This is a genomic window from Pseudomonas sp. MG-9 (assembly GCF_018729515.1).
GTDB classification, from domain to species: domain Bacteria; phylum Pseudomonadota; class Gammaproteobacteria; order Pseudomonadales; family Pseudomonadaceae; genus Aquipseudomonas; species Aquipseudomonas serboccidentalis.
Map to the genome: position 1 here is coordinate 57,672 of NZ_JAHHZH010000010.1, position 166,928 is coordinate 224,599.

At 59.1% G+C, this 166,928-nt stretch carries 181 protein-coding genes, 9 tRNA genes and 2 pseudogenes; 126 read left to right on the forward strand and 66 right to left on the reverse strand.

The features are described from left to right. Nucleotides 1-140: 140 nt before the first annotated feature. Nucleotides 141-1,325 carry a two-component system response regulator RssB gene (gene rssB, locus KKQ10_RS23845; protein ID WP_041074010.1) on the forward strand — a complete coding sequence of 395 codons (1,185 nt, stop codon included), beginning with the start codon at nucleotides 141-143 and terminating at the stop codon, nucleotides 1,323-1,325. Then, nucleotides 1,322-1,804, forward strand: coding sequence for an anti-sigma factor antagonist RssC (rssC, locus tag KKQ10_RS23850; RefSeq protein ID WP_003226553.1), 483 nt, complete (start codon nucleotides 1,322-1,324; stop codon nucleotides 1,802-1,804). Before rssB ends, rssC begins: the two co-directional genes overlap by 4 nt. 240 nt (nucleotides 1,805-2,044) lie before the next feature. On the opposite strand, the gene tal is transcribed toward rssC, so the two are convergent. Both tal and KKQ10_RS23860 read right to left on the reverse strand, forming a co-directional pair. Then, nucleotides 2,045-2,971, reverse strand: coding sequence for a transaldolase (gene tal, locus KKQ10_RS23855; protein WP_127650288.1), 927 nt, complete (start codon nucleotides 2,969-2,971; stop codon nucleotides 2,045-2,047). A 208-nt stretch (nucleotides 2,972-3,179) separates the two neighbouring features. Further along, nucleotides 3,180-4,130 carry a glycosyl hydrolase family 5 gene (locus KKQ10_RS23860; protein WP_215502435.1) on the reverse strand — a complete coding sequence of 317 codons (951 nt, stop codon included), beginning with the start codon at nucleotides 4,128-4,130 and terminating at the stop codon, nucleotides 3,180-3,182. Nucleotides 4,131-4,419: 289 nt separating this feature from the next. Here KKQ10_RS23860 and KKQ10_RS23865 point away from each other — a divergent pair, with 289 nt between their 5' ends. The 8 genes from KKQ10_RS23865 (at nucleotide 4,420) to KKQ10_RS23900 (ending at nucleotide 14,115) form a co-directional block, all read left to right on the forward strand. Then, a complete protein-coding gene (locus KKQ10_RS23865) occupies nucleotides 4,420-4,860 on the forward strand; it encodes a low molecular weight protein-tyrosine-phosphatase (protein ID WP_127650292.1) in 441 nt (146 codons plus the stop codon). A 39-nt stretch (nucleotides 4,861-4,899) separates the two neighbouring features. After that, nucleotides 4,900-7,128 carry a polysaccharide biosynthesis tyrosine autokinase gene (locus KKQ10_RS23870; RefSeq protein WP_215502436.1) on the forward strand — a complete coding sequence of 743 codons (2,229 nt, stop codon included), beginning with the start codon at nucleotides 4,900-4,902 and terminating at the stop codon, nucleotides 7,126-7,128. Nucleotides 7,129-7,169: 41 nt separating this feature from the next. After that, nucleotides 7,170-8,252: a glycosyltransferase gene (locus KKQ10_RS23875; RefSeq protein WP_127650296.1), complete on the forward strand. Its 1,083-nt coding sequence runs from the start codon at nucleotides 7,170-7,172 to the stop codon at nucleotides 8,250-8,252. 14 nt (nucleotides 8,253-8,266) lie between these two features. After that, complete coding sequence (locus KKQ10_RS23880) at nucleotides 8,267-9,379, forward strand: polysaccharide pyruvyl transferase family protein (protein ID WP_215502437.1); 1,113 nt, start codon at nucleotides 8,267-8,269, stop codon at nucleotides 9,377-9,379. Then, nucleotides 9,376-10,605, forward strand: a complete 1,230-nt coding sequence (locus KKQ10_RS23885) for an MATE family efflux transporter (protein ID WP_215502438.1) — start codon at nucleotides 9,376-9,378, stop codon at nucleotides 10,603-10,605. Before KKQ10_RS23880 ends, KKQ10_RS23885 begins: the two co-directional genes overlap by 4 nt. Further along, nucleotides 10,596-11,699: a hypothetical protein gene (locus tag KKQ10_RS23890; RefSeq protein WP_127650302.1), complete on the forward strand. Its 1,104-nt coding sequence runs from the start codon at nucleotides 10,596-10,598 to the stop codon at nucleotides 11,697-11,699. The genes KKQ10_RS23885 and KKQ10_RS23890 overlap by 10 nt, the downstream gene beginning before the upstream one ends. A 12-nt stretch (nucleotides 11,700-11,711) precedes the next feature. After that, a complete protein-coding gene (locus tag KKQ10_RS23895; protein WP_215502439.1) occupies nucleotides 11,712-12,752 on the forward strand; it encodes an acyltransferase family protein in 1,041 nt (346 codons plus the stop codon). Nucleotides 12,753-12,975: 223 nt separating this feature from the next. Next, the gene (locus KKQ10_RS23900; RefSeq protein ID WP_215502440.1) at nucleotides 12,976-14,115 is read left to right on the forward strand and encodes an SGNH/GDSL hydrolase family protein; all 1,140 of its coding nucleotides are present in this window, start codon (nucleotides 12,976-12,978) and stop codon (nucleotides 14,113-14,115) included. Between the two features lie 90 nt (nucleotides 14,116-14,205). Here KKQ10_RS23900 and KKQ10_RS23905 read toward each other — a convergent pair whose 3' ends face one another. Both KKQ10_RS23905 and galU read right to left on the reverse strand, forming a co-directional pair. Further along, on the reverse strand, nucleotides 14,206-14,610 hold the full coding sequence (locus tag KKQ10_RS23905) for a phosphohexomutase domain-containing protein (RefSeq protein WP_215502441.1): 405 nt from the start codon (nucleotides 14,608-14,610) through the stop codon (nucleotides 14,206-14,208). A gap of 38 nt (nucleotides 14,611-14,648) precedes the next feature. Continuing rightward, entirely contained in the window at nucleotides 14,649-15,482 is an 834-nt protein-coding gene (gene galU / locus KKQ10_RS23910; protein WP_127650310.1) for a UTP--glucose-1-phosphate uridylyltransferase GalU, read from the reverse strand. A 390-nt stretch (nucleotides 15,483-15,872) separates the two neighbouring features. Between galU and galE the strand changes: the two genes are divergently transcribed. The 6 genes from galE (at nucleotide 15,873) to KKQ10_RS23940 (ending at nucleotide 22,069) form a co-directional block, all read left to right on the forward strand. Next, the gene (gene galE / locus KKQ10_RS23915) at nucleotides 15,873-16,889 is read left to right on the forward strand and encodes a UDP-glucose 4-epimerase GalE (RefSeq protein WP_215502442.1); all 1,017 of its coding nucleotides are present in this window, start codon (nucleotides 15,873-15,875) and stop codon (nucleotides 16,887-16,889) included. Between the two features lie 231 nt (nucleotides 16,890-17,120). Further along, nucleotides 17,121-17,357, forward strand: coding sequence for a hypothetical protein (locus KKQ10_RS23920; protein WP_003226528.1), 237 nt, complete (start codon nucleotides 17,121-17,123; stop codon nucleotides 17,355-17,357). A gap of 89 nt (nucleotides 17,358-17,446) precedes the next feature. Beyond that, entirely contained in the window at nucleotides 17,447-18,562 is a 1,116-nt protein-coding gene (locus KKQ10_RS23925; RefSeq protein ID WP_174823790.1) for a polysaccharide biosynthesis/export family protein, read from the forward strand. A gap of 8 nt (nucleotides 18,563-18,570) precedes the next feature. Further along, entirely contained in the window at nucleotides 18,571-19,236 is a 666-nt protein-coding gene (locus KKQ10_RS23930; RefSeq protein ID WP_215502443.1) for a YjbF family lipoprotein, read from the forward strand. Further along, nucleotides 19,233-19,994, forward strand: coding sequence for a capsule biosynthesis GfcC family protein (locus KKQ10_RS23935; RefSeq protein ID WP_502941660.1), 762 nt, complete (start codon nucleotides 19,233-19,235; stop codon nucleotides 19,992-19,994). Before KKQ10_RS23930 ends, KKQ10_RS23935 begins: the two co-directional genes overlap by 4 nt. Then, nucleotides 19,991-22,069, forward strand: a complete 2,079-nt coding sequence (locus tag KKQ10_RS23940; RefSeq protein ID WP_215502444.1) for a YjbH domain-containing protein — start codon at nucleotides 19,991-19,993, stop codon at nucleotides 22,067-22,069. Before KKQ10_RS23935 ends, KKQ10_RS23940 begins: the two co-directional genes overlap by 4 nt. A 413-nt stretch (nucleotides 22,070-22,482) precedes the next feature. Here the strand turns inward: KKQ10_RS23940 and KKQ10_RS23945 are convergent, their stop codons facing one another. The 3 genes from KKQ10_RS23945 to KKQ10_RS23955 form a co-directional block, all read right to left on the reverse strand. Beyond that, on the reverse strand, nucleotides 22,483-23,877 hold the full coding sequence (locus KKQ10_RS23945) for an undecaprenyl-phosphate glucose phosphotransferase (protein ID WP_215502445.1): 1,395 nt from the start codon (nucleotides 23,875-23,877) through the stop codon (nucleotides 22,483-22,485). Nucleotides 23,878-24,267: 390 nt separating this feature from the next. Then, the gene (locus KKQ10_RS23950; RefSeq protein ID WP_215502446.1) at nucleotides 24,268-24,927 is read right to left on the reverse strand and encodes a winged helix-turn-helix domain-containing protein; all 660 of its coding nucleotides are present in this window, start codon (nucleotides 24,925-24,927) and stop codon (nucleotides 24,268-24,270) included. A gap of 279 nt (nucleotides 24,928-25,206) precedes the next feature. Continuing rightward, complete coding sequence (locus KKQ10_RS23955; protein ID WP_127650324.1) at nucleotides 25,207-25,947, reverse strand: winged helix-turn-helix domain-containing protein; 741 nt, start codon at nucleotides 25,945-25,947, stop codon at nucleotides 25,207-25,209. Nucleotides 25,948-26,454: 507 nt separating this feature from the next. Here KKQ10_RS23955 and KKQ10_RS23960 point away from each other — a divergent pair. Beyond that, the gene (locus KKQ10_RS23960; protein ID WP_127650326.1) at nucleotides 26,455-27,285 is read left to right on the forward strand and encodes an undecaprenyl-diphosphate phosphatase; all 831 of its coding nucleotides are present in this window, start codon (nucleotides 26,455-26,457) and stop codon (nucleotides 27,283-27,285) included. On the opposite strand, the gene KKQ10_RS23965 is transcribed toward KKQ10_RS23960, so the two are convergent. Beyond that, nucleotides 27,286-27,657, reverse strand: a complete 372-nt coding sequence (locus KKQ10_RS23965; RefSeq protein WP_127650328.1) for a DUF2388 domain-containing protein — start codon at nucleotides 27,655-27,657, stop codon at nucleotides 27,286-27,288. A gap of 75 nt (nucleotides 27,658-27,732) precedes the next feature. Next, nucleotides 27,733-28,743, reverse strand: a complete 1,011-nt coding sequence (dusA, locus tag KKQ10_RS23970; protein WP_215502447.1) for a tRNA dihydrouridine(20/20a) synthase DusA — start codon at nucleotides 28,741-28,743, stop codon at nucleotides 27,733-27,735. A 102-nt stretch (nucleotides 28,744-28,845) separates the two neighbouring features. Here dusA and KKQ10_RS23975 point away from each other — a divergent pair, with 102 nt between their 5' ends. Continuing rightward, a complete protein-coding gene (locus KKQ10_RS23975; protein WP_215502448.1) occupies nucleotides 28,846-29,970 on the forward strand; it encodes a tyrosine-type recombinase/integrase in 1,125 nt (374 codons plus the stop codon). Between the two features lies 1 nt (nucleotide 29,971). Here KKQ10_RS23975 and KKQ10_RS23980 read toward each other — a convergent pair whose 3' ends face one another. From KKQ10_RS23980 to KKQ10_RS24030, 9 genes are all read right to left on the reverse strand, one after another. Then, a complete protein-coding gene (locus KKQ10_RS23980) occupies nucleotides 29,972-30,247 on the reverse strand; it encodes a pyocin activator PrtN family protein (RefSeq protein WP_215502449.1) in 276 nt (91 codons plus the stop codon). A 199-nt stretch (nucleotides 30,248-30,446) separates the two neighbouring features. Continuing rightward, on the reverse strand, nucleotides 30,447-33,245 hold the full coding sequence (locus tag KKQ10_RS23985) for a toprim domain-containing protein (RefSeq protein ID WP_215502450.1): 2,799 nt from the start codon (nucleotides 33,243-33,245) through the stop codon (nucleotides 30,447-30,449). Between the two features lie 4 nt (nucleotides 33,246-33,249). Continuing rightward, the gene (locus KKQ10_RS23990) at nucleotides 33,250-33,483 is read right to left on the reverse strand and encodes a hypothetical protein (protein ID WP_128588299.1); all 234 of its coding nucleotides are present in this window, start codon (nucleotides 33,481-33,483) and stop codon (nucleotides 33,250-33,252) included. Nucleotides 33,484-33,557: 74 nt separating this feature from the next. Beyond that, nucleotides 33,558-33,794: a hypothetical protein gene (locus KKQ10_RS23995; RefSeq protein ID WP_215502451.1), complete on the reverse strand. Its 237-nt coding sequence runs from the start codon at nucleotides 33,792-33,794 to the stop codon at nucleotides 33,558-33,560. Then, nucleotides 33,791-34,270 (reverse strand): YmfL family putative regulatory protein, encoded by a 480-nt coding sequence (locus KKQ10_RS24000; RefSeq protein ID WP_286674851.1) that lies wholly within the window; start codon nucleotides 34,268-34,270, stop codon nucleotides 33,791-33,793. Before KKQ10_RS24000 ends, KKQ10_RS23995 begins: the two co-directional genes overlap by 4 nt. A gap of 29 nt (nucleotides 34,271-34,299) precedes the next feature. Beyond that, nucleotides 34,300-34,512, reverse strand: a complete 213-nt coding sequence (locus tag KKQ10_RS24005; protein ID WP_106576223.1) for a DNA-binding protein — start codon at nucleotides 34,510-34,512, stop codon at nucleotides 34,300-34,302. A 734-nt stretch (nucleotides 34,513-35,246) separates the two neighbouring features. Continuing rightward, a complete protein-coding gene (locus KKQ10_RS24020) occupies nucleotides 35,247-35,504 on the reverse strand; it encodes an Ogr/Delta-like zinc finger protein (protein WP_073638021.1) in 258 nt (85 codons plus the stop codon). A gap of 74 nt (nucleotides 35,505-35,578) precedes the next feature. Next, on the reverse strand, nucleotides 35,579-36,448 hold the full coding sequence (locus KKQ10_RS24025; RefSeq protein ID WP_215502558.1) for a phage portal protein: 870 nt from the start codon (nucleotides 36,446-36,448) through the stop codon (nucleotides 35,579-35,581). After that, on the reverse strand, nucleotides 36,360-38,411 hold the full coding sequence (locus KKQ10_RS24030; RefSeq protein ID WP_215502454.1) for a terminase large subunit domain-containing protein: 2,052 nt from the start codon (nucleotides 38,409-38,411) through the stop codon (nucleotides 36,360-36,362). The genes KKQ10_RS24025 and KKQ10_RS24030 overlap by 89 nt, the downstream gene beginning before the upstream one ends. Nucleotides 38,412-38,573: 162 nt before the next feature. Between KKQ10_RS24030 and KKQ10_RS24035 the strand changes: the two genes are divergently transcribed. The 25 genes from KKQ10_RS24035 (at nucleotide 38,574) to KKQ10_RS24150 (ending at nucleotide 57,929) form a co-directional block, all read left to right on the forward strand. Beyond that, a complete protein-coding gene (locus KKQ10_RS24035) occupies nucleotides 38,574-39,491 on the forward strand; it encodes a GPO family capsid scaffolding protein (RefSeq protein WP_215502455.1) in 918 nt (305 codons plus the stop codon). 1 nt (nucleotide 39,492) lies between these two features. Further along, a complete protein-coding gene (locus tag KKQ10_RS24040) occupies nucleotides 39,493-40,515 on the forward strand; it encodes a phage major capsid protein, P2 family (protein ID WP_215502456.1) in 1,023 nt (340 codons plus the stop codon). Next, entirely contained in the window at nucleotides 40,512-41,237 is a 726-nt protein-coding gene (gpM, locus tag KKQ10_RS24045) for a phage terminase small subunit (RefSeq protein ID WP_073638017.1), read from the forward strand. Before KKQ10_RS24040 ends, gpM begins: the two co-directional genes overlap by 4 nt. Before the next feature lie 97 nt (nucleotides 41,238-41,334). After that, nucleotides 41,335-41,796, forward strand: coding sequence for a head completion/stabilization protein (locus KKQ10_RS24050; RefSeq protein ID WP_215502457.1), 462 nt, complete (start codon nucleotides 41,335-41,337; stop codon nucleotides 41,794-41,796). Further along, a complete protein-coding gene (locus KKQ10_RS24055) occupies nucleotides 41,793-42,242 on the forward strand; it encodes a phage tail protein (RefSeq protein WP_215502458.1) in 450 nt (149 codons plus the stop codon). The genes KKQ10_RS24050 and KKQ10_RS24055 overlap by 4 nt, the downstream gene beginning before the upstream one ends. Beyond that, a complete protein-coding gene (locus KKQ10_RS24060; RefSeq protein WP_073638014.1) occupies nucleotides 42,232-42,912 on the forward strand; it encodes a phage virion morphogenesis protein in 681 nt (226 codons plus the stop codon). The genes KKQ10_RS24055 and KKQ10_RS24060 overlap by 11 nt, the downstream gene beginning before the upstream one ends. Before the next feature lie 11 nt (nucleotides 42,913-42,923). Next, nucleotides 42,924-44,051: a DUF2586 domain-containing protein gene (locus KKQ10_RS24065; protein WP_215502459.1), complete on the forward strand. Its 1,128-nt coding sequence runs from the start codon at nucleotides 42,924-42,926 to the stop codon at nucleotides 44,049-44,051. 6 nt (nucleotides 44,052-44,057) lie between these two features. Next, the gene (locus KKQ10_RS24070; protein ID WP_215502460.1) at nucleotides 44,058-44,507 is read left to right on the forward strand and encodes a phage protein; all 450 of its coding nucleotides are present in this window, start codon (nucleotides 44,058-44,060) and stop codon (nucleotides 44,505-44,507) included. Then, nucleotides 44,507-44,725 (forward strand): TraR/DksA family transcriptional regulator, encoded by a 219-nt coding sequence (locus KKQ10_RS24075; protein ID WP_215502461.1) that lies wholly within the window; start codon nucleotides 44,507-44,509, stop codon nucleotides 44,723-44,725. Before KKQ10_RS24070 ends, KKQ10_RS24075 begins: the two co-directional genes overlap by 1 nt. Next, nucleotides 44,722-44,928 (forward strand): hypothetical protein, encoded by a 207-nt coding sequence (locus KKQ10_RS24080; RefSeq protein WP_053253846.1) that lies wholly within the window; start codon nucleotides 44,722-44,724, stop codon nucleotides 44,926-44,928. Before KKQ10_RS24075 ends, KKQ10_RS24080 begins: the two co-directional genes overlap by 4 nt. After that, nucleotides 44,925-45,458: a lysozyme gene (locus KKQ10_RS24085; RefSeq protein ID WP_053253847.1), complete on the forward strand. Its 534-nt coding sequence runs from the start codon at nucleotides 44,925-44,927 to the stop codon at nucleotides 45,456-45,458. Before KKQ10_RS24080 ends, KKQ10_RS24085 begins: the two co-directional genes overlap by 4 nt. Next, the gene (locus tag KKQ10_RS24090; RefSeq protein WP_215502462.1) at nucleotides 45,458-45,916 is read left to right on the forward strand and encodes a lysis system i-spanin subunit Rz; all 459 of its coding nucleotides are present in this window, start codon (nucleotides 45,458-45,460) and stop codon (nucleotides 45,914-45,916) included. The genes KKQ10_RS24085 and KKQ10_RS24090 overlap by 1 nt, the downstream gene beginning before the upstream one ends. 32 nt (nucleotides 45,917-45,948) lie before the next feature. Next, entirely contained in the window at nucleotides 45,949-46,236 is a 288-nt protein-coding gene (locus KKQ10_RS24095) for a putative phage tail assembly chaperone (protein ID WP_073638010.1), read from the forward strand. Nucleotides 46,237-46,256: 20 nt separating this feature from the next. Continuing rightward, a complete protein-coding gene (locus KKQ10_RS28865; RefSeq protein WP_370881244.1) occupies nucleotides 46,257-46,400 on the forward strand; it encodes a DUF6890 family protein in 144 nt (47 codons plus the stop codon). Nucleotides 46,401-46,406: 6 nt separating this feature from the next. Further along, nucleotides 46,407-48,803, forward strand: a complete 2,397-nt coding sequence (locus KKQ10_RS24100; RefSeq protein ID WP_215502463.1) for a phage tail tape measure protein — start codon at nucleotides 46,407-46,409, stop codon at nucleotides 48,801-48,803. Beyond that, on the forward strand, nucleotides 48,800-49,117 hold the full coding sequence (locus KKQ10_RS24105) for a DUF2590 family protein (RefSeq protein ID WP_069553415.1): 318 nt from the start codon (nucleotides 48,800-48,802) through the stop codon (nucleotides 49,115-49,117). The genes KKQ10_RS24100 and KKQ10_RS24105 overlap by 4 nt, the downstream gene beginning before the upstream one ends. Next, nucleotides 49,114-50,286, forward strand: a complete 1,173-nt coding sequence (locus tag KKQ10_RS24110; RefSeq protein WP_215502464.1) for a baseplate J/gp47 family protein — start codon at nucleotides 49,114-49,116, stop codon at nucleotides 50,284-50,286. The genes KKQ10_RS24105 and KKQ10_RS24110 overlap by 4 nt, the downstream gene beginning before the upstream one ends. Further along, a complete protein-coding gene (locus KKQ10_RS24115; RefSeq protein ID WP_215502465.1) occupies nucleotides 50,283-50,807 on the forward strand; it encodes a phage tail protein in 525 nt (174 codons plus the stop codon). Before KKQ10_RS24110 ends, KKQ10_RS24115 begins: the two co-directional genes overlap by 4 nt. An 8-nt stretch (nucleotides 50,808-50,815) precedes the next feature. Next, nucleotides 50,816-53,155 carry a phage tail-collar fiber domain-containing protein gene (locus tag KKQ10_RS24120; protein WP_215502466.1) on the forward strand — a complete coding sequence of 780 codons (2,340 nt, stop codon included), beginning with the start codon at nucleotides 50,816-50,818 and terminating at the stop codon, nucleotides 53,153-53,155. Continuing rightward, entirely contained in the window at nucleotides 53,152-53,655 is a 504-nt protein-coding gene (locus KKQ10_RS24125; protein ID WP_353844753.1) for a hypothetical protein, read from the forward strand. The genes KKQ10_RS24120 and KKQ10_RS24125 overlap by 4 nt, the downstream gene beginning before the upstream one ends. Before the next feature lie 46 nt (nucleotides 53,656-53,701). Further along, nucleotides 53,702-54,574, forward strand: a complete 873-nt coding sequence (locus tag KKQ10_RS24130) for a hypothetical protein (protein WP_252191735.1) — start codon at nucleotides 53,702-53,704, stop codon at nucleotides 54,572-54,574. After that, entirely contained in the window at nucleotides 54,571-55,116 is a 546-nt protein-coding gene (locus KKQ10_RS24135; RefSeq protein WP_053253857.1) for a baseplate complex protein, read from the forward strand. The genes KKQ10_RS24130 and KKQ10_RS24135 overlap by 4 nt, the downstream gene beginning before the upstream one ends. After that, complete coding sequence (locus KKQ10_RS24140; RefSeq protein ID WP_215502468.1) at nucleotides 55,113-55,817, forward strand: hypothetical protein; 705 nt, start codon at nucleotides 55,113-55,115, stop codon at nucleotides 55,815-55,817. Before KKQ10_RS24135 ends, KKQ10_RS24140 begins: the two co-directional genes overlap by 4 nt. After that, nucleotides 55,790-56,761 (forward strand): hypothetical protein, encoded by a 972-nt coding sequence (locus KKQ10_RS24145; protein ID WP_215502469.1) that lies wholly within the window; start codon nucleotides 55,790-55,792, stop codon nucleotides 56,759-56,761. Before KKQ10_RS24140 ends, KKQ10_RS24145 begins: the two co-directional genes overlap by 28 nt. 130 nt (nucleotides 56,762-56,891) lie before the next feature. Then, a complete protein-coding gene (locus tag KKQ10_RS24150) occupies nucleotides 56,892-57,929 on the forward strand; it encodes a hypothetical protein (protein ID WP_215502470.1) in 1,038 nt (345 codons plus the stop codon). 1,084 nt (nucleotides 57,930-59,013) lie between these two features. Here the strand turns inward: KKQ10_RS24150 and KKQ10_RS24155 are convergent. Continuing rightward, nucleotides 59,014-59,229: a hypothetical protein gene (locus KKQ10_RS24155; protein ID WP_138814306.1), complete on the reverse strand. Its 216-nt coding sequence runs from the start codon at nucleotides 59,227-59,229 to the stop codon at nucleotides 59,014-59,016. A 699-nt stretch (nucleotides 59,230-59,928) separates the two neighbouring features. Between KKQ10_RS24155 and KKQ10_RS28480 the strand changes: the two are divergent. After that, a pseudogene (locus KKQ10_RS28480) lies at nucleotides 59,929-60,115 on the forward strand (phage portal protein); the annotation flags it as partial. A 103-nt stretch (nucleotides 60,116-60,218) separates the two neighbouring features. Here the strand turns inward: KKQ10_RS28480 and KKQ10_RS24160 are convergent. From KKQ10_RS24160 to KKQ10_RS24170, 3 genes are all read right to left on the reverse strand, one after another. After that, a complete protein-coding gene (locus KKQ10_RS24160; RefSeq protein WP_215502471.1) occupies nucleotides 60,219-60,383 on the reverse strand; it encodes a hypothetical protein in 165 nt (54 codons plus the stop codon). A 306-nt stretch (nucleotides 60,384-60,689) separates the two neighbouring features. After that, the gene (locus tag KKQ10_RS24165; RefSeq protein ID WP_215502472.1) at nucleotides 60,690-61,208 is read right to left on the reverse strand and encodes a hypothetical protein; all 519 of its coding nucleotides are present in this window, start codon (nucleotides 61,206-61,208) and stop codon (nucleotides 60,690-60,692) included. Between the two features lie 8 nt (nucleotides 61,209-61,216). After that, nucleotides 61,217-62,416, reverse strand: coding sequence for an AAA family ATPase (locus KKQ10_RS24170; protein WP_215502473.1), 1,200 nt, complete (start codon nucleotides 62,414-62,416; stop codon nucleotides 61,217-61,219). A 733-nt stretch (nucleotides 62,417-63,149) separates the two neighbouring features. Here KKQ10_RS24170 and KKQ10_RS24175 point away from each other — a divergent pair. Further along, entirely contained in the window at nucleotides 63,150-63,512 is a 363-nt protein-coding gene (locus KKQ10_RS24175) for a DUF6124 family protein (protein WP_215502474.1), read from the forward strand. Between the two features lie 50 nt (nucleotides 63,513-63,562). Here KKQ10_RS24175 and KKQ10_RS24180 read toward each other — a convergent pair whose 3' ends face one another. After that, nucleotides 63,563-63,931: a DUF7079 family protein gene (locus KKQ10_RS24180; protein ID WP_215502475.1), complete on the reverse strand. Its 369-nt coding sequence runs from the start codon at nucleotides 63,929-63,931 to the stop codon at nucleotides 63,563-63,565. A gap of 99 nt (nucleotides 63,932-64,030) precedes the next feature. Between KKQ10_RS24180 and KKQ10_RS24185 the strand changes: the two genes are divergently transcribed. Continuing rightward, nucleotides 64,031-64,246, forward strand: a complete 216-nt coding sequence (locus KKQ10_RS24185) for a hypothetical protein (RefSeq protein WP_127650340.1) — start codon at nucleotides 64,031-64,033, stop codon at nucleotides 64,244-64,246. A 19-nt stretch (nucleotides 64,247-64,265) separates the two neighbouring features. Here the strand turns inward: KKQ10_RS24185 and KKQ10_RS24190 are convergent, their stop codons facing one another. The 8 genes from KKQ10_RS24190 to KKQ10_RS24225 all read right to left on the reverse strand — a co-directional run bounded on the left by KKQ10_RS24190 (nucleotide 64,266) and on the right by KKQ10_RS24225 (nucleotide 70,701). Next, nucleotides 64,266-64,694, reverse strand: coding sequence for a DUF6691 family protein (locus tag KKQ10_RS24190; RefSeq protein WP_215502476.1), 429 nt, complete (start codon nucleotides 64,692-64,694; stop codon nucleotides 64,266-64,268). 2 nt (nucleotides 64,695-64,696) lie between these two features. After that, the gene (locus tag KKQ10_RS24195) at nucleotides 64,697-65,131 is read right to left on the reverse strand and encodes a YeeE/YedE family protein (RefSeq protein WP_215502477.1); all 435 of its coding nucleotides are present in this window, start codon (nucleotides 65,129-65,131) and stop codon (nucleotides 64,697-64,699) included. A gap of 130 nt (nucleotides 65,132-65,261) precedes the next feature. Continuing rightward, nucleotides 65,262-66,047: a transporter substrate-binding domain-containing protein gene (locus KKQ10_RS24200; protein WP_127650346.1), complete on the reverse strand. Its 786-nt coding sequence runs from the start codon at nucleotides 66,045-66,047 to the stop codon at nucleotides 65,262-65,264. Nucleotides 66,048-66,105: 58 nt separating this feature from the next. After that, on the reverse strand, nucleotides 66,106-66,975 hold the full coding sequence (copD, locus tag KKQ10_RS24205; protein ID WP_215502478.1) for a copper homeostasis membrane protein CopD: 870 nt from the start codon (nucleotides 66,973-66,975) through the stop codon (nucleotides 66,106-66,108). A gap of 3 nt (nucleotides 66,976-66,978) precedes the next feature. Further along, nucleotides 66,979-67,353, reverse strand: a complete 375-nt coding sequence (copC, locus tag KKQ10_RS24210) for a copper homeostasis periplasmic binding protein CopC (RefSeq protein WP_215502479.1) — start codon at nucleotides 67,351-67,353, stop codon at nucleotides 66,979-66,981. Between the two features lie 31 nt (nucleotides 67,354-67,384). Then, nucleotides 67,385-68,251 carry a copper resistance protein B gene (locus tag KKQ10_RS24215; RefSeq protein ID WP_215502480.1) on the reverse strand — a complete coding sequence of 289 codons (867 nt, stop codon included), beginning with the start codon at nucleotides 68,249-68,251 and terminating at the stop codon, nucleotides 67,385-67,387. 11 nt (nucleotides 68,252-68,262) lie between these two features. After that, nucleotides 68,263-69,969 (reverse strand): copper resistance system multicopper oxidase, encoded by a 1,707-nt coding sequence (locus KKQ10_RS24220; RefSeq protein WP_215502481.1) that lies wholly within the window; start codon nucleotides 69,967-69,969, stop codon nucleotides 68,263-68,265. A 90-nt stretch (nucleotides 69,970-70,059) separates the two neighbouring features. Further along, complete coding sequence (locus KKQ10_RS24225; RefSeq protein WP_215502482.1) at nucleotides 70,060-70,701, reverse strand: FMN-dependent NADH-azoreductase; 642 nt, start codon at nucleotides 70,699-70,701, stop codon at nucleotides 70,060-70,062. A gap of 101 nt (nucleotides 70,702-70,802) precedes the next feature. Between KKQ10_RS24225 and KKQ10_RS24230 the strand changes: the two genes are divergently transcribed. Beyond that, nucleotides 70,803-71,657 carry a LysR family transcriptional regulator gene (locus KKQ10_RS24230; protein WP_215502483.1) on the forward strand — a complete coding sequence of 285 codons (855 nt, stop codon included), beginning with the start codon at nucleotides 70,803-70,805 and terminating at the stop codon, nucleotides 71,655-71,657. An 8-nt stretch (nucleotides 71,658-71,665) separates the two neighbouring features. Here KKQ10_RS24230 and KKQ10_RS24235 read toward each other — a convergent pair whose 3' ends face one another. Further along, on the reverse strand, nucleotides 71,666-72,136 hold the full coding sequence (locus tag KKQ10_RS24235; RefSeq protein WP_215502484.1) for a hypothetical protein: 471 nt from the start codon (nucleotides 72,134-72,136) through the stop codon (nucleotides 71,666-71,668). A gap of 165 nt (nucleotides 72,137-72,301) precedes the next feature. Here KKQ10_RS24235 and KKQ10_RS24240 point away from each other — a divergent pair, with 165 nt between their 5' ends. Both KKQ10_RS24240 and KKQ10_RS24245 read left to right on the forward strand, forming a co-directional pair. After that, complete coding sequence (locus tag KKQ10_RS24240) at nucleotides 72,302-72,976, forward strand: ribonuclease T2 (RefSeq protein ID WP_215502485.1); 675 nt, start codon at nucleotides 72,302-72,304, stop codon at nucleotides 72,974-72,976. 311 nt (nucleotides 72,977-73,287) lie between these two features. After that, complete coding sequence (locus KKQ10_RS24245; RefSeq protein WP_127650362.1) at nucleotides 73,288-74,856, forward strand: sensor domain-containing diguanylate cyclase; 1,569 nt, start codon at nucleotides 73,288-73,290, stop codon at nucleotides 74,854-74,856. Between the two features lie 88 nt (nucleotides 74,857-74,944). Here KKQ10_RS24245 and KKQ10_RS24250 read toward each other — a convergent pair whose 3' ends face one another. Then, the gene (locus KKQ10_RS24250; RefSeq protein ID WP_164747871.1) at nucleotides 74,945-75,250 is read right to left on the reverse strand and encodes a hypothetical protein; all 306 of its coding nucleotides are present in this window, start codon (nucleotides 75,248-75,250) and stop codon (nucleotides 74,945-74,947) included. 183 nt (nucleotides 75,251-75,433) lie between these two features. On the opposite strand from KKQ10_RS24250, the gene xth reads away from it, so the two are divergent. Together xth and KKQ10_RS24260 are read left to right on the forward strand one after the other, a co-directional pair. Then, on the forward strand, nucleotides 75,434-76,228 hold the full coding sequence (gene xth, locus KKQ10_RS24255) for an exodeoxyribonuclease III (protein ID WP_127650366.1): 795 nt from the start codon (nucleotides 75,434-75,436) through the stop codon (nucleotides 76,226-76,228). A 99-nt stretch (nucleotides 76,229-76,327) separates the two neighbouring features. Beyond that, the gene (locus KKQ10_RS24260; protein WP_215502486.1) at nucleotides 76,328-77,155 is read left to right on the forward strand and encodes an arylamine N-acetyltransferase family protein; all 828 of its coding nucleotides are present in this window, start codon (nucleotides 76,328-76,330) and stop codon (nucleotides 77,153-77,155) included. 2 nt (nucleotides 77,156-77,157) lie between these two features. Here KKQ10_RS24260 and KKQ10_RS24265 read toward each other — a convergent pair whose 3' ends face one another. Next, complete coding sequence (locus tag KKQ10_RS24265; RefSeq protein ID WP_215502487.1) at nucleotides 77,158-77,490, reverse strand: BrnA antitoxin family protein; 333 nt, start codon at nucleotides 77,488-77,490, stop codon at nucleotides 77,158-77,160. A gap of 3 nt (nucleotides 77,491-77,493) precedes the next feature. After that, entirely contained in the window at nucleotides 77,494-77,778 is a 285-nt protein-coding gene (locus tag KKQ10_RS24270) for a BrnT family toxin (RefSeq protein WP_215502488.1), read from the reverse strand. A gap of 254 nt (nucleotides 77,779-78,032) precedes the next feature. On the opposite strand from KKQ10_RS24270, the gene KKQ10_RS24275 reads away from it, so the two are divergent. Continuing rightward, a complete protein-coding gene (locus KKQ10_RS24275; RefSeq protein WP_215502489.1) occupies nucleotides 78,033-79,559 on the forward strand; it encodes a nucleobase:cation symporter-2 family protein in 1,527 nt (508 codons plus the stop codon). Nucleotides 79,560-79,762: 203 nt separating this feature from the next. On the opposite strand, the gene KKQ10_RS24280 is transcribed toward KKQ10_RS24275, so the two are convergent. Beyond that, a tRNA-Asn gene (locus KKQ10_RS24280) sits at nucleotides 79,763-79,838 on the reverse strand. 10 nt (nucleotides 79,839-79,848) lie between these two features. On the opposite strand from KKQ10_RS24280, the gene KKQ10_RS24285 reads away from it, so the two are divergent. Both KKQ10_RS24285 and KKQ10_RS24290 read left to right on the forward strand, forming a co-directional pair. Continuing rightward, on the forward strand, nucleotides 79,849-80,070 hold the full coding sequence (locus KKQ10_RS24285) for a hypothetical protein (protein ID WP_164747872.1): 222 nt from the start codon (nucleotides 79,849-79,851) through the stop codon (nucleotides 80,068-80,070). Next, nucleotides 80,067-80,297 carry a hypothetical protein gene (locus KKQ10_RS24290; RefSeq protein WP_127650376.1) on the forward strand — a complete coding sequence of 77 codons (231 nt, stop codon included), beginning with the start codon at nucleotides 80,067-80,069 and terminating at the stop codon, nucleotides 80,295-80,297. Before KKQ10_RS24285 ends, KKQ10_RS24290 begins: the two co-directional genes overlap by 4 nt. Here the strand turns inward: KKQ10_RS24290 and KKQ10_RS24295 are convergent. Then, nucleotides 80,294-80,494, reverse strand: a complete 201-nt coding sequence (locus KKQ10_RS24295) for a hypothetical protein (RefSeq protein ID WP_003226457.1) — start codon at nucleotides 80,492-80,494, stop codon at nucleotides 80,294-80,296. The two genes, KKQ10_RS24290 and KKQ10_RS24295, sit on opposite strands and share 4 nt — an antisense overlap. A gap of 223 nt (nucleotides 80,495-80,717) precedes the next feature. Further along, nucleotides 80,718-81,914 carry an amino acid aminotransferase gene (locus KKQ10_RS24300; RefSeq protein WP_025111170.1) on the reverse strand — a complete coding sequence of 399 codons (1,197 nt, stop codon included), beginning with the start codon at nucleotides 81,912-81,914 and terminating at the stop codon, nucleotides 80,718-80,720. A gap of 337 nt (nucleotides 81,915-82,251) precedes the next feature. On the opposite strand from KKQ10_RS24300, the gene uvrB reads away from it, so the two are divergent. Further along, nucleotides 82,252-84,267: an excinuclease ABC subunit UvrB gene (gene uvrB / locus KKQ10_RS24305; RefSeq protein ID WP_215502490.1), complete on the forward strand. Its 2,016-nt coding sequence runs from the start codon at nucleotides 82,252-82,254 to the stop codon at nucleotides 84,265-84,267. A 137-nt stretch (nucleotides 84,268-84,404) separates the two neighbouring features. Here uvrB and KKQ10_RS24310 read toward each other — a convergent pair whose 3' ends face one another. Together KKQ10_RS24310 and KKQ10_RS24315 are read right to left on the reverse strand one after the other, a co-directional pair. Further along, nucleotides 84,405-85,955, reverse strand: coding sequence for an MDR family MFS transporter (locus KKQ10_RS24310; protein WP_127650380.1), 1,551 nt, complete (start codon nucleotides 85,953-85,955; stop codon nucleotides 84,405-84,407). Next, a complete protein-coding gene (locus KKQ10_RS24315; protein ID WP_215502491.1) occupies nucleotides 85,945-86,994 on the reverse strand; it encodes an HlyD family secretion protein in 1,050 nt (349 codons plus the stop codon). Before KKQ10_RS24315 ends, KKQ10_RS24310 begins: the two co-directional genes overlap by 11 nt. A gap of 228 nt (nucleotides 86,995-87,222) precedes the next feature. Here KKQ10_RS24315 and gltX point away from each other — a divergent pair, with 228 nt between their 5' ends. The 12 genes from gltX (at nucleotide 87,223) to KKQ10_RS24375 (ending at nucleotide 96,805) form a co-directional block, all read left to right on the forward strand. Further along, entirely contained in the window at nucleotides 87,223-88,704 is a 1,482-nt protein-coding gene (gltX, locus tag KKQ10_RS24320; RefSeq protein ID WP_215502492.1) for a glutamate--tRNA ligase, read from the forward strand. 259 nt (nucleotides 88,705-88,963) lie between these two features. Beyond that, nucleotides 88,964-89,039, forward strand: a tRNA-Ala gene (locus KKQ10_RS24325). Between the two features lie 79 nt (nucleotides 89,040-89,118). After that, nucleotides 89,119-89,194: transfer RNA gene (locus KKQ10_RS24330), tRNA-Glu, on the forward strand. A 53-nt stretch (nucleotides 89,195-89,247) separates the two neighbouring features. Further along, nucleotides 89,248-89,323 (forward strand) — tRNA-Ala (locus KKQ10_RS24335). 77 nt (nucleotides 89,324-89,400) lie between these two features. Continuing rightward, nucleotides 89,401-89,476 (forward strand) — tRNA-Glu (locus KKQ10_RS24340). A gap of 181 nt (nucleotides 89,477-89,657) precedes the next feature. Next, nucleotides 89,658-90,197, forward strand: a complete 540-nt coding sequence (locus tag KKQ10_RS24345; protein WP_215502493.1) for a TetR/AcrR family transcriptional regulator — start codon at nucleotides 89,658-89,660, stop codon at nucleotides 90,195-90,197. A gap of 30 nt (nucleotides 90,198-90,227) precedes the next feature. Beyond that, the gene (locus KKQ10_RS24350) at nucleotides 90,228-91,061 is read left to right on the forward strand and encodes an alpha/beta fold hydrolase (protein ID WP_127650388.1); all 834 of its coding nucleotides are present in this window, start codon (nucleotides 90,228-90,230) and stop codon (nucleotides 91,059-91,061) included. Between the two features lie 48 nt (nucleotides 91,062-91,109). Beyond that, the gene (locus KKQ10_RS24355; protein ID WP_215502494.1) at nucleotides 91,110-91,547 is read left to right on the forward strand and encodes an acyl-CoA thioesterase; all 438 of its coding nucleotides are present in this window, start codon (nucleotides 91,110-91,112) and stop codon (nucleotides 91,545-91,547) included. A 177-nt stretch (nucleotides 91,548-91,724) separates the two neighbouring features. Further along, complete coding sequence (locus KKQ10_RS24360) at nucleotides 91,725-92,684, forward strand: tRNA dihydrouridine synthase (protein WP_215502495.1); 960 nt, start codon at nucleotides 91,725-91,727, stop codon at nucleotides 92,682-92,684. A 122-nt stretch (nucleotides 92,685-92,806) separates the two neighbouring features. After that, complete coding sequence (locus tag KKQ10_RS24365; protein ID WP_127650394.1) at nucleotides 92,807-93,253, forward strand: Hsp20 family protein; 447 nt, start codon at nucleotides 92,807-92,809, stop codon at nucleotides 93,251-93,253. A gap of 187 nt (nucleotides 93,254-93,440) precedes the next feature. Further along, entirely contained in the window at nucleotides 93,441-94,136 is a 696-nt protein-coding gene (locus tag KKQ10_RS24370) for a DUF1266 domain-containing protein (protein WP_127650396.1), read from the forward strand. Then, nucleotides 94,133-96,805, forward strand: a complete 2,673-nt coding sequence (locus KKQ10_RS24375; protein ID WP_215502496.1) for a DUF805 domain-containing protein — start codon at nucleotides 94,133-94,135, stop codon at nucleotides 96,803-96,805. The genes KKQ10_RS24370 and KKQ10_RS24375 overlap by 4 nt, the downstream gene beginning before the upstream one ends. Here KKQ10_RS24375 and KKQ10_RS24380 read toward each other — a convergent pair. The 3 genes from KKQ10_RS24380 to KKQ10_RS24390 all read right to left on the reverse strand — a co-directional run bounded on the left by KKQ10_RS24380 (nucleotide 96,802) and on the right by KKQ10_RS24390 (nucleotide 102,817). Further along, entirely contained in the window at nucleotides 96,802-98,493 is a 1,692-nt protein-coding gene (locus KKQ10_RS24380) for a molecular chaperone HscC (RefSeq protein WP_215502497.1), read from the reverse strand. The genes KKQ10_RS24375 and KKQ10_RS24380 overlap by 4 nt on opposite strands. A 59-nt stretch (nucleotides 98,494-98,552) precedes the next feature. Beyond that, nucleotides 98,553-101,858 carry a sensor domain-containing protein gene (locus tag KKQ10_RS24385; protein ID WP_215502498.1) on the reverse strand — a complete coding sequence of 1,102 codons (3,306 nt, stop codon included), beginning with the start codon at nucleotides 101,856-101,858 and terminating at the stop codon, nucleotides 98,553-98,555. A gap of 68 nt (nucleotides 101,859-101,926) precedes the next feature. After that, nucleotides 101,927-102,817, reverse strand: coding sequence for a LysR family transcriptional regulator (locus KKQ10_RS24390; RefSeq protein WP_127650404.1), 891 nt, complete (start codon nucleotides 102,815-102,817; stop codon nucleotides 101,927-101,929). 141 nt (nucleotides 102,818-102,958) lie between these two features. Between KKQ10_RS24390 and leuC the strand changes: the two genes are divergently transcribed. From leuC to KKQ10_RS24485, 19 genes are all read left to right on the forward strand, one after another. Then, nucleotides 102,959-104,389 (forward strand): 3-isopropylmalate dehydratase large subunit, encoded by a 1,431-nt coding sequence (gene leuC, locus KKQ10_RS24395; RefSeq protein ID WP_127650406.1) that lies wholly within the window; start codon nucleotides 102,959-102,961, stop codon nucleotides 104,387-104,389. A 2-nt stretch (nucleotides 104,390-104,391) separates the two neighbouring features. Continuing rightward, nucleotides 104,392-105,036, forward strand: coding sequence for a 3-isopropylmalate dehydratase small subunit (gene leuD, locus KKQ10_RS24400; RefSeq protein WP_127650408.1), 645 nt, complete (start codon nucleotides 104,392-104,394; stop codon nucleotides 105,034-105,036). A 135-nt stretch (nucleotides 105,037-105,171) separates the two neighbouring features. Then, nucleotides 105,172-105,939, forward strand: a complete 768-nt coding sequence (locus tag KKQ10_RS24405) for a class I SAM-dependent methyltransferase (protein ID WP_215502499.1) — start codon at nucleotides 105,172-105,174, stop codon at nucleotides 105,937-105,939. Nucleotides 105,940-105,993: 54 nt separating this feature from the next. Continuing rightward, on the forward strand, nucleotides 105,994-107,076 hold the full coding sequence (gene leuB, locus KKQ10_RS24410; protein ID WP_003226430.1) for a 3-isopropylmalate dehydrogenase: 1,083 nt from the start codon (nucleotides 105,994-105,996) through the stop codon (nucleotides 107,074-107,076). A gap of 66 nt (nucleotides 107,077-107,142) precedes the next feature. After that, nucleotides 107,143-108,255, forward strand: a complete 1,113-nt coding sequence (gene asd, locus KKQ10_RS24415; RefSeq protein ID WP_003226428.1) for an aspartate-semialdehyde dehydrogenase — start codon at nucleotides 107,143-107,145, stop codon at nucleotides 108,253-108,255. 274 nt (nucleotides 108,256-108,529) lie between these two features. Then, nucleotides 108,530-109,540 carry an aspartate-semialdehyde dehydrogenase gene (locus KKQ10_RS24420; RefSeq protein ID WP_215502500.1) on the forward strand — a complete coding sequence of 337 codons (1,011 nt, stop codon included), beginning with the start codon at nucleotides 108,530-108,532 and terminating at the stop codon, nucleotides 109,538-109,540. Nucleotides 109,541-109,749: 209 nt separating this feature from the next. Then, nucleotides 109,750-112,395: a motility hub landmark protein FimV gene (locus KKQ10_RS24425; RefSeq protein WP_215502501.1), complete on the forward strand. Its 2,646-nt coding sequence runs from the start codon at nucleotides 109,750-109,752 to the stop codon at nucleotides 112,393-112,395. Nucleotides 112,396-112,665: 270 nt separating this feature from the next. After that, nucleotides 112,666-113,490 carry a tRNA pseudouridine(38-40) synthase TruA gene (gene truA / locus KKQ10_RS24430; protein WP_064588347.1) on the forward strand — a complete coding sequence of 275 codons (825 nt, stop codon included), beginning with the start codon at nucleotides 112,666-112,668 and terminating at the stop codon, nucleotides 113,488-113,490. 64 nt (nucleotides 113,491-113,554) lie between these two features. After that, complete coding sequence (locus KKQ10_RS24435) at nucleotides 113,555-114,199, forward strand: phosphoribosylanthranilate isomerase (RefSeq protein WP_215502502.1); 645 nt, start codon at nucleotides 113,555-113,557, stop codon at nucleotides 114,197-114,199. Between the two features lie 200 nt (nucleotides 114,200-114,399). Beyond that, nucleotides 114,400-115,320 carry an acetyl-CoA carboxylase, carboxyltransferase subunit beta gene (gene accD / locus KKQ10_RS24440; protein ID WP_127650418.1) on the forward strand — a complete coding sequence of 307 codons (921 nt, stop codon included), beginning with the start codon at nucleotides 114,400-114,402 and terminating at the stop codon, nucleotides 115,318-115,320. Next, entirely contained in the window at nucleotides 115,317-116,624 is a 1,308-nt protein-coding gene (folC, locus tag KKQ10_RS24445) for a bifunctional tetrahydrofolate synthase/dihydrofolate synthase (protein WP_215502503.1), read from the forward strand. The genes accD and folC overlap by 4 nt, the downstream gene beginning before the upstream one ends. Then, entirely contained in the window at nucleotides 116,608-117,261 is a 654-nt protein-coding gene (locus tag KKQ10_RS24450) for an SPOR domain-containing protein (protein ID WP_215502504.1), read from the forward strand. Before folC ends, KKQ10_RS24450 begins: the two co-directional genes overlap by 17 nt. Before the next feature lie 98 nt (nucleotides 117,262-117,359). Further along, a complete protein-coding gene (locus KKQ10_RS24455) occupies nucleotides 117,360-117,920 on the forward strand; it encodes a CvpA family protein (protein ID WP_007961197.1) in 561 nt (186 codons plus the stop codon). Between the two features lie 41 nt (nucleotides 117,921-117,961). Further along, nucleotides 117,962-119,467 (forward strand): amidophosphoribosyltransferase, encoded by a 1,506-nt coding sequence (purF, locus tag KKQ10_RS24460; RefSeq protein ID WP_127650424.1) that lies wholly within the window; start codon nucleotides 117,962-117,964, stop codon nucleotides 119,465-119,467. Nucleotides 119,468-119,547: 80 nt separating this feature from the next. Next, nucleotides 119,548-120,759: an O-succinylhomoserine sulfhydrylase gene (locus KKQ10_RS24465; RefSeq protein ID WP_215502505.1), complete on the forward strand. Its 1,212-nt coding sequence runs from the start codon at nucleotides 119,548-119,550 to the stop codon at nucleotides 120,757-120,759. After that, on the forward strand, nucleotides 120,756-121,532 hold the full coding sequence (locus KKQ10_RS24470) for an SDR family oxidoreductase (RefSeq protein ID WP_127650428.1): 777 nt from the start codon (nucleotides 120,756-120,758) through the stop codon (nucleotides 121,530-121,532). The genes KKQ10_RS24465 and KKQ10_RS24470 overlap by 4 nt, the downstream gene beginning before the upstream one ends. A gap of 183 nt (nucleotides 121,533-121,715) precedes the next feature. Next, nucleotides 121,716-121,791: transfer RNA gene (locus KKQ10_RS24475), tRNA-Val, on the forward strand. A gap of 54 nt (nucleotides 121,792-121,845) precedes the next feature. After that, nucleotides 121,846-121,922: transfer RNA gene (locus tag KKQ10_RS24480), tRNA-Asp, on the forward strand. A gap of 94 nt (nucleotides 121,923-122,016) precedes the next feature. Next, nucleotides 122,017-122,093 (forward strand) — tRNA-Asp (locus KKQ10_RS24485). A gap of 8 nt (nucleotides 122,094-122,101) precedes the next feature. Here KKQ10_RS24485 and KKQ10_RS24490 read toward each other — a convergent pair. Continuing rightward, nucleotides 122,102-122,371: a hypothetical protein gene (locus KKQ10_RS24490; RefSeq protein ID WP_215502506.1), complete on the reverse strand. Its 270-nt coding sequence runs from the start codon at nucleotides 122,369-122,371 to the stop codon at nucleotides 122,102-122,104. Between the two features lie 194 nt (nucleotides 122,372-122,565). Between KKQ10_RS24490 and KKQ10_RS24495 the strand changes: the two genes are divergently transcribed. The 4 genes from KKQ10_RS24495 to KKQ10_RS24510 are packed head-to-tail and all read left to right on the forward strand — an operon-like array spanning nucleotide 122,566 to nucleotide 128,140. Next, nucleotides 122,566-125,397 (forward strand): xanthine dehydrogenase family protein molybdopterin-binding subunit, encoded by a 2,832-nt coding sequence (locus KKQ10_RS24495; RefSeq protein ID WP_215502507.1) that lies wholly within the window; start codon nucleotides 122,566-122,568, stop codon nucleotides 125,395-125,397. Then, nucleotides 125,390-125,929 (forward strand): (2Fe-2S)-binding protein, encoded by a 540-nt coding sequence (locus KKQ10_RS24500; protein ID WP_025111196.1) that lies wholly within the window; start codon nucleotides 125,390-125,392, stop codon nucleotides 125,927-125,929. The genes KKQ10_RS24495 and KKQ10_RS24500 overlap by 8 nt, the downstream gene beginning before the upstream one ends. 2 nt (nucleotides 125,930-125,931) lie before the next feature. Continuing rightward, nucleotides 125,932-127,167: a c-type cytochrome gene (locus KKQ10_RS24505; RefSeq protein ID WP_127650434.1), complete on the forward strand. Its 1,236-nt coding sequence runs from the start codon at nucleotides 125,932-125,934 to the stop codon at nucleotides 127,165-127,167. A 1-nt stretch (nucleotide 127,168) separates the two neighbouring features. Beyond that, nucleotides 127,169-128,140, forward strand: a complete 972-nt coding sequence (locus KKQ10_RS24510) for an XdhC family protein (RefSeq protein WP_215502508.1) — start codon at nucleotides 127,169-127,171, stop codon at nucleotides 128,138-128,140. 62 nt (nucleotides 128,141-128,202) lie between these two features. Here the strand turns inward: KKQ10_RS24510 and KKQ10_RS24515 are convergent, their stop codons facing one another. Then, nucleotides 128,203-129,486 (reverse strand): NAD(P)/FAD-dependent oxidoreductase, encoded by a 1,284-nt coding sequence (locus KKQ10_RS24515; protein ID WP_215502509.1) that lies wholly within the window; start codon nucleotides 129,484-129,486, stop codon nucleotides 128,203-128,205. Nucleotides 129,487-129,670: 184 nt separating this feature from the next. Between KKQ10_RS24515 and KKQ10_RS24520 the strand changes: the two genes are divergently transcribed. Then, nucleotides 129,671-129,747: transfer RNA gene (locus tag KKQ10_RS24520), tRNA-Val, on the forward strand. A 109-nt stretch (nucleotides 129,748-129,856) separates the two neighbouring features. On the opposite strand, the gene KKQ10_RS24525 is transcribed toward KKQ10_RS24520, so the two are convergent. The 18 genes and pseudogenes from KKQ10_RS24525 to KKQ10_RS24610 form a co-directional block, all read right to left on the reverse strand. Further along, nucleotides 129,857-130,993 carry a tyrosine-type recombinase/integrase gene (locus KKQ10_RS24525; protein ID WP_215502510.1) on the reverse strand — a complete coding sequence of 379 codons (1,137 nt, stop codon included), beginning with the start codon at nucleotides 130,991-130,993 and terminating at the stop codon, nucleotides 129,857-129,859. Then, the gene (locus KKQ10_RS24530; protein WP_016773953.1) at nucleotides 130,993-131,226 is read right to left on the reverse strand and encodes a hypothetical protein; all 234 of its coding nucleotides are present in this window, start codon (nucleotides 131,224-131,226) and stop codon (nucleotides 130,993-130,995) included. The genes KKQ10_RS24525 and KKQ10_RS24530 overlap by 1 nt, the downstream gene beginning before the upstream one ends. Nucleotides 131,227-131,270: 44 nt before the next feature. Next, nucleotides 131,271-131,765: a hypothetical protein gene (locus KKQ10_RS24535; protein ID WP_215502511.1), complete on the reverse strand. Its 495-nt coding sequence runs from the start codon at nucleotides 131,763-131,765 to the stop codon at nucleotides 131,271-131,273. A 54-nt stretch (nucleotides 131,766-131,819) separates the two neighbouring features. Further along, nucleotides 131,820-132,137 (reverse strand): hypothetical protein, encoded by a 318-nt coding sequence (locus KKQ10_RS24540; RefSeq protein WP_215502512.1) that lies wholly within the window; start codon nucleotides 132,135-132,137, stop codon nucleotides 131,820-131,822. After that, entirely contained in the window at nucleotides 132,134-132,496 is a 363-nt protein-coding gene (locus KKQ10_RS24545; RefSeq protein WP_215502513.1) for a hypothetical protein, read from the reverse strand. The genes KKQ10_RS24540 and KKQ10_RS24545 overlap by 4 nt, the downstream gene beginning before the upstream one ends. 61 nt (nucleotides 132,497-132,557) lie before the next feature. Then, entirely contained in the window at nucleotides 132,558-132,782 is a 225-nt protein-coding gene (locus KKQ10_RS24550; RefSeq protein WP_215502514.1) for a hypothetical protein, read from the reverse strand. Next, nucleotides 132,779-133,552, reverse strand: a complete 774-nt coding sequence (locus KKQ10_RS24555; RefSeq protein ID WP_215502515.1) for a hypothetical protein — start codon at nucleotides 133,550-133,552, stop codon at nucleotides 132,779-132,781. The genes KKQ10_RS24550 and KKQ10_RS24555 overlap by 4 nt, the downstream gene beginning before the upstream one ends. A 3-nt stretch (nucleotides 133,553-133,555) precedes the next feature. Continuing rightward, entirely contained in the window at nucleotides 133,556-134,119 is a 564-nt protein-coding gene (locus KKQ10_RS24560; protein ID WP_215502516.1) for a hypothetical protein, read from the reverse strand. A 315-nt stretch (nucleotides 134,120-134,434) separates the two neighbouring features. Then, nucleotides 134,435-135,022: a hypothetical protein gene (locus KKQ10_RS24565; RefSeq protein ID WP_215502563.1), complete on the reverse strand. Its 588-nt coding sequence runs from the start codon at nucleotides 135,020-135,022 to the stop codon at nucleotides 134,435-134,437. 14 nt (nucleotides 135,023-135,036) lie between these two features. Next, a complete protein-coding gene (locus KKQ10_RS24570) occupies nucleotides 135,037-135,612 on the reverse strand; it encodes a hypothetical protein (RefSeq protein ID WP_215502517.1) in 576 nt (191 codons plus the stop codon). Beyond that, the gene (locus KKQ10_RS24575) at nucleotides 135,609-136,250 is read right to left on the reverse strand and encodes a phiTE_072 family protein (protein ID WP_215502518.1); all 642 of its coding nucleotides are present in this window, start codon (nucleotides 136,248-136,250) and stop codon (nucleotides 135,609-135,611) included. Before KKQ10_RS24575 ends, KKQ10_RS24570 begins: the two co-directional genes overlap by 4 nt. A gap of 47 nt (nucleotides 136,251-136,297) precedes the next feature. Next, a complete protein-coding gene (locus KKQ10_RS24580; protein ID WP_215502519.1) occupies nucleotides 136,298-137,074 on the reverse strand; it encodes a DUF2786 domain-containing protein in 777 nt (258 codons plus the stop codon). Between the two features lie 47 nt (nucleotides 137,075-137,121). After that, nucleotides 137,122-137,835 (reverse strand): hypothetical protein, encoded by a 714-nt coding sequence (locus KKQ10_RS24585; protein WP_127650491.1) that lies wholly within the window; start codon nucleotides 137,833-137,835, stop codon nucleotides 137,122-137,124. A 78-nt stretch (nucleotides 137,836-137,913) separates the two neighbouring features. Next, nucleotides 137,914-138,162: a hypothetical protein gene (locus KKQ10_RS24590; RefSeq protein ID WP_215502520.1), complete on the reverse strand. Its 249-nt coding sequence runs from the start codon at nucleotides 138,160-138,162 to the stop codon at nucleotides 137,914-137,916. Between the two features lie 81 nt (nucleotides 138,163-138,243). After that, nucleotides 138,244-138,558: a hypothetical protein gene (locus tag KKQ10_RS24595; RefSeq protein ID WP_215502521.1), complete on the reverse strand. Its 315-nt coding sequence runs from the start codon at nucleotides 138,556-138,558 to the stop codon at nucleotides 138,244-138,246. Further along, nucleotides 138,555-138,827: a hypothetical protein gene (locus tag KKQ10_RS24600; protein ID WP_252191737.1), complete on the reverse strand. Its 273-nt coding sequence runs from the start codon at nucleotides 138,825-138,827 to the stop codon at nucleotides 138,555-138,557. Before KKQ10_RS24600 ends, KKQ10_RS24595 begins: the two co-directional genes overlap by 4 nt. 524 nt (nucleotides 138,828-139,351) lie before the next feature. Then, the gene (locus tag KKQ10_RS24605; RefSeq protein WP_215502523.1) at nucleotides 139,352-139,591 is read right to left on the reverse strand and encodes a hypothetical protein; all 240 of its coding nucleotides are present in this window, start codon (nucleotides 139,589-139,591) and stop codon (nucleotides 139,352-139,354) included. Nucleotides 139,592-139,735: 144 nt separating this feature from the next. Further along, nucleotides 139,736-139,969: pseudogene (locus KKQ10_RS24610) on the reverse strand (response regulator transcription factor); the annotation flags it as partial. Between the two features lie 368 nt (nucleotides 139,970-140,337). Here KKQ10_RS24610 and KKQ10_RS24615 point away from each other — a divergent pair. Further along, nucleotides 140,338-140,649, forward strand: coding sequence for a DUF1654 domain-containing protein (locus KKQ10_RS24615; RefSeq protein WP_215502524.1), 312 nt, complete (start codon nucleotides 140,338-140,340; stop codon nucleotides 140,647-140,649). 50 nt (nucleotides 140,650-140,699) lie between these two features. On the opposite strand, the gene KKQ10_RS24620 is transcribed toward KKQ10_RS24615, so the two are convergent. The 3 genes from KKQ10_RS24620 to KKQ10_RS24630 are packed head-to-tail and all read right to left on the reverse strand — an operon-like array spanning nucleotide 140,700 to nucleotide 142,352. After that, nucleotides 140,700-141,146, reverse strand: a complete 447-nt coding sequence (locus KKQ10_RS24620; protein ID WP_215502525.1) for a hypothetical protein — start codon at nucleotides 141,144-141,146, stop codon at nucleotides 140,700-140,702. Next, nucleotides 141,136-141,432: a hypothetical protein gene (locus KKQ10_RS24625; protein ID WP_215502526.1), complete on the reverse strand. Its 297-nt coding sequence runs from the start codon at nucleotides 141,430-141,432 to the stop codon at nucleotides 141,136-141,138. The genes KKQ10_RS24620 and KKQ10_RS24625 overlap by 11 nt, the downstream gene beginning before the upstream one ends. Before the next feature lie 35 nt (nucleotides 141,433-141,467). Then, nucleotides 141,468-142,352 (reverse strand): LexA family transcriptional regulator, encoded by an 885-nt coding sequence (locus tag KKQ10_RS24630; protein ID WP_215502527.1) that lies wholly within the window; start codon nucleotides 142,350-142,352, stop codon nucleotides 141,468-141,470. A gap of 104 nt (nucleotides 142,353-142,456) precedes the next feature. Here KKQ10_RS24630 and KKQ10_RS24635 point away from each other — a divergent pair, with 104 nt between their 5' ends. The 34 genes from KKQ10_RS24635 to KKQ10_RS24800 form a co-directional block, all read left to right on the forward strand. Next, a complete protein-coding gene (locus tag KKQ10_RS24635; RefSeq protein ID WP_215502528.1) occupies nucleotides 142,457-142,669 on the forward strand; it encodes a Cro/CI family transcriptional regulator in 213 nt (70 codons plus the stop codon). A 213-nt stretch (nucleotides 142,670-142,882) separates the two neighbouring features. After that, nucleotides 142,883-143,545 (forward strand): phage antirepressor KilAC domain-containing protein, encoded by a 663-nt coding sequence (locus KKQ10_RS24640; RefSeq protein ID WP_215502560.1) that lies wholly within the window; start codon nucleotides 142,883-142,885, stop codon nucleotides 143,543-143,545. 11 nt (nucleotides 143,546-143,556) lie between these two features. After that, nucleotides 143,557-144,333: a helix-turn-helix domain-containing protein gene (locus KKQ10_RS24645; protein WP_215502561.1), complete on the forward strand. Its 777-nt coding sequence runs from the start codon at nucleotides 143,557-143,559 to the stop codon at nucleotides 144,331-144,333. A gap of 56 nt (nucleotides 144,334-144,389) precedes the next feature. Then, nucleotides 144,390-145,109, forward strand: coding sequence for a replication protein P (locus KKQ10_RS24650; RefSeq protein ID WP_252191751.1), 720 nt, complete (start codon nucleotides 144,390-144,392; stop codon nucleotides 145,107-145,109). Continuing rightward, complete coding sequence (locus KKQ10_RS24655; protein WP_215502530.1) at nucleotides 145,102-145,311, forward strand: hypothetical protein; 210 nt, start codon at nucleotides 145,102-145,104, stop codon at nucleotides 145,309-145,311. Before KKQ10_RS24650 ends, KKQ10_RS24655 begins: the two co-directional genes overlap by 8 nt. Beyond that, the gene (locus KKQ10_RS24660) at nucleotides 145,302-145,604 is read left to right on the forward strand and encodes a nuclease domain-containing protein (RefSeq protein WP_215502531.1); all 303 of its coding nucleotides are present in this window, start codon (nucleotides 145,302-145,304) and stop codon (nucleotides 145,602-145,604) included. The genes KKQ10_RS24655 and KKQ10_RS24660 overlap by 10 nt, the downstream gene beginning before the upstream one ends. Further along, nucleotides 145,601-145,972, forward strand: a complete 372-nt coding sequence (locus KKQ10_RS24665; protein ID WP_215502532.1) for a RusA family crossover junction endodeoxyribonuclease — start codon at nucleotides 145,601-145,603, stop codon at nucleotides 145,970-145,972. The genes KKQ10_RS24660 and KKQ10_RS24665 overlap by 4 nt, the downstream gene beginning before the upstream one ends. Further along, nucleotides 145,969-147,249 carry a tyrosine-type recombinase/integrase gene (locus tag KKQ10_RS24670; RefSeq protein ID WP_215502533.1) on the forward strand — a complete coding sequence of 427 codons (1,281 nt, stop codon included), beginning with the start codon at nucleotides 145,969-145,971 and terminating at the stop codon, nucleotides 147,247-147,249. The genes KKQ10_RS24665 and KKQ10_RS24670 overlap by 4 nt, the downstream gene beginning before the upstream one ends. Nucleotides 147,250-147,265: 16 nt before the next feature. Then, nucleotides 147,266-147,580, forward strand: coding sequence for a hypothetical protein (locus KKQ10_RS24675; RefSeq protein WP_215502534.1), 315 nt, complete (start codon nucleotides 147,266-147,268; stop codon nucleotides 147,578-147,580). A 2-nt stretch (nucleotides 147,581-147,582) separates the two neighbouring features. After that, entirely contained in the window at nucleotides 147,583-147,936 is a 354-nt protein-coding gene (locus tag KKQ10_RS24680; protein WP_215502535.1) for an antiterminator Q family protein, read from the forward strand. A 147-nt stretch (nucleotides 147,937-148,083) separates the two neighbouring features. After that, nucleotides 148,084-148,563 (forward strand): hypothetical protein, encoded by a 480-nt coding sequence (locus tag KKQ10_RS24685; protein WP_215502536.1) that lies wholly within the window; start codon nucleotides 148,084-148,086, stop codon nucleotides 148,561-148,563. A 202-nt stretch (nucleotides 148,564-148,765) separates the two neighbouring features. Beyond that, a complete protein-coding gene (locus KKQ10_RS24690) occupies nucleotides 148,766-149,089 on the forward strand; it encodes a phage holin, lambda family (RefSeq protein WP_134786841.1) in 324 nt (107 codons plus the stop codon). A gap of 2 nt (nucleotides 149,090-149,091) precedes the next feature. Then, on the forward strand, nucleotides 149,092-149,304 hold the full coding sequence (locus KKQ10_RS24695) for a hypothetical protein (protein ID WP_215502537.1): 213 nt from the start codon (nucleotides 149,092-149,094) through the stop codon (nucleotides 149,302-149,304). 60 nt (nucleotides 149,305-149,364) lie between these two features. Then, nucleotides 149,365-149,601 (forward strand): hypothetical protein, encoded by a 237-nt coding sequence (locus tag KKQ10_RS24700; protein ID WP_215502538.1) that lies wholly within the window; start codon nucleotides 149,365-149,367, stop codon nucleotides 149,599-149,601. Beyond that, nucleotides 149,601-149,948, forward strand: coding sequence for an HNH endonuclease (locus tag KKQ10_RS24705; protein ID WP_215502539.1), 348 nt, complete (start codon nucleotides 149,601-149,603; stop codon nucleotides 149,946-149,948). The genes KKQ10_RS24700 and KKQ10_RS24705 overlap by 1 nt, the downstream gene beginning before the upstream one ends. A gap of 143 nt (nucleotides 149,949-150,091) precedes the next feature. Next, entirely contained in the window at nucleotides 150,092-150,499 is a 408-nt protein-coding gene (locus tag KKQ10_RS24710) for a hypothetical protein (protein ID WP_215502540.1), read from the forward strand. A 2-nt stretch (nucleotides 150,500-150,501) separates the two neighbouring features. After that, on the forward strand, nucleotides 150,502-152,193 hold the full coding sequence (locus KKQ10_RS24715; protein ID WP_215502541.1) for a terminase large subunit: 1,692 nt from the start codon (nucleotides 150,502-150,504) through the stop codon (nucleotides 152,191-152,193). Continuing rightward, the gene (locus tag KKQ10_RS24720) at nucleotides 152,193-153,590 is read left to right on the forward strand and encodes a phage portal protein (protein ID WP_215502542.1); all 1,398 of its coding nucleotides are present in this window, start codon (nucleotides 152,193-152,195) and stop codon (nucleotides 153,588-153,590) included. The genes KKQ10_RS24715 and KKQ10_RS24720 overlap by 1 nt, the downstream gene beginning before the upstream one ends. Nucleotides 153,591-153,604: 14 nt before the next feature. Continuing rightward, the gene (locus KKQ10_RS24725; protein WP_215502543.1) at nucleotides 153,605-154,492 is read left to right on the forward strand and encodes a head maturation protease, ClpP-related; all 888 of its coding nucleotides are present in this window, start codon (nucleotides 153,605-153,607) and stop codon (nucleotides 154,490-154,492) included. Next, on the forward strand, nucleotides 154,489-155,703 hold the full coding sequence (locus KKQ10_RS24730) for a phage major capsid protein (RefSeq protein ID WP_215502544.1): 1,215 nt from the start codon (nucleotides 154,489-154,491) through the stop codon (nucleotides 155,701-155,703). Before KKQ10_RS24725 ends, KKQ10_RS24730 begins: the two co-directional genes overlap by 4 nt. 42 nt (nucleotides 155,704-155,745) lie before the next feature. Further along, entirely contained in the window at nucleotides 155,746-156,102 is a 357-nt protein-coding gene (locus KKQ10_RS24735) for a hypothetical protein (protein ID WP_215502564.1), read from the forward strand. Nucleotides 156,103-156,104: 2 nt separating this feature from the next. Next, nucleotides 156,105-156,581 carry a head-tail connector protein gene (locus KKQ10_RS24740; RefSeq protein ID WP_215502545.1) on the forward strand — a complete coding sequence of 159 codons (477 nt, stop codon included), beginning with the start codon at nucleotides 156,105-156,107 and terminating at the stop codon, nucleotides 156,579-156,581. Next, complete coding sequence (locus KKQ10_RS24745) at nucleotides 156,581-156,922, forward strand: phage head closure protein (RefSeq protein WP_215502546.1); 342 nt, start codon at nucleotides 156,581-156,583, stop codon at nucleotides 156,920-156,922. Before KKQ10_RS24740 ends, KKQ10_RS24745 begins: the two co-directional genes overlap by 1 nt. Continuing rightward, complete coding sequence (locus KKQ10_RS24750; protein ID WP_215502547.1) at nucleotides 156,915-157,379, forward strand: HK97-gp10 family putative phage morphogenesis protein; 465 nt, start codon at nucleotides 156,915-156,917, stop codon at nucleotides 157,377-157,379. Before KKQ10_RS24745 ends, KKQ10_RS24750 begins: the two co-directional genes overlap by 8 nt. Further along, entirely contained in the window at nucleotides 157,379-157,747 is a 369-nt protein-coding gene (locus KKQ10_RS24755) for a DUF3168 domain-containing protein (RefSeq protein WP_215502548.1), read from the forward strand. Before KKQ10_RS24750 ends, KKQ10_RS24755 begins: the two co-directional genes overlap by 1 nt. 64 nt (nucleotides 157,748-157,811) lie before the next feature. Continuing rightward, nucleotides 157,812-158,303: a phage tail tube protein gene (locus tag KKQ10_RS24760; protein ID WP_123587044.1), complete on the forward strand. Its 492-nt coding sequence runs from the start codon at nucleotides 157,812-157,814 to the stop codon at nucleotides 158,301-158,303. A gap of 9 nt (nucleotides 158,304-158,312) precedes the next feature. Next, nucleotides 158,313-158,645 (forward strand): phage tail assembly chaperone family protein, TAC, encoded by a 333-nt coding sequence (locus KKQ10_RS24765; RefSeq protein WP_215502549.1) that lies wholly within the window; start codon nucleotides 158,313-158,315, stop codon nucleotides 158,643-158,645. A 14-nt stretch (nucleotides 158,646-158,659) separates the two neighbouring features. Then, nucleotides 158,660-158,929, forward strand: coding sequence for a phage tail assembly protein T (locus KKQ10_RS24770; RefSeq protein WP_433588216.1), 270 nt, complete (start codon nucleotides 158,660-158,662; stop codon nucleotides 158,927-158,929). A gap of 54 nt (nucleotides 158,930-158,983) precedes the next feature. Then, nucleotides 158,984-159,424 (forward strand): hypothetical protein, encoded by a 441-nt coding sequence (locus tag KKQ10_RS24775; protein WP_215502550.1) that lies wholly within the window; start codon nucleotides 158,984-158,986, stop codon nucleotides 159,422-159,424. Nucleotides 159,425-159,484: 60 nt separating this feature from the next. Further along, nucleotides 159,485-163,066 (forward strand): phage tail tape measure protein, encoded by a 3,582-nt coding sequence (locus KKQ10_RS24780; RefSeq protein ID WP_215502551.1) that lies wholly within the window; start codon nucleotides 159,485-159,487, stop codon nucleotides 163,064-163,066. A 15-nt stretch (nucleotides 163,067-163,081) separates the two neighbouring features. Beyond that, the gene (locus KKQ10_RS24785; protein WP_215502552.1) at nucleotides 163,082-163,666 is read left to right on the forward strand and encodes a hypothetical protein; all 585 of its coding nucleotides are present in this window, start codon (nucleotides 163,082-163,084) and stop codon (nucleotides 163,664-163,666) included. Beyond that, entirely contained in the window at nucleotides 163,666-164,268 is a 603-nt protein-coding gene (locus KKQ10_RS24790) for a hypothetical protein (RefSeq protein WP_215502553.1), read from the forward strand. Before KKQ10_RS24785 ends, KKQ10_RS24790 begins: the two co-directional genes overlap by 1 nt. A 2-nt stretch (nucleotides 164,269-164,270) precedes the next feature. Beyond that, nucleotides 164,271-164,669 carry a DUF6950 family protein gene (locus KKQ10_RS24795; RefSeq protein WP_095668793.1) on the forward strand — a complete coding sequence of 133 codons (399 nt, stop codon included), beginning with the start codon at nucleotides 164,271-164,273 and terminating at the stop codon, nucleotides 164,667-164,669. Next, nucleotides 164,666-166,928: phage tail tip protein J-related protein (locus KKQ10_RS24800; RefSeq protein ID WP_215502554.1), on the forward strand; the 2,263-nt coding region annotated here is incomplete at its 3' end. The genes KKQ10_RS24795 and KKQ10_RS24800, both read left to right, overlap by 4 nt.

A 166,928-nucleotide genomic window follows, 5' to 3' on the forward strand; every position in this document is an offset into this window, starting at 1 on the left:
AGGGCACCTCTGGTGCAATCGCGTTCCGGGCCAATGCTCGAAAGCGGTGCAGCAGAGAGGCTAGAAAGCGAATCCAGTAGTCTGAGCCGGGCCGATGCCCCGCCTGCTACGCCAACCTAATTCTGGCGCCGTTTGCCCACATGCCAAAAACCAGTGCCACGCTGCTGATAATCGATGATGACGAAGTAGTACGCGCGAGCCTCGCGGCCTATTTGGAAGACAGTGGTTTCAGCGTCCTGCAGGCCAGCAACGGCCAACAGGGTCTTCAGGTATTCGAGCAAGACAAGCCCGACTTGGTCATCTGCGATCTGCGCATGCCGCAGATGGGCGGTCTTGAACTCATCCGTCAGGTCACTGAGCGGTCACCGCAAACACCGATGATCGTCGTTTCGGGTGCCGGCGTGATGAACGACGCGGTCGAGGCGCTGCGCCTGGGTGCGGCGGACTACCTGATCAAGCCTCTCGAAGACCTCGCCGTGCTCGAGCACTCGGTGCGTCGCGCGCTTGATCGTGCGCGCCTGCTGCTGGAGAACCAGCGCTACCGCGAGAAGCTGGAGAAGGCCAACCGCGAGCTCGAAGCCAGCCTGAACCTGCTCCAGGAAGACCAGAATGCCGGTCGCCAGGTGCAGATGAACATGCTGCCGGAAAGCCCGTGGCGCATCGACGAGTTCCAGTTTGCACATCAGATCATCCCGTCGTTGTACCTGTCGGGTGATTTTGTCGACTATTTCCGCGTTGACGAGCGTCGGGTGGCGTTCTACCTGGCCGACGTATCGGGCCATGGCGCTTCTTCAGCGTTCGTCACCGTGCTGCTGAAGTTCATGACCACGCGCTTGCTGTTCGAGTCCAAGCGCAACGGCACCTTGCCGGAATTCAAGCCTTCGGAAGTCCTTGGTCATATCAACCGGGGGCTGATCAGCTGTAAGCTGGGCAAACACGTCACAATGGTCGGTGGAGTCATCGACGAGGAGACCGGTTTGTTGACCTATAGCATCGGCGGCCATCTGCCGTTGCCTGTGTTGTACACGCCTGACAGTGTTCGTTACCTCGAAGGCCGCGGTTTGCCGGTAGGCCTTTTCAACGAGGCCACCTACGAAGATCACGTGCTTGAGCTGCCACCGACTTTCAGCCTGACGCTGATGTCCGACGGCATTCTGGATCTATTGCCAGAACCTACGCTCAAAGAAAAAGAAGCTGCTTTGCCGCAACGGGTGAAGTCGGCGGGCGGCAGCCTGGATGGTCTGCGGCAAGTGTTTGGATTGGCCACGCTAGGGGAGATGCCGGATGATATCGCCCTGTTGGTGTTGAGCAGGAACCTTCAATGAGTACCGGTAGAATCCAGTTCGCCGAGCAGGACGGCACCTTCGTCCTGAAGTTCGTCGGTGAAGTTCGCCTGACCCTGTGTTCGGCGTTGGATGCGACTATTGAGAAAATCTTCACCGCGTTGAATTTCAACGCGATCGTGATCGATTTGACCGAAACCCGTAGCATCGACAGCACCACCCTGGGCCTGCTGGCCAAACTGTCGATCCTGTCGCGGCAAAAGGTCGGCCTGCTGCCGACTGTCGTCACCACCCACGAAGACATCACGCGTCTGCTGCAGTCGATGGGCTTCGAGCAGGTGTTCAACATCGTCAACCACCCGGTGCCGTGCCCCGAGTGCCTGGACGACCTGCCGGATCAGGATCAGTCTGAAGAAGTGGTGCGGATCAAGGTGCTCGAAGCGCACAAGATCCTCATGGGCCTGAACGATTCCAACCGTGAAGCCTTTCATGATCTGGTGAATGCCCTCGAAAGACACTGAGTGGCCTCTGTGGCGAGGGGGCAAGCCCCCGTTGGGCTGCGAAGCGGCCCTGAACCACGTCACTGAATTTCTGTGGATAGACTGGTTTGCAGGCTTTGCGACTGCTGCGCAGCCGAACGGGGCAAGCCCCCTCGCCACAGGGTCATCTCCTGCCATCAATCATCATTTGCCACTGAATCGCACCAATAAAAAAGGGCGAACCTTAACGGGTTCGCCCTTTTTGCATTTCAACCGCTCAAATCACAGCTTGGCCTGCAACAGCGCCTCGAGCTTCTCCTGGTCTCGGGCGAACTGACGGATGCCCTCAGCCAGTTTCTCGGTGGCCATCGCGTCTTCGTTGGACAACCAGCGGAACTGCGCTTCGTTCAGGCTCAGGCGGGCTTCGCCGGCGTGGCCCGGGGCGAGTTTGCGCTCCAGTTTGCCGGTGTCTGCCGCCAGCTTGTCGATCAGGTCCGGGCTGATGGTCAGACGGTCGCAGCCGGCCAGTTGCTCGATCTGGTTCAGGTTGCGGAAGCTGGCGCCCATGACCACGGTCTTGTAGTCATTGGACTTGTAGTAGTTGTAGATGCGGGTGACCGACTGTACGCCCGGATCATCGGCGCCGGTGTAGTCGTTGCCGTTGGCCTTCTTGTACCAGTCGTAGATGCGGCCCACGAACGGCGAGATCAGGAACACCCCGGCGTCAGCGCAGGCGGCGGCCTGGGCAAAGGAGAACAGCAGGGTCAGGTTGGTCTGGATGCCTTCTTTCTCGAGAATCTCGGCCGCGCGGATGCCTTCCCAGGTGGACGCGATCTTGATCAGCACGCGGTCACGGCCGATGCCGGCCTTGTCGTACAGCTCGATCAGGCGGTGTGCACGCTTGAGCACGGCGTCCTGGTCGAACGACAGACGCGCATCCACTTCGGTGGAGATACGGCCCGGGATCACTTTGAGGATTTCCTGGCCCACGGCGACGCCGAAACGGTCGCTGGCCAGGCCTACGTCGCCCTTGCAGTCGCTGACGCACGCGTTCAGCAGTTCGGCGTAAGCCGGGATGGCTGCGGCTTTAAGCAGCAGGGAAGGGTTGGTGGTGGCGTCGACCGGCTTGACCCGGGCGATCGCTTCGAAGTCGCCGGTGTCGGCAACCACGGTGGTCATTTGTTTGAGTTGTTCCAGCTTGGAAGTCATGGGTGTGCTCTGTCCTGTGGGTTTGACGACATTACCCGAGCGCTGACAGCCACTCAAGGGCATCAAGGCGTAACGGGTTCCCCGGTGGCAACAACCTGAAAACGGCTGTTTGAAAGGCGGGACGCGGTATCGATGAATACGATGCCAAAATCGGCCGCAGGTTCAAAGCAACTGACGGCTAACGCCCCTTGAGCGCGTTGAGAGAGGGCTATTGCGGGTCCAACTGGGTCCTGACTGCGGATTCGGCTGGTTTTGCCTGGCCGTCGGAGGTTTGCAGGCCGAAATTCTTCTCTCGGTCGTTGCTGCCCGTGTCGCTGTTTTTCCATTCGTAGATCGAGGTCAGCGCAATGTTGCGGGTTTTGATATCGGCGACGAACGCACTGATTTTGCTCGCCTGACCCTCGGTCCCACCGTTTGAGGCGAGCGCCGAGATGCCCCATTCGCTGATCACTCCCGGCAGATGGAAGTTCTGCTGGATGAACGCCTGAGCGTTGCTGATCTGCGTGCCCGTCATGCCATACGGATGATAGGAGATCGCGCTGAGACATTTGGGGTATTCACTGACGATCCGGTTGAGGGCCACCGTGGACGCCGAGCCGGCGGTGGGTGGCCGGGCGAAGCCAAAACCGATCACCGGGGCGGCCGGAGGCTGGTCCTGCAGTGTCTTGCACGCCGCGCTCATGAACGGCACGAACGTTGTGTCGAAATTGCCGGTCGGCCAGTAGGTGCCCAGGTCCGGCTCGTTCCACAGTTCAATCGCCACCAGTTGCGAACCGTAGGTCGTCGCCAGACTGGTCAGCGCGTTGGCGTACGCGACGCCGGCGCTCGTCAGATCATTGGTCGGTAAGGGCTTGGTCGCGCGCAGGGTCATCAATACCGGCAGGCCAGCGGCGCGGGCCACGGCGAAGGCGTCCCTGATCTGCTTTTGATACGTCGCGCTGGCCAGGCTGTCTGTCCAGACGCCAAAGCGCACGAAACTGAAGCCGGTGGCTTTGATCTGCTGGGCGTCAGCGGCGGAGAAGGTCTGAACCTTGACCTGAACACCAACGGTTTTATTGGCGGGAAGGGCCGGGAACAGTTCATTGGCGTGACTGTGGCCGGTTGCAGCCAGCAGCAACAGGGTCAAAGCGCCCAGTCGTTTGAGAGGTGCTGATTTCATGTCGGTTCTCCGGTGAGAAGTGACAACGGCGAAAAGTATCGGGTGATAACCGATTCGAAACTGACAATTGAACTAAGTGCGTAAATGTTAGTTTTTGTCAGGAAACCTGGCTCTGAAAATCACAGTTATTTTTAGTCCGGTAATTCCGTTTGGGCGACTTTTGGCGCTGTGGTACTTAATACGCTGGTATTAACAGGGCGAATCTATTTCTGAGTGCAGAATGATCTAGTGGGTTCATTAATAACCGCACTGGATGTTGGCAGAATGATATTACACAGGAAAGTAAACCTTGTTCAGAAATATCCTGGTTGTGTGCGTTGGCAATATTTGCCGAAGTCCGACAGCAGAACTTCTACTGCGTAACGCGCTGACTCCCTCAACGATCTCGGTGACCTCCGCAGGCCTCGCGGCGCGGGTTGGTGAAGGCATGGAAGCGTCGGCGCGCCAGGTTCTGGAAGCCCGCGGCCACAGTGCCGAGGGTTTCACGGCGCGGCAATTGACCGCTGATATTGTCAATGAATCGGACCTGATTCTGGTCATGGAAAAACAACATGTGAATCAGGTGCTGAAGATTGCCTCTCACGCCAGAGGCAAAGTGTTTCTTCTTGGCAAGTGGCAGAGTGAACGAGAAATACAGGATCCGTATCGTCAAGGTAAGGCCGCTTTTATTCATGCCCATGCATTGATTGAAGATGCTGTTAGCTCGTGGGCGCAGCGCCTCGGACATTGATGAATATTCTTCAGATCAGTGAATGGTAAGAACAGACTTATGCAGTTACCGTCAGTAATCGCCAGCCGTGATAACGATCAAGACACTATTGATCTTCTCGGCATATTTGGCAGTTTGATCGACCAGAAATGGCTGATCGGTGCCTTCACCGGTGCCTTCATGGCCGCCGGCGTAGCCTATGCGGTATTGGCGACGCCGGTGTACCTGGCGAACGCGCTGGTTCAGGTCGAACCGAAAAAGAATGACATGCTCGGGTTTTCCGACCTCAGCAGCATGCTCGGCGGGCAATCGCCGTCGGTGACCGAAATCGGCATCATCAAGTCCCGCGCGGTGATCGGCAAAACCGTCGACGACCTGCGTCTGGACATCGACGTCACCCCCAACACCTTCCCGGTCATCGGCGGTTTTCTCGCCCGGCGTTATCGCGGCGAAACCGAGTTCAGCGTGGCGCCGCCGCGTTTCGGTTTTAACAGCTACGCCTGGGGCGGTCAGCGTCTGGAGTTCACCCGGCTCAATCTGCCCAAAGAGCTGATGGGCAAGAAGCTCACGCTGGTGGCGGGCGACCAACAGCACTTTCAGTTGTTCGATGACAACGACAACCTGTTGGCCGAGGGCGTCGCGGGCGAAGCCTTCGCGCAGGACGGGGTAGAGGGGCAGATCGCTCAGCTGTCGGCCAACCCGGGCACCCGATTTGAAGTGGTGCGCAATCCACGGATTGTGACCATTCAGGGTTACCAGGATGCGCTGGATATTTCCGAGCAGGGCAAGGAATCGGGGATTATCCGTCTGGCGCTGGCCAGTGCCGACGCCGCCGAGGCGGTGAAGATCCTCGACAAGATCGCGGCGCTGTACGTGGACCAAAACGTGCGCCGTACTTCGGCGGAAGCGGCGCAGAGCCTGGCGTTTCTGCAAAGCCAGTTGCCGCAGGTCAAACGTGATCTGGCCAAGGCCAGCGATGCGCTCAACGCCTACCAGACCCACGGCAAGACCGTGAATATTTCCCTGGAAACCCAGTCGGTGCTCGGTCAGTCCGTCGCGCTCGAAACGCGGATTTCCGAGTTGAAAATGCAGCAGGCGGAACTCGATCGCAAATTCACCAAGCAGCATCCGGCGTATCGCGCCCTGATGTCGCAGATCGGTGAATTGACCCAGCAGCAGAAGGCGCTGGAAGGCAAAGTCGGCGATCTGCCGGCCACGCAGCAGGAGCTGCTTAACCTGACCCGCGATGTGGAAGTGGCTTCGCAGATCTACACGCAGTTGCTGAACAAATCCCAGGAGCTGGACATCGTCCGCGCCGGTGCGGTGGGCAACGTGCGTTTGGTCGATCCGGCGGATGTCGACCTGACCAGCCCGGTCAAACCGAAAAAAGCCCTGATTGTGTTGATCGCAACCTTCCTCGGTGCTTTTGTCGGTGTGGCCCTGGTGCTGCTGCGCAAATCCCTGAGCAAAGGCCTGGAAGGGCCGGAAGCCATCGAGCAGCTCGGGTTGCCGGTGTACGCCTCGATTCCCTACAGCGTCTTGCAGCGCGAAGAGGACAGTAAGAAAGTGCGGGTCAAAAGCACGGCGCAGACGCCGGCCTCTCTGCTGGCTCTGCGCAATCCGACCGACCTGTCCATCGAGTCGATCCGCAGCCTGCGCACCAGTCTGCATTTCGCTGCACTGGATTCGACCAACAACCGCATCATGATCTCCGGCCCCAGCCCGCAGGTCGGCAAGACGTTCGTCTCGTCCAACCTCGCGGCCGTCATGGCGCAAAGCGGTCAGCGCGTCTTGCTGATCGACGCCGACATGCGCAAGGGCCATCTGCACAAGACGCTCAATGTGCCGATCGACAATGGCCTGTCGGACCTGCTGGCCAAGCGTTGCAGCATCGAGCAGGCCGTCAATACGGTGGAAATCGACAACCTGCACTTCATCAGCCGTGGGCAGGTTCCGCCCAATCCTTCCGAGCTGTTGATGCACGTCAACTTCCGCGACCTGCTGGCCGAACTGAGTGAGCGCTACGACGTGGTGATCATCGACACGCCGCCGCTGCTGGCGGTGACCGACGCCGCGATTGTCGGGCGCGAAGCCGGCATCAGCCTGATCGTCACCCGGTTTGCGGTGAACCCGGCCAAAGAGATTGAAATAACCATTCGCCGCTTCGCCCAGAACGGCATCGAGCTCAAGGGCGCGGTGTTCAACGGCGTCGAGAAGCGCACAGCCAGCTCCTACGGCAACGGTAGCTACGGTTATTACAACTACGAATACGCGTCCGACAAATCCTGAGTGTCAGCGATTGTCCTTACAGGCAAGGAAGTGGGTGGGTTGTGAAAAAAATACTGCACGTGGCTGAAACGATAAAAGGTGGGGTCGCCACCGTTATCCGCACCATCTCGGCTTCCCCCGAAGGTCAGGATTCGAATTACGAGCTGGTCTATCTGGTGCCGCTCGATCAGCAAAAAGAGCTGCACGGCATCGATGAACGACAGATTCGCACGTTCGAACGCAGCGGCCGCGATGTGCGCTCACTGCTGCGTTTCGCCTGGCAACTGACCCGGGTGATGCTCAAGGAAAAACCCGATGTGGTGCATTTGCACAGCACCTTTTCCGGGGTGATCGGCCGTTGCGTGTGCGTGCTGCTCAAACCATGGCGTCGACCAAAAATCGTCTACTGCCCGCACGCGTTTTCGTTCCTGATGGAAAGCTCGCCGATCAAGCAGAAGCTCTACGCGTGGATCGAACGGGTCCTGCAGCGGGTCACTGACGTGATCATCTGCGTCAGCCGTTACGAGATGGACAAGGCGGCGCGCTTCGGCATTCAGCGCAAGCGCATGAAGCTGATCTACAACGGCATCCATCAGCGTGACGAAGCGCCGAAGGTTGATAGTCCCGAGCCGATTCATTTGCTGTTCGTCGGTCGCCTCGACTACCAGAAAGGCTTCGACGTGCTGCTCAAGGCCTTCGCCAAGGTGCAGCGCAGCGATCTGAAACTGACGGTGGTCGGCAGTGCGGTCAACGAGGACACGGTTGAATGCCCGGAGATGGACGCGGTCGAGTACCTGCCGTGGGTCACGCCTGCCGAAGTGCACGCGCTGTATCAACGGGCCGACGCGCTGATCGTCCCGAGTCGCTGGGAAGGTTTCGCCATGGTGCCGCTGGAAGGCATGGCCATGGGGTTGCCGGTGATCGCCAGCAATTGCACGTCGCTGCCCGAACTGGTCACCCATGAAGTGTCCGGCTATGTCTTCCCCACCGGTGACCACCAGGCGCTGGCCGATGTGCTGGCGCGAATCCAGAAGCCGCGGTTGCTCGACCTCGGCAGCGAAGGCCGGAACATCGTGCGCGAACGTTTCAGCGCTGCACTGATGATTCGCCAGACCTATGACGTGTATTGCGCTCCCACTTATTAAGTAGAACTCAGCTTATGAACGTAACGATTTTGCATGGCTACAGTGCGTCCAACTCCGGTGACGGCCTGCTCGTCGATCTGGCCATCGCGCTGGTGCAGCGCAACTTTGGCGAGGACACTTCGATCAACGTCGTGGCGTCCGACCCGCAATCTTTCGCCTACTTGCCGCACCCGCGTTTCGACGCGCCAGTGATGGCGGCCAAGGGCCTGGGTCGGGTCAAGCAGGCGGTGTTCCTCAACCAGTCGTATGCCGGCCTGGCGGATCTGTTGCAGAAGACTGATCTGATCGTCGGTGTGGGTGGCGGCTACATGCGCTCCAAAAGTGCCTTCGAACACATCAAGCTGAAGCTCGGCCACGCCAAGCAACTGGAAACGGCGATTCTCAGCAAGGTGCCGTCGGTGTACCTGCCGCAAAGTATCGGCCCGTTCCATGGTGAGAGCCGCAAGATCGTCGAGCACTACGCCAGCGCCGACGCGGTGTTCGTGCGCGATAACCGCTCCTCGGCGATGTTCGATGCCTGCGAAAACGTCTACCGCGCGCCGGATCTGGCGGTGCAGTCGTTGGCCGGCAAGATCCTCCAGCAACCCAAGTTCACCCGCTGCGCCGCGTCGCCGGCCACCGTGTGCGTGGTGCTGCGCAAGCCGCCGGAGTGGAGCAAGGACAAGAAGGTCGCCTACGTCGCCAACCTGAAGTTGCTGCTGCAGCGCCTGAAGAACAAAAGCAAAGTGGTGTGCGCCGTGCAGAGCGCCGTTCGCGGCAACGATGACGGTGCGTTCTATCGCGAACTGGGCATTACTGAAGACTTGCTGTCGTTGAAAGCCACGATTGCCAAATATCAGCCGGACCTGGTGATCTCGGTGCGCCTGCACGGCGCCATCGAATCGCTGCTGTCCGGGGTCCCGGCGTACCACATCAGCTATGAGCGCAAGGGCTTCGGCGCTTATCAGGACATGGGCGTGGAAGACTGGGTGATCAATGGCGGCGACATCAATGTCGACACCATCATCAACACCGTTTACGCGCCGAACGCGCTGTCGAATTTCGGCAAACGCCTGACCGACACCTGCCGCGAGATCGAGGCAAAAACCGTGGCCATGGACGAGATCATCAAAGGGATCGTTCGATGATATTTCGCCTGCTGCTGCGCGGCGGAGCTTTAGGTGCGAAGTTTCTGCTGGTGCTCGCCATCACCCATTACCTGGGCTACGAAGCGTTGGGGTTTTACGGGGTGGTGGTCGCGGCTTCGCTGATCGCCTCGAAGTTCTACAGCGTCGGTTTCAGTTCCGAGATCAATCGGCTGATCAGTGTCGGCGGCAGCTCGCGGCGAGTGGTCGACAAAGTCCTGCTGCTGTACCTGGCGGTCGGGCTGGTTTTGTCGTTGGTCACGGTGGGGATTTATTCACTGTTCCAGCAGGTCGAGGCGACCACCGCGCTGATCCTTTGCGTGACGCTGGTGCTGCTGACCGAACACCTGTCGTTCGAAATCAACTCGTTCGTGTTTTCCGCGCAGAAAGCCACGGCGGGCGCGCTGCTGTTTTTCATCAAGACCGGGCTGTGGGCGTTGCTGGCGGTGGGCGGGATGATGCTCGACCGGGTGTCCGGCATCGCCAGTGTGCTGTGGCTGTGGGTCGCGGCCAACGTCTTGGTGATCGTCGCCGGTTACCTGATCGTGGTGAGCGTGCACAAGGGCCGCGTCAGCGAGACGCTGGCGACAGCGACCGTATGGAAAGCCGGGCTGCCGTTCTATTTCGGCACGGGTCTGATCGCGTTGAGTCAGTACGCCGAACGCTTTCTGATCGCCGATCTCGAACCCTACGCCAGCCTCGGTAAATACGTGTATGCGTGGTCGGCGGCGAACACCCTGCAGGCGTTGTCCTATGCCGTGGTGGCGGTGGTCGGCATTCCGGTACTCGCCAAGCGCTTTCAGGCTGATCAACAGGCGTTCACGGTTCGGCAGTTGTTCGTCAACCAATGGGTGATGCGCTCGCTGGTGGTATCGGCGGCGGTGGCCGTGCTGATTTATCTGTTCTTCAACGTGGTGCTCGATTACGTCGCCACCAGCGTGCCGCGTCCGGATAACGCGGTCCTCGGCGTGCTGATCTTTTCCTTTGCCCTGCGGGCCATCGGCGACATCGTCTGGGGCGGTTTGATCGCCTCGAAAAACAGTCGAGTGTCATTCGCCAGCGCGGCGATCTGTCTGCTGGTGTCGGTGCCGGTCAGCTACCTGCTGATCAAGCACTATTCGATTTATGGCGCGGCGTGGGGCAATGTCTTCGCGATCATCGTGCAGCTTGGCGTGATTGCTCTGTTGACCCGGGCGACCCGTGCAAAAGGGGCGCTGGCATGGGGTTGAAGTTGCCATGCATCGAGTTTCGCGGGCGCAAACTCGATTCCTCGCTGTCGTTCCTGATTCTGTTCACCGGGCTGTTTCTGTCGGTGGCGATGCCGCTGCTGATTCCGCGTGATCCGGGGCCGGATGCGATGACGTTGTGGTCGTCGTACGCCCGGGCGGACAACTGCAATTTCTGGAACCCGTTCTCGCCGGACCGCTCCTCCTACGAGTGTTCGGCGTTCCTGCTGCGGCCCACCGGGATCAACCTGACCAACGCCTGGGCCTACGGGATGTTCTGCAATTTCTTCCTCACGGCGATTCCGGTGGTGGTGTTCCGGCGCATGCCGCTGGCGATCTTCGGCACCCTGTGTCTGTGGGGTGTGGTGCGTTCGTTTTTTCTGGAAAACCTGACCAAGGAAATCATCGTGTCGGTGGCGGTGCTGAGCATTTTGTTCAGCGCGCTGACGCGCAAATACCGTGGCGGTTTTTTCCTCTCGGCAGTGATCTACGGCGTGCTGATCCGGCCTTACTGGATTCTGTTTTCGCTGTCCTGGGTCGGCGTCTGCGTGATGAAAAAGTACGTGTCGCGCTTCACCTTCTTCCTGATGCTGTTCCTGTTTTACCTGGCGGTGGCCACGGCGATTCAGCTGGCGCTGGGGTTTCCGGTGTCGTCGATCCGCGCGAGCAACAACGAGTTGCGCACGGCGGGCGAGGAGGGCTCGAAATCGCTGATCGTGTCGTGGCTCAGTGGCAGTGATTTCGTCTCGCAGGCGCTGGACTCGATGATCATCTTCTTCCGGCTGTCGTTCCCGGTGGAGCTGATTCTGTTGTCGGGGCCGGGGCAGGTGATCTTCGTCGCGCTGATGATCATGACCGCGCTGCTGCTGTTCAAAGTCATCACCTCCACGGATTACAAAGGCGCGCCGATCGAGACCAAACCCAAGGAACTGATCGCGATTCCGCTGGCGTTTTTGCTGGTTCAAGGGTTGTTCGAACCGGACTTCGGCTCCTTCGCCCGGCACTTTTCCATGGTGGTGCCGGTGCTGTTTGTCGGCCTGGGTCTGATGTTGCGCGCGAACAAACCGGTGCGGGTTGAATCAAGAGTTCTGAATTGAGGCGGGTGCTGTATGTCGAGCAAGAAAAAGTCCCTGGAGATCGAAACCCTGCGCGGCCTGGCGTGCCTGCTGCTGGTGCTCTATCACGTCATCGGCCCGTTGGGCGGGGGGCTGAAAATCGATATCGGCTCGCCGTTCCGGGTGATCGCCGACTCCATGGTGTACGTGCGCATGCCGCTGTTCACCTTTATTTCCGGCTACATCTATTCCATCTACAAAATTCGCGGCAATGACTTTTCCGCGTTCTTCAGCGGCAAGGTGCGGCGGCTGATCGTGCCGCTGTTTTGCGTCGGCGTGCCGTTCTCGGTGTTGCAGGCGGTGGGGCCGGGGGTGAACAAGGACGTCGGGGTGATCGATGCGTTGTTGTCGTTCTGGGTGCCGATCAACCACTTCTGGTTCTTACAGGCGGTGTTCATCATTTTCATGTTCGTCGGCCTGCTGGAATGGCGCGGGATGTTGCGTTCGATGACGCGCTTGTATTGGCTGTTCGCGTTCGCCGCCGGGGTGTTTCTGCTGCCGCCGTTCAAGTTCGATGCGTTCGGCATCAATGGCGCGATTTATCTGCTGCCGTTTTTCGTGGCGGGGATGATCGGGCAGGAAAATGTCGAGGCGTTGAAGCAGCGGTTCAAGGTGATCGGGCCGCTGGTGTTTGTGTTGATTTCACTGACGCTGCTGTACGTGGCAGCGATTGATCGTGAGTTGATTGTCGATCGTCGCAGCCTGATCGGGCTGACCGTGGGGTGTGTGTCCTGCATCGCCTTGCTGTCGAGTGACATGCGTTCGAAGTGGCTGACCTGGCTGGGTGGCTACTCTTACGCGATCTTTTTGTTTCATGTGCTGTTCGCGGCGACTTCGCGGTTTGTCCTGGGGCGTCTCGGGGTGAAGGACGAGAGCCTGCTGGTGCTGGGGGGCTTGACCTTTGGCTTGCTGGGGCCGGTGGTGCTGTCGATGATTTTCAGTCGCTTCAATGTCACTTCGGTGCTGTTTCTGGGCGAGCGTGCGGCGAAGAAGAAATCGGCGGCGAGCATTGCTCCGGTGCCAGCCAATAGTTGAAAAGCTTCGCGAGCAGGCGCGCTCCCACAGGGTTCAGTGGTGGACACCAATCACCTGTAGGCGCTGCGGCACGCTGCGATCTTTTGATTTTGATGTTAAAGATCAAAAGATCGCAGCCTCGTTTCACTCGACAGCTCCTACAGGAGATTGGTGTACGGCACCGATCCAGTGTGGGAGCGGGCTTGCTCGCGAAGGGGCCATTCCAGACTGAAGGAAATAAAGCATGTTGGCAGTGAATGACGCTCAACCCGTTGCGGCGTCGGTGGTTGAGGTGGGCGATGCCCGCGAGCGTTTTGCGCAGTGGCGCGAAGGCAAGGCCGGCAAGGTGTTGTCGGTCTCGGTGATCGGTGACAGCTACAGCGCCGGGCAGGATTTCTACCTGAACAAACTGGTGCAGCGCGTGGCCGGGGAGGTCGGTTTTGCCGGCCCAGGTTATGTCGGCTTCAACCATGGTGCCGCGCTGGGCGGCACGCATTTCAAATACACCCGCAGCAGCAAAAAGTATTTCGCTGGCGACTGGCAGGTCTCCGGCCTTGGTCAGGCCAGCCCCGACAGCCGCACGGTGACCGGCAAGCCCGGCGCCTGGCTGCAGATCGACGCCAATCCGACACCGGCCATCGACACCGCCGTCACCCAGGCGAAATTGCTCTATCTGGGCAACGGCGAGTCCGCAGAGATTCGCTATCGCTGGACACCCGCGCAAGACTGGAAACCGTTGACGCTCAAGGGGGAAGGCGTTCAGGAAGTGCCGCTTGCAGGTCTCTCTACAGCGGCAGACTGGTCATTCAAACTGGAAGTCGTGAAGGGCGCGCCGACGTTGTTTGGCCTGTGGATGAGCAACGATCAAAACGGCGTGCGGGTATCGAAACTGGCGGCATCGGGCGCGGCATCTGCAGACTTCTATCACCAGGATCCGCAATGGCAGGTGCAGTGGAAAGCCGCCGTGTCGAAGATTCCCGCCGACATTTACCTGATCATGCTCGGCGGCAACGATCAGGGCTTCGGCGTCAAACCCGAACAGTATCTGCACAATGTTCAGGGCCTGGTGGCGATGATCCGCGAGATGCAACCGGCGGCGAGCATCAACCTGATCATGCGCCAGGACACTACACGTTCCAGTGCTTATCCGATGTCGGCGTATGCCCAGGTGCTACAGCCGTGGGCCCAGGCGCAACACCTGGGTTACGCCAACCTGCAATGCGCGTTTGGCCCTGACGTCAAACGTTATGCCGCCGCGATGATCGGCCCGGACAAGATTCATCCAAAGCCGGCCACGGGCGGCAAGGTGATTGCCGATTATTTCTATCGCTGGATCGTCAGTGGCATCAATGCGGACAGTTGCGACACCACAAAACCTCTGTAGGAACTGCGGTACGCTGCGATCTTTTGATTTTGTTTTCAAGATCAAGATCAAAAGATCGCAGCGTACCGCAGCTCCTACAGGTAGCGTGCTTTATTCGAATTGTTCGATCTGGCTCAGCAGCTCCGCGAGCTTCTGCGGCATCAACTGCGTAGCGCAACGAGTCTCCACATTGATGATGATCGCCGGCTCGTTGCAGCACAGACGCACACGGAATCGCCAGTCGCTGAAAATCACTTTCAGGCCGTCATGGTCGTCCATTTCCAGTGCCTGCTCGGCGTAGCGTTGTTTCAGGTGGGCGAGCAGGGGATAGGGATCCGCCAGCGTCCGGCGGATGTCGCCGGACGAGGGAAACATGCCGATGCGTTCCACCAGCAAAATGCTGCCCAGCCACGACTCGTTGGCGCTGGGCAACGGCTGATGGCGTGACAGCCAGCTCACCACCCCGAGGTTGCCCACCTCCCGTTCTATGTCCGCTGAATGTTGTGCCATGTTCATGCTGGTCTCCTGAGTAGAGAAGTGGGCGGGGAACCGTCTCAGCGGCCCTTGAGGTACACGTTGTCGTAGCAGAAATTGGTCGCCTGCAAGTAACCCTCGGCGTCGCCGCAGTCAAAGCGCATGCCCTTGAACTTGTAGGCCAGCACGCAGCCGTTCTGCGCCTGTTTCATCAGCGCATCGGTGATCTGGATTTCGCCGCCCTTGCCCGGTTGGGTGTCGGCGATCAGGTCGAAGATGTCCGGGGTGAGGATGTAGCGGCCGATGATCGCCAGGTTCGACGGAGCGTCCTGCGGCGCCGGTTTTTCCACCATGTGGTTGACCCGGTAGATGCCATCGGAAATCAGCTCGCCGGCGATCACCCCGTACTTGTGAGTCTGGTCGGCCGGGACTTCCTGGATGGCGACGATCGAGCAGCGGAATTTCTTGTACAGCTGGATCATCTGCGTCAGTACGCCGTCACCCTCAAGGTTCAGGCACAGGTCATCGGCCAGCACCACGGCGAAGGGTTCGTCGCCGATCAGCGGACGGCCGCTGAGAATCGCGTGGCCCAGGCCCTTCATTTCCACCTGACGGGTGTAGGAGAAGGTGCAGGTGTCGATCAGTTCGCGGGTACCGGCGAGGAACTTCTCTTTCTCGGTGCCGCGGATCTGGTGTTCGAGTTCGTAGCTGATGTCGAAGTGGTCCTCCAGCGCACGCTTGCCCCGACCGGTGACGATGGCCATGTGTTGCAGGCCGGCGTCCCGTGCTTCCTCGACGGCGTATTCGATCAACGGCTTGTTGACGATCGGCAGCATTTCTTTCGGCATGGCTTTGGTGGCCGGCAAGAAACGCGTGCCGTAACCGGCGGCGGGAAACAAACATTTACGAATCATAAAAGTATCCTGAACAGTCATGGAACACAGGCAACGGGTGCGCGCCCTCATAAAGGACGTGCAAGTTTCAATCATTATTGAACGACTGCTTTAATACCTGACTCAGGCGGTGAGTGGCAATTAGCAGGCGGGGTAAAACATGACAATGTTATGAGATGTCGGTAACAGCGTTATTAGTTATTTTTAGTCGGTATCTGTTGATAGTGATGAGTGTACTTGGAGTGCTAATAAGTACCAGGCAATACAGTTTGACCTGCAAAAATATTTATTGCCAGTGGTTGAACTAATTTTGTTTGAGGCTGTTGTCGCCCTTCTTTGTGTGGTGCGCCACAGAATGAATAAAAGGGGCTTGACACGCTACTTGTCACTTATCCAATGACGGACCGCGCTATGAAGATTCTGGTAACGGGTGGCGCTGGCTATATCGGCTCGCACACCACACTTGCGCTGCTTGAAGCAGGTTATGAAGTTGTTGTACTGGATAATCTTTGCAACAGCAGCGAAGCAGCGTTGCATGCCGTTGAAGGCATCTGTGGCAAGAGTGCCTGGATGATCCGCGGCGATGTCTGTGACCGGGCACTGCTCGACCGGATTTTCCGCGAGCACAACATCGATGCCGTTCTGCATTTTGCCGGGCTCAAGGCCGTTGGCGAGAGCGTGCGCAAGCCGCTCGAATACTACGAGACCAACGTCAGCGGCAGCATTAATCTGTGTCAGGCGATGGCGGCGGCGGGGGTGTTCCGTCTGGTGTTCAGCTCGTCGGCCACGGTCTATGGCGAGCCTGAGCAAATGCCGATTCGCGAGGATTTCCCCACCGGCAATCCGACCAACCCTTACGGCCAGTCCAAGCTGATCGTCGAGAACGTGCTGCGTGACCTGAGTCAGGCCGAGCCGCGCTGGAGCATCGCCTTGCTGCGCTACTTCAACCCGATCGGCGCCCACCACAGCGGGCACATGGGCGAAGACCCCAACGGCATCCCCAATAACCTGGTGCCTTACATCAGTCAGGTGGCGGTCGGCAGCCTGCAAGAGTTGTCGATTTTCGGCAACGATTACCCGACGGTCGATGGCACCGGCGTGCGTGATTACATCCACGTGGTCGATCTGGCGGACGGGCACCTGAAGGCGTTGCAGTCCATCTCGGAGCGCACCGGCATTCATACCTGGAACCTCGGCACCGGCGATGGCTACAGCGTGCTGCAAGTGCTCCACGCCTTCGAGCAGGCCTGTGGACAGCCGGTGCCGTATCGGATGATGCCGCGTCGCAGTGGTGATATTGCCGAGAGCTGGGCCGATGCCTCGAAAGCGGCAAAGGAACTCGGCTGGAAAGCCACGCGCAATTTGCAGGACATGGTCACCGATACCTGGCGCTGGCAATCGAACCATCCGCGCGGTTATCTCGAATGATGTCGTTCTAATACTGAATGTTAGTTTCGGTCAGGTGTTAGATAACGTCGGGAAAATACGCTGGAAATGCCTTTTGCAAGTCCGTAGATATAAACCTGCCGTTCGACTTTTATCAGTTGGGTAAGACTGTGAAAGAACAACGGATCTTGTTCGCACTTTTCGCGGACTTGAACGCTACCACCTCTAACACAGGCCGGTTTTTAACAGGCCGAATGTTAGAAAGGAGTTGATATGAAAAAAGTGATGGCGATTGCCCTGTTGACGATGTTGAGCAACTGGGCGTCCGCCGCTGAAGCGCCGCTTACTGCGGTGACCAATGTATCTGGCAGTGTCGCGGCTTCTACAGCGCCCGCAGCCAGTACGGCAATGGTCGCCAGTGCAGTCGCAGCGTCCAACAGCGGCGGAAGTGCCAACGGCGGTACCACTGGCACCACCGGTACCACCGGCACCACCGGCACGCACAACTAACAGGAACATTTGTTAGTGCTGTACAGGGTCGCCCGACGCAAGTCGGGTGACTTTATTTTTAGATTTGCCTTGAATAGCGTAGTGCCATTATGACTCGTAGTTTTTCTCTTTTGCTGTTGGCAAGTATCGCTTTGCAAGGTTGCATGTTTTCCCCGGGCCAATACCTGAGCACCAGTGACATCACGCGCCAGGGCGCCAGTGAAAGCAGTCGGGTCGAGCTGATCCCGATCACGCCCAAGCTGATCTCGACGACGCGCGCCACGCAAAAGCGTCAGTCGGTGCCGGCGGAACTGTTGGCAACGCCAGCCGAATACCGCATCGGCAGCAACGACGTGCTGTACATCACAGTCTGGGATCACCCGGAGCTGACCGCGCCATCGGGGGCACAACAGCAGATCGACGCCAACGGTCGTCTGGTGCGCTCCGATGGCACGCTGTACTACCCGTTCATCAAGGAAGTGCAGGCCGCCGGCAAAACCATCCAGCAACTGCGGGCGGACATCGAAACGCGTCTGTCGGCGTTCATCGCCGAGCCGCAGGTGGATGTCGCGGTGCTGCGTTTCGCCAGTCAGAAAGTGGTGGTCTCGGGGGCCGTGGCCAAGGCCGGTCCACAGCCGATTTCCACCAACCCGCTGAGCGTGGTCGAAGCCCTCGGATCGGCCGGTATCGACACCAACAATGCCGATTTGTCCGGCCTGCTGCTGACCCGCAATGGCCGGGTGTATCCGCTCAATCTGGATTCGCTCAACCAGCAGGATTCCGAGCTGCAGTATGTCTACCTCAAGGGTGGCGACCAGCTGTACCTGCCGTACAACGACAACAAGCGCATCTACGTCATGGGGGAAGTCAATCAGCCCCGTGCGCTGAGCTTCAAGACCGCGACCATGAACCTGTCCGATGTGCTCGGTTCGGTCGGTGGCCTGAGCCAGACCACCTCCAACGGCAATGCGGTGTACGTCATTCGCGGGGTGGAAAACCTCGATGTCGAGCCAGCGAAGATCTATCAACTGGAAGCCCAGTCGCCGACCGCCATGGCGCTCGCTTCGCATTTCGAGGTACGCCCGCAGGATGTGGTCTATGTCGGCCCGGCCAACGTGACGCGCTGGAACCGCTTCATCAGCCAACTGGTGCCGTCGGCATCGATTGTCGGGACCGGTGCTTCCGCTGCGAAGAACTGGAGCGAATTCAGTAACAACAGCAAATAAGGCCGACTGTGAAAACCTTGAAAGTTGGCGTCTGCCTGATGGCGGCCTTGATGTTGTGTGGCTGTAACCCGCTGATGACCGCCTCGGTGCGCAACCTCAAGTCGGCGGTGCTCGGCCCGGATGAACTGGACGTGAGCGCGGCCCAGGTGGCCGAGGTCAAGTACCCGCAAATCAAACTGACCACGCCGTCCGGCTCCGGGGTGCTGGCGCTGGTGCGCGAGCGTGAAGACCTGCAGTTCTGGGTCGCCTCCGGCAAGCAGGTGTTGCTGCTGCGCGATGGCCTCGCCGTGCGCACGATTGGCCTGGGCGTGGAGGGCGATCTGGACGGCACGCGGCTGTCCGACAACGCGCCGTTCAAACAAGGCCTGCACCGTGTCGCGGATGGTTTCACCAGCCGACGCTGGATCGACCTCTACAAGGGCCAGGAAGTCGGCTTGATCGTCAACAGCCGCTTCGTGCGCCGGTCCACGCAAACCCTGGACATTCTCGACAAGGAATACACCGTGCTGCGTGTCGACGAGCAGATCGACGTCCCGGCCATCGGCCTGCGGGCGACCAACCATTATTGGGTCGACCCGGTGGACGGTTTCATCGTGCAGAGCGAGCAACAACTGACCTCGCAACTGCGCGTGCGCATCGTGCAACTGACCCCTGATCGCAGGTATCTGCCGTGAAGCGCTTGCGGATGTTCTCGGCGTGTCTGCTGTTGATCAGCGGCGTCAGTCAGGCAGCGGTCACCGTCAGCGGCGATGTCGCCAACCCGGGGCCGGTCGAGTTGCCGCCGGGCGGGCGCTTGCTCGATGTGATCAGCGTGGCGCAACCGAATGCCGAAGGTTACTGGCTGGCGGGCGTGTTGCTGCGCCAGTCGTTGCTGGAGGAACAGGCGCGGCTCAAGGCCGGGGTGTTGTTCGATCTGGATGTGCTGCAACGGATGGCTTCGCTGTTCGACCGCCCCGACCGTGCGGCGCTGGCATTGCGTCTGGCCGAGCAGGTGCAGCAGATGCCGGTTACCGGGCGCCAGGTCGCGGATCTGGACCCGGTCGCGGTGGAGGTCGGTTTTGCGCGCAACATTCGTCTCGACGATGGCGATCGCCTGATCTATCCGACGCGGGTCGACGAGGTGCAAGTGCTGGGCGCGGTGGCCAACACCTGCCACGTGCCTTATCAGCCATTGCTGGAGGCGCGCGAGTACCTGGAAATCTGTGCGCCGCTGGACGATGCCGAGGCCGATTACCTGTGGCTGATTCAGCCCAATGGTGCGGTCCGGCGCGTGGGTATTGCGCACTGGAATCGCGAGAGCGGGCACTTTCCCGTGGCCGGCAGCAAGATTCTGGTGCCGGTGAAAAACGATGATCTTGATCCGCCTCTTCCTGAACTGAATCAGCAGTTGGCCGAATTGATTGCCACGCAGCTGGCTGAGGTGGTTCGTTGAAGTTACGTTTTGCAGCTGTGTTGTTATTGCCGTGCGGCCTGGTGCATGCCGAGCCGCGCATTACTCAAAATGATTTCGGTGGCACCGGCCTGTTGCAGACGCCGACGGCGCGCATGGCCCCGGCTGGCGAGCTGAGCGTCAACGCCAACCGCACCGAGCCTTACAGCCGCTACAGCGTGTCGCTGCAGCCGCTGGATTGGCTCGAAGGTTCGTTCCGCTACACCGCCATCACTAACCGGCCTTACGGCTCCGAGGCGCTGAGCGGCAGCCAGAGCTATAAGGACAAGGCGGTCGACGCCAAAGTCCGGCTCTGGCAGGAAAGCCACTGGGCGCCGGAAGTGGCGCTGGGCTTCCGAGACATCGGCGGTACCGGCTTGTTCTCCAGTGAATTTTTTGTCGCCAACAAACGCTACGACAATTTCGATTTCAGCGCTGGCATTGCCTGGGGTTATCTGGGCAATCGCGGCGACATCGACAACCCGTTGGGCTACGTCAGTGATCGCTTTGATACCCGGCCGGCCCTTGAGGGTACCGGTGACGTCAACTCTGGCTCGTACTTTCGCGGCAAGCCGTCGTTCTTCGGTGGCGTGAGCTATCAGACGCCGTGGGATCGGCTCAGCCTGAAACTCGAATACGAAGGCAACGACTACAAGCACGAACCGAAGGACAACGTGATCGAGCAGGACTCGCCGATCAACCTCGGCGCGGTGTTCAAGGTCACCGATTCGGTCGACGTCAGCGCGGCGTGGGAGCGTGGCAACACGGCGATGTTCGGCATCACGTTCCACACCAATTTCGTCAGCCGCAAGGCGCCGGCCAAGACCTACGACCCAACGCCTGAGCCGCTGCCGGCGAAGGCGCCGGGTACGCCGATGGATCAGGTCAACTGGGCCGATGTCTCGCAACGCCTGCAGCAAAATGCCGGGTACAAGGTCGAGCGCATCAGCCAGCGCGATTCTGAACTGATCGTGTACGGCGAGCAGCAGCGTTACTTTCATTCGTCCAAGGCCGTTGGCCGCGCGAGCCGGATTCTCGACAACAGTGTGAACGACGACATCAACTGGTTCACCGTGGTCAACAAGCGTTACGACCTGCCGCTGGAGGAGACCAGCGTGCCACGCCAGACCTTCCGCGAAGTGATCAACAACGAGGAGCCGCTGGAGTCGTTGCACCGCGCCACCGAGATCAATCCGGCGATGCCGCACAACGAGAAAACCCTCTACACCGAAGCGCCGCAGCATTTCAACTATGGCGTCGGCCTGGGCTTCAAGCAAAACGTTGGCGGCCCTGATGGTTTGCTCTATCAGTTCAGTGCCGATGCGGACGCCGAATACCGCTTTAATCGCAACACCTGGTGGAACGGCCTGCTCAGTGCCAACCTGGTGAACAACTTCGACAAGTTCACCTACGATGCGCCGAGCGGCCTGCCACGCGTGCGCACCGATTTGCGTCAGTACCTGACCACCTCGGAAGTGACCATGCCGTTGTTCCAGGTCAGTCACGCCGAGCAGTTGGACAAAGACCTGTATGGCATGGTCTATGGCGGGTATCTGGAGTCGATGTTTGCCGGTGTCGGCGGCGAGGTGCTGTTCCGTCCGACCGGTGAGCGCTGGTCGGTGGGGGCGGATCTGAACTACGTGCGCCAGCGTGAATTCGACCAGGGTTTCGGCCTGCGCGACTACTCGGTCTGGACCGGCCACGTCACCGGTTATACCGACCTGCCGTACGACACGTTGGCCGCGATCAGCGTCGGTCGATACCTGGCAGGCGACTGGGGCGGCACACTCGACATCTCCCGCGAGTTCTTCAACGGCGTGCGCTTCGGCGCCTGGGCGACGATCACTACCGCCGGCAGCGCCGAGTACGGGGAGGGTAGTTTCGACAAGGGTCTCTACCTGTCGATCCCGTTCGACGAAATGATGAGCATGTCGACCATGCGTCGCGCCAACCTCGTCTGGGCCCCACTGACCCGTGACGGCGGCGCAAGGCTCAATCGCAGCTTCCAGCTGCACTCGATGACCGACAGCCGCGAGGGCGACATGTTCTACCGCAACTTCTCGAAGATTACCGAGTAAACCCCTCGGTTCATGCAGGAGAAACCTGCTCGCGAAGGCGTCGGCCCATCCAACATCCATGGCGCCTGACCTACCGCTTTCGCGAGCAGGCTCACTCCTACAATTGGTCCTGCGGCGAACCACCAACCCCAAACCATACCGAAATCCCCTGTAGGAGTGAGCCTGCTCGCGAAGGCGTCGGCCCATCCAACATCCATGGCGCCTGACCCACCGCTTTCGCGAGCAGGCTCACTCCTACAATGGCTCAGCGGCAAACCACCAACCTCGATCCATCCACATATCCCCTGTAGGAGTGAGCCTGCTCGCGATAGCGTCGGCCCATCCAACATCAATCCGCTGGCCTCCCCAAATCCCGCCCACAAAAAAGGGGACTTTCGTCCCCTTGTGGCATAGCCTGATCTACCACTCACCCATCAATAAATATCCTTCGACAACAACGTAAACGGCGTTTTCACCAGGATCTTCAGATCCAGCCACAACGACCAGTTGTTGATGTAATGCAGGTCCATCTCGACGCGACGCTGCATCTTGTCGATGGTGTCGGTCTCGCCACGGCAGCCGCTGATTTGCGCCAGCCCGGTGATGCCCGGTTTGATTCGGTGGCGGGCCATGTAGGCGAGGATTTTCCCCGAGTAGTAGTTGTTGTGCGCCACCGCGTGTGGGCGTGGGCCGACCAGGGCCATTTGCCCCTGCAGCACGTTGAACAACTGCGGCAGTTCGTCCAGCGAGGTGCGGCGGATGAAGCGCCCGACTGCGGTAATGCGCGAGTCATGGCGGCTGGCCTGGATCACTTCGCGGTCATCGTGCACGCGCATCGAGCGGAACTTCCAGACCTGAATCACCTTGCCGTTCCAGCCGTGGCGATCCTGCTTGAAGAACACCGGGCCGGGCGAGTTGATCTTCACCGCCAGCGCAATCAGCAGCAGTAGCGGGCTCAGCAGAATGATCGCCAGCAGTGCCACGCCTTTTTCCACCAGACTTTTGCTCAGCGCAGCGGTAGGGCGGCTGGTCAGCGGGCTTTCGTTGAGGCAGATCGCCGGCAGACCGTCCACCACCTTCACCGAGTGATTGAGCAGGGTCAGACTGTTCAAGTCCGGCACCCACACCACATCAACGTTGGCACCGAGCAAATCGACATACATCGCTTCGATTTTCGCGGCTTCCGCCAGCGGCAGGGTGATGTACAAGCGGCGGATGTCATGGTCTTTGATCAGTTGCAGCAGATCTTCCTGATCGCCGACCACGCGCGGTGCATCCGAATCCAGATCCGCCGTTGTTCCATTGCTGACCAAACCTACCAGCGGCAGGTTTTCCACCTGGCTGATCTTCTTCGCCAGACCCAGTGCCAGCTCACCCGTACCGACGATCAGCGTCTTCTGCGCGCTGGTGCGGGAACGCTGGTAGTACTTGGAAAAGGCATGCAGCGGCGCGTACAGCAACGCCTGACCCAGGAAGCCGTAAACCGCCCAGCTCAGCGTCACTTCACGGGAGAACACCTCGTCGGCCTTGCAGACGAACGCGATGCAGGCCAGCGCGACCATGGTCATGGACCAGCCCATGAACAGACGCCCCAGGCCCGTCAGGTAATTGTCCTGTTTGCGATACACACCGCTGAACGTGTACGCCGGAACCGAGGCCAGCACCGCGAGTGTCGCGCACATGCGGTAATAGAACTCGACGGTTCCGGTATGCCGTTCAGCGAGTATGAACAACAGCGCAACAATGAAACTCTGCGCCAGCGCCCATTGGCCCCAGAAGGTAAGTCCCTTGAGGCCGTTATTTCGATTGATCCGTAGAGAAAGTTCCATGAGATATCCCCAGAAATACGTCCATTCAGGTTTCGACAGTTGAAGTCCGAGTTGCTAAGTAGGCTTGTTGTTGTTATTGGACGAGTGTCCTGAGGTAACAACGTCGATAGGTCGAACTGTCGTCAATCAATAGACTAAGTTATTGCCGGAGAGGGTGTCTGACGAGTTCTAACAAGGTGGCGCAATGCCAACTTTTAAATAATCAAATACAAGGCTGTTAGAAAAGGTCGTGGAGGAGGGGGTGAATAAATGATGTTGTGTTTGTTACTGTAGGAGGGGTGGAGGCAGGGAGTTTTATTTTACCAGGGAGGTGAAGTCAAACAGAGTGCTCTTGTTGTTTTTGTAATCGCACTGTTTTCTGTTTGTTTTGTCCGCAGAGATCGGCGGTATTTACGCAACGATTTCCTGGATGAGGCAATAACCGCGGTTTCTTACGGCGCGAAACAGACGCTCACCATTACTGGCGCTTTTGAACTTGTCCTGCAGGCGACTCAGGCACATCTCAAGGCCACGATACTGCTCCGGCTCGCGGCCGATGCTGAGGATCAGGTCATCTCGACTGACCACGCGTTCTTCGTGATTGAGCATCTTCCTGACCAGCGCGGTTTCAAGCCCGGTAAGACTGATTTCGACGCCTTCCTTGACCAGTGCGCCTTGATCGTTGTCCAGGTGCCAGGTCTCGCTGCAGGTTGCATTGCCTTCATTGGCTGAGGTCTGGTTGCCGGTGTCTGCGTTCATCGTCGGAATTTTGTAAAACGGATATGCCGATTGCGCGGCCAGCCATTCCGATTCGAGGTTGGCCAGTATGCGCTGGGTGTCGTGTTCAATCGTGCGGCCGACGTTTTTCCGGGTGCCGCTTGGGTAAGAGAACTCCATCAGCATGGGGGCGAAAGAGGGTGAAGTAGCACCTTCAATAAACATTTGTGCCTGAGACGTGCCAAACGAATTGAAGCGCTCGCTGGACAGAATGCTCTCAAGTTCACGCTGCGACGTTGTACTGTGAGTCACGACGACAAAATATTTTCTTGGGAGGGTTGTACTCGTTTCCATGTCTCTCTCCTAAAATGTGCACCAAAATGGGCAAAAAGATAAATCGGCAGGCGAGCAATGACTTCCTCGGAAGTAATCGACAGGCAGGGTCTGGGCCCAAAATGGCCCTCGATAAGTTCCACTCGTTCTGCTGCTATGTTGTGATGTTTATTGTTATGGTTTGGTGTGGCCGTGCTCATTCAATTGCTTGATTATAATTAGGTGTGTAATACAACTGGAGCCGTATGGTTGCATAGGACGATCCTTCGTAAGTATGCAAAGAGAATGGCTGCCCGAGACTCAGGCAGTCGATATCAGACCTCGCATCAGGCGATATCCATGACCGCGGATACTCTGAATCGCATTGGTACCATACATGTCCTTGATTTTTCCTCGCAAGCGGCTGATCGATTTTTCCAGCGCTCTCGGGTCGTAGAAATTGGTATTGAGCCCCATGATGCTGGCGATTTCATCATGGCTGAGAATGTGATTGCTGGTCTGCGCAAAGGCTTCCAGGATCTTCATCTCGGCAAACGAGATGTCGAGTTTCTTGCTGGTGCCCAGCAGGCAGATGCGCGTCGGGTCGAGCGTGAGATTGATATCCCGTTGCCATTCTTCGCTGTTGAAGAACTCACCGAGCAACTCCGCGCCCTCGTCGGATAGAGTATTGAGTTTGATACAAAAATCGGCACCGGCCAGAAAGTACTTGATCTTGTTGAAGGCGCCGCGGCCGGTGATGACCGCGCAAATGATCGGCTTCAAGTTGTCGGTGCGCAGGTTCTCGATCAGTGCAAGATTGTCTTCCAAGGCTTGCGGACTGTCGATAACGATGAAGATGGCTCGATATGAGCCAGAAAGTTCATTGTGCTTATATGAACTAGGGTACGAACTGGCCTCAAGTGCCATATCAGTGCGTACGTGCTTTGCGACCAGCGCTCTAAAATGTTCGGCCACGCCACGGGTACGGCCCAGAGTGAGTACACCGGGATCGTCGTTTGTCGGGCGCGGACTTCTAGTCGCCAAGTTCCCTGAGAGCATCATGCATTGACTCGAATTAGGTGCTGACATCGGGATGTTAAAGCACCGGTTCTCATCTGTGACTGACAATTGGTAACATTCACGCGATTTTTAGACGTGGCTCCCGAGTTTTCTAACAATAATTAAGCTTTTCAAGCTTTTAGTTGATTTTCTCGGGGCTGTGAACTAGTCGTTACATGGTGGCAATGTGAAATTGTGCCACTATTTTGAATCTATGGCCACGGCTTTGTTCATGTCTAATTGCCACTGTCTGCTGTGGCAGGAGAGTGTGAGCTCGATCACACTTTATTGCCGGATCGAACTTTTTTCTACTAAATACCTAAATATTTTCCGAGTAGTTCGTACACGGACGTTTATTAACATGGCTTGAGTGTGTCTTTTGATAAGACATATTCTCCGTCGCCTGATCAGGCAATGGGTGTCGCGTTATACCGATTGTTTAACTTCAGATACTCAATTTCTGAATGCAGTTGACCGGTCGCTCATCAAGAGCGCTCTGACGGAGGATTAATGGATTTCTGGACCTTTATCCAGGTGTTGATTTTAGGCGCAGTGGAAGGCCTGACCGAGTTCTTGCCGATCTCCAGTACCGGCCACCAGATCATCGTCGCCGACCTGCTGGACTTCGGCGGCGAGCGCGCCATGGCGTTCAACATCATTATTCAGCTGGGGGCGATTCTGGCCGTGGTCTGGGAGTTTCGCCCGAAGATCTTCGACATCGTCAAAGGCTTGCCCACCCAACGCAATGCGCAACGTTTCACCCTCAACCTGCTGATAGCCTTCCTGCCGGCGGTGGTCCTCGGCGTGCTGTTTGCTGACAAAATCCATCAATACCTGTTTAACCCGATCACCGTGGCCATGGCGTTGGTGGTGGGCGGCATCGTCATGTTGTGGGCCGAACAGCGCCGCCACGTGGTGAGCGTCGAGCATGTCGACGACATGCGTTGGTCAGACGCGTTGAAGATCGGCCTGGTGCAATGCCTGGCGATGATCCCCGGCACGTCGCGTTCCGGCTCGACCATCATCGGCGGTTTATTGTTCGGCTTGTCCCGGAAAGCCGCCACAGAGTTCTCGTTCTTCCTCGCCATGCCGACCATGGTCGGCGCCGCGGTGTACTCCGGCTACAAGTACCGCGACCTGTTCCAGGCCGGCGATCTGCCGGTGTTCGCCCTCGGTTTCGTCATCGCCTTCATCTTCGCCATGATCGCCGTGCGCGGCCTGCTCAAATTCATCGCCAACCACAGCTACGCCGCGTTCGCCTGGTACCGGATCGCGTTTGGCTTGTTGATTCTGGCGACGTGGGTGTTTGGCTGGGTGAACTGGACGGCAGCGGCGGCGTGATCACTGACTGCTGATCAATGTCGCAACGGCGAGGTCGCTCAATGCCGAGTCGGGCGAGTTCTGACGGTAGCGCTGCAAGGCTGAGGTGAAATACGCGGCTTGCAGCATGCCATCGCTGGCGAGGTAGAGACGCGCATCCTCCAGCTCTTCGGCGGAGTAAACGCGTTTGTGGCTCTCGGTGGTTTCCTGGCTGGCAGAAAACGGCGCGAGCAATAAGGACGCCAAGGTAAAGCCGGACAACTGAGTGGCCTCCCACGGCGTATCGGTACGTCCGATGCAGAGACCGTCGCAGTGCGCGTAAACATTGGAAGTGACGCAGAACAAGGAAAGAAGGGTGCAGCGTTTGAAACCAGTGAAATTAAACGCGGGCATAAACAAAAGACATCCTGTCAGTACAACAAAACTCCGGGCAACGCTCATTCGTTGCCCGCACATTCAAACCATCAATCAACGGCCAGCAAGCAACTCGGCCGCCTGATCCAGCAACGCCAGCGGATCCTTGGCCTTGTGAATATCCACCGACAACAACTGGCGGAATTTACGCGCCCCCGGGAACCCGGTGCCCAGCCCCAGCACATGCCGCGTGATGTGATGCATCGCGCCGCCGGCCTGCAAATGCTCGGCAATATAAGGCCGCAACTGCGCCAGCGCCTCGGCCCGGCTGATCACCGGCGCGCTGCTGCCGAACAACTGCTGATCCACCTCCGCCAGCAAATACGGATTGTGATAAGCCTCACGCCCCAGCATCACACCGTCAAAGGTCTGCAAATGCTCATGGCAGGCCTCCATCGTCTTGATCCCACCGTTCAGCACAATCTCCAGCTCCGGAAAATCCGCCTTCAACTGCGCCGCCACGTCATAACGCAGCGGCGGAATGTCGCGATTCTCCTTCGGCGACAACCCCTCCAGAATCGCAATCCGCGCATGCACGGTAAAACTGGTACACCCGGCATCCCGCACCGTACCGACGAAATCACACAACTCGGCGTAACTGTCCCGCCCATTGATCCCGATCCGATGCTTCACCGTCACCGGAATCGACACCGCATCACGCATCGCCTTCACACAATCCGCCACCAACTGCGGATGCCCCATCAGGCACGCACCGATCATATTGTTCTGCACCCGATCACTCGGACAGCCAACATTCAGGTTCACCTCGTCGTAACCATGCTCCTGGGCCATGCGCGCACACGCGGCCAGATCGAGCGGGACACTACCGCCCAACTGCAGCGCGAGCGGGTGCTCGGCTTCGTTGTGACGGAGGAAACGTTCGTGATCGCCGTTGAGGAGCGCGCCGGTGGTGACCATTTCGGTGTAGAGCAGGGCGTTCTTCGACAGGAGGCGTAGGAAGAAACGGCAATGGCGGTCAGTCCAATCCATCATGGGCGCAACGCTAAACCGCCGAGACAGTGCAGAGCTTGTGTTCTGTGGTTTAGTGACTGTTTTAGCTAGCATTTTTCTCTGCGAATTCTGGGCCGTTTTTAGGCGTTTTCAGACGTTTTTTAAAGGCCAGTGGTAAAATGTACCACTCACTTTCTCATTTGTACCACTGGAACGATGGCAACCATTAGAGCAAGAAAGAAGGCCGACGGATCGGTCAGTTATACGGTCCAGATCCGCCTTAAAAACAAAGGGGTCTTAGTCTACCAAGAGTGCCAGACCTTCGCCCGGAAACAGGCCGCCCAAGCGTGGGCTCGCAAACGTGAAACCGAGCTGGCTGAGCCCGGCGCGATCGAGCGAGCTAACCGCAAAGCCGCGACGGTCAAGGAGATGATTGATCGTTATTTGAGTGAGATGGAAAAAGTCCGACCTTTGGGTAAGACCAAGCTCGCTACGCTCAAAGCAATTAGCGAATCGTACCTGGGCAAATTGAACGATCAGGACATTAGCAGTCAGGTGCTGGTGGAGTACGCGCTGTGGCGAATGGGCAAGGAGGGTGGGACTGTGCAGCCACAGACGGCTGGTAATGATCTGGCGCATCTGGGCGCGGTGCTGTCTATCGCTCGGCCTGCATGGGGTTATGCAGTCGATCCGCACGCAATGACGGATGCACGGCGTGTCCTGAAAAAGCTGGGGTACAACATGAAAAGTCGTGAGCGCGACCGACGCCCCACTTTGGAGGAGCTCGACAAGCTACTTACGCACTTTCAGGGTATTCAAGCGCGCCGCCCAACGTCGATCAACATGCTCAAGATGACCGGGTTCGCATTGTTTTCGACACGCCGGCAGGAGGAAATTACGCGGATTCAGTGGACGGATCTCGATGAGGTGGGCCATCGGATACTGGTACGTGACATGAAAAACCCTGGCCAGAAGATTGGTAACGACGTGTGGTGTCATCTACCGCCAGAAGCCTGGGCAATTCTCCAAACCATGCCGAAGGTGCTACCGGAGATATTTCCTTACAGTGCGGAGTCTGTATCCACTTCATGGACCAGGGCTTGTCAGATTCTTGGAATCGAGAATCTGCACTTTCATGACTTGCGCCACGACGGTGTCAGTCGTCTGTTCGAAATGGACTGGGACATCCCTCGGGTAGCGAGTGTATCGGGGCATCGTGATTGGAACTCAATGCGGCGCTATACCCACCTTCGCGGACGCGGGGACGCGTACGAAAATTGGAAGTGGTTGGAAAAAATCCTACAGGCGCCCGTAAAGCTGGGCGCCAGGACACTTAAGTGATTTAGCTACCGCGTGGCGCGCTGTTCAGCTGATTGCTCTCTTTGACGGCAGCGGCGCGTTGAGCATCCAGGTATTCGGAAAGATCCGTGATGTGAATACCCTTCGCGCTTTTTTGGCTTGGCTCCATACGCGTGATAGGAATCTTGATTTGCCCGGCCCCCACCTTGCGCTGGAACATCTCGGTGGTTAGATGAGTGAAGTAGTCCTTACATACTCTATCCAAGGGAATGACCACCTGGCCGTTGTATTGAGCCATCAAGACAAATAACGTTTTCATTGTGTTACTCCTTCAAGTGAAAAAGTCCGAATAGGTCTGTCGTTCCTAGTCGATGGGTGGTCAGCTAATAGTTGAGCCATAACGGCGAACTCATCCGCATTCATCCATTCCAGTCGGTCCTGTATCTCCCGCAGCTTGCTCGTCTTGCTGTCACCAGCATTACCTATGAATACTTGGATTTGCATCGTTGTAGCCTCCCTTACGCTTTGAAAATCCAGCACTTGACTGTCGTGGGACGACCTGGCGCCAGTGGTGTTTTGCTATTCATCGCAGCGCGGACTGCGCTGTGTACTGCCTTGTTGCTGTCTAGAAACTTGCGGGAACGTGACTCTTTAAGCAGATCGCGCAACGTAGCCACGTCGGCTAACTTCTGTTTGTGTTCAGCGGCGCGCTCGCTGAATTCGTTGAGGTTGATAGCTATCACGGTGGGGTCGCTGCTGTGGTTCACCACCGGGTCTTCGCTCAAGGATTCGAGGTAGTCGTACACCTCCCAAAACTCGGCCACTGCCGAATGGTCGGAACTGATCGAGGCTTGGCGCTCGATCGCCATCCGCACAATCTGTCGCTGGGTGGCAGCAACCTGCGGATCACTGAGTTTCAGCACCAGGCGCAGGCAGTCCAGCAGCGAGAGCAGCTGCGCGTGGTTCTTGCTGATGCGCTCAACACGGATGTACCCACGCAAGTCATAACCGCAACTGCTGCAGTTGCCCTGATCGCTGGTATAGGCGGTGCCGCAGGCAAAGCATTGTGTATGCAGGCGACGCAGCTTCGCTTCGTGTTCGGGCATACGCTGGGCGAACAGCTCAAGCACCGCGGACTCTTTGCCCACGGCACGTAAAAGGAAGTGGCTAAGGGTGCCGCCGTCCAAAGCGTTTAACTGATCAGCTGCAGAGCGGCTTTCCGGTGTGACGATGGGGCGTACAAAGTGCAGCTTTACGATGCGCGTCATGATCGCTTCGTGGGCGACCACAGCCGCGTTTTGGCTGATTGCGATCGTTCCCCGGAATGGCGGTTCATACGTTTCGTTGCCCGCTGTCTTGACGCCTTTGGTGGCCAAGGTGCCGCCGCCGTAGAAGTCTTTTAGCTCATCCCATTCGAAGGTTTTAGCGTGTGCCCGATCATCGCTGTGGCGATCGGCTTCCAGGAATACAACGGGCATACCGGAGACCTGGCCCATCAGACGAGAGCGTCCAGCCTTGGTCGATTTCATCGGGTCGAAGCCCTCATAGCCCTCACGGCCGAGCAGTTTCCAAAGGAGGTTCAGCAGGGTTGTTTTGCCGGCGCCGGCTTCACCGGTAGCTTCCAGGAACGGAAAGGACTGGTAGCGAGTGCGGATCTGTTCGCAGAACAATGAGCCGAAGAAGAACGCCAGGGCGACAAAGCCCTGGGCGCCGAAGCAGGTCCACAGCAACTGCACCCACTTCTCGTCAAAGCCCTTTGCTTCGCGCTGCAGTTTGATGGGGACACCTTTCTGCAGCGTTTTTAGGCGCAGCTTGCCGAACTCGAAATAGTCTTCGCTGTTGACCTTGTAGGTGGTGCCGTCCTTGATCGCGATATCGCCGTAGACGTAGCAGGCGTATTCCTTGCTGTAACCCACGTAGTCAATGGTAGAAACGGTTTTGATGCCGAACAGTTGGTCCTTCATGAGCTTGTCGAGCTGCTGGCCACTGCCGGTAAACATTGCCCCCGCTGCCATGCCGAGCAGCCGCTTTTTGAATTCGCTCGCGGCCGACAGCTGGCCGCTGGTGAAGGTGTTTTTCACGCTTTCGGAGTCGTGCGGGAAGTCTACTCGCAGGTAGTACCAGGACTCGTCAGTTACCTCATTACGCTGGAAATACAGAGCTTGTGGGTAGCAGTTGGCAATCTCCACAACACTGCCAGACTGCTGCAGCGCTTTTTCGCGTTGTTGCGCCTGGTTAAGCAGTTGGTCGTCGTGATTCTCGCTGTCCTCAATGTCGGACATGGCCCGGTTGAATTTCTCCATGTCCAACTTGAACCAGTAGAGGCGGCTGCCGAAGCCCAGGTGAAATTCCCCGCGTTTGTTCCAGTCGTACATCAGCAAGGCCTTCTCCGCTGCGCTCTCTGCCAGCAGCAGGGCGCCCTGGTGGCGGGCGTGCTTGAGGTCAGCAGCGATCTGTTCGGCGCGCTTGGTGTCATCCTGGATGAAGCTCCAGCGCTGATGGAGATCGTTCCAGTCTGACTTGCGGCCGTCTCGCTGCGGGATCTGGGCAGACTCACAGACGAAGCCCAGGGCACGTGCTTCGCGTACCCAGCGCCGGGTGTAGGCGTTAGCGCTGGGCTCGTTATCAAGCGCCCAAACCAGCTTGGGCAATTTCCCTCCATCGCGGATCTTGACCAACGCTTTCAGCGAATCCCCTGGGAACGCATTAGAGGACATGGCCGAGACAGCCGCGATGTCGTTGTGCACCAAAGCGATGGCATCGAAGATCCCTTCGACAATCCAGATTTCCTTGGCTTCAAGAAGGTCGACGCAGGGTGGGCACCACCAGACGCCGCGATAGCTGTCCTTAGATTTGAAGCGGGCTTTCATTTTGCCGAAGCGGTGCGGCTGATCGATCAGGCGTTCCCACCAGCCGCCTTTTTCCAGGGCGAAACGCACAGTCGCGCTGCCGGCGTTGTGTTCAGCGGAGTAGAACGTTTCCTGGGTGAACCAGCCCTGGATCAGCTCAAATCGAAAGCCCCGGGCGAACTCAAGGTAGGCGCGTGCCGTTGCGTTTGGGTGCTGGTCTGTCGCCGGCGCTCGCTTGCTCCAGTCTTCAAACAGGTCGTCGTACAGCTCTTTTACGTGCAGGGTTTGGCCACACTTTTCGGGGCGACCACAAATCACAATCCAAGGCGTATCAAAACGGGAATACAGTTCTTTCTTTTTGCACTTCGGGCAGGTGCCGCCGCGCATGTAGTCGGTGCCCGTGCGGTGCTTGAGCCCGAAGTCGGCCTGAAGGCGTTGCAGCACGTCGTGACGTAGGTCATCTTTCATGGGGTTACTTCACTGCTTTGAGGCTGTGGGACAGGGCTGCCATTAGGCGTTTTTGCGCAGCCATGACCGGGATATGGGCGAGAATCGCGCCGTGGCGCAGACCGGCCGTAACAAGGCGGAATTGGTCGGCGTACCAGTGTTCGTTGAGGCTCAAGCGATACTGTTCACGCAGGTTGGCCAGCAACGCTTCGGCCTCGGCTGGGGGCAGTTGTGTGGTGACAATTACGGCGTTTGTCATCGTTAAACCTCAATTTCGGGCGCAGCTCACCCAAACCCACGGAATGTGGGGTCGGTGATTAGTTGGGTTGGGTGTTACGAGTTTGCGGAGCGTTGGCGCTTTGGCAGGTCCAGCAACTCGATGTGGGCAAGGTCGGTCAGTTTGGTTGCAACCGGTTCGGCCACGTCGAGGTTGTCCACCAGATGAATGACTGCCCGTTTGCGCAGTGCCGATAGGTCGCTCAGGTGTTCGGCTTGGTGGCGCTTAAGGAAAGCCAGTGCAGCGTTTTGCATGCATTGTTGGTAGTCCAAAGCATTGGTTTGAGTGCTCATTGGCCTTTCCCTGACTTAGCGCGGTAGAGATCGATGGCGGCATGGATTTCGGCAGTGCGAGCGGCTATGTGCAAGACGTGCGCATTTAGGATCAGCTCGGCCTCGTCTTCGGTGATTACGCCGTCCTCGATCGCCTGAGCGATAACCTGGTCGACCGTGCCCTGTTTGGCCGAGGTCTGCACTGCCCGTGCGTACATCTCAACGTTGTCGAGGTTTTCCGGTTGGATGACCGGCACGAACATGCCGCCGTACATCGCCGCTACGTAGTTGGCCAGGTGCTGGGTGCCTGTGACTTGTTCCAGTTGAAAGATCTGTAGGTCCGTCAGCGGGCGGCAGTTGTTATTCTCGTAAGCGTGATTATCGAACTTCTTGAGTGATAGGCCGATGCGAGCGGCGGCGCGTTCGCGGCCACCTTCGAAGGTGCAAATAATTGCACTGACGACTTCACGGCGTGTTTTCAGAACCTGACTTTTCATCTTCTGCTGTTCCCTCAGAGACCTGGCCATTACTGTTCGATCACGCCGTCTTTGATTCCGAGTAATACCGCTGCGCGATGAGCCTCCCCACGACGGCATTGGCTTTGGCCATTCAGCACCGCGTAAACGGTGCTGGGGTTGAGGTTGTTCCGTTCAGCAAAATTTCTGGCAGTCTGGCCACGCTTCTCCAAGGATGCACGCGCCTGCTGGCGAGCTTGCTCGGTGATGGGTGAGTTGGGCATAGTGCAATTCCTTGCGTTTTCGTGTGATGACAAGCGCAGGATGTGGCAAAAATCTGCCAATGTAAATATCTGGATGGAAAAATATTGACACTCTCCGAAGAGATTGGCGCAAGGTTGCGCCAACAACGAGCCCAGGCTGGGCTGACGCAAGATCAACTTGCGGAACAACTTGGTGTCTCGAAAAGAACTCAAGGAAACTACGAATCCGGTGCCAGTGACGCGCCAGCCTCCTACTTGAGTATGGCTGCCAGCGCGCTCGGATTTGACGTGCTTTACATCGTTAGCGGGACTCGTACCACGATGAAAGTTGATGCGTTGTCTGAGGTTGAAGACAGCATTGTTCAGCAGTACCGCAGCATTCCTTTGGACGATCAAAAAGCCATCCGGCGCTTTCTTAAAGCTATTGCTGACGATGCTGCCAAAGGGGTGAGCTAAGCCCTCCGTCCCCGTCCCGCCACTCGCTTGCCCCCATATCACTGCGACAGCAATGGATTTTATGGAGTGGTAAGCATGTTGGATCGCACAAACGCGGATGTCGGTTACGTTGAAATGGCAGCATCTGCGCGGTATGAGCTTTCGCACATTGAGCGACGTCTGATTGGGTTGTATCGTCAGTTGAGCCCTCGCGACAAAGAGCAGTTGCGCAGACTCACCGAAGCGCTGATAAGCAACCCGGATCATTCCGACGAAGAATGATCCCAGCGCCGCCGGCACTCGATTGTCGGTGGCGCGCTTCATGCGACGGCCTGCGATCCAAGCTTTTCAAACAGCTCCCGCTGTTGGGCTCTGGGCATATCTCTAAGACGATCCATCAGCAGCCTGTCGAACGTCTGAGCGGACGGGCTTAACGTATGAGAAAAAGTGAGATTAGCGACCCAGGTGTGCCCACACTTTGCATCGAGGCACTGGCAGTAAAGTTTCGCAAAGTCGGCTGACAGAACCTCACGTGACGCAATTCGCCCTTTGTGTCCGCATTTGCAAGTAACTCTCATATCCCCTCCCCAGGGTGCAGCTTATTGCCACTATATTCGCATGTGGTGCAGTATATTTCTCTAGTTGTTAGGTGTCAGATAGAGGTTTCCCCTGTGCTATCGATCTTTTTCCAGCTAATACACCTGTCCCGTCGAAGCACCTCATTGAGCTGGCTGAACAGCTGACAGATCGGCCTAATCTCGTTGCTGGTGTAAACGCGATCGATCTTTTCGATATCCCCAAACCCCCCGTTGTTCTCGGGGATAATCCCGGCTAGGGCAGGGTTCATCCGCCAGGCGGCGATCACGTCATTGCGTGTGATGTTCTTTACCTTCTCCAGTTCGTCCTTTGCCTGGAAGTCCCCCACGGGGATGATCTGAATCGCGTTTTCCTTGCCATTGGGGATGTTGACGAACATCGAGCGGAAGTTGCCCACGCCCTTGCTGGCGCTGATCTGGGCGCGCAGGTTCTCTTCATCTTCCTCGGTCAGGTCCGGGTCGTTGGTGTAGAAGATGTATCCCGCGTGCGCGCCGTTGCTGTAGTACCTCCGGCGGAACAGGGTCGCGGCTTCGTTGAGCAATAGCGCCTGCAGGCCGCCCAGGTAGTCAGGCACGCCGTAGATGTTCTGTTCCACGTCGTAGTCCAAGACGTGTTCGATTTCGTCCTGGTCGAAGTCCATGTATTTGCTGTCTGGCAGCAACATCCTGAATCCGCCGTCGACCTTCACCCGCATGTTGATCGCCGGCAGGTGTTGCATCTCCAGCACTTCGCCAAATGCGTTGGTATCGCGGTAAAAATAGGCCTCGCCAAACACCATGTAGTCCAGGCTGGCCCGGCCCATGGTCTGCGTGCTGCAGCCTTCGGAAGGGATGAATTCACGCAACAGCAAGTTGCGCTTGAACTTGGGAATGGCACCGTGGTGTGCGTTGGCGCGTAGCAACTTGGCCAGGCCCGCCCGGGACACCGGCGGCTTGTAGATTTCGCCGTCGTCGCTGAGAAACACCCCCAGGTATTCGCCGATGTTGCCGGACAGCACCTGTTCGGGTTCCCCGAACGTGAACGCCCGCATGGGCTGTGGCTGTCGCGCCGGTTGGCTGGTTTGGAGCTTTTTGTGTCGTTGCTTGGGCATTGGTTCCGCTCGTGACATAGCGGCTGCGGCGCCGCTTGTTGTGGTTTAGGGGTTCATTGGCCAGGGCGTGCATGACGGCCCAGGCGATGTCGGCGTGGCCGGTGGCGTCGGTGCGCGAAGCGCTGTAGGTCACCTGGCCGCTGGTGGTGGTGCCGCGTTTGATGGTCAGGAATGCCTGGGCGATATCGGTCCATCCGGCGTCCCATTCGATGCGACTGCCTTGGATCGTGTCTTGGGCCTTGAGTACCAGTGTGTTTTTAGTCTCAAGGCTGTAGTGGATCGGCGTGGCCTTCGCGTAAAAGTCGCGCACAAGGTCGAACACGCCGTATCCCACACCGGTGATATCGATACCGATGTGTTGCACGTTGAAACGCTCGGTAAGCTTTTTGACCTGAGCGGCCTGGTATGTGAACGAATGCCCCCGCCAGCTGTGCTTTTCCAGAATGCGGAATTTCGCCCCGGGTTCCAGTGGCGGGGCGACCACCACACACGTGGCGTCGTCGCGGGTGCGGCTCGGGTCGTAGCCAAGCCACACCGGGCTGTTGCCGAAAGGTCGATCCAGTTCCGGGTTGTAGTCCTCCCACAACGACAGGTCGGAATAACACCGCTCTAGATCCTTGAGCCCGAAGGCGCTCTGGCTGCTGTCGATGAACTTGCAGTAGAACAGCTGCTGGAATTTGTCTTCGTCGTACTCCAGCTGCAGCTGCTCGAGGTCGAACAGATCGCAGCCGCCGGCTATGGCGTCGTCCAGGGTGATGGTTTTGCGCCATTGACCATCGGGGCACAGCGCGCCCTGCGTGTAAGACGCTTCGGTTGGCCAGACGCCGCCGGCCTTCTTGCCGCGTTTACTGTTGCGGAATTCCTCGCCCGACCAGAACGGGTACGCCTGGTGCGACACCGCGCTGGGCGTCGAAAAGTAGGTTTTTCGCCACTTCTTGTGGGTGCCCATGGCGCTGGCCACGGTGCTGAGTTTGTCGAAGTCACGTATCCAGAAATACTCATCGACGTAAACGTGGCCATGGTAGCCCTGTGCGGTGCTGCTGTTGGTTGACAGGAAACGTAGCTCGGCGCCGTTGCTGAGCGTAATCGGGTTGCCGGTCAGCTCGATGTCAAACCACTGCTTGGCAAACTGGATGATGTAACTGCGGAAAATTTCCGACTGCGAGCGGCTGGCCGACAGGAACACCTGGTTGTCGCCGGTCAGCACCGCGTCCATGAACGCTTCGCCGGCGAAGTAGTACGTCAGGCCCACCTGGCGGCTTTTCAGGATGTTGCGGATTCGGCACGTCAGCGGATTTTGCTTCGCGGCAAACAGCTCCTGCTGATAGCGGTACATCTTGCTGATGAACTTATCCAGGAAGTCGACTTCGGTCAGCCCGCTAATGTCGTTCTTGGCTTTCTTCTCGCGTTTCTTCCCGCTGCTATCGCCACGCGCCGAGCGTTCGCCACGCGGCCGTTGGCGGCCTTCCTGTGGCTCGCCGGAAGTTTCCCCGATCGGTGCTGGCAACGGTTTGGCCGCTTGCTTTAACAGACGTTCGCGCACGGTGGTCAGCCTGTCCAGCTCGTTGAGTTCGTCCTTGGTCAGGCTGCCCGCTTTGTCCAGGAGGAGGGTGATTCGCCGGCCCACGGCCGTCAGCGGTTCTTCATCCGACAGCATGTCTTCCCAACCGCCCTGGCGTATCCAGTAGTAGACGATGCGGATGTTGGGCAGGTTGAGCTGCGCCTGAATTTCCTTTGCCTTACAGCGGCGCAGAAACAGGCGTTTGGCGGCTTCTTTAACTTCGGTCGAGTAGTACATGGGCCGCAGTCTATGCGGCGAAAACGCTGGAAACGCGGGGTTAAATTCCGTGGTTCACCTATATCGCGGATATAGGAGAAACGCGCATTTGAACCGTTTGTTTGAGGCTTGGCGGCTCCCTATCGTGGCGGCTCATTCAACGATTGAGCGCAGTTATCGCCCATGCCCCGTTCCCTTGTTTCGTACTGGAAACGTGTCGCCACCAGCGGCACCACCGCCGATGGTCGCGAGATCCTTCCCCAGGAACTGCGCGATATCGCTGAAACCTACAAGCCGTCCAGATACACGGCGGTTATCTGGTGCGACCACGAACGCTGGAGCGGTTCCCACGGCACCGTCTTTGCGGTGCGTCTGGTGGAGGAGGGCGAAGACCTGGAGCCCGGGCAAATCGCCTTGGAGGCACAGCTCAAGCCGAATGATCGCCTACTGCAGCTGAATGATCAGGGCCAAAAGCTGTTCTCCAGCATTGAGATCACACCGAACTTCGCAGGCAGCGGAAAAGCCTACCTGACAGGTCTGGGCGTCACCGATGAGCCGGCCAGCCTGGGAACCCAGGAACTCTATTTTTCGAAGAAAACCCACAAAAACTCGTTTTATGCCGCCTCCGTCGAACTGGGCTCCCTTGAAGCCGAACCGCAGAGCGAGGTCGGCAAGCTGATCGGCTTGCTCACTGGCCTGTTCAAGCGCTTTGCCACTGACGCCGAGCCCGCCGAACCCACCACCCCAACTGAGAGCAAAACCCCAATGGATGAAGCTACCGCAACGGCCCTCAAAGCCCTGCTGGAGCAGCTGCTTGTCGTCGCTGCCGGCATTCAGGCTGTGATTGAACCCGCCGCCGCAGATGCACCGGAACCCGACCAGGCGCCAATCGACGATGTGAGCGCGGCCGTAGACGAGATCGTCACTACAGCCGAAGAAGAGCGTGAGTTCAGCCGTAAGGGCGCGGCTACGAATAAGGCACTGTTGGCGAGCATGGCGGCTTTGGAAAAGCGTTTCACCGCGCTGCAGAACACTTCCGCAGGTCGCCAGTTGCCACGCAACCCCGGTCCTGTAGCCGCCCCACGACGTAAGGTGCTCTGAGATGGCCCAGCCTTTAAGCGCCCGTGGCGCCAAGCAATATGCCGAGCTGCAGGAAGCGATGGCCGAAGCCTATGGCGTCGAGCGATCGAGCCGCATGTTCAGTGTGGAACCCACGATCGCCCAGGAGCTGAACGACGCGATTACCGCCAAGGCTGATTTCCTGGAGCGTATCAACGTCGTTCCGGTGAGTGAGATCAAGGGCGAAAAAGTCTTCATCGGCGTGAACGGTCCTGTCACTGGCCGCACCAATACAAAGACCACCGATCGCGAAGCCAAAGACGCTTCGGCGCTGGACAACACCCAATACGAACTGGCTGATACCCAGTCGGACGTGGGCCTTCCATACGCCAAGATCGATGCCTGGGCGAAGTTTCCCGACTTCAAAGAGCGTTATTCCGCCGCAGTGCAGAAGCGCATCGCGCAGGATCGAATCGTTATCGGATTCCATGGCACCCATGCCGCTACGCAGACCGACCTGGAGAAATTTCCCAAGCTGCAGGACGTGAACAAGGGCTGGTTGCAGCAACTGCGTGAGCAGGCCCCGCAGCAGGTTCTGAAAGAGGGCGCCGCCGCTGGCAAGGTCACGCTCGGCGCCGGTGGCGACTACGCCAACCTTGATGCCCTGGTGCACGACACCAAGCAGATGGTGGACGAGATTCTGCGCGAAGACGGCGACCTGGTAGCGATTATCGGCACCGATTTGCTCGCCGCTGACAAGGCCAAGTTGTACACCAAACAGGGCGACACCCCGACCGAAAAAGAGCGCATCGAAAACGCGCAGGTCATTGCGACCTACGGCGGTCTGCCGGCGTTCAGCGTGCCGAACTTCCCAGTCAACGCGGTGCTGGTCACCAGCTGGGACAACCTCTCGATTTACTTCCAGGACACCAGCTGGCGTAAGCAGACGATCGAGAACCCAAAACGCTCCCGCGTCGAGGACTACAACAGCCGCAACGAAGGCTACGTGATCGAGCAGCTGGAAAAGATCGCGTTTACTGAAAACGTTGAGCTGGTGGTCGCGTGAGCCTGGCCCTGGCGCACAAGCGCCGCACTATCGCCTTGGGCAGCACTGCAGTGGCCGCACTCGCTGCTACTGCAGGCATGGCCTATTCCCCGGCTGATGCCCTGAGCAGTCCCGCCAATGCGCGTAAACACCTGCTGTTGCAAGAAGCGGCTTTGGACCAGGACTTGGCACGGATCAGCGCCATTAACGGCCTGGCTGGGCGTCAGGCGCTCAAGCGCGAAGAGCTGCTACCCAAGTACCAGGAATACGTCCAGCGCTACTGCGAGTCGGGTCTGAACTTCCCTAACCGCGTTGCGGTGCAGGTCATGGTCTGGTTGTTCGATACAGCGCAGTTCGACGATGCCCTGGAACTGGCGGACTTCCTGATCGAGCAGGGCCAGCAGATGCCGGAGCGCTTCAAGCGCCGCGATATCCAGACCTTCGTCGCCGACGCTGTGTGCGAGTGGGCCTACGCCGAATACAAAGCCAATCGCAGCCCAGAGCCTTACCTCTCCGATCTGCTACCCCTGGTTGACGGTGCATGGCAACTGACGGAGCAGATCCCGAGCAAGTATCACAAGTTGATCGGTATGCGTGCCATGGAGGCCGGGAATTTTGAGGTAGCACTCAAGCACCTGGAGCGTTCGACGGAACTGTACGCCCAGGCCGGCAACGACACCCGTATCGAAAAGGTCCGCAAGGCCCTGGCAAAACAAGCGGCCGCTACCCCGGCTTCCGAATAACCGACTACCCCCCCAGCGGGGACCTGTGGAAGTGAGCAGCCCATTTATGGACCGTCTCACTGAAAACAGGCTCCCCGCCCTATTTGAGCGGCCAGCAATGAGCTTTTCCGGGAAAACCACCACCTTTGTGGAACTGACGATAGAGAACGACGGCTTCTGGCCAGACCTCTCCGTGTCCGAATTCCAGAAGGAACAACGCCTACCGGCGGAGTACCTGGTAGAGCTGCTGGCCGATGCTTTGAACGCCGCCATGGTCGAGGTCAATACGGACTTGGCCAAGTGCAAATCCCGCTGGCAAGCCAACGGCGTTGCGTGTGTCGAGTCCGCAGATTCCACGCTGCTGCCGGAACGTTCCTTCCAGGTGAAGTTGTACAAACGTGCCGTGTACTGCCGCGCTAAGGGCAACTTGCTGCCGCAGTTCGCCACCGTCACCCGACGCGAAAGCGCTGAAAACACCGGTAAGGAAGCGCCCGAGCGTGCCGAAACCTTCTTGGCGTTCAGTCAGCAGGCCGTACGTGCCCTGCAGGGCCGTGGCCGCATCACGGCGGCGCTGTTGTGATCCAACTGCAGGCGCTGACCGCCTACCTGATGGCCCGCAACCTGGTGCAGCCTGAGCAGTTCGACAGCTGGACCGAACAGGTCAGCCTTGAACTGATCTGGAAGCCCGACCGCGCAGGCCTGCACATGGCTGACATGCGCTATCGAGCCGCGTTTTCCTTGGAGCGTTTCACCGGCCATCCGGCCCGGCTGATGGCCCTGGTGGGCAGTTGGCTGGAAACCCACGACACCGACCGCGACCGCCACGAACTGCCGGCGCCGTTGTTTACCGTGGAACCGCTCGATCAGGACAGCTTCGACGTGGAACTGTCGCTGGAATTTGTCGAGCCGCAGTACCTGGCCGAAGACCCTAGCGGCGAGATTGAGGCGTTCAACAAAACGTGGGCGTTCGTGCCGTTCGACCTATGGGTTGCCGAGCATGGCGAGGTGGGCAGCAATGGCCGCTAACCCACTCAACCTCGATGTCAGGGGCTTGCTCGATGTCGACGCCCAGTTGGCGTTGCTTGAGTTGTCGCCGCAGCTGCGCCGGCGATTGCTGAACAGAGTGACTACACGCGTACGGACGATGAGCCGTAAGCGCGTGCGGGAGCAGAAGAACACCGACGGCACCCCGTTCGCTGAACGCAAGGGCAGTGCCAAGGGCAAAAAGAAGATGGAAGCCGGCCTGGCCAAGCTGCTGCAGGTCACCCGCGTCAGTTCGGATGAAGCTGAGCTGGGCTGGAAAAACGCCTTAACCCGTTGGGTCGCCGCCCAGCAGCACAACGGCGTCAGCGAGAGACGTACCGCTGCGCAAATGCGCCGCTGGAACAAAGTCCCGCCCGGTATTGCATGCACCGACAAACAGGCCAAGCGCCTGCGCCGGCTGGGCTTCCGTGTTCGACAGAAGGGCAAAAAGGCGCTGGCCAGGCCTTCAGTGGCATGGATTCAAGAGCACGTGAATTACGCCAAGGCCGGCTTGCTGATCCGCATCTTGAACGACGAACAAACAGAGAAAACGGGCGCGCAAAGCTGGGACATCACCCTGCCAAAACGCCAGTTCCTCGGCGTGGAAACCAGCGGCGAGACCCGCGAGCTGGTTAACCAGGTCTTCGAACAAATCCTTAATTCACCCCGCTAACGAGGCACAGCATGGCACTTGGCAAAGTCAGCGTTAACAATCTCAATCTGGGCCAAGGCGCCGTGACTGAGATCGAGCGCTATTTCCTATTCATCGGGCCAGGCCCGAAAACCGCCCCCAAAAACATCGGCAAACTGGTGCCACTCAATACCGAAAGCGACCTCGATGCCGCCCTGGGTACTGCTGCCAGTGACCTGAAAACACAAATCACCGCTGCGCGCTCGAACGGCGGCGATCGCTGGGCCTGTCTGGCGGCACCGATCCTGGCCGATACCGACTGGCGCGCCTCTTTGGAGACTTGCCAGCAGCAGGGATTTTCGGTCGAGGCCGTCGTTATCACCCAGCCTGTGACCAAGGGCGACGACCTGGCGGCCATGCACGACGCTGCTGTGTTGGTGAATAACGTCTACGGCCGCCGCTTGTTCGTGATGGCCGCAACTGCCAGCCCGACAGTGCTGCAGTCCTGGTCTGAATATGTGGCCGAGCAAAAGGCAATTACCGCCAACGTGGCCGCGCCGCGTGTGATGGTGGTGCCGCAGTTGCACGGCAATGACCTGGGCGTGTTGGCCGGTCGCTTGGCCAACGCTGCCGTGAGTATTGCCGACAGCCCAATGCGTGTGGCCACCGGTGCCGTAACCGGTCTGGGCAGCGTGCCGGTCGATAAAGAGGGCGTGCCGCTGCCGTCCGCAATCCGCGCCGAGTTGGACAAGTCCCGCTTTTCTGTTTCCCAGACCTACCCGGACTATCCGGGCGTTTATTGGGGCGACGGCAACATGCTGGACACCCCAGGCAGCGACTACCAGGTAATTGAATATCTGCGCCTGACGGACAAGGCGGCGCGCCAGGTGCGGCCGCTGCTGATCCGCCGTGTGGCTGATCGTCGCTTGAATAACACACCCAACAGCATGGCCGTGAACGTCAACGCGCTGATGGCGCCACTGCGCCAGATGGCCAAGTCGGTCAAGTTCGCCGGCCAGGTGTTCCCGGGAGAGATCGAGACGCCGAAAGACGGCGCCATCGTGCTGACCTGGAAGAGCAAAACCGCCGTCGAGGCATACATCAAGCTCAAGCCCCACAACTGCCCGAAAGATCTCACGGCGAACATCGCCCTGGACCTTTCCAACGACGATTCGGAGTAACCCCCCATGTCACGTATTGGCGGCAAGAACTTTGACGTGAACCTGGGCGATCTGCAGGTACACGTCGAAAGCTGCACCCTGGATATCACCGACAACAGCAAGACTGCGCAAACCCGGGGCGTGCCTGACGGCTACGTCGACGGCGATGTGGCGGCAGCTGGTGAAATCGAACTGGATTCGACCAACTTCAACCTGGTGGTCGAAGCGGCGCGCACTGCTGGCAGCTTCCGCAAGCTGGAGGCGTTTGACGTGGTGTTCTTCGCCAAGGCCGGCGACGACGAACTGCGCATTGAAGCCTTCGGCTGCAAGTTGAAGGTGTCCAGCCTGCTCAGCATCGATCCCAAGGGCGGGGAGAAGTCCAAGCACAAGTTGCCCTTTGAGGTCACCAGCCCGGACTTTATCCGCATCAACGGTGTGCCGTACCTGGATTCCACCGAGATCGAGGGCATTAGCTGATGGTATGCCCGTTCGATCGCGCACAAGCCCTGGAACAACGTCAGCGGGACCAGTCTATCAACGCCCAGTTGGCCCAGGCCCGGCGTGAGTCAGCGGGCCCAAGTCTTACTCACTGCCAGGACTGTGGTAACGAGATTCCTGCAGCGCGCCAGGCGCTCGGCGGCAAGACCCGCTGTGTCCCGTGCCAGTCTTTTTTCGAAAAGGGAGTGCAGCGATGAGCACCAATCAGGCGGCCCAGGACACCGCCATCGCGCTGGCGAAGGCGTCACCTGCGATCGGTGTAGCCGCCACTGGGGCGACAGGAGCCATCGACTGGTCGGCTGTCGCCTACATGCTGACTGCCGTTTACATGGTGCTGCAGATCCTGCTGTTGGTTCCCAAGTATCGCCAGATGCTGCGCGATTGGAAGGTTAAGCCATGAGCCTGCGCGGCAAGATCGCCGCCGGCGCCATCGCGCTCTGCAGCTCCACACTCGTCGTGTTCCTGGGCACCTGGGAAGGCAACGGCCAGAACATGGTTTATGCCGACAAGCTGGCCCGTGGGCTGCCAACCGTGTGCAAGGGCATCACCGGCCATACCAGCCCGTATCCGGTGGTTGTCGGTGACTACTGGTCGGATGCGCGCTGCAACGAGGTGGAGCAGTTGGTGATCAGTAAAGGCCAACTGCAGCTGGCCGACTGCATCACCAATCAGGACGTGGACCAGAACACGTTCGACGCCCTGAGCAGCCATGGCCACAACTTCGGCACGCCCAGCACATGCGCCAGTCGCGCCGTGGGCCTGATCAATGCTGGCCGCATAAAAGAGGGCTGCCAGGCGCTTGCCTGGGCACCTGACGGCAAAACACCGGTTTGGGCCTTCATCAGCAAGCCTGATGGCCAGAAGGTATTTGTTCGGGGTTTGCATAACCGCCGCTTGGCCGAGGCCGAGCTTTGTAAGGCGGGCCTGTGATGCGCGAAGGCACTTTCATCCTGGTGCTGTGCCTGGTGGCCTGGTTCGGCTTTGACCTGCTGCAGGGCCAGCGCGACAACGCACGAATTGAGCGTGACGCGGCGCTGTTTGAAGTGAACGGACTGCGAGAGGCGGCGCGGATCAGCGGCGAAATGCTGGCTGAGCGTGACGCTATCGACCTTCAACGTACCCAGGAACTGAACCATGAACGTGCTGAAAACGATGCTCTGCGCCTTGATGTTGATGCTGGCCGTAAGCGGTTGCGCGTCAACGCCACCTGCAGCGCCCCAGTGCCCGCCAGTACCCGCGCCGGCGGCGTGGCTGATGCAGCCACCGCCGAACTCGCAGCAGACGCTAGACCGGATTATTTCACCCTTGTCGACCAGCTCGCCCTGAGCAAAAAAATGATCCTGGGCCTGCAAGACCATGCCCTGCGGGTTTGCCCGCGCCAACCATAACTCACACCCAACCTCTGAACGGAGCAACACCCATGACCGATAAACGCGATATCACCCTGGAAGTAGGCGAGCAGGAATTCACCTTCGAAATGACCCCGCAGGACGTGACGAAGTACTTCAACGCCGTTACCCAAGCCAACAAGGTTTCGCCGGCGAACAACCTGCTGGTGACCACCGTTAAGCAGGAACAGCGCGCCACGCTCAAGTCCCAGCTGGGTAACCCGGTGCTGGTCATGCAACTGGCCGGCGCGCTGCTGGAAGAGTACGGCCCGGACATTGAAATCACCGTAAAAAAGCCCTCGACCACGCCGAACGACTGACCGAAAACGGCCTGGGCCAACTGGTGGCCCTGGCCGGCCGCTGGCTACCAGGTGCCGAGCCTACCGCCGAGGTGATGGGAACGGCCAAGTGGCTGGAGGACGAGCATTGGCGCCGCATGGAAATCGCCATTGCCAATGGCATTGCCTACGCACTCAACGGATAAACACTGATGGCTGACAAAAGCGCCCGCCTGGCCTTCATTTTGAGCCTGACCGATAAGGTCACCGCCCCCATGGGCAAGGTGAAAATGGGCTTTTCTGACCTGGCTGAACAGAGCGAAAAACACATCAAAACGATGGGTTTTGGTCTGGCAGGCATTACGGGCGCTTATGTCGGTATCACCCAATCCATGGAACCCGCCTTGGAGATGAACCGCGCCCTTGGCGAGGTCCGATCGCTGAACGTGGCCGAAGACGCCTTGAACTCGCTGAACCGTAAGTCACTGGAGTTCTCGGTGGCCTACGGCGAGAACGCCAAGGATTTTGTCGCCTCGGCGTATCACATCGAGGGCGCCATCAAAGGATTGGTTGGCAGTCAGCTGGCCACCTTCACCAATGCCAGCAACGTGTTGGCCAAGGCCACCAAGTCCGACGCCGACACCATGGGCACCTACGTCGGCACCATGTACAACCTGTTCAAAGGCCAGGCCGACGCCATGGGCAAAGGCCAATGGGTTGAAACCCTGGCGGGCCAGACGGCCACGGCCGTGCAGCTGTTTCGCACCAGTGGCGAGCAGATTGGGGAGGCGTTCAAGGCTGCAGGTGGCTTGGCCAGCACCGCCGGTGTAAGCCTGGCCGAGCAGATGGCAGTGTTGGGCACGCTGGGCAGCACCATGGACGGAGGGGAGGCCGGCGGCCTCTACAAATCCTTCTTTGAAAACGTCAGCGCTGCCTCTGAAAAACTCGGCATGAAGTTCGTGGATCAGCAGGGCAAATTGCTGCCGATGATGGACATCCTGGACAAGCTCAAAGGCAAGTTTGGGGATCTATCGATTGAGGCCAACGGCGCGAAGCTGCGCGATGCTTTCGGTGGCGAAGCGGCGCGGTTGATCAGCAGCCTGATGGGCGACACCGACCGCCTGAAAAACGGCATGGAGCGACTGGGCAATGTGCGCGGGCTGGAGAATGCCGAGCGGATGGCCAAGAACATGGTGGACCCGTGGCAGCAGTTCAGCTCCGCTGTCGAGGCGTTGCGCATCGCCTTTGGCCAGGCGTTGATCCCTATCTTGACTCCGCTGATGGAGCGCCTGGTGGGGATTGCCAGCACGTTGACGCGCTGGACTCAGTTGTTCCCCAACATCACGCGCTTGATTGGGATCGTAACCCTGTCGTTCCTGGCGATTACCGCCGCCATGTCGTTGCTTACGCTGACCTTGGGGCTTTCGAAAATGGCGTGGCTGGGGGCTGTCGTGGTGTGGAATGCACTCACCTGGTCGGGTTATCGCAGCATCGCAATGTTCCTGTACCACACCGTCATGGTGGTGGGGTTCGTGGCCGGCCTGGTGCTGATGGTGGCCTGGATGGGCCTGGTCAAGGGCGCGATGCTGCTGTGGCAGGGCGCGATCTGGCTGGTCAACACCGCGTTGTTGGCCAACCCGGTGGCTTGGATCGTGATCGGCATTGTGGCTCTGGTCGCGGCCGTGGCGGCTGCGATCATCTATTGGGACGACTGGACCAGCGCACTAATCAACAGCGAGGCGTTCCAGTGGGTTAGCGGCCAGCTGACTGCGCTGTCGGAGTGGTTCGACTCGATGGGCGGTTGGTCGAACATGGCCAGCGCCGCGTGGGACGCCATCGTCAACGTCTTTAAAAGCGCTATCAATGGCTTGATTGAGATGTTGAACAAGATTCCCGGGGTGAACATTGAAGCGGCGTTCGGGGACATGCCGGCAGCGCCGGAGCTACCCACTATCAGTGCCCCGCAAGTCGAAGCGCCGTTACTGCCGCAACTAGTAAGCGCGCCCCAGCAGCCGATTCAGGCACCGCCCCTGGTGCTGGCTCCCACGCCTAAAGCACCGGCGCCGGTGATGCCGAAGCTGGACGCTTTGCAGCCCCCGGCAAAGGCGCCGGTACTGGTATTGGCCCCGGCCCCGAAGGCAGCAGCACCGGCAATCGCTACACCTGCAGCGTTGCAGCCGCCGGCACAGCTTCCGGCCCAGGTCCTGGCACCGGTGCCGAAAGCGCCGGCACCGGTGGCTCAACCCCAAACGCCCCGGGAATTGCCGCGCACATTGCCAAAGCTGGTGGCAGTACCACCGGTGCAGACCCCGGCGCCGATCGGGCCGCAGTTGACCATCCCGCAGCCGCTGCAGACGCCGCCCCTAGTCACCGCTCCCGCTCCCACGGAGAAGGCCGAGCAAAGCCAGCAGCGCATCAACGGCTCGGTATCAAGCTTGTCTCCGAAACGGCCTGACGCCGTGCCCCGGGGCGGCTTCCTGGCCAGCATCCAGAACAACAATCAAACCCAGAACAAGGGCACTCATGTGGAGAACGTCAACATTCACACCGCCAAGCAAATGAATCCGCTCGAACTGGAAGGCATGTTGGCCATGGCGGTGGGCGGATGAGCGAATACATCGATCTGTTGATCATGGACAACGACCTGGTACTGGACCCATCGCGTCAGCCGCTGCTGATCGAGGACCGGGCCAGCATCGCCCAGGACATCGCGCACATGATCCGCGAGAGCGGGTTGCTGGTCACGCTGGTGGCCGAGCGCAGCCGTCTGCGTCAGCGCGACTGCATACAACAACTGGAACTGCTGGTAGAGGCCGACGCGCGCCTGGTGCCGGGTACGGCGTTGATTAAACAAGTGGAGTCTGGCCGCTACCTGGTCACGGCGAAAACGCTGAAATTTGGCGATATCGAGGTGACGCTGTGAGCGACGTAGATTTTAAACAAGCGCTGGCAGACAGCGGCATTCCGGTGACTGAGGACGGCTTGCGCAAGGCTTGGGAAAGCGAAGTTGCCGCGCAAGGTAGCAAGCTGAGCAACACCAGCGCCTACTCGCCGTTCTGGCGGCTGATCACCGCGCTGGTGACCAAGCCGGTGTTGTGGCTGATCAACTTTGTCAGCGGCACCGTCCTGCCCAACTTCTTTGTTAAAACCGCTGTGGGCAAGTGGCTGGACATGCTGGCCTGGGCGGTCAACGTCGAGCGCAAAGGGGCGACCAAGGCCAAAGGGGTGCTGCTGTTTACCCGCGATGTCGCCGGTGGCGTGCTGGAGCTGCCCGCCGGCGTCCTGGTGCAATCGGCTGCGATCAACGGCCATATTTACCAACTGATCACCACCCAGGCCGTGACCTTCGCGGATGGCGTGCTGCAGCTGGAAGTCCCGGTAGAAGCCCAGGAAGTGGGCAGCGGCTACAACCTAGCCCCGGGTTACTACGCCATTCTGCCCGTCCCGATTGCCGGCATTGCCCAGGTGGTGAACGCGGACGGCTGGCTGATTGCACCAGGTGCAGATCCTGAACCGGACGATCAGCTGCGTTTGCGCACACGCAACCAGTTCTCGGCGGTCAACCAGTGGCACACCGACTCGGTGTACCGCGCCATGATTTCAGCCTTTCCAGGCGTGCGGCCAGATGGCGTGTATTTCCTGCACGGCGCGCCACGTGGCCCGGGCAGCGCCAATGCCTATGTGCTGTTTGATGCGGATGTGCCGGCGGCGACTTACCTGGAGCAAATCAACGCGCATATCCGCGACCAGGGCAACCATGGCCACGGTGATGACCTGTTGGTGATGGTCATGCCTGAGACACAGCACGCACTAAGCTTCACCTGGTGGCCACGATCGTTGCTGACCGTCGAGCAGCGCGAAAAGCTGCAGGCGGAAATTGGGCAGTTCATCCGGGCGGCCTTTCGCGAGAGCGGCACGGGCGACTATCAGCCGACGCTGACCTATCCCCAGTCACGGTTTTCGTTCAGCCGCTTGGGCGAAGAACTTCACCAGCAGTTCGCCGGCATCGAGTCGCTACATTTTGACAATGCCGACATCGTGTCAGAGCTGAGCATTCCCAGGATAAAGACCCTGCAGGTGGTGCCGGCATGATCAAGCTGAGTTTGCCTTTCTGGCTAGACGGCCCGCAGTTGGCCAAGTTGAAAGCCGCCGCCCAGTCTTGGTGGGAAAAGGTCGAAGGTTGGCTGCAGTGGCCGCTCCTGCAAATGGACGCGGACACCTGCCACCTGACCGTCCTCGATCTGCTGGCCTGGCAGCGCGATATCAGCCGTTTCAAAGACGAGCCGGAAAGCCTCTACCGGCTGCGGGTGAAGTTCGCCTTCATAAACGCGGTCGACGCCGGCAGCACGGCTGGCCTCAAACGCATCCTGCAGCGACTGGGCGTTGGCTATGTCGAGATCAACGAGCGGTTGCCCGATCGGGATTGGGACGTGGTGCTGTTGCGCCTCTCCGATTCTCAACTGTCGCAAAACCCGGAGCTGATGCGCGTGCTGATTCAACAGTACGGCCGCACCTGCCGGCGCTATGACTTCGTGACCATCACCCCCGTATCACTGCGCATCGTCGCGGTGGACTTCAACGACGACCAGCAAACGCTGATCGCCAGCCTGTAGGAGCCCCCATGGGAGCCAGCATTACCCTTGCAGGTGAAAGCCTGATCGCGCAGAAACTCGGCGCACAACAATCACTGAACGTTTCCCGATTTGTGCTGGCCAACGTGCCCGGGCTTGACCCGAATGCCGGTGTGGATCGAACAGCGGGCAAGCCAGTGCCGGCGCAAATCGTCGGCACCTATGACGTTACCCAGAAAGGTTTCGTGAACCCGAACCAGGTGGTCTATAGCCTGATGCTCGGTAGCGACATCGGAGACTTTGACTTCAACTGGATCGGCCTTGAAACCAGTGAAAACGTGTTGCTGGCCGTGGCGTATTTGCCGGTACAGCAAAAGCGCCGGAACATCCCGCCGCGCCAGATCGGCAACAACGTCACGCGTAACTTTTTGGTGGTGTTCGACGGTGCCCAGGCGCTGACCGGAATCAAGATCGATGCCAGCACCTGGCAGCATGACTTTACCGTGCGCCTAAGCGGCATTGATGAGCGCGAGCGCTTGAGCAATCGTGATGTCTTCGGGCGCGCTTGCTTCCACGGAAGTGCCCTTGAACTGCAAAAAGTGGGCAATGCATACAGCCTGAAACCCGGCATTGCCTATGTTGAAGGGGTTCGGCTGGAGCTAAAAGGCGCCCAAGCTGTTGCTGTTCCTTCAATCCCTAACGTTGCATGGCTTGACGTACGCCTGCAGCGCGAATTAAGCGATGTAGTCGGTACGTTCCAGGTTGTGTTTGGTTGGGACAAGCAGGACTACACCGACAGCGTAGGTGTACGGCATTACCTGGTGCCCATTGCGGAACTGCCAACAACGGCCGCAATCAGCGACCTGCGAGCCGTTGAGCCGATCACCGGCGAGTTGATCAAGCACCTAGCCGCTCGTACTGGCGATTATCCGGGCTTACGCGCTCGGTCCACGACAAAGGATGACGTGGGGCTGGGGCAGATCCCGAATGCCATCAGCAGTGATTCAAACTCGGATGACCCTTGGGTACTGGCCACCACGCATATGGTGCAGTTGGTACGTAACAACCTGTATGCCGGCATCAACGCGCTGGTGACCGGCACCACGGCGGCCGGCAAAGCATTGAAGCTGGCCACGGCGCGCACGTTTAAATTCAGTGGCGCGGCAACAGGTAGCGCGACGTTTGACGGCACCGCGGACCCGGAAATTGCGCTGACGCTGGCTAACAGTGGGGTGACGCCCGGTGGCTACACAAAAGTGGCGGTTAACTCGAAGGGGATTGTTTTTGCAGGCGATAATCCCACGACATTGGGGGGTTACGGAATCACTGACGCCTACACCCGAGGTGAGGTGGCCAACGGCTTTGTAAAGCAGGGCGGTGGGGCTGGTCAGACTTTCAACAGAGTTTGTATTGGCTGGTCCGCGATCGGTTTAAAGGCGAGCGTTGATGATATCGACTTGGGCCGTGTCTGGACTGAAAACAACTTTAATCCAAGTTCTAAGGCCGATAAAGCAGGCACCCTTGCGGGTTATGGAATTACCGATGCCTACACAATCGATCAGACCAATCAACAGATCAACTACCGAGTTATTAGGGACGGAATAACCACCGCTGGCTTTGCCGGGAATGACGCCAAGCTTCCATACTTTCGCCGGGAGTCAGACGGGCTCGTTCAATACTTGCAAACAAGGCTTGGGTTTACGCCCGTGCGGCAAGGTGGCGGAATAGGGCAGCTGGACAATGCTGTTAGCATCGGATGGAGTTCCGTGGGGCTAAAAGCTACTGTTGACGGTTTGGATCTCGGTGTTGTCTGGTCTTCTCATAATTTTAACCCTGATGATAAGGCAAACAAAGGTAGTACGCTTGCCGCATATGGAATTACTAATGCCTATACAGTTGAACAAACGAATCAACAGCTTTTACTGAGAACAGTAGGCGACTCAGTGTCCACGGTCGGATTTGCCAGTGGGAATCCTATTTATCCTTACTTGCGTCATAAAGAGAATGGGCAGGTTTACTACTTACAGACACAGCTTGGATTTACCCCTGTCGAACAGGGCGGCGGCGCCGGCCAAGCCTCTAACAAGATTAAATACGGCTGGGATGGGCAAGGCCGTGGTATGCGCGTTCAGGTCGATACCTCCGACATGGGGCTGCAATGGGGGGAGATGAACTTTTACCGACCGGACATTAATAACTTTATGCCTGTCGGAGTAACCGGTACGTCAATACAGCTCCCACCGGGCGGCTCATGGTGTTATTCGCTCATGCATTACTACGCGGCGGGTCAGGGTGTTGTTGGTAAAAGTGGTCATGCACCAGGTGGCACCGTAATTTCATTTAGTGGCGGAGCAACTATTTACGGTTTCGCGTGGAGATATGCACCGTGATTGAAGTAAAAGATATTGACGCAAATGAGCTAGTCATTCCTGTCGTTGAGTCACCAGTGGTCCCGCCAGCAGAGGTTATGGTGACGTTCAGTAACGTCTCAGTTAAAGCTGATAAAACTTTTGTTGTCACCGTTGCTGGCAATCGCTGTCATGTTACCCATGACTATAACGCCCCGTTGTATCAAGCTGTTCGCGCTTACCTGGATGAGGGAGGGAAGTTTTCAAAATATGCGGAAGATGTTGTTGTCGAGTCAGATCCGCTTGTACTTGCCCGGCTTTGGGCTGAAACGAGTTTGCAAAACACGGAAGCGCTCGTTGCTCAATACCGCGATGCCCGCGACCTGGGCGGAACTACACCCATTACGGCTGAGCAGTTCACGGCTCTGCTGACCTGGCGTCAGGCGGTAAGGGAGTGGCCAAAGGCAAAACGGTATCCGGCGGAGTCGAGCCGGCCCGATGCCCCGGAATGGTTGAGCGCGGTTCTGAAAAATGATCAGTGATTGGGCGCCGGTGACCATGCGTTGGCCTGTGGAGGCTACGCAGTGGATGGGTCAGCTTTCAGCGGCCCAAGGACTTGCCGGCGGCGAGCTGGCCAGCACAGCTAAGCGCCTGGCTGACCTGAGCGGGAAAACCTCAACCAACCCAGGGCCGGTGGGTGACGCCGCGCAGGGCGCAATAGCGGCCGGCCGTGCTGCACTTGTTGATCAAATGGGCGACGTTCCTACATGCCTGATGGTGACGCCTTTTCAAAGCGGGATTGGTCAGGGCAGTGGCTACCAGCGTTTTCTTTCCGCGCCGAACCTGCTGCAGCTGCTGGCCGGCAAACTGGTGGACGTGAGCGACACCGGCCGGCCGGACGGACCCCAGTTCGCCTTGTGCGTGATGTTCCTATCGACGCGCTTTGATCAGTTGGCAGCGAGCCTGGCACGCTTTAACGCCTTGTTGCCGATGCCTGACCTGGTGCGGACTGAACGACGCGCACGGCACTTATCGAAGCTGGAGACAGAAAAGTGGGAGATCCCCGCCGCCGGCATTTTGCCGCGTTGGCAGGCGCTGCCTCTGGAGCGCTGCACCGTAGTAAAGGCCGCGCAGCAATCCATGGCCGGCCAGCTTGCCGTTCTGGAGGGTTACGCCGCCGACAGCTCGCCCATGGCTGACCTTGCCGCGCTGGCCAGTCGCAAAGCAGCCCAGCAAAAGGGCCGAGATCAGCAACTGGCAGACCTGAAAGCGCTATTGGCCGATGGTAACCCGGACAGCAGCATGTGTGCCCGCATGATCGGCCCTGGCAATGCCACTGAGCTACGCGAGGCGCTGTTGACGGGCGACGCCCCAGGGCATGAATGGGTGCTGTGCGCGGGCGCGCTACTGGTGGGATCTGAGAAGGGTTTGAGTTTCGTCCGCGAATTGGTGGGCCTATGACTTTGTTACTTGACGGGCAACAGGTGCGTGGGAAAAACCTCAAGGTCACCGGCAATTTGCGTATCGAGAGCGACGACCTGTCAGGCCAGACCAGCAACACCGACAAGGGGCATAAGGGCTTCAAACCCAAGACACTGACGGTCAGTCTGATGATTCCTTTTGTTGACCAGGTGCAACTGCGCGACCTGATGCGCCTGGTAGAAGCGACCGCTGGCGGTGGCCAGCTCAAGACCTACCGAATCGTCAACGACACTGCTGCCGCGTTCGGCATGCGCCAGGTGACGTTTACCGAGGGCGTGAGCGCCCGGGAAGACGACAACCTGCGCGCTTGGCTGATTCAGTTCACCTTGGCGGAAAAACTGTCCAACCCTGAGAAGGTCGAGGGGCGGCGATCGGGCAACGCGGTTACCGCGCAGTCTGGCCCTGGCGGGGCTGTTGGCGGCGCCGGTGGCGATTCACCTGATGGGGCCGAGGAGCTGACCGGCTTTGAAGCAACTTTGAAAAAAGTTGACACCTGGCTGGGCGGGAGTGCCAAGGAATGAAGCTGCACAAGGAATTGGCCATCAACGGCAAACCGTATGTCCTGGTCAAAAACGAAGTTCGGCTGGATGCGAAAAGCCCTGGCCGGGCGACGTTCACCATTCAGGCCCCTGCGCCGGTCAAAGGGCTTGTGACGCTCGATATCGGCTACAACGACAGTACGCTGCAGCGACACTTCATTGGCTACGTGGAACGCTCCACCACGGCTAGCAGTGGCCAGCAGGTGCTGTTCTGCCGAGAGCTGGCCGCGATCCTGGCCAACCCATTGCCGCTGAATCTACGACACGTCGACCTGCGCGCAGTGCTGGTCGAGATCGGCCAGCACACCGGTTTGCGCTTTCGCGTACCGGACCAGCCGTATACCGGCGTGAAGGCGCCATTTTTCTACAGCCTGGCCGCCGGCTATCAAGCCATGGACAGCGTGGCCCGGGTTTTCAACATCCCCGACTTCATCTGGCAGCAACAGGGTGACGGGGAAGTGTTCGTGGGCAGTTGGGCTGACAGCTTCTTTGGCGTTCGCTCGCCGCTGCAGCTGCCGGTGGAACTGTTCGACGACTACCAGGGCAACCAAAGCGCGATGATTGCGGCCCTTCCCGGGTTGCGACCAGGCGCAACGATCAACCACGGCGAGCGCATCACCAGTGTGGCGCTCATCGACAATCAGATGGCCATCCGATGGACGACGCAATCCGCCGCAGCGTAGAACGACAATTTCCCGAACTTACCGGCGGTTACCACCTGCCACGATTTGCCCGTGTTGTCGCCGTAGCCGACGCCCCGGCCGGCGCCGGCATCTGTGACGATTTCCGGCCGCGCTATGCCGTCGACATCGAGGTCCTGGGGCCGGACGGCGAGCCAGACACCAAGCTGCCGATCCTGGCCGGCGTGCCGTTGCCGCTGCCCACCGGTGGCGAGGAAATGGGCATCTACGCATTCCCCCAGGAAGGCACACAGGTTGTGGTGTGCTTCGCGTACGGCCTGCCGCACAAGCCCTATATCCAAACCATTCTGCCCCACGGCCTGAGCATGCCCAGCGTCCCGAAAGGTGACCAGGTGTGGCAGCACAGCGAAGCCTGTCAGCAGCGCGTCGACGCCGACGGCAACTGGCTGCGCCAGACTGACGGCAAGATCCTGGACAAGGCGATCGAGCGGGAAGTGGAGGCGATGGGCAACACTGAGCGGTTCCAGAGCCACACAAGGACCGTGGACGATCATGCAACCGAGTCGGTTGGGGGCATCAAGACGCTTGAAGCTCTGGGCGCGCTCAAGCTGCTATCGGGCGGATCTGCGAGCCTGGCGGCGGTGGATGATCTGCACCAGGCGACCGGGCGGGACTTGAACCTGGTGGTGGGGCAGAAGCACAACGCCACGGTTGGTGGCGACATGGAGGAAAGGATTCAGGGGCTGCGCCAGAGCGTGGCGGCGGTCAGCCAGAGACTGGTCGCGCCCAAGACCTGGTTAGGATCCGAGGGGGTGAACGTGCTGCAGGTGCTGTGCGATTTGCTCGATCTGGTGCAACAGATGAACGCCCAACAGGCCAGCCATACACACGGCCCCACGCCGCCACCTGGGAATGCTTCTGCATTTACAGGGTACGCCGCGAAGGCTTCGGCACTATCAACGGCAATGAGCCCTATCACGCTCTGACCAGCAGAATTTCCTTGCTTTGTTTATATTTTTCGGCGAGCGCACAAGTTTTCTTATCTGGAGCTATCATGGATTGCATTAATACACGAAACTGAAGTTTCGTTACTGCTAAGTCTCCGGCGGTGCAATTATGCGAAAAAAACAAACAAAAGTTCGACCCCCTTTTGAAGCAGGAAGATTGCTCGACAATGCAAAGAACTCGATAGCATTAGGTGTTGAGGACTTCAACAGTAGCCAGGTTGAAGGTGGAAACAGTAAAAGGGTTCTATCTGCTGCCCGAAACTTTTATTCGGGTCTTTTACTGCTATTTAAATTCAGAATTGCCATCTCCACACATGATGTGGATAAGTCCGAAGGGCTTGTGTATGAGGCAGAAAAGGTCTTGCCCTACCTGGTAGGGAATGGCGAGATTGAATGGCGACCTGTTAATTTGAAAAAATATACAATTGACTTTGGGGCTATCCAGAGTCGTTTTGAAACTTTAGGTATTAAAACTGATTGGGTAGCTGTAAAAAAACTACAGGACTGCCGAAACGACCTGGAACACTTTAGCCCGGAACATTCCATGGCGGATATAGGTCGATTTGTCGCCAATCTATTTCCGTTACTGCATCAGTTTATCGTAGACGAACTCAAAGGCGCACCCGCCGAACTATTGGGCTCTGCGTGGACGTCGATGCTTGAGTTTCATGAGTTTCATAAAGCAAATCTAGAAAAGGTTAATTCTCAGTGGGCGAGCGTAAAGCTTCCAGATGCGGCAAGTCGCCTGCTCGAAGAGTGTAAGTGCTATGAATGCAACTCAAGTTTATTGGCTCCGAATAGAAATGATGTCGCAGCAGGAGTTCAGATAGACTTCTCAGAGTTTAGATATGAGTGTGTTGAGTGTCATTACACAGACTCTCTATCCGAGCTTTTGGAAGCTGAGTTGTCTTTAATTCAAGATTCAGGCATCTTTAGTGAGGAGAGCAACATCGTTGAGTGTGATAGTTGCTTTTTTGTACTGTTCTCTTTAAACGACTTGGCTTGCCATTGGTGTGGTTATACTAAGACTATTCCGCGGTGCGGCACCTGCAACTCATACTTAAGTGAGTTGGAAACAAAGTACGGCAGTACTACTTGCGAACGTTGTAGCGAGGACGAGTATCTGCTTTCTTTAGAAAATAGGTAAACACGCCAAAATCTAATAGAGCATCACGCCTCTCTGCACCACAAGGACTGCGTATATGCGCAACCGTCAACATACTCAATTCTACTCAAGACAAAGCCGGTGGGCGCCATTCCGGCCAATGTTGCATCAAGCAAACGGGGCAACGGATCTGGCTCAAGTGGCATCCCCTTAATCAGCCTCGCTACATTTGAGCTACGTCCAAGCTCGTCGCTCAGTTCGGTAGAAACTCGTACGTCTCCTTTGATCGCTATGTAGCGCCTGCGCTCATGTGGCGTCAAAGCGGCTCCATTGCAGCGCATGGGAGTGACCAGCATGTGCATGTCCGTTCTCCTACCTATCGTCGATGCGCTCGTCCAGAAGCGCTTCTACGGCATAAGCCAAGGCACCGTCCGCTTGCTCTAGCAGATCACTGAGGCCGTTGTGGTCAATTAAGTGTGTTCTGTGAAGCGCGTGTGCACCTTCCAGCAGCACCTTATGGTGAGCGCCTGGATGACTCAGCAATGCTGCTTCGTCTTTCAGGAATGACAACCATGTCTGGATCGTCCACGCCTGGGGAGAATTACCTGGGTTCACTAGCGATACCTTCGAATTAACTGTATATGCAGACAGTATATTGGTAGGTCAAATCTGAGAGAAAAGCTTCCGACGAAATGCTGGCCAGGCTACTGCTTGAAATTCCGGCGTGAAGAAAAATCACGCTGAAAAAGCACTTATCCCCCTCCCGCCGACGAGGTCTGCGTCCTTTTTTTGTGCAAATCCAGATGTAGTGCAAACGAACCGGCAGCCCAGACGGGCCGGGGGGCTCTTCAGGGTGCCGGCAGTTTCACAGATTGCAAAGTTTTGAAGAGAAGTGCAGGGCGACTGCACGGAGGTGCAGCTGACGATCACGGACGGGGCAGGGCTGGAGGCCCAGGATTCATTGGTCTGTGTACAGAAAAATACAGGAGTAAGGGTATTTTCCAAAACGAGATAGGTCTTTTTTCTCGCCGACCATGGCTGCCGTCGATGAGGTCGAAAGCTGTCATAAGCCATGAATCTTTTGGGTTTGCCGAGATTGTGGCATTTCACAATTTGTCTCGATTCATTAGCTGGCGCCTGGCCTTCTCAATCTGGCCAAACCTTGCTTGATATGCCCCGCGTTCTCACCGATTGCCTCTAAGGCACCACGCACGTTGTCACCCACTTCTACGGAGCCATGTTGTTCCAGGCGTAGCGTGAGTTCCATCACAGCGGCTTCAAGTGCCAACTGATTTTCATACATCCTTTCAAGTACATCTGAGAGCGAATATTCATGCGCCATACAAGGGGTTCCTATTGTGAGCTCTCAGACTAGCCCCAAGCTGAAGGACTCGCCAAACAGATGGCGATTTTGGAACCAAGGCTGGGAAAAAGGTAATTTTGGTTAGGAAAGGCATTAAATCCGCCACAGCCCGCGTAGTTCGTGGGTTTGACGCATTACCTTGAGGGGTAATATTTGGTAATGGTGAAGGTAATATTCGTCCACGTCCCCGGTTTTGTTGGGGATTGAGCCTGTCAGTAATTACCCGATGAAAAGGTAATGACCTAACCTATAAATTACCAAATTATTACCTTTCTAAATGTCTATCAAGCTATTGAAATTAAAGGGTTTTATTCTGCTTTATCAAGCTTATTACCAATATTACCTTTTTCCCATGCCTCAACATAAATCGGGCGACACCCCGTCTTTTACCCCCTTCCAACCCTCGCGCACTAACTTGGTGCAAAACCCATGGGACCACCATGGGACTGAGAAAGCCGATTTTTTAGAGTGAGAGCATCGCTGCAGCCCGCGTAAACCGGGCACTTGCATAATGAAAGTGACTTTGCGGGTAGTTTCGAATCTCTCCTTCATCGCCAAATTTAGAAAAGCCCGGGAATTCAGTTACTTAGAATTCGTGGTTTTTTTGTTTGTACTACTCTCACTCTCCATCACGTTCCTTCTAACGCCCTGTCACAGTTGCCGACGCCGAAGCCACCCAGAAACCAGACCCGCGGCGACGTGCTGGCCAGCTTGCGCATCCCGCCGCAATTGATGGGCATCGTGCCGCAGAACGCGGGTGGATTTGGGTCGATCAGGGAAGGCGGCGCAGATCTATGCGGCCAATGAACTGGAGTCGATTCAGGCGGGTCTGGTGCAAGTGAATGACTGGCTCGGGAGGAGGTGATTCGATTTTAGCCCTACGAGTTGGCCCCCACTCAATGAGTCGGGGCTGACCGATACTGACTCCCTGGAGTCAGTCGTCGAAGGTTATCTCGCGATCAGCTAGGTCAAAAACTTGAAATAGAAATTGCAAAACGTTTGAACAGACCGAAAAATTCATTCAGGTGCATCTCCAGGTGAATCTTGCGAACCTGGACAGGTTGGCCTGACATCACCTCTTCATGAATGGTGTCGTATTGTTCACCAGATGAAACTAGAGCAGTAACATACATAGGCTTGTCCTGAACCACCCATGCACTTCACCTGACTACAGTTCTATACCAATCAATGACTCAACCATATCGAATCAGACCCTTTTCCTGTAGATAATTAGAATAGTCTCTGTTGTCATGGCGATTTGCTGCGGCCGTCCCTGTGAGATCGTTATACTGAACTCCTGCTCGAAAAGTATCTTGCCCCATTACTCAATCGTTGTTTGAATCTGCACCTCAAATCAGCGTACGCTTTGGCGTTCCTGAGCGGCTGTTACACCTAGGGTGGCAGATGCTCAGAAGTGCCTTTAGTTAAAAACTCTTGTGCTACTTGGGGTTAGCAAGATAAGCGATTAAATCTTCAATTATTTGTACTCCGGGGCGTGCAGCTTCAATCTTTGCTTTTTCAAAGTGTCTTTCAAAAAAACTAATGTCTACAGAGTTTCCAATAAAGTTTTGAGCCAGCATTCGTTTGCATTCAGCTGTGGTTATATTTTCTTTAACTTTTTTGTTGGCTACCCTCAGGAGAGTTCCTTCTATAGCGGGCACCGATTGGAAAAGATGAACTGAATTTTTTTTAAAGTATGTGTCGCTTTTTTTGCATATCGGAAGGTCTGAGTCAAATAATGCAGCTAAGTAGTCGTAGCTTTTACCACGAGCTCCAGTGATAAGCGCATCCATGATGCCTAGAGGCCCAGCGCCATGAGCATTTTTTATTTTAATACTTATTTTGCAATTGCGTTCGACATAGCACTGCTTTAGATGTGTCATAAAAGCGAGATCTGTCTCGCCTTCAACTGCAAATAATATAGTTTTGTTTGTTTTTCTGAGAGGCTTCTTGGGCATTTTAGTGCTCACACACGAGGCACGGCGCCATAGGCACCAGACATGTATTTAGCGTAAAAATTATCATCACTTCTTACACCCTCCATTTCAGATAGTTTCCAAGCTTCACTCACACCATCATTTTTTTCTACTAAAATAATTTGACTCTTCTGTAGAAGGTTGATTACTTCAATTGAATGTGTGGTGAATATAAGTTGGGCGTTCATTGGGTTGGAGCGCTTGCTAAAGAACAAATTTAAAATTGGTTCTATCATTAGCGGATGTAAGTCGCCTTCTAGCTCGTCATATATAAGGATGCCGCCAGTTTGTAGGAGTGGTAAAACTTTACTTAATAGATAGTAGATCGCTTGGGTACCATTTGACTCTAGTAATAGCGGTAGTCTAGCTTTCTTTGTGCCACGCTTGTAGTTAACCCAGGGGATCAAGTTTTGAGTGATTTCGCCGTCATCCTCCGTACGCTCATACTGTTCGATTTCTATGTCATCGATACCGAAATCATTCTCGTGAAGAAACTTAAGCATTTCCGCTTTTCTAGGTTTGTTTTCAAAGTAATATTGAGAAGCAATGGATACGTCGGCGGAGCCATAGTACGTATCTCTACCAAAGCTGTTAACATTGGTTACGAGTTTGCGCAGTTCGTTACAAATACTCATCGCTACCTTGCTTTTATACTGCGCAGCAAGAGAAATTAATGAAACCAGATCGCCGGCTTCATCTAATGGCATATGGGCTTTGCCAAAACCTTTGCGATTGAGTGCGTATTCCTCAAGTTCAAAGTTCCAAGTTCTTAAAAATACCCGGCTCCAAAGTCTACTCGTTTTTTTCTCAAGTGATTCTGCTAAAACGCGATCTCCGCCTCTTATAAGCACGTATCTGTACCGTACTCCCTCAGCGTCAAATTCCAGAGAAAGCGAAACGGGGGATTTTTCGTTAAAAATATGAGGGCGAATAAAGTGTCTTTGATCAGTTTTTTTTGCGAAAAACGAGTCTGTTATAAACCACAGTAAATAAGCTAGCGGCTTGATTAGGTTGGTTTTGCCCGAACCATTAGCTCCCACAATAGCCAGAATTTTGCTAACCCTGTCGTCGGATGATTCCGACTCAAAAGCAGTGTCATTCAGTGCAGATCGCTTGTCTGTCACGAAAGAAACTTCAGTTTTAGCTTCAAAGGAGAAGAAATTCTCTAAGGTGAAGCTGTAGATCGCCATTGGATACTCGCTCGATTGGTACAATATATTGTGGATTATGCGCGAGTAGTAGGTTATGTCAACGGCATTAGCATGAAGATGCCATGGTGGGCGACTCGGATCTTAAGAAAGCGAGCATAGCAGTGGCAAGATTCGGTGCTGTCACCGCCAGTAATAAAGGGCTGGGGCTTCAATGTGCTGTGATGGTGTTGGTACGAAAGTGGTACGGGATTTTTAGAAAGGTGCTGGAGGCTTTGTATTGCAAGGCCTGTAGGATTAGTAGCTCCAGTCCATCATCGGAACGACGGACAGTGCTTGAAAGAGGGCTGCATTTCTCTTTGCACTGGTGACCGTATCTCGTCGATTAGCGTGCTCTTAGAACCTCTGCGAACAGAAAAAACGCACCTGTTTAAATAAAGGCTATTGTTGCAATCCCGCTCCTACACCACCTTGCGCCTCACCCTACACCTAAGACAGAATCCGCCGGCTTGTGCGTCTAGCTCGCGGGTTCTATCGTCCCTGTGTCACTGCAAACCAGTGATCGGGTTTGGTAGCCCGCTTCGTTTCTAGACTCATGGCGTCACCGTGTGCAGTCCTGTCTCAGGACTCCGATTTCATGGTGGTCATGCGTGGGGCTCATTCGTGGGCGCCGGGTTCTAGTGCGACCGGTCTACCAACCCGCGTATGGCCGCCACCTATCGTTTGGTAGCGAGGGTGATGGCTCCTTTTAGTATTCGCGCTAGAGGTTCCATCTATGTTCAAAGTAACGCCCAACCCACCCGAAACCGACCCCGCATCCCCCTACGAATCCCTCGACCCCCGCAAACTCCACGAAGCCGCCGAGCGCGCCCTCGATCACTACCTCACGCCGGCCAGCCAGATCATGGCCAGCGCCAATACCGCCCAACCCATGTTCCTCGCCAATCCGGCGTACGACACCGAATCCCTGCTCGCCAACGCCAGTGAATCCCTGGGTTCTGCCACCATCATGCTCAACGATTTCGCCGCGTTGCTGGATATCTCGCACCGCAAGACGCTGCTGGGTATTGCGCAGGTGGTGATGTTGGGGGAGTTGGCGGTGAATCAGGCGTTGGATAACGTTGAGTTGAAGGCGTAAGGCGTGTCCCTCTGTGGCGAGCGGCCAGGCTGTTGCCACGGAGGGCTGTATCAGCTCGATTGTTTGAGATGGGCTGACAGTTCTTTCCAGACGTCGCGATAGCTGAAGCGCAGCCAGGTGGTATGTAGCTTATGAAGTTGCCGCCGAATCCTGCTGTTCCTGTTTGCAAGCAGCATTTGCTCGATCTCCCGGTTCAGCGAGTCAGGTTCGAAGCCTGTCCAGATCGGGGGAAGTACGCATTCCAGGTTGTCGGCGCAGACGACGGCGACTTCCGAGTAGAGGATGGTTTTGATCAGTTCCGGCTCGTAGCCTTTGATTTGCTCAGCGATGTAGGGGTAATCCACTCCTGTGTCGACAAAGATGTCTGACAGGGCGGCCCTGATTTTGTACAACTCGCAAGGAGTGGGTGAGTGTCCCATGAAGCTGAACCCGTGCTGTCGATCCGCAAAGTTTCATCTTGCCACGTGCGGCGAAGGCTTACGATGCCGGGACAAGATCATCCCCAGGGGAGCCGTACCATGCGCACCAATGTCGTCAAAGTGCTGTTGATCGCTGCAGCTGTCTCGGTATTGAGTGCCTGTTCGGGCGGCGGTGGGTTGACCACCACCAGTTGTTTTTCTGCCGATTGCCAGTCGCCGGAGGGGCGCAGTAATGCGACGACCCTGAAGTTTGGCGGCAACAGTATTGGCAGCAGTCTGAACCAGTACAGCTCTGGCATGCTGCACGACGACTGAATAAGCGGTTTTACGGCGATTAAGGCTTGCGTTGGGCTTCCAATAGCGTGAACAGCCACATGCCGGCCAACATCGCCAACATCGCCAACACGAATACGATCGCTTGCCAGTGACCCGTCAGCAGGATGGTCACTGCCGGGCCGGGGCAGATACCGGCTATTCCCCAACCGACACCGAACAACAGGCTGCCGCCGATCAGGCGTCGGTCCAGTTCTCGTTTGGTGGGTATTTGCATGGGGTTGCCCAATAGCGATTGGCGCTGCCGGCGCGCCCAGGTCAAGGGGCAGAAGGCGATGGCAATGGCGCCGACCATGACCAGTGCCAGCGACGGATCCCAAGCTCCGGCCACATCCAGAAATGCCAGGACTTTCGTTGGATTGGCCATACCCGCCAGAAGCAAGCCGAGGCCGAACAGCAGGCCCGCCACGAATGCATTCAATCTGATCATGTTCAGGCTCCCAGCAGATGGCGCAGGATAAACACCGTGACGAATCCGCTGAGCATGAAGCAGGCGGTGGCGATCATCGAGCGCGGCGAAAGGCGCGATATGCCGCAAACGCCATGGCCACTGGTGCAGCCGGAACCGTAGCGTGTGCCCAGCCCCACCAATAACCCCGCGACGCTCAGCCCGAGCCAGCTGTTCTGGAACTCGATCGGCGGCAACGCGCTGAACAATGCCCAGAGCAGCGGCGCAACCAGCAGGCCCAGCAGGAACAGGGCTTTTTCGCTGGCGCCTTCACTGTTGCGTTGCAGCAGGCTGCCGATCAAGCCGCTGATGCCGGCGATACGGCCATTGCCGACCACGAACAGGCTGGCGGCCAGCCCGATCAGCGCGCCACCTGCCAGGGACGACCAGGGAGTGAAATTGGGCCAGTCGACATTCATGGGGCGCCTCGATAGCAACAAAGAGTGATGTGCGGTTTCAACAGTACAGCTCAACCGATACGGTGACGTCGTAATGAGTACGGGTTGAGCGGATAAGTCACCTTACGCCGTTGAGTGCCGGTGCAGAGACTTACTGCGGCACAGCCAGCCACTCACCAATCACCTTCTGATAACTGCCGGTGACTTTGCTTAAATGCAGCCACTGATCAACGTACAGTTTCCAGCTGATGTCATCCCGTGGCAGCAGGTACGCCTTCTCGCCGTACTGCATGTATTGGTGCGGATTCACTGCGCACAGCCCCGGTTTGAGTTTCTGCTGGTACAACGCTTCCGAGGCGTCGGTGATCATCACGTCAGCCTTGTTGTCGAGCAGTTGCTGGAAGATCGTCACGTTGTCGTGCAGGGCCAGTTGCGCTTTGGGCAGGAAGGCGTGGACGAAGGCTTCGTTGGTGCCGCCGGCGGGTTCCACCAGGCGCACGTTGGGCTGGTTGATCTGCTCGATGGTCTGGTACTTGGCCTGATCGGCGCAGCGCACCAGCGGGATCTTGCCGTCGCTGTCGAGGGTGTTGCTGAAGTAGGCTTTTTTCTGCCGCTCCAGCGTCACCGAGATGCCGCCCATGCCGATGTCGCACTTGCCGGCCTGCATGTCCGGCATCAGGGTTTTCCAGGTGGTCTGCACCCATTCGACTTTGACCCCGAGGCTGTCGGCCAGCGAGCGCGCCATGGCGATGTCGATGCCTTCGAAATCGCCGTCGGTGCGCTTGAAGGTGTAGGGCTTGTAGTCGCCGGTGGTGCAGACGCGCAGCTGGCCTTGTTGCTGGATGCTGTCGAGGTGCGAAGAGGTTTCCTGGGCTTGAACGCCCGCGGCCAAGGTCAGTGCGCCGCAAAGGATCAGGGTGCTTTTTAGAATTGTCATGGAGATCGGGCTTCTGAAAGGGAAGGTGAGCCAGTGTAGTGAAAGGCCCTCCCGGGTGTCATCCCGCGTCCGGACTCAACGTGCCGAGCCACGCCACCAACGCCACGATCAGCAGGGCCATGCCCAGCTCCAGCAGCACGCTGCGTCTGAGCGCATTCGCCGCGATGACGTGCTGTCCGTCGCGTATCGATCGCTCCAGCGCAGGCCCAAGATGAAAGCGATTCAACGCGGCCAGCACCAGCATCCCGGCAAACAGCAAAACCTTGATCGCCAGCAACATCCCGTAGACGCCGAGCAGTACGTCATCCAGCCTCGGGCCGACGATGAACAGGTAATTCACCACGCCGGTGATCGACAGCGTCAGCACAATCGCCGCGCCGACCCATTCGAAGCGTTTCACCGCATGAGTCAACAGGCGAATCCGTGCTTCATCCACACGGCCGCGCGCGAGCAACACCAGCGCCAGCATCGCCCCCAACCATGCACCCGCCGCCAACAGATGGAGGATGTCGCTGAGGAAATGCCAGAACCGCAGCGATCCCTCATCCATCGCTCCGTGTCCACTCCAGGCGAGGGAGGCGAGGGCGACCGCGCCGGCAATCGATGCGATCGCCCAACCCGGTCTGATCAACACCACCATCAGTGCCAGCATGCGCAGCGCCCACGCCAGCCCGACCTCCGTTTCCAGCAACATCATTTGCAGGTGCGGCCACAGCGCGGCGAACTCCGTTTCGCCGCTCATGGCGCGGGTCATCAACACCAGTCCCGCCACCGACAGCAGCGCGCCGAGCAACGCCAACCCGCGCAACAGGGGGCTAAACCGCAGGCTGGCGTGACCGCCGTACAACACAAACAACGCCACCCCGAACAACAGCAGCAAATCCCCATACAACGCCAGACGCAGGAAGATGTTGATCAGTTCAGCCATCGCTCACTTCACTTTGAACGTGACGTTGCCGGTGATCGGGTGCGTATCGGACGACACCGCGCGCCACTCGACTTTGTAGGTGCCGGTGGGTAACGGCGCGAGCGGGGTGACGAGCATGGTTTTCGGGTCACCTCCGGCGCTGACTTTGGCCTTCATCGGCATCGGCGAATGGGCCATGCCGGGCATCTCGGTCATCACCAGTTTGGCGCCGGAAAACTGGGTCAGCAGGTTCTCGGAAAAGTGCAGTTCGATCTTGCCGGGTGCCGCACCGTCCGCGCCTTCGGCTGGGGTCGACGACAGCAGTTTCGGGTGGGCCTGGGCGAGGGTGCTCAAGAGCAATCCGCTGGCGAGTACAAGGGTGATATTCAACGTGCGCATGCAAGACCTCTGGGTTGTTTTCTAATGGGATTCAGAACCACATCCGCACGCCGAGCACGAGCCGTGCTTCGCTGCGATCCGCGCCTTCTTCGCGGGGGTAATCGGCGGTGTTGCCGTAGGTGCGGTTCCATGTCACGCCGATGTAGGGCGCAAATTCACGGCGGATTTCATAGCGCAGGCGCAGGCCGGCTTCAGTGTTCGATAGGCCGGAGCCGAGGCCCCGTTGCGGGTCGTTTTTGCCGTAGACGTTGAGTTCGGCGGTGGGCTGCAGGATCAGCCGGTTGGTCAACAGAATGTCGTAGTCGCCTTCCAGCCGTAGCGCGCTTTGTCCACCCTCGCCGAGAAACGCCGTGGCCTTGGCCTCGAAGTTGTACAGCGCCATGCCCTGCAACCCGAACGCCGCCCAGGTTTGTGGCGCGCCCGGTTTGAAGTCCTGGCGCACGCCGCTGACCACGTCCCACCATGGCGAAATCGCGTGGCCCCACAGGGCCTGGATCTCGGCGTCCTCGGTCTTGCCGTTGCTGCGTTCGCCTTCGGAGCGCAGCCACAGGCGATCGATGTCGCCGCCGATCCAGCCGGACAGATCCCAGGCCAAAGCGCTGCCGTCGTCGGCGTTCTGCCATTCGAGTTTGTCGGCGAGGAAGTAGCTGTTGATCGCGCTGTCGTGCACCTGATGGCCACCGGGGCTGACGAACACGGCGGCGCGATCGGCGTCGGTCAGCGCCGGGATCGGCGTGCGGCTTTCGCTTGGCGCGGCGGGCTGCATCATGCCGTCGTCCATGCTTTGCATCGAATGATCCATGCCGGGCATCTGGCTGTGATCCATGCCTTGCATGTCGTTGGCGGCCATGGCCGACGTGCCGACAAGCACCAGAGAAAACGCGGTGATTCGAGTCATGATCGGCCCCTTCATTCTTCCACCCGAACTTCGCGGAACATGCCCATTTCCATGTGATAGAGCAGATGGCAGTGATAGGCCCAGCGGCCCAATGCATCGGCCGTCACCCGGTAGCTGCGGCGAGTGCCGGGGGGCATGTCGAGGGTGTGTTTGCGCACCTGGAAGTCGCCGTTCTCGTCTTCCAGATCGCTCCACATGCCGTGCAGGTGAATGGGGTGGGTCATCATCGTGTCGTTGACCAGCACCAGACGAATGCGCTCGCCGTACTTGAGGCGCAGCGGCTCGGCGTCGGAGAACTTGATGCCGTTGAACGACCAGGCGAATTTCTCCATATGCCCGGTCAGGTGCAGCTCAATCGTGCGGCCGGGGTCGCGGCCATCCGGGTCTTCGAAGGTGCTGCGCAGGTCGGCGTAGGTCAGCACGCGGCGACCGTTGTTGCGCAGACCCAGGCCAGGGTCGTTGAGTTTGGGGGCGGTGCTCATGGCTTGCATGTCCACCAGCGGGTTGTCTTTTTCGCTGTCGGGGTGCGATTGCATCGGGCCCATGTCCGAGTGATCCATGCCTGCCATGGCGCTCATGTCCATCGAGCCGTGATCCATGCCACCCATGCCCATGTCGTCCATGGTCACCAACGGGCGTGGATCCAGCGCAGGCACCGGCGCTGCCAGACCGGCGCGGGTGGCGAGGGTGGCGCGGGCGTAACCGGTGCGGTCCATGGCCTGGGCGAACAGGGTGTAAGCCTCGGCGACGGGTTCGACGATCACGTCGTAGGTTTCTGCCACTGCGATGCGCAGCTCATCGACACTGACCGGTTTGACGTGCAAACCGTCCGCCGCGACCACGGTCATTTTCAGCCCGGGAATGCGCACGTCGAAGTAGGTCATGGCCGAGCCGTTGATCAGCCGCAGACGCAGTTTTTCACCGGGGCGAAACAGCCCGGTCCAGTTCGTGTCGGGAGCGTGGCCGTTGATCAGGAAGGTGTAGGTGGCGCCACTGACGTCGGCGATGTCGGTGGGGTTCATCTTCATTTGTGCCCACATCGTGCGGTCGGCGACGGTGGCGCCCCAGCCTTTTTCGCTGACATCGTCGATGAAGTCGCCGACGGTGCGCTTGTGGTAGTTGTAGTAGTCGGACTGCTTTTTCAGGGTCTTCATCAGGCTGGCCGGGGCTTCGTCGGTCCAGTCGCTGAGCATCACCACGTAGTCGCGGTCGTACTGGAACGGCTCCGGTTCTTTGGCGTCGATCACCAGCGGCCCGTAGACCCCGGCCTGTTCCTGCAACCCGGAATGGCTGTGATACCAGTAGGTGCCGTGCTGCCGCACCTTGAACTGGTAGACGTACACACCACCCGGTTCGATGCCGTGAAAACTCAGGCCCGGCACGCCGTCCATGTTGGCCGGCAGGAGGATGCCGTGCCAGTGAATCGAAGTGCTGTCCTTGAGCCGGTTGCGCACCCGCAACGTCACTGTGTCGCCTTCGCGCCAGCGCAGCAGCGGGCCGGGCAGGCTGCCATTGATGGTCATGGCGGTGCGCGGGCTGCCGGTGAAGTTGACCGGGGTTTCGCCGATGAACAGCTCGAAGTCGCTGCCACTCAGCTCGTTGATCTGCCCCGGCCCGCTCAGCGCCCAGACCGGCGCGCGCCACAGGCCGAGGCCACCGAGCAGGCCGCTGGCGGCAAGGCCTTTGACGAAGGTGCGTCTTGAAGTGTTGGAAGGCATGCGCTGGAAGTCCCCGTTTGACACATGACGGGGAGACTAACCAGCGCTGGCTTTCAGTTGGCTGAGAGGGGGATTACAGTTTTGACAGGTTCAGCCGGCGAGATGATCCGCCAGTTCCCGCGCCTGCTGTGAGGCCGCAAGCCGCGCGTCACGATCGATGTCTTCGCCGAGAATCGTCTTCTCGACGCTCAACTCATGTACCACGCTGATGCCAATGAAGCCGAGCCAGGCGGCCACATACGGTTTCTGAAAGTCGAAGCGCTCGACTGGGGTGGCTGATTGCGCAGAGAAGTCCATCCCGCAGGCATAGGCGGCCACAGCGATTTTGTCTTTCAGCAAACCTTTCAGGCCATGCTGAGGATCGAAGTTGAACAGAATGTCTTTCTGCGAAACCAGATCAATGAAGTGCTTGAGCTTGTACGGGATGCTGAAGTTCCACAGGGGCACCGACAGCACTATCACGTCGGCGCGGTACAGGTAAGCCGCGAGGTGCTTGAGTTCATTCCAGGCCGATTGCTGTGCGGGGGTCAGGGGCGTACCACTGAGGCCGGCGTATTTGGCGTTCATCGCATGTTCGCCGAACTCTGGAAGCTGTATCCCCCACAGGTCCAGCGTTTCGATGTGCATCTGGGGGTGATGCAGTTGATAGCGCTCGATGAAGCTGCGGGCGACTTGCCGTGAGGCGGAGCGTTGTTTACGGGGTGAGCATTCGATGTGCAGAAGGGTGGTCACGTTTGGCCTCGGCATGCGGTTGATGAGTGCGAGGCATTGCAACATAGCTAGGTTCAAACTATAAATCGTGAATAAACCAATCATTGATCACGTATCTAACTATGTTTGACGCCTTGTTGCTCAGGACCTTTGTCACGGTTGTCGATGAGGAGGGTTTCAGCCGTGCCGCTGAAAAGCTCCATCTCACCCAGTCTGCCGTTAGTGGTCATCTTCGGCGGCTGGAGGAGCAAGTCGGCAAACCGCTGCTCAAACGCACCACTCGCTCCCAGCAACTGACCCCTGACGGTGAACGTCTGATGGCCTATGCGCGGGCGATTCTGGCGTTGAACCGCGATGCCTGGATGCAGCTCACGCGTACGCCATTTCAAGGCCGGGTTCGCATTGGCGTTTCCGAGGATTTTGTCGAGGCGCGGTTGTTGCGCGCGTTGCAGGATTGCGCGGCGCAGCATCCAGGAATGGAAATCGATGTTCAGGTCAATATTCCACGGACGTTGCTGAGCCAGATGCATCAGGGCGAACTGGACATGGTCGTCGGTTCGTTGTGTGAAGCCAGTGATGCGGGGCGCCTGCTTTGGCAAGAGCCGTTGGTGTGGGCATGGGCGGCACAACCGTTCACGCCACTGCCGATGCCCTTACCGTTGGCACTGTTTCCCGAGCCGTGTCCGTATCGCGAAGCGGCGTTGGCGAGGTTGGCTCAAGCCGGTATTGCGCAACGTACCGCGATGCTGTGCTCCAGCACCGCCGGGTTGCGCGCTGCGGCAGCCTCCGGATTTGCCGTGGCCCCCATGCCGGTCAGTCAACTGGGGCACGGTCTGGCCGCGCTGGGAGCGGAGCAGGGCTTGCCAGCGTTGCCGGACGCCCAAATCCGCTTGTTCGTCGCGCCGCATGCCGATCCGCAACTGCTCGATTCGGTATCGCAGGTGATCGTCGAGTTTTGTTCAACACGGCGGCAGTGACCGTGGGGTTACAGGCCAAGGCCTTCCTGCACCACCTGCAACAGGTTGTTCTCGGTCAGCGCAATCGCATCCAGCTCCTGACCGGTCTCAACCGTCTGCAACCACCAATGGCTTTCGTGGTGTTCATCGACGGTGCGCAGCAGATAGGTGTTGCGGTCCGGCAGGGTGATCTGCACGCGTCCGGCGCCGTCCTCGGTAAACCGCGCGATGGGATCAAATGTCAGGGTTTGTTGGTTGGCGTCTATCACCAGTTGGTCGATCGCGTAGTCGTGGCTTTCGCCATCGGGTGAGCTTTCGCAAACGTGGGTCGGATTGCGGCGGATTTTCAGGCCGACTTCAGTGACTGGCTGCAGCCAGGCCTCGATGCGGTGGTACAGGTCATAGACCTGCGTCGGCCAGCAATCGATCTCCAGCGCGGCATCCGCATGGATGTGCCGGGTTTGCTTGAGCTTGGCGGCCAGTTCGTCTGCTTTACTCATTTCGGATCCCTTGGTTTGATGTCTGCCTGTTAATCGTAGACCTTTCAACGGCGTACGGCGTTGCCTTGCGTCATGCGCTTGCAACACAAGCATGTCGAAATCGGCGCTGGCCAAGTCTGGTCAGGATCGAAAACCACGGACGCAGGCGTCCCAAGGAGCGGGTACATGAAAAAGCTGTTTACAATTCTGGCGCTGATTGCGCTGATTGCGCTGACGGCCGGTAGCATCGGCCTGAGTTCGGCGCGTCAGTCGAACGCCAGCAAGGTGCAAACGGAAGCGGTGGCGGGGCAGTTCGATTACTACCTGCTGACGTTGTCCTGGTCGCCGACGTTCTGCCTCACCCACAAAGATGACGTGCAATGTTCCGGCAAGGGCTACGGCTTCGTGCTGCACGGCTTGTGGCCGCAATACGCCAACGGCGGCTGGCCGGAATCCTGCCCACCGCTGACCACGCTGTCGGCGGCGGAAACCAGCAAGGGCCTGACGCTGTTCCCGACCCAAAAGCTGCTCGATCACGAATGGTCCAAGCACGGCACCTGCAGCGGTCTGGGCGCGATGGGCTATCTGGATGAGGCAGACAAAGCTGTCGGCGCGGTGAACATCCCGCAAGCGCTGCAACCGTTCAGCAGCTCGTACTACTTCGAAGCCCAGGAAATCGCCGACCTGTTCCGCAAGGCCAACCCGGGCATCCCGGCCAATGGCATCGCAGTGATCTGCAGCGGCCCGGAACTCTCGGAAGTGCGGGTGTGCATGGGCAAGGATCTGCAGTTTGGCGCGTGCGGCAAGGGCGTGAAGACGCAGTGCCGGGCCGGGGATATTCGGGTGCCGCCGTCGCGTTGATGTGACGCAAAATAGCAAAGACAAACACTGAATCTGTGGCGAGGGAGCAAGCTCCCTTGCCACAGGGTTTTGGTGAATTCGAGTGTTCCGGCAAAGAGTCGCTTGCCTGATAATTGGCGCTGATCACGCGTCAAACGACAACTGAAAATAAATCGACGCGCGGAGTTCATCCAATTGCCCTGTGCGCCGATACAACTGGGCGGGCGTGAGTTGGCGCGGCGGGTTTGCCGTGCGCACCCCGGTGGGCTACGCTCACAAAAAAATAAGGGTTTCGGGCTGCGGCCCCTGTCGTACCTGCCCAGGACACGTTTTTGACAATCCCCATTCACGACCCGCTTCAACCCCCCGGCACGCTAAAACGCCTGCCGCTGCGCAAGGCGGCAGCGCTGTTTATCGTTGCGGTGTGCCTGTGCCTGTCCGGCTTGCTCTACTTGCAGTTGGAGCAGACGCGACGCCAGGATCTGGCGACCGCGCAGATAGCCTCTTCCAACCTGACCCGGGCCATGGCGCAGCAGGCCGAAGACACGTTTCTGGCGGCGGACCTGGTGCTCACCAGTCTGGTCGACTGGGTCGAGAACGATGGTTACGGCGCCGCGCAACGGCCTCGCCTGCAAAAAACCTTCGCACGCCGAGTGCAGCAGCTGCAGCAGTTGGACGGCATGTTCCTGTTCGACCGCGATGGCCAGTGGGTGATTACTTCGTACCCGGACCTGCCCCGTGGCAACAGCGTGGCTGATCGCGAGTACTTCAAGTTTCACCTGCAGAACGCTTCCACCGTGGCGCACATCGGCCGGGCGATTCGCAGCCGCGAAAATGGCGAGTGGATCATCCCGATCTCGAAACGCATCAACGACCGCGACGGTCATTTTCAAGGCGTGCTGATGGCCGGGATCAAGATGGCGTACTTCGACCGGTTCTTCAAAAGCTTCAGCCTCGATGACAACGGCATCATGTTTCTCGGACTGAAAGACGGCACTTTGCTGGCGCGGCGGCCGTTCGACGACAGCCTGATCGGTTCATCGCTGGCGCAAGGCAGGATTTACTCGAAACTGCTGCCCGAAGCCCCGGCCGGCACCGCGACGATCAGATCGGTGGTCGACGGTGTGGTGCGTTTGTACGGCTATCGGCAGTTGGGGATGTATCCGCTGGTGGTCGCCGCGGCTTCGTCGCGCGACACGATTCTCAAGGGTTGGTATGAGCGGGCCTTTCAGGCTAGCGTGATCGTCGCGCTGGTGATTCTGGGCGTGGGATTATTTGGCTGGGTGTTCATTCATCAGGTGCGTCAAGGCGAGCGCATCGAGAAGAACCTGCGCAAGGCGCAACGGGCGCTGGAGGAGATCGCCACCCACGACAGCCTGACCGGGCTGGCGAACCGGCGCTTGTTCGAGCGTTCGCTGGAAATCGAATTTGCCCGCGGTGCGCGGCAGTCGAGTCCGGTCGGGTTGATCATGCTCGATATCGATTTCTTCAAACGCTACAACGATGCCTACGGCCATGTGGCGGGGGATCATTGCCTGATTCAGGTGGCCCAAGTGTTGAAGAATTGCTGCCAGCGCAAGGCTGACCTGGCGGTGCGTTACGGTGGCGAGGAGTTCGCGGTGCTGCTGCCGGATACCGACATCAACGGCACCCTGTCGATTGCCGGGCAAATCCGCCGCAGTGTGATGGACAAGTGCATCACCCATAGCGGCTCGCCGACCGGGTATCTGACGGTCAGTCTGGGTTGCTATTCGTTTATCCCCAGCGGTAATGACAGCCTGGAAGAGTTCATCCAGCATGCCGACGCAGCGCTGTATCAGGCGAAAAATGCCGGGCGTAATCGCGCGGCGGTGCTGTCGCTGGAGTCCAGTGTTGCCGAGTTGATGCGGTCGGATCGCTGAAACATCCATGCATCCACAGTGGCGAGGGGGGGAACAAGCGCCTTCGCCACCGGTTCATGGCTTACTACCAACCGTCACGGCGGTTCATTCAGATGCCCGAGCCACCGCCTGCACCACCGGTTCCGCCACCGGCCGCGCCTGTGCCGCCGCCAGCACCCGAGCCCGAACCCATGGCGCCGCCATTGACACCGGTGCCGTTGCCAGAACCGGGACTGCCAGTACTGTTACTGCCGGCAGGCGCGCCCGGGGTATTGTCCGGTGGCTTGGGCGTGCTTTTGTTGACATCGGGGTTGGTGCCGGAAGTGCCGGCGCTGTCGTTCGCTGCGAAGGTGGCAGCCGAGACGGTGGCGAGCAGGCCGGCGAGCAACAAGGAGGTGAGTGGGCGCGTAGTCATGGTACGTCTCCAGAAGGGGGCGGTTACCTGACGTTGGTCTGACACCGGTGGTCGTTGGTGCCGATTGGCTGACAAGCGGTTTCCGACGTCCAGCGTTGTCCGCCACCACGGGATGATCCGATGCAACCACCGTCGCCACCACAGGGTCACAATTTTCACACCCCATTCGCCGGAGTCTGGACCATGAAAAACCTGCGGATCGCCACCTTCAACGTCAACGGCCTGCGTGCGCGGCTGCCGAACCTGCTGGAGTGGCTCAAGCGCGAGCAGCCGGACATCGCTTGCCTGCAGGAGCTCAAGTCAGTCGACAGTGCCTTCCCGGCCGCCGAACTGGAGGCGGCGGGTTACGGCGCGATCTGGCACGGGCAGGCGTCATGGAACGGGGTGGCGATCCTCGCTCGCGATGCGCAACCGCTGGAAAGCCGCCGCGGTCTGCCGGGAGATCCCGAGGACAAACACAGCCGCTATCTGGAGGCGGCGGTGCACGGTGTGCTGGTCGGGTGCCTGTACCTGCCCAACGGCAACCCGCAGCCGGGGCCGAAATTCGATTACAAACTGGCCTGGTTCGAGCGCTTGATCCGCTACGCAAAAGACCTGCAAAGCAGTGATCATCCGGTGGTGCTGGCCGGTGATTACAACGTGGTGCCCACCGACATGGACATCTACAACACCCGCTCCTGGCTCAAGGATGCGTTGCTGCAACCCGAGAGCCGTGAGTGTTATCAACGGTTGCTGGATCAGGGCTGGACCGATTCGCTGCGCCACCTGTATCCCGAGGATCGCCTCTACACGTTTTGGGATTACTTCCGTCAGCACTGGCAAACCAACTCTGGCCTGCGCATCGATCATCTGCTACTCAACCCGGCACTCAGCCCGTATCTGCACGAGGCCGGGGTAGACGCGTGGGTGCGCAACGAGCCGCACGCCAGCGACCATGCACCGACCTGGATTCGCATCGGTTCGCGCAAGCGTCGGTAGCGGTGATTGGCGAAATCAATTGTCGGAGTCCAGGGGCAATCCCGTATACATGTCGGCCATCGGCGCAGCGATCCGCGCCACATGCAAAAGGACTGAGCAATGAGCGAGCCACGTCTGGCGAATCCGACGTTGTACCTGCAACGCCTGGGGTTCGATGCCCCACCGGCACCGACCCTGGAGACCCTGCGGCAATTGCAGTTGCGTCATACCGGGGTCTTTGCTTTCGAGAATCTGTCGACGATCACCGGCGCACCGGTGCTGATCGATCTGGCGTCGGTCGAGCAAAAAGTCCTCCACGGTGGCCGCGGCGGTTACTGCTATGAGCTGAACAATCTGTTTCTGACGTTGCTGCTGGAGCTGGGCTTCGAGGCGCGTGGCATTTCGGGGCGCGTGGTGCTGGCGCAACCCGAAGGCACGTGGGCGGCGCGCACCCATCGCCTGAGCCTGGTGGTCATTGACGGCGAGCGCTACATCACTGATGTCGGCTTCGGCGGCATGGTGCCAACTGCGCCGCTGCTGCTCGATACCGAGGCTGAACAGCCGACACCGCACGAGTCCTATCGCATCGAGAAGCAGGCAGATGGCTACATGCTGCGCGCCCATGTCGCGGGCGAGTGGCGCTCGATGTACCTGTTTGACCTGCAACGCCAGGAAGACATCGATTACACCCTCGGCAACTGGTACGTCTCGACCCACCCCGAATCACCGTTTGCCAGGCGCCTGATGGTTGCGCGTACCGGCGATGGCTGGCGCCGCACGCTGAACAACGGCAGCTTCGCGATTCATCGCATGGGGGGCGACAGTGAGCGGCGCGAGGTGGCGGATGTCGATGAACTGATTGCAGTGCTGGAGCAGGAATTCGACCTGCGTCTGCCTGATCAGCCGCATGTGCGTCAGTCGCTGGCGCGGATGCTCGTGCCCGCCTGATTTCAGGGCTTGGCTTCCGGCTCCAGTACCCGCCGGATTTCCCCGACCGCCGCTGACAGCTTTTTTTCCAGGCTCTTGAGGTCGGCGGCGGTAATCCCCTGCTTGAATTGCCCGGCGCGGGGTAAGTCGGCCTGCTGCGGTTTGTTCTCGGCATCCAGCAGGGCATGGCGCAGGGTGTTGTTGATCACGGTCTGATAACCGAACCCCTCATTTTCCGCCACGGTGCGGGCGGCTTCGATGACGGCGTCATCGAGCATGATGGTGATACGGGTCTTGCCCTTGTTGGGCGCCAGGTCCCCGCGTTTGCCCTGCGAGAAGTCGTATTCGTCTTTCATCGGTCAAGCCTCCAGAAAGTAAGCGCAACGTTCGCTCGGTGTGGCGACACGTGCAGAAATGATTCGAACGACATTGGCTTCGCGATAACTGTAAGCAACCACCAGCAAACGCCCTTTGCCATCGAGACCGAGGATGATCCAGCGCTGTTCGTCATGGTCGTTGTCCTCGATCGTCAGGGCGCGTTCGTCGTGAAAGACCGGCTCGGTCTCGGCAAGGCTGACGCCCCTGTGCTTGAGTTTGTTGGCTGCGTTCTTGCTTTTGTCGAACTGAATCTGGAATGACTTCATTATGCATACTTTATATGTATAAAAAAGAGCGCCGGTGCACCGCTGGTCGCCATGAACACTTCAGCCTAGTGCGATAAAAACCGGGGGAAGGAGGGGATGTGTTGCCGGATTTGTGAGCGATGGTGGTGGCGGGGATAGAAGGTTGGGTGGCTACCTATTCATTATGTGACTAGCAAGTTGTATACAACTCTATGGACATTTGTCACAAGTATTGAATACAGTGTGCGCATAACAAAAACCAGGGAACCCCCCACATGAAAACGCCCCATGTTTCACACCAACGGCCCGAGGACGAAAATCTCGGGGTCGGCGCGAATATGGCTTACGGCCTGCAACATGTTCTGACCATGTACGGCGGTATCGTTGCGGTGCCACTGATCATTGGCCAGGCGGCCGGGCTGTCGCCGTCGGACATTGGTTTGTTGATTGCTGCTTCATTGTTTGCGGGGGGGCTGGCGACACTGCTGCAAACCCTGGGTCTACCGTTTTTTGGCTGTCAGTTGCCGCTGGTGCAGGGCGTGTCGTTCTCCGGTGTGGCGACCATGGTCGCAATCGTCAGCAGTGGCGGGGAGGGCGGCTTCCAGTCGGTGCTGGGGGCGGTGATTGCCGCGTCTTTGATCGGCTTGCTGATCACGCCGGTGTTCTCACGAATCACCAAGTTCTTCCCACCGCTGGTGACCGGCATCGTGATCACCACCATCGGCCTGACGCTGATGCCGGTGGCCGCGCGCTGGGCCATGGGTGGCAACAGCCATGCGCCGGACTTCGGCAGCATGCAGAACATCGGTCTGGCGGCGATAACGCTGGTGCTGGTGTTGCTGCTGAGCAAGGTCGGCAGTTCGACCATCTCGCGTCTGTCGATCCTGTTGGCCATGGTGATCGGCACGGTGCTGGCAGTGTTCCTTGGTATGGCCGACTTCTCCAGTGTCACGCAAGGGCCGATGTTCGGCTTCCCGACGCCGTTCCACTTCGGTATGCCGACTTTCCACTTTGCCGCGATCCTGTCGATGTGCATCGTGGTCATGGTGACCCTGGTGGAAACTTCGGCGGACATTCTCGCGGTCGGTGAAATCATCGGTACCAAAGTCGATTCGAAACGCCTGGGTAATGGCCTGCGGGCAGATATGCTGTCGAGCATGTTTGCGCCGATCTTCGGTTCGTTCACTCAGAGCGCCTTCGCCCAGAACGTTGGTCTGGTGGCGGTCACCGGGATCAAGAGCCGTTACGTGGTCGCCACGGGCGGCGTCTTCCTGGTGATCCTCGGTCTGTTGCCATTCATGGGCCGGGTCATCGCGGCGGTACCGACCTCGGTACTCGGCGGCGCCGGTATCGTGCTGTTCGGCACGGTGGCGGCGAGTGGTATTCGCACGCTGTCCAAGGTGGATTACCGCAACAACGTCAACCTGATCATCGTCGCCACCTCGATCGGTTTCGGCATGATCCCGATTGCCGCGCCGAACTTCTACGATCATTTCCCAAGCTGGTTCGCGACCATTTTCCACTCGGGCATCAGTTCGTCGGCGATCATGGCGATCGTGCTGAACCTGACCTTTAACCACTTCACCGCTGGCAATTCGGATCAGCAGTCGGTGTTTGCCGCGGCGGAGGAGCGGACCCTGCGTTATCGCGACCTGGCGGCGCTGCGTGAAGGCGATTATTTCAGCGATGGCAAGCTGCACGATTGCGACGGCAATGAAGTGCCTGTGATCGAGGTCGATTCGGATCATGACCATGGTCACGGTGCGCCGAAGCCTCATGCGAAGAGCAGCGAGCACGTCTGATTGTTGCTCGTGAATGAAAAAGGGCCGATCAGTACGAGACTGATCGGCCCTTTTCATTTGAAGATCAAAAGATCGCAGCCTGCGGCAGCTCCTACAGAGGAATGCATTTCAACCTGTAGGAGCTGCCGCAGGCTGCGATCTTTTGACTTTTCGAGCGCCCACAAAAAAGCCCCTGAATCTTTCGATTCAGGGGCTTTGCTATTTGGCTCCACAACCTGGACTCGAACCAGGGACCCAATGATTAACAGTCATTTGCTCTACCAACTGAGCTATTGCGGAATTGGTGCGTATGTTACTGATTCAAAAAGAGAAGTCAAGCATCGACTATAAACTTTCCGGTTTTATCAGGACGGACGGTGATTTGTCAGTGATTGGCGATTACCAGAACCGCCTCACAGGTCTACCATGGCTGCCCGGAAGTGGTCACACGCGCTGCCGGCCATTCGCCGAAAAGGTACGCGCCATGAATCAACCCGTTCTTGTTTCCCGTTCACGCGAGGTGCTCGCATGAGCGTCGCGCAAATCAGCCTGCCCAAAGGCGTCGGCCCGCACGCCGAAAAACTCTTCGATGCCATCACCCAGGCCAGCACCGCGGAAGAATTGAACCGCGCCGGCGGCAAGGCCGAAGGGTTTGTGCTGGGCCTGGAAAGCACCAAGGCGATCAAAAGCCAGATCGCCGAATCTCTGTACGTCGCTTATGACGATGCGGCCAGTCAGCGTGCGACCGAACTGGCTTAACCGCCGAAGGTAATCGTGCCAAGCATCAGCTTGGCGTAAGCCGCCGTGGCGGCCAGTTGCACCAGCCACAGGGCCAGGCCGCCGAGAAACACCCCGGCGGCGACTTGCAGCACCAGGCTTTTGTCGCGCTTGGCCGTGGTGCGAGGGATGAAGTCATCCAGATCGTCTCGGTCGGCGCGCAGGTTGTCGTTTTTCATAGGGGTTCTCACAAAATTCTAAGGTGTACACATACCTGTAGGAGTGCGCCTGCTCGCGATAGCGTCTCGTCCGGCGAAGCATCATTGCCCGACACTCCGCTGTCGCGAGCAGGCTCACTCCTACAATGGGATTCAGGTGCAGTCTAGAGGTTAAGCGGCGTTCATTCGGACAAATAAAAAACGGGAAGCCCCAAGGCTTCCCGTTTTTCATTGCAAAGCGAAATCAGATGACCTGAACGATCGCATCCGTTACCGCTTTGATGTTGCTCTGGTTCAGCGCAGCCACGCAGATGCGGCCGGTGTCCAAGGCGTAGATGCCGAACTCGTTGCGCAGGCGGTGCACCTGTTCGGTGGTCAGGCCGGAGTAGGAGAACATGCCGCGCTGACGGCCAACGAAGCTGAAGTCACGCTGCGGGGCTTTTTCGGCCAGCAGGGCAACCATTTGCTCGCGCATGCCGCGAATGCGCAGACGCATTTCTGCCAGTTCGGCTTCCCACTGAGCACGCAGTTCCGGGCTGTTCAACACAGCGGCGACAACGCTGGCGCCATGGGTCGGCGGGTTGGAGTAGTTGGTGCGGATCACGCGTTTGACCTGCGACAGCACGCGCGCGCTTTCTTCTTTCGACTCGCTGACGATCGACAGGGCGCCAACGCGCTCGCCGTACAGCGAGAACGACTTGGAGAACGAGCTCGATACGAAGAAGGTCAGGCCCGATTCAGCGAACAGCCGCACAGCCGCGGCGTCCTCGTCGATGCCGTCGCCGAAACCCTGGTAAGCCATGTCGAGGAACGGCACATGACCTTTGGCCTTGACCACGTCCAGCACGTTTTTCCAGTCGGCCGGGGTCAGGTCGACGCCGGTCGGGTTGTGGCAGCAGGCGTGCAGCACAACGATCGAGCCGTTCGGCAGGGCGTTGAGGTCGTCGAGCATGCCGGCACGGTTCACGTCGTGGGTGGCGGCGTCGTAGTAGCGGTAGTTTTGCACCGGGAAGCCAGCGGTTTCGAACAGCGCGCGGTGGTTTTCCCAGCTCGGGTCGCTGATTGCCACAACGGCGTTCGGCAGCAGTTGCTTGAGGAAGTCGGCACCGATTTTCAGTGCGCCGGTCCCGCCGACGGCCTGAGTGGTGACGATGCGACCGGCAGCGATCAGCGGCGAGTCGTTACCGAACAGCAGCTTTTGCACCGCCTGGTCGTAGGCCGCGATGCCGTCGATCGGCAGGTAGCCACGGGAAGCGTGCTGAGCAGCGCGAATGGTTTCGGCTTCGATCACGGCGCGCAGCAGGGGAATTCGCCCCTCTTCGTTGCAGTACACACCGACGCCCAGGTTGACCTTGGTGGTCCGGGTATCGGCGTTGAATGCTTCGTTGAGGCCCAGGATTGGATCGCGGGGTGCCATTTCGACAGCGGAGAACAGGCTCATTATTACGGCGGCTCTGAATGGAGAGTGGAGGGACGTGTCGCGCTCCAGCCGAATGCACTAGAGCGGTGCACAAACGGGGAGCTAGTATAGAGGCCATCACTGAACAATGGCGACAGGCGAATCGGCTTTTCGGGTAAGTTTTTCCGATTATTTCTTGACCGTTAGTCGATTGGCCTTGTCGGAGACTTTAGCGGATGTAGGACGTTTGCCTTGAAAGCCGAGGCAATCGACTCCACATTGAGCACAATCCAGGTTTTTTCTTGCGCGACATCGGTCGTTTGCGGTCGTCCCCGTGGTGCTCCGCTTTGCTCGGAACGCCGCGATCCCAGAGGTGTGTATGTCCGAATTCCAGCTAGTCACCCGCTTCGAGCCCGCCGGCGATCAGCCGGAAGCCATCCGCCAGATGGTCGAGGGCATCGAAGCCGGGCTGGCGCACCAGACGCTGCTCGGTGTGACCGGCTCGGGCAAGACCTTCAGCATCGCCAACGTTATCGCTCAGGTGCAGCGCCCGACGCTGGTGCTGGCGCCGAACAAAACCCTGGCCGCGCAGCTGTACGGCGAGTTCAAGGCGTTCTTCCCGAACAACGCCGTCGAATACTTCGTGTCCTACTACGATTACTACCAGCCCGAGGCCTATGTGCCGTCGTCCGACACCTTCATCGAGAAGGACGCGTCGATCAACGACCACATCGAGCAGATGCGTCTGTCCGCGACCAAGGCCTTGCTTGAACGCAAGGACGCGATCATCGTCACCACGGTGTCGTGCATCTACGGTCTGGGCAGCCCGGAAACCTATCTGAAGATGGTGCTGCACGTCGATCGCGGCGACAAACTCGATCAGCGTGCCTTGCTGCGGCGTCTGGCCGACCTGCAATACACCCGCAACGACATGGATTTTGCCCGGGCGACGTTCCGTGTGCGCGGCGACGTGATCGACATTTATCCGGCGGAATCGGATCTTGAAGCGATCCGCATCGAGCTGTTCGATGACGAAGTCGAGAGCATTTCCGCGTTCGACCCGCTGACCGGCGAAGTCATCCGCAAGATGCCACGCTTCACCTTCTATCCGAAGAGCCACTACGTGACGCCGCGCGAGACCCTGCTCGACGCGATCGAACACATCAAAGTCGAATTGCAGGAGCGCCTCGAATACCTGCGCAGCAACAACAAGCTGGTGGAAGCCCAGCGTCTGGAGCAGCGCACCCGTTTCGACCTGGAAATGATCCTCGAGCTGGGTTACTGCAACGGCATCGAAAACTACTCGCGCTACCTGTCCGGACGCCCGGCCGGTGCCGCGCCGCCAACCCTCTACGATTACCTGCCGGCCGACGCCTTGCTGGTGATCGACGAATCCCACGTCAGCGTGCCGCAAGTCGGCGCGATGTATAAGGGCGACCGCTCGCGTAAAGAGACGCTGGTGGAATACGGTTTCCGTCTGCCATCGGCGCTGGATAACCGGCCGATGCGCTTTGACGAGTGGGAAGGGGTGAGCCCGCAGACGATTTTCGTCTCGGCAACACCGGGCAACTACGAGGCCGAGCACGCGGGGCGTGTGGTCGAGCAAGTGGTGCGTCCGACCGGCCTGGTCGACCCGCAAGTCGAAGTGCGTCCGGCGCTGACCCAGGTCGATGACCTGCTCTCGGAAATCTCCAAACGCGTGGCAGTGGAGGAGCGGGTGCTGGTCACCACGCTGACCAAGCGCATGGCCGAAGACCTGACCGATTACCTCGCCGACCACGGCGTGCGCGTGCGTTATCTGCACTCGGACATCGACACCGTCGAGCGGGTCGAGATCATCCGCGACCTGCGCCTCGGCACCTTCGACGTGCTGGTGGGGATCAACCTGCTGCGCGAAGGTCTGGACATGCCTGAGGTGTCGCTGGTGGCGATCCTCGACGCGGACAAGGAAGGCTTCCTGCGCTCCGAGCGTTCGCTGATCCAGACCATCGGCCGCGCTGCGCGTAACCTCAATGGCCGGGCGATTCTCTACGCCGACCGCATCACCGGTTCGATGGAACGGGCGATCGGTGAGACCGAGCGGCGTCGCGACAAGCAGATCGCCTTCAACCTCGCCAACGGCATCACCCCCAAAGGTGTGTTCAAGGACGTCGCCGACATTATGGAAGGCGCCACCGTGCCGGGTTCGCGCAGCAAGAAGCGCAAGGGCATGGCCAAGGCCGCCGAAGAAAACGCCAAGTATGAAGCCGAACTGCGTTCGCCGAGCGAAATCACCAAACGCATTCGCGCGCTGGAAGAGAAGATGTATCAGCTGGCGCGGGATCTGGAGTTTGAAGCGGCGGCGCAGATGCGCGATGAGATTGCCAAACTGCGTGAGCGGCTTTTGGCGGTTTGAAAAGTGGCTGAACACCGCCAACCCCTGTAGGAGCTGCCGAAGGCTGCGATCTTTTGATCTTGTTTTTAATCAAAATCAAAAGATCGTCCGCACGCGGCCCGAACCTTCGGCAGCTCCTACAGGGACTGATTTTCAAATCAATGGGCTTCCCCAGCCTTCAGCCCTTCCGGCAATTTCCTGGTCAACAAAATCGCCAGCATGCTGACCCCCAGCGCAATCCCGACAAAGTGAAACGCATCGTTGTAGGCCATGATCAGCGCTTGCTGATGCACGATCTCGCTCAACTTGCCCAGCGCCGCCGTATCGCTGCCAAACCTGTCGCTCATCGACGCCAGACGCTCGGCCACCTGCGGATTGGTCGGCACAACGGCTTCGCGCAAATAATCGAAGTAAGTCTTGGTCCGTGCATCCAGCAGCGTGGCGAGCAGGGCAATGCCGATCGCGCCGCCGAGGTTGCGCAGAATATTGAACAGGCTCGACGCCGACCCCGCGTCCTGCGGCAGGATGTACGCCGTGGCGATCAGTGAAATGGTCACCATGATCAGCGGCTGACCGAGGGCGCGGATGATCTGGATCTGATTGAACTGCGGCCCGGCGAAATCCGGGTTGAGCACCCCCGAAGAAAAACTCGCCAGCCCGAACAGTCCGAAACCCAGGGTGCACAGCCACTTTGGCGAAACGAACTTCATCAGCTTCGGCACCAGCGGAATCAGGAACAACTGCGGCACGCCCATCCACATGATCACTTCGCCGATCTGCAGGGCGTTGTAGTTCTGGATCTGCGCCAGGTACAGCGGCAGCAGATAAATCGAGCCATATAGCCCGACGCCCATGCCCAGGCTGGAGATGCTCGACAAGCCGAAGTTGCGATTGCGCAGAATGCCGAGGTTGATCAGCGGATTGGGTTTGGAAATTTGCACGATGACGAAGGTGATCAAACTCAGCAGGGCGATGCTGCCCAGGGTCACGATCAGGTTCGATTCGAGCCAGTCCTTGCGATGGCCTTCTTCGAGAAACACCTGCAGGCAACCGAGGCCGACACCGAGGGTGAGGATGCCGGTGTAGTCGGTGCTTTTCAGCAGTTCCCAGTGCGCTTCTTTCTTCTCCAGGCCATACATCAGCCCGGCGATCATGATCAGCCCCGGCGGGATGTTGATGTAGAAGATGTATTCCCAGCCCCAGTTTTCCGTGAGCCAGCCGCCGAGGGTCGGGCCGATGGAGGGGGCGAAGGTCGCGGTCATGGCGAACATTGCCATGCCTTTGGCGCGGTGGTGTTCCGGGAGTTTGATCAGGGTCAGGGTGAACGCCAGCGGGATCAGCGCGCCGCCGGTGAAGCCCTGCATGGCGCGAAACACGATCATGCTTTCCAGGCTCCAGGCCATCGAGCACAACAGCGAGGACACCAGAAAACCCAGCGACACCCACACCGCCAGCCGCCGCGCCGAGAGCAACTGCACCAGCCACGCGGTCAGCGGGATCATGATGATTTCCGCCACCAGGTACGAGGTGGAAATCCACGAGCCTTCTTCCAGCGTCGCCGACAGCGCGCCCTGAATGTCCTTGAGCGAAGAGTTGGTGATCTGGATGTCGAGCACTGCCATGAAGGCGCCGAGCATCACGCTCATCACTGCGATCCAGTCCCGCCGGGTGGGTTCGCCGGCGGGACGGATCAGTTGATCACCGGCCATTGTCCGGGGCGTCTTTGATGTTCACGGTGGCGGTGACCGACATGCCCGGGCGGATCTTGCCGTGCAGCGGGTTGTCGGCCTTGAACGTCAGCTTCACCGGAATCCGTTGCACGACTTTGGTGAAGTTGCCGGTGGCGTTGTCCGGCGGCAGCAGGCTGAACTGCGCACCGGAAGCGGCGAACAGGCTGTCGACCCGGGCTTCGATCGGTGTGTCGCTGTAGGCGTCGAAGGTCAGCTCGGCTTTTTGTCCGGGCTGCATGTGGCCGATCTGGGTTTCCTTGAAATTGGCCTGCACCCAGATGTCTTCGTCCGGGACGATCGACAGCAGATAGGCGCCGGCCTGCACCACCTGACCGTTGCGCGCGGCGCGTTGGCCGACCAGGCCGCTGATCGGCGCGTGAATCTCGCTGCGGGTCAGGTTGAGTTCGGCCTGAGCGAGGTCGGCGCGGGCGTTGGCGATCTGCGCGTCGAGGCGTTTGATCTCGGCGGTGAGTGCGTTGACTTGCTGACGCTGACTCTGCGCATCAGCCTGGGCCTTGGCCACTTGCGAACGGGCGATGTGGGTGTCGGCGGAGAGGGTGGTCACCCGTTCTTCGGAGACGTAACCGGGTTTGCGCAGGGTTTCGGCGCGCGACAAGTCGATCCGCGAGCGGCCGAGCGTGGCCTGGGTGGTTGCCACTTGTGCGTCACTGGCGGCGATCAGGCTGGCTTGCTGGGTCAATTTGCTCTGCGCCTGCAGGCGCTCGGCTTCGCGGGTGGCGAGGGCAGCATTGGCGCGATCGACGGCCAGACGAAAATCATTGGGTTCGAGGCGCACCAGCAACTGGCCTTTTTCCACGTGTTGATTGTCCTGCACCAGCACTTCGTCGATGCGCGCGCTCAATTGGCTCGACACACGGGTGATTTCGCCCTGGACATAGGCGTTGTCGGTGCTTTCATAAAAGCGTCCCTTGAAAAACCAATGGGCGAAGAAGCCTCCGGCAATCAACAGAACCAGCAGCAGGAAAATCAACAGGCGACGCTTGAGTTGGGCAGGCATGGGCAAACTGTAGTCGAGGAATTGTAAGGAAAGTTATCAGGAGGCGAATCTGGCACGAAGCCGATAAACGGTAAATGCCAACGGCTGATATTCGGCCATTCGTCACGCTGTATGGGCGTTCCAGCCGCAAACTTGGCTTAAATGCCCTGCCTGCTGGAGCGGGGCGGGTGTCGCCTGTTACCATTCGCCGCTTGATTGTTTTGCTTTTCATTCTTTTCGAGACATGCCATGACCACCGTCCGCACTCGCATCGCGCCATCGCCTACCGGGGACCCCCACGTAGGTACCGCTTACATCGCATTGTTCAACTACTGCTTTGCCAAGCAGCATGGCGGTGAGTTCATCCTGCGCATCGAAGACACTGACCAGTTGCGTTCGACCCGCGAGTCCGAACAGCAGATCTTCGACGCCCTGCGCTGGCTGGGTATCGACTGGAGCGAAGGCCCGGACGTCGGCGGCCCGCACGGCCCGTATCGCCAGAGCGAACGCGGCGATATCTATCAGAAGTACTGCCAGCAACTGGTCGACATGGGCCACGCATTCCCATGCTTCTGCACCGCAGAAGAGCTGGACCAGATGCGCGCCGAGCAAATGGCGCGCGGTGAAACTCCGCGCTACGACGGCCGCGCGCTGCTGCTGTCCAAGGAAGAAGTCGCCGCGCGTCTGGCCGCCGGCGAGCCGCACGTGATCCGCATGAAGGTGCCGACCGAAGGCGTGTGCGTGGTGCCGGACATGCTGCGTGGCGACGTCGAGATCCCGTGGGATCGCATGGACATGCAAGTGCTGATGAAGACCGACGGCCTGCCGACGTACTTCCTCGCCAACGTGGTCGACGACCACCTGATGGGCATCACCCACGTCCTGCGCGGCGAAGAATGGCTGCCATCGGCGCCGAAACTGATTCTGCTGTACGAGTACTTTGGCTGGGAACAACCGGAGCTGTGCTACATGCCGCTGCTGCGTAACCCGGACAAGAGCAAGCTGTCCAAGCGCAAGAACCCGACCTCGGTGACCTTCTACGAGCGCATGGGCTTCATGCCCGAAGCGATGCTCAACTACCTGGGCCGCATGGGCTGGTCGATGCCGGACGAGCGCGAGAAGTTCTCGCTGCAGGAAATGGTCGATAACTTCGATCTCAAACGTGTATCGCTCGGCGGGCCGATCTTCGACATCGAGAAACTGTCGTGGCTCAACGGCCAGTGGCTGCGCGATCTGCCGGTGGAAGAGTTCGCCGCGCGCGTGCAGAAGTGGGCGTTCAACGCCGAATACATGATGAAGATCGCGCCGCTGGTTCAGGGGCGCGTGGAAACCTTCAGCCAGGTTGCACCGCTGGGCGGCTTCTTCTTTGCCGGTGGCGTGAACCCGGACGCCAAGCTGTTCGAGTCGAAGAAGCTTTCTGGCGATCAGGTTCGCCAGTTGATGCAGTTGATCCTGTGGAAACTCGAAAGCCTGCGTCAGTGGGAGAAGGACACCATCACCGCAACGATTCAGGCGGTGGTCGAATCCCTCGAGCTGAAACTGCGTGACGCGATGCCGCTGATGTTTGCCGCGATCACTGGTCAGGCAAGCTCGGTGTCGGTGCTCGATGCGATGGAAATCCTCGGCCCCGACCTGACCCGTTTCCGTCTGCGCCAGGCGATTGACCTGCTGGGCGGCGTGTCGAAGAAAGAAAACAAAGAATGGGAAAAGCTGCTGGGCGCTATCGCCTAAACGCTTGGCTCCCTTTGTAGGAGCTGCCGAAGGCTGCGATCTTTTGATCTTGATCTTTAAACAGCAACGTCAAAAGATCGCAGCCTGCGGCAGCTCCTACAGGTCGGCGGTGCGCGTAAACCTCCCGGATTTTCGGGGGGAGGGCGGTAAGTGATTGTTATGCCGACAAAAAACTTTGAAATTTTTCAAAAATAAGTTTGACAGGCTTTCGATACGCCCTTAAGATTCGCCCCGTCCTCAGCGATGACATCAACGATGAGGGGCTATAGCTCAGCTGGGAGAGCGCTTGCATGGCATGCAAGAGGTCGACGGTTCGATCCCGTCTAGCTCCACCAATTTACACTTCGAAGCCTGGCCACACCGGCTCCGAAGCGATCAACACTCAGCGTTGATCGGTTGTATAGAAGGGTTTGCGTCCCCTTCGTCTAGTGGCCTAGGACACCGCCCTTTCACGGCGGTAACAGGGGTTCGAGTCCCCTAGGGGACGCCAGTTTTGCAGAAGTGATGTTGCAAGATGTCGCTCCGCCGCGAGGCGAAAAATCCGGGGCTATAGCTCAGCTGGGAGAGCGCCTGCATGGCATGCAGGAGGTCAGCGGTTCGATCCCGCTTAGCTCCACCAATTTACACTTCAAGGTCTGGCCACACCGACCTTGAAGCGATCAGCACTCAGCACTGATCAGTTGTAGAAGGGTTTGCGTCCCCTTCGTCTAGTGGCCTAGGACACCGCCCTTTCACGGCGGTAACAGGGGTTCGAGTCCCCTAGGGGACGCCACGATTACCCGCTCTGCGGGATTTATAAGGGTCATTCAATTATTGAATGGCCCTTTTGTTTGTCTGGCGTTTGGCCAAATCTCCTTTTTCCTTACACTGTGCTTCAGACCAGCGGTCATATCCTCGACTTGCAGAATATTATTATGCGAATAATATTCTAGTCGTAATATTCGGAGGCAACGATGAACGATAAAAAAGCTCAAACCCGCGAACGCATCCTCAAGGCTGCCAGCGCCGCGCTGATTCAACGCGGTCCGGCAGACCCGAGCGTGGGCGAAGTGATGGGCGCCGCCGGCCTGACCGTCGGTGGTTTCTATGCGCACTTCGAAAGCAAGGACGCGATGATGCTCGAGGCGTTCAAGCAACTGCTTGGCCGTCGACGCGACCTGATTGCCGATATGGACTCGCAGCTCACCGGTGAAGAGCGTCGCGCCCTGGTCGCTGCGTTCTACCTGTCGCGCAAGCACCGTGATTCCAGTGAGGCGGCGTGTCCGATTCCAGCCTCTATTGGCGAGCTGGGGCGCTTGCCGGAGTCGTTCCGAATCGCGCTGAACGAACACCTGGAACTGATGATTGCGCAGTTGGCGTCCAGCCCCGAGGACACCGACAAAGCGTTGGCCGATGTGGCGTTGATGGTGGGTGGTCTGGCGCTGGCAAGAGCGCTGGGCCCGGGCGATTTATCCGATCGATTGCTGCGCGCTGCCAAGTCGGCGGTGCGTTGACCTGAAGGCAATACGCCTGAGGAGAGAGCGATGAACACGTTGAAGTGGGTTCGCGGCGTTAATGGCACCTTGGGCTGGATTGCACCGAAACGAGTGGCGAGCAAAATGCGCTTGGCGTTCATGACGCCGCGCGCGCTGCCGTTGCGTGATTGGGAGTTGCCGCTGCTGGCGAGCTCCGAACGAATCACCCTGCGCTTCGGCCTGTCGGCGCTGCGCTGGGGGCAGGGACCTGCGGTGCTGTTGATGCACGGCTGGGAAGGGCGGCCCACCCAGTTTGCGGCGCTGATCACCGCGCTGGTCGAGGCAGGGTACACCGTCGTTGCGCTGGATGGTCCGGCTCACGGCCGCTCTCCGGGGCGTGAAGCCAACGTGGTGCTGTTCGCTCGCGCCATGCTTGAGGCCGCCGCCGAACTGCCGCCGTTGCAAGCCGTTATCGGCCACTCCATGGGTGGCGCCAGTGCCATGCTTGCGGTGCAGTTGGGCTTGCGCACCGAAACCCTCGTCAGCATCGCGGCTCCGGCACGGATTCTCGGCGTGCTACGTGGTTTCGCCCGTTACGTCGGCATGCCGCCGAGGGCGCGTTCCGCGTTCATTCGGCAGGTCGAGCAGGACGTCGGCATGCGCGCCGCGACCCTGGATGTCGCGCACTATCAACTGGATATGCCCGGCCTGATCGTACATGCCGAAGACGACACCTTCGTTTCGGTCAAGGAATCACAATTGATTCACGAGTCATGGTTCGACAGTCGCTTGTTGCGCCTGGAAAGCGGTGGCCACCAGCGCGTGCTGGCCGACCCTCGGGTGGTTGATGGCGTGTTATCACTGTTGGCGGGGCGCAGCCTTCAGGCACGGCAATCGGCCTGAGCATCCGTTACACTGCTCCGGTTGAAATAATCTGACCGGGAGTGGGGCATGGGCTGGGATCGGGCAACGCCGTTCACCATTGATCTGCAAGTAGGCGCCGAGGACATCGACGGGCTGGGCCACGCAAACAACGCGGTGTACGTGACCTGGCTCGAACGCTGTGCCTGGCGTCACTCGCAGCGGCTGGGGCTGGATCTGGTCGAGTACCGGCGCCTGGATCGGGCGATGGCGGTGGTGCGTCACGAAATCGATTACCTGGCGGCCGCCTACGAGGGCGATGAACTGCAGTTGGCGACCTGGATCGTCGATTGGGACCAGCGCCTGAAAATGACCCGGCATTTCCAACTGATTCGCCCCAGCGACAACGCCACCCTGTTGCGCGCCCAGACCACCTTCGTCTGCATCGAGCTGTCCAGCGGCAAGCCCAAGCGCATGCCGACGGAGTTCATCGAGGGTTACGGCCCGGCGATCCTGGCCTTAGCCTGACCCGATCCCTGTAGGAGCTGCCGGAGGCTGCGATCTTTTGACTTTGATTGTAAAAAAACAAGATCAAAAGATCGTCCGAACGCGGCCCGAACCTTCGGCAGCTCCTACAGGGTTCTGTGGTTTTTCTCGTAATCCAGTAAACTGCCGCACGTTTTTTCCTTGAGTAGTGTTTTCCCCATGCAAATTGCCCTGGCGCCCATGGAGGGGTTGGTCGACGACATCCTGCGCGACGTGCTGACCCGCGTTGGCGGCATCGACTGGTGCGTGACCGAATTCATTCGGGTCAACGATCAGTTGCTCACCCCGGCCTACTTCCACAAGTTCGGCCCGGAGCTGCTCAACGGTGCCCGCACCCGTTCCGGCGTGCCGCTGCGCGTGCAATTGCTGGGTTCCGATCCGGTGTGCCTGGCGGAAAACGCGGCGCTGGCCTGCGAGCTAGGCTCCGAAGTGATCGACCTGAACTTCGGCTGCCCGGCCAAGACCGTCAACAAGTCCCGGGGCGGGGCGGTGCTGCTCAAGGAGCCCGAGCTGCTCAACAGCATCGTCGAGCATGTGCGCCGTGCAGTGCCTGCGCACATTCCGGTCACCGCGAAGATGCGCCTGGGCTTCGACAGCCCGGACGGCTCGCTGGTCTGCGCGACTGCGCTGGCTGAGGGCGGCGCCGAACACATCGTGGTTCACGCCCGGACCAAGGTCGATGGCTACAAGCCGCCGGCGCACTGGGAGTGGATTCCGCGGGTGCAGGACGTGGTCAAGGTGCCGGTGTTCGCCAACGGCGACATCTGGAGCGTCGAGGACTGGCGGCGTTGCCGCGAAATCAGCGGCGTGGAAGACATCATGCTCGGACGCGGCCTGGTCTCGCGCCCCGATCTGGCTAAACAGATCGCTGCCGCGCGTGCCGGTGAAGACGTGGTCGAGATGACCTGGGCCGAGCTGTTGCCGCTGATTCAAGACTTCTGGCTGCAGGCCAAGGCGCAGATGACCGCACGGCAATCACCGGGTCGTTTAAAGCAATGGCTGGCGATGCTGACGCGCAACTATCCCGAAGCCACCGAGCTGTTTACCGTGCTGCGTCGCGAGACAGAACCGGACCAGGTCTCGCGTTTGCTGGGCCTGCCGGTCGCCGAAGCGGCGTGAAAAAAATCTGCAAATAATCTCTTGAAAACATTTCAGCGGTCCCTATCTAAGGGGTACGCGATGCCGAATTCGGGTCGCGGAGACACAAAAACTTGCTGATTTGTTTTCAGGAGATTTGAACCATGAGTACTGCTTTTTCCCTCGCGCCACTGTTCCGTTCCTCGGTGGGTTTCGACCGTTTCAACGACCTGTTCGAAACCGCCCTGCGCAACGAGCCAGGCAGCACCTACCCACCCTACAACGTGGAAAAACACGGTGACGATCAATACCGTATCGTCGTAGCGGCAGCCGGTTTCCAGGAAGAAGACCTGGAGCTGCAAGTCGAGAAGGGTGTGCTGACCATCAGTGGCGGCAAGCGTGATGCCAACGAAGGCGTGACCTTCCTGCATCAGGGCATTGCCCAGCGTGCTTTCAAGCTGTCCTTCCGTCTGGCCGATCACATCGAGATCAAGGCTGCGGATCTGAGCAACGGTCTGCTGAGCATCGACCTGCTGCGAGTGATCCCGGAAGAGGCGAAAGCCAAGCGCATCCCGATCAACGGGGCGCAGAAGCCGGCTCTGCAACACTGATTCACTTGCAGACACAAAATGTCTGAACAGGCGCTGAGCCGCTGAATGAAGGCCCCGATACGTCGGGGCCTTTTTTGTGCGTGCAAAGAAAGCGGACGCAACGTTTGCCGCTGCTGTTGCAGCTCTTTACAATCCGCGCCATCAAGGCCGGCACTCCCTAATCCCGCTGGCCCCGGAGCCTTTGTTCATGGACGAATTGGAACAGCGCTGGCTATATGCGCTTTCTGCGCCTTTGGTCGCCCTCAATCCCGACGCCGATTACACCGCACCCACCTATTGCTTTGATCTCAAACATGTCGATGTCGAAGGTGGTTGGGGCATTACGACGCGCCAGCAACTGTTGGACATGCTGAGTACTGCCGACACCGGCCACGCTACGCAGTTGAACGAAGCCTATCGGCAGTGGGAGCGGTGTTTGCCGTCCGAATGGCAAGCCTTGCTCGAAACACTCGACACCCGCCAGCGGGCTTTCTACGAATTGGCCAGTCGCACATTTGGCGAGTGCGGTTCCGGTGGCATCCGTGCCTGGGACATTGGCCGCATGGGTTTTCTGCTGCGTTCTGCGGTGCTGCACGGCTGGATAGATCTCACCGAAAGCCTTTGGCTGCACGGTCGCATGGCGGCACGCGCGCGGTACTACTACGACAGTTGGACGAGCTACCTGAATGGCTTTGTCGTTGGTAAAGCCTTCTGGCATTGCCTCGGCAACAAGGACGAAGAGCTGAATCACGAATATGACCGGCAAGGCGACTACATAGGCACCACCGTAGTCATCAGAAAGCTTGATCGTGACGCTCGCGCGCTGTTCGCAGAGTTGCCATGGGACATGCCCTTGCAGCTACCCGAACGGCCTGACTCGCTAGGGGAGTTCGACTGGTCATGAGTTGCTGGATTCGCTTGGGTATCGAGCCCACCAAAGACAACGACGCCATTCGCGGCGCCTATCGCGCGCGCTTGCCGCAACACCACCCGGAAACCGATCCTGAAGGTTTTCAGGCGCTGCGTGAAGCCTATGAGCTGGCTTTACGCTTTGCCCGTGAGGAAGCTGCCGAGCCGGATGAGCCGGCCGACGATGAGGCAAGTCCTGCCGATCAGACGATGGCGGACTTTGACGCATTGCTGCTTGATTCAACACGTCGGTTCCACCCAGCGGCCTGGCAGGCATTCAACCTTGAGCTGGATCGTCTGCCGCTGGAAGTGCTGGACGAAGTTTGTTGGCCATTGTTGCGCGAGTTGCTCGACGCCGGCCCGATTTCCCATGTCTGCGCCCGTTTGTTGGCCCAGCGCCTGGGCTGGGCAAGCCGCATGCTGGATCTGGACTTTGACAACGCCCGGCATGTCGACGGGTTTTTGCAGCGTATCGACGCGGCGGATCCGTTCGACACCTCGTTGATGAGCCATTGGCCCGTTGCCGCGCAGCTGGAAACACTCTGGTATGTGCGCACCCTGAATCACCTGCACCGAGAAGCTTCGCTGGATGACTACCGTTATTTCGCCAGCCTTCACACCTGTATACCGCTGCCTGCTGATGATGGCTTGTTGCAACGTCTGGCAATACAGTTCAGTCAGGCCGGCATCGCCAGTAAAGACTTTCTCGATATCGTCAGTGAGCAGCATCGGCTTGCGCCTCAAGATGTTGACTGGCTGTATCTGTTGGCATGTCAGCGCAGCGCGTTGGGAATGGAAGAGTTGGCACTGCAGGCGTGGGTACAGCTGTGGCGCGAACATCAGCATCCGAAAGCTGCGACCTGGCTGCTGGAGCTGTGCGCGCGTCACCAGCCTCAGCGCTTGCCCCTGCTGATTCAGGCGTTTGATCGTCTGGAGAACTTCCGCGACTGGTCCGATGATCTGAGCGATGTCACCCAGGAATACGGCAGTCCATCGCAGCGCCCGGAAACACTCGGGCGCTGGTTCCGGGCCAGGCAGCTCGACTTGCAAGGCATCGCCGATGCCTTCGTTGAGTGGCGCATCAGCGGTGACGAATTGCCGTTGCTGGCGTGGATGATCATTGACAGTGATGACCGTCCGCTGCAAACGCTCTACCAACACGCCTGGGCTTTGCACCGTGGTGATGTGCCATTGCTGCGACGCATCATGGAGGCGCCCGAGCCGTCGGATGTACTTGATCAACTGGTGCTGGAAGGCTTTCAGTATCAAGCCGATCAGCAGATTTGCTGGTTGACCCGGGCGCCGATCCCCCTGGCCCTGGAAGCGTTTCTGGCCAGCGACTCGCCATCGACGCTGCCACCGGAGCTGGAAAAGGGCGAACCGCAGGCGCTCAGCCTGCTGTGGATGCGCCGTTTGCGAGCTTACGACGCCCGATCGCTGGCGCGACTGGCCGAAGCGTTCAGTCTCGACAAACGAGACGAATGGCTTGAAATGCTTAAGTTGCAAGCGCAACTGGCGGCGCAAGGCATGCTGCTTCCGGCAATCGATAGCCATTGTGATGTCTGGGAATGGCATCGTCAGGCGATGTACCTGCTGGCCACGCTCGACGAGCCGACGCGTTGGTTGGCCGCGCAATCGGCACACTGCATCGACGCAATGAACATTGCGCGTGAACACCCCTTGGCACGTTTGCAGCCGCTGCTCTGTCGCTTGAATCGCGAACAGGGCAGCGCCAGTGGCCTGCTTGGCTGGCTGCAAGCGGCGGATCCCGTGCATTCGCTGCTCGCGCGCAAGTTGTTCAGTGTTCAAGAAGCGCTCGACAGCACTCGGCTGTTGAGCAATGACCGTTTGTTCGAGTGCATGCGCAGCGACATCGCTAGCTTCAACGAGGATTTGCTCGGGCGCATGCTCTTGGGCGGTGTCCTGTATCACGATCCGTTGCTCAATGCGCAACAGCGCAAATACCTGCTGGAAAGTATCACTGAGGTGGTCAACCCTCAGGACTGGTTCGACGGCTTCCGTCACAGTCTGATCAAGGGGGAGCCCGTTCATCCTCCGCGTGAGGCGGTGGCGGAGGAGGGTGTTGGCGACGCCTTTTACCTGGCGCTGGATGTGCTGAAGGATCTGGTGCGTTTTGGCAATCTGGGTGTACCGAGGCAGAAAACCCTGTTGCGCATGCAGCGGGCCAAAGATGACCCGGAAAATGGACTCGGTCTGCGCTTCGCATTCAGTGCGTTGCTGTCGTGGTCAGAGCGTTTGTTGCTGGCCAAGGCGGAAACTCGTCCAACCCCCGCCACTGCGTTCTGGCGTCTGGGTACCCGGCTGGGGCGCGGGGCGTTTATCTGGCAGGTGATTGGCGCGTTGTTGGTGACGCCTGTGGCGGCGTTGCTCAGCGGAACGCCTGTGTCGGGAATCATCGTGTTGCTGCTGGGTCTGGCGTTTCTGCTCGCTGCAGTCCTGCGCCGTTTGCATGACATGGGCAGGGGCATTCCGATGTTGCTGATTCTTGTGATGCTGTCACCGGTGCTGCCGTTCCTGCCGCTGATACTGTTCGGTTTTCCCGGGGAGAAGCTGCCCAATCGCTACGGCGTGCCACCGGACAGTGGTGGTGAAGATACGCTGTCCGGTGGTTTGCAAGCGACATTGCGGCGACTGATCGGCTAGAGGCGCAACTCATCCAGTACCTTGTTGAGTTGTGAGCGGTGGCCGGCGATTTCATCCGATCGCTGGCCGCCCAGTACCGTGGTGAAGCTCTCCAGCCAGCCGGCGATACGCTGGCGCTCTTCCCCCAGACTTTGCGTCCACGCACGTTCCAGTCGAGCCAGCAGGGTCCGGTTGGGAAGGGTGTCGCGGGGATGAATTTTCAGCGAACTCAAGCGTTCATGACTGGCTTGGCGCGATTGCGCGTCGAGCCCGGTCGGGCTGCGGTCGATGCTGTGGCTGTGGCGTTCGCCCGTCTCCAGCAGGGTGACGTCAACTTCGAGCAAACCGTTGATGTCATAACTGAACCGTACATCCAGCGCCTGGATATGATCGCTGGGCGTCAGCGTGACATCGAAGGCATCGATGAAAATGTTATCGCGCACCCACGGACGTTCGCCCTGATAGACCGCGATACGGATGACTTCCTGTCGGGGAGAGGTCGTATGGTAACGCTCCACCCTTGAGGTCGGGATGATGGTGTTGCGCTCGATGATGGGCGAGAAAGCCCCTTTGATGCCTTCGCCACGCATGGTCGAAATTCCCAGCGTGTACGGGCAGACATCGGTCAGGATCAGTTCTTCCACCGCCCCATCGCGCGCCTTGCACGCCGCTTGCGTCGCTGCCCCCAGCGCAACAATTGTATCCGGATCAAGATGCCGATACGGCAGGCGTCCGAACAGCGTAGCGACCATTTGCTGCACCGCCGGCATCCGCGTTGCACCACCCACCAGCACCAGGCTGTCGAGATCTCTTGGTTTCAGGCGCGCATCGCGCAGGGCCTGTTCGATGGGGGCGCGCAGGCGGGCGAGCAGTGGCTCCCAGATCTTCACGGCGGCGGCTTCGTCCAGCGACCATTCAAATGACCGGTCGGCATGACGCCAGCTCAGTTGTTGGGTGCCTTCACCGAGTTTGCACTTGAGCTGTTCCAGCGCATCGCAAAGGCTGGCCATGCTTTGCGCGTCGATCAACGATGGGGTCAGTTGCCAGTGTTTCAGGCAGGCCTGCAACAGCGCGGCAGTGAAGTCTTCGCCGCCGAGAAAGTTGTCACCGGTGGAGGCGTGAACTTCGATCAGCGGCAGTGCGTATTCCAGCACCGTGACGTCGAACGTACCGCCGCCCAGATCGAAGATCAGTGTGCGTTCGAATTTTTGCTCGTGCAGCCCGTAGGCCATCGCGGCAGCGGTCGGTTCGTTGATCAGGCGTGTCACCGAGAGGCCCGCCAGTTCGGCGGCAAACAGTGTGCGTTTGCGTTGCTCGTCGCTGAAATACGCCGGCACCGAAATCACCGCTTCAGAGACCGGGTGGCCGAGAAAGGCTTCGGCGTCCTGTTTGAGCGAGCCGAGCACCAGCGCCGACAACTCTTGCGGGCTGAAGTGGCGACTTGCGAGTTCGATCTGCCTGTCGCTGCCCATGAAGCGCTTGAACGCAGCCGCTGTGCGCTCGGGATGTGTGGTCAGGCGGGCGCGGGCGGCTTTGCCCACCAGAATCGTGTCGTCGTCATCGAGGCTGACCACTGACGGGGTCAGCACTTCGCCGAGGGCGTTGGGAATCAAGCGGGCCTGACCGTCCTGCCAGACGGCGATCAAGCTGTTGGTGGTGCCAAGGTCAATGCCCAGCAGGGCTGGGCGGGGAAGGGATGCATCCTGCATGATCGATCTCGAAACGGCGCAAAAAACGCGACCCTACAGGTTGTCGCAAATCCTGACAATTATTGATCTGTTGCAAGCTGCACGCGTCTCGCCAGCATCGTTTTCAGTTCCTCCAGCGCCACCGGCCGACTGTGCAGATAACCCTGATACAAATGGCAGCCGAGCCCCTGCAAAAACACCAGTTGTTCCGGTGTTTCCACGCCTTCGGCAATCACCTCCAGCTCCAGACTGCGAGCCATGGCGACGATGGCGCGGATGATCTCGGCGTCGTTAGGGTCGGTGGTCGCATCGCGGACGAACGACTGATCGATTTTCAAGGTGTCCACCGGCAGGCGCTTGAGGTAGGTCAGCGATGAATAACCGGTGCCGAAGTCGTCCATGGCGAAACTCACGCCGAGTTTTTTCAGGCGGCGCATCTTGCTGATGGTGTCGTCCAGGTTCTGGATGACGATGCCTTCGGTGATCTCCAGTTTCAGCAGTGAGCAGGGCAGGCCATGGCTGCTCATGCTGTGTTCGATGCGTTCGACGAAGTCGTTCTGGCGGAACTGCCGCGGGCTGATGTTCACGCACAGGCTGAAATTGAGCGGGTCGACCAGTTTCAAGGCGATCAATTGTTTGAATGCCTTGCAAGCCTCGTCGAGGATCCAGGTGCCGACTTCCAGAATCAGGCCGCTGTCCTCCAGCACCTTGATGAATTCGGTGGGCGATTGCGCGCCGAGTTCCGGGTGGTTCCAGCGCACCAGGGCTTCGGCGCCGATGATACGGTTGTCCTGTGCGTCGACCTGCGGCTGGTAGTGCACGTTGAATTCGCCCCGGGACAGCGCCAGACGCAGATCGGTCTCCATGCGCAGCCGTTCGCTGGCTGCTTTCTGCATGGTGTTGTGGTACATCTGCGTGGTGTTGCGCCCGGAATCCTTGGCCCGGTACAGCGCGATGTCGGCGCGCTTGAGCAGGTCGGTCGGGGTCGAGCCGTGGTCGGGGATCAGCGCCACGCCGATGCTCGGCGTCACTTGCAGGCGCTGGCCGTCGAGGAACATCGGTTCCGACAGCAGCTCGCGGAGGGTATCGGCCAGTTCCCGCACCTGTGCGCTGACCTCGTTGCGCGTGCCCTCCAGACCACTGAGCAGTACCACGAATTCATCGCCACCCAGACGCGCGACGGTGTCTTCCATGCGCACGCTGGCTTCGAGCCGCGCGGTGATGATTTTCAGCACCGTGTCGCCGACCGGGTGACCCAGCGAGTCGTTGATGTGCTTGAAGTGATCGAGGTCGAGGAACAGTAGCGCCCCGCGCAGATTGTGGCGCTTGAGCAGGGCGATCTGCTGGCTCAGGCGATCCATCAGCAAGGCGCGGTTGGGCAGGTTGGTCAGCGGGTCGTGATAGGCCAGATGGCGAATCTGCGCTTCGGCGTTTTTCAGCAGGCTGACGTCCCGGGCCGTCAACAGCAGGCACGCGGTTTCGTTGAGGGTGATCGGTTCGATCGACACTTCGACGGTCAGCAGCTCGCCGCGCTTGTTGCGCCCGAGCATTTCCTGATGGTGCACGCGGCCCTTGATCTGCAGCTCGGCGAGCAGCGCCGAGCGTTGTTTTTCCTCGGCCCAGATACCGATCTGGTACACGGTTTTGCCCACCACCTCGTCGGCCCGATAGCCGGTGAGGCGGCAGAAACCGTCGTTGACCTCCAGGTAGCGTCCAGTGTCACGCTCGGTGATGGTGATCGCATCGGGGCTGGAGTGAAACGCCTTGGCGAATTTCTCTTCGCTGGCCTTGAGTGCGGCTTCGGAGCGCTGCTGTTGGGTGATGTCGCGCAGGGTGGTGACGATGCATGGCTGATCGCCGACGCTGATCTGCCGACTGGAAATCACGCAGGTCAGCGACTGGCCGTCCTTGTGCTGGACGATGATCGCGACATTGCTCAGGCCCTGTTCGCGGATCACCCGTTCGATGCGTTGCAGGCTCTTCGCCGAAGCGTCCCACAAGCCGATGTCTTCGGCGGTGCGGCCGATCACATCGGCGGCGCTCCAGCCGAAGGTCTGGGTGAAGCTGTTATTGATTTCGATGAATTCGCCGCTGTCCTGTCGGGTCACGCAGATCGGGTCGGGGCTGACCTGGAACAACGTGGCGAATTTCTCTTCCGAAGCCACCAGGCGTTGCTCGCGCTCAACCTGATCGGTGATGTCCAGCAACGTCCCGGCCATGCGCAGCGGTGCGCCGTTATCGTCGCGGTAGAGGCGGGCGCGGCTTTCCAGATAGCGCGAGCTGCCGTCCGGCAGTTGCACGCGATAAGTCAGTTGATAGTTGCCGGCCGGGCCTTCGCGCAGGCTGCGGTAGGCATCGCGCATGCTGTCGCGCTCTTCGCCAGGCACACCTTCGAAAAATTCTTCGAACGACTCGTGAAACGGGATCGGCTCCAGCCCGTGCAACTGCGCGGCGCGCGCCGAGCCGTAGAGCATGCCGCTGGGGATGTGCCAGTCCCAGGTGCCGAGCTGCGCCGAGTCCAGCGCCAGATCGAGGCGTTCCTGGCTGTCTTTCAGGGCGTGTTCGGCGGCTTTGCGTTCGGTGGTGTCGAGAAAGGTGCTGAGCAGGTAGGGCTGGCCTTCGAGTTCGACCTTCTGCGCGCTGAGGATGCCGTCATGAATCTGCCCGTTGCTGGCGCGGAACTGCACTTCCATGCTCACCAGGTCGCCTTTGGCCTTGGTCTTTTTCACCAGTTCAGCGCGTTGTTCCGGGTACACCCACAAGCCCAGTTCCAGAGTGGTGCGGCCAATGGCGCTCTGCACCGGCCAGCCGAACAGGCTTTCGAAATACTGGTTGGCCTCGGTGATCAGGCCGTCTTCCTGGCGTGTCAGCAGCACCATGTTCGGGCATAGATGAAAGAGTGTGGCAAAACGTTTCTCCGAACTGCTCAGGGCCTGCTCGCGTTGGCGCTGGTGGGTGATTTCGCGAATCACCCCGATCATTCGGGGGCGGCCGTGTTTGTCCGGCAGCAGGCTGCCGCTGATCTCCAGCCAGTGCAGGCTGCCGTCAGGCCAGCGGATGCGGTGGTGCATCGCCTGTTCCAGCGGCGCGCCGGCAATCACTGCGTGGAAGGCGCGAACGGTTTTGGCCCGGTCTTCGGGCGGCAACAGGTCGAGGTATTCCAGATCCTGCGGCAGCGGTTGCCGTGGATCGAAGCCGAACAGCGCCTGGGTGCCCCGTGACCAGCTGATCTGCCCGCGCTCGATGTCCCAATACCAGGCGCCGAGCCGGGCGCCATTGAGCGCAGCGAGCAATTGCGGCGCACTCTCCCAGCTCTGCTCGGAACGTCGTGGATCAATGGCCTGAATACGCGGCATCGGCGGAATTCGGTCAACAGATTTCGGCATTGTTAACGGGCCTTGAGCGGATGGTGGCGTTAGGCACAGGGACAGCGGCTCTATAGAACTAGCACAAGTTAGCCGGGAGTCCCTGGCAGATCGATTTGTGCATCCAGCAAGGCCATGAAAGCCCTTGCCGCGTTCGACAGCGTCCGTTCGGTGTGCACGATATAGCCTAGCTGGCGACTGAGCTGTATGCCCGGCAAAGGTATGCGCGCGACCTGTTCATCAAGCATGGTGCGCGGCAGAACACTCCAGGCCAGACCGATGGAGACCATCATTTTGATGGTTTCCAGGTAATTGGTACTCATGGCGATGTTCGGCGTCAGCCCCTGAGCCTCGAATAAGCGTTGGACAATATGGTGGGTAAAGGTGTTGCCGCCGGGGAAAACCGCCGGATGACCGGCAATGTCCGCCAGATTCACCGCGCCGTTGCTGATCAGCGAATGCTCCGGTGCCACCACGAAATCCAGCGGGTCGTCCCACACCGGTGTGGCTTTGACCAGGGTGTGCGGCTCTGGCGCCAGGGTGATGACCGCCAGTTCGGCGCGGCCATGGAGAATTTCCTCGTAGGCCACTTCCGAATCGAGGAACTGAATATCCAGCGCCACTTGTGGGTAGCGGCGGGTGAACTCCCTTAACAGCGGCGGCAAGCGGTGCAGGCCGATGTGGTGACTGGTGGCCAGCGTCAGGCGGCCGCTGACTTCGCCGGTCAGGTTGGTCAGGGCGCGGCGGGTGTCGTCCAGCACGTTGAGAATCTGATAAGCCCGGGGCAGCAGGGCACGGCCGGCCTCGGTCAGACCGACCTCACGGCCCAGTCGATCGAACAGCCGCACCTTCAATTGTTGCTCCAGCCCGGCGATGCGTTTGCTGATCGCCGGCTGCGTCAAATGCAGGCGTTCTCCGGCGCCGGAGAAGCTGCCGGTCTCGGCGATGGCGATAAAAGCGTTGAGGTTGGCCAGATCCATGAGTCGTATTCCAGTTTGTTATCCAAAGCATAAAAAATATGAATTTGAGTTATTTAATCTAACCCCATAGGATCGGCCTCACAAGCCAAAGGGTTATTGATAAACCCAGGGCATAGAAACAAGCTGATGAGGAACCGTCTGATGGCCGGCAAAACGCTCTACGACAAGCTCTGGGATTCGCATTTGGTCAAGCAGCGCGACGATGGCTCGGCGCTGATCTATATCGATCGTCACATCATCCACGAAGTGACCTCGCCGCAAGCCTTCGAAGGTCTGCGTCTGGCCGGGCGCAAGCCTTGGCGCATCGATGCCAACATCGCGACCCCGGACCACAACGTACCGACGACCCCGGAGCGCAAGGGCGGCATCGCAGCCATTGCCGATCAGGTTTCGCGTTTGCAGGTTCAAACCCTCGATGACAACTGTGATGAATACGGCATCGTCGAGTTCAAGATGAACGACATCCGTCAGGGCATCGTTCACGTGATCAGCCCGGAACAGGGCGCGACCTTGCCGGGCATGACTGTGGTCTGCGGCGACTCGCACACCTCGACCCATGGCGCCTTCGGTGCACTGGCGCACGGTATCGGCACCTCCGAGGTCGAGCACGTGCTCGCCACTCAGTGCCTGGTCGCCAAAAAAATGAAGAACATGCTGGTGCGCGTTGAAGGCCAGTTGCCGTTCGGCGTGACCGCCAAGGACATCGTCCTCGCGGTGATCGGCAAGATCGGCACCGCCGGCGGTAACGGCCATGCCATCGAATTCGCTGGCAGCGCGATCCGCGACCTGTCCGTCGAAGGCCGCATGACCATCTGCAACATGTCCATCGAAGCCGGCGCCCGTGTGGGCCTGGTGGCGGCCGACGAGAAGACCGTCGAGTACGTCAAGGGCCGTCCGTTCGCCCCCAAAGGCGCGCAGTGGGATCAGGCCGTCGAAGCCTGGAAAGACCTGGTGTCCGATGCCGACGCCAAATTCGACACCGTAGTCGAACTGGACGCTGCGCAGATCAAGCCGCAAGTCAGCTGGGGCACGTCCCCGGAAATGGTGTTGGCGGTTGACCAGAACGTGCCGGACCCGGCCAAAGAGATGGACCTGGTCAAGCGCGACTCGATCGTCCGCGCCTTGAAATACATGGGTTTGAGCGCCAATCAGGCAATCACCGACATTCAGCTGGACCGCGTGTTCATCGGCTCCTGCACCAACTCGCGCATCGAGGACTTGCGTGCGGCGGCCGTGATCGCCAAGGGTCGCAAAGTGGCCTCGACCATCAAGCAGGCCATTGTGGTGCCGGGCTCGGGTCTGGTGAAAGCGCAGGCCGAGGCTGAAGGTCTGGACAAGATCTTCCTCGAAGCCGGTTTCGAATGGCGCGAGCCGGGTTGCTCGATGTGCCTGGCGATGAACCCGGACCGTTTGGAATCGGGCGAGCATTGCGCCTCGACCTCCAACCGCAACTTTGAAGGCCGTCAGGGTGCCGGTGGTCGTACCCACCTCGTCAGCCCGGCCATGGCCGCTGCGGCGGCGGTGAACGGTCGTTTCATCGACGTTCGTGAATTGATCCAAGGAGCACAGTAACGATGAAGGCATTTACTCAGCACACGGGTCTTGTCGCGCCTCTGGATCGTGCCAACGTCGACACCGACCAGATCATTCCGAAGCAGTTTTTGAAGTCGATCAAGCGCACCGGTTTCGGTCCGAACCTGTTTGACGAGTGGCGTTACCTGGATGTCGGCCAGCCGTACCAGGACAACTCCAAACGCCCGCTGAACAAGGAGTTCGTGCTCAACGCCGAGCGTTATCAAGGCGCCAGCGTATTGTTGGCCCGCGAGAACTTCGGTTGCGGCTCCAGCCGTGAACACGCGCCATGGGCGCTGGAGGAATACGGCTTCCGCAGCATCATCGCGCCGAGCTACGCCGACATCTTCTTCAACAACAGCTTCAAGAACGGCTTGCTGCCGATCATCTTGAGTGACGCTGAAGTCGATGAATTGTTCAAGCAGGTTGAAGCCGAGCCGGGCTATCAATTGCAGATCGATCTGCAGGCGCAGACCGTGACCCGTCCGGATGGCAAGGTCTACAGCTTCGAGATCGACGCGTTCCGCAAGCATTGCTTGCTCAATGGTCTGGACGATATCGGTCTGACCTTGCAGGACGGCGATGCAATTGCGGCGTTCGAAGCCAAGCATCGCGTGAGCCAGCCTTGGTTGTTCCGCGACGCTTGATTTGCGTATGGCGAATGACGCCATCGCGAGCAGGCTCACTCCTACAGGGGGAACGCATTCCAAATGTAGGAGTGAGCCTGCTCGCGATGAGGTCCGCAAAGGCAATACAAGACTCCAACCCAAAAGGAAGTCCTCATGACCAGCACCGCCCAGCACACTCAGGTCGTACAAAAGCAATTCGGTGAACAGGCCGCCGCCTACCTGAGCAGCGCCGTTCACGCTCAAGGCACTGAATTTGCGCTGCTACAGGCTGAGCTGGCGGGGCAGGGCGACGCCCGGGTGCTGGATTTGGGTTGCGGTGCCGGTCATGTGAGTTTTCATGTGGCGCCGCTGGTCAAGGAAGTGGTGGCCTACGACCTGTCGCAGCAGATGCTCGACGTGGTTGCCGCCGCTGCCGTGGATCGCGGGTTTGCCAACATTGCCACGGTCAACGGCGCCGCCGAGCGTCTGCCGTTTGCCGATGGCGAGTTCGACTTCGTGTTCAGCCGTTATTCGGCGCACCATTGGAGCGACCTCGGCGTGGCCCTGCGCGAAGTGCGTCGGGTGCTGAAACCGGGTGGCGTGGCGGCGTTCGTCGACGTGTTGTCACCGGGCAGCCCATTGTTCGACACTTACCTGCAGAGCGTTGAAGTGCTGCGCGACACCAGCCATGTGCGCGATTATTCCGCCGGTGAGTGGTTGCGTCAGGTCAGCGAGGCGGGGCTGCATGCCCGCAGCACCACGCGTCAGCGGCTGCGTCTGGAGTACAGCAGTTGGGTCGAGCGCATGCGCACCCCCGAAGTGATGCGCGCGGCGATCCGCCAGTTGCAGCAGTCGATGGGCAACGAAGTGCGCGAATATTTTGAGATTGATGCCGACGGCTCGTTCAGTACAGATGTAATCGTATTGATGGCCGAACGCTAAGCATTTTTCCCGGCGCGCCACCAGTGGCGCACCGACTGAAGACACGAGGAAAGCATGAGCAAGCAGATTCTGATTCTCCCAGGTGACGGTATTGGTCCGGAAATCATGGCCGAAGCGGTCAAGGTTCTGGAATTGGCCAACGACAAGTACAGCCTGGGCTTCGAGCTGAGCCATGACGTGATCGGTGGCGCTGCCATCGACAAGCACGGCGTGCCGCTGGCCGACGAAACCCTCGACCGTGCCCGTGCTGCCGACGCCGTGCTGCTGGGCGCGGTGGGCGGCCCGAAATGGGACACCATCGAGCGTGACATCCGCCCTGAACGCGGTCTGCTGAAAATCCGTGCGCAACTGGGCCTGTTCGGCAACCTGCGTCCGGCGATCCTGTATCCGCAACTGGCCGATGCTTCGAGCCTCAAGCCGGAAATCGTTGCCGGTCTGGACATCCTGATCGTGCGTGAGCTGACCGGCGGCATCTACTTCGGCGCGCCGCGCGGCACCCGTACCCTGGAAAACGGTGAGCGTCAGTCCTACGACACCCTGCCGTACAGCGAAAGCGAAATCCGCCGCATCGCCCGTGTCGGTTTCGACATGGCCATGGTCCGTGGCAAGAAGCTGTGTTCGGTGGACAAGGCCAACGTACTGGCGTCCAGCCAACTGTGGCGTGAAGTGGTCGAGCAGGTCGCCAAGGATTACCCTGAAGTCGAACTGAGCCACATGTACGTCGACAACGCCGCCATGCAACTGGTGCGCGCACCGAAGCAGTTCGACGTGATCGTCACCGACAACATGTTTGGCGACATCCTGTCCGACGAAGCGTCGATGCTCACCGGCTCCATCGGCATGCTGCCGTCGGCCTCGCTGGATTCGAACAACAAGGGCATGTACGAGCCTTGCCACGGTTCGGCGCCGGACATCGCCGGCAAAGGCATTGCCAACCCGCTGGCAACCATTCTTTCGGTGTCGATGATGTTGCGTTACAGCTTCAATCTGCACGATGCGGCCGATGCCATCGAGAAGGCCGTCAGCGTGGTGCTGGATCAAGGTCTGCGCACCGGTGACATCTATTCGGCCGGTTGCACTAAAGTCGGTACGCAGGAAATGGGTGACGCAGTAGTCGCCGCGCTGCGGAATCTGTAATCTCTCGGGCCCACTGCGAAATTCAATACAAAGCAGTGGCCCACTTTTCAAGAAGGTGTAGTTGCGATGAAACGTGTAGGTCTGATCGGTTGGCGCGGCATGGTCGGTTCCGTGCTCATGCAGCGGATGCTGGAAGAGCAGGATTTCGATCTTATCGAGCCGGTGTTTTTCACCACTTCCAATGTCGGTGGCCAAGGCCCGTCCGTGGGCAAGGACATTGCTCCGCTCAAGGACGCTTACAGCATTGAAGAGCTGAAAACCCTCGACGTGATCCTGACCTGCCAGGGTGGCGACTACACCAGCGAAGTGTTCCCGAAGCTGCGCGAAGCCGGCTGGCAGGGTTACTGGATCGACGCGGCCTCCAGCCTGCGGATGAACGATGACGCGGTGATCATTCTCGATCCGGTCAACCGCAAGGTCATCGACCAGCAACTGGACGCGGGCACCAAGAACTACATCGGCGGCAACTGCACCGTCAGCCTGATGCTGATGGGCCTGGGCGGCCTGTTCGAAGCCGGTCTGGTCGAGTGGATGAGCGCCATGACGTATCAGGCGGCCTCCGGTGCCGGCGCGCAGAACATGCGTGAACTGATCAAGCAGATGGGCGCGACCCACGCGGCAGTTGCCGATCAACTGGCCGATCCGGCCAGCGCGATCCTCGACATCGACCGTCGTGTTGCCGAAGCCATGCGCAGCGACGCATACCCGACCGAAAACTTCGGCGTACCGCTGGCCGGCAGCCTGATCCCGTGGATCGACAAGGAACTGCCGAACGGCCAAAGCCGCGAAGAGTGGAAGGCCCAGGCCGAGACCAACAAGATCCTCGGCCGCTTCAAGAGCCCGATCCCGGTCGACGGCATCTGCGTGCGCATCGGCGCCATGCGTTGCCACAGCCAGGCGCTGACCATCAAACTGAACAAAGACGTGCCAATCGCCGACATCGAAGGGCTGATCAGCCAGCACAACCCTTGGGTCAAACTGGTGCCGAACAACCGCGACATCAGCATGCAGGAGCTGAGCCCGACCAAGGTCACCGGCACCCTGAATGTCCCGGTGGGTCGTCTGCGCAAGCTGAACATGGGTTCGCAATTCGTCGGTGCTTTCACCGTCGGCGACCAACTGCTGTGGGGCGCGGCCGAACCGCTGCGCCGCATGCTGCGGATCCTGCTGGAGCGTTGATCGCTTGAGCCGTGAAAGAACCCGCGCCTTGTGAGAGGTGCGGGTTTTTTTATGGCTGATGGTTCTCGGTTGCCCGGGCGGGCCGCATCGCGAGCAGGCCCACTCCTACAAAGGAGGGTGGTGTACACAAATTTTCTGATCAACACCGATCACTGTAGGAGTGAGCCTGCTCGCGATGAGGCCGGTGCAGACGCCGCAAATGCCCGGCAGAAATTGCCTGCATGGCAGTCACCCGGTAAAGTGCCGCTCCCCCCGTTTCGCCAGAGGTAGCACCATGACCCAGACCCTTGATATTGCCGTCGTCGGCGCCACCGGTACTGTCGGCGAAACCCTCGTACAGATTCTCGAAGAGCGCGACTTCCCGGTCGGCAACCTGCACCTGCTGGCCAGCAGCGAATCCGCCGGCAGTTCGGTGCTGTTCCGCAACAAGAACGTGCGCGTGCGCGAAGTCGACGAGTTCGATTTCAGCAAGGTCAAACTGGTGTTCTTCGCCGCCGGCCCGGCGATCTCGCTGAGCTACGCGGCGCGGGTCCATGCGGCCGGTTGCTCGTTGATCGACCTCTCCGGCGCATTGCCGGCCGAGCAGGCGCCGCAAGTGGTGCCGGAAGCCAATGCTGAGGTCATCGCCGGTCTGAAAGCGCCGTTCCAGGTCAGCAGCCCAAGCCCGTCGGCCACGACGCTGGCTGTGGTGCTGGCGCCGCTGCTGGACTTGATCGACCTGCAATACGTCAACGTTACCGCCAATCTGGCCGTGTCCGCGCAAGGTCGCGAAGCCGTGACCGAGTTGGCGCGGCAGACCGCCGAGCTGCTGAATATGCGTCCGCTGGAGCCGACTTTCTTCGATCGGCAGATGGCCTTCAACCTGCTGGCCCAGGTCGGCACCCCGGACGCCCACGGCCACACGTTGCTGGAAAAACGCCTGGTGCGCGAGTTGCGTCAGGTGCTGGCGCAGCCTTTATTAAAGATTTCCGCAACTTGCGTTCAAGCCCCGGTGTTTTTTGGCGATAGCTATAGCGTGACCTTGCAGTCAGCGAGCGCGGTCGACCTGGAAAAGGTCAACGCTGCACTTGAAGATGCACCCGGCATAGAGCTGGTCGAAGCCGGCGATTACCCGACGGCGGTGGGTGACGCGGTGGGGCAGGACGTGGTCTATGTCGGTCGCGTGCGCAGCGGAGTCGACGACCCGGCGGAACTTAATCTGTGGCTGACGTCAGATAACGTACGCAAAGGCGCAGCCCTCAATGCTGTGCAGGTTGCTGAATTGTTGATAAAAGACCTGCTGTAAAAGATACTTGGCAACAATTTGTCGACTGATTCTAGGTGAGCGCTATGCTTGCCCGGAGCACTTGATAACGTGTCACCCTCCGGGACTTTCCGGGGCATCAAAGAAATGATCGCGCGCGGCAGTCTGTCGTCGTCGCGCGCAATGCCTTACGGCAGCGGCAATCAACATCTTCTCGCTGGCCGAGGAACGTTCAAACAAAGGATGAGGCTATGGTTCAAGTTCGCAAACTGGTGTTAGCAATAGCGGCCGCCTCGGCGCTGTCCTCCGGTATGGCGCATGCCCTCGGGCTCGGGGAGCTGACCCTGAAGTCGACCCTGAACCAGCCGCTGGTGGCCGAAATCGAGCTGCTCGACGTCAAGGATCTCACCGCTGCCGAAGTGGTGCCGAGCCTGGCTTCGCCGGAAGATTTCGCCAAGGCCGGCGTCGATCGCCAGGCCTTCCTCAACGATCTGACCTTCACCCCGGTGCTCAACGCCAGCGGCAAAAGCGTGCTGCGCGTAACCTCGAGCAAACCGCTGTCGGAACCGATGGTGAAATTCCTCGTGCAGGTGATGTGGCCCAACGGCCGTCTGCTGCGCGACTACAGCGTGCTGCTCGATCCGTCGAAGTTCTCGCCGCAAACCGCTGACGCCGCCGCGCAACCGGCACCGTCGCAGACCATCACGGCGCCGACCACCGGGGCCACACACCCGAATCAATACACCACCACGCCGCGCGATACCCTGTGGGAAATCGCCGCGAAGGCGCGCACCGGTGGCTCCGTGCAGCAAACCATGCTGGCGATTCAGGCGCTGAACCCGGACGCGTTCATCGACGGCAACATCAACCGGCTGAAAACCGGTCAGGTGCTGCGTCTGCCGGACTCGGTCGAAAGCACCGCGCTGCCGCAATCGAAAGCGATCGCTGAAGTGGCCGCGCAGAACGAAGCCTGGCGTCAGGGCCGTCGTTATGTCGCCAAGCCGGGTACCGGCCAGCAGCAGCTCGATGCCACCAAACGGGGTCGCAGCAATGCCGGTGCCGGCCAGAATGCCAAAGACAACCTGAGCCTGGTTTCCGCCGAAAGCGCCAAGGCGCGAGGCAAGGGCCCGGCCGGCGATGCCAAGGCCTTGAGCAACAAGCTGGCGGTCACTCAGGAAAGCCTCGACACGACCCGTCGTGACAACGAGGAACTGAAAAGCCGCATGTCCGATCTGCAAAGCCAGCTGGACAAGCTGCAACGCCTGATCGAGCTGAAGAACAACCAACTGGCGAAAATGCAGGCTGACGGTACGGGCGCTGCGCCAGCCGCCAACGCTGCCGTGCCGGCGATCACGGCCGAACTGGCCGCGACACCGCCAGCGACCCCGGCAGAAGCTGCGCCTACCCCGGAATCGGCGATTGCGCCACCGGTCGACACGCCTGCCGAGACGCCAGTCGTCGCGCCGAAACCGGCTGTCGATGAAGACAAGACTTTCAACGAGCTGCTGACCAATCCGATCCTGTTGGGTCTGATCGGTGGCGGTGCGGTGGTGCTGCTGCTTCTGTTGTTGCTGCTGGCGCGTCGCCGTAAAGCCCAGCAGGAAGCCGAGAAGCACCTGCGCATGGCGCGTGCCCTGGCTGAGGAACAAGAGTTCTCCGCCGAACAGGATCTGCCGGAAAGCAGCTTCGAAGGCCTGGAAGTGCCTGCCGCCAGCGTCAAGCTGAATACCGCAGTACCCGCGCCTGCTCCAGCCCCGGCAGCGGTCGTGACGCCAGTGGTGATGGCTGAGCCGATTGCGGCGCCACTGGTTGCGCCGGCTGCCGAGCGTTCCGATGACGTGCTGGACAAGGCCCAGTCGCACATCAACGCCGGTCGCCTGAATCAGGCTGCTGCGCTGCTGGAAGAGGGTGTCAGCCTTGAGCCGCAACGCAGCGACCTGCGCCTGAAACTGATGGAGGTCTACGGTCAGCAGGGCGATCGCGATGCGTTCGTCGGTCAGGAGCGTCAGTTGGTGGCCAATGGCGACAACTTCGCCAAGGTCGAAGAACTGAAAAAACGCTTCCCGGCCATGGCCGTCGTGGCTGTTGCGGGTCTGGCGGCAGCGGCGGTCGCTGCCGAGCTGGACGCGCAATACGTCAAGGACCTGCTGCTCGACGAGCCTGAGGCGCCTGCACCTGAGCCTGCGCCAGTGGCAGACGATCTGGACAGCGCGTTCGACCTGAGCCTGGATGACCTCGACAACATTACTCCGGTAGAGCCGGCCCCTGTCGTGGAGCCTGAAGCGCCGGTGGAGCTGGACGAATTCCCGGCAGACGACGATCTGAGCTTTGAATCGGTGCTGCAGCAGCAGACCGAAATCAAGGAAAACCTCGACGACTTGTCGGACTTCGACCTGGATCTGGACCTCGGTGCCGAACCTGCGCCAGCCCCTGCGGCTGACCTGGCGGACGATGACTTCCTGCTGGATCTGGACGAAGGCGTGAAAGACCTGTCGCCGGTCGAGCCTGCCGTGGTGAACGAAGCGCCACAGGACGATCTGGAGCTGCCGGCAGATTTCGATCTGTCACTGGCTGACGAGATGGACAGCAATCCGGCCGAACCGGATGCCTTCGCCGCCGAGCTGAATGACGTCAACGCCGAGCTGGATCGCCTGTCGCAGAGCATTGCCGAGCCGACCTTCACCGAAGCCGATGCGGCGATGGGTGATGACCTGGGCGAAGACGATTTCGACTTCCTCGCCGGCACTGATGAAGCGGCCACCAAGCTCGATCTGGCCCAGGCCTACATCGACATGGGTGACAACGACGGTGCCCGCGACATCCTCAACGAAGTGTTGACCGAGGGTGACGAGAAGCAGCGTGGCGAAGCCAAGGAAATGCTGTCGCACCTGGCTTGATTCAGCGTCAGCAGTAAACAGAACGGCAGCCCATTGAGGCTGCCGTTTTTGTTTGGGCGGGTATCTGTAGCGGCTGCGCTATCGTCATCGCGAGCAGGCTCACTCCTACAGTTGGAATGCTTTCCCCCTGTAGGAGTGAGCCTGCTCGCGATGGCGGCCGAACCGCTGATAGAGAATTCTGGCATCCCCGGTCCACCGCCTTATAATGCCCGCCTTTGTAGATCAGCAGGCTGTCCCACCTTGGCAAACATAGATAACCCGGTCGCCGAAATGGCACCCGAAGGCTTTTACCGTGTGGCACTGGGCGTCGAGTACAAAGGCTCGCGTTACAGCGGCTGGCAGCGTCAGTTGACGGGTGTCGCCACGGTGCAGGAAGAGCTCGAAAAAGCCTTGTCGAAAGTCGCCAACTCGCCGATTTCGTTGCAGTGCGCCGGTCGCACCGATGCCGGGGTGCATGCGTGCGGGCAAGTGGTGCATTTCGACACGCCGGTCGATCGTTCGCTGAAGGCCTGGGTGATGGGCGCCAACATCAATCTGCCCCACGACATCAGTGTCAGCTGGGCCAGGGTGATGCCGGCGCATTTCCATGCGCGGTTCAAGGCTATCGCCCGACGTTATCGCTACGTGATCTATAACGATCAGATTCGTCCGGCGCATCTCAACGAAGAAATCACCTGGAACCATCGCCCGCTGGACGTCGAGCGCATGGCTGAAGCGGCGCAGTACCTGATTGGTACCCACGATTTCAGTGCGTTCCGTGCCGGCCAGTGCCAGGCCAAGTCGCCGATCAAGAAAATGCACCACCTGCGCGTGACCCGTCACGGCAAGATGATCGTGCTCGATATCCGCGCCAATGCGTTCCTGCATCACATGGTGCGTAACATTGCCGGTGTTCTGATGACGATTGGTGCCGGCGAGCGCCCGGTTGAGTGGATGAAGGAAGTGCTGGAGAGTCGCGAGCGGCGTTCCGGCGGAGTGACAGCGCATCCGTATGGGTTGTATCTGGTGCAGGTCGAGTACCACGACGAGTTCCCGTTGCCCGAGCGTTTCATCGGGCCACATTTCCTTACGGGTTTCTCTGGCCTCGACGGCTGACGCCCCCGGACGCTTTTGTTACCATCCGGGACTTTCCCGGTTTTGCCTTGAGGTTTTTATCGACATGTCCGCCGTTCGCAGCAAGATTTGCGGGATTACCCGCATAGAAGATGCGTTGGCAGCGGTCGAGGCCGGGGCCGATGCCATCGGTTTCGTGTTTTATGCGAAAAGCCCGCGGGCGGTGAGCGCGCAGCAGGCGAGGGCGATCATCCGGGCCTTGCCGCCGTTTGTGACCACCGTCGGCCTGTTCGTCAATGCCAGCCGCTGCGAGTTGGGGGAAATCCTCGATGCCGTGCCGCTGGATCTGCTGCAGTTTCATGGCGATGAAAGTGCCGAAGAGTGCGAGGGCTGGCATCGTCCCTACATCAAGGCGTTGCGGGTCAAGGCCGGCGACGACATCGCGGCCGCCGTCGATGCCTATCCGAGCGCCAGTGGCGTGTTGCTCGACACCTACGTCGAAGGCGTGCCTGGCGGAACTGGCGAGGCGTTCGACTGGTCATTGATTCCGCAACAGTTGAGCAAGCCGCTGATCCTGGCCGGTGGTCTGACGCCGGACAACGTCGCTGACGCCGTAGCCCGGGTCAAGCCGTACGCGGTCGATGTCAGCGGTGGGGTAGAGGCGAGCAAGGGCATCAAGGATCATGCGAAGATCCGCGCGTTCATCGATGCCGTACGTAGAAGCTCACAGGGAGCGCCTACTTCGATGTGACGGCTGGCAGTCTGCCGCCGTCCATCAATGCACTTGCACAAAGCAGGCGAGGCTGAGGGTTTTTGGAGTTGCACGCAGGTCATGTTTCGCGCTGACCGCGGGGTTCCACCGACCATCGCCACACACATGAATTTAGCTGAAGGGCATACGCGGGGCTGCGAACCAGAGCGTTCGGGCCGCCGGTACTGGAGAAAGAAAGCATGAGCAACTGGTTGGTAGACAAACTGATCCCTTCGATCATGCGTTCGGAGGTCAAGAAGAGCTCGGTGCCTGAAGGTCTGTGGCACAAATGCCCGTCCTGCGAGGCTGTGCTGTATCGCCCTGAGCTGGAAAAGACCCTGGACGTTTGCCCCAAGTGCAACCACCACATGCGCATCGGCGCACGGGCGCGCATCGACATCTTTCTGGATGCCGAAGGCCGCAACGAACTGGGTGCCGATCTGGAGCCGGTTGACCGTCTGAAATTCCGTGACGGCAAGAAGTACAAGGACCGTCTGGTCGCTGCACAGAAGCAGACCGGCGAAAAAGACGCGCTGATCTCCGTCAGCGGCACCCTGCTGGGCATGCCGGTGGTGGTTTCGGCGTTCGAATTCAGCTTCATGGGCGGTTCCATGGGTGCCATCGTCGGTGAGCGCTTCGTGCGCGCCGCCAACTACGCCCTGGAAAACCGTTGCCCGATGATCTGCTTCGCCGCTTCCGGTGGTGCGCGGATGCAGGAAGCGCTGATCTCGCTGATGCAGATGGCCAAGACTTCGGCGGTGCTGGCGCGTCTGCGTGAAGAAGGCATCCCGTTCATCTCGGTACTGACCGACCCGGTCTACGGCGGCGTTTCCGCCAGTCTGGCGATGCTCGGCGACGTGATCGTCGGTGAGCCGAAAGCACTGATCGGCTTCGCCGGTCCACGTGTGATCGAGCAGACCGTGCGGGAAAAACTGCCGGAAGGCTTCCAGCGCAGCGAATTCCTGCTGGAGCACGGCGCCATCGACCTGATCATCGATCGTCGTGAACTGCGTCCACGTCTGGGCAATCTGCTGGCGCAACTGACCGGCCAGCCGACACCGACCTACATCGCCGCTCCAGTCGAGCCAATCGTCGTTCCGCCGGTGCCTGCCAACGTATGACCGAGCGTACCCTTGGCGAGTGGCTCGCCTACCTTGAGCAGTTGCATCCATCGGCCATCGACATGGGGCTGGAGCGTTCGCAACAGGTAGCGTCCCGCATGGGGCTGGGCCAGCCGGCGCCTCGGGTGATTACGGTCACCGGCACCAACGGCAAGGGTTCGACCTGCGCATTCGTGGCTTCGTTGCTGCGGGCACAGGGCCTGAGCGTGGGTGTCTACAATTCTCCGCACCTGCTGCGTTACAACGAGCGGGTGCAGCTCAATGGCGTCGAAGCCACTGACGCACAGCTGTGCGACGCCTTTGCGGCGGTTGAAGCCGGCCGTGGCGAAACCTCGCTGACTTACTTCGAAATGGGCACCCTGGCGGCGTTCTGGCTGTTTCAGCAGGCCGGGCTCGATGCGGTGGTGCTGGAAGTCGGTCTGGGTGGGCGTCTGGATACGGTCAATGTGGTGGACGCCGATATCGCGCTGGTCACCAGCATTGGCGTCGATCATGCCGAGTACCTGGGTAATACCCGCGAATCCGTAGCCTTCGAGAAGGCCGGGATTTTCCGTCAGGGCAAACCTGCCTTGTGCGGCGATCTGAACCCTCCGCAACCCCTGCTCGACAAGGCGCGTGAACTGGCGTGTCCGTTTTTCCTGCGTGGGCGTGATTTCGACCTCGGTATTTCCGATCAGCATTGGCAGTGGCGCGGTACCGATGCGCAAGGTCAGCAGGTCGAATTGCACGACCTGCCGCTGCTGGATTTGCCGATGGAAAACGCGGCGCTGGCATTGCAGGCGTATCTGTTGCTCGGTCTGCCGTGGGATGCAGCGCAGATCGTGGCGGCCTTGCAGGCGACTCGCGTGGTGGGTCGCCTGGATCGTCGCTCGTTTCAGTTCAATGGCAAGCGTCTGAACCTGCTGCTGGATGTGGGGCATAACCCGCACGCGGCGGAGTATCTGGCGCGGCGCCTGGCCAGTCGGCCGCTGGTGGGCAAGCGCCTGGCGGTGTTCGGCTTGCTTGCCGACAAGGATCTGGATGGCGTTGTCGGCGAATTGAATGCTAGTGTCCAGCAGTGGGCGGTCGCACCACTGGATTCGCCGCGTTCGCGCCCGGCCAGTGAATTGCACGCTGCGCTGCAGAACCTTGGCGCGTCCGTCACGTCCTATGACAGTGTTGCGGCGGCGCTGGAAGGGCAATGTGCAGTGGCCACCAGCGACGACGAGATTCTGTTGTTCGGATCATTTTATTGTGTCGCCGAGGCCCTCGAATGGCTGGCCCGGCGCTCCACGGAGGAAGCGGCAAATGGCTTTGCTGGATAAAGCGTACAAGCAGCGCATGGTTGGCGCGCTGGTGCTGGTGGCGCTGGCGGTGATTTTCCTGCCGATGCTGTTTTCCCGCCAGGACGAGCAGCGTCAGGTGACGGTTGAGGCGCCCGCCGCGCCGCAAGCGCCGGCTGTGCCGCAAGTGCAGCTTGAGCCGGTCGCCGTGCCTGAGCCGCAAACGCTGCCGCAAGAACCAGTGCCGAGCGATGACGAAGTGGCCGAGCAATCGGCGCCGTCGCTGCCGATTGCGCCTGCGCCAGCGCCTGCTCCAGTCGCCAAACCGGTTGCACCGGCACCGGCACCGGTGGCCAAGCCGACAACGGCACCAGCCCAGCCGATTGCGGCGGCCCCGATCAAGCCTGACACCACGCAGAGCCGCGTCGACGCCAACGGTCTGTCAGTCAGCTGGTCGGTGCAACTGGCCAGCCTGTCGAGTCGTGCCAGCGCCGAAAGCCTGCAGAAAACCCTGCGCAGCCAGGGCTACAACGCTTACATCCGCTCTGCCGATGGCAAAAATCGGGTGTTCGTTGGTCCGCTGATCGAACGTGCCGAGGCCGATCGTCTGCGTGATTTGTTGAGCCGTCAGCAGAACCTCAAGGGTTTTGTCGTGCGCTTCCAGCCCGAGCGCGGCTAGGATCTATCGATTCGATTGAAATGCACTGAAAATCGCAGCTTACCGACAGCGGTGCGCTCTGCTAAAATGCGCCGCCTTATCCGTCTGTAGGCTGCACTGTGCCATTTACCCTGGTTGACTGGGCGATCGTTGCAATCATCGCCATCTCCGCTTTGATCAGTTTGAGCCGCGGCTTCGTCAAGGAAGCACTATCGCTGGTGACCTGGATCATTGCAGGAGCCGTTGCCTGGATGTTCGGTGGCTCACTGTCCGAGTACCTCGCCGGATACATCGAAACCCCATCGGCTCGCGTGATCGCGGGCTGTGCCATCATGTTTGTCGCCACACTGATCGTGGGCGCAATGATCAATTATCTTATCGGCGAGTTGGTTCGCGTGACCGGGTTGTCCGGCACCGACCGATTCCTGGGCATGGCCTTCGGCGCAGCGCGTGGCGTGTTGCTGGTGGTCGTGGCAGTCGGGCTGTTGAGCCTGGGGCCGGTACAGCAGGACGGGTGGTGGAAAGAATCACAGCTCGTGCCAAAGTTTCTATTGGTCGCCGACTGGTCCAAAAACCTGATTCTCGGGTGGAGCAGTCAGTGGCTTGCCAGCGGAATCAGCGTACCCGCTGATATTCCGTTCAAGGAGCAGCTCTTGCCGTCGGCCAAAACGCCACAGTGAGTGTTGTTCAGTTCAGATCCATTAAGTAGGGGTTGCGTCGCATGTGTGGCATCGTCGGTATCGTCGGTAAGTCGAACGTCAATCAGGCGCTGTATGACGCGCTAACCGTGCTCCAGCACCGCGGCCAGGACGCTGCCGGTATCGTGACCAGCCATGATGGCCGGTTGTTCTTGCGCAAGGACAATGGCCTGGTGCGTGACGTGTTTCATCAGCGTCACATGCAGCGCCTGGTCGGCCACATGGGTATCGGCCACGTGCGTTACCCGACCGCCGGCAGCTCGACCTCGGCCGAGGCTCAGCCGTTTTACGTCAACTCGCCGTACGGCATCACCCTGGCGCACAACGGCAACCTGACCAACGTTGAACAGTTGGCCAAGGAGATTTACGAATCCGACCTGCGTCACGTCAACACCAGTTCCGACTCGGAAGTGCTGCTGAACGTGTTCGCTCACGAGCTGGCCCAGCGCGGCAAGCTGCAGCCGACCGAAGAAGACGTGTTTGCCGCCGTGACCGACGTGCACAACCGTTGTGTCGGCGGTTACGCGGTGGTCGCGATGGTCACCGGTTACGGCATCGTCGGTTTCCGTGACCCGCACGGCATTCGTCCGATCGTGTTCGGCCAGCGTCACACCGACGAAGGCGTCGAGTACATGATCGCCTCCGAAAGCGTTTCGCTGGACGTGCTCGGCTTTACCCTGATTCGCGACCTGGCTCCGGGCGAAGCGGTCTACATCACTGAAGACGGCAAGCTGCACACCCGTCAGTGCGCGACCAACCCGTCCCTGACCCCGTGCATCTTCGAACACGTCTACCTGGCGCGTCCGGACTCGATCATCGACGGCGTGTCGGTGTACAAGGCCCGTCTGCGCATGGGTGAGAAGCTCGCCGAGAAGATCCTGCGCGAGCGTCCAGAGCACGACATCGACGTGGTCATCCCGATTCCGGACACCAGCCGCACCGCTGCGCTGGAGCTGGCGAATCACCTGGGCGTGAAATTCCGCGAAGGTTTCGTCAAGAACCGTTACATCGGTCGTACCTTCATCATGCCGGGCCAGGCTGCGCGCAAGAAGTCGGTTCGGCAGAAGCTCAACGCCATCGAGCTGGAATTCCGCGGCAAGAACGTGATGCTGGTCGACGACTCGATCGTGCGCGGTACCACCTGCAAGCAGATCATCCAGATGGCCCGCGAAGCCGGCGCGAAAAACGTCTACTTCTGCTCGGCTGCTCCGGCAGTACGCTTCCCGAACGTCTACGGCATCGACATGCCGAGCGCTCACGAGCTGATCGCGCACAATCGTTCGACACAAGACGTGGCGGATCTGATCGGCGCGGACTGGCTGATCTATCAGGACCTGCCTGACTTGATCGAAGCGGTCGGTGGCGGCAAGATCAAGATCGAGCACTTCGATTGCGCGGTGTTCGACGGCAAGTACGTCACCGGCGATGTCGATGAGGCTTACCTGAACAAGATCGAGCAGGCGCGCAACGATGCCTCCAAGGTCAAGACCCAGGCGGTCAGTGCGATCATTGATCTGTACAACAACTGAGTTTCTACCGGCCCTGAGGGGCCGGTTTTGTATCTGGCAAAAGACTTTTACTTATTCAGAACAGGGCAAGGAGTGACAGCATGAGTCAGGAATGGGATGCCGGTCGGCTGGACAGCGACCTCGAAGGCGTAGCGTTCGATACCCTGGCCGTACGTGCCGGTCAGCACCGTACGCCGGAAGGCGAACACGGTGATCCGATGTTCTTCACTTCCAGCTACGTGTTCCGCACCGCTGCCGACGCGGCTGCACGGTTTGCCGGGGAAGTGCCGGGCAACGTTTACTCGCGTTACACCAACCCGACCGTGCGCGCGTTCGAAGAGCGTATTGCTGCGCTGGAAAGCGCCGAGCAAGCCGTTGCGACCGCCACCGGTATGGCTGCGATCATGGCCGTGGTGATGAGCCTGTGCAGCGCTGGCGATCACGTACTGGTGTCGCGCAGCGTGTTCGGTTCGACCATCAGCCTGTTCGAGAAATATTTCAAGCGCTTCGGTGTGGAAGTCGATTACGTGCCGCTGGCCGATCTGTCGGCGTGGGACGCGGCGATCAAACCGAACACCAAACTGCTTTTCGTCGAGTCGCCGTCGAACCCGCTGGCCGAGCTGGTGGATATCACCGCGCTGGCAGAAATCGCTCACGCCAAAGGCGCGATGCTGGTGGTCGACAACTGCTTCTGCACGCCTGCGCTGCAACAACCGCTGAAACTCGGTGCGGACATCGTCGTGCACTCGGCGACCAAGTTCATCGACGGCCAGGGTCGTTGCATGGGAGGTGTGGTGGCCGGTCGCAGCGAGCAGATGAAGGAAGTCGTCGGTTTCCTGCGCACCGCCGGGCCGACCCTGAGCCCGTTCAACGCGTGGATCTTCCTCAAGGGCCTGGAAACCCTGAACCTGCGGATGAAGGCGCACTGCGCCAACGCCCAGCAACTGGCCGAATGGCTGGAGCAGCAGGACGGTATCGAGAAAGTCCATTACGCTGGTCTAAAGAGCCATCCGCAGCACGAACTGGCCCAGCGTCAGCAGAAGGGCTTCGGTGCGGTGGTGAGTTTCGAGGTCAAGGGCGGCAAAGAGGGCGCCTGGCGCTTTATCGATGCGACCCGGTTGATTTCGATCACCGCCAATCTCGGTGACAGCAAAACCACCATCACCCACCCGAGCACTACCTCCCACGGCCGTCTGGCGCCGCAGGAACGTAAAGCGGCGGGGATTCGTGACAGCCTGATCCGCATTGCGGTCGGTCTGGAGGACGTGGCGGACCTGCAGGCCGATCTGTCGCGCGGTCTGGCGGCGTTGTGATCGAGTTGTCTACTCCGACAGCAGGCACTCATGGCCGCGTCGCGCTGGTCACGGGTGCTGCGCGCGGCATCGGTCTGGGTATCGCGGCGTGGCTGATCAGCGAAGGCTGGCAAGTGGTGCTGACGGATCTTGATCGTGTGCGTGGTTCGAAAGTGGCGAAGGTGCTGGGCGAGAATGCCTGGTTCATCGCCATGGACGTGGCGGATGAAAGCCAGGTAGCGCTCGGCGTTGCCGAAGTGCTCGGGCAATTCGGTCGTCTGGATGCGCTGGTGTGCAACGCGGCGGTGGCGGATCCGCACAACATCACTCTGGAAAGCCTTGATCTGGCTTACTGGAACCGGGTGCTGGCGGTGAATCTCAGCGGGCCGATGCTGCTGGCCAAGCACTGTGCGCCGTATCTGCGGGCGCACAACGGCTCGATCGTCAATCTGGCGTCGACCCGTGCGGCCCAGTCCGAGCCGGATACCGAGGCTTATGCGGCGAGCAAGGGCGGGCTGTTGGCGCTCACGCATGCACTGGCGATCAGCCTTGGGCCGGAGATCCGCGTCAATGCGGTCAGCCCAGGCTGGATCGATGCGCGCGATCCGTCGGCGCGGCGTGCCGAGCCATTGGCCGATACCGATCATGCTCAGCATCCGGCGGGCAGGGTAGGGACGGTCGAGGATGTGGCGGCGATGGTGGCGTGGCTGCTGTCGCGCAATGCCGGGTTTGTGACCGGGCAGGAATTTGTCGTCGACGGTGGCATGACGAAAAAGATGATTTACGAGCAGTGAGAGGCAGCTGCAAGCGTCGAGCTGCAAGTTGAGGCGAGATCACGGTGTATCTGGTTTAGATGTTTATGCTTTTTCTTGCAGCTTGAGACTTGCCGCTAAAAACTGTTTTTGAAAAAAACTTCAATCCTGCTATTGACTTAGGTTCGCTACCTGCGTAAATTTCGCGGCCTCGGAGATGCAAACGGGTGATTAGCTCAGCTGGGAGAGCGTCTGCCTTACAAGCAGAATGTCGGCGGTTCGATCCCGTCATCACCCACCACTCCCGAGAGACTTGCGAAAGCAAGAGGTAGGCTGAAAGTGCCTCCACCGACGCGCAGCGGTAGTTCAGTCGGTTAGAATACCGGCCTGTCACGCCGGGGGTCGCGGGTTCGAGTCCCGTCCGCTGCGCCATATTTTACGAGTCAGGCATTGTCTGGTTCGCGATTGAAAAGCACCGAAGCTTTCAATCAAAACGAGTTACTTGAGCGCAAGCTCAAAGCGATACGCAGCGGTAGTTCAGTCGGTTAGAATACCGGCCTGTCACGCCGGGGGTCGCGGGTTCGAGTCCCGTCCGCTGCGCCATATCTGTTTCAAGGACCACTGAACGCCTTGGAACACCGAAAGCAACCTTTGGTTGGTTCGGAATCGATAGCAAAGACCCTGGTCGAAAGACCGGGGTTTTTTGTGTCTGAAATTTGACCTTCTCCCATTTCCTGCTTCATGCCCAAGCCCTGTAGGCGCTGCGGCACGCTGCGATCTTTTGATCCTGATTCTGATTTTTCAAGATCGACATCAAAAGATCGCAGCGTGCCGCAGCGCCTACAGGGTTTTTTGCTGTTTGCTGCGGTGCCACGTCGCATTGATTTTTTGATTCTTTAGTCAAATTTTTGTAACTGGTTGTTTGCTGCGAGCCCGGAAACCTTTAAAGTTAACCTTTCGGTCAGCTTTGCACTGTCATTACGCCCTTTGTTTAGCCAAAAAGGGCTTCTGCAAGACTCGAGATTCCCAGTAGATAACCAGAAGGGCGGACACATAACCGCCCAGAGGATGATCCATGTCCAACCGTGATATATCCCGGCGCTCGTTCCTTCAGGGCGGGCTGGTGGCGGGTGTGAGCGTTACGCTTGCGCCGCTCAGCAGTCAGGCGCTGGCTGCCTTGATGGAAAACAGCGTGACCGTGCCGTCCGAGAAGTGGCTCGGCAACAATGGCAAGGCGCGCCAACGTAACGACGCATTGTCCAAAGTCTGTGGCAGCAAAGTATTTGCCCGTGACATTCGTTCCAAGGACATGCCGGGCTGGCCTGAGCAACAGGGCCACGCCATGCTGCTCAAAACCATCAAGGCCGACCGAATCTACGATGGCTACGACCTGTCGTGGCTCGGCGCTGATCTGCAACCTGACCGCATCGTCACCGCAGCCGACCTGGACAAGGACGGTATTGTGTTCCCGGAAGAGCACGCGCCGGACCCATTGCTGCCTGAAGGCAAAGTGCCGATGTTCATCGGTCATCCGGTAGCGATCCTGATCTGGAACGATTTCGAGCGTTTCCGCCAGGCCAAGAACAAACTCAAATTCAATGACAAGGCGATTCGTTACGGTGCGCAAGTGCCGTACTACGAAGGCGACCCTTATGGCAGCTTCCGCTACGTGCGCGTGGGCGGTCCCACCTCGGCCGACGAAGACGAATTCGCCAGCCTCAAGGACTCGATCCTGTTCCCGATGCTGAAGAACCGTCGTCCGGTGTGGAATTCCCAGCCGAACCTGCACGGCAACCTGACCGAACGTGGTCTGTTTTACGCTGACCGCATGAAGAAAGAGATCGATACACCGCCGGACAACTGGCTGGTGTTCGATGAGCGTTACAAGACCCCGTCGATCGAACCGGCCGCGATGGAGCCGGACAACGGCAACGGCTGGTACGACCCGAAAACCAAGACCCTGCACTTCGTGGTTGCCACCCAGTGCCCGCTGGAAGCGGCGACCGAGACCGCGAAAATGATCGCGCCGTCGCGCTTCGGTCTGGCCAACCTGAACATGCACCCGGGTTACACCGTGGGTTACGGTTCCAAAGACCACAACATCTTCGTCTACTACGCCGCCCTCGCGGCGCTGTACGGCGCTGGTGTGCCGATACGTCTGGCCAACGATCGCTACGAGCAGTTCCAGAGCGGCATCAAGCGCCACCCGTTCGATATCCGCTACCAACTGGCGGTGGACAAGAACGACTACAGCTTCAAGATTTTCCGCGCTGAAATGAGCGTCGACGGCGGCGGTCGGATCAACTACAGCCCGTCGGTGGCGGCGGTGGGCGCCACGGCGGCGCAGTCGATTTACTACATGCCGCAGAACGATCTGCAGGTCACCGCCTACCACTCCCGTGGTGTTGAAGCGGGTTCGATGCGCGGCTACGGCACGCTGCAAAGCATGGCCTCGACCGAAATGATGGTCGACGAAATCGCCAATCGCCTCGGTATCGACGCGATCGATCTGCGTCGCAAGAACGCCCTGCGTTCGGGCATGAAAAACACCCAGGGCGCGATCCCGGCCGGTGCCTTGCGCCTGCACGAGATTCTCGACAAGGCCTCGGTGCACGAAGTCTGGAAAAACCGCGACGCGATCAAGCAGCAGCGCGAAGCTGCGGACCCGGATAACTGGTACGGCGTGGGTTTTGCCATTTGCCAAAAAGACTTCGGCACCGGTTCCGAAGCGCCGATGGCCAGCATCGAATTCAGCGCTGAAGGTCGCATCACCCTGCGCCACATCGGCATTGAAATCGGCACCGGCATGTCCACTTCGCAAGCGCTGGTGGTGGCCGACTTCCTCGGCAGCCCGGCGCATGACGTGAAGACCGGCGAAACCGAATGGAAGGAAATGCAGCTGATCACCAGCGGCAACCCTTACATCATGAGTCAGGCCGAGCAGGACAACCTGCTGCGCAATCCGCGCTGGGTCGGCAAGCTGGCCTCGGCATCGTCCGCGACCAACTCGGCTTACTACTTCAGCCACGCCACCCGTGAAGCGGCACGCGTGCTGTTCAACAACGGTCTGTGGCCGGCGGCCATGGAGATCTGGCGTCAGGGCCCTTATGGCGGTCAAGCCAACCCTTACGTGGTACGTCGCGAAGATGCGCATTGGGTCGACGGCAAGCTCACCGCCAACGGCATGCAGCCGTTGAGCTTCGAAGAGCTGGCCAAGCACGCTCACGAGCGTGGTCTGGTGACCGGCGCCACCGTTCATGCGTTCAACCGCTGGAGCTGGGCCGAGGCCGAATACAGCATCGACGGCGTGCGCGAGCGTCTGCCGCTCGACGGTCTGGCGGTGAAGTACGGCGATGGCGCGCCGAAGGCGAAGAAAGCGCTGATGAGCACGGCGGGTTTCCACCTGCTGGATCGCCAGAACATCAACTACCCGGTTGTCCAGTTGAACAACGCTGCTGTGACTTACTACAGCCCGGTCGCGACGCTGGTAGAGCTGAAGGTCAACAAAGGCTCGGCGGAAGTCGAAGTGCTCAACCACCACTCGTGGGTCGAGTGCGGTCGGGTGCTGGTCGAAGAACTGGTCAAGGGCCAGCTCGAAGGCGGGATCGCCATGGGCATCGGTCACGCGCTGATGGAAGAGATGCCGCTGTACGAAGGCGGACCGGGGGAGGGTGACTGGAACTTCAACCGTTATCGCCTGCCGATGGCCCGCCACGTTGCGGTGTGGAAGCAGACCGCGGAGATTCTGCCGCCGCTGTCGCCGAGCGATCCGTCCAAAGGCATCGCCGAAGTGGTGATGATCCCGGTGGTCGGTGCCATCGGTAACGCCGTGGCACACGCCATCGGTAAACGTGTTCGCGATCTGCCAATCACTGCTGCGCGCATCAAGGAGGCCCTCAATGGCTAACCGTCCGCTTCAACTGACCCTCAACGGTCAATCCGTCGGCCCGGTGGACATCCCTGATGACCTGCCGATGATCGACTACCTGCACGAATACAAGAACCTCACCGGTTCGCGCCTGGGCTGCGGTCAGGGCATCTGCCACGCCTGCGTGGTGATCGTCGACAACCCCGACGGCACCAGCGAAGAAGTGCGTACCTGCATCACCGGCGCGCATTACTTCGAAGGCAAGAAAGTGCGCACCATCGAAGCCCACGCCAAGCGTGACGAGCAGGGTCAGGTCACTGAGCTGAACCCGATCCAGCAACGCTTCGTCGACGAATTCGCCTTCCAGTGCAGCTATTGCGCACCGGGCTTCGTCAACGCCGCGACGGTGCTGGTGGAGAAGCTGCAGCGCCAGCCGATCGCCAAGAGCAAGCTGGAACAGGTCATCGAGGACAGCCTCGGCCATCACGTCTGCCGTTGCACCGGGTACGTGCGTTATTACAACGCCACCCGCAACGTGCTGACCGATCTCGGCCTGGTCAAGGAGGGTTGAGCATGAAGCATCTACTGACCCGCCTGACCCTGGCGGTCGGGCTGGCTGCGCCGGTGGTGTTTGCCCACGCCGACGATCAGGTCAAGCGCGGCGAATACCTCGCCCGCGCCGCCGACTGCATGGCGTGCCACACCGCACCGGGTGGCGCGCCGTTTGCTGGCGGGCTGCCGATCGTCTCGCCGTTCGGCACGATCTACGGCACCAACATCACCCCGAGCAAAGAGCACGGCATCGGCCTGTACAGCGATGACGAGTTCTTCGCGGCGCTGACCGAAGGCAAGCGTCGCGACGGGGCGAATCTGTACCCGGCAATGCCGTATACCTCGTATCACCTGGTGCCGCGGGAAGATTCGGATGCGATCCACGCGTACCTGAAAACCATCGAGCCGATCGAGCGCGCCGCGCCGGTCACCAGTCTGAGCTTTCCGTTCAACGTGCGTCTGGGTCTGATGGGCTGGAACATGCTCTACGGCAAAGCCTTGAAGCTGGAGCCTGGCGAAGGCAAAAGCGAGGCCTGGAAGCGCGGCCAGTACATGGTCGAAGTGCTCGGTCACTGCGGCGAATGCCATACGCCACGCGGCCTGCCGGGTGCGATGCAACTGGACAAGCGTCTGACTGGGGGTATCCTCAATGGCTATCTGGCGCCGAGCCTGCTCGCCACTGATCTGGCGGCGCGCGGCTGGAATCAGCAGGACCTGAGCACGTTCCTCAAGCACGGCATGAGCGCCCAGGGCACGATGTTCAACGAGATGTTCCCGGTATTCCACAACAGCACCCAAGGCCTGAACGATCAGGATCTGGCGGCGATGGCGACGTTCCTGCTTGGTGACAAGCCGCCTGCAGCCAAAGAGCTCGTTGAGGTGTCGGTGGACAAGCTCAGCCCGAGCGCCCAGCGCGGCCGTCAGGAATATTTGAACGTCTGCGCCGGTTGCCATGCCGCCGGTGGTGAAGGCAAGCCGCACATCGCCGTGGCCATGCGTGGCAATACCACGCTGCGTCTGGAGGATCCGCGCAACCTGGTGCGGGTGATCGAGGACGGCATCGGCGAACAGAAATTCGCCGGGTTCGAGCACATGCAGCCGATGCCGGGTTTTGCCGACAAGCTCAGCGCTGAACAACTGACCGATCTGCTGAACTACCTGCGTCAAGGCTGGGGCGGTCAATCGGCGGAGCTGGCGGTCAGCGATGTGCAGAAGCTGCAAGCGCAAGTTCCGGCCGTCGAGCACAAGGCGCACTGACATGCAGCATCTCGATCTGCAAGTGGTGCGACGGGCGCTGGAGTGGTCGGTGGCGGGGCAGCGCATCTGGCTCTGCACGGTGCTGACCACCTACGGCTCGGCGCCGCGTGCGCCGGGCTCACTGCTCGCAGTGAACGATGGCGGACAGTGGATCGGGTCGCTGTCCGGTGGCTGCGTCGAGGAGGACTTTCTCGAGCGCGTGGCGGAAGGCGCGTTTCTCGATGCGGTCAGCGTGGTGCGCTACGGCGAAGGTGATGATCCGCGCTCGCGGGTCAGCCTGCCCTGTGGCGGCATTCTCGACGTACTGGTAGAGAAATTTGACGCCGGCTGCGAGGTGCAGGCGCATCTGCGTGAGCTCGAATCGGCGCTGCTCGGTCAGCACCGCTTGATTCGCGAAGTCGATCTGGCCAGTGGTGCGCGCAGTCTGTTCGCTGATCGCGAGCAGGGCGCGCGCATCGAGCGCGAGATCGACCGGGTGCGGATTCGCGTGGGTGCCGCTCAGCGCTTGCTATTGGCGGGGTACTCCAGCGTGGCGCAGGCCTGCGCCGAGTTCGCGGTCGGTCTTGGCTTCGAAGTGATTCTCTGCGATCCGCGCGATGAAGTGCTCGAAGGCGTAGTGCTGAATGGCGTGGAGATTCGTCGGCAGTTGCCATCGGTGTTTATTGCCGACGGCGGCTGTCACCGCGATACCGCGGTGGTGGCGCTGACTCACGATCCGCGTATCGACGATCTGGCGATGATGGAGGCGGTGCGCACCGAGGCGTTTTACATCGGCGTCATGGGCTCGCAACAGACCTCGCAGAAGCGCTTCGAGCGCCTGCGCAGGATTGGCGGGTTGGGGGAGGTTGAACTGGCGCGGATCCATGCGCCGATCGGCTTGAACCTGGGCAGCAAGACACCGGCGGAAATCGCCCTGGCGGTGCTGGCGGATATCTTGCGGATCCGTAGCGGGATTGCCCGAGAGCAACTCTGAAACGATCTGATAGCGCTTTTGTGGCGAGGGGGTAAATCCCCTCGCCACAATTTTTTCTGCGGTCAGAAGCCCAGTTTGTCACGCAAGCCGTAATACCACGCGCCCAGCGCGGCGAACGGCGTACGCAGCAACTGCCCGCCGGGGAACGGGTAGTGTGGCAGGTCGGCAAACGCATCGAAACGCTCAGCCTGACCGCGCAACGCTTCGGCCAGCACCTTGCCCGCCAGGTGTGTGTAGGTCACGCCGTGGCCGCTGCAGCCCTGCGAGTAGTAGATGTTGTCGCCCAGGCGCCCGACCTGCGGCAGGCGCGACAGGGTCAGCAGGAAGTTGCCCGTCCACGCGTAATCAATCTTCACGTCTTTCAGTTGTGGGAACGCCTTGAGCATTTTCGGGCGGATGATCGCTTCGATGTTCGCCGGGTCCCGCGCGCCATAAACCACGCCGCCACCGAAGATCAGGCGCTTGTCGCCGGTCAGGCGGTAATAGTCGAGCAGGTAATTACAGTCTTCGACGCAGTAATCCTGTGGCAGCAGGGATTTTGCCAGTTCTTCGCCCAGCGGTTCGGTGGTGATCACCTGGGTGCCGCATGGCATGGACTTGGCCGCGAGTTCCGGCACCAGATTGCCGAGGTAGGCGTTGCCGGCGACGATGATGAACTTGGCCCTGACCTTGCCCTGCGGCGTGTGCACCACCGGGTTGGCGCCGCGCTCGATGCGTACGGCGGGCGATTGTTCGTAAATGGTGCTGCCGAGGGATTCCACCGCGGCGGCCTCACCCAGCGCCAGGTTCAGCGGATGGATGTGGCCGCCGCTCATATCGAGCATGCCGCCGACGTACTGATCGCAGGCCACCACTTCGCGAATGCGGCGCTCGTCGAGCAGTTCCAGTTGCGTGTGGCCGAAGCGTTCCCACAGGCGCTTCTGCGATTCGAGGTGGCCCATCTGCTTGGCGGAGAGGGCGGCGAACACGCCGCCATCCTTCAGGTCACACTGGATGTTGTACTTGGCAACGCGCTCACGGATGATCCGGCCGCCTTCAAAAGCCATCTGCCCGAGCAGTTGCGCCTGCCTGGGGCCGACAGTGCGTTCGATAACGTCGATGTCGCGGCTATAGCTGTTGACGATCTGCCCGCCATTACGCCCTGAAGCACCGAAACCGACCTTGGCCGCTTCCAGCACCGTCACGCGAAAACCGTTCTCCAGCAGAAACAACGCCGAGGACAGCCCGGTGTACCCGGCGCCGATCACACAGACATCCGTCTCCACATCATCCTGCAAGGCTGGACGTGGCGGTACGGCATTAGCCGACGCAGCGTAATAAGACTCTGGGTAAGGGGTGTTCGCCATCCTGCAGCCTCTGTTTAATATATTTTACGAGTGCACCGATCCTACCCGAGTTGAAAAACCTCCGCCAGCCACCGGAAAAATCTTCTTCGCCGGCCCGAAATTAAATATTTTGCATATTCATAGGGTTAGGTGAAAAAAAGGTGTTGACACCCCTCCGGAATTCCGTAGAATGCCGCCTCACAGCAGGCACGTAGCTCAGTTGGTTAGAGCACCACCTTGACATGGTGGGGGTCGTTGGTTCGAGTCCAATCGCGCCTACCAAACAAAATCCGCTCTGCTGGGCGGTCTAGAAGGGCTCACCGAAAGGTGGGCCCTTTTTTGTTGTCTGCGATTTGCAAAACTTTTGCAAAACTTTTGCAAAACTCCCACCTCAGAACGCCAGTTCGGCGCTCACCTCAACATAGTCGATCGTCTTGTCGCCGTGTCCCTCCTGGTAGTGCTTCGTCATCTTCTCGTCCGCGTGGCCCAGCAGCGCCTGAATGTATTCCTGCGGGAAGTTCTGCTGTTCGTACAGCCACGCACCTAAAGCGCGGATCTCGTGAAAAGTGGGGCGCTCACCGGCCGGCACATGGTCATAAGCGTGCGCCGCGTCCCGCGCCTTGCTGAACTCCTTGGTCAGATAATCCGGGGTTACCGACGTCCAGTGGTCCTTCGCGTCGATCTGTTCACGGCGCCGGGCCTTCGGTTTGTAGTGGATCAGGTAGGGCGACACCAACGGCGATCGCAGGCACTCGCCGACGACTTCACGCAGCGCGGCACCCATGGTGATTTTCAGGTGAACCGGATTGTCGTATCCCTGAGTCTTGCCCGGCGACACGGTCAGAGTGTTCTTATCCATATCGACCGCCGACTTCAGCCAGGTCACGATATCCTCGCGGCGCTGAAGGCTGGCCAGTGCCAGGCGGATTGCTCGTTTGAGCCAGGGCGGCGTGGTCACCGCATCGATAATCGTCTTCAGTCCTTCCAGCGTGTGCCGCTGGCGCTTCTTCTCGGCTTCCTTCTTGACCAGTGTCAGCTCGGCGCAGTTGCGCTCGGCCAATCCCTTTGCCACTGCGAAAGCGAAGATCTGCACCCACAGCCCGCGGTGCTTCGTGTAAGCGTTGTTGCTGAACTGGTCCAGGTATTCGGCCATCGCCAGCACGTCCATCTGACCGATCAGCCGATCGCCGAGATCCTGCCGGTACCGCTCGAGCTTGAACTTGATCTCTTCCAACGTCCGCGCCGCATAGCCCTTGTCCACCAGCCATTCGTCATTGAACCGCTCCAGTAGGTTGCTCACCGTCGGCAACCGGTCGCCTGTCAGCAGAGTGAGCAGCGCGCCGTCATCGACGACCAGCGCCGCGACCTTGAGGTTTGCTGCGTGCGCGAGCTTGATTGCCTCCTCAAGTGGGCGGTTGATGCTCGTCATCAAACCGGTGATGGGGTTCCGGTACCGAAAATATTTACCGTTCGGGTAAAGATTTGGCGGTAGCTTCCTGTTTTTGAGCGTGCGCGGCCGGGCAGCCATCAGCCTATCTCCAACATCTTGGCCAGCAGGGGATCATCGGACCCCATCACGGCCGCCTGCACATCCACGAAATACATCCCTCCTTTTACCTCTCCTACCACTTCGCCTTCCTCAATCCATTTTTTCAACTGCTGCAAACTCGGCTTGCCGCCGACGTAGCGGAGCTTTCTGTATTCGCCTGCCTCCATAAGGCGCGGCAACTTGACCGTGATCTGGGCCAGAATTTTTGCCATTGTGATGCTCCATGCCGCGCGTGGCGGCAGAAGGTGGTGATGGGTTATATGCCGTCTTTGGTGAGCACTGCGTCGGCCTCCTTCATCGCGGCCTGTGCATCGTTGACGTAGGCGGGATCGAACCCGCCTGCCAGGTGAATCGTGGCTTGGCAGGCGCGCAAGTTCTCGCGGGTGATCTTCAGCGCCGCGACCAGCTCTTCGTGCAGCTCGCGCTCTTCCCGACCGATTTCCCAGAATCGCGTTGCCCAATGATCGGATGGCGGCGGGTTGCTGTTCTGCGCGCCAAGGGCCAGCGCTCCGACCACAGCATCCAGCAGGTCACGCTTGTAGGCGTTGTCGCCGTCGATGCTCAGGCCACGCCGGCGCAAGGTGCTGACCAGCTCGTCCCGATCCAGACCCTGGTCCTCGATGAGGATGTCGCGCTCTGGCTCGCCTGGTGTGTAAATCACTAGAGCCAGCTTGGCTCCGGGTAGGCAATGCTCGCTGAGTTTGATCAATGCGTCGTTGGCCGCTTCGTGGAATCGTTGAACTGCTGACATGGGAATACCTCGCCCGCCGTACACCGGCAGGCTGTTGAGTTGTCAATTTAGGGTTTACAACTGGATGAGTTCGGCGGGGACTTTTACCGCGGCGCCGCGCTTGGCGAAGACCACGGCGCGGAACACTGCGATGGTTCGGGTTTCGCCGGTGACCCGGTTGAACGGATCGTCGGTGAGGTCGGCCAGCCATGGGTGCCGGTGGCCAACATCGACCCAGACGCCGTACTTCGTGACCAGGTGCTCGGCGTCGGGCAGGGCGAAGAGTTGCAACTGGCCGGTGCCGGGTTGGTGATCGCCCTCGATCGCGTTGATTGTCCAGTCCAGCGCCGGGCCGGTCAGTTCCTCGGTGCGGACCCTGACCATGCGGTTCATCGCGCCCGCGCCTTGGCGCGCTCTGACAGTTCGCAATTGGCTGCCAGCTTCAGCAGGTTCTGCGTTGTCGGTCTGAAATTGCCGGTGTCCGGATAGCTCTCGAACTGATGGCCTTCAGGGTAAGCGTTGAATGGCCCGTGCCAGGGCCAATTCATTTTCCAATCAGCCCACACGGTGTAGGCGTCCATCCCATCGCCCCAGTAGTCAGTGCCGCCGCCAACGCTGAGGCAATGCCGAACCCGTGTGCGCTGCTCATACGCCAGTTCAGAATGCTCGTCATTACGCCACGCCTTTCGGTACAGCGCTGGATGCAATTGGACTAGGCGCTTGCTCAGCTTCTTTTCGATGCGGGCCTTCATCGCCACGGCCCCTTGTAGATGAGGTAGGCCATGTAGAGCGGGGCGGCTATTGGGATCAAGATCATAGTAGGTGCGCTCCTGCTTCAAGTAGGCCGTCGCGGTCTTCGCGCAATGCTTCGTTCTCGGCGATCAGGGCCAGCACCGCTTCGGGCGAACACTCCTTGAGGAACTGCTCGTCACGGTGCAACAGGCCGGCGTCCTCGATCATTCCCACCCATCCGTGCGAACGAATGACTTCGCTGCGGCAGCCCTCGGCCAGCTGTTTCAGTTTTGAATACTTGCTCATGGCTGAACCCTCTTGAACTCGACGACCCAGACCCACGGATTGGCGTACCAGTCGCCGCCGGTCGCGTTCCACAAGTTGGCGAACGCCCAGCGCGGTGTTCCGAGGCATTCCTCATGGCTGGTGGTTTTGTCCCAGGCCCAGCCGGTGCGCTGCCGGTGACCGGCCTGCGCCGGACAGACGCCTACGTCTTTCCAGCCAGCGCCACCGTGGAAGCACTCCTGACCGTAGTCGGTGAAGAAACAGCCCTCGGCCTTGGCTTGGTCTTCGCTGATGTCCTGCAGCCACTCGACGCGTACGTCTGTGATCTCCAGCAGGATGCGGCAGGCGGCGCGCGGCATGTGAATGCTCGGCGTCCAGCGCACTGGCTGACTATCCCCGACGTGATGCCACTGGACGTTCGGCATTTCGCCGTCTGCCCGGTATACGTAACGGGATTTCCAATCAGGCTTGCCAGGGCTACCTGCGGTTCCGATTGGTCCGGCATATCTGCCGTGCGGAATATCCACTTCGAAGACCTGAGCGTGACTCTCGCGCACCCACAGCCGGTCGCCGGGCCTGCCATAGGGGCAGCAGCCGTTGACGAAGTGCTTGGTCACAGGTTTGCCGTAACCGTCCTGGCCGTAGTTGGAGCTGCCTACGCAGAAATTGCCACTGGCATCGATATGCGGCTGAACCTTGATTGCCCGTCGTGTGACCGTCTTCCGTCCATCCAGAATGGCGCGCACCATCGGGGCCGAGAAGAGGATCGGCCGTTCCTTGATTGCGGTCATGGCTTACTCCACCCCGTTCAGGTAGCAAGGCTCCGTGGCTTCAGCCAGCCACTGCCGGAGAGATCCCGCTGGAGTGCCGGGTGCATCTTCGTCCTGCCACTGCTGGTCGAGCTCCGAATCGCCCGTCAGAACCACGTCATAATCGTCGGAGTGTTCGCGCAACCAGTCGCCGTTGTACTCAGCCAGAACTGCCAAAGCCTGTTCCGGGTTCTGCGCGGCAACCCAATCTTGATCGCCGACTTGGTAGCAGAGCAGCGGACCATCCTCCGGCTCGAAGGTGTAGCTTTTGGAGTTCATGGCGTTGTCGATGGCGTTGTCCAGCGCGGCGCCGGTCAGCACGTCCTCATGGCTGGCCAAGCCAACGACAATCCATTGTTCTTCCGGAAGCGTTACGGGCGCGCTGGCTTTTGGCTCGCGCAGAAACCGGTACCGATCAGCAAGCGGGCGATCTTCGTCATGACTTTGCTTGAGGCCCTCGACGTTTGCGAGCAGAGTCGACAAGGAGTGATTGCTGCTCAGGCCGAACACGTTGTAGATCCGGGCCAAATCTGGGTGAACTTGAGACATGAGTCGTCCTTGCCGCTATAGCGGCTGACTTTGAAGGGGGAGGGAGTGAGGATTACAGGGAGCGATTGTTGCCGGCTTTGATCCATCGACGGACGTACAGCTCGCAGCCACTGGTTAAGCAGACACCATTGGTCATGCCGAGATGCGTCTTCGGTGTTTCGCATCCGCAATGGCATTTCTTTTTGCGGCCGGGTCGCTTCGGTCGCAGCTCCATGTACCGGAGCTGTTCAGGCAAGCCGCCTACTTGCCCCCAGCCAGCGGTGCCGCCTCGCATTGCAGCAGAGCGGGCAGCCGGTGATAAACCGTTTAGGTCGATCATGGCTCGTCGTACTCCATCGGGGGCATGCGCTCGATGCCGATCATTTTCGTGGCGTCACGCAATTGATCAGGGATCGACTGAGGTGCTGGATGCTCTGCGTTCCAGCGCTCGAAGGCTTCCTGCGTCGTGGCTGCTTCGATCTTCTCATCGCACTGGTTGCACGCCGCCACACCGCCGGCCGCGCCGACATCGCGGTGACCTTGCTTGCACGGGTTCATATGCCAGTCATCATCCTGTTCCGGCTCTGTGCTGGTGGAAAGCTGGGCATCGATATCAGCCATAAGCTCGGTAGGAAGGTCGAAATCCGCTTCGCCCGGCTCACATTGCTGCTCGCGGACGGCCATCACACTGCGCCGCAGCAACCCTGCCTGCTCATCAATCCGCTGATCCGCTGCGTTCAGGCGCTGCTGCAGGGCGTCACGCTCGGCTGTTACCCGGTCGAACTCGGAGGCCAGCACATACCGCACTGATTCATGCCCGCATTCGCACGCATCCCACACATCGTCCTGGCACCATTCACGGCCGCTGGATTGACCCTGCTCTTGGCAGGCCGGGCCGAGGTAGATCACTTTGAGTTCGCTCACTTCGAATGCCCCTTTCAATTATCGGTACCGGTGTAGGTGCGCCAAGGCACCTTCACGCCGTTTACGAGGAATCCCCAGTCACCGCGCCACTTGCTGGTGATGAAGAGGGTGGTGACGCCGCCTGGGGATACCTGGTCGATGCGGTGGTATTCGCCGTGGTTGAGTCTGGCGGTGTCCCCCGGGTTGCGCTGGACGGTGGCCAGCTTGCGAATCTCGTCGTCTGGCAGCCAGAGCAGCGGCCGGCCCAGAGTCAGCATGTCAACAGACGTTGCAAGCTCCAGGCGCTCTTCCGTGTACCAGCCGCGCAGGATGATCGTACGCGCGTTCCATGGGTGATCATGTAAGTCCCGGTCGACGTCCTCGCGCAGGATGTGGTGGATGCGGAACGACCACGGGCACCACCACAGCGCCGGCTTGTGCGTCTCCCTGCTGTACGGGTTGAACAGCCACCAGCGGCCCATGTACATCTCGGTGCCGTCGGCGGACATGATGTGCAGGTACGGGGTGAGCTTGGCGCGGGCGATGAGCCAGTCGGCGATGGCCGGGCGGGCCAACAACTTAGCGAGCAAGCGCCAGAAGAGATTGATCATGCGGCCTCCTGCTGCTGTTCCTGGCGCAACGCGTGCTGCACCGCTTCAACAACGCGACGCAGGTAGGTGAATTTGTGGTTCTCCTCGACCGCCTTGCCGTCGAGCGGGTAATGCCATTCATCACCGAACAGTTCTGTCAGTAACCTGCTTTGATGCCAGCACTCGTTAGCGCTCTCTATGCCGCGCAGCTCGTCGATGTCGCGCCAAAGCTCTCGGGCTTCATCTTTACTCAGCTCACCCAGCTCCCACTCATGGCGCCCCGTCTGTTGCCGACGACGCTGAACGATGCACTTCTTGGCCAGAGCGTGGAGGGCGTTACCGCTGAACACGGTGGGGCTGATCCCGCGATCCAGGCAGTTGAGGATGTAATGCCAGTCGCAGTCGGCGACAAACTCCGCGACGGTGCGCGGGCCCATGCCACCCCAGTAGGCGTTCCAGCTGTTGTCCCAGCAGTTGATCGTGATCTTGCCTTGGGCGGTCTGGTAGTTCGGGTTCGATTCAGTCGGGCAGTCGCGCCGGCCGAAGTCTTCGAGGAACACGGTAATCGCATCAAGCCGCGGGGCGCCGGTGATCACCAGCTTCGTGACTGTCGAGCGCTCAACCTGCAGCGGCTCTGCCGGTTTATTTTCTGTGGGCATGGGGCGTCCTATGCCGGGGCATGCCCGGGCGGTGGAGGGTGGGAAGGTCAGGCGCTTGCGGAAAGGGCGAGGGTTTCATCGCCGCCGCGCGCAATGCCGGCGTGTAGATCAACCCTGCGGCCTGCGAGCATTCCCGCGATTTGCGCATTCAGGTCGATATCGACGTCGCGCGCCTTGCGGGCTTTTCCTACGCCTTTGTTTGCGAGGTACTCGGTGATCAGTGCCTTGTCTTGCGCTTCGACTGCGATGAGGTCGCGCCCGTCGCTCGATGACTGGGTATCGTCCTCACCTTTCGGGACAAGGGCGCTCAGCTTCCCGTAAACCTCGTTGACCCATGCTAGGGCGAAGTGGTCGCCTGCTGTTTCGGCTGAGTACGAACTGCGGTGCACGCCCGCGCGCACCTTGGCGACATATTGCTTGCGGGCAAATTTCAGCTTTGTCAGCAGCGCCTCGAACGCATACAGCGCGATGTGCTGGGCAGGTGTCACCCCCACGAAGGATGTGCGGGCGATGATCCGATCCTTCTCTTTGCAGTACTGCCGACCGTACAAAGAGGTGCACCCGAATACATTTGCAACTGCTCCGGCCAGGCTACGCTCCCACACGGGAAGGCGTTCGGTACGGGAGAATTGCGACTCGACTTCACCGACGTCGCTCAGCTTCACATCCATTTCGGTCAGGCGATACTCGCGCATCAGAGCCTGAGCCTGCCTCAGCGCGGTCGCTGCTTCGTTCTCGTTGGCGCTTTGCGCCAGCGCCAGGCAGTGCTTGATCTTGCGGATCGCGCGCTCGAGTTTCTTTTCGTCGATCTGTTGTGCGGACATAGGGGATCCTCGCCGGCTGGCGTGATTCGTAGAAGTGGGGTATTGGGTCAGGCGGCTTGGTGTTCTAGCGATTCCGCTTTCGGCATCGCGAACGCTGGGACGATGGTTTCGAGAGGGTCACATTTCATTGGCATGATCACCCCAACAAAGCGGTCTTTGAGTTCGTAGTTGGCAAGCCGGACAACAACTGAACGACTGTCGTCGCGCGCTTCCAGGTGAAGCCCACCGCCGCCGAAAGTTTTATTGCCAGTCAGGATGGTGGCGATCTTGTTGAAGGCCTCGATGTACTCGCCATTGATCCATGGAAACTGGGTTTCCAGTTTCTCGCGAGTTGTTGGAAGCACTTTCCTCCAGTCCGGGAATTTGCCATCGACCAGCTCGGTTTTCTCGGTGAGATGAGCACGACTATCGAAGGCTTCCGGCGGCTCTGTCGCCTCAACGCATCCAGTAACGACCGAAAACTTCTCCGCGATCCAGAGCATGTTCGGTGCGAAAGTGTCAGGCCCGCGCCTTGTACTGCAGGCGGAAACCAGACGCTTTGAAGGAATGCCGACCAGCAATGAGTTGTGATCTTCATGAATCCACCCGTCAGGGTCATGAATCACGCCGAGGAAGTGTCCGTTGGTGGCAGCGATGATCACACCACCGTCTGGGTGCCGCTCGATGTTCACGGCGTTCAGGTAGTAACGAACATCGTTTTTCGCAGCGCACTGGTACATCGCAGCGAAGTACTTGGGATTGATTCTGGCGAGGTATTCCATGGATTATCTCCAGTCAGGCGCCGCCCTCCGTGACCGGTGGTGGCAATTTGGTTTGGGTTGGGGTGTCACGACGGCATGTCACGCGATGCGAATGTGATCAGCCAGTTGCTCGTCGCTCATGCGGTCAGCGCCGCGGATGAATCGGGAAATCAGGTCCTGCTCTTCTTCGATGCCGCACCGGGCCATGACCCGCTTCAGTGCGGCGTCATCGTTGTGATAAAGCTTCGTGACAATCCGCCGTGACAGTAGCGCGGCTTCTTTTTCCGCCTGGGTCAACTTGTCCCGCTCGCGCTGATCGCGTTTGCGCTCTGTTGGCGTCTTGGCCATGGCCTACCTCTTCAATTCTGCTGGCCGGCAAGTCCAGCCAGGTCTGTCGGCGGCGCTGGTGCGCCCGGTTGGTCGTTCGCTTCACTGAGGCCCCGGGAAGTTGATGCTGTTCTCGCGGGCGATGAGGCGGGCGCGCTTCGTTTCCATGCCCATTTCTTTCGCTGCCTCGATGACGGTCAGGCCTTTGTCGGCCAGTTCCTTCAAGCGCGGTGCAAGCTTGTCGCGTTCGGCGCGCAGCCTGGCTGCGTGGGAGGTGCCAAACATCGCGTCCCGCACTCCGGTTACGCCTTGGTCGACCTGCTCGACCTTGTTGCCGGCACCGAAGAACGCGTCGAGCTGCTGGTTCAGGTTGTCGATCAGCTGGTCCCGTGGGTTCGGAAGTGGAACGCCGATCATGGTCGATCACCCATCGGCATGCGCTTCACGCCGCTGGCGCGCGATTCCAGTTCCTGCGCGTAGTTCACCGCCTCTTTGTAGGAGAAGCGGAAGCCGCGGACCTTGTCGGTCGCCAACTCCACGATGTGGAACGCGTGCGCACCCTTCGGCACGACCTGGTAGCGAATCTTCTGCACGGGAGGCTCCTTGCCGATTCTCGAGTAGAACTCGGCGGTGGCGATTACGTTGCGCAGGCGCAGCGCTTGAAGTCCGTCGACGCGCTCTTGCATGGATGGGTGCATTGCTGATCCCTCGGTGGTGGGGTTGCGTGTATTCGTCAGCACTCTGTGCCGCCTGCTGGTTGCCGTTGGGCGCAGGGGAGAGTGCTGACGGATAAAGGCGAGGCGAAAAAAAGCCCGAGATCACCCGAGCTTTTCGTTTGCTTCACACGAAGACCTCCCTACGTGAGAAGCCCACCAGGCTCGCTACTGGCGACAGCCTGGGGTTGAATCATCATCGGTGTGTCGTCGCTATGGGGTAGGCCTGCCGGTTGCCCGGTGGTGCGCGGTGACACCGTCGACCAAGATGTCCGCTGCCTGCTCATGGATTCTTGAGCGAATATGCAGGCTTTCTTCGCTACCCAAGTTGAAGCGCCGGTCTATTTCATGATGGTCACCCTCCAATGCGCGCCGTTGGCATTTTGGCGGGCGCTCGCCGGTCTCTGGTTTTGCTGCATGCAGGTGTCCAGCGTCTGCTGGGTTGGCGTCCGCATCCCGCTGCCCACTCAGGGAATGGGCAGAAGTGATGCTCTGGTTCAGATTTTTGATATCGAAGGAAGCTTGGACTCATTGAGCAAAGCACCGTTGATAAAGACTTGTTCTCCATCGATCAAAAACACTGGATGGAGCGAGGATATTGCTTGCCGGTAATCGGCGGCGTTGCTACGGCTGTTCGCCGCGTCTTCGTATTGACCCTCACGCTCTTGGATCGCTGCGTTCTGCTCGCAGTTCGTGGCGTGGTGTTCAAGCAGATCGATTGCCTTGTCGTGCTTCATGGTTGATTACCTGTCGGTTGTCATCCCAAGCAGCCCTCGTGAGAAGGCTGCTCAGTGATGCCCTGCCGTGGTTTAAGCGATAAACACACCATCGTTCGATTCCCCAACTGGACCTTGAGGATTCGGACCGTCTGCCTGTCCTACGATGATTTCCCGCCGCATCGCCTCGGCCACCGCCGCCGACTGGCGCTGAACGCCCAGCTTGAACATGGCGTTGGAGATCCGCTTGGCGACCGTCCCGGGCTCAACATCGTGAGAGCGGGCGATCTGTTTGGCGGTAAGGCCCTGGGCAACTAAAAGCAAAAACTGAAGTTCTCTGCGAGCAAGCCCACGGCCGAGATGGCCGATCCATGTGCCGCTCTTGATGATTGATTCCATGCTGTGTGCCTCTCGGTTGATTTCCCAATGCGCCCGGCCAACCAGGCGCATCAGTGAAACTTTCCGTGTCCCTTCGGCGCTGCTGGCGCGGTACGGGCTCGTTCAAATTGTTCACCTGGTCGCGGCTCAGCCCACCAGAACACTTTTTTTGATCGCTTTACGCTGCGCGCCTTGGGTAGTGGCCACCCATCTGAACCGTTCAGGCCGGTTCATCGCTGCCTTCCATCTGGCCGGTTGTTATCCGGCGATGGAGTAAGTTAACCATCGGTATATATGATCGTCAATACCGATGGTTAATTTATTTTTTGGGGGAGTTCGTTATGCTTATGCAGCACTGTATGGATATCCAGCTGTCAGGAGAGCAGTAGATGGCGACCGCGCAAAAGAAGAAAAGAGAAGAGATGTCGGGTATTGAGCGGCTTTCCTTGCGCGTCTCATCAATGATCAATCACCCTGTCGCTCAGATTCAGCGATGGGTGACGATCCATCGGCTGGACACGGATGGAGACAGGGAGTGGGAAGAGGTGATGGGCTTGCTGTCAGAAACAGACGGCATCGACATGGCGTTCAACGATGACGGCTCAGTGAAGCTTAGGTGGGACCCTCAAGGCGAGGAGGAGCGAGTAGCTGAGGTGGAAAATTTGTTTGAAGTTGCGATGGATGAGCCGGCACCTTTCTAACAGGCATTAAAAAGCCCGCTCATTGGCGGGCTTTGGTCCAACAGAATCATTTACTTTTGGGGTTGTTGTGCCTTCATTTGCTCAAGCAATTGTCTCGTTTCTGCCGACTGTTGTTTCATTTCCTGAAATGCCGCCGCAGTGTCACGACCCGAGTCGAAATTAGCCACGCCATAGGCCATCACCGCGATCACTATTCCCACAATAGCGATCACGGAGAGGATTGAATTGAGAATGATGGTGCCCTTCAACCCGCGTACACCGGCTAGATCTTTGTCGAGTAGCTGCAGGCTATGATTCATTTGCGTAAGGCCATCAGTGACCTTGCCCTCAAATTCCTTCAGGCGCGCATCTACCTTCAGTTGCTGAAGCTCGAGTCTGGCATTGAATTCTTCGCGAGTAATATCATTCATGCTTTCAGTATGCGCATCATCGACAGCCCTGTCATCACCCCGCCCCTCATGAACGCCCTGAAACCAGAAAGGTTTATCATTCGCCATGTTTCGGATACTCATGATTCATGAAATAGAGAATTCGAGCCCATGCAAACGACCGCAAGTTTCCACAATTCTTACAGCTGATAACAAACACAGGGTTCAGCACGCCGCGGGAGAGTGGTTCTTCCCAGCCTGCAACTTTCATGTCGGGAATCATAAACCAGTCACCCACACCACACGCTTCGCATGGCCGATTCTGGATTTTCTTTAGAAAGGCTAGCGCCACATCATCGGTCAGTGACGCGATTTGCTTCTCCAGCTCTTCTGGTGTTTGTAATGAATCGTCCAATCTGAACACCTTTAATTTTTCGAAACCAATTGAGGCTAGACCAGGTTGGCATTCCAAACCAGCAGCACCCGCGCTTGAATGAAAGTTTCATCCGCTCGAATGATTTGTGGTGGGTGACGATCATTGTCGGAAATCATCTTGATCTGGTCGTCACCTATCCACTGAAGCCGCTTGATGTACAGATGACCCTCCCAAGAAAACATGTAGATCCCATCCCCTACGAATTCCCGAATACTGATGTCGACCAACAGCGGGTCCCGATGCTTGATCGTAGGCGCCATTGACTGACCCCAACCGGTCACCATTTTTAGATGGAAATGCTCTTTGAACTCGACACCCATCTCGCGAAGATGTTGGGGGCTTACTCGAACATCCTGCAGCATCTCTGGATAGTCGTGCGGGATCTGGCCTCCACCCATCGCAGCGCGAACGTCGTAGTGCGCGATCCACACCTCATCGCCTACAACGCCTGGGCGGTAGTAGTCAATTTCAATCGCGCCCGCGTCTTCCGCAGCTGCGACGGCAATTAGCCGCCGGCGTGCGTCTTCCGAAAGGTTTTTACCGCCTCGAGTTAGCATCCCTCTGATCAGTTCTGCAGTAGTCATTTCAGACCCGCTGCTCGACATTTGCTCATTTCCGACAGAAAGCGAAGCTGTGGTGAGACTACGGATCTCATCTGCCAACCGCGGACTGAATGACTCCACTGGCTCTTGCAGCATGCGCGCAAGCACGGCTGCGAACTGAGCGTTGAGTGGATTTATACCTTTGAAATAGAGGTTCACAGCGGCAGGTGTCATGCCTGCAGCGTCTGCGATTTTCTTTTGGCTTAGCTTCAGCTGATTCTTTTTGGCAAGAAAAAGCGCATGCGCGGCTTCGCACTCTGCCATGCGGTCGGGAGGGAGAATTCGTTTTTTCGTCATCGTGCGAATGTATACCAATGGTTAAAAATGAGAAGAAACCATCGGTATTGATTAAAAATTAACAGATGGTTAATATCTGCCTCATCTACATCAGAGGCACGACCATGACTGAGACTTCCCTCGACAAGTTCGTGGCTGACAAAGGGCAGTCTGAAGCCGCTCGGCTTCTTCGAGTGACCGCTCCAGCCATTCACAAAGCCTTGTCTGCAAAGCGCGATATTCGGGTGCTTGAGCTACCGGACGGTAGCTTTCAGGCGAATGAATTGCGGCCGTTTCCATCTCAGAAATCAGCACCAATCAGTCCTCCGATTCGCTGAAGAAAGTATCAGTGAAATCCGATGTGAAAAGCAGTGGACTGAAAGTGCTGTTTATTCATCCAGTGGCCGAATTTCAGACGAAAAAAAGCCGGTGGCTAGACCGGCTTCTTCAAACAACAAACTTCAGGGGCCAGTATGAACACGAACGTCACCCCCGGCAATACCCCGAACCCTGCGACACGCTTTGCTCAATCTCAAAACGTGTCGCGACACATGTCCTCGCGTGAGATCGCCGAATTGATCGGCAGCTCTCACGACAACGTGCTGAAAACCATCCGTGCGCTGGTTGCTAAGGGTGTCGTTTCTTCAAACGACACCCCCTACGTGCACCCGCAGAACGGTCAGGTTTACCGCGAGTTCCTGCTGTCGCAGCGCGACACGTTGGTCGTTGTGTCCGGCTACAGCGTCGAACTGCGTGCCCGGATCATCGATCGCTGGCAGGAGCTGGAAGCCCAAGCGGGCCAGTTCCAGATCCCGGCCACTTACGCCGAGGCGCTGCAGGCTGCAGCTGATCAGGCGAAGGACAACCAAACCCTGCGTTTGGTAATCCTCGACCAGGCGCCGAAGGTTGCGGCCATCAAAAGGCTTGCTGCTGCGGAAGGTGCTATCTGCATCACCGACGCTGCGAAGCATCTGCAGATGAAGCCTTCGAAACTCTTCGCCTGGATGCAGCAGAACCGGTGGATCTTCCGCCGCCAAGGCTCAGGGCGCTGGACTGCTTACCAACCGCGCATCACCTCCGGACTCATGGTCCACAAAGTCACTGCTCTCAAGCCTGACTCAGAAACCGGTGCTGACCGTGCCGCTTTCGATCCTCTCGTTACCCCAAAGGGCCTTGCCCGTTTGGCCGAATTGAATATCGGAGCCTCGCTGTGAGCGTTCAAGCAATGTCATGGGCGCTGTCTTTGCCCACGCAAGTTCTCAAGGATGCCAGCGCCCGGCACGTGCTGCTGTGCCTGGCCAACTATGCCGGATCGAATGGTGCTGGCGCGTTCCCGTCGGCTACCACGCTGGCTCAGGACACTGGCCTTTCCGAGCGCACCGTGCGTTACAAGCTGGATGACTTGGAGAAGTCCGGACTGATCCAAAAGGGCAACCAGGCGATCGCCGCTGTTCACATTGATCGCCACGACCGCCGCCCAGTCGTTTACGACCTTCAACTATTGCGGGGTGCAAATGCTGCACCCCGTACCGAACGGGGTGCAGATGACGGCACGGGGTGCAATCCACAACAGAACGGGGTGCAACCTACGACAGAACGGGGTGCAGCGGCTGCACCCAATCCGTCACTTAACCATCAATTAACCGAAGAGCAGCTGCAGCAGCGCGAGATTGATGCCGCTCTCGCCGAACAGAACAGCGCCGCCATCGAGCCGCAGGATGATCGCCAGCGCTTCGCCATGTTCGCCACCTGGTTCCCGAACGAGAAGGGGCTGTCGGACCAAATAGCTATCGCCGGGCTTCCTGCCGATGCGGTCCCTGAGGCGGCGATCCGGGCATTCAAGGGGTTCTTCGTCGCCAAGCCGGCGACCGTTGATACCTCGGCCGGCTGGTGCTACCGGCTGGCGCAGTGGGTTAAGCGCGAACGCGTCAAAGCTTCGGGGCAGGGCAAGGCGCCTGACTTCGACAGCACCAGTTGGGCTGAAAACCTAGGAGACTTGTAATGGGCGTTCCTGAGAAAAAGCCGACCCTCAAAAGCGCGAACACACTGCTGAAAACCATGGGTAACCTGCCGCCGGTTATCCCATCCATCCCAACACAGCTTCCTCCCGGAACCACCGAAGTAGTCAACGCACTGTTCAAGGAGTTGAAGGCCATCTTTCCAGCATGGCGTCAGGCTTGGCCAGACGACGAGACCCTGGACGCAGCAAAACGCAGCTGGATCAAGGCTTTCATGGCCGAGGGTATCAATCGGCTTGAACAGATTCGATACGGCATCCAGAACTGCAGAAAGCTCGGCGGAGATTTTGCGCCGAGCGTGGGCAAGTTCATCAAGTGGTGTCAGCCGACTCCAGAGATGCTGGGCATTCCAACTCACGACAGGGCGTTTCGTGAGGCGCTGGAGAACTCACACCCAAGCCGTGCAGGTTCGCGCTCCTGGTCGCACCCAGCAGTTCGGCACGCGGCGCTGCAGTGCGAACTTCACAACCTCGCTGACCAGGTCTCCGACAAGGCGAGTGAGATCTTCGACCGAGCCTATGACATCACCATCCGCATGCTGGTGCAGGGTCAAGAGCTCGATGACATCGCGATTGGTATCGGCCATGACAGCCAGAAGGCAGAGATGGAGTACGCAGTGGAAGAGGGCGAGCGCTTCATTCACGCGACGATGAGACGTCAGGGAGTTCCGACCGATGGCAAGTCAGCGCGTGAGCAACTGCTGCGCCGGTTCGGCCTTAAGCCATCGCCGCGTGTTGTCGGAGGTGCCCAGCATGCCTGATCGCCGCCTGGCTGTTCCTGAGATCGAGACCTACCGATGGGCAGTGTTCTGCTGCTCGTTCAAGGTCGATTTGAGTTCGCCACCTGATCACGCGCTGGCGCTGTTCGCCGACGAGGCCATGGCCAAGCGCTACGGGTCGTGGATGTGGCCGGGGACCTACGAAGTCGTCGACGTCGTCACGGGGAAGCCGGCATGCGAGTGAGTTCGAGAAAGCTCCGCGCCTCGGCCAATGGCCAAGAGTGCACCGTCCGGATGCCGGGCATCTGCAATTACAACCCAGAAACCACCGTCCTTGCGCATCTGCCATGCGGGCAGAAGGGCATGGGCATGAAGGGCTTCGACACCGTCGCGGTGTACGCCTGCAGCGCCTGCCACGACGTCATCGACGGCCGCGTCGCCGGCGACATCGACTGGCAGGACATGCCGCGCGCCATTGCCGAAACCCATGAAGGCCTGATCCGGGCCGGAATTCTCACCGTTAAGGGGGCTGCATGATCGACATTACGCTGCCGTGGCCGCCAAAGGAGTTGAGTCCGAATGCGCGCGTGCACTGGCGGCAAAAGCACAAACACGCGAAGGCGTACCGCCACACCTGCGGCCTGATCGCGTTGGCGCTTGATGCACCGCGCCTCAGCGGCAAGAAGTACTTTTGGGTCACGTTCTGCCCGCCGAATCGCCGCTCCTACGACGATGACAACCTGGTGGCGCGCTTCAAGTCCGGCCGGGACGGCATTGCCGATGGCCTGGGCATCGACGACAAGAACTTCGTCACCACCATCAACGTTGGCGAGCCGGTAACGGGCGGCGCGGTGCGCGTTCACATTCGGGATTACCCGATCGACCCGGAGCCAAACACGCCATGAGCCAAAGCTTGCTGACCACGTTTTCTGATGCCGAGATCCGCCGGCAATCGGCCAACACCGATATCCGGGACATGCGTGACGCGCGGTACCCGGGCGTTTACTTCCGCTTCCACAAGAACCGCGAGCGCGGTACGTGGCACCTGGTGGTCGGCAAAAAGTGGGAGAAGATCGCCGGCTTCCCAGAGTTGCCGGTGAAAGGGCTGATCAATGCGCTGCCGAAGATCCGCGAGCGTCTGGCCGCTGACCCGAAAGCCTCAGCCGCTGCCGGAACCCTGCAGACGGTCGGTCAGTTACTCGACTGGTTCACGGCGCGCCAAGCGGTTGACCGCAGCCTTTCGGCAAAGCGCCGATCAACCAACACCTCGATCATCGCCTGCCACCTGAAGCCGCGGCTCGGTGAACTGCTGGTGGAGGAGGTCGACCGCTTCACCCTGGACAAGCAACTGATGTGGCCGATGCAGGCCGAGTTCTCCCTGTCCTACGTGCGCCTGATGTGGGGCGTGCTGGTGGTGGCGTTCCGGCAGGCCGAGAAGCTGCGCATGATCAGCTCCAATCCGATCGCGGGCTTCAAGTTCACCGACTTCACCAAGGCCAAGATCCAGCCCAAGCCGTCTCGGTTACGCGCCGTCCAGCTCGAGGACGTGATCGGAGACTTGGCCGCGGGGTTCGACCGAGAACCGCAGGACTGCATGCTGGCGCTGATGATGCTCTGCCACGGCACGCGTGTCGGCGAAACCCGGATGGCTCGGTGGGCGCACCTGACCCTGGGCGAGCAGGGCGAGTGGTTCATCCCGGCCGAGAACACCAAGACCCGCTGCGAGCATCGGTTGCCACTGACACATCAGGTTTGCGCGCTGCTGGAGCGCTACCGGGACTGGCAGGCAGTGAAGGGTTACAAGGGCGCGTTCGTCTTCCCGGCGCGCGGCGGTGGCTGCCTCAGCGACAGCCAGGCCTGTGCCGTGTTCACGCGGTTGGGTCATGGCGAATGGACAAGCCACGACCTGCGCAAGGTTGCCCGAACCGGGTGGACTGACCTCGGTGTGGACTTCCTCATCGGCGAGATGCTGGTGAACCACACGATGACCCGCAACGTGCAGACCTACATCCACACATCCGCCGAACTGCTCAAGCGCGAAGCCCTGGGCAAGTGGCACGAATGGTTAGACGGGAAAGGCTTCAGCCTGATTCACCGCTCGACCATGAATAGAAACGGAAATTCGCAGAATGCCGCCGAGGCCTTGAATGGCGCGGCTTCTAGCCAAATCACGAAACCATAAAAGGCGAGGTTTAAAAATGGATAAAAAGCAGCATGGCCCCGCCTTTGTGCGCCGCCAGATCCCTCTCACCGACTGCCCATCCTGTGCCGGGAAGGGGTTGGTCAAGGGCGTGTTTCATCAGTTGGACTGCATCGGTTGCCACGCTTCCGGCCTGGTGCACGCCGAGACGCTTGAGCCGCTGCCAGTGGATGACCTGATCGTTCAGCTTGGCATGCTGCTCCGTCAGGAGCGCCACATCGCAACGCTGCCACGCGAGCCATTGACCATGGCTGACCTGTACCAGCAAACCAACACTCGCGGGCCTGGTGGCTCGGCCGTAAAAGGGGACTGATCATGGCGAGAACGAAGAACTTCACCGAACGCACCGCCGAGGATCTGCTGGAGCACTGGGGCCGCTGGGTCGTGTTGGGTTCCGGCGTGTCGTGCTGTGCATCCCGTGAGAACACGTTGCACATGCCGATGATCACCGACGACGATGCACTGATGATTGATGGCCTGATGGGTCGTCTGCTGAAGCGCTACCCGGAATGCGGCAAGGTGCTGATGAAGTACTACACCGCCCGCGACAAGGCGCTGATCGATGTGGGCAAGAAGATGGGCTTCGGTGAGGAGAAGACGCGGCAGCTCTGGAAGGCCGGCATCGCCTGGATCGATGGTGCGCTCGATGTTCGTCGTGAAGCCGCTTGACAGGCCCGGGGACTGGCTGTAGATTTCAGTTACTTTGCGGTTTTTCCGCGTGCAAAGCCCATCCCCGAGATGGGCTTTTTGCTATCTGTTGTATAGAAAAAAACTGATCACTATGAGATGTTTCCAGCCCACACAAAGGAGTTGGTGATGTCCATCTATAGTGAGATCTCTCAGCAGTACAAAAAACTTTTTGAAAGGCAACAGGCTAGGCTGTTCATGATGTCTAGCGCAGCTAGCGCGTTCGCTGCTGGCTTTGAACGCTACCTATCGATTCCGGATATCACCTGGACTGACTCAAAAGGCGATCAACAGCGGTACGTGCGGCTTGGGACTGGTGATGAGCACAACTTTAACGAAGTTGGCTTTCTAAAGCTCAGCTCGCTCAATGGCGTTGTCCACTTTTCTGTCGCCCTGACTGTTGAGCAAGATGCCCATTCTGGATACAGGCAGGTTGTTGTATTTCAGTTTACGGTTTCGATAAGTGGGGATAATTTTGAAATCACTGCGAAAGACTTACCTCTTACTTTGTCAGTAAATATTGACGACAAAGACAAGCAGCGTTTTGACCCAATCTACGCAGCTCTGGTGGAACGACTGATGAACATGTTCGATCCTGAAAAAATCTGATTTCAATCACCCAGTTCGTTATTGATTGAAGGCGTATGAGACATAAGCCCGGCCAACGGCGTGGGCTTTTTGCTTTTACAATTTAACTAGCCTCGGCATTTGCCGAGGCTTTTTTGTTTTCGGCTCCACCACACCCATCGCATCGAGCCGGGAGTGCCGCTGGAGCCGAATCTAATGCACTCCCCCAAAGGGAGGAATCGAGATGCCAAACATGCCTGAGAAGGATCCCGGTCTGTGGGCCGCAATGATTGCCTGGCTGCTGCTGCATCAACCCCAGCTCTATGCCGCAGGCCTGTCGGTCGGTATCGCGGTGCTGCGAGTGATGTACGGCGGCGGTACTCGTCGCCAGATGTATCTGGAAGGTGCGCTGTGCGGCCTGGTCACGCTGTCGTTGGTGCCACTCCTTGAATGGATGGGCTTACCGCAAAGCATGGCCACGTTCGCCGGCGGTGCTGTCGGCTTCCTTGGAGTCGAGAAGGTCCGCGGTTACTACGATCGCGCCGCTGCTCGAAAGGTTGAGGGTTGAATATGGCTCGTCTCGATAGCTTTCATCACTTCGATGACGGTCGCGGCAAGCGACGTGTGTACGTGAATGGCAATGAGATCGAGCGCGTCATCTGGTGCGACACAGCGCTGGGCATTGCGGTGTTCTGTCCGTTTCCGTTCCGCGTTGATCACCGTCGTGACCAGGTCTACACGCGGCGCCTGCGAGGAACGGTGACTGTCGAGAGGATTGACTGATGGCTTGTACCGGATGTGCAGATCGTCGCGAATGGATCAAGAAGTGGAGCAAGGTGGCCTATGAGCGAGCGCAACGAATTCTCAGCCCAAGTGCTGATCAGCCCCGATCAGATGAAGGTGATAGCCGGCCGGGAGCAGGAGTTCTTGTCGATCTTCAGGCAACAGCTCCAAGAGCAGCTGAAGACCAACGAGCTGCTGACAGCCCTGATCCAGTCACTGAGTGACGAGCAGGTTGATGACGATTATGCCGAGCCGCTGACCTACATGGACGGCACGCCCGTCAATGGAGATGGTTGATGGCCAAGCTGACCTCGCTCAAGTCTGGGCTTCAGGCTCAACCATCACGCCTCTCCAACATCAACCCGGACTCATGGCGGGCAGGCAAGCAGACAGCGGCCCAGCGTGGATACGACTACAAGTGGCAGAAGGCTCGGGCAGGCTGGCTCGAGCAGCATCCGCTCTGCGTCTATTGCGAACGCAACGGGCAAGTGACGGCAGGCACCATCATTGACCACATCGTCGAGCATCGCGGTGACCAGAGTTTGTTCTGGGCGCGTAGCAACTGGCAGACGCTGTGCCAACCCTGCCACGACATCGTGAAGAAGGCCGAGGAGGCTGCCCGAGCTCGTGACGCACGCCAATGACGTGCTTCAATCGCGTGTGGCACGTCAGTTCCCCAGTTTGAGAGGGGGAGGGGTGGGGTAAAAGTTCTCACCTTTTTGCTCCAAGACCACCCTCCCCCTCACGCGCAGATTTTATCCCCCTTTTGAAAAAAGGAATTCAGCAAATGGCAGGCGTAAAAGGCAAGAGCGGGGGCGCTCGCCCCAACTCTGGCGGCGCTCGGCCAGGCGCTGGCCGGAAAAAGAAGGTTGATCCGGAATCACCAAACCAATCCTCGGTGACCGTGGAGTTCGAGGCTCAGCCACATGGCGGCGCACTGAAGCGGGAAAAGGCGGTACCGGTCCCCGCGCCAGAGATGGACATGCTTTCGCTACTGACGAAAATTGCCTTGGGCCAGCTTGATGCCAGCCCGATACAGGTGAGGGCGGCCATCGCAGCGGTTCAATACACGCACGTTAAGAAAGCGGATGGCGGCAAGAAAGATGAGGTGCAGAAGGCAGCCGAACAGGCCGCTGGAAAATTTTCCCGGCAGGCACCCCCCAAACTCGTCGCAGCGAACGGTAAGCAGGTTTAACTATGGAATGGTCAACGGCATGCCCGGACTGGGCGCAGCGACTTGTTGACCGCGAGTCGATCATTCCTCCGCCAATCTTTGTCGATGAGGCTGAACGAGCCTTAGCAATTTTCATGGAGCTGAGAGTCCCGGATCTGCCTGGCAAGCCAAGAATGGCTGACTGCTGTGATGAGTGGGTGCTCGACTACGTTCGGTGCATTTTCGGTGCTTACGACGGAGAGACAGGACGCCAACTGATCCGGGAGTTCGGCCTGCTCATCAGCAAGAAAAACACAAAAAGCACGATTGCTGCCGGGATCATGCTGACGGCTTTGATTTTGTGTTGGCGGGAGGAGGAGGAGCATCTGATCCTGGCGCCGACCCGCGAGGTAGCGGACAACGCTTTCAAGCCGGCCGCGGCAATGGTCCGAGCCGATGAAGAACTGTCGGCGATGTTCCACATTCAAGACCATATCAGGACTATCACCGATCGAACGACGCGAAACTCGCTGAAAGTCGTTGCGGCTGACACCGACACCGTGTCTGGCAAGAAGTCCGGCAAGGTCCTGGTCGACGAGCTCTGGGTCTTCGGTAAGCGCGCCAACGCCGAGTCGATGTTCATGGAGGCGCTCGGCGGACAGATATCTCGCGAAGAGGGTTGGGTTATCTACCTGACCACGCAGAGTGATGAGCCACCTGCAGGCGTTTTCAAGGAGCGCTTGAGTTACTGGCGTGATGTTCGGGATGGCAAGATCCTCGATCCAAAAACGCTGGGTGTTCTCTACGAATTTCCGCAGCAGATGGTTGATGGTAAGGACTATCTAAAGCCAGAAAACTTCTACATCACCAACCCCAATATTGGACGATCGGTGAGTGCGGAATGGCTTGAGGATCAGCTGAAAAAACGGCTGGGGTCCTCTGATGGGTCTCTGCAAAAATTCCTCGCGAAACATCTCAATATCGAAATTGGCCTGAATTTACGCAGCGATCGCTGGGCTGGAGCTGATCATTGGCAGGCGGCTTCCGAGTCTGGCATGAGCCTCGAAACACTACTCGAAAGATCGGAGGTAGTGACTGTCGGCATCGACGGTGGCGGCCTTGATGACCTTTTGGGTTTGACCGTACTGGGGCGAGAGCCTGGCACTCGCCGATGGCTTCATTGGGCTCATGCTTGGGCTCACCAGATCGTCTTCGAGCGCCGGAAGGACATTGCCAGCGTATTGCGAGACTTTGAGAGCGCGGGCGATCTTACGGTGGTTGATCGACCAGGTGATGACGTGCAGCAGGTTGCTGACATCATTTGCGACATCCGCGATCGAGGGCTACTGCCGGAAAAGTTAGCGATTGGCGTGGACGCTGCCGGTATAGGCGACATCGTCGATGAGCTCACCACGGAAGAACGCGGCATCGTGATGGAGCAAATTGTCGCTATCTCCCAGGGCTGGAAGCTGAACGGCGCAATCAAAACTACAGAACGCAAAGTTGCCGGCGGCGAGCTGGTTCATTGCGGAAGTGCGCTGATGAGCTGGTCCGTAAGTAATGCGCGGATTGTTCCTCAGGGCAACGCCATCACGATCACCAAGCAGGCAAGTGGCTCGGCCAAGATCGACCCGCTTATGTCCACATTTGATGCCGTCTCACTGATGGCCCTCAACCCCGAAGGCGCTGGCGACCTGCAGGGCTTTTTCGATAACCCGATCATGGTAGGAATCTGATGGCCAACAAAAAACCAGGCCGGGTGAAGGCTGCGCTGCAGAACTGGCTCGGCGTACCGATTGGGCTGAAGGATGGCTCGTTCTGGCAGGAGTGGTTCGGTACATCGGCGGCGGGCAAGCATGTGTCGGTGGATAAAGCCATGCAGCTGTCCACCGTTTGGGCCTGCGTACGGTTGCTATCCGAATCTGTATCCACGCTACCGCTCAAGCTTTACCAGCGTATGCCTGACGGTTCTCGCACGCCGGCGAAGGATCACCCGTTGTATCGTGTTTTGTGCCGGGTGCCGAATTCGGAGATGACGCCTCAGCGCTTCATGCTGCTAGTAGTGGCGAGCATCTGCCTTCGCGGCAATGCCTTCGTCGAAAAGAAGATGATCGGCAGCCGGATCATCGCGCTGGTGCCGCTGTTACCGCAGCGCATGAGTGTGAAGCGCCTGGATACCGGGCGGCTGAAATATACCTACACCGAGAACGGTAACGAACGGGATATTCCTGAGAAGAGCCTCATGCACATCCGCGGCTTCGGTCTGGATGGTGTTTGTGGGATGTTGCCAGTTACAACCGGCCGCGAGATTTTCGGATCTGCGATGGCAGTTGAGGAGGCAGCCGCGAAGGTGTTTGCCCAAGGCATGCAGGCTTCCGGAATCCTCAGCAGTGATGCCAAAATCACTCCGCAGCAGCGCGAGCAGCTCCGGACGAGTCTCAATGCGTTCATGGGTTCGAAGAACGCCGGCAAGATCATGGTCGCGGAAGCGGGCTTCAAGTATCAGGGCATCACAATGAACCCTGAAGCGGCGCAGATGTTGGAGTCTCGATCGTTCAACATCGAGGAGATGTGCCGCTGGTTCCGTGTTCCGCCGTTCATGGTTGGGCACATGGACAAACAGTCCAGTTGGGCCAGCTCGGTGGAGGCGCAGAACCTGCACTTCCTGACCAACAGCCTCCGGCCTTTGCTGGTGAATATCGAGCAGGAGATCACTCGCTGCCTGATCGGCGACGCAGACGCTGATGAGTACTTCGCCGAGTTCTCCGTTGAGGGTCTGCTCCGTGCTGATAGCGCCGGCCGGGGCGCCTGGTACAACACTGCGCTGCAAAATGGCTGGATGTGCCGAAACGAAGTGCGTCGACTGGAGAACCTGCCGCCAATTCCTGGTGGGGACATTTACACGGTCCAGTCCGCGCTGGTTTCACTCGATCAGCTCGGCAAGCAATCGGCCGGCATGTCTCCAGCTGCGACGGCGTTCATGTTGCGAATTGCTGCCGCTAACCAAGCCGGCGACAAGGCGACTCTCTCGGATGCTTTCGAGCTTGCCAACAAGGCGCTGGAATCCGGAAACCCGGACGGGCCACTGATGGCCCATGCGCTGATTTCGCTGCCTTTGCTTAAAGCAGCCTGACCCTGGAGTAAATCATGACCCTGAAGACCATTCCGGTGGCTCCGGCGGCTCGCCCGTGCGCGCAGGTTCAGTGCGACCTCACGCCGAAGGCGCTGGAGCGCTGGAATCCATCAATCAAAGCGGCCGCTACCGATGACAACACCATCACGATGTACGACCCGATCGGATACGACTGGTGGACTGGCGACGGTGTAACTGCCAAGCGCGTCAGCGCAGCGCTGCGCAGCATCGGCGATAACGACGTGACAGTGAAAATCAACAGCCCGGGCGGTGATGTATTCGAGGGGCTGGCGATCTACAACCTTCTGCGAGAGCACAAGGGCAAGGTGACCGTCCAGATTCTTGGCTTGGCAGCCTCAGCGGCATCGTTCATTGCGATGGCTGGCGATGAGGTACAGATCGCTCGCGCCGGCTTCTTGATGATCCATAACAGCTGGACCGGCGTTGCTGGCGACCGAAACGAAATTCGTGAGGTTGCAGACTTCCTCGAACAGATCGATGGATCTCTTGCCGACATCTATGCCGTGCGCACTGGTGACAAGGTCGAAGAAATGAGCCGGCTCATGGACGTTGAAACCTGGATGGGCGGCTCAGCCGCCATAGATGCTGGCTTTGCCGACTCGCTGCTTGCCTCTGACGCAACGAAAGAAGACACCAATGCAATGACACCCCACCAAGTGGCCGCGCGCCGCCTGGACATGATTCTTGCGAAACAGGGCATGCCCCGCACCGAGCGGCGATCCCTGATTCAAGACCTCAAGGCGGGTATGCCTGGCGCTACCCCCTCCGGCAAGCAGAACGCTGCCGAAACACCGGCCGACCTGGCCAACCCAATCGCCGAACTACAAGCCGCATTGTCGCGGTTTTCGGCTGCAGCTACCCATACCGGAGTAAAACCATGAGCGACAACACCGCTGATCTGCTGAAGAACATTTCCAACGAGCTGAAAAAGGCCACCGACGATTTCAGCAAGCAGGCAGAAAACGCACTGAACGAGGCCAAGAAGGCCGGCACGCTGTCTGCCGAAACCAAAAACGCTGTCGACGAACTGGCAACCAAATTCAACAGCCTGACCGAGGCTGAGAAGCAACTGAAGGCTCAGTTGGGCGAGCTGGAACAAGAATTCGCACGCATCCCATCGCAATCGCGTCCGGGTGTGCAGGACACTCTGGGTGGTGTGGTGATCAAAAGCGAAGCCCTCAAGGAGTTCGCCGAACACATCGAGGCGTCGAAGCGTCTGAGCGTTCCGGTGAGTGCTGCGCTGCTCACCGCAAACGTGCCTGGCACCATCGTCGCGCCTGATCGACTCCCGGGCATTGACGTGATGCCGAAGCAGCGCCTGTTCATTCGTGACCTGATCGCGCCAGGTCGAACCACTTCGAACACCATCTACTGGGTTCAGCAAACCGGCTTCACTAATGCCGCCAAGGTGGTCGCCGAGAACACCCAAAAACCGTACAGCGATATCACCTTCGCGGAGAAAATCACTCCGGTGCGCACCATCGCGCACATGTTCAAAGCGTCCAAGCAGATTCTCGACGACTTCGCGCAGTTGTCGTCGACTCTGGACACCGAGATGCGTTTCGGCCTCAAGTACGTCGAAGAGCAGGAAATTCTGTTCGGCGACGGTACCGGGGCGCACCTCGACGGCATTGTGCCGCAGGCCAGTGCATTCGATGCCGCCTTTGAAGTTGCGAATCAGACCGGCATTGATGATCTGCGCCTGGCGATGCTGCAGGCTCAGCTGGCACGTCTGCCGGCATCCGGCCACGTCCTTCACTTCATTGACTGGGCGAAGATCGAGCTGACCAAGGACAGCTTGGGGCGATACATTCTGGCCAACCCATTGGGCTTGGCAGGTCCAGTCCTTTGGGGTTTGCCTGTGGTGGCCACCGAGATCGCAGCATTCCAGGGCAAGTTTCTGACGGGCGCCTTCCAGACCGGCGCGCAGATCTTCGACCGTGAAGATGCAAACGTGGTGATCTCGACCGAGAACGCCGACGACTTCGAGAAGAACATGATCTCGATTCGTTGCGAAGAGCGCTTGGCGCTGGCGGTTAAACGTCCTGAAGCCTTCATCTACGGCAGCTTCACCGCACCGACCACACCTTGACCTGGATAGGGCCGCCAATGAGGCGGCCCGCTGGAGGGCATCATGAAGTTGATCACCTTGAAACCGCTGTATCTGGGCGGAAAAACCCTTGTCGAAGGCTCGCCGTTCATTACCGATGAACAACATGGGCGTCAGCTGCTGGCAAAAGGTTTCGCAGCCGAGCATGAAGGCGATGAATTGCCGGAAGTCGATTTGACCTCTGACCAGGCTGGTGGCGGCGCATTTACCACGGAAAGCCTTATCGGCAAGTCAAAGCCCTTTGATGTGAAGCAGCTGGGCCATGGTCACTGGATTGTGGTGAACGCCGAAGGGCAGCAAGTTGGCGACTTCAGCGGAAACAAGGCCGCTGCAATTGCCGAAGTCGAGCGACTCACTGCTGAAGCAGCTCCGCAGGTGTAAACATGAGCCTGATCGATATTGAGCGTGCGATGAAACACGTTCTGGCTGAACCCGAAGATCAAGATTTGGTTCAGGACAAGCTGGATGCGGCCGAGGGAGCGGCCATGCGGTACCTCAATCGGCGCGTGTTTCTCGATCAGGCTGCCATGGATTCGGCAAAAGCTGGTATTCCCGCCCTGATGCAGTCTGCTCGCGCAGCGAATGCCGCTGCCGTTGAAGCCGCGAACGCTGTTGATGACGCGCGCGATCGATGCATTCTGCTCGATTACGCCAGGCAAGCGCTTGCCGATGCGCATGAGGAAATCGACGCAATAGCTTACGGGATACTGCTGAAACCTGAGTTCACGTCGGCATGCCTGCTCACACTCGGCCACCTGTTCGCTAACCGTGAGGAAGTAGTGGTGGGCGCCATGGCAACTGAACTGCCGATGGCCTCCAAGCACTTGTTGACGCCTCTTCGCGTGAGGATGGGGGTGTGATGCGCGCCGGCCGACTTCGTCACCGAATCGATATCCAGCGGAAGGTGGCGGGCCGCGATCCTGACACTGGAGAAATGCTCGAAGAGTCCTGGGTGACCGAGTGGGAGAAATGCCCGGCGGCATTCGAGCCGTTGAGCAGTCGAGAATTCATCGCGGCCAAGGCTGAGCAGGCAGAGGCTACAGCTCGCGTTGTGATCCGATATCGCCCGGGTGTTCTGCCGACGATGCGAATCCTCTATCGCGGTGACATCTACACCATTGTTGGCCCGCCATTGGCCGACCCGGTATCTGGCAAGGATTACCTGAGCATTCTGGTGGCCACGGGGGTGAACGATGGGTGATTTTCGACTCCAGGGAGTGGACGGCGTCGTCGGAAAGATGCGTGGGCTGGCGCCGAAGTTACGGCGCTCCGGATTGAAGAAGGCAGCTCGGCGAGCCATGAACATTGTCCGTGACTCGGCGAAAGCCAAAGCCAAAACCATCGACGATCCGGAAACCGCCGCAAAGATCTGGAAGAACATCGTCACGCAGGACTCCCCCAAGGAAGGCGCCCAGGTTGGCGGTGTGGTTATGCGCGTGGGGGTTCGAGGCGGTGCTGGTGCAAACCAATACAGCAAGGACGCATCGGGAAACCCGGGTGGGGACACCAGGCACTGGCGTTATATCGAGTTCGGTACCGAGCACAACCCAGCTGCTCCCTTCATGCGTCCGGCCTTTGCCGACAACATCGGTCCAGTCACCGAAAAATTCGCCAATGAGTTGAGTGCTGAGATCGACGCAGCGCTGAGAGGGCAGTGATGTTCGCACCCATTTTCAAGGTTTGCTCGGCTGATCCCGGCGTTGGTGCGCTGATCGGCGCCGGTGCCGAGTGCCGGCTCTACCTGTTTGGCGAGGCGCCGGCGGATGTGATCAAACCCTACGCGGTTTGGCAGACGATCGGCGGCGCGCCGGACAACTATCTGGCCGACCGTCCCGATAGCGACCGATTTGAGCTGCAGGTCGATGTTTATGGCACGGCTGCGACCCAGACAAGGAATGTTGCTCGGGCAATTCGTGACGCCATTGAGCAAATGGCTTATGTGACCCGGTGGGGCGGCGAATCTCGCGACGCCCCGACCAAAACGTACCGCTACAGCTTCGACGTGGACTGGTGGGTATCCCGCTGACCGCCCGATGTAATCGATGCCCGCCTTGTGCGGGTTTTTTTATGCCCGACATACGGAGAAACCCATGTCGATCCTCACCCAAGGAACCAAGATTTACGCCCTGGTGCCACCGTTGACCGGTACCGGTCCGCTGACCGTGCTGCCCATCGATTGCGCTACCGCTTTCAACCCGGGTGGTGCACCGGCCGACCAGATCGACGACACCTGCCTGGAAGACACTGTCCGCAAATCCAAAAAAGGACTGCGTACCCCTGGCCAGGCGTCGATGACCATTCTGGCCGACCCACGCAACGCCAGTCATATTCGCCTGCATCAGCTCTCCGAGGCTGATGGTGAAACCACGATCAAGTGGGCGGTGGGCTGGTCTGACGGCACCGCCGCGCCTACGGTCAATACGGCTGGCGATGATTTCGAGCTGCCAGAGGCCCGTACCTGGTTCGTATTTGAAGGCTACGTCGCGGATTTCCCGTTCGACTTCGCCGGCAACGCGAACGTCAGTACCGCTGTTTCCATCCAGCGATCCGGCGGCTCAGCCTGGATTCCGAAAACTGCATAAGGCCGAACCATGAAACTGGCAGATCTGAAGAAGAAAGGAGGCGTCATCACCGATGCCTTCGTGAAGAAGTCCGTCGAGTGGACCCGCAACGTCAAGGGCAAGGACGTTACCGAAAAGTTCGATATCCACGTCCGCCGGCACGCTTTTGGCGTCATGGAAGCAATGTTCATCGGTGGCGAGGCGCAGAAATACCGGAACGCGCGCTATCTGGCCGCCAGTGTGTTTCTCGGCCCTGAAGGCGCCGAGGAGCTGCCGTTCGACGATGCGGTCAACCTCGACCCGGGGCTGGGCATTGCCCTGCTGCAAGCCGTGAACGAGGTCAATGCTCCAGTAAAAAACTGACAGCCGCCGATGAGTTGCACCACGAACTGGTGCTCAACGGAGTCGGCGGGCGCACGATCGCGGATCTCAAACGGAACATGAGTTACGCGGAAATGCTGTCGTGGGCGGCGTATCGGGAGAAATACGGATCTTTCAACCCGATGCATCGTCAGGAGCAGATGTCGGCCATCATTGCGCTGCAGGTTCACCGGCTCGGATCAGGCAAGGCCGACTTGATCGACTTCATGCCGCATGCCGAGCGCCCAGCGCTTACGCTGGAACAGGCGATGGAGGACTGGGTGTAGGTTGGTAGTAGCGATGGAAGATGCTAGTTTCTCACGATCAAAAAGGAGCGTGTCGTGAGAAAAATACAGGTAATAGGGATCTGCTGTTTGATTCTGGCCGGCTGCGATACTCGTGCGGTTGACTCCTCACGTGCTGTTCAGGTTTCGCCTGAAAACGTCTATGCGTTCAGTCGACCAGCCACTCGAGATGACGCGAGAATAACCTTTGTGCAGGACAAGGGTGCGATGAGTTGCTTTGGAGCTGGCATGCAAGTCTTCATGGACAATCGGCTGGCTGCCGAGACTTCCAGCGGAGAAAAGGTGACCCTTTATCATCCTCCAGGGCCTGTGCAATTCAGCATCAAGAACAACGCAATGTGTGCTGGGGGCGACCTTGTCGGGATGATCTTGGAACTAAGGCCGGGGTACTCCTATCAGCTGCGCGGGTATCGCGGCACTTGGGACAAGCCGGAAGTAATGCTTGGCACACCACCACCCTTCAAATACACAAAATAGCTGGCACCAGTCAGCTCATTAGCCGCCGAAAGGCGGTTTTTTTATGCCTGGAGAATGGCTATGGCATCGCGCTCGCTGGGCACTTTGACGCTGGATCTGGTCGCCAAAATCGGCGGCTTTCAGCAGAACATGGATCAGGCATCAAGGTCCGTTGCTGGGTCAGGCTCCGCCGCGGTCAAGGCTTCAGCTCAGGTTCAAGTTCTAGAGAGGCAGTTCTCATCGTTGGCTGGTGTAGCATCAAGAATTGCAGGGCCACTGGCTGCCGCATTCAGTGTAAACGGCATTTACAACGCCACCGAGGCATACAGCACGCTGACGAACCGGTTGAAGTTGGTAACGAACGGCACAGCTGAGCTCGTTACTGCCCAGTCTGCGGTATTCGGTATTGCACAAGATGCCCGACAGCCCCTAACTGCGACCGCCGAGCTCTACCAGCGCATCGCCACCAATCAGAAGGAACTGAAGCTTTCTGGCGAAGGTGTGGCCGGTATCGTCGGAACGATCAGCAAAACGCTGGCGATTTCCGGATCATCTGCTGAAAGCGCCAATGCTGCACTGATTCAGCTTGGGCAGGCGTTTGCCTCCGGCGTGTTGCGTGGCGAAGAGCTTAACTCGGTACTTGAACAGGCCCCTGCGTTGGCTCAGGCAATCGCGAAAGGCATGGGCAAGACCGTCGGTGATTTGCGCAATCTCGGCGAGCAAGGATTGCTTACTGCCGACGCGGTCGTGAAGGCGCTTCAAAGCCAGGCTGGTGCTGTAGACGCTCTCTTCTCGAAGATGACGGCCACAATCGGCGGTAGCCTGACTGTCGTGGGTAACTCAATCACCCGCTATATCGGGGAGATTGATCAGATGTCCGGGGCGAGCGGCAAGGTCGCCGGTGAAATTCTCGCGGCAGCCAAAGTGATTGATGGAAGTCTTCCTGCGGCCCTTGATGGCATTCGCGAACACTCGGGCGCGCTGGTTCAGTTATTCACCACTGGCCTGTACGTAGCGCTTGCACGGGTAGCCGGAGGTTTCGCTCAACAGGGTGCGGCTGCTCTTTCGGCCGCTGCCGCGAATCAGGCCGCTCTCACGTCTTCGGCAGCGCTTGCCAAGCAGGATCTGTTGGCGGCGCAAGCCAAACAGCTGGACGCCAAAGCATCTGTTCAGCGGGCTAATCTTGAGCTGAGCGCTGCGCAGGGAAAGGTCGCTTCAGATAGGGTGCGCCAAGCCTCAGAGCTGGCCAACATCCAATCGGTGCAGTCTGCACTTGCTGCCGAGCTGACGCTGGAGCAAGAGCGGCTGAAGGCGCAGATCAACGAGCAAGGTCGCGCAGCTGCAGTTGCTCGAATCTCCGAGATCCGGCTGGCGCAGGTTGCGGTGATCAAGCAAGTTGAAGCCGCCGAGCGCTCCCTGGCCAGCACCACGGTGGCATCCTCGGCGCTGGTGGAAAAGGCTTATGCAGGTCGCACTGCGGCAACATTGGCCTTCGCTGAAACGACCGCTGCCGTAAATGCGCTGAGCGTCGCATCGAATAATGCCGCCGCCGCAGCCAGCGTAACCGGGCGGGCATTTTCCGCACTCGCAACTGCGGGTAGCGGAGCCTTGGCGATGCTCGGCGGCCCGGTAGGGCTGGTGTTTATCACTGCCGCCGCCGCGCTTTCCTTCATCGACTTTCGCAGCAGTGCCGACAAGGCAAAAGAAGGGCTCGAGCAACTTCAAGGCCCGCTGGATCAGGTGATCTCGCGATTCAAGGCAATGACAGAGGAGCAGCGCGCCGGCGCCCTGGTTCGCTGGAGTGAGGCACAGGTGGATGCGGTGAAGGCCGCAAAAGGAGAGTTGGATTCTCTCCAGGCGACTCTGAAAAAAGGAGTGCTGGGGTCTGACTCGCTTTCCCTGCCGTCGAGGATTGCAGGTTCCAGCAATGACGAAACGATCAAGAGAGCACAGGCATACGAGGATTTGCGCACGAGGATTGACGAAGCCGCGAAAAGCGGTCAGTCGATCATTCCTATCTTGGAGGAGGCGGGCAAAGTACCTGGCGTTTCACCGAAGTTGGTAGATGACCTGAAAAAGGGCGCTGAAGCATGGTCGACGCAGAACCAAGTTGCCAAGGAAGCTGAAGATCGTCAGCGCATTCTCCGGGGCGAGATGGATAAAACCGCCACGTCGGCAGCGAACGGCGCAGCGGCGACCGGCGGAATGACCACTGCCGGCGAGAAGTACCTGAAAACCTTGCAGGCTCAGTTGGGCAAGCTGCAGGACAACAACGACGCGGTGAAGGAAGCCACCCGATACCTGGACCAGCACAAGGAACTGAGCGAGGCTGATCGGACGGCGATTATGTCCGTCGCCTACGCCACGAAAGCTCAGGATGAAGCCAACAAGGCCGCCACCAAATCGACGAAGGATGCAGCTAAAGCCCAGACATCTCTGAAGGAGCAGTTGAAGCAGGCTGCTGCAGGTTTTCTTGACCTGAAAAAGTCATTCGATCCGGTGGGCGCAGCATCAGAGCAATTTCAGAAGTCGACCGGGCAGATCAACCTTCTTTTCAAGAATGGGAAGATCACCCAGGAAGATTACGGCAAGGGCACCGCGTGGCTGGCAGAGCAATTCAATACTGCCACCAAGGCAGCGCTCGGCCTTTCACAGGCTGAGGAATACCGCCTTGAGCTGGAGAAGAAACTCAACAATGATCGCGCTCAATACGCGAGCCAGGCCGCGGCAGTCGGGCAGGGTGATAAGGAAGCCGAACGCGCGCAGCAGCGCCTGGAGCTTGAGCGTGAGACTAACGAGCGGCTGCTTTCGCTGCGCACCGAACTGGCCAACGCCACGACGGAAAAACAACGCAACGACCTGCAGGCCCAGATTGATCTGACGAACGAATATCTGCCGAAACAGGTTGATGCCATGCGTGAGGGTTTCAGGCAGATCGACGAGGCTCAGGCGGATTGGTCGAATGGAGCACGTTCGGCGTTTGCCAATTACATGGACAGCGCTTCGAACGTCGCCGAGCAGACGAAGAACCTGTTTTCTGATGCCATCAACGGCACAGAAGACGCGCTCGTCAACTTCGTCAAAACGGGAAAACTGTCATTCCGGGATCTGGCTGATTCGATCGTCGAGGACTTGATCCGGATCCAGATCCGGCAGGCCGCCGTCGGATTTCTCGGTGGTTTCGCCGGACTGTTCAGCGGAGGGGGTGGGGCTTCTACCCTTGGCACCGGGACCATGACCGGTTTCAGCGAAGGCAGTATGGTGATGAATGCCAAGGGTGGTGTTTATGACTCGCCAAGCCTTTCATCCTTTTCGAACCAGATCTACGACAGCCCGCAGATGTTCGCGTTTGCCAAGGGCGCCGGCATCTTCGCGGAGGCCGGCCCAGAGGCAATTATGCCGCTGACCCGGGCCGCTGATGGATCTCTCGGCGTTCGTGCAATCGGCAACGGCGACACCTCGGCGGCAGAAACCGCAACCACTGAAAGCTCCTCAATCGGCGGCATCACCCAGTACATCACGGTTCAGGGTTCGGCCGATGACGCCACGCTGGCGCGTATCCAGCAAGCGGCCAAGCAGGGCGCTCAGGATGGCTACAGCATGGTGCTGCGTGATCTCAAAATGAACGGCCCAGCCCGGCAGCTTATTGCCAGAAATCGATAGAAACAGGAGTACCGCATGGCTATCGAATGGCCGGCTTCGCTGTGCCCGAACGAAATGACGTGGGGCATGGTTTACAACAACCGGAGCTTCACCTCGACGCTTTCAAATGCCCAGCAGATCGTTGGATACCCGGGTGCCTATTGGCAGTGCACGCTCACATTCAACTCCATGAGCCGCGCCAAAGAGCGGCAGTTGTCTGCGGTCATTGGACGGCTTCAGGGGATGCTCGGAACCGTGAACATTCCGGCGTTCACTCGCCGGCGCATCGACTCGATTGGAGCGCCGGTGGTGATCACGGGTAATGCCCAGGCAACCGTGATGACAATCGGCGGCGTTACCGCAAGCCGGAAGGTCTTCAGCTACGGCGACTACATCAGCATCAACGGTGAGATGTTCGAGATTGTTGATGACGCGTCATCGAATGCTCAGGGCCGGGTGCAGGTGACGCTGAACAAGCGAATCCGAAAGGCTCTGGTCGCCGGCGCCGCTGTGGAGTACCGCAATCCGTTCGCCGAGATGCGGCGAACGGACGACAACCACAGCTTCACCATTCAGCCCTTGGTGGCCAATGGTACGTTGCAACTCAGGGAGGCCTTCTGATGCCCTCAGCATTCCCATTCAGCCAGAGCGTGGTGAACATCATTGCCACAGGCCGATTCATGCCGGTGTACGCGGTGCAGCTCGACTTCGTCGACGGCATGGTCTTCGCGCACACCGGTACCGGCGACCTGGTGGTCGGCAGCATCACCTATCAAGGGGTGGGCAATTTCGGCCAGGTCAGCCAATCGCAGGAAAGCGACAACTCCGGTTCGCCGATGTCGGTCGAGCTGACCCTCAGCGGCCTGGATGCCTACATCCTCTCCGAGACGAACGTGCGCGGGTGCCGCGGCCGGATGGCCAAGGTCATGTTCGTGGTGTTCGACGAGGCCGGCAACTATGCGGCGGACATCCTGTTTTCAGGTCGGATGGATGCAGCCAAGTTCTCGTTCGCCGGCAACGGCCAGGACGGCAACAGCATCACTGTGCCCGTGGTCGACCGGATGGCCGAATGGAGCCGCACCGGCACCGAGCGCTTCACCGATGAAAACCACCGCGCTCGCCACGACGGCGACCGGTTCTTCTACGCCATCGCCCAAATGTCCGAGTGGCCCATTTACTGGGGCTCGAAGAAGGACGCACCGACATTCACCTATGGAAGTTAGCCATGCGCTACCGAGACTGGACAACCCGTCTGAACGACGTGATCAAGGCCGCCCAAGAGCGGCCTTTTTCATGGGGCGAATTTGATTGCTGCCTGTTCGCCGCGGACTGCACGGCGGCGATTTGTGGCGTCGATCCGGCCGAGAACTACCGCGGAAAATACACCACGGAAACCGGCGCCAAGCGGCAACTGAAAAAACAGCACGGCAGCCTTGAGGCGGCATGGGATGCCCACTTTGCAAGGGTTCCGCTGACGTTCATTCAGCGCGGCGACGTGGTGCTGTACGACGCGCCCGGCGGCCGAAGTATGGCTGTTTTCTGGGCAGGCGATTATTGGGCAACAACCGACGACGGCGCAGCCCGTGTCGTATGCGAGCCACTGGCCGCGTGGAGAGTTGAATGAGCGGCGGCGTCAGAAAACTTGCCTCAGTTGTGGTTGGTGCGGTTGTAGGTTTCGCCCAAGGTGGACCGTGGGGGGCTGTCGCCGGTGCTGCGCTGGCCTTCTATGCGTCCGAGCAGCAGGAAAAGCTCAACACCAAGTCGCCGCTGCGCGATAACGAGCCATCGGCGCAGACCGTGCGATCTTCGAAGGCTCCGGTTCGTTTCATCCTCGGTCGCGTGTCCACCGGCGGCATTCTGGTCTGGGCGCAGGAGCAGGCGGGCGCGCAGGGTGAGGGCGAGTGGCTGCACCTGGTGTATGTACTGTGCGAAGGCCCAATCGACGCACTCGAAAATATCTACCTTGGCGAGGAAGAGATCGGCAGCTACGGCGCGCAGGCGACGTATGAACTGGTGGTCAATCCGACTCAGGTGAACACCTTCCTGAAGGCCAATTGCCCAGACTGGAAGGACAGCCAGATCGGCCGGGGCCTGTCATTCGTTCGGGTTTCGCTGCAGTACAGCGCCGAAAAATTTCCGTCTGGCATCCCGGACACCCGTTTCGTGGTGCGCGGTCGCAACGATGTTTACGACCCGCGCACCGGCACCGCCGTTTACAGCGCCAATACCGCGCTGCACCTGCTCTGGTTCCTGCGTGCGCGTTGCGGCGTGCCGGACGACGAGATCGTGTTCGAAACCTTTGCCAGTGCAGCCAATGTGTGCGACGAGGCTCTGACCAATGCCGACGGCTCGACCAGTCAGCGCTATCGCAGCGGTTGCGTGATCGGTGCGGACGAGCAGCGCACGGGCGTTCTCCAGAAGCTGGAAGCCGCCTGCGGTGGTCACCTGATCCGTGTTGGCGGACGCTGGATGCTTCAGGCGGGTGCGTACTACGGACCGTATGACTTTGAGATCACCGAGGACATGGTGATTGGCACTGTCACCGGCAGCACCGAACCCACCAACGACTCGGCGATCAACACCGTCCGAGGCACGTTCATTGACCCGTCGCAATCGTGGACGGAAACCGACTACCCAGAGGTCAGTGTTGCCGAATGGATCGTCGAGGACGGCGGCGAGGCAGCGGAAACGCTGACTTATTCCTATGTCACCGATCCGTACCAGGCGCAGCGCCTGGCGAACATGGAGTTGCGCCGGCGCCGCGCGGGCGGTGCGATCAGCATTCCGATGAACTTTGCCGGCTATAACTGCCGGCCGGGGCGCGTGGTGCGGGTCAACCTGCCGTCGCTGAACATCCTGGGCGAGTTCATCGTTTCTGACTGGTCCATGGGCGACAGCGAGGGCTGTACCGTCCAGGTCAAACAATACGAAGCGGCAATCTTCGATGATGCTGTGGGTCAGCCGTACAACCCGATCGGCTTCATCAATCTGCCGGCCGGCGGTCTCGGTACGCCGAGTGCGCTGACATGGACGCAGGACACCACCGCCGAGGTAACGCAGGGCGTACTGTCGTGGCTTCCGCCGACGGGCATCGTCAAGGAATACATCGTTATCGTCAGGCAGGGCGCGAACGCGGTGCAGTCGCACAACGTTCCGGCCACCTCGACGGAGATCGCCATCAACGGACTGCCGTCCGGCAACTACACAATGAGTGTGGCCGCGGTAGGGCCGATGGCGCGCTCGGGAGAAGCGACGATCACCGTCAACGTCAACGGGCCGCCAATTCCAGAAAGCTGCGTGGTGCAGTCCTCGATCGACAGTATCGTGCTGATCCCAAGCAATTCGCAAAACGGCCTGAACGGAGGGACCTACGAATATTTCTTCAGCACCTCGCCGACGGCAACCTCTGCTGATGCCGAGTACCTGGGGCAGGGCCTGACGTTTACCCACAATGGCTTGGGGTTCTGGACCAACTACTACTACTTCATCCGCTCATCGAACGCTTATGGGAAGAGCGCGTTCCTTTATGTCCCGGCCCAGACCTCGAATGATGTGTCGGCCTACCTTGCGGCGCTGGCTGGGAAGATTGGTCGCACAGAGCTGGGTCAGGACATTGTTGACGAAATCGACAAAATCCCGGGTTTGCAGGAGCAAATCGACGCTCTCGACGGCCTGAAAGGCTACAACCCAGATGCCACCTATGAGGAGTATGACCTGGTGGTGCAGGGCAAGCGGATCTATCAGGCCACTGGCCATGTACCGCTCAACATGCCACCGCCGAACCCGCTCTACTGGTTGGACGTCGGGCAGACCGTGGAAACGGTCAATGGCTTGGCACAACAAGTCGCCACCAATACCGCCGATATCTCCGAACTCGACGGCG

What these genes read in the sequence shown, in the direction of transcription:
- rssB (WP_041074010.1), top strand. Translation starts at nt 141, where the DNA reads ATGCCAAAAACCAGTGCCACGCTGCTGATAATCGATGATGACGAAGTA.
- rssC (WP_003226553.1), top strand. Translation starts at nt 1,322, where the DNA reads ATGAGTACCGGTAGAATCCAGTTCGCCGAGCAGGACGGCACCTTCGTC.
- tal (WP_127650288.1), bottom strand. Translation starts at nt 2,971, where the DNA reads ATGACTTCCAAGCTGGAACAACTCAAACAAATGACCACCGTGGTTGCC.
- KKQ10_RS23860 (WP_215502435.1), bottom strand. Translation starts at nt 4,130, where the DNA reads ATGAAATCAGCACCTCTCAAACGACTGGGCGCTTTGACCCTGTTGCTG.
- KKQ10_RS23870 (WP_215502436.1), top strand. Translation starts at nt 4,900, where the DNA reads ATGCAGTTACCGTCAGTAATCGCCAGCCGTGATAACGATCAAGACACT.
- KKQ10_RS23880 (WP_215502437.1), top strand. Translation starts at nt 8,267, where the DNA reads ATGAACGTAACGATTTTGCATGGCTACAGTGCGTCCAACTCCGGTGAC.
- KKQ10_RS23885 (WP_215502438.1), top strand. Translation starts at nt 9,376, where the DNA reads ATGATATTTCGCCTGCTGCTGCGCGGCGGAGCTTTAGGTGCGAAGTTT.
- KKQ10_RS23890 (WP_127650302.1), top strand. Translation starts at nt 10,596, where the DNA reads ATGGGGTTGAAGTTGCCATGCATCGAGTTTCGCGGGCGCAAACTCGAT.
- KKQ10_RS23895 (WP_215502439.1), top strand. Translation starts at nt 11,712, where the DNA reads ATGTCGAGCAAGAAAAAGTCCCTGGAGATCGAAACCCTGCGCGGCCTG.
- KKQ10_RS23900 (WP_215502440.1), top strand. Translation starts at nt 12,976, where the DNA reads ATGTTGGCAGTGAATGACGCTCAACCCGTTGCGGCGTCGGTGGTTGAG.
- KKQ10_RS23905 (WP_215502441.1), bottom strand. Translation starts at nt 14,610, where the DNA reads ATGAACATGGCACAACATTCAGCGGACATAGAACGGGAGGTGGGCAAC.
- galU (WP_127650310.1), bottom strand. Translation starts at nt 15,482, where the DNA reads ATGATTCGTAAATGTTTGTTTCCCGCCGCCGGTTACGGCACGCGTTTC.
- galE (WP_215502442.1), top strand. Translation starts at nt 15,873, where the DNA reads ATGAAGATTCTGGTAACGGGTGGCGCTGGCTATATCGGCTCGCACACC.
- KKQ10_RS23920 (WP_003226528.1), top strand. Translation starts at nt 17,121, where the DNA reads ATGAAAAAAGTGATGGCGATTGCCCTGTTGACGATGTTGAGCAACTGG.
- KKQ10_RS23925 (WP_174823790.1), top strand. Translation starts at nt 17,447, where the DNA reads ATGACTCGTAGTTTTTCTCTTTTGCTGTTGGCAAGTATCGCTTTGCAA.
- KKQ10_RS23945 (WP_215502445.1), bottom strand. Translation starts at nt 23,877, where the DNA reads ATGGAACTTTCTCTACGGATCAATCGAAATAACGGCCTCAAGGGACTT.
- KKQ10_RS23950 (WP_215502446.1), bottom strand. Translation starts at nt 24,927, where the DNA reads ATGGAAACGAGTACAACCCTCCCAAGAAAATATTTTGTCGTCGTGACT.
- KKQ10_RS23955 (WP_127650324.1), bottom strand. Translation starts at nt 25,947, where the DNA reads ATGATGCTCTCAGGGAACTTGGCGACTAGAAGTCCGCGCCCGACAAAC.
- KKQ10_RS23960 (WP_127650326.1), top strand. Translation starts at nt 26,455, where the DNA reads ATGGATTTCTGGACCTTTATCCAGGTGTTGATTTTAGGCGCAGTGGAA.
- KKQ10_RS23965 (WP_127650328.1), bottom strand. Translation starts at nt 27,657, where the DNA reads ATGCCCGCGTTTAATTTCACTGGTTTCAAACGCTGCACCCTTCTTTCC.
- dusA (WP_215502447.1), bottom strand. Translation starts at nt 28,743, where the DNA reads ATGCTAGCTAAAACAGTCACTAAACCACAGAACACAAGCTCTGCACTG.
- KKQ10_RS23975 (WP_215502448.1), top strand. Translation starts at nt 28,846, where the DNA reads ATGGCAACCATTAGAGCAAGAAAGAAGGCCGACGGATCGGTCAGTTAT.
- KKQ10_RS23980 (WP_215502449.1), bottom strand. Translation starts at nt 30,247, where the DNA reads ATGAAAACGTTATTTGTCTTGATGGCTCAATACAACGGCCAGGTGGTC.
- KKQ10_RS23985 (WP_215502450.1), bottom strand. Translation starts at nt 33,245, where the DNA reads ATGAAAGATGACCTACGTCACGACGTGCTGCAACGCCTTCAGGCCGAC.
- KKQ10_RS23990 (WP_128588299.1), bottom strand. Translation starts at nt 33,483, where the DNA reads ATGACAAACGCCGTAATTGTCACCACACAACTGCCCCCAGCCGAGGCC.
- KKQ10_RS23995 (WP_215502451.1), bottom strand. Translation starts at nt 33,794, where the DNA reads ATGAGCACTCAAACCAATGCTTTGGACTACCAACAATGCATGCAAAAC.
- KKQ10_RS24000 (WP_286674851.1), bottom strand. Translation starts at nt 34,270, where the DNA reads ATGAAAAGTCAGGTTCTGAAAACACGCCGTGAAGTCGTCAGTGCAATT.
- KKQ10_RS24005 (WP_106576223.1), bottom strand. Translation starts at nt 34,512, where the DNA reads ATGCCCAACTCACCCATCACCGAGCAAGCTCGCCAGCAGGCGCGTGCA.
- KKQ10_RS24020 (WP_073638021.1), bottom strand. Translation starts at nt 35,504, where the DNA reads ATGAGAGTTACTTGCAAATGCGGACACAAAGGGCGAATTGCGTCACGT.
- KKQ10_RS24030 (WP_215502454.1), bottom strand. Translation starts at nt 38,411, where the DNA reads ATGTACTACTCGACCGAAGTTAAAGAAGCCGCCAAACGCCTGTTTCTG.
- KKQ10_RS24035 (WP_215502455.1), top strand. Translation starts at nt 38,574, where the DNA reads ATGCCCCGTTCCCTTGTTTCGTACTGGAAACGTGTCGCCACCAGCGGC.
- KKQ10_RS24040 (WP_215502456.1), top strand. Translation starts at nt 39,493, where the DNA reads ATGGCCCAGCCTTTAAGCGCCCGTGGCGCCAAGCAATATGCCGAGCTG.
- KKQ10_RS24050 (WP_215502457.1), top strand. Translation starts at nt 41,335, where the DNA reads ATGAGCTTTTCCGGGAAAACCACCACCTTTGTGGAACTGACGATAGAG.
- KKQ10_RS24060 (WP_073638014.1), top strand. Translation starts at nt 42,232, where the DNA reads ATGGCCGCTAACCCACTCAACCTCGATGTCAGGGGCTTGCTCGATGTC.
- KKQ10_RS24065 (WP_215502459.1), top strand. Translation starts at nt 42,924, where the DNA reads ATGGCACTTGGCAAAGTCAGCGTTAACAATCTCAATCTGGGCCAAGGC.
- KKQ10_RS24070 (WP_215502460.1), top strand. Translation starts at nt 44,058, where the DNA reads ATGTCACGTATTGGCGGCAAGAACTTTGACGTGAACCTGGGCGATCTG.
- KKQ10_RS24075 (WP_215502461.1), top strand. Translation starts at nt 44,507, where the DNA reads ATGGTATGCCCGTTCGATCGCGCACAAGCCCTGGAACAACGTCAGCGG.
- KKQ10_RS24080 (WP_053253846.1), top strand. Translation starts at nt 44,722, where the DNA reads ATGAGCACCAATCAGGCGGCCCAGGACACCGCCATCGCGCTGGCGAAG.
- KKQ10_RS24085 (WP_053253847.1), top strand. Translation starts at nt 44,925, where the DNA reads ATGAGCCTGCGCGGCAAGATCGCCGCCGGCGCCATCGCGCTCTGCAGC.
- KKQ10_RS24090 (WP_215502462.1), top strand. Translation starts at nt 45,458, where the DNA reads ATGCGCGAAGGCACTTTCATCCTGGTGCTGTGCCTGGTGGCCTGGTTC.
- KKQ10_RS24095 (WP_073638010.1), top strand. Translation starts at nt 45,949, where the DNA reads ATGACCGATAAACGCGATATCACCCTGGAAGTAGGCGAGCAGGAATTC.
- KKQ10_RS24100 (WP_215502463.1), top strand. Translation starts at nt 46,407, where the DNA reads ATGGCTGACAAAAGCGCCCGCCTGGCCTTCATTTTGAGCCTGACCGAT.
- KKQ10_RS24105 (WP_069553415.1), top strand. Translation starts at nt 48,800, where the DNA reads ATGAGCGAATACATCGATCTGTTGATCATGGACAACGACCTGGTACTG.
- KKQ10_RS24115 (WP_215502465.1), top strand. Translation starts at nt 50,283, where the DNA reads ATGATCAAGCTGAGTTTGCCTTTCTGGCTAGACGGCCCGCAGTTGGCC.
- KKQ10_RS24120 (WP_215502466.1), top strand. Translation starts at nt 50,816, where the DNA reads ATGGGAGCCAGCATTACCCTTGCAGGTGAAAGCCTGATCGCGCAGAAA.
- KKQ10_RS24130 (WP_252191735.1), top strand. Translation starts at nt 53,702, where the DNA reads ATGGGTCAGCTTTCAGCGGCCCAAGGACTTGCCGGCGGCGAGCTGGCC.
- KKQ10_RS24135 (WP_053253857.1), top strand. Translation starts at nt 54,571, where the DNA reads ATGACTTTGTTACTTGACGGGCAACAGGTGCGTGGGAAAAACCTCAAG.
- KKQ10_RS24140 (WP_215502468.1), top strand. Translation starts at nt 55,113, where the DNA reads ATGAAGCTGCACAAGGAATTGGCCATCAACGGCAAACCGTATGTCCTG.
- KKQ10_RS24145 (WP_215502469.1), top strand. Translation starts at nt 55,790, where the DNA reads ATGGACGACGCAATCCGCCGCAGCGTAGAACGACAATTTCCCGAACTT.
- KKQ10_RS24150 (WP_215502470.1), top strand. Translation starts at nt 56,892, where the DNA reads ATGCGAAAAAAACAAACAAAAGTTCGACCCCCTTTTGAAGCAGGAAGA.
- KKQ10_RS24155 (WP_138814306.1), bottom strand. Translation starts at nt 59,229, where the DNA reads ATGGCGCATGAATATTCGCTCTCAGATGTACTTGAAAGGATGTATGAA.
- KKQ10_RS24160 (WP_215502471.1), bottom strand. Translation starts at nt 60,383, where the DNA reads ATGTATGTTACTGCTCTAGTTTCATCTGGTGAACAATACGACACCATT.
- KKQ10_RS24165 (WP_215502472.1), bottom strand. Translation starts at nt 61,208, where the DNA reads ATGCCCAAGAAGCCTCTCAGAAAAACAAACAAAACTATATTATTTGCA.
- KKQ10_RS24170 (WP_215502473.1), bottom strand. Translation starts at nt 62,416, where the DNA reads ATGGCGATCTACAGCTTCACCTTAGAGAATTTCTTCTCCTTTGAAGCT.
- KKQ10_RS24175 (WP_215502474.1), top strand. Translation starts at nt 63,150, where the DNA reads ATGTTCAAAGTAACGCCCAACCCACCCGAAACCGACCCCGCATCCCCC.
- KKQ10_RS24180 (WP_215502475.1), bottom strand. Translation starts at nt 63,931, where the DNA reads ATGGGACACTCACCCACTCCTTGCGAGTTGTACAAAATCAGGGCCGCC.
- KKQ10_RS24185 (WP_127650340.1), top strand. Translation starts at nt 64,031, where the DNA reads ATGCGCACCAATGTCGTCAAAGTGCTGTTGATCGCTGCAGCTGTCTCG.
- KKQ10_RS24190 (WP_215502476.1), bottom strand. Translation starts at nt 64,694, where the DNA reads ATGATCAGATTGAATGCATTCGTGGCGGGCCTGCTGTTCGGCCTCGGC.
- KKQ10_RS24195 (WP_215502477.1), bottom strand. Translation starts at nt 65,131, where the DNA reads ATGAATGTCGACTGGCCCAATTTCACTCCCTGGTCGTCCCTGGCAGGT.
- KKQ10_RS24200 (WP_127650346.1), bottom strand. Translation starts at nt 66,047, where the DNA reads ATGACAATTCTAAAAAGCACCCTGATCCTTTGCGGCGCACTGACCTTG.
- copD (WP_215502478.1), bottom strand. Translation starts at nt 66,975, where the DNA reads ATGGCTGAACTGATCAACATCTTCCTGCGTCTGGCGTTGTATGGGGAT.
- copC (WP_215502479.1), bottom strand. Translation starts at nt 67,353, where the DNA reads ATGCGCACGTTGAATATCACCCTTGTACTCGCCAGCGGATTGCTCTTG.
- KKQ10_RS24215 (WP_215502480.1), bottom strand. Translation starts at nt 68,251, where the DNA reads ATGACTCGAATCACCGCGTTTTCTCTGGTGCTTGTCGGCACGTCGGCC.
- KKQ10_RS24220 (WP_215502481.1), bottom strand. Translation starts at nt 69,969, where the DNA reads ATGCCTTCCAACACTTCAAGACGCACCTTCGTCAAAGGCCTTGCCGCC.
- KKQ10_RS24230 (WP_215502483.1), top strand. Translation starts at nt 70,803, where the DNA reads ATGTTTGACGCCTTGTTGCTCAGGACCTTTGTCACGGTTGTCGATGAG.
- KKQ10_RS24235 (WP_215502484.1), bottom strand. Translation starts at nt 72,136, where the DNA reads ATGAGTAAAGCAGACGAACTGGCCGCCAAGCTCAAGCAAACCCGGCAC.
- KKQ10_RS24240 (WP_215502485.1), top strand. Translation starts at nt 72,302, where the DNA reads ATGAAAAAGCTGTTTACAATTCTGGCGCTGATTGCGCTGATTGCGCTG.
- KKQ10_RS24250 (WP_164747871.1), bottom strand. Translation starts at nt 75,250, where the DNA reads ATGACTACGCGCCCACTCACCTCCTTGTTGCTCGCCGGCCTGCTCGCC.
- xth (WP_127650366.1), top strand. Translation starts at nt 75,434, where the DNA reads ATGAAAAACCTGCGGATCGCCACCTTCAACGTCAACGGCCTGCGTGCG.
- KKQ10_RS24260 (WP_215502486.1), top strand. Translation starts at nt 76,328, where the DNA reads ATGAGCGAGCCACGTCTGGCGAATCCGACGTTGTACCTGCAACGCCTG.
- KKQ10_RS24265 (WP_215502487.1), bottom strand. Translation starts at nt 77,490, where the DNA reads ATGAAAGACGAATACGACTTCTCGCAGGGCAAACGCGGGGACCTGGCG.
- KKQ10_RS24270 (WP_215502488.1), bottom strand. Translation starts at nt 77,778, where the DNA reads ATGAAGTCATTCCAGATTCAGTTCGACAAAAGCAAGAACGCAGCCAAC.
- KKQ10_RS24275 (WP_215502489.1), top strand. Translation starts at nt 78,033, where the DNA reads ATGAAAACGCCCCATGTTTCACACCAACGGCCCGAGGACGAAAATCTC.
- KKQ10_RS24285 (WP_164747872.1), top strand. Translation starts at nt 79,849, where the DNA reads ATGTTACTGATTCAAAAAGAGAAGTCAAGCATCGACTATAAACTTTCC.
- KKQ10_RS24290 (WP_127650376.1), top strand. Translation starts at nt 80,067, where the DNA reads ATGAGCGTCGCGCAAATCAGCCTGCCCAAAGGCGTCGGCCCGCACGCC.
- KKQ10_RS24295 (WP_003226457.1), bottom strand. Translation starts at nt 80,494, where the DNA reads ATGAAAAACGACAACCTGCGCGCCGACCGAGACGATCTGGATGACTTC.
- KKQ10_RS24300 (WP_025111170.1), bottom strand. Translation starts at nt 81,914, where the DNA reads ATGAGCCTGTTCTCCGCTGTCGAAATGGCACCCCGCGATCCAATCCTG.
- uvrB (WP_215502490.1), top strand. Translation starts at nt 82,252, where the DNA reads ATGTCCGAATTCCAGCTAGTCACCCGCTTCGAGCCCGCCGGCGATCAG.
- KKQ10_RS24310 (WP_127650380.1), bottom strand. Translation starts at nt 85,955, where the DNA reads ATGGCCGGTGATCAACTGATCCGTCCCGCCGGCGAACCCACCCGGCGG.
- KKQ10_RS24315 (WP_215502491.1), bottom strand. Translation starts at nt 86,994, where the DNA reads ATGCCTGCCCAACTCAAGCGTCGCCTGTTGATTTTCCTGCTGCTGGTT.
- gltX (WP_215502492.1), top strand. Translation starts at nt 87,223, where the DNA reads ATGACCACCGTCCGCACTCGCATCGCGCCATCGCCTACCGGGGACCCC.
- KKQ10_RS24345 (WP_215502493.1), top strand. Translation starts at nt 89,658, where the DNA reads ATGAACGATAAAAAAGCTCAAACCCGCGAACGCATCCTCAAGGCTGCC.
- KKQ10_RS24350 (WP_127650388.1), top strand. Translation starts at nt 90,228, where the DNA reads ATGAACACGTTGAAGTGGGTTCGCGGCGTTAATGGCACCTTGGGCTGG.
- KKQ10_RS24355 (WP_215502494.1), top strand. Translation starts at nt 91,110, where the DNA reads ATGGGCTGGGATCGGGCAACGCCGTTCACCATTGATCTGCAAGTAGGC.
- KKQ10_RS24360 (WP_215502495.1), top strand. Translation starts at nt 91,725, where the DNA reads ATGCAAATTGCCCTGGCGCCCATGGAGGGGTTGGTCGACGACATCCTG.
- KKQ10_RS24365 (WP_127650394.1), top strand. Translation starts at nt 92,807, where the DNA reads ATGAGTACTGCTTTTTCCCTCGCGCCACTGTTCCGTTCCTCGGTGGGT.
- KKQ10_RS24370 (WP_127650396.1), top strand. Translation starts at nt 93,441, where the DNA reads ATGGACGAATTGGAACAGCGCTGGCTATATGCGCTTTCTGCGCCTTTG.
- KKQ10_RS24375 (WP_215502496.1), top strand. Translation starts at nt 94,133, where the DNA reads ATGAGTTGCTGGATTCGCTTGGGTATCGAGCCCACCAAAGACAACGAC.
- KKQ10_RS24380 (WP_215502497.1), bottom strand. Translation starts at nt 98,493, where the DNA reads ATGCAGGATGCATCCCTTCCCCGCCCAGCCCTGCTGGGCATTGACCTT.
- KKQ10_RS24385 (WP_215502498.1), bottom strand. Translation starts at nt 101,858, where the DNA reads ATGCCGAAATCTGTTGACCGAATTCCGCCGATGCCGCGTATTCAGGCC.
- KKQ10_RS24390 (WP_127650404.1), bottom strand. Translation starts at nt 102,817, where the DNA reads ATGGATCTGGCCAACCTCAACGCTTTTATCGCCATCGCCGAGACCGGC.
- leuC (WP_127650406.1), top strand. Translation starts at nt 102,959, where the DNA reads ATGGCCGGCAAAACGCTCTACGACAAGCTCTGGGATTCGCATTTGGTC.
- leuD (WP_127650408.1), top strand. Translation starts at nt 104,392, where the DNA reads ATGAAGGCATTTACTCAGCACACGGGTCTTGTCGCGCCTCTGGATCGT.
- KKQ10_RS24405 (WP_215502499.1), top strand. Translation starts at nt 105,172, where the DNA reads ATGACCAGCACCGCCCAGCACACTCAGGTCGTACAAAAGCAATTCGGT.
- leuB (WP_003226430.1), top strand. Translation starts at nt 105,994, where the DNA reads ATGAGCAAGCAGATTCTGATTCTCCCAGGTGACGGTATTGGTCCGGAA.
- asd (WP_003226428.1), top strand. Translation starts at nt 107,143, where the DNA reads ATGAAACGTGTAGGTCTGATCGGTTGGCGCGGCATGGTCGGTTCCGTG.
- KKQ10_RS24420 (WP_215502500.1), top strand. Translation starts at nt 108,530, where the DNA reads ATGACCCAGACCCTTGATATTGCCGTCGTCGGCGCCACCGGTACTGTC.
- KKQ10_RS24425 (WP_215502501.1), top strand. Translation starts at nt 109,750, where the DNA reads ATGGTTCAAGTTCGCAAACTGGTGTTAGCAATAGCGGCCGCCTCGGCG.
- truA (WP_064588347.1), top strand. Translation starts at nt 112,666, where the DNA reads ATGGCACCCGAAGGCTTTTACCGTGTGGCACTGGGCGTCGAGTACAAA.
- KKQ10_RS24435 (WP_215502502.1), top strand. Translation starts at nt 113,555, where the DNA reads ATGTCCGCCGTTCGCAGCAAGATTTGCGGGATTACCCGCATAGAAGAT.
- accD (WP_127650418.1), top strand. Translation starts at nt 114,400, where the DNA reads ATGAGCAACTGGTTGGTAGACAAACTGATCCCTTCGATCATGCGTTCG.
- folC (WP_215502503.1), top strand. Translation starts at nt 115,317, where the DNA reads ATGACCGAGCGTACCCTTGGCGAGTGGCTCGCCTACCTTGAGCAGTTG.
- KKQ10_RS24450 (WP_215502504.1), top strand. Translation starts at nt 116,608, where the DNA reads ATGGCTTTGCTGGATAAAGCGTACAAGCAGCGCATGGTTGGCGCGCTG.
- purF (WP_127650424.1), top strand. Translation starts at nt 117,962, where the DNA reads ATGTGTGGCATCGTCGGTATCGTCGGTAAGTCGAACGTCAATCAGGCG.
- KKQ10_RS24465 (WP_215502505.1), top strand. Translation starts at nt 119,548, where the DNA reads ATGAGTCAGGAATGGGATGCCGGTCGGCTGGACAGCGACCTCGAAGGC.
- KKQ10_RS24490 (WP_215502506.1), bottom strand. Translation starts at nt 122,371, where the DNA reads ATGCGACGTGGCACCGCAGCAAACAGCAAAAAACCCTGTAGGCGCTGC.
- KKQ10_RS24495 (WP_215502507.1), top strand. Translation starts at nt 122,566, where the DNA reads ATGTCCAACCGTGATATATCCCGGCGCTCGTTCCTTCAGGGCGGGCTG.
- KKQ10_RS24500 (WP_025111196.1), top strand. Translation starts at nt 125,390, where the DNA reads ATGGCTAACCGTCCGCTTCAACTGACCCTCAACGGTCAATCCGTCGGC.
- KKQ10_RS24505 (WP_127650434.1), top strand. Translation starts at nt 125,932, where the DNA reads ATGAAGCATCTACTGACCCGCCTGACCCTGGCGGTCGGGCTGGCTGCG.
- KKQ10_RS24510 (WP_215502508.1), top strand. Translation starts at nt 127,169, where the DNA reads ATGCAGCATCTCGATCTGCAAGTGGTGCGACGGGCGCTGGAGTGGTCG.
- KKQ10_RS24515 (WP_215502509.1), bottom strand. Translation starts at nt 129,486, where the DNA reads ATGGCGAACACCCCTTACCCAGAGTCTTATTACGCTGCGTCGGCTAAT.
- KKQ10_RS24525 (WP_215502510.1), bottom strand. Translation starts at nt 130,993, where the DNA reads ATGGCTGCCCGGCCGCGCACGCTCAAAAACAGGAAGCTACCGCCAAAT.
- KKQ10_RS24530 (WP_016773953.1), bottom strand. Translation starts at nt 131,226, where the DNA reads ATGGCAAAAATTCTGGCCCAGATCACGGTCAAGTTGCCGCGCCTTATG.
- KKQ10_RS24535 (WP_215502511.1), bottom strand. Translation starts at nt 131,765, where the DNA reads ATGTCAGCAGTTCAACGATTCCACGAAGCGGCCAACGACGCATTGATC.
- KKQ10_RS24540 (WP_215502512.1), bottom strand. Translation starts at nt 132,137, where the DNA reads ATGAACCGCATGGTCAGGGTCCGCACCGAGGAACTGACCGGCCCGGCG.
- KKQ10_RS24545 (WP_215502513.1), bottom strand. Translation starts at nt 132,496, where the DNA reads ATGAAGGCCCGCATCGAAAAGAAGCTGAGCAAGCGCCTAGTCCAATTG.
- KKQ10_RS24550 (WP_215502514.1), bottom strand. Translation starts at nt 132,782, where the DNA reads ATGAGCAAGTATTCAAAACTGAAACAGCTGGCCGAGGGCTGCCGCAGC.
- KKQ10_RS24555 (WP_215502515.1), bottom strand. Translation starts at nt 133,552, where the DNA reads ATGACCGCAATCAAGGAACGGCCGATCCTCTTCTCGGCCCCGATGGTG.
- KKQ10_RS24560 (WP_215502516.1), bottom strand. Translation starts at nt 134,119, where the DNA reads ATGTCTCAAGTTCACCCAGATTTGGCCCGGATCTACAACGTGTTCGGC.
- KKQ10_RS24570 (WP_215502517.1), bottom strand. Translation starts at nt 135,612, where the DNA reads ATGATCAATCTCTTCTGGCGCTTGCTCGCTAAGTTGTTGGCCCGCCCG.
- KKQ10_RS24575 (WP_215502518.1), bottom strand. Translation starts at nt 136,250, where the DNA reads ATGCCCACAGAAAATAAACCGGCAGAGCCGCTGCAGGTTGAGCGCTCG.
- KKQ10_RS24580 (WP_215502519.1), bottom strand. Translation starts at nt 137,074, where the DNA reads ATGTCCGCACAACAGATCGACGAAAAGAAACTCGAGCGCGCGATCCGC.
- KKQ10_RS24585 (WP_127650491.1), bottom strand. Translation starts at nt 137,835, where the DNA reads ATGGAATACCTCGCCAGAATCAATCCCAAGTACTTCGCTGCGATGTAC.
- KKQ10_RS24590 (WP_215502520.1), bottom strand. Translation starts at nt 138,162, where the DNA reads ATGGCCAAGACGCCAACAGAGCGCAAACGCGATCAGCGCGAGCGGGAC.
- KKQ10_RS24595 (WP_215502521.1), bottom strand. Translation starts at nt 138,558, where the DNA reads ATGATCGGCGTTCCACTTCCGAACCCACGGGACCAGCTGATCGACAAC.
- KKQ10_RS24600 (WP_252191737.1), bottom strand. Translation starts at nt 138,827, where the DNA reads ATGCAAGAGCGCGTCGACGGACTTCAAGCGCTGCGCCTGCGCAACGTA.
- KKQ10_RS24605 (WP_215502523.1), bottom strand. Translation starts at nt 139,591, where the DNA reads ATGAAGCACGACAAGGCAATCGATCTGCTTGAACACCACGCCACGAAC.
- KKQ10_RS24615 (WP_215502524.1), top strand. Translation starts at nt 140,338, where the DNA reads ATGGCGACCGCGCAAAAGAAGAAAAGAGAAGAGATGTCGGGTATTGAG.
- KKQ10_RS24620 (WP_215502525.1), bottom strand. Translation starts at nt 141,146, where the DNA reads ATGGCGAATGATAAACCTTTCTGGTTTCAGGGCGTTCATGAGGGGCGG.
- KKQ10_RS24630 (WP_215502527.1), bottom strand. Translation starts at nt 142,352, where the DNA reads ATGACGAAAAAACGAATTCTCCCTCCCGACCGCATGGCAGAGTGCGAA.
- KKQ10_RS24635 (WP_215502528.1), top strand. Translation starts at nt 142,457, where the DNA reads ATGACTGAGACTTCCCTCGACAAGTTCGTGGCTGACAAAGGGCAGTCT.
- KKQ10_RS24640 (WP_215502560.1), top strand. Translation starts at nt 142,883, where the DNA reads ATGTCCTCGCGTGAGATCGCCGAATTGATCGGCAGCTCTCACGACAAC.
- KKQ10_RS24645 (WP_215502561.1), top strand. Translation starts at nt 143,557, where the DNA reads ATGTCATGGGCGCTGTCTTTGCCCACGCAAGTTCTCAAGGATGCCAGC.
- KKQ10_RS24650 (WP_252191751.1), top strand. Translation starts at nt 144,390, where the DNA reads ATGGGTAACCTGCCGCCGGTTATCCCATCCATCCCAACACAGCTTCCT.
- KKQ10_RS24655 (WP_215502530.1), top strand. Translation starts at nt 145,102, where the DNA reads ATGCCTGATCGCCGCCTGGCTGTTCCTGAGATCGAGACCTACCGATGG.
- KKQ10_RS24660 (WP_215502531.1), top strand. Translation starts at nt 145,302, where the DNA reads ATGCGAGTGAGTTCGAGAAAGCTCCGCGCCTCGGCCAATGGCCAAGAG.
- KKQ10_RS24665 (WP_215502532.1), top strand. Translation starts at nt 145,601, where the DNA reads ATGATCGACATTACGCTGCCGTGGCCGCCAAAGGAGTTGAGTCCGAAT.
- KKQ10_RS24670 (WP_215502533.1), top strand. Translation starts at nt 145,969, where the DNA reads ATGAGCCAAAGCTTGCTGACCACGTTTTCTGATGCCGAGATCCGCCGG.
- KKQ10_RS24675 (WP_215502534.1), top strand. Translation starts at nt 147,266, where the DNA reads ATGGATAAAAAGCAGCATGGCCCCGCCTTTGTGCGCCGCCAGATCCCT.
- KKQ10_RS24680 (WP_215502535.1), top strand. Translation starts at nt 147,583, where the DNA reads ATGGCGAGAACGAAGAACTTCACCGAACGCACCGCCGAGGATCTGCTG.
- KKQ10_RS24685 (WP_215502536.1), top strand. Translation starts at nt 148,084, where the DNA reads ATGTCCATCTATAGTGAGATCTCTCAGCAGTACAAAAAACTTTTTGAA.
- KKQ10_RS24690 (WP_134786841.1), top strand. Translation starts at nt 148,766, where the DNA reads ATGCCAAACATGCCTGAGAAGGATCCCGGTCTGTGGGCCGCAATGATT.
- KKQ10_RS24695 (WP_215502537.1), top strand. Translation starts at nt 149,092, where the DNA reads ATGGCTCGTCTCGATAGCTTTCATCACTTCGATGACGGTCGCGGCAAG.
- KKQ10_RS24700 (WP_215502538.1), top strand. Translation starts at nt 149,365, where the DNA reads ATGAGCGAGCGCAACGAATTCTCAGCCCAAGTGCTGATCAGCCCCGAT.
- KKQ10_RS24705 (WP_215502539.1), top strand. Translation starts at nt 149,601, where the DNA reads ATGGCCAAGCTGACCTCGCTCAAGTCTGGGCTTCAGGCTCAACCATCA.
- KKQ10_RS24710 (WP_215502540.1), top strand. Translation starts at nt 150,092, where the DNA reads ATGGCAGGCGTAAAAGGCAAGAGCGGGGGCGCTCGCCCCAACTCTGGC.
- KKQ10_RS24715 (WP_215502541.1), top strand. Translation starts at nt 150,502, where the DNA reads ATGGAATGGTCAACGGCATGCCCGGACTGGGCGCAGCGACTTGTTGAC.
- KKQ10_RS24720 (WP_215502542.1), top strand. Translation starts at nt 152,193, where the DNA reads ATGGCCAACAAAAAACCAGGCCGGGTGAAGGCTGCGCTGCAGAACTGG.
- KKQ10_RS24725 (WP_215502543.1), top strand. Translation starts at nt 153,605, where the DNA reads ATGACCCTGAAGACCATTCCGGTGGCTCCGGCGGCTCGCCCGTGCGCG.
- KKQ10_RS24730 (WP_215502544.1), top strand. Translation starts at nt 154,489, where the DNA reads ATGAGCGACAACACCGCTGATCTGCTGAAGAACATTTCCAACGAGCTG.
- KKQ10_RS24735 (WP_215502564.1), top strand. Translation starts at nt 155,746, where the DNA reads ATGAAGTTGATCACCTTGAAACCGCTGTATCTGGGCGGAAAAACCCTT.
- KKQ10_RS24740 (WP_215502545.1), top strand. Translation starts at nt 156,105, where the DNA reads ATGAGCCTGATCGATATTGAGCGTGCGATGAAACACGTTCTGGCTGAA.
- KKQ10_RS24745 (WP_215502546.1), top strand. Translation starts at nt 156,581, where the DNA reads ATGCGCGCCGGCCGACTTCGTCACCGAATCGATATCCAGCGGAAGGTG.
- KKQ10_RS24750 (WP_215502547.1), top strand. Translation starts at nt 156,915, where the DNA reads ATGGGTGATTTTCGACTCCAGGGAGTGGACGGCGTCGTCGGAAAGATG.
- KKQ10_RS24755 (WP_215502548.1), top strand. Translation starts at nt 157,379, where the DNA reads ATGTTCGCACCCATTTTCAAGGTTTGCTCGGCTGATCCCGGCGTTGGT.
- KKQ10_RS24760 (WP_123587044.1), top strand. Translation starts at nt 157,812, where the DNA reads ATGTCGATCCTCACCCAAGGAACCAAGATTTACGCCCTGGTGCCACCG.
- KKQ10_RS24765 (WP_215502549.1), top strand. Translation starts at nt 158,313, where the DNA reads ATGAAACTGGCAGATCTGAAGAAGAAAGGAGGCGTCATCACCGATGCC.
- KKQ10_RS24780 (WP_215502551.1), top strand. Translation starts at nt 159,485, where the DNA reads ATGGCATCGCGCTCGCTGGGCACTTTGACGCTGGATCTGGTCGCCAAA.
- KKQ10_RS24785 (WP_215502552.1), top strand. Translation starts at nt 163,082, where the DNA reads ATGGCTATCGAATGGCCGGCTTCGCTGTGCCCGAACGAAATGACGTGG.
- KKQ10_RS24790 (WP_215502553.1), top strand. Translation starts at nt 163,666, where the DNA reads ATGCCCTCAGCATTCCCATTCAGCCAGAGCGTGGTGAACATCATTGCC.
- KKQ10_RS24795 (WP_095668793.1), top strand. Translation starts at nt 164,271, where the DNA reads ATGCGCTACCGAGACTGGACAACCCGTCTGAACGACGTGATCAAGGCC.